The organism is Gordonia asplenii (assembly GCF_012933505.1).
In the GTDB taxonomy this organism is placed as follows: Bacteria; Actinomycetota; Actinomycetes; order Mycobacteriales; family Mycobacteriaceae; genus Gordonia; species Gordonia asplenii.
This window is the reverse complement of record NZ_JABBNB010000012.1, coordinates 1-173,398: the sequence shown is the minus strand read 5'-3', so window position 1 is coordinate 173,398 and position 173,398 is coordinate 1. Positions and strand designations below refer to the sequence as shown.

General features: G+C 66.6%; 135 protein-coding genes and 1 pseudogene. 33 read left to right on the top strand and 103 right to left on the bottom strand.

The window, feature by feature from the left end; genetic code table 11:
* From HH308_RS13645 to HH308_RS13630, 4 genes are all read right to left on the bottom strand, one after another.
* Positions 1-3,645, bottom strand: a 3,645-nt coding sequence (locus HH308_RS13645) for a non-ribosomal peptide synthetase (protein ID WP_170194757.1), incomplete at its 3' end; no start/stop codon positions are given.
* Between the two features lie 864 nt (positions 3,646-4,509).
* Positions 4,510-4,938 carry an aspartate 1-decarboxylase gene (gene panD, locus HH308_RS13640; protein WP_170194756.1) on the bottom strand — a complete coding sequence of 143 codons (429 nt, stop codon included), beginning with the start codon at positions 4,936-4,938 and terminating at the stop codon, positions 4,510-4,512.
* A 108-nt stretch (positions 4,939-5,046) separates the two neighbouring features.
* Complete coding sequence (locus HH308_RS13635) at positions 5,047-33,213, bottom strand: non-ribosomal peptide synthase/polyketide synthase (RefSeq protein WP_170194755.1); 28,167 nt, start codon at positions 33,211-33,213, stop codon at positions 5,047-5,049.
* A complete protein-coding gene (locus tag HH308_RS13630) occupies positions 33,210-41,291 on the bottom strand; it encodes a non-ribosomal peptide synthetase (RefSeq protein WP_246284586.1) in 8,082 nt (2,693 codons plus the stop codon). The genes HH308_RS13635 and HH308_RS13630 overlap by 4 nt, the downstream gene beginning before the upstream one ends.
* A 365-nt stretch (positions 41,292-41,656) precedes the next feature.
* On the opposite strand from HH308_RS13630, the gene HH308_RS13625 reads away from it, so the two are divergent.
* Genes HH308_RS13625 through HH308_RS13615 form a run of 3 tightly spaced genes read left to right on the top strand, consistent with a single transcriptional unit; the run spans position 41,657 to position 43,036 of the window.
* Positions 41,657-42,004: a GNAT family N-acetyltransferase gene (locus tag HH308_RS13625; RefSeq protein WP_170194753.1), complete on the top strand. Its 348-nt coding sequence runs from the start codon at positions 41,657-41,659 to the stop codon at positions 42,002-42,004.
* Entirely contained in the window at positions 41,908-42,612 is a 705-nt protein-coding gene (locus tag HH308_RS13620) for a pentapeptide repeat-containing protein (protein ID WP_312870582.1), read from the top strand. Before HH308_RS13625 ends, HH308_RS13620 begins: the two co-directional genes overlap by 97 nt.
* Positions 42,613-42,655: 43 nt before the next feature.
* The gene (locus tag HH308_RS13615; protein WP_170194752.1) at positions 42,656-43,036 is read left to right on the top strand and encodes a PPOX class F420-dependent oxidoreductase; all 381 of its coding nucleotides are present in this window, start codon (positions 42,656-42,658) and stop codon (positions 43,034-43,036) included.
* A 537-nt stretch (positions 43,037-43,573) separates the two neighbouring features.
* On the opposite strand, the gene HH308_RS13610 is transcribed toward HH308_RS13615, so the two are convergent.
* The 3 genes from HH308_RS13610 to HH308_RS13600 all read right to left on the bottom strand — a co-directional run bounded on the left by HH308_RS13610 (position 43,574) and on the right by HH308_RS13600 (position 45,700).
* Entirely contained in the window at positions 43,574-44,416 is an 843-nt protein-coding gene (locus HH308_RS13610) for a phytanoyl-CoA dioxygenase family protein (protein ID WP_170194751.1), read from the bottom strand.
* 192 nt (positions 44,417-44,608) lie between these two features.
* Positions 44,609-45,214: a TetR/AcrR family transcriptional regulator gene (locus HH308_RS13605; RefSeq protein WP_170194750.1), complete on the bottom strand. Its 606-nt coding sequence runs from the start codon at positions 45,212-45,214 to the stop codon at positions 44,609-44,611.
* A gap of 126 nt (positions 45,215-45,340) precedes the next feature.
* Positions 45,341-45,700 (bottom strand): cupin domain-containing protein, encoded by a 360-nt coding sequence (locus HH308_RS13600; protein ID WP_170194749.1) that lies wholly within the window; start codon positions 45,698-45,700, stop codon positions 45,341-45,343.
* A 183-nt stretch (positions 45,701-45,883) separates the two neighbouring features.
* Here HH308_RS13600 and HH308_RS13595 point away from each other — a divergent pair, with 183 nt between their 5' ends.
* Genes HH308_RS13595 through HH308_RS13585 form a run of 3 tightly spaced genes read left to right on the top strand, consistent with a single transcriptional unit; the run spans position 45,884 to position 50,952 of the window.
* Positions 45,884-47,272: a flavin monoamine oxidase family protein gene (locus HH308_RS13595; protein WP_170194748.1), complete on the top strand. Its 1,389-nt coding sequence runs from the start codon at positions 45,884-45,886 to the stop codon at positions 47,270-47,272.
* Between the two features lie 42 nt (positions 47,273-47,314).
* On the top strand, positions 47,315-48,715 hold the full coding sequence (locus HH308_RS13590) for a flavin monoamine oxidase family protein (protein ID WP_170194747.1): 1,401 nt from the start codon (positions 47,315-47,317) through the stop codon (positions 48,713-48,715).
* Positions 48,712-50,952, top strand: coding sequence for an ATP-dependent Clp protease ATP-binding subunit (locus tag HH308_RS13585; protein WP_170194746.1), 2,241 nt, complete (start codon positions 48,712-48,714; stop codon positions 50,950-50,952). Before HH308_RS13590 ends, HH308_RS13585 begins: the two co-directional genes overlap by 4 nt.
* 372 nt (positions 50,953-51,324) lie before the next feature.
* Here the strand turns inward: HH308_RS13585 and HH308_RS13580 are convergent, their stop codons facing one another.
* From HH308_RS13580 to HH308_RS13565, 4 genes are all read right to left on the bottom strand, one after another.
* Positions 51,325-51,927, bottom strand: a complete 603-nt coding sequence (locus HH308_RS13580) for a TetR/AcrR family transcriptional regulator (protein ID WP_170194745.1) — start codon at positions 51,925-51,927, stop codon at positions 51,325-51,327.
* 106 nt (positions 51,928-52,033) lie between these two features.
* On the bottom strand, positions 52,034-52,681 hold the full coding sequence (locus HH308_RS13575; RefSeq protein WP_246284585.1) for an MspA family porin: 648 nt from the start codon (positions 52,679-52,681) through the stop codon (positions 52,034-52,036).
* A 41-nt stretch (positions 52,682-52,722) separates the two neighbouring features.
* Positions 52,723-53,370, bottom strand: coding sequence for an MspA family porin (locus HH308_RS13570; RefSeq protein WP_246284584.1), 648 nt, complete (start codon positions 53,368-53,370; stop codon positions 52,723-52,725).
* Between the two features lie 68 nt (positions 53,371-53,438).
* Positions 53,439-54,644, bottom strand: a complete 1,206-nt coding sequence (locus HH308_RS13565; RefSeq protein WP_170194743.1) for a saccharopine dehydrogenase family protein — start codon at positions 54,642-54,644, stop codon at positions 53,439-53,441.
* A 141-nt stretch (positions 54,645-54,785) separates the two neighbouring features.
* Between HH308_RS13565 and HH308_RS13560 the strand changes: the two genes are divergently transcribed.
* Positions 54,786-55,451, top strand: coding sequence for a TetR/AcrR family transcriptional regulator (locus tag HH308_RS13560; RefSeq protein ID WP_170194742.1), 666 nt, complete (start codon positions 54,786-54,788; stop codon positions 55,449-55,451).
* Positions 55,452-55,462: 11 nt separating this feature from the next.
* Here the strand turns inward: HH308_RS13560 and HH308_RS13555 are convergent, their stop codons facing one another.
* The 13 genes from HH308_RS13555 to HH308_RS13495 all read right to left on the bottom strand — a co-directional run bounded on the left by HH308_RS13555 (position 55,463) and on the right by HH308_RS13495 (position 68,624).
* On the bottom strand, positions 55,463-55,777 hold the full coding sequence (locus tag HH308_RS13555) for a DMT family transporter (RefSeq protein WP_170194741.1): 315 nt from the start codon (positions 55,775-55,777) through the stop codon (positions 55,463-55,465).
* Complete coding sequence (locus HH308_RS13550; protein WP_170194740.1) at positions 55,774-56,157, bottom strand: DMT family transporter; 384 nt, start codon at positions 56,155-56,157, stop codon at positions 55,774-55,776. Before HH308_RS13550 ends, HH308_RS13555 begins: the two co-directional genes overlap by 4 nt.
* Positions 56,158-56,292: 135 nt before the next feature.
* Positions 56,293-57,741 carry an APC family permease gene (locus tag HH308_RS13545; RefSeq protein WP_170194739.1) on the bottom strand — a complete coding sequence of 483 codons (1,449 nt, stop codon included), beginning with the start codon at positions 57,739-57,741 and terminating at the stop codon, positions 56,293-56,295.
* An 86-nt stretch (positions 57,742-57,827) separates the two neighbouring features.
* The gene (locus HH308_RS13540; protein WP_170194738.1) at positions 57,828-58,112 is read right to left on the bottom strand and encodes a hypothetical protein; all 285 of its coding nucleotides are present in this window, start codon (positions 58,110-58,112) and stop codon (positions 57,828-57,830) included.
* Between the two features lie 97 nt (positions 58,113-58,209).
* Entirely contained in the window at positions 58,210-59,586 is a 1,377-nt protein-coding gene (locus HH308_RS13535; protein ID WP_170194737.1) for an NAD-dependent succinate-semialdehyde dehydrogenase, read from the bottom strand.
* Entirely contained in the window at positions 59,583-61,196 is a 1,614-nt protein-coding gene (locus HH308_RS13530) for a class I adenylate-forming enzyme family protein (protein ID WP_170194736.1), read from the bottom strand. Before HH308_RS13530 ends, HH308_RS13535 begins: the two co-directional genes overlap by 4 nt.
* Positions 61,193-62,080, bottom strand: coding sequence for a 5'/3'-nucleotidase SurE (gene surE, locus HH308_RS13525; RefSeq protein ID WP_170194735.1), 888 nt, complete (start codon positions 62,078-62,080; stop codon positions 61,193-61,195). The genes HH308_RS13530 and surE overlap by 4 nt, the downstream gene beginning before the upstream one ends.
* Positions 62,077-62,883: an SDR family NAD(P)-dependent oxidoreductase gene (locus tag HH308_RS13520; protein WP_170194734.1), complete on the bottom strand. Its 807-nt coding sequence runs from the start codon at positions 62,881-62,883 to the stop codon at positions 62,077-62,079. The genes surE and HH308_RS13520 overlap by 4 nt, the downstream gene beginning before the upstream one ends.
* 249 nt (positions 62,884-63,132) lie before the next feature.
* Positions 63,133-64,176 carry a phosphotransferase family protein gene (locus HH308_RS13515; RefSeq protein ID WP_170194733.1) on the bottom strand — a complete coding sequence of 348 codons (1,044 nt, stop codon included), beginning with the start codon at positions 64,174-64,176 and terminating at the stop codon, positions 63,133-63,135.
* 21 nt (positions 64,177-64,197) lie between these two features.
* A complete protein-coding gene (locus tag HH308_RS13510) occupies positions 64,198-65,346 on the bottom strand; it encodes a saccharopine dehydrogenase family protein (RefSeq protein WP_170194732.1) in 1,149 nt (382 codons plus the stop codon).
* Between the two features lie 131 nt (positions 65,347-65,477).
* Complete coding sequence (locus HH308_RS13505; RefSeq protein ID WP_170194731.1) at positions 65,478-66,644, bottom strand: NAD(P)/FAD-dependent oxidoreductase; 1,167 nt, start codon at positions 66,642-66,644, stop codon at positions 65,478-65,480.
* Between the two features lie 139 nt (positions 66,645-66,783).
* Positions 66,784-67,752 (bottom strand): alpha/beta hydrolase family protein, encoded by a 969-nt coding sequence (locus HH308_RS13500; RefSeq protein ID WP_170194730.1) that lies wholly within the window; start codon positions 67,750-67,752, stop codon positions 66,784-66,786.
* On the bottom strand, positions 67,749-68,624 hold the full coding sequence (locus HH308_RS13495) for a transporter substrate-binding domain-containing protein (protein WP_170194729.1): 876 nt from the start codon (positions 68,622-68,624) through the stop codon (positions 67,749-67,751). The genes HH308_RS13500 and HH308_RS13495 overlap by 4 nt, the downstream gene beginning before the upstream one ends.
* A 109-nt stretch (positions 68,625-68,733) precedes the next feature.
* Here HH308_RS13495 and HH308_RS13490 point away from each other — a divergent pair, with 109 nt between their 5' ends.
* A complete protein-coding gene (locus tag HH308_RS13490) occupies positions 68,734-70,260 on the top strand; it encodes a protein kinase domain-containing protein (protein WP_170194728.1) in 1,527 nt (508 codons plus the stop codon).
* A gap of 7 nt (positions 70,261-70,267) precedes the next feature.
* Here HH308_RS13490 and HH308_RS13485 read toward each other — a convergent pair whose 3' ends face one another.
* The 13 genes from HH308_RS13485 to HH308_RS13425 form a co-directional block, all read right to left on the bottom strand.
* On the bottom strand, positions 70,268-71,098 hold the full coding sequence (locus tag HH308_RS13485; RefSeq protein ID WP_170194727.1) for a DUF2382 domain-containing protein: 831 nt from the start codon (positions 71,096-71,098) through the stop codon (positions 70,268-70,270).
* A gap of 221 nt (positions 71,099-71,319) precedes the next feature.
* Complete coding sequence (gene rpsQ, locus HH308_RS13480) at positions 71,320-71,607, bottom strand: 30S ribosomal protein S17 (RefSeq protein WP_170194726.1); 288 nt, start codon at positions 71,605-71,607, stop codon at positions 71,320-71,322.
* Positions 71,604-71,834: a 50S ribosomal protein L29 gene (gene rpmC, locus HH308_RS13475; protein WP_170194725.1), complete on the bottom strand. Its 231-nt coding sequence runs from the start codon at positions 71,832-71,834 to the stop codon at positions 71,604-71,606. The genes rpsQ and rpmC overlap by 4 nt, the downstream gene beginning before the upstream one ends.
* Positions 71,834-72,250, bottom strand: a complete 417-nt coding sequence (gene rplP, locus HH308_RS13470; protein WP_170194724.1) for a 50S ribosomal protein L16 — start codon at positions 72,248-72,250, stop codon at positions 71,834-71,836. The genes rpmC and rplP overlap by 1 nt, the downstream gene beginning before the upstream one ends.
* Positions 72,251-72,252: 2 nt before the next feature.
* Positions 72,253-73,104 (bottom strand): 30S ribosomal protein S3, encoded by an 852-nt coding sequence (gene rpsC, locus HH308_RS13465; RefSeq protein WP_170194723.1) that lies wholly within the window; start codon positions 73,102-73,104, stop codon positions 72,253-72,255.
* A 2-nt stretch (positions 73,105-73,106) separates the two neighbouring features.
* The gene (gene rplV / locus HH308_RS13460; RefSeq protein WP_170194722.1) at positions 73,107-73,526 is read right to left on the bottom strand and encodes a 50S ribosomal protein L22; all 420 of its coding nucleotides are present in this window, start codon (positions 73,524-73,526) and stop codon (positions 73,107-73,109) included.
* Positions 73,526-73,807 (bottom strand): 30S ribosomal protein S19, encoded by a 282-nt coding sequence (gene rpsS / locus HH308_RS13455; RefSeq protein WP_005193585.1) that lies wholly within the window; start codon positions 73,805-73,807, stop codon positions 73,526-73,528. The genes rplV and rpsS overlap by 1 nt, the downstream gene beginning before the upstream one ends.
* An 18-nt stretch (positions 73,808-73,825) precedes the next feature.
* The gene (gene rplB / locus HH308_RS13450) at positions 73,826-74,662 is read right to left on the bottom strand and encodes a 50S ribosomal protein L2 (RefSeq protein ID WP_170194721.1); all 837 of its coding nucleotides are present in this window, start codon (positions 74,660-74,662) and stop codon (positions 73,826-73,828) included.
* Positions 74,663-74,696: 34 nt separating this feature from the next.
* On the bottom strand, positions 74,697-75,002 hold the full coding sequence (gene rplW, locus HH308_RS13445) for a 50S ribosomal protein L23 (RefSeq protein ID WP_170194720.1): 306 nt from the start codon (positions 75,000-75,002) through the stop codon (positions 74,697-74,699).
* A gap of 2 nt (positions 75,003-75,004) precedes the next feature.
* Positions 75,005-75,724 carry a 50S ribosomal protein L4 gene (gene rplD, locus HH308_RS13440; RefSeq protein ID WP_170194719.1) on the bottom strand — a complete coding sequence of 240 codons (720 nt, stop codon included), beginning with the start codon at positions 75,722-75,724 and terminating at the stop codon, positions 75,005-75,007.
* On the bottom strand, positions 75,721-76,377 hold the full coding sequence (rplC, locus tag HH308_RS13435) for a 50S ribosomal protein L3 (protein ID WP_170194718.1): 657 nt from the start codon (positions 76,375-76,377) through the stop codon (positions 75,721-75,723). The genes rplD and rplC overlap by 4 nt, the downstream gene beginning before the upstream one ends.
* Before the next feature lie 15 nt (positions 76,378-76,392).
* Entirely contained in the window at positions 76,393-76,698 is a 306-nt protein-coding gene (gene rpsJ, locus HH308_RS13430) for a 30S ribosomal protein S10 (protein ID WP_007318892.1), read from the bottom strand.
* A gap of 348 nt (positions 76,699-77,046) precedes the next feature.
* Complete coding sequence (locus tag HH308_RS13425) at positions 77,047-77,259, bottom strand: hypothetical protein (RefSeq protein ID WP_170194717.1); 213 nt, start codon at positions 77,257-77,259, stop codon at positions 77,047-77,049.
* 171 nt (positions 77,260-77,430) lie between these two features.
* Here HH308_RS13425 and HH308_RS13420 point away from each other — a divergent pair, with 171 nt between their 5' ends.
* Both HH308_RS13420 and HH308_RS13415 read left to right on the top strand, forming a co-directional pair.
* The gene (locus HH308_RS13420) at positions 77,431-79,068 is read left to right on the top strand and encodes a DUF4153 domain-containing protein (protein ID WP_170194716.1); all 1,638 of its coding nucleotides are present in this window, start codon (positions 77,431-77,433) and stop codon (positions 79,066-79,068) included.
* 45 nt (positions 79,069-79,113) lie between these two features.
* On the top strand, positions 79,114-79,596 hold the full coding sequence (locus HH308_RS13415; protein WP_170194715.1) for a hotdog fold domain-containing protein: 483 nt from the start codon (positions 79,114-79,116) through the stop codon (positions 79,594-79,596).
* 6 nt (positions 79,597-79,602) lie between these two features.
* Here the strand turns inward: HH308_RS13415 and HH308_RS13410 are convergent, their stop codons facing one another.
* The 7 genes from HH308_RS13410 to mftE all read right to left on the bottom strand — a co-directional run bounded on the left by HH308_RS13410 (position 79,603) and on the right by mftE (position 86,868).
* Positions 79,603-80,943, bottom strand: a complete 1,341-nt coding sequence (locus HH308_RS13410) for a hypothetical protein (protein ID WP_246284583.1) — start codon at positions 80,941-80,943, stop codon at positions 79,603-79,605.
* 148 nt (positions 80,944-81,091) lie between these two features.
* Positions 81,092-81,520, bottom strand: coding sequence for a PPOX class F420-dependent oxidoreductase (locus tag HH308_RS13405; protein ID WP_170194714.1), 429 nt, complete (start codon positions 81,518-81,520; stop codon positions 81,092-81,094).
* Positions 81,517-82,881 (bottom strand): FAD-binding oxidoreductase, encoded by a 1,365-nt coding sequence (locus HH308_RS13400; RefSeq protein ID WP_170194713.1) that lies wholly within the window; start codon positions 82,879-82,881, stop codon positions 81,517-81,519. Before HH308_RS13400 ends, HH308_RS13405 begins: the two co-directional genes overlap by 4 nt.
* A gap of 44 nt (positions 82,882-82,925) precedes the next feature.
* A complete protein-coding gene (locus HH308_RS13395) occupies positions 82,926-83,153 on the bottom strand; it encodes a hypothetical protein (RefSeq protein WP_170194712.1) in 228 nt (75 codons plus the stop codon).
* Between the two features lie 254 nt (positions 83,154-83,407).
* Positions 83,408-84,724 (bottom strand): mycofactocin system GMC family oxidoreductase MftG, encoded by a 1,317-nt coding sequence (gene mftG / locus HH308_RS13390; RefSeq protein WP_170194711.1) that lies wholly within the window; start codon positions 84,722-84,724, stop codon positions 83,408-83,410.
* 3 nt (positions 84,725-84,727) lie between these two features.
* Positions 84,728-86,161: a mycofactocin biosynthesis glycosyltransferase MftF gene (gene mftF / locus HH308_RS13385; RefSeq protein ID WP_170194710.1), complete on the bottom strand. Its 1,434-nt coding sequence runs from the start codon at positions 86,159-86,161 to the stop codon at positions 84,728-84,730.
* A complete protein-coding gene (gene mftE, locus HH308_RS13380) occupies positions 86,158-86,868 on the bottom strand; it encodes a mycofactocin biosynthesis peptidyl-dipeptidase MftE (protein ID WP_170194709.1) in 711 nt (236 codons plus the stop codon). Before mftE ends, mftF begins: the two co-directional genes overlap by 4 nt.
* Before the next feature lie 285 nt (positions 86,869-87,153).
* Between mftE and HH308_RS13375 the strand changes: the two genes are divergently transcribed.
* Positions 87,154-88,269, top strand: coding sequence for a CaiB/BaiF CoA transferase family protein (locus tag HH308_RS13375; protein WP_170194708.1), 1,116 nt, complete (start codon positions 87,154-87,156; stop codon positions 88,267-88,269).
* A gap of 299 nt (positions 88,270-88,568) precedes the next feature.
* Here the strand turns inward: HH308_RS13375 and HH308_RS13370 are convergent, their stop codons facing one another.
* The 5 genes and pseudogenes from HH308_RS13370 to mftA all read right to left on the bottom strand — a co-directional run bounded on the left by HH308_RS13370 (position 88,569) and on the right by mftA (position 92,637).
* A complete protein-coding gene (locus tag HH308_RS13370) occupies positions 88,569-89,369 on the bottom strand; it encodes a mycofactocin-coupled SDR family oxidoreductase (protein WP_170194707.1) in 801 nt (266 codons plus the stop codon).
* Between the two features lie 207 nt (positions 89,370-89,576).
* Complete coding sequence (gene mftD, locus HH308_RS13365) at positions 89,577-90,794, bottom strand: pre-mycofactocin synthase MftD (protein WP_170194706.1); 1,218 nt, start codon at positions 90,792-90,794, stop codon at positions 89,577-89,579.
* Between the two features lie 48 nt (positions 90,795-90,842).
* A complete protein-coding gene (mftC, locus tag HH308_RS13360) occupies positions 90,843-92,120 on the bottom strand; it encodes a mycofactocin radical SAM maturase (RefSeq protein WP_170194705.1) in 1,278 nt (425 codons plus the stop codon).
* 86 nt (positions 92,121-92,206) lie between these two features.
* Positions 92,207-92,539, bottom strand: a pseudogene (gene mftB / locus HH308_RS13355) (mycofactocin biosynthesis chaperone MftB); the annotation flags it as partial.
* Positions 92,539-92,637 carry a mycofactocin precursor MftA gene (gene mftA, locus HH308_RS13350; RefSeq protein ID WP_170194703.1) on the bottom strand — a complete coding sequence of 33 codons (99 nt, stop codon included), beginning with the start codon at positions 92,635-92,637 and terminating at the stop codon, positions 92,539-92,541. The pseudogene mftB and the gene mftA, both read right to left, overlap by 1 nt.
* A 128-nt stretch (positions 92,638-92,765) precedes the next feature.
* Between mftA and mftR the strand changes: the two genes are divergently transcribed.
* The 3 genes from mftR (at position 92,766) to HH308_RS13335 (ending at position 95,004) form a co-directional block, all read left to right on the top strand.
* The gene (gene mftR, locus HH308_RS13345) at positions 92,766-93,389 is read left to right on the top strand and encodes a mycofactocin system transcriptional regulator MftR (RefSeq protein ID WP_312870576.1); all 624 of its coding nucleotides are present in this window, start codon (positions 92,766-92,768) and stop codon (positions 93,387-93,389) included.
* A 130-nt stretch (positions 93,390-93,519) separates the two neighbouring features.
* Positions 93,520-94,578: a ferredoxin--NADP reductase gene (locus HH308_RS13340; protein WP_170194701.1), complete on the top strand. Its 1,059-nt coding sequence runs from the start codon at positions 93,520-93,522 to the stop codon at positions 94,576-94,578.
* Between the two features lie 45 nt (positions 94,579-94,623).
* Positions 94,624-95,004, top strand: coding sequence for a DoxX family protein (locus HH308_RS13335; RefSeq protein WP_312870575.1), 381 nt, complete (start codon positions 94,624-94,626; stop codon positions 95,002-95,004).
* An 87-nt stretch (positions 95,005-95,091) separates the two neighbouring features.
* On the opposite strand, the gene HH308_RS13330 is transcribed toward HH308_RS13335, so the two are convergent.
* From HH308_RS13330 to HH308_RS13280, 11 genes are all read right to left on the bottom strand, one after another.
* Complete coding sequence (locus HH308_RS13330) at positions 95,092-95,814, bottom strand: DNA alkylation repair protein (protein ID WP_170194700.1); 723 nt, start codon at positions 95,812-95,814, stop codon at positions 95,092-95,094.
* Entirely contained in the window at positions 95,811-97,010 is a 1,200-nt protein-coding gene (locus HH308_RS13325; RefSeq protein ID WP_170194699.1) for an NAD(P)/FAD-dependent oxidoreductase, read from the bottom strand. The genes HH308_RS13330 and HH308_RS13325 overlap by 4 nt, the downstream gene beginning before the upstream one ends.
* A gap of 58 nt (positions 97,011-97,068) precedes the next feature.
* Complete coding sequence (locus HH308_RS13320) at positions 97,069-97,593, bottom strand: hypothetical protein (protein WP_170194698.1); 525 nt, start codon at positions 97,591-97,593, stop codon at positions 97,069-97,071.
* Positions 97,590-98,207, bottom strand: coding sequence for a hypothetical protein (locus tag HH308_RS13315; protein ID WP_170194697.1), 618 nt, complete (start codon positions 98,205-98,207; stop codon positions 97,590-97,592). Before HH308_RS13315 ends, HH308_RS13320 begins: the two co-directional genes overlap by 4 nt.
* The gene (locus tag HH308_RS13310) at positions 98,204-98,728 is read right to left on the bottom strand and encodes a hypothetical protein (RefSeq protein ID WP_170194696.1); all 525 of its coding nucleotides are present in this window, start codon (positions 98,726-98,728) and stop codon (positions 98,204-98,206) included. The genes HH308_RS13315 and HH308_RS13310 overlap by 4 nt, the downstream gene beginning before the upstream one ends.
* Entirely contained in the window at positions 98,725-99,306 is a 582-nt protein-coding gene (locus HH308_RS13305) for an Rv1363c family protein (RefSeq protein WP_170194695.1), read from the bottom strand. Before HH308_RS13305 ends, HH308_RS13310 begins: the two co-directional genes overlap by 4 nt.
* Before the next feature lie 132 nt (positions 99,307-99,438).
* A complete protein-coding gene (locus HH308_RS13300; RefSeq protein ID WP_170194694.1) occupies positions 99,439-101,400 on the bottom strand; it encodes a TerD family protein in 1,962 nt (653 codons plus the stop codon).
* Positions 101,401-102,055: 655 nt separating this feature from the next.
* The gene (locus HH308_RS13295; RefSeq protein ID WP_170194693.1) at positions 102,056-102,937 is read right to left on the bottom strand and encodes an SDR family oxidoreductase; all 882 of its coding nucleotides are present in this window, start codon (positions 102,935-102,937) and stop codon (positions 102,056-102,058) included.
* Positions 102,938-102,960: 23 nt separating this feature from the next.
* Positions 102,961-103,560 (bottom strand): TetR/AcrR family transcriptional regulator, encoded by a 600-nt coding sequence (locus tag HH308_RS13290; protein WP_170194692.1) that lies wholly within the window; start codon positions 103,558-103,560, stop codon positions 102,961-102,963.
* Positions 103,560-104,897 (bottom strand): cytochrome P450, encoded by a 1,338-nt coding sequence (locus HH308_RS13285; protein WP_170194691.1) that lies wholly within the window; start codon positions 104,895-104,897, stop codon positions 103,560-103,562. Before HH308_RS13285 ends, HH308_RS13290 begins: the two co-directional genes overlap by 1 nt.
* A gap of 103 nt (positions 104,898-105,000) precedes the next feature.
* A complete protein-coding gene (locus HH308_RS13280) occupies positions 105,001-105,954 on the bottom strand; it encodes an o-succinylbenzoate synthase (RefSeq protein ID WP_170194690.1) in 954 nt (317 codons plus the stop codon).
* A gap of 79 nt (positions 105,955-106,033) precedes the next feature.
* Here HH308_RS13280 and HH308_RS13275 point away from each other — a divergent pair, with 79 nt between their 5' ends.
* Complete coding sequence (locus HH308_RS13275; protein ID WP_170194689.1) at positions 106,034-106,939, top strand: oxygenase MpaB family protein; 906 nt, start codon at positions 106,034-106,036, stop codon at positions 106,937-106,939.
* A 66-nt stretch (positions 106,940-107,005) separates the two neighbouring features.
* Here the strand turns inward: HH308_RS13275 and HH308_RS13270 are convergent, their stop codons facing one another.
* The 3 genes from HH308_RS13270 to HH308_RS13260 form a co-directional block, all read right to left on the bottom strand.
* Positions 107,006-107,749: an alpha/beta fold hydrolase gene (locus HH308_RS13270; RefSeq protein WP_170194765.1), complete on the bottom strand. Its 744-nt coding sequence runs from the start codon at positions 107,747-107,749 to the stop codon at positions 107,006-107,008.
* Positions 107,749-109,191, bottom strand: a complete 1,443-nt coding sequence (locus HH308_RS13265) for a serine/threonine-protein kinase (protein WP_170194688.1) — start codon at positions 109,189-109,191, stop codon at positions 107,749-107,751. The genes HH308_RS13270 and HH308_RS13265 overlap by 1 nt, the downstream gene beginning before the upstream one ends.
* 67 nt (positions 109,192-109,258) lie before the next feature.
* Positions 109,259-109,810, bottom strand: coding sequence for a CGNR zinc finger domain-containing protein (locus tag HH308_RS13260; RefSeq protein ID WP_170194687.1), 552 nt, complete (start codon positions 109,808-109,810; stop codon positions 109,259-109,261).
* Between the two features lie 38 nt (positions 109,811-109,848).
* On the opposite strand from HH308_RS13260, the gene HH308_RS13255 reads away from it, so the two are divergent.
* Positions 109,849-110,841 carry an EamA family transporter gene (locus HH308_RS13255; protein WP_170194686.1) on the top strand — a complete coding sequence of 331 codons (993 nt, stop codon included), beginning with the start codon at positions 109,849-109,851 and terminating at the stop codon, positions 110,839-110,841.
* Between the two features lie 187 nt (positions 110,842-111,028).
* Here the strand turns inward: HH308_RS13255 and HH308_RS13250 are convergent, their stop codons facing one another.
* From HH308_RS13250 to HH308_RS13240, 3 genes are all read right to left on the bottom strand, one after another.
* Positions 111,029-112,009: an alpha/beta hydrolase gene (locus HH308_RS13250; RefSeq protein WP_170194685.1), complete on the bottom strand. Its 981-nt coding sequence runs from the start codon at positions 112,007-112,009 to the stop codon at positions 111,029-111,031.
* A 200-nt stretch (positions 112,010-112,209) separates the two neighbouring features.
* A complete protein-coding gene (locus HH308_RS13245; protein ID WP_246284582.1) occupies positions 112,210-113,145 on the bottom strand; it encodes an SHOCT domain-containing protein in 936 nt (311 codons plus the stop codon).
* A 52-nt stretch (positions 113,146-113,197) separates the two neighbouring features.
* Positions 113,198-113,914, bottom strand: a complete 717-nt coding sequence (locus HH308_RS13240) for an O-methyltransferase (protein WP_170194684.1) — start codon at positions 113,912-113,914, stop codon at positions 113,198-113,200.
* Between the two features lie 177 nt (positions 113,915-114,091).
* Here HH308_RS13240 and HH308_RS13235 point away from each other — a divergent pair, with 177 nt between their 5' ends.
* Both HH308_RS13235 and HH308_RS13230 read left to right on the top strand, forming a co-directional pair.
* Positions 114,092-115,558: an ABC transporter permease subunit gene (locus HH308_RS13235; protein WP_170194683.1), complete on the top strand. Its 1,467-nt coding sequence runs from the start codon at positions 114,092-114,094 to the stop codon at positions 115,556-115,558.
* Positions 115,555-116,319, top strand: a complete 765-nt coding sequence (locus tag HH308_RS13230) for an amino acid ABC transporter ATP-binding protein (RefSeq protein WP_170194682.1) — start codon at positions 115,555-115,557, stop codon at positions 116,317-116,319. The genes HH308_RS13235 and HH308_RS13230 overlap by 4 nt, the downstream gene beginning before the upstream one ends.
* A 62-nt stretch (positions 116,320-116,381) precedes the next feature.
* Here the strand turns inward: HH308_RS13230 and tuf are convergent, their stop codons facing one another.
* The 7 genes from tuf to HH308_RS13195 all read right to left on the bottom strand — a co-directional run bounded on the left by tuf (position 116,382) and on the right by HH308_RS13195 (position 123,467).
* Positions 116,382-117,572 carry an elongation factor Tu gene (gene tuf / locus HH308_RS13225; RefSeq protein WP_170194681.1) on the bottom strand — a complete coding sequence of 397 codons (1,191 nt, stop codon included), beginning with the start codon at positions 117,570-117,572 and terminating at the stop codon, positions 116,382-116,384.
* Between the two features lie 146 nt (positions 117,573-117,718).
* Complete coding sequence (fusA, locus tag HH308_RS13220) at positions 117,719-119,824, bottom strand: elongation factor G (protein WP_170194680.1); 2,106 nt, start codon at positions 119,822-119,824, stop codon at positions 117,719-117,721.
* 103 nt (positions 119,825-119,927) lie between these two features.
* Entirely contained in the window at positions 119,928-120,398 is a 471-nt protein-coding gene (gene rpsG, locus HH308_RS13215; RefSeq protein WP_170194679.1) for a 30S ribosomal protein S7, read from the bottom strand.
* 3 nt (positions 120,399-120,401) lie between these two features.
* On the bottom strand, positions 120,402-120,773 hold the full coding sequence (gene rpsL, locus HH308_RS13210) for a 30S ribosomal protein S12 (RefSeq protein ID WP_170194678.1): 372 nt from the start codon (positions 120,771-120,773) through the stop codon (positions 120,402-120,404).
* Between the two features lie 381 nt (positions 120,774-121,154).
* Positions 121,155-121,736, bottom strand: coding sequence for a DUF8020 domain-containing protein (locus tag HH308_RS13205; protein WP_170194677.1), 582 nt, complete (start codon positions 121,734-121,736; stop codon positions 121,155-121,157).
* A 127-nt stretch (positions 121,737-121,863) separates the two neighbouring features.
* The gene (locus tag HH308_RS13200) at positions 121,864-122,757 is read right to left on the bottom strand and encodes an exodeoxyribonuclease III (protein WP_170194676.1); all 894 of its coding nucleotides are present in this window, start codon (positions 122,755-122,757) and stop codon (positions 121,864-121,866) included.
* A 29-nt stretch (positions 122,758-122,786) separates the two neighbouring features.
* Positions 122,787-123,467: a FadR/GntR family transcriptional regulator gene (locus HH308_RS13195; RefSeq protein WP_170194675.1), complete on the bottom strand. Its 681-nt coding sequence runs from the start codon at positions 123,465-123,467 to the stop codon at positions 122,787-122,789.
* A gap of 86 nt (positions 123,468-123,553) precedes the next feature.
* Here HH308_RS13195 and HH308_RS13190 point away from each other — a divergent pair, with 86 nt between their 5' ends.
* Complete coding sequence (locus tag HH308_RS13190; RefSeq protein ID WP_170194674.1) at positions 123,554-124,792, top strand: MFS transporter; 1,239 nt, start codon at positions 123,554-123,556, stop codon at positions 124,790-124,792.
* Between the two features lie 43 nt (positions 124,793-124,835).
* The gene (locus HH308_RS13185; RefSeq protein ID WP_170194763.1) at positions 124,836-126,452 is read left to right on the top strand and encodes a sigma-54-dependent Fis family transcriptional regulator; all 1,617 of its coding nucleotides are present in this window, start codon (positions 124,836-124,838) and stop codon (positions 126,450-126,452) included.
* 901 nt (positions 126,453-127,353) lie between these two features.
* On the opposite strand, the gene HH308_RS13180 is transcribed toward HH308_RS13185, so the two are convergent.
* The gene (locus tag HH308_RS13180; RefSeq protein ID WP_170194673.1) at positions 127,354-128,118 is read right to left on the bottom strand and encodes a MerR family transcriptional regulator; all 765 of its coding nucleotides are present in this window, start codon (positions 128,116-128,118) and stop codon (positions 127,354-127,356) included.
* Positions 128,119-128,120: 2 nt separating this feature from the next.
* On the opposite strand from HH308_RS13180, the gene HH308_RS13175 reads away from it, so the two are divergent.
* Positions 128,121-128,573 (top strand): DUF6194 family protein, encoded by a 453-nt coding sequence (locus HH308_RS13175; RefSeq protein WP_170194672.1) that lies wholly within the window; start codon positions 128,121-128,123, stop codon positions 128,571-128,573.
* A gap of 9 nt (positions 128,574-128,582) precedes the next feature.
* Here the strand turns inward: HH308_RS13175 and HH308_RS13170 are convergent, their stop codons facing one another.
* Positions 128,583-129,026, bottom strand: a complete 444-nt coding sequence (locus tag HH308_RS13170) for a VOC family protein (protein ID WP_170194671.1) — start codon at positions 129,024-129,026, stop codon at positions 128,583-128,585.
* Entirely contained in the window at positions 129,023-129,490 is a 468-nt protein-coding gene (locus HH308_RS13165; RefSeq protein ID WP_170194670.1) for a helix-turn-helix domain-containing protein, read from the bottom strand. The genes HH308_RS13170 and HH308_RS13165 overlap by 4 nt, the downstream gene beginning before the upstream one ends.
* Before the next feature lie 238 nt (positions 129,491-129,728).
* On the opposite strand from HH308_RS13165, the gene HH308_RS13160 reads away from it, so the two are divergent.
* The gene (locus HH308_RS13160) at positions 129,729-131,228 is read left to right on the top strand and encodes an aldehyde dehydrogenase family protein (RefSeq protein WP_170194669.1); all 1,500 of its coding nucleotides are present in this window, start codon (positions 129,729-129,731) and stop codon (positions 131,226-131,228) included.
* A gap of 201 nt (positions 131,229-131,429) precedes the next feature.
* Here the strand turns inward: HH308_RS13160 and HH308_RS13155 are convergent, their stop codons facing one another.
* Positions 131,430-131,972 carry a dihydrofolate reductase family protein gene (locus HH308_RS13155; RefSeq protein WP_170194668.1) on the bottom strand — a complete coding sequence of 181 codons (543 nt, stop codon included), beginning with the start codon at positions 131,970-131,972 and terminating at the stop codon, positions 131,430-131,432.
* Positions 131,973-132,612: 640 nt separating this feature from the next.
* A complete protein-coding gene (locus HH308_RS13150) occupies positions 132,613-133,938 on the bottom strand; it encodes an ammonium transporter (RefSeq protein WP_170194667.1) in 1,326 nt (441 codons plus the stop codon).
* 227 nt (positions 133,939-134,165) lie between these two features.
* Here HH308_RS13150 and HH308_RS13145 point away from each other — a divergent pair, with 227 nt between their 5' ends.
* Positions 134,166-134,852, top strand: a complete 687-nt coding sequence (locus HH308_RS13145; RefSeq protein WP_170194666.1) for an SAM-dependent methyltransferase — start codon at positions 134,166-134,168, stop codon at positions 134,850-134,852.
* Positions 134,853-134,873: 21 nt separating this feature from the next.
* Here HH308_RS13145 and HH308_RS13140 read toward each other — a convergent pair whose 3' ends face one another.
* The 8 genes from HH308_RS13140 to HH308_RS13105 form a co-directional block, all read right to left on the bottom strand.
* On the bottom strand, positions 134,874-135,473 hold the full coding sequence (locus HH308_RS13140) for a TetR/AcrR family transcriptional regulator (protein WP_170194665.1): 600 nt from the start codon (positions 135,471-135,473) through the stop codon (positions 134,874-134,876).
* Between the two features lie 238 nt (positions 135,474-135,711).
* Positions 135,712-136,503, bottom strand: a complete 792-nt coding sequence (locus HH308_RS13135) for an enoyl-CoA hydratase family protein (protein ID WP_170194664.1) — start codon at positions 136,501-136,503, stop codon at positions 135,712-135,714.
* Between the two features lie 9 nt (positions 136,504-136,512).
* Positions 136,513-137,673 (bottom strand): acyl-CoA dehydrogenase family protein, encoded by a 1,161-nt coding sequence (locus tag HH308_RS13130; RefSeq protein WP_170194663.1) that lies wholly within the window; start codon positions 137,671-137,673, stop codon positions 136,513-136,515.
* The gene (locus tag HH308_RS13125) at positions 137,670-139,700 is read right to left on the bottom strand and encodes an acetyl/propionyl/methylcrotonyl-CoA carboxylase subunit alpha (protein ID WP_170194762.1); all 2,031 of its coding nucleotides are present in this window, start codon (positions 139,698-139,700) and stop codon (positions 137,670-137,672) included. Before HH308_RS13125 ends, HH308_RS13130 begins: the two co-directional genes overlap by 4 nt.
* 28 nt (positions 139,701-139,728) lie before the next feature.
* The gene (locus HH308_RS13120) at positions 139,729-141,327 is read right to left on the bottom strand and encodes an acyl-CoA carboxylase subunit beta (RefSeq protein ID WP_170194662.1); all 1,599 of its coding nucleotides are present in this window, start codon (positions 141,325-141,327) and stop codon (positions 139,729-139,731) included.
* A complete protein-coding gene (locus HH308_RS13115; RefSeq protein ID WP_170194661.1) occupies positions 141,324-142,484 on the bottom strand; it encodes an acyl-CoA dehydrogenase family protein in 1,161 nt (386 codons plus the stop codon). Before HH308_RS13115 ends, HH308_RS13120 begins: the two co-directional genes overlap by 4 nt.
* Before the next feature lie 3 nt (positions 142,485-142,487).
* Entirely contained in the window at positions 142,488-144,203 is a 1,716-nt protein-coding gene (locus HH308_RS13110) for an acyclic terpene utilization AtuA family protein (RefSeq protein WP_170194660.1), read from the bottom strand.
* Between the two features lies 1 nt (position 144,204).
* Positions 144,205-144,993, bottom strand: coding sequence for a TIGR03084 family metal-binding protein (locus tag HH308_RS13105; RefSeq protein WP_170194659.1), 789 nt, complete (start codon positions 144,991-144,993; stop codon positions 144,205-144,207).
* A 116-nt stretch (positions 144,994-145,109) separates the two neighbouring features.
* On the opposite strand from HH308_RS13105, the gene HH308_RS13100 reads away from it, so the two are divergent.
* Both HH308_RS13100 and HH308_RS13095 read left to right on the top strand, forming a co-directional pair.
* Entirely contained in the window at positions 145,110-145,748 is a 639-nt protein-coding gene (locus tag HH308_RS13100) for a TetR/AcrR family transcriptional regulator (protein WP_170194658.1), read from the top strand.
* A complete protein-coding gene (locus tag HH308_RS13095) occupies positions 145,745-147,004 on the top strand; it encodes a glycosyltransferase (protein WP_170194657.1) in 1,260 nt (419 codons plus the stop codon). The genes HH308_RS13100 and HH308_RS13095 overlap by 4 nt, the downstream gene beginning before the upstream one ends.
* A gap of 88 nt (positions 147,005-147,092) precedes the next feature.
* Here HH308_RS13095 and fadD1 read toward each other — a convergent pair whose 3' ends face one another.
* From fadD1 to HH308_RS13030, 13 genes are all read right to left on the bottom strand, one after another.
* A complete protein-coding gene (fadD1, locus tag HH308_RS13090; RefSeq protein WP_170194656.1) occupies positions 147,093-148,685 on the bottom strand; it encodes a fatty-acid--CoA ligase FadD1 in 1,593 nt (530 codons plus the stop codon).
* Positions 148,686-148,798: 113 nt separating this feature from the next.
* Positions 148,799-149,905: a DUF6297 family protein gene (locus HH308_RS13085; protein ID WP_170194655.1), complete on the bottom strand. Its 1,107-nt coding sequence runs from the start codon at positions 149,903-149,905 to the stop codon at positions 148,799-148,801.
* Between the two features lie 38 nt (positions 149,906-149,943).
* Complete coding sequence (locus HH308_RS13080) at positions 149,944-150,552, bottom strand: ABC transporter ATP-binding protein (protein WP_170194654.1); 609 nt, start codon at positions 150,550-150,552, stop codon at positions 149,944-149,946.
* Between the two features lie 410 nt (positions 150,553-150,962).
* A complete protein-coding gene (locus tag HH308_RS13075; protein ID WP_170194653.1) occupies positions 150,963-151,607 on the bottom strand; it encodes a class I SAM-dependent methyltransferase in 645 nt (214 codons plus the stop codon).
* A gap of 9 nt (positions 151,608-151,616) precedes the next feature.
* Entirely contained in the window at positions 151,617-152,480 is an 864-nt protein-coding gene (locus HH308_RS13070) for a PaaI family thioesterase (protein WP_170194652.1), read from the bottom strand.
* A gap of 105 nt (positions 152,481-152,585) precedes the next feature.
* Complete coding sequence (locus tag HH308_RS13065; RefSeq protein ID WP_170194651.1) at positions 152,586-153,452, bottom strand: SDR family NAD(P)-dependent oxidoreductase; 867 nt, start codon at positions 153,450-153,452, stop codon at positions 152,586-152,588.
* A gap of 3 nt (positions 153,453-153,455) precedes the next feature.
* Entirely contained in the window at positions 153,456-154,739 is a 1,284-nt protein-coding gene (locus HH308_RS13060) for a hypothetical protein (RefSeq protein WP_312870573.1), read from the bottom strand.
* Positions 154,736-155,296, bottom strand: coding sequence for a nuclear transport factor 2 family protein (locus tag HH308_RS13055; RefSeq protein ID WP_211188462.1), 561 nt, complete (start codon positions 155,294-155,296; stop codon positions 154,736-154,738). The genes HH308_RS13060 and HH308_RS13055 overlap by 4 nt, the downstream gene beginning before the upstream one ends.
* 15 nt (positions 155,297-155,311) lie before the next feature.
* Positions 155,312-155,503: a ferredoxin gene (locus HH308_RS13050; protein WP_170194649.1), complete on the bottom strand. Its 192-nt coding sequence runs from the start codon at positions 155,501-155,503 to the stop codon at positions 155,312-155,314.
* Entirely contained in the window at positions 155,503-156,924 is a 1,422-nt protein-coding gene (locus tag HH308_RS13045; RefSeq protein WP_170194648.1) for a cytochrome P450, read from the bottom strand. The genes HH308_RS13050 and HH308_RS13045 overlap by 1 nt, the downstream gene beginning before the upstream one ends.
* Positions 156,921-157,715 (bottom strand): SDR family oxidoreductase, encoded by a 795-nt coding sequence (locus HH308_RS13040; RefSeq protein ID WP_170194647.1) that lies wholly within the window; start codon positions 157,713-157,715, stop codon positions 156,921-156,923. The genes HH308_RS13045 and HH308_RS13040 overlap by 4 nt, the downstream gene beginning before the upstream one ends.
* Positions 157,715-158,941 carry a cytochrome P450 gene (locus HH308_RS13035; protein WP_211188469.1) on the bottom strand — a complete coding sequence of 409 codons (1,227 nt, stop codon included), beginning with the start codon at positions 158,939-158,941 and terminating at the stop codon, positions 157,715-157,717. The genes HH308_RS13040 and HH308_RS13035 overlap by 1 nt, the downstream gene beginning before the upstream one ends.
* A 59-nt stretch (positions 158,942-159,000) precedes the next feature.
* Entirely contained in the window at positions 159,001-159,600 is a 600-nt protein-coding gene (locus HH308_RS13030; protein ID WP_170194645.1) for a TetR/AcrR family transcriptional regulator, read from the bottom strand.
* A 60-nt stretch (positions 159,601-159,660) separates the two neighbouring features.
* Between HH308_RS13030 and HH308_RS13025 the strand changes: the two genes are divergently transcribed.
* Genes HH308_RS13025 through HH308_RS13005 form a run of 5 tightly spaced genes read left to right on the top strand, consistent with a single transcriptional unit; the run spans position 159,661 to position 164,472 of the window.
* On the top strand, positions 159,661-161,124 hold the full coding sequence (locus HH308_RS13025) for an aldehyde dehydrogenase (protein ID WP_170194644.1): 1,464 nt from the start codon (positions 159,661-159,663) through the stop codon (positions 161,122-161,124).
* 28 nt (positions 161,125-161,152) lie between these two features.
* Positions 161,153-161,881 carry an SDR family oxidoreductase gene (locus tag HH308_RS13020; protein ID WP_170194643.1) on the top strand — a complete coding sequence of 243 codons (729 nt, stop codon included), beginning with the start codon at positions 161,153-161,155 and terminating at the stop codon, positions 161,879-161,881.
* Complete coding sequence (locus tag HH308_RS13015) at positions 161,878-162,750, top strand: NAD(P)-dependent oxidoreductase (RefSeq protein WP_170194642.1); 873 nt, start codon at positions 161,878-161,880, stop codon at positions 162,748-162,750. The genes HH308_RS13020 and HH308_RS13015 overlap by 4 nt, the downstream gene beginning before the upstream one ends.
* Positions 162,750-163,133 (top strand): carboxymuconolactone decarboxylase family protein, encoded by a 384-nt coding sequence (locus tag HH308_RS13010; RefSeq protein WP_170194641.1) that lies wholly within the window; start codon positions 162,750-162,752, stop codon positions 163,131-163,133. Before HH308_RS13015 ends, HH308_RS13010 begins: the two co-directional genes overlap by 1 nt.
* A gap of 4 nt (positions 163,134-163,137) precedes the next feature.
* Entirely contained in the window at positions 163,138-164,472 is a 1,335-nt protein-coding gene (locus tag HH308_RS13005; protein ID WP_170194640.1) for an alpha/beta hydrolase domain-containing protein, read from the top strand.
* A 3-nt stretch (positions 164,473-164,475) separates the two neighbouring features.
* Here the strand turns inward: HH308_RS13005 and HH308_RS13000 are convergent, their stop codons facing one another.
* From HH308_RS13000 to HH308_RS12985, 4 genes are read right to left on the bottom strand one after another with little or no spacing between them, the layout of a single operon-like run.
* Positions 164,476-165,597, bottom strand: coding sequence for an alpha/beta fold hydrolase (locus HH308_RS13000; RefSeq protein ID WP_170194639.1), 1,122 nt, complete (start codon positions 165,595-165,597; stop codon positions 164,476-164,478).
* Positions 165,594-166,988, bottom strand: a complete 1,395-nt coding sequence (locus tag HH308_RS12995; RefSeq protein ID WP_246284581.1) for a wax ester/triacylglycerol synthase domain-containing protein — start codon at positions 166,986-166,988, stop codon at positions 165,594-165,596. Before HH308_RS12995 ends, HH308_RS13000 begins: the two co-directional genes overlap by 4 nt.
* Before the next feature lies 1 nt (position 166,989).
* On the bottom strand, positions 166,990-168,651 hold the full coding sequence (locus HH308_RS12990; protein ID WP_170194638.1) for an AMP-binding protein: 1,662 nt from the start codon (positions 168,649-168,651) through the stop codon (positions 166,990-166,992).
* Between the two features lie 12 nt (positions 168,652-168,663).
* On the bottom strand, positions 168,664-169,461 hold the full coding sequence (locus HH308_RS12985; protein WP_170194637.1) for a lysophospholipid acyltransferase family protein: 798 nt from the start codon (positions 169,459-169,461) through the stop codon (positions 168,664-168,666).
* 160 nt (positions 169,462-169,621) lie between these two features.
* On the opposite strand from HH308_RS12985, the gene HH308_RS12980 reads away from it, so the two are divergent.
* From HH308_RS12980 to HH308_RS12970, 3 genes are all read left to right on the top strand, one after another.
* On the top strand, positions 169,622-170,524 hold the full coding sequence (locus tag HH308_RS12980) for an amidohydrolase family protein (protein ID WP_312870571.1): 903 nt from the start codon (positions 169,622-169,624) through the stop codon (positions 170,522-170,524).
* A gap of 10 nt (positions 170,525-170,534) precedes the next feature.
* Positions 170,535-171,554 carry a TIGR03617 family F420-dependent LLM class oxidoreductase gene (locus tag HH308_RS12975; protein WP_312870570.1) on the top strand — a complete coding sequence of 340 codons (1,020 nt, stop codon included), beginning with the start codon at positions 170,535-170,537 and terminating at the stop codon, positions 171,552-171,554.
* 1,077 nt (positions 171,555-172,631) lie between these two features.
* Positions 172,632-172,964 carry a hypothetical protein gene (locus tag HH308_RS12970; RefSeq protein ID WP_170194636.1) on the top strand — a complete coding sequence of 111 codons (333 nt, stop codon included), beginning with the start codon at positions 172,632-172,634 and terminating at the stop codon, positions 172,962-172,964.
* Positions 172,965-173,398 lie beyond the last annotated feature (434 nt).

Sequence of the window (173,398 nt, the reverse complement as noted above, 5' to 3'; positions counted from 1 at the left end):
ATCACCACGCCCCACCCCACCGATCAAATCAGCAAGCGTCACCGCAGGCACCGCGACCACCGGCCCGGTCGATCCGGCGTGTGCGAGTTCCGACGGAGTCAACCACTGCGCGGCACCCACCGCGGCGGTCGGTTGCGACGTCAGTGCGTCGATGAGTCGGACGAATCGATCCACGGTGGTTCGAGCGGTCTTCTCGTCGAACAGGTCGGTCGCGTAGATGAGCGAGCCCGACCACGCCGCGGCCTCGGAGGTGGTCAACACGAACGACAGGTCCCACTGCGACGCGGCAACGGGGGCCGGCTCATGGGCGAAGGTCACGCCTGCCACCGGTACGGCAACGTCCTCGACGGAGCCGGCCGGATCGAAGGACAACATCACCTGGGCCAACGGCGAAAATGCCTGCGACCGAACCGGATCCACCGACTCGACCACCGCCTCGAAGGGCACGTCCGCGTGCGCGAACGCATCCAGATCGACGCCGCGCACTACCGACAGCAACTCGGCGAACGACGCGGACGGGTCCACCGCGGTCCGCAAGACCAGCGTGTTGACGAACATCCCGACCAGCGGCTCCAGCACCGCCTGACCACGTCCGGCCACCGGCGAGGCCACCACGATGTCGCGTGTCGCGCTCAACCGCGACAGCAGCACCGCCAATGCGGCGTGCACCACCATGAACGGCGTCACCCCGTGGGCCGACGCCACCCGGGCGACGCGGTCACCGACTTCGGCCGCAACGTCGAACTCGACTGCGGCACCGCGATGCGACGCCAGAAGTGGCCGCGGCCGATCGGCGGGCAGGTCCAACACCTCCGGCAGCCCGGCGAGACGCTGGCGCCAGAACGAAAGCTGTTGGCCCGCAACGGAATCATCGTCGGCAGGCGAGCCGAGTACCCGATGTTGCCACATCGCGAAATCAGCGAACTGCACCGGCAGCGGCGCGAACTGCGGGGCCTTGCCTGCCGCCCGCGCCGCGTATGCGGCGACGACGTCGGCGACCAACGGTCGCAGCGACAGTCCGTCGGCACCGATGTGGTGCAGCACCACAGCCAACAGCCAGGCATCACCGTCGACTCCGGTGAGGCGCGCGCGCACCGGCCACTGCGCCCCCACGTCGAAGCCGCGGCGCACCTGTGCGAACAGCTCAGCCGCGGAGTCGACGATCGCCCAATCCAGTTGTGCCCCGGCATCTTCCGCGGCACCGACGACCTGATGCGGCACACCGTCGTCGGCCGGGAACGTCGTCCGCAGAATCTCGTGGCGCGCCACCACGTCGGCCACCGCTGACCGTAGCGCCGCGACGTCGACATCTCCGGTCAGCCGCACGACGACCGGCAGGTTGTACGCTGCGTCGTCCGGATCGAACTGGTTGATGAACCACATCCGCTGCTGGGCGAACGACAACGGAATACGATGCGGCCTCGGCACGACGACACTGATCGGCTCGATTCCCGCACCGACATGGCCTGCACGTTCAGCGAGCAGCCGCGCGGTCGGGGCCTCGAAGAGGTCGCGAAGATTCAGGTCGACTCCCAGTTCGTCGCAGGCGCGGGCCACGATGCGGGCTGCCAGCAGCGAGTTGCCGCCGACGTCGAACACGGACTCCACCACACTGATCTCGTCTAGGCCCAGGACGTCGGCGAAGATCGCCGCGAGAGTCTCCTCGACGTCGGATCGGGGCGCGACCGCTTGCGCGGTGGCAGTGGCGACCGCATCCGGCAGTGCCGAACGGTCGAGTTTGCCGTTGACGTTGAGCGGCAATCGATCGAGCACGACGACGAAGTCGGGAACCATGTAGTCGGGAACTCGCGTGGCCGCCCATCGGCGAACGTCGAGGGGATCGAGGGCGGCGTCACCGGGTACTCCGACGACGTAGCCGATCAGCCGGTCGGGGCTGTCGGCAGGGGATTTGATCGCCGCGGCGGCGGCGCTGACACCTGGTGCCGACGCTAGCGCGGCTTCGACGTCGCCGAGCTCGATCCGGTAGCCGCGCAGCTTCACCTGGTCGTCGGCACGGCCCAAGAACTCCAGGCAGCCGTTGCGCAGCAACGCGACGTCGCCGGTGCGATACATCCGGTCACCCGGCTCACCGAACGGGTCGGAGACGAACCGGGTCACCGTCTGCCCGACGCCTCGATACCCGCGCGCGAGTTGATCACCGGCTAGGTAGAGATCCCCGGGCACGCCGTCGGGGCGATGGCGCAACTGCGGATCGAGGACATACATGCGCGATCCCGGCAGGGCCAGTCCGGCGTCGCTGGCGAGGGTCTGCCCGACGAAGCCCTCGCTGAGCTCGCGGCGGGTCAGATACACGGTCGCCTCGGTCGGCCCGTACATGTTGTTCAGCTGCGGACTGGTCTCGCCCCGGCGCCGCCGATCGCCGAACCAGCGTCGCACTTGGTCGAAATCGAGTGCCTCGCCCACGAAGATCATCGTCCGCACCGACGGTGGCATCGGCGGTCCGTCGGGTGAGCGCACCGCACCGGCGAGTTGATAGAAGGCGGACGGCGTCAGATTGACGACGGTGACCGACTGATCGGCGAGGACGTCGACGAAGCGTTCCGGCGTTCTGGTGGTCAGATAGTCGAGCACCACCAGCCGTCCACCGAACGCGAGCGCGACCCAGATCTCGCCCACCGAGACGTCGAACGCATAGGACTGGAACATGGTCCAGACGTCGTCGGCGCTGAAGTCGTATTCGCGGGCCATCGCCGACAGCAGGCTCACGACGGCCGCATGGGTAACCGACACGCCTTTCGGCTTGCCCGTCGAGCCGGAGGTGTACATGACGTACGCGGGATGCGCGCCATGGACTTCGGCCGGGATCAGGGCACGCGCGGTCGGATCACCGGCGGCGACGACGCCCTCGACGGTGTCCATCTTTGCGGTGTCCAACTTTGCGGCGGGCTCGTCAGCCCACGCGGCGATCGTGGCATGGTCGGTCAGGATCAGCACCGGGTCGGCGTCGGCGATGATCGCGGCGAGTCGTTGTTTCGGATGTGACTGGTCGAGCGGTAGGTATGCCGCGCCGGTCTTGACGACGGCCAGCAGTGCGACGATCAGTTCGACGCCGCGCGGGAGTGCGACGCCGACGAGTCGTTCCGGGCCCGCGCCGAGCGCGATCAATCCCGCGGCGAGGTCGTCCGACCGCTCGTCGAGCTGCGCATAGGTGAGCTCGACGCCGCTGGTGTCGGTGAGTGCGATTCGGTTTCCGAACAGGCGCGCGCTCGCCCGGAAGATTCCCGGCAGTGAGCCGAAGTCGACGGTTCCGGCTATTTCGACGGCGCTCGCCCGAGCCCGGTCGGCGGCGGCGCGGGTGCCCGCGGCGACCTCTGCGGGTGGAGTGCCGGGACGGATGGTCGGCGCCAACGCGGCTCCGACCGCCGCATCGCGGTCCAGTCCTTGGCGCTCGAGGACTCCGGCGAGCAATGATGCCCGAGCGTGCAACGCGTCGAAGGCGACTCCGCCGTTGTAGCCCTCGACCGCGATCGCGGTGGGCTCGATGACCGCGGCCAGGTGCAGCAGGTCGATCGTCGAGGGAGTCGCTCCCCACGTCCGTGCAAAGGCATCCGCCACTTCGGCGAAGTCGCCGACGATCGAACGGCGTTTGGTGTTGTCAACCCCCCAGAGAGAGCTGTCAGTCACCAGGACCTCTCCGGCGCCGGCTCATCGCAGCATCGACATTCACCGCGAACGTACCGGTCTGCGGTCGGCGATCCCCGCAGCCACCGGCGTCGGAGAACTCGCCGGCGCCACGTCATCTGATGCCCGAACAAAATTCACTGAACTGCACTCACACTCTCGAAATTTTCTACGCAACGTCGCATGGCCCAAGCGGCCACCCGCCCAGCTGGATTCTACTTCAGGTCGCCGGACAGGCCGAGCCGCAGCCGACGATCGCAAGCGTACCAAGATCTGATCGAATGCTCAGTACCAAACGGACAAACCGCAAGTCGGGAGAACAATCGACAAAACCCCTGCCCCACAACGACATGCGACGGAACAGAGGCAGACGAGAGCACGAGAGCAGGCTCAACCATCCCGCCGGTTGAGCCGGGCCGAAGCGCCAGCGCAGGCCCCCAACCCGCCGGTTGAGTCGGGCCGAAGCGCCAGCGCAGGCCCGAGTCGAAACCCCGCACGCCGACCACACCAACGGGGTTTCGACTCGGCTACGCCTCGCTCAACCGGCAGGATGGCTGCGCCGAGCCTCAAACCCCCGCCGGTTGAGCCGGGCCGAAGCGCGAGCGCAGGCCCCCAACCCGCCGGTTGAGCCGGGCCGAAGCGCTAGCGCAGGCCCGAGTCGAAACCCCGCAAGCCGACCACACCAACGGGGTTTCGACTCGGCTACGCCTCGCTCAACCGGCAGGATGGGCGCGCCGAACTCAAACAGCAGGATGGCATGCGCCTCGCCAGTACCAGCAGGATGCCTTGCGCCGAGCTCAACCAGCAGGATGGCTACGCCTCACTCAACCAACAGGTAACTGAAACAACAGAAAGAAAGCTCGCCTTTCAGGCGCTGATCAGAGCCGCCGGATGCCGGGGATCGAGCAGACCCGACCCCTCGGGAACGTCGGCCGGGTCGGTGCCCTCGGTGAGCACGCGATTGTCGGCGTCGACGAATACGACGTGCGGCGCGTACTCGCGCAGTTCGGCTTCGTTCAGCATGCCGTAGGCGATGATGATCACGAGATCGCCGGGGTGCACCAGATGTGCGGCCGCGCCGTTGATGCCGATGACGCCGGTGCCCCGGTCGCCGGCGATGGCGTAGGTCTCCAACCGTGCGCCGTTGGTGATGTCGACGATGGTGACCTGTTCGCCTTCCAGCAGGTCAGCGGCGTCGAGTAGGTCCTGGTCGATGGTCACCGAACCCACGTAGTGCAGGTCCGCCTGGGTCACTGTGGCCCGGTGGATCTTCGACGTCATCATGGTTCGCAACATTGGCTGGGTCCTCTTCCTAAGGTCTCACTCGAGTATCCATATCGTTCGCGACCACTTCAATCGTTACCGGTAGTGATGTACATCGTTTGACCGAACCGGCGACCGGAGTCACCCCTGCAACGCCGCCTGAACCGCGTCGCCGATCACCGCGAGGGCCGCCGGATCGGCCAATCCATCGTGCGTCGAGTCGACGTCGACGTTGCGCACGACTCCCGCGAACGGTTCCCAGCCGCGAGCGATCGCGGTCGGGTCGTCTTTGCCGGCGACGGCGGTGAAGACCTGCAGGGCGCCGTCGAACACCAACGGACGATGTTCGCGCACGCCGCGCGGCACGGTCGTCAGATTCTCGACGATTCGTCTCGCCTGCGCGGCCCCGACGAGACCGAGTTCGACGATGTGCCGCTCGACCGCCGCGACGACGTCGCGCCGATCATCGAGCACGTCGCCGCTCAAGTTGAAGAGTTCCCGCAGCCCGCCGAGGAGTTGCCGCGAGTCGCGTTCGACGGGTGCGTCGATCGGCACTGCGGGTGCGTCCAGCACGCCGACGTATCCGACGTCCTCGCCGTCGGCCTGCAATTGCACGGCGATCTCCTGCGCGATCACGCCGCCGATCGACCATCCGAGGACGTTGTACGGGCCGTCGGGCTGGATGGCGCGCATCTCATCGATGTAGCGGGCGGCCACCGCGTGGATCGAACCGGGCCGATCCTCCCCGCGAACCACGTATGGATCCTGCAGGCCGTAGATCGGCCGGTCGGTGACGTGCGGCGCCAGCCCGCCGTAGAACCATGCGAGGCCCGCGGCGGGGTGAACGCACCACAGCGGACTGCGCGAACCGTCGGACCGCAGCGTGATCACCACCGCATCGGCGACGGCGGCGTCGGCCGAGATCCGCCTGCCGAGTCCGCGCGGTGTCGGGTCGGCGAACAGCCACGGCAACTGCACACTCACGTGGCGCGCGCGCAGTGCGGCGACGACCCGCGCCGCCGACAGCGAATTGCCGCCGAGCGCGAAGAACGACTCCTCGACCCCTGCGTCGACGCCGAGCACCTCGCCGAAGACCTCGACGAGCAGTCGCTCGACCGCGGTGATCGGCTGCGCCGACGACGTCGACTCGGCGCGCTGCGGTGCGGGAAGTGCCTTGCGATCCACCTTGCCCGACGATCCCGCGGGCAGTTCGTCGAGCACGACCCACGTCGTCGGCCGCATGAACTCCGGCAGCTTCGCCGCCAGAACCGCGTTCACCCGCTCGACGTCGACGTTGCCCGGGGACAGGTACCCGACCAGCCGTGCGTCGGCACCCGCACCGACGACGTCGACGGCCGCCGACACGACGCCGGGCACCGCGGCGATCGCCGCTTCGATTTCGCCCAATTCCAGCCGCTGACCACGCAGCTTCACCTGGAAGTCGGTCCGCCCCAGGTACTCGATCTGCCCGTCGGCCCGCCACCGCACCAGATCACCGGTCCGGTACAGGCGTTCACCGGTGACGGGATCGGGTACGAATCTCTCGGCAGTCAACCTCGGCTGCCCGGCGTAGCCGCGCGCGACTTGAACGCCACCGAGATACAGCTCGCCCGGGAGCCCGGCGGGCAGCCTGCGCAGCCGCTCGTCGAGTATCACCGCGCGAGTGTTGCGCACCGGTGCGCCGATCGGCACCGCGGTGTCTCCCCGATTCACGCGGTAGGCGGTGACGTCGACGGCCGCCTCGGTTGGCCCGTACAGATTATGCAGTTCGGGCGCATGGTCGTCGCCGAGGACGGTCGCCGCGACGGCGGGCACCAGTGCCTCGCCCGAGGTGAACATCAGCCGCAGCGAGTCCAGACTCGCCAGCCGTTGCCCGACGACGTCGGCGAAGGTCGCCAGCATCGACGGCACGAAGTGCACCACCGACACCCGTTCGGCGTCGATCAGATCGGCCAGGTAGTCCGGATCGCCGTGCCGGTCCGCCTCGGCGACGACCAGTCGGGCGCCGATCATCAACGGCCACAGCAGTTCCCACACGGAGACATCGAAGGTGTACGGCGTCTTCTGCATGATCACGTCGGCCGTCGAGATCGGATGGTCGGCCTGCATCCAGGCCAGCCGATTCGCGATCGCACCGTGCGAGACGGTCACTCCCTTCGGCCGTCCGGTGGATCCGGAGGTGAAGATGGTGTAAGCGGCGTGCTGTGGCCTGATCCGCGGGCGGGGACGCGGTGGCGCATCGTCGCCGACGACGCCGACGACGGTGCGTCCCCGGCCGGCGACGGTCGCCGCGACTGCCGAATCCGGTGAGGCGACAACGATTTTCGCGTCGACGGTGGCCAGCATGTAGTCCACTCGGTCGACCGGGGCGGCAGGGTCGATGGGCACGTACTGACCGCCGGCGGCGAGGACGGCGTGAACTGCGACGACCATGTCCGCCGAGCGGGGCAGGCACAGCGCCACCGCGACGTCGGGGCCGACCCCGAGACGAGCCAGCCGGTCGGCGAGCGCCTCGACGCGCGCACTGAACTGCCGGTAGGTGATGGTTTCCCCGTCGGCGATCAACGCCGGTGCCGTCGGATTCGACGCCGCGGCGCGGGCCATCGCATCGGCGACGAGGTCGAGTCGACCGTCGACGACGTCTCCGGTGGACCACGCCTCGACGTCGGTTCGCCGCGCCGGCGGCAGCGGGTCCAGGTCTTCGACGCGGCCCTCCGGGTTCGCGGCGACCTGTTCGAGCAGTGCCGTCAAGATCTCGGCGAATACCTCGATCTGTGTGTCGCCGAACGCATTCGGCAGGTACTTCAGGGTCAGTCCGAGCTCGTCGCCCATCGGCGCGGTACTCAGGTTGAGCGGGTAGTGGGTCGCGTCGGACGCGCGGACGCCGGTGACCCGCAAGCCGCCCGCGTCGGCGCCGACGACGGTCAGCGACTCGGTGTTGATCGGGTATGACTCGTGCACGGTCAGGGTGTCGAATATCGCAGGCATTCCGGCCAGCCGCGCCAACTCGGGCAGCGCGACGTGCTGGTGGGTCATCACGCGCGTGTGGTCGGCCTGGATCCGGCGCAGTACTTCGTCGACGCGTGCGGCCGCGTCGAGATCGACGACCACCGGCAGGGTGTTGATGAACAGGCCCACCAGGTGATCCGCCCCGGGCAGGTCGTGCGGACGCCCGGAGACGGTTTCGCCGAAGGCGACCACCCGGTTCCCGGTGATCTTGGAAAGCAATGCGGCCCAGGCGAATTGAACGATGACGGCGAGGGTGACGTCGGTGCGCCGCGCAACCGCGGTGAGCGTGGCGACGAGCTCGCCGGGCACCCGCGTGACGAAGTCGCGGGGTCGCGCGTCGGCGCGCGGTTGCACACCGGGTGCCACCAATGTCGGCCCGCTCAGCGGTGCGAGCACCGGCCGCCACGCGTCGAGCGCGCCGTTTCCGTCCGCCTGTGCGAGCGCCCGGACGTGATCGCCGAAATCGAGGGAACTCTCTTGCCGCGGATAGCCCGAACCGGTTGCGTACAGCGCCAGCAGATCCGCGAGCACCACCGGCCCCGACCACCCGTCGAACAGGATGTGGTGGTTGGTGACGATGAGCGTCGCCGAATCCTCGTGCCGCACAAGGATGAATCGCACGAGCGGTGGCCGGTCCAGGACGAATGGGCGCGCCGACTCCTCGGCGGCGATCCGGTCGATGGCGGCACGGCCGGCCGCGTCGCCCATCGAGTCGAGGTCGATCTCGGTCCACGGCAGGTCGACGTCGGCGGGGACGACACCGACGACTCCACCCGCGGCCACCCGGACATAAGCCGACCGCAGCACCCGGTGAGTCGCCAGCAATTGTGCTGCGGCCCAACGCAACCGCGTTGAATCGACCGACGCGAATTCGATGATCGCCTGGGTCACATAGGTGTCCAGCGCGTCGCCGTCGCGGGCCAGCTCGGCCAGGAACATCAGCCCCCGCTGCAGAGGTGTCACCGGCCACAGATCCGCGCCGGGGAAACGCACCGCGAGCCGGTCCAGGTCCGCTTGCGTGACGTCGGTTCCGGGCAGATCCGACGGCGACGCCCCGACTCCGCCCGCCTCTACGGCGGCGGCCACGGCGTCGAGCTCGACTTCCCAGCGTCGCGCGATACTCGCCACGGTGCGCGGGTCGACGACGCGGCCGGCGAAGGTGAAGTCAGCCGTGAGGGTCCGCCGATCGCCGTCGTGGATCGCGGCGACGTTGACGCTCACCGCATTCGGCAATGCCATCGAGCCGCGCACCGAACTCGACAGGCGGGGCGCGTCGGCCGCGACCATCAGCCCGTCGTCGTCAGCCATGCGCCGGCGTGGCGGCCCCGCTCCCACCCGGCCCAGATAGTTGAAGCCGACGGCGGGCAGCGGCCGCGCCGCGATCGTCTCGTCCAGTCCGGTACCGTCGACGCCGTAGCGCAGCGCCGCGAAGCCCGTTCCCTTGCGCGGCAGCGCGAGCCGCTCTTCCTTCGCCGCTTTGACCGCGTGCACGACGTCGGCGCCCGGGTCGATCGCCAGCGGCATGATCGCGGTGAACCAGCCGACCGTGCGCGACAGGTCGGCGCGCGCTCCGTCCGGCACCGCCTCGTCGTCGCGGCCGTGTGTCTCGACCATGATCGCCACCGGGCGGTCCGCGACATCGCCGCCCGCATCGCGGGACCCGTGCAGGGCCCGGGCCAGCGCGCCGAGCAGCACGTCGTTGATGTTGCCGCCGAACGCATCCGCGGCCCGCGACAGCACCACCTCGGCCGTCCGGGTGGTGATCCGGTGAACCACGGACTGCGACGTCGACAGCACGTCGCGGCGCGGATCGAAACCGGCGGCGAGGCGGTCGCGCCGCTGCGGCAGTCGGGCCAGCCAGAACTCGCGCTCCCCGGCATCGGCGCGCACCGCCGAGAACCATGCCCGCGCCGACGTCACCTCCGGGCGCAATGACAGTGATCGATTGTGCGCCAACGCATCCCATGCGGTGGCCAGGTCTTCGACGATGGTCGGCCAGGAGACCACGTCGACGGCCAGATGGTGCACGGCGAGTACGACGCGCTGCCCGTCGGCGCCGACGACCAGCCCGGCCCGTAGCAGGATCCCGGCCGCGGGATCGAGGCCGGCCAGCAGCTGAGCGTGCATGCGCACCACGGCGTCGTCGAATTCGGTTGTACCGACCGATGATTCGATGTCCAACTGCGGCGATAGGAGTGACCCGGCCGGTGTCTGTCCGGTGGTCCGCACCGCCACGTCGCCGTCGGCGTCGACCACCTGCGCCGTGAGCATCGGGTGGGCCAGCGTCAGCGCTTCGAGCAGGACCGCGAGAACATCGCCGGTCAGCGAGGCGGGCACGTCGAGCACCGTCGACTGGGAGAAGTCGGCGTAATCCGATGCGCCTGCGCTGTGCTCGCGCAACCACCGCAGGATCGGCGGCACCGGGATCCGGCCGATCGCGCCACCGGGCGGCTCGGCGAGTGCGGCGGTATCGGTGAGGTCGGCCGCGACTCGGGCGAGGGCGCGAATCGTCTTGTGCTCGAAGATGTCTCGCGGCCGGATCGGCAGTCCCGCGGCGCGTGCCGCCGACGACATGCCGATCGCCATGATCGAGTCACCGCCGAGGGCGAAGAACGACTCGACCACACTGACCGACGCCACCCCCAGCAGCGCCGAGACGATGTCGGCCAGGCGTTGTTCGACAACCGTCGCGGGCGCGACGACGACCATCGGCTCGTCGGGCGGGGCGGGCAGCGCCGCGCGGTCGAGTTTGCCGACGGATGTCAGCGGCAACTCCTCGATGACGATCAACCGCTGCGGAATCATGTGTGCCGGGAGGATCCGCTCCACCCGCGACGTGACGGCGTCGACGTCGAGTTCGCCGCCGACCAGGTATGCCACCAGTCGTGTCCGACCCGCGGTGTCGGTGTCGCCCACCACCACCGCCTGCTCGATCTCCGGCTGTGCGGTGAACGCGGCCGCGATCTCGTCGAGTTCGACGCGCTGCCCGCGGATCTTGACCTGGAAGTCCGAGCGTCCCGCGAAGATCAGCTCGCCGTCGGCCGACGACCGCACCAGATCACCGGTCCGATACATCCGAGCGCCGGAGCCGGCGAATGGATCCGCGACGAAACTCGTCGCTGACATTGCGGGGCGGTTCAGGTAGCCGAGCGCGACGCCGGCGCCGGCGAGGTACAGTTCGCCGACCACGCCCGGCGGCACCCGATGCAGGCGCGCGTCGAGAACGTGCGCGGTGACGCCGGCGATCGGGCGGCCGATGGTCACCGGCCGCCCGGCCATCAGCTCACCGCTGCTGGCCCACACGGTCGTCTCCGACGGTCCGTAGAGATTGCGCATCCGTCGGCCCGGCGCCGCCCATCGAGTCACCAGTTCCGGCGGGCACGCTTCGCCGGCGGTGGCGACCAGCCGCACCGACGGCACCGCGGCAGGATCGATGGTGGCCAGCACCGACGGCGTGAGGACGAGGTGGGTCACGCCGGTCGATGCGATGACCGCCTCGAGCGCGTCGCCCGCGTACGCGTCGGGCGGGGCGACGGCGAGGGTATGGCCACCGCCGATCGCCCACAGGGTCTCGAAGAACGCCGCGTCGAAGCTCGGCGACGCGACGTGCAGGATCGTGGCGGCCCCGGTCCCCGACGTCAGCACACGTTGAGCGGCAACGAGATCGGCGATTCCGCGATGGGTCACCGCGACCGGTTTGGGCCGTCCGGTGGAACCCGACGTATAGATCAGGTATGCGACGTCGTCCAGGCGCGGCGCCCGCGCGCGCTCACCGGTTCCGACGACGGCACTGCTGCCGGTATCGAGGTCGCGCAGGTCCACCCAGCTCACCGCCGGATGATCGGCCGCCGGCCCGCCGGTCGATGAGATCGCCACGCGCGCACCGGATTCGCTGAGCAGGTAGGCGATACGTTCGGCGGGGTGCGCCGGGTCGATCGCCAGATATCCCGCGCCCGATGTGACGACGCCCCACCAGGCCAGCACGGCGTCGACGGACCGCTCGATGCAGACGGCGACGATGTCGCCGGGGCCCAGCCCCCGGGCGGTGAGGGCGCGGGCGATCGTGGCGGTCCGATCCTCGAAGTCGCGGTAGCTGATCGCACCGGTCGGTCCGACCAACGCCGGTCGATCGGGCTCTGCCCGCCGCGCCCGCAGGATCTGCGGCAGCGTCGCCGGAGTCGCGGGAGCCGCGGACAACTCGTCATCGGCCGCCGCGGCGCCGAGCAGGTCGATATCTCCAACCGCGCGGGAGTCGTCGTCGACGATCGCCGCCAACACCCGGCGATAGACCGAAGCGAGCGCGACGATCGTCGACTCGTCGAAAAGTGCTGTCGCATAAGTGAAGTCGACGACAGCACCACCAGCCGCCCCGGCGTCCACGACGGACACGGTCAGATCGACCTTGGCCTGCGCGACGTCGGTGTCGAGGACTTCGATGGTTACCCCGCCGACCGACTGCACCGTCGCCGACGCCCCGGGGGCCGCCTCGTCGTAGGTCAAGGCGATCTGGAACAGCGGAGCATGTCCCGGATCACGTTGTGGCGCAAGCGCATCGACCAGCTCGCCGAATTCGACGCCGGCGTGCGCGAACGCGTCGAGGTCCGTTCGGCGCACGGCGTCGACCAATCCGGCGATCGACAACGCGCCCGGCACCGCGACCCGCAGGACGAGTGTGTTCACGAACATGCCGACCAACCCGTCGAGCTGGGCGTCGCTGCGTCCCGCGATCGGCGTTCCGATCACGACGTCGTCGGTGACCGCGAGCCGGGCGATCACGACGGCGAGGGCGGCGTGGTGGATCATGAACGGCGTCGCCGCTCGGGCCCGCGCGAATTGCGCTACCGCGCCGGCTGATTCGGCGTCGAGCGATATCCGGTACCTGGCCGACTCGGGGCTCGCGACGGCCGCGCGGGGCCGGTCGGCGGGCAATTCGGTGAGCTCAGGCAGTGCCCGCAGCTGCGTCGTCCAGTAGTCGAGGTCGGCGTCGACGCCCCCGGTCTCGGCCTGCCAGATGGCGTAATCGGCGTAACCCACCGGCAACTCCGGCGGAGTCGGTGCACGCCCCGCCGACCGCGCCGCATAAGCGTCGATCAGGTCGGCGAGGAACGGTCGCGCCGACTGACCGTCGAATGCGATGTGGTGCAGGATGATTGCGAGCTCGGTGGTGCCGTCGCCGGCGTACCAGTGGGCCCGAAGGGGCACGTCGACGGTGAGGTCGAAGCCGGTCGACGCACCGGCCGCGAGCGCTTGCGGACCGTTGGCGTCGTACCAAGGCACCGCGGTCGTGTCGAGGATCTCCTGCCGCGGGCCCTGCCCGTCGGCGGGATAGATGGTCCGCAGTACCTCGTGTCGCTCGACGACGTCGCTCAACGCCGCACGCAGCGCCGCAACGTCGACGGCGCCGCTCATTCGCAGCCGGAGCGCGATGTTGTATGCCGCCGCGGTCACGTCGAACTGGTTGATGAACCAGATCCGCCGCTGCGCTCCGGACAGCGGAATACGTTGCGGCCGTGGCATTCTCCGCCTCATCGGCAGCCACGGTGTCGCGCTCAGCCCGGCGGCGAGTTCCCGGATCGTCGGGCGGGTGAAGACGTCGCGGACCGTCACTCGCCGGCCGGTCGCCGACGACACCCGGGCGGCCACCCGCATCGCCGACAGCGAGGTGCCGCCGACGTCGAAGAAGTCGTCGGTCACGCCGACGTCGCCGGCACCGAGGATGTCCGCGACGATCGCTGCGATCGCCCGCTCGTCGTCGGTCGCGGGTGCGATGTGCTCGGTTGCCGTCGGTACCGGTTGCGGCAGCGCGTTCCGGTCCAGCTTGCCCGCCGAGTTGCGTGGTAGATCGTCCAGCGCCATCCACACCGTCGGGCGCATATACGGCGGCAATGCCGACGCGACGGCCGAGGCGAGGACATCGCGGTGCACCGATGCCGGCGCCACGTAGGCGGCCAGCCGCGTTGCGCCACCGGCATCCTCATGGGCGGTCACGGCCGCGTGCACGACGCCGGGTACACCGGCGAGCACCGCTTCGATCTCGCCGAGTTCGATCCGCTGCCCGCCGATCTTGATCTGGAAGTCGGTCCGGCCGAGGTAGTCGACCGCACCGTCGGACCGGCGCCGGACGAGGTCGCCGGTGCGGTAGAGCCGCCGACCGCCGCCGAACGGGTCGGCGACGAACCGCTCGGCGGTCAGACGAGCGGCATTGAGGTAACCGCGCGCCAATTGCGTTCCGGCCAAATAGAGTTCGCCGGGAACACCGTCGGGGACGGCATGCAGCCGGGCATCGAGGATGACCAGGCCGGTGTTGGCGGTGGGCGTTCCGATCGGCACCGTGCCGACGGTGTCGGTGACGTCGGCGTGTGCGACCTCCACCGCCGCTTCGGTCGGTCCGTACAGGTTGACGATCCGCGCGCTCGGCAACAACTCCCGCGCCTGTGCGACAACGGCTTCCGGCAGCGCTTCGCCCGAGGCGAACAGGTAACGCAGCGTGGCCAACCGCGCCCGGACCGCCTCGCCCGACTCGCCGACGACGTCGCCGAACGCCGACAGCATCGATGGAACGAAGTGGATGGATGTCGCACCAGTCGAACCGACGAGTTCGGCCAGGTACACCGGATCGCGGTGGCCGTCGGGTTCGGCGACGATCAGCCGGGCGCCGCTGCCGAGCACCCCGAACAACTCGGGCACGGACACGTCGAAGGTGTGCGGCGTCTTGAAGATCACCCGGTCGTTCGGGGTCCACGGATACGCGGTCTGCGCCCAGGCGAGGCGGTTGCGCACGGCGCGGTGGCTGACCGTCACGCCCTTCGGCAGACCCGTCGACCCGGAGGTGAACAGCGTGTACATCGCGTGATCGGGTCGCAACGGAGCGATCCGTTCGGCATCGGTGATCGGGGGTTCGTCGGGCTCGACCGGATCGCCGGCGGTGACGGTCAGGACTGTAATCCTCTGCCCCGCAACACTGTTCGCCCACACTGATGCGTCGGCGTCGGATGCGACGAGGATCAATGCGGGGCGAGCGGTGTCGAGGATGTGCGCGGCCCGCTGCGGGGGCGCCGTGACGTCGACGGGTACGTACTGGCCCCCCGCGGCGACCACCGCGTGCACCGCCAGCACCAGTTCGGCCGAGCGCGGCATGCACACCGCCACAACCACTTCCGGTCCGACGCCGGCGACGATGAGCGTGCGGGCCAGGCTCGCCACCCGCGCGGCGAACTCCCGGTACGTCCATGACAAATCGCCCACGATGACCGCGATCGCCGACGGCGTCGCCACCGCCTGCCGCGTGACGGCGTCGGCGACCGTACCTTCGATCGCCAGCGGCTCACCCCACGACACATCGGTGATCCGTTGGCGCTCAACTTCACTGAGGATCGTGACGTCACCGAGCGGACGCGCGCGGTCAACGGCGGCGAGCACGCGCACGAACTGCTCGGCGGTGCGCCGCGCCCGCGCCCGATCGAACAGGTCCGTCGCGTAGAGGAGCGACACACTCCAGGCTTCGCCCGCCGGACCGACGGTGACACCCACGGTCAGGTCCACCTTGGCGTAGTGCTCCGCCGGCTCCACCGGCGTGAAATCGGTTCCGTACGACGGCTGGTCGCGCACATCGTCGACGGTGAGCATCACCTGCGCGAGCGGCGCGAAGGCCTCCGACCGCACGGGTGCGAGCGCTTCGACGATCATTTCGAACGGGATGTCGGCGTGGGCGAACGCGTCGACGTCGATTCTCGCGACGGTGTCGAGCAGCTCGCGGAAGCTCGCCGCGGCGTCGACCGGCACGCGCAGCACCACAGTGTTGACGAACATGCCCACGAGTGCCTCGACCGCGACCGCGTCGCGGCCGCCGACCGGCGTCGCCACCGCGATGTCCGAGGTCCCGGACAACCGCGCGAGCAACGCCGCCAGCGCGGTGTGCAGCACCATGAACACCGTCACGCCCGCCTCGACGGCCAGCGACGACACCGCCTGCGCCACATCGGCCGGGATCTCGAAGCGGACGAGGTCCGCCGCACCGGACGCGATCGTCGGCCGACGGCGATCCGCGGGCAGCTCCAACACGGCCGGCAGACCGGCCAATTGCCTTGTCCAGTAACTCTTCTGCCTGCCCAGCTCGGAGGTCTCGTCGGTGACGGAGCCCAATTCGGCGGCCTGCCATAGGGCGAAGTCGGCGAACTGAATCTCTAGCGGTGACCACTGCGGGACCTGTCCGGCGCGGCGGGCGTCATACGCCGCGAGCAGCTCGCCGACCAAGATCGGCACCGACTGGCCATCCGCCGCCGCGTGATGCACGACGATCGCCAGCAGATGCTCGCTCGACTCCGACGACCACAACCGCACCCGGATCGGCAGGTCCGCGCTGAGATCGAAACCGGCGGCCACCGCGTCGTGCACACCGTCGGCGTCGGTGACCGGCAGCCAGTCCAGGCGATCGTCCACCGCATCGACGCCATGCACGACTTGCGCTGCGACACCGTCGATCTCGCTGATGGTGGTGCGCAGGATCTCGTGCCGCCCGACGACGTCGAGTAGCGCGGCCCGCAGTGCGCCGACGTCGATCCGGCGGCGTATCCGGAGCAGGACGGGGATGTTGTACGCGCCCGACGCCGGCTCGAAGCGGTTCAGGAACCAGATGCGTTGCTGCGCCAACGACAGCGGAATATGCCCCGGGCGAGGTGACATTCGCGTCAACCGGCCGCGCGCCGCGCCGCCGCCGACGAGCGCGAGGGCACGCACCGACGGCGCCGCGAAGACGTCGCGAATGCCGATATGTCTGCCGAGGCGCTCGCTCACGCGGGCCGCGACCCGGGTCGCGGACAACGAATTGCCGCCGAGATCGAAGAAGGATTCCGTCACCGACACGTCGTCGACGCCCAGCACCGCCGCGAAGACGTCCGCGATGTGTCGCTCGGTCTCGTTGCGCGCCAACGTAATTGGTGCGGGCCCCGCCGGCTCGGCGGTCGGCAGCGCCCGGCGGTCGATCTTGCCCGCCGAGTTCAGGGCGAGGGCGTCGAGCAGGATCCATTGGGTCGGCCGTTGATACTCCGACAGCGCCGCACGGGCCGCGGCGTCCAGTGCGCGCGGGTCGACGTCGCGAGGGCTGACGTAGGCCACCAGCCGCGCCGCGCCGCCGGAGCCCGCCAGCGCCGCAGCCACATGAACGACGCCGGGTACCGATGCGAGTACCGCTTCGATCTCCCCCAGTTCCAGTCGCTGTCCGCGGAGTTTGACTTGAAAGTCGGTGCGGCCCAGGTACTCCAGCTGACCGGAACGGGTGAACCGCACCAGGTCCCCGGTGCGGTAGAGGCGGGCGCCCCGTCCGTACGGGTCGGCGACGAACCGCTCCGACGTGAGCGCGGGCGCACCCGCGTAGCCGCGCGCGAGCTGCACGCCGGCGAGATACAGCTCGCCGGGTACCCCGACGGGTACCCGCTGCAGCCGCGCGTCGAGCACGGCTACGTCGGTGTTGGCGACCGGCATCCCGATCGGTATGTCCGTTTCGCTGCCGATCACGTCGTAGGCGGTGACGTCGACGGCCGCCTCGGTCGGTCCATACAGGTTGACCACGCGCAGGTCGGGCAGCGCGGCCCGCAACGCCCGGACCGGTCCCGCGACGAGTGCTTCCCCGGAGGCGAAAACGGTACGGAGGCTGACGAGTTCGGCGAGCCGCGCGACCGGCAGCACATCGACGAACGCCGCCAGCATCGATGGCACGAAGTGCATCACGCTCACCCGCTCGGCCTCGATGAGCCCGGCGAGGTACTGCGGATCACCGTGCCGCCCGTCCGCGGCGACGACGGTGCGGGCGCCGACGACGGCCGGCCAGAACAACTCCCACACGGATACGTCGAAGGTGACCGGCGTCTTCTGCAGCACGGCGTCGTCGGGCGTCAACGGATAGTCGTGCTGCATCCAGTCCAGCCGGTTGCCGATCGCGCGCCCGGTGACGGTGACGCCCTTGGGGATTCCGGTGGAACCGGAGGTGAACAACGTGTAGGCCGCGTCGTCGGTGCGCAGTGGTCGCAGCCGCTCACCATCGGCGATCGGGTGGCTCGCGAGATCGGCGTGCATCCCGTCGGCCACATTCACCACGAGACGGCCGGACGACGACGCGGTCTCGGCGGTGGCACTCGACGCCGTCGCATCGACGGTCAGCACCACCGCAAGATCGACCGCCGACATCATCGCCCCGGCGCGCGCGGGCGGCGTAGCCGGATCGAACGGCACGTACTGCCCGCCCGCGGCGACAATCGCGTGGATCGCGGTCACCAGGTCGATCGATCGCGGGATACACACGCCCACAGCGACATTCGGACCGACACCGAGGCCGATCAATCGTCGGCCGAGCCGGAACACCCGGGCGCCGAATTCGGCGAAGGTCAGTATCTCGTCGCCGATCATTGCGACGGCGTCCGGGAAGCGGGCATAACCGGATGCGACGGTGTCGGCGAAGCGGACTCCGGTGGCCGCGCGGCGCGGCCCGCGGGCGAATTCGTCGACCCGGGCCAGCTCTGCCGGGGACACCAACCGAAGAGCGCCCACCGGTTGAGCGTCGTCGATCACGCCCGCAGCGAGGATCTGCGTTAATCGCCGCCCGAATTCGGCGACGGTGATCTCGTCGAACAGGTCGGTGGCGTAGACGACCTCCGCGGTCCACGGCCGCCCGGGTGCCTCGACGGTGACGCCCAGGCTAAGATCGAATTGGGCGGGAACATCGGTGCGCATCACGGGCGCGACGGTCATGCCGGCCTGCTCGATCGTCGAGTCACGGTGCCACGGTGAGCCATCCGATTCCCGCTCGACGCTGAGCATGACCTGCGCCAGCGGTGCGAACGCGGACGACCTCGTCGGTGACACCGCGTCGACGACGACCTCGAACGGCACGTCGGCATGTGCGAAGGCGTCGGCGTCGACGCGTCGGCAGGCCTGCACCATCGCATCGAAGGTCGCCTCGGCCCGGTAGCCCGCCCGCAGGATGAGCGTGTTGACGAACATTCCGATGACGCCGCTCATGCCGGCGCGGTCCCGGCCGCTGATCGGCGTCGCGACGGCGATGTCGTCGGTCCCCGACAGCCGGGCGAGCACCACGGTGAGCGCTGCGTGCAACACCATGAACTCGGTGACGGCGTGTGCACGCGCGTAGGCGGCGACTGCCCCGGCCGTCGACGCGTCGATTTCGAATCGGGCGACGGCGCCGCGTCCCGATGCGACCACGGGCCGCGGCCGGTCGGCCGGCAGCCGCAGCAGGTCGGGCACACCGGCGAGTTGGGTTGCCCAGTAAGACAATTGCGCAGCGGCGATCGATGAGCTCTCCTCCGCGCCGCCGAGCACTCGGTGCTGCCACAGCGCGAAGTCGGCGTAGCCGGGCGTCTCGACCTCGATCATCCCCGCCTCTGACATCCCCGCCGCGGCCGGGAGGTCCGCGTCGACGAGAGACGCGTAGTCCGCGAGCAGTTCGGCGGCGAGAATCGGCAGCGACTGCCCGTCGACGATGATGTGGTGCATTGTCAGGACGAACAGGTGGCCGCCGTCCTCGCGCGTCGCGATGCGGGCCCGCAGCGGAGGTGCGACCGTCACGTCGAATCCGGTCCGCACCGAGTCGTACAGCGCGGCCTCGTCCGGTACGAGCGCCCAATCGAGTTGTGCCGCAGCCGTATCCGGCGCGATGATCTCCTGCCGCGGTACCCCGTCGGTGGCGGGGAAGACGGTTCGCAGCACCTCGTGGCGGACGACCACCGCGGCCAGCGCCGCGCGCAGTGCGCCGAGGTCGACGTGACCACCGAGTTCCAGCAGCAGCGGGATGTTGTAGGTCGCCGGTGCAGTGTCGTACTGGTTGATGAACCACATCCGCTGCTGCGCGAACCCGAGCGGCAGCTCCTGCGGACGGTCGCCCGCGGTCACCGGTGGCAGCGCCGGGCGCGCGGTGGCCAGTCGATCGGCGAGGCCGCGCACCGTCGGCGCAAGGAGTACATCGCGCACGGTGGTTTCGACGCCGAGCCTCGACGTCGCCTGCGCGGCGACCCGCGTCGCCGACAGCGAGTTGCCGCCGAGTGCGAAGAACGACTCGGTGACACCGACTCTTTGCTGACCGAGAACCTCGGCCACGATGTCGGCCAGCGCGGTCTCGGTGGCCGTCGCCGGTTCGACGAACTCGTCGGTGTCACCGAAAGTGGGTGCGGGCAGGGCCTTTCGGTCGATCTTTCCCGCCGAGCCCAACGGCAGCTCGTCGAGGAGCACCCACCGCGTCGGACGCATGAAGGCCGGGAGATGCTCGGACACAACCGAATTGAGCTCATCGAGCGATACCGACGCCGGGCTCGCATACCCGACGAGCACGTCACCGCCGGGCCCGGCCACCACCGCGGCGGCCGCGGTGACCACGCCGGGCGCGCCCGCCAGGACCGTTTCGATCTCGCCGAGTTCCAGCCGCTGCCCGGCGAGCTTCACCTGAAAGTCGCTGCGGCCCAGATAGTTCAGCGTCCCGGTCGCGTCGCGCACCACGACGTCGCCGGTGCGGTAGAGCCGCTCTCCACCGGTGAACGGGTCGGCGACGAAGCGTTCCGCGGTCAGTGCCGGCGCCGCCGCGTAGCCGCGAGCGAGCTGCACGCCGCCCAGGTACAGCTCACCGGGCACTCCGGCCGGAACCGGGCGCAGGGACCGATCGAGCACCACCGCGAAGACGTTCGCCACGGGGCGTCCGATCGGTACTCCGGCGTCTCCCGCGCGCACACGCGCCTGCGTCACGTCCACCGCCGCCTCGGTCGGGCCGTACAGATTGTGCAGCGCGAGGCCGGGCATCGCGGTGGCGACCGACTGTGCGGTCGCCGGTGTCAGCGCCTCACCGGAGGTGAACATGAGCCGTAAAGTCGACAGCCGCGACAGTCCGCCGACTCCGACGACGTCGGCGAATGCGGCGAGCATCGACGGCACGAAGTGGATCACCGATACTCGTCGCGCAGTGATGAGTTCGGCGAGATACGCCGGGTCGCCGTGGCGCCCCGGTTCGGCGATCGCCACGGTGGCGCCCCGGGTCAGCGGCCAGAACAGCTCCCACACCGAGACGTCGAAGGTGACCGGGGTCTTCTGCACGACGACGTCGCCGATGCCGATCGGATGATCGCGCTGCATCCAGTCGAGTCGGTTGACGATGGCCTGCGACGACACCGCGACGCCCTTGGGGCGGCCGGTCGAACCGGAGGTGAACAACGTGTAGGCGAGCGAGTCCGGGCGTCGGACCGCGATCCGTTGCGCCACTTCGGGTCCCGTGACGAATGAGTCGGCCGCGGCGTCGACGAGCAGACCGCCGGCCAGCACGACCGCCGCCGCGACGGTCGCCGGTCCCGCACCCGACACGATGACGATGCGGGCACCGCCGGCCGCCAGCATCTGTTCCGCGCGAGGCGTCGGCGTGTCGACGTCGATGGGCAGATGGCCCGCCCCGGCCGCGCCCACCGCGTGGATCGCGACCAGCATCTCGACCGATCGGGCGATGCTGACCGCGACGGTGTCGTCCGCGTTCACTCCGAGGTCGATCAGCCGGTAGGCGAGCCGGGCGACGCGCGCGGCGAAGTCCGCGTATGTCACCGCGACGTCCCCGAAGGTCACCGCGATCGCGTCGGGGTGCGCGGCCGCCGCCGCGAAGACTTGCGCGGGCACCGACGCGGCGTCGAGGTCGATGCGCGGGCCGCGCGCCAGGGCGAGGGCGCGCTCCGCCGAACGCGGCGAGGTCAGCGCGAGCGACGCGATGCGACGGTCGGTTCCGTCGGTCAGTCCGGTGAGGATGGTGAGGTAGCTGTCGAGGAGTTCGTCGACGAGGGCAGCGTCGAACGCGCTCGGCAGGAACTTGAGTGACAGGCGCAACCCGTCTCCGATGGGAGCCGCGATCAGACTCAGCGGATAGTGGGTGCTGTCGCGGGTGGTGGCGTCGATCAGGTTCGCGCCCTGTTTCCCTTGGGACGCAACGGCTTCGGTGTCGACCGGATACGACTCGTAGACGGTCAGGGTGTCGAAGAGCGCCGGAAATCGCGTCGTCGCGGTGATCTCGGGCAGACCGACGTGCGAATGCTCGAGCACCGACACCTTGCGCTGCTGCAGTTGCTGCAGCGCCGCCGCGACGGTCGCCGCCGGGTCGACGTCGACCACCACCGGCAGCGTGTTGATGAAGAGTCCGACCATCGTCTCGACGCCGTCCAGTTCGGCGGGGCGGCCCGAGACGGTCTCTCCGAAGGCGACCACTCGAGTGTCGGTGAGTGCGGAAAGTAGTACCGCCCAGGCGAATTGGAGGATCGTCGCGGTGGTTGCACCGGTCGCGCGGCCCGCTTCGGTAAGTGCGGCGACGCTCGGGCCGGCGAGCTCGGCGACGCGCTCGGCAGGCAGGGCGTCGACGGATGCCCGGCTGCCGGGAGCGACCAGGGTGGGACCCGGCAGATCGGCGACGACGTCGGCCCAGGCACGCAGCGCGGCGGCGTCGTCGAGTGCGGCGAGCCGGCGCAGATGTCCGGCGAACCCGGCGCCGGATGCCGGTGTGGCCGGAGTGCCCGCCGCGTAGAACGACAGCAGATCGGCGACGACGAGCGGGGCCGACCACCCGTCGAACAGCAGGTGGTGGTTGGTGACGATGAGCGCCACCCCGTCTGGTCCGCGCACGCATTGGAATCGGACCAGCGGTGGGCGTTCCAGGTCGAAGGGTTCGGTGCGCTGGGCGTCGGCGAGCGCGTCCACGCTCGCGCGCTCGTGGCGCGCGGTCACGTCGTCGGGCAGTCGCGTGCTTTGCCAGGGTACGTCGACGTGGTCGGGAATCACCGCGACCACTTCGCCGGTGGCGCTGCGGATGAAGCCGGATCGAAGAGTGGCGTGGTGATTGACCAGTTGTTCGGCCGCCCGACGGAGACGCTCGGTGTCGGTGTCGGCGGCGAAGGTCAGCCGGGCCTGAGTCACATAGACGTCGACGGCGCTCGGGTCCGCGGCGGCGAGTTCCGCCTGGAATTGCAGGCCGCGCTGCAACGGCGTCAACGACCAGACCTCGGCGTCGCGGTACCGCGACGTCACGTCGTCGAGGGTGTCCTGAGTGACCGGTCGGCCGGCGACGTCGGAGGGGCTCGGTCCCGGATCACCGATACGTCGCACGATGCGCACCAGCTCATCGAGCGCATCGACAAATCCCGTTGCGACACTGTGCAGTCGGCGATCGCTCAGACTGGCCGTCGGAGCGAGGAAGTCGACGACGAATCGGCGCTCACCACCGGACGCGACGGTATTGACGGTGACCGACAACGCCCCCGGCGCCGCCATGGTGGCGTCGATCGTCGACGGCAACCGCGGCGCGTCGGCCACCGGCGCAAAGGCCGCCGATTCGAGCGGATCGACACTGCCGCGCCCGCCCGCGCCGAGATAGTTGAAAGCGATGGGTGGTAGCGCGGTCGGGTCCGGCTCCAGGGTCCCCGACAGCCAGCGATGCAGCCCGAAGGTCAGCTCCGGCTCGGTCGCGCCCGCCCGAGTCTCCTTGACCGCCTTGATGATTCGGACGAGTCCCGCGTCGCCGCCGGCGGCCAGTACCGCCGCGGGCACCCGGCGCGGGGTGACGCTGGTGAACCACCCGACGGTGCGCGACAGATCCGCCCCGCCGACCGCCGATTCGTCGCGCCCGTGGCCTTCGACCAGCACCGCCACGCCGTCCGGTGCGTCGGGTTGCACGCGATGAACCGCGATCATCAACGCCGCCAACAGAATATCGTCGACACCGGCACGGAACGCCGTACTGACCGACGTCAGGATCTCCCCGGTAAGTTGCTCGCCGACGGTCCGCGTGACCGACCGCGCGGTGGCCATCCGATCGCGTCGCGGTGAGAAGTCCGCGGCCAGCGCGACACCACTACGCTGATCCTCCGGCGGCTGCCGTTGCGGCTCGACGCCGTCGGTCGCCCGACGGGCGAGTGCGGTGGTCCAGGCACGCATCGAGGTGCCGGTGGGCTCCAGCGCGATCGGCTCGTCGCGGCGCATCTGCGCCCACGCCGTGGCGAGGTCGCCGATGATCACGCCCCACGACACGGCGTCGACCGCCGCGTGATGAATGGCGAGAACAAGTCGGCCGTCGGTGTCGACGCCGCGCACCGCGACTGCGGCGACCATTCGTGCCCGGTGCGGTTCCAACGCCGCCAATGCCTGTCGATGCGCGTCGATGATCGATTGCGGCGCAGCGGGATCCGCGTGCGCGACGCGCAGCGCCGCGTCGGCGTCGAACGGTTCCCCCGCGATCATCGTCGCTGTCGGTTCGTCGTCGACGAGCAGCGCGGACAGCATCGGGTGGTGTTTCACGACGGCGGTGAGCAGAGTGCGCAGGTCGGCGTCGGAGACGTCCGACGGCAGGGTGAGCACCATCGCCTGGGAGAAGTCCCGGTAGTCGACCGCGGTCGTGGCCATCTCACGCATCCAGCCCACCGCGGGCGGTGCGGGCAACGCACCCCGCGGCCCGCCGGGCAGTTCTGGCACCGCTTCGACGGTCGACGCCGACGCCGCGGCGACCAGCGCACGTACCGTCTTGTGTTCGAAGATGTCCCGGGGGCTCAGCGGGAATCCGTTGCGGCGCAACATCGCCGACAGCTGAATCGACAGAATCGAGTCGCCGCCGAGTGCGAAGAACGACTCGGTGACCCCGACGCTCGGCACACCGAGGAGGCCCGCGACGATCTCGGCCACGCGTGTTTCGGCGGCGCCGTCCGCGTCGACCCGCGCGTCGACGGACACCCAGGCGGAGGGGGCTGCGGGCAGCGCACGCCGATCGAGTTTGCCCGCACTGTTGAGGGGCACCCGCGCCAGCTCGACCCAGCGAGTGGGCCACATGTATTCCGGCAGCGCGGCCGCCACTGCTCGCTGCACGGCGTCGAGGTCGACGGTTCCGCCGAGGTAGCCGACGAGATGTTCGGCTCCGTTGTCGTCGGCGGCCACCGACACCGCGGCGTGCACGATGCCCGGCGCGCCGAGCAGAACAGATTCGATCTCGCCGAGTTCGATGCGCCGTCCGCGCACCTTGACCTGGAAGTCGTTGCGCCCCAGATAGATCAGTTCGCCGTCACCGGTCCAGCAGACGAGGTCGCCGGTGCGGTAGAGACGACCGCCCGCCGTCCCGACCGGGTCGGCGACGAATCGTCCGGCGGTGAGCGCCGGCGCCGCCGCATAACCGCGCGCGATCTGGACGCCGCCGAGATACAGTTCACCGGGCACCCCGGCCGGGACGGGGTTGAGCCGGGCGTCGAGGACGTAGGTCGAGGTATTCCAGACCGGTGACCCGATGGGTAGCTGCGCACCGACCCGGTCCACGGTATGCGCGGTCACCTCGACGGCCGCCTCGGTCGGACCGAACAGGTCGTGGAGTGCGGCATCCGGCCAGACACCGCGGACCCGCGCGGCCAGTGCGGGTGACAGTGCCTCACCGGAGCAGAACACATTGCGCAGCGACGTCAACGCGCGCACCCGCGCCGGCTCGACCACGTCGAGATAGACCGCCAACATCGACGGCACGAAGTGAATCGAGGTGATGGACTGCGCCGCAACGATTTCCGTCAAGTAGTCGGGGTCGGTGTGGCCGTCGGCGCGGGCCACCACCAGGCGGGCACCGGCCAGCAGCGCGCCGCACAGCTCCGGCACTGATACATCGAAGGTCGCGGGCGTCTTGAGCAGCACCGAGTCCCGCGGGCCGAGGCCGAACGCGTCGATCCCCCACCGGAGACGGTTGAGGACCGACCGATGCGACACCGTCACGCCCTTGGGCAGCCCGGTCGAACCGGACGTGAAGATGGTGTAGGCAGCCGAATCCGGGTGCGTCGGTCCGCGACGCTCGGCGTCGGTCAACTGTGCGCCGTCCGCGGCGTCGGGTGCGGCGCCGACGTCGATCCGCACGCAGGAGTGCACGGCGACGCCAGCGGGGAGCGGGCCGTCGTCGATCAGAATTGTTGTGGCGCCGCTCAATCCGAGGATGTGGGCCATCCGCTCGCGCGGCGTGTCGACGCCGACCGGCACGTACTGCGCGCCCGCCGCGATCACGGCGTGGATGGCGACCACCAGCGCCGCCGACCGCGGCATGCATACCGCGACGGGAGTCTCCGGTCCCACGCCGCGGGCGATCAGCTGCCGCGCCAACCGGTTGACGTGTGCGGCGAACACGGCACCGGTCCACTCGACGTCGTCGGCGACGAGAACGACGTCGCCGGCCCGACGACGCAGCGCCTCATCGATCGCGGCGGACAGCGACTGGCCGGGTATCTCGACGTGACGCCCGACCGACCAGTCCATCACCCGGCTGCGCGCGTGCTCCGACAGCAGCGCGACGTCGCCCAGTCGCCCGGCGCGCTCGGACACGTCGGAGCGGGCCGCCGCCCGCAACAGCGTGACGAATGCGCTTCCGAGCCAGTCGATCGTTTCGTCGGCGAAAAGACCTGCCGGGTAGACGAATTGGATCCGCAGCCCGGCGTCGTCGGTGATCGAGACCCCGACCGTGAGATCGAACTTCGTCGCGGTGACGGGTGGCTCGATCGGCGTCAGCCGGGCTCCGGCCACGGTGATCGTCTGGTTACGGTCACGGTCGACGACGAGCATCACCTGGGCGAGCGGCTCGACGAGCTCGGAGCGGACCGGGTCGAGGATCTCGACCACACGCTCGAAGGGGAGGTCTGCATGGTCGAGGGCCGCGAGATCGACGTCGCGTACCGCGGCGACGACGTCGGCGAATCGCTCCCCCGGTTCGATGCGGGTCCGCAGGATCAGGGTGTTCACCGTCAGCCCGATCAGCGCGTCGAAGCGTTCGGTGCCGCGGTTGGCGACCGGTGTCGCGATGGTGACGTCGTCGGTCGCGCCGACGCGCGCGAGCAACGTCGCCAGCACCGCGTGGACGGTCATGAAGTCGGTTGCACCGTGACCGCTGCTCCACTCGCGCAACGCGTTCCATGTGGCGGCATCGAGGGCGAAGTCCTTCGATCGCGGTTGGCCCGGATCGATGCTGCGCGGACGGTCGAACGGCAGCCGCACGACTTCGGGTGATCCAGCGAGCTGTGCCCGCCAGTAATCCGCTTGCTGTTCGGAGTGATTCGCCAGGTATGCGGTCTGCCACAGTGCGTAGTCGGCGTATTGCGGTGCGGGGGCGGCGAATTCCGGTGGGCGGCCGGCGCAGCGTGCGGCGTAGGCCGCCATCAGATCGGCGGCGAGCACCGGCGCCGACTCGCCGTCGACGGCGATGTGATGAATCACGATGGCGCACAACGATCTTTTCGCGGTGAACAGCGCGGCGCGGATCGGCAGATCGGTGGTCACATCGAACGGTCTCGCGATGAGGGCCGTCGCCGCGGCGAGGGGGTCGGCGACCGTCTCGGCGGTCCACTCCAGGCGTGCGGTCGCCGTGGTCGGCTCGATGATCTCCTGGTGCGGGACCGAGTCGCCGTCGGCGGGGTAGACCGTGCGCAGAATCTCGTGGCGCGCAACGACATCGGCGACCGCCGCACGCAGCGCGTCGGGATTCACGTCGCCGTCGAGCGCGAACAGCATGGGGATGTGGTAGGCGTCGGAGTCGGCGTCGAATCGGTTCAGGAACCACATCCGACGCTGCGCGGCGGACAGTTCCAGCACGGCGGGCCGCACCGTGGTGGCGTCCCAGTCTGGTCCGATAGTCGCGCCGCCCCGCTCACCGAGTGCCGAAGCGAGCTCGCGAGCCTCGGTGTCACCACCCCGCTCACCGAATGCCGAAGCGAGCTCGCGAGCCTCGGTGTAACCACCCCGCTCACCGAGCGCCGAAGCGAGCTCGCGAGCCTCGGTGTAACCACCCCGCTCACCGAGCGCCGAAGCGAGCTCGCGAGCCTCGGTGTCACCACCCCGCTCACCGAGTGCCGAAGCGAGCTCGCGAGCTTCGGTGTCACCACCCCGCTCACCGAGTGCCGAAGCGAGCTCGCGAGCTTCGGTGTAACGAGGTGCGGCGACCGCATCGATAGCGGCCGCGAACTCTCGCACCGTCGGGGCGTCGAACAACATCCGCACCCCGATGTCGCGGTGCAGTGCGGCGCCGACGCGCGCCACTACTCGCGTGGCGGACAACGAGTTGCCGCCGAGTGCGAAGAACGAGGCGTCGGCGGCGATCGGCGACACGTCGAGGACGGCGGAGAAGACCTCCGCCACAACGCTTTCGGTACCACCGTCCGGAGCGATGAACGGTCCACCGCCGATCGGCCGGCCGACCAGTTCGGCGAGAGCTCTGGTGTCGAGCTTGCCGTTCGACGTCCGCGGCAGCACGTCGAGGACCGTGATCGACTGCGGCACCAGGTAGGCGGGGACCCGCCGGGCGACGGCGGCGGTCGCCGCGGCCACGTCGAAGTCAGTCACATCGAATCCGTCGGCCGCGCTCACCACGGCGACGAGGTGTGTCGGCGGCGTGCCGATCGCGAGTGCCGCAGCGGCGCTGACGCCGTCGAGTTCGGCCAGCACCGACTCCAGTTCGCCGAGCTCGATGCGTTGTCCGTTGATCTTGATCTGGTGGTCGGCTCGCCCCGCGAACGCCAGCGCGACACCGGAACTCGTCTGGATCACCCGCACCAGGTCGCCGGTGGCGTACATGCGGGCGCCGGGACTCCCATGGGGGTCCGCAACGAAGCGTGTGGCGGTCAGCGCCGACCGTCCGCCGTACCCGTGCGCCAGGCCCGGACCGGACAGATACAGCTCACCGACCACACCCAGCGGCACCGGATGCAGCCGGGTGTCCAACACTCGCGTGGCGTATCCGGCGACGCCGAGACCGATGGTCACCGGCTCGTCGCCGTCCACCGTGGCGGCGCTCGCCCACACCGTGGCCTCTGCCGGGCCGTACAGATTCGCGATGCGGCGGCTGCCGATCGCCCAGCGCGCCACCAGCTCTGCCGGCAGCGCCTCACCCGCGGCGGCCACCAGCCGCACCGACGGGGCAGCCGGGTCGAGGGTGGCAAGCACCGAGGGCGTGACGACCATCGCGGTGACCGCACCGTCGGCGATCACGGCGTCGAGCCGCTCACCGGCGTAGACGTCGGCGGGGGCGATCACCAGCGGTACACCGCTGCCGAAAGCCCAGAGCATCTCGAAGAATGCGGCGTCGAAGCTGGGCGCCGCGACGTGGAGTACCCGGGTACGGGCGTCGGCGTCGAGTAACTGCCGTTGCGCCGCAACGAGTTCGGCGATGCCGCGGTTGCTCACCGCCACCTGCTTGGGCCGCCCGGTGGAGCCCGAGGTGTAGACGAGGTAGGCGAGGTGGTCGAGTTCGGGGGTGACGCGGGCGATCTCGTCGGCAGCGGTGTCGGCCGGGTCGGGCGCATCGAGCAGGTCGCCGAGCAGCATCCATTCGCAGGACGAATCCCCGAGTGCGGCACGGTGTTCCGGCTCGGTGATGCCGCAACGTGCACCGGAGTCGGCGAGCAGATAGGCGATCCGCTCGCCGGGTAGCGCGGGGTCGACGGATAGGAACACGGCACCCGACGCCACGACACCCCACACCGCGACGACGGCACCGACCGACCGGGGCAGCCCGACCGCGACCACGTCGCCGGGGCCGACGCCGCGGGAAATGAGTTGGCTCGCAATCCTGTTCACCCGCTCGCGGAATTCGGCGTAGGTCAGCTGCCGGTCGCCGGAGATGAGCGCAGGACGGTCCGGCCGTCCCGGGAAGCCCCGCCACAGCTGCGCGAGGGGCGCCGGTCGCACGGCCGGCGTCGACGGCCGGGCCGCGGCGAGCGGGTCACCCGACTCCGTCAGATTCACGTCGCCGACCGGAATCTGCGGCGTAGTCAGCACCTGCCGCGCAACGGTTTCGAACACGTCGACGAATCTGCGGATCGTCGGCTCGTCGAACAGATCCGCGGCATATTCGACGACGCCGGACAGCGACGGCGAGCCGTCGGCGGCGCGGGCGAGCCCGCTGACGAAGGTGATCGCCAGATCGTTGTCGGTAAGATCGCGGAACTGTTCGACGATCTCGACGTGCAGGCCCGCCTGGTCGGGTATGACGGAGTTCGCCTCGTGGAACAGCAACGCGACCTGGAAGATCGGGGCGAACGCGGTGCTCCGGGGCGGAGCGACGAGATCGGTGACCATGTCGAAGGGGACGTCGGCGTTGGTCATCGCCTCGAGATCGGCGTCGCGGACCCGATTGCTCAGGGCGGCAAAGGATTCCGCACCGTCGACGGTGGTCCGCAAAGCGAGCGTGTTGACGAACATGCCGACGAGGTCGTCCAGTCCGCGCACACCGCGTCCGGCGTACGGGGTGCCGACGACGACGTCGGTCTCCCCGGCGAGCCGGGACAGCACGACGACCCAGATCGCGTGCAGGGTCATGAACATCGACGACCCGCTGTGGCGCACGTACTGCGCCAACGTCGCGTGCAGCTGCGGCGCGACGTCGAATCGCAGCACCGCCGCGGCACGCGACTGCACCGGTGGGCGCGGACGATCGGTGGGCAGGGACAATACGTCGGGGATGCCCTCTAGGGATCGTGCCCAGTAGGAGAGCTGTTGGGCGGCAAGCGAATCGACGTCGTCGGCCGCGCCGAGTCGGTCCCGGTGCCACAGTGTGTAGTCCCGGTACTGCACCTCGGGGCGCGCTGCGAGGCCCGGCCCGTCACCGCGTCGGGCGGTGTATGCGGTCAGCAGGTCACGCGTTAGCGGCAGTAGTGAGGCACCGTCGGCGATGACGTGATGCAGAACGAGCACCAGCAGGCATTCTCCCGCGCTGGTACGGATGATCCGCGCGCGCATCGGCGGTGCGGCCGAGAGATCGAACGGCTCGCTCACTGCCTCCGCGATCAATTGCGCGGGGTCGGTGCCTTCATCGGCGTCGACCGTCTCGACGTCGGGCCGATGCTCCGCCGACTCGACGACGTCCTGTTCAGCGACGCCGTCGGTCATGACGAAGCGGGTCCGTAGCGCCTCGTGGCGGTCCACGACGTCGGCGACGGCCCCGGCCAGTGCGTCGACGTCGACCGGCGACTGCGACGGTGTCCCCGCCTGCTGACGAAAACGCAGAACGAATGGAATGTGGTAGGCGGCGCTGTCCGGGTCGAGTTGCGCGATGAACCAGAGGCGTTGCTGGGCGTGCGACAGCGGAATGCGTTGCGGCCGTGGCCGCGGGACGAGGGTGAGATCTGCTGTCGGACCGGGCGCCGTCTGCGTCTCGGCGGGGCCGCGCGTACCGACGAGGTCGGCCAGGCCACGTGCGGTGGGTGCCGCGAAGACGTCGCGCACGCTGAGCACGACACCGAGTTCGGCCGCTATCCGGGAGGCGATCTCCACGGCCACAAGCGAATTGCCGCCGGTGTCGAAGATGGACGCGGTCACCCCGAGATCGCCTACCGCGACGACGGACTCGATGATCTCGAGGATGGCCGCTTCGAGATCGGTTGCCGGCGCCACGTGGCCGGCATCGACGACGAAGCTCGGGTCGGGCAGCGCGGCGCGGTCGAGTTTGCCGTTGACGGTGAGCGGGAGCCTCGCCACGTCGACGACGGCGTCGGGCACCATATGCGCGGGCAGTGTGACCGCAAGGGCCGCGCGGATGGCTGAGTTGTCCAGTGCCGCAGCTTCTTCGGCCACCACGTAGCCGACGAGGAGGTCGCGGCCCGTCGTCGACTTGATAGCCGCACCGGCTGCGCCGACGCCGGGCTGGGAGGCCAATGCGGCCTCGACCTCGCCGAGTTCGATGCGGAATCCGCGCAACTGGACCTGCGCGTCGCCGCGCCCGAGATAGTTCAGCGCGCCGCGGCGGCGCACCGCGAGATCACCGCTGCGGTACATGACCGAGCCGTCGGCCGCAAACGGGTCGGCGACGAAGCGTGCCGCCGTCAGTCCGGGCCGTGCAAGGTAGCCTCGGCTGACCTGACCGCCCGCGACGTAGATCTCGCCGGGGACGCCTTCTGAGACGGCGTTGAGCCGCTCGTCGAGCAGGTGCACCGTCAGCCCGGGCAGTGCCGCCCCGACGTCGGATGCCGGTCCGCCGGCGGTGGCTTCGGCGCTCAGTTCCACGTAAGTGACGTGTACGGTCGTCTCGGTGATGCCGTACATGTTGACGAGTGCCGGGTCGGCCCGACGATCCTGCGCACGGTCGGAGTACCAACGCGCCACCGCGGCGTAGTCGAGGGCTTCGCCACCGAAGACGATGTGCCGCAACGCCAACGGCGGCCCGTCGGGCTTCGCCCGCAGTGCTGCTGCCAACTGATAGAACGCCGACGGCGTCTGCGACAGCACGCTCACTCGCTCGGCGTCGAGCAGCGCGGCGAACTCGTCGGGTGAGCGCGAGGTGAGATGGTCGACGATCACCAGTCGGCCGCCGAACAGCAGCGGTCCCCAGATCTCGAAGACCGAGAAGTCGAATGCGTAGGAATGGAACATCGTCCATACGTCGCGCTCGTCGAAGGCCATGCTGCGCCGCACCGCGGACATCATCGCGAGGGCATTGGCGTGTGTGACCACCACGCCTTTCGGCCGCCCCGTCGAACCCGAGGTGTAGATGACGTACGCGGCCGAATCCGGTTGAGACGCAATGGGTTCTGCCGGGACGTCGGCTGGTACCGGACCGTCGAGAAGCGATCGCAACCGGACGGCGTCGACGGCCAAGCCCTCGATCGGCTCGACGCCGTCGCCGCTGATCAGCAGAGCGGGCGCGGCATCGGCGACGATGCCCCGCAGCCGCGCGGGCGGGTGTGCGGTGTCCAGCGGCAGATACGCCGATCCCGCCCGCAGCACGCCGAGGATCGCGATGATGAGCTCGATCGTGCGCGGCATAGCCAGCGCGACAAGGGATTCCGGACCGATGCCACCTCCGGCGAGCCGATCGGCAACCACCGCCGACGCCGCGGCGAGCTCCCGATACGTCAGCCGCTGGCCGGTAGGGTCGACGACCGCCACCGCATCGGCGTGCAGCCGTGCCGTCTCGACGAAGACTGTGGCGAGGGTGTGTGCGCCGGCCGACCGCAATGTCTGGGCGGTGCGAAGTACCTCCTTCGCTGCCGCTTTGGCACGTGCGGCCAACGCCGCCGGATCAGGCGTCGCTCCAGCCGGTGCGTCCGCGCGCAGTAACCCGGTCAGCACCGTGGTGATCACTCCGTCGGCGCCGATGCCCCGCGCCGCGAACACCTTTACCAGCGGGGCCATCCGCCGGTCGAGCTCGGCGAAGGTGACCTGCGGCGCGGTCATGGCGGGCGTGTCGGGGTGCGCGGCAGCGGTGGCCGCGATCAACTCGACCGGATCCGGACTGGCGGCCCACCACACCGCGTCCCCGGGTCCCGGTGACTGCGATGCCGTCACGTCGGGTTGACTCCCTTTTCCGTCGTGTGGCGCCCCGCCTTGTGGCTGTCCGTCTGGTGGCTGTCCGTCTGGTGGCTGTCCGTCGGGTGACTCGTGGCTGCGTCGACGACCGTCCGCGCATTGGTGCGCAACGCCACCAGCACCGCGTCGAGTTCGGCGGCACCGGCTAGGGCGAGGTCGGGCAGCAGACCCATGAGCGCCATGGTGAGGCTGGAGTCGAGGTCGGTTCCCGCTCCGATCGCCATCGCGGTCGTCGTCTCCGCGAGGTCGCCGAACGTCACGTCGACGCCGTCGAGGGCCACCGCGACCCCGGTCGGATCGATGACGGCGGCGGCGGAGAGCAGGGTCGGCAGTGGATCGGTCGACGCCTCGGCGCCCGCCGGAGCGAGGTGCAGCGGCGCCGAGCTGTAGCTCAGGTCGCCGACCGGCAGGTGCGGATCTGCCACGATCGCTTCGAGCAGCGCGAGGTAGCCGTGCGCGACGACCTCGATCGTCGATTGATCGAAAAGATCTGTCGCATAGTCGAATTCGGCCCTCAGCTCGCCGGTGCGCGGGTCTGGGAACAGCGTCAGGGTGAGATCGACCTTCGCCGACACCAGTCCCTCGGACACCGGCTCGACCGTCAGCGCATCGAGGTGCAACGTCGGGAGGGTGATGTTCTGGAAGACGAACAGTACCTGATAGATCGGGTTGTAATTGACCGGCGGCGAGTCCAGCACGGCGGCGACGATGTCGTCGAACGCGACGTCCGCGTGGGCCATGTCGGTGAGATCGCCCCCGCGAACGCGGCCGAGCAGATCGACGAACGGCTCATCGTCGGCGACGACGGTCCGCAGCGCAAGGGTGTTGACGAACATCCCGACCACGCCGTCGAGTTCGCCGCGCCCCCGGCCCGCATAGGGCGTGCCGACGACGATGTCGCGTTGCCCTGACAGCCGGCGCAGCAGCACCGCGAAAGCGGCGTGGGCGACGAGGAACAGGGTGGTGCCGCCGACGCGGGCCAGCGCTTCCAGTGCGGCGACCGTATGCGGTGCCACGGTGGCGGTGACCCGCCCACCGGCGTACGTCGGCGTCGCGGGCCGGGGACGGTCGGCGATGATTTCGAGGAGCCCGGGCGCGCCGTCCAACCGCTCGCGCCAGTAGTCGAGTTGGCGATCGCGCTCGGTGCCGCCGTCGGCGACCGGTTCGGCGAGGCGGTCGTGGTGCCATTCGGTGAAGTCCGCGTACTGCACCGCCAGCGGTCGCCACGAGGGCGCCGAGCCGGCCAGCCGCTGTTGGTAGGCATGACCCAGGTCCGCGGCGAGCGGCACCATCGACGCCCCGTCCGCGCTGATGTGATGCACGACGACGACGATCACGTGTACTCCGGGCGCGACCTCGAGCAGCGCAGCACGCACCGGCGGTTCGGCGGCCAGGTCGAAGCCGCGGTTGGTCAGTTCGGCGATCGCCGTGGCTTCGTCGCCGTCGACCTCGATGACTCGCAGCGCGCCGTGACGGGCCGCCGAGACCGGCGCGATGACCTGCACCGGCGCACCGTCGATGTACGGGTATCGGGTGCGCAGTGCCTCGTGCCGGTCGATGACGTCGTCGACGGCCGCGGCGAGCGCCGCGATGTCGATCACTCCGGTCAGCCGCAGCGCCAGTGCGACGTTGTAGGCGGCGGAGTCCGGGTCGACCTGATTGGCCAGCCACATGCCGCGCTGCAGGGCCGACAACGGCACGATCTCGGTGTGCCTGCGTGCGGTCATCGGCGTCGACGGCCGACCCGCCAGGACCCCCTCGACGAGTCCGGCCAACGCGGAAACCGTTGGGTTGTCGAAGATTTCACGGACGCTGACCGGTTGGGCGGTGATGTCGGAGAGCTTCGCCGCGACGCGCGTCGCCGACAGCGAATTGCCGCCGAGCTCGAAGAAGCTGTCGGTCACGCTCACCCGCGCGAGACCGAGGATCTGCCCGACGACGTCGCCGATGACCGACTCCAGCTCGGTGCGCGGGGCGACGAAGTCCGCGGTGACCGCGAAATCGATCGCCGGCAGTCGGCCCCGGTCGATCTTGCCGACCGACGTCACCGGAAACTCGTCGATGATCGAGATGTGGTCGGGAATCATGTAGGCGGGCAACGCATGTGCCGCGTGGGCCTGCAACTGAGCCGCGGTGACGTCGGCACCGCCGACGAGCACCACATACGACACCAGTACCGTCGCGCCAGCCGGTCCGGGGACACCTAGGGTGACCGAGTTGGCGACCTCCCGGTGCCGCGACAGCACGGCGTCGATCTCGCCGGGCTCGATCCGCAGACCACGGATCTTGAGTTGGAAATCGTTGCGGCCGTGATAGATCAGCCGTCCGTCGGCGCCCCGGGTGACGCGGTCGCCGGTGCGGTACATCCGGGTGCCGGGGGTGAACGGGTTCGCGACGAATCGGGTCGACGACAGATCGGGCCGCCCCAGGTAGCCGCGGGCCAGCTGGTCGCCGGCGAGGTACAGCTCGCCCGCGACGCCGTCGGGCGTCGGGCGCAGTGCGGCGTCGAGGATCACCGCGCCGATGCCGTCGATCGGATCGCCGACGGTGACGGCGTCGTCGGCGCCGAGGGGGCCGTCGGTGGTGGACCACACGGTCACCTCGGTTGGCCCGTAGAGGTTGTAGAACCCGCAGCCGCGCCGCCCGCCCCAGCGCCGGACGAGCTCACCCGGGCAGGCCTCCCCGGCGCTGATGACCACGCGCAATGAGCCCGTCGTGGCGGGGTCTATGGTGGCCAGCGCCGACGGCGTGAGCAGCAGGTGGGTGACCTTGTGGGCGGCGATCAGTTGTTCGAGCTCACGGCCGGCGAACACCTCCGGCGGCGCCACGACCAGGCGCCCGCCGACCGCGAAGGCCGTCATCAGCTCGAGGATCGACGCGTCGAACGTCGGCGAGGCGACATGCAGAACCCGCGAACTCGCGGTGGCGCCGAACTTGCGCTGCAGATTGTCGGTGAAGTTCGCCAACCCCCGGTTGGTCACCGCGACTGCCTTGGGAGTGCCGGTCGATCCGGAGGTGTAGATCAGGTACGCCAGGTCGTCGACCGAAGTGCGGCGGCACAATTCGTCGTCGGTGACCGTGGTGGCCCGGTGTCCGGCGAGCTGCCATTCGGTGGCGGGATCGTCGAGTATCAGCAGCGCGACGCTCGATCCGTTCTCGACCGGCTCATCGTCGGCGAACTCGCCGATGGTGAGCGCGAGCACCGCCCCGCTGTCGGCGAGCAGTGCGGCGCGGCGGTCGGCGGGATGGGTGGGGTCGATCGTCACGAAGGCCGCGCCCGCGGCGTTGATCGCCAAGGCGGCACAGACCGACGTCGCGGACCGCCGGGCCAGGACCGCCACCACGTCGCCCGGGCCGATGCCCCGCGAAATCAATTCGCGCGCAGTCTGATTGACCCGGGATGCGAGCACCGAGTAGGTCACCTCGGACTCACCGGATATCGCGACGGCATGCGGTTGGGCCGATGCGATGCCCTCGGCGATCAACGCGCGCATGGTCGTCGGCCGGACTCGGGTCCGCGGCTGCGCCGAATCGAGGGCCCGACGGACGTCGAAGAGGTCGAGGTGCGCGAGCCGCCCCGTCGGTGAATGTGCCATCTCGGTGAGTACCGCGAACATCCAGTCGGCGACGCGCAGCACCGTCGATTGAGCGAAAATGTCGGTGGCATAAGAGAATTCGATGGCGAGGCGGTCACCCTCGACACCGCGGCGGCGCGCGAAGCTGATCGTCAGATCGTATTTCGCCACCGGCGGCCGGACGTCGACCTGCTGCAGTCCGGCGTCGATCAGCGCGTCCTCGACGACGTCGGTGAGCATCGTGATCATCACTGCGAACAGCGGTGACGGCGACGGCGGGTGTCCGGGGGCCGCGGCATCGACGATCTGCTGGAACGGGATGTCGGCATGCGACAGCGCACGTCCGCGGACCCGCTGCGCCTCGGCGAGGAAATCGATCACACGCATGCCGGGTTCGACCCGGGTCCGCAGCACGACAGTGTTGACGAACATCCCGATCAACGCTTCGGCGCCGGGATGTCGACGGCCCGCCACCGCGGTTCCGATCGATACGTCGTCGGTGCCGCCGACCCGGCTCAGCACCAGCGCCACCGCCGCGTGCAAGACGGTGAACAACGTGACGCCCGCGGCGGCCGCCAGTTCGGTGAGCGGCGCCAGCGACGCGGCATCGAGTTCCACATCGACATATCCGCCCCGCCCGGTCGCCAGGGCGGGTCGCGGATGATCCGTCGGCAGCGCCAACTCGGATGTGGCACCGGACAATTCGCGGGCCCAGAACTGCGCCTGCCGGTACATCTCGGAGGTGGGATCGTCGATGTCGCCGAGTGCGGCCTGCGTCGTGAGCGCGACGTCGGCGTAGTGGGTGGCCAACGGGGCCCACCGTGGCGCGGCGCCTGCCCGGCGCGCCGAGTAGGCGGCGAGTAGTTCGGAGAGGAGGATCGGCAGCGACGCACCGTCGGCCGCGATGTGATGCAGGACGACGACCAGCAGGGCGTCGGCGGCCGCACGATCGGCGTCGGTGACGGCGAGTACCCGCAGCGGCGGTGCCGCGGTGATGTCGAATCCCGTTGCCGCATAACGGCGTGCCGCGGCGACGATGCCCGGGCCGGTCTCGGCGAGCACGGTGAACAGCCCGTCGGCAGGTGGCGCGGCCGGCAGGATCTCCTGGCGCGGCTCGCCCCCGACGGCGGGATAGCGCGTGCGCAGTACTTCGTGCCGCTCGACGACATCGGCGACCGCCGCCGCCATGGCCCCGGCGTGGAAGTCGCTGATCCACACCGCTCCGGGCATGTTGTAGGTCGCAGAGCTCGGCTCGATGTGGTGAACGAACCACAGTCGACTCTGCATCGGCGACAACTCGAGCACCTCGGGCCGCGCGGGCACCGGCCCCGCCGCGATCGATGCCGCGGGTGTCGCCGCCGCTGCGAGTTCGCCCACGTCGGCGGCGTCGAAGACGGCGGTGAGCGTCAGGTCCATCCCGTGGTCGGTATGCAGCCGCGCAACCAGCCGCGCGGCCAGCAGCGAATCGCCACCCAGTCTGAAGATGCTGTCGCGCATGCTGATTCGCTCGACGGCCAGCAGTTCGCGGAGCAGATCGGCGACCGCGAGTTCGGTCGCCGACGTCGGCGGCACGAACACCCGCGGGGTCCGGCGCTCGTAGTCGGGCACGGGCAGTGCCGACCGGTCGAGCTTGCCGGACGAGTTCAACACGAACGACTCGACGAGGACGATCACCGACGGCACCATGTGCGACGCCAGGCGACGGCGGCAGAATCGCTCATAGGGGGCGACGTCGTCGTGCGACGGTGACGCGGTGACCGGCTTGATGTAGGCGACCAGTTCCGGGCGGCCGCGGTCCTCGCGCACAACGACCGCGACGGCGTCGACCGTCGGCTCGGCCGCGATCTGCGCCTCGATATCACCGAGCTCGACTCGCTGGCCGCGAATCTTGCGCTGAAAGTCACTGCGCCCCAAGTACTCCAGCTGACCGAGATGATTCCAGCGGACGAGATCGCCGGTCCGGTACATGCGTTGCCCGATCGCGAACGGGTCGGCGACGAACCGCTCCGCACTCAGCGCCATCCGGCCGACGTAGCCGTCGGCGAGTTGCACACCGGCCAGGTACAGCTCGCCGGAGACACCTGCCGGCGTCGGAGTGAGATGCGAATCCAGCACGTGCACAGTCGTATTCGGGACCGGAGTGCCGATCGGCACCGGCTGGTCGGTGATGGCGACGCGGTGCTCGGTGACGTCGACCGCCGCCTCGGTGGGGCCGTACAGGTTGATCACGTCGAGGTCGGGCAACCGGGACATCACGCGTGCCGCGAGGCTGTGCGGCAATGCTTCGCCGGAAGTGAACAGTTGCCGGACGGATGTGGTCTGCGCCAGCCGACCGGCGTCCTCGTCGGCTCCGATGACGTCGACGAAGACGTCGAGCATCGACGGCACGAAGTGCAGCGTCGAGACCGACTCGTCGTCGATCAGCGTGACCAGATACCGCGGATCGCGGTGTCCGCCGGGTGCGGCGATGACCATGCGGGCGCCGATTGCCAACGGCCACAACAGTTCCCAGACGGAAACGTCGAAGGTGATGGGGGTCTTGTAGAGCACCGCGTCGGAGTTGTCGAGCGGGTAGTGCTCCTGCATCCAGGCGAGCCGGTTCGCGACTGCGGCGTGCCCCACCTCGACGCCCTTGGGCAACCCCGTCGATCCCGAGGTGAAGATGATGTACGCGCTCGCCGGTGGTTGAGCGGGCCGCGCGACGCGTGGTGTGCCGGATCGATCGACCGGGTCGTCGGGTATGCCGGAGAGGTAGGAGTCGTCGACGATCACCGCGGGCGCTGCGGCGTCGAGGACGAGTCGGCGGCGATCCTGCGGGTCGGTGTCCCCGATCGGGACGTACGTCGCGCCCAGCCGGAGGGTCGCGTACACCGCTGCGACCTGCCGCGGTCCGCGCGGGACGGCGATCGCCACCCGGGCACCCGAGACGATCCCGTCACCGCGGAGTCGGGCCGCGATGAGGTCCACCAGGGCGTCGAACTGCGCGTAGCTGTGCGTCACTCCCGCGTAGCGCACCGCGGGGGCATCGGGGCTCGTCGCGACCGTCCGATCGAATGCGTCGAGCAAGTGGGTGCGCGAGGTGATCTGGTAGTCGACCCGCCGCCCGCGTTCCCATCGGGATATCTCGGTGCGATCGGTCTCGGTGAGCACCGAGACGTGGCCCACCTGCCGGTTCGGGTCAGTGGCCAACTGCGCGATCACGCTCATCAACCGCGCATGATGGCGCTCGATCTCGCGCTGCGAATACAGGTTTCGGTTTCCATGCAGGTCGACGACGACGGGCTCACCCGGACCGGCCCGGTACAGATTGACGCGCAGATCTTCGAGCACCCCCGAACTGAGGATGTGATACGACGCCGAGGTGCCGTCGATCGCGATCGGCCGGTCGAAGAACATCACGTTGACGATCGGGCCGAAACTGGTTGCGTCGCTGGATAATCCAGCCTCACGCCGGATGTCCTCGGACCGATAACGCTGATGACGCAGTGCGCCGGTCAGCTCGGTGCGCACGTGCGCGACGACGTCGGCGAGGCGCTCGGTCGACTCCACCCCGACTCGGATCGGCACGATGTTCGCGAGCATCCCACCCGCATTCTTGATACGTGCGCTCGCGCGGCCGGTCACCGGCAGCGACAACACGATGTCGGAGCTGTCGGTCATCCGGGCGAAGAGCACCGCCGTCGCGGCGGCGAGGACGACCGCCGGCGACGTCGAAAGAGTCCGCGCGATCTCCTCCAGCCGGGCGGTCACGTCGGCGTCGAGCGTCGCATGGGCGACTGCGTTCTGCGCCGACAGCGATGCCGGCGCGGTGACTTTGGACAGCGTCACGCGCTGCGGCAGGTCGACGGCACGATCACGCCAATACGCGCGATCGGCCTCGCGGCGGGTGCTTGCGCCGTAGCGATGCTCGTCGTCGACGATCTCGGCGACCGTGGCTCGTGGCGGTTCGATGATGTCCGTGCCGCGCAGTGCGGCGTTGTAACGCTCAGCGGTCATCCGCAGCATGGTCAGGGCCGAGTAGCCGTCGATGACGATGTGATGACCGCGCATGTACCACAGCGTGCGGTCGTCGGCGATCCGAAGCAGCGCCGACACCACCAGCTGGTCGGTCAGCAGATCGAGCGTCCGCTGGTAGTCGCCCCGCATCCACGCGTGGGCCGCCGCCTCGGGGTCCGCTTCGGCGCGCAGGTCGATGACGTCGACCGTCTGATAGTCGAGGTCGACGCGCTGGCGTGGGTCGCCGTCATCGAGGGAAATCCGCAAGAATGGTGATTCGAGTGCACGACAAGCGGATTCGTGGCACTGTGCCAGTAGTCGATGATCGAGTGTTCCCGGGGCGTAGCCGAGGTCGACGTACTGCGCGATGTTCACCGAGTACCCCGGAGACAGGTTCTCGGCGAACCACATGCCCCGTTGGGCAGCAGTCAGCGGCAGCCGAGGCGCGTCCGCGCGATCGGTCGTCGGGACATGACCTCTGGCCAACACCACTCCTCTGCAATCCGCCATTCCGAGCCGGCGGATCTACTCCTGTCCTCAAACACCGTCATGTCGTGGATCGACGTGGTCGGTGACATTCAACGCGGAAACCCCGTAGTGGAACATCGGCCGTTCGAGCTAATTTCCTCCCTAGCGCTCCTCGGCGCCGGCGTCGCCGCCGGTGGGCGGCGAAGTTGGATCTGACGCATCCCCGGGTCACGGGGTTACTAGTTAGTATTCGCAATCCCGTACCGATGCGTTACTGGGAAGTGGCTGTGACCTGGGTGGATACTAAGCATTGCTCACTAAATGCGGACATTCCGACGCGTCTGGGCAGCACCGAACCCCCGATCACCGTTAGACTTCCCGACGTGACCACTGACAAGACCGGCGCGGAAGTTACCGTCTCGGAGAACCTCGCACACCATCGCTACGACGTCTTCGCCGACGGCGAATTGGCCGGTTACACCGTCTATCGTGACCGCAGGCACGACGATTCGGCCGAGCGGATCTTCTACCACACCGAGGTCGGCGAGGCGTTCGGCGGACGCGGCCTGGCGACCATCCTCGTCAAGGAGGCGCTCGACGCCACGCGTGCCGAGAACAAATTCATCGTCGGTGTGTGCCCGCTCGTCGCATCGTTTCTGAAGAACCATCCCGAGTACGCCGACGCGTCGCACCCCGTCACCGACGAAGTGCTCACCTGGTTGCAGTCATAGTCGACGACGTCGCCGGGCCGGAGTTCGACGGTGAGAGTTTCGCCGAAGCGTATTTCGCCGGCGAGACGTGGTCGGAGCGGACCTACACCGACTGCACCTTCGTCGACGCCGACCTGACCGATCTGTCCACCCGGTCGGTGGTGTTCGACGGATGCGATTTCACAGGCGCCAACCTCGCGGATTCGACGCACCGGTCGAGCGCGTTCCGCAATTGCACGTTTCGTCGTGCCCAGCTGCCCGGGTTGACGATGACCGACTGCTCGCTGGTCGGGTCGGTGATCACCGAATCACGGACGCAACGGTGGAAGCTCGTCGACTGCGACCTCACGCTGGTGTCGCTGGCCGGGCTCGCACTGGTCAACGCCGATCTCACCGGCTGCCGGTTGCGGGAGGCGAATCTCGGCGAGTCGGATCTGACCGGTTGCGATCTGTCGGGTGCCGACCTGACGTCGGTGCGCGCGATCGGCGCGATACTGCGCAATGCGACGCTGCTCGGGGCCCGCATCGATCCAGTGTTCTGGCGCCAGGCGAAGGTCGAGGGTGCCCGGGTGGATGCGCATCACGCGATGGAGTTCGCAATCGCTCACGGGCTGCGGGTGGGCGACTGAGCGTCGGGTGCGGGGACGGTGCCGCCCGACTACGGTAGAGGCCATGTCGATCACCTTCGCCGACGTCGCGAAAGCCCGATACATCTCCCTGACCACCTTCACCAAGGACGGCCGCGCCAAGCCGACCGCTGTCTGGGCGGCGCCCAGCGGCGACAAGCTGCTGGTCATCTCCGAGGAGTCCGCGTGGAAGGTCAAGCGCATCCGCAACACCGCGCGCGTGACCATCGCCGTGTGCGATATGCGTGGCAACGTCAAGAGCGACGCGGTAGAGGCCACCGCAAAACTCCTCGACAAGTCTCGTAACGCCGAGGTCTACGACGCCATCGGCAAGCGTTACGGCATCGTCGGAAAGGTCTTCAACCTGGTGAGCAAGGCCCGTGGCGGAATGAAAAACAATGTCGGACTGGAGATTTCGGCCGCATAGGGTCGGCGGCTGATTGCAATCTGTCTGATGAGGGGCGGCGAGGGGCCCGCTCCCTCGGCGTCGACCACGGGACAGACTGCAACCTGCCCGGTCACCCGCCGAGGGACCCGCTCCCCCCAACGCCGACCACGGGACAGACTGCAATCTGTCTGGTGAGGCGCGGCGAGGTGCCCGCTCCCCCGACGTCGACCACGGGACAGACTGCAATCAGCCATCTCACCCCCGCCGAGGGGCCGGCTCCCCCAGCGTCGAGGACGGGACCGAATGCAATCTGCCCGGTCACGCCCGGCGAGGGGCCGGCTCCCCCGACGTCGACCACGGGACCGAATGCAATCAGCCATCTCACGCCCGGCGAGGGGCCCGCTCCCTCGACGCCGACCACGGGACAGACTGCAATCAGCCATCTCACCCCCGCCGAGGGACCCGCTCCCCCGACGCCGACCACGGGACAGACTGCAATCAGCCATCTCACCCCCGCCGAGGGGCCCGCTCCCCCAACGTCGACCACGGGACAGATTGAAATCAGCCCCGACGACCTCAGCGCATCTGGTGGAATGCGCTGCTGCGGTACGGATCTCCCGGCTTCAACGACGGCTCGTTGGGGCCGATGAACTCCATTTGATAGTCACCGTCGATCTGCGGCAACGGCCGGTAGTACTGCTTGTCGCCACAGAAGCGCAGGGTCAACGTGTGACGTGTCGGGCAGTCGGGGGTCACCGGCGCCCCGCCATGCAGCGCGTGCGGATGGAACAGGAGCACATCGCCGGGCTCGATATCCCACGAAACGATGTCCCACGACGCCGGGTCCTGCTTGCGTTCGGCTTCGATGTCAGGGAGTCGCGGGAAGTACTCTGCTCCCCAAGCGGGCGCGGTGGGATCGAGCGGATCGACGTAGGCGGGTCCGTCGAACTGCGGTCCCAGGTGCGACGCGCGCACGACCTCCAGTGAATTCTTCTTCGGCAGGGTCTCGAAGCTGATCCAGACATTGATCAGGTCCGGCCCGTTGGTCGACATGATGCAGGTGTCCTGGTGCCACGGCGACCGTCCGGCCCGGCCCCCGGATTTGATGAACAGTTCCTCGGAGATGAACCACACATGCTCCGAATCCCACAGGGACGCAACGACATCGTGCAGACCGACTTCCCGAATGAACTCCAGATACTTCTCGACATTGGCGACGTTCCCGTAATCGTTGTAGTGCTCGTCGCTGGTGCCCTCGAACACCTTTCGCGGATTCGCGGGATGGGCGACGCCGTAGTCGAAGCACTCGCGTGCTCGTCGCAATTGATCCGGCGAGAAGAAGCCACGGAGAACGGTCGCGCCGTTGTCGGCGAGCTCGCGGCGGGTCTGGTCGGTCACGATCTGTGTTGGGGATGACATGGGTCTGGACTCCTGTCAGAGGTGGTGGGCGCCGCGGGATCCGACTTCGCGCAAGTCGCCCGAATTGAGTTGACCACTCGACTTGGCCATTTGCCTTAGTCGCTTGGCTCACCCAGTGTGACTTCTCGATCCAGACGTGTCAAGAGTCACACTCTCTCCTAAAACCTTTGCCGGACAACATGTTTCAACGACCTACCCGATCGACTCTCGCTCCGAACTCGCCAACCAACAGCACAGGTTCTCGATGGCCCGATCGACCATCGTCGGCAGATCCGACCGCTGACCCGCGATCGCCTGCAAGGTCAGGCCGTCGAGGGCAGCCAGCATCTGACTCGCCAGCGTCGAAAGGTCGACAGCATGCCGCTGCTCCCCCGCGGCAGCGCTCAGCAACTCCACGGTGTGATCGAGGTAGCTCCGATACACCTGCCCCGGCAGGTGACGAGCGCTCGGAGTGCGCGTGGCCCAGAGCATGAGCTCGAACTGCGCTTGCTGCCAACCGATGTCGTCGACGATCCAGGCGAGGTAACCCCGCATGAGCGCCTCGACGCCGGCCGATAGTCCGATCCCCGGTGGCACGAACCTGGCGCCGGCCAAGCGACCATCGATGGGCCCCTGCTCCAGCACGGCCCGCAGCAGGGCGTCCTTGCCCTCGAATACATAGTGCAGACTCGCCGTCGGAGCGCCGGCGACTTCGGTGATCCGACGGGTGGTCGCCCGGGCGACACCTTCCTCGGCGACGACTTTCGCCGCCGCGTCGATGAACAGCCGCCGCCGATCGTCCGCTCTCATGTGCGCCATTCACACCCGCCTCCCCTGGGTCGCGACGCGGCAGAAAGTTGACCGAGCGCCTAATTGGTAGATAACGGACAGAGCCGACACGACGAACCGGCGCACCACGCCCGCGCGATGCGCCGGTCGGCTGGATCAGGCTTCGAAGGGTCCGCAGACGGTGTAGATCTCACGCACCTCGGTCTTGGCGGTGAAGGTCACGTTCTGGCCCGGGCTGAAGAACGCGAGATCACCCGCGCCCAGTTCGGTCACACCGTTCTCATCGGTCAGGATCAGTTGCCCCGACAAGACCTGGATCGAGGAGTAGTTCGCCACCGTTTCCCGCACTGAACAGGGCTGATAGACAATCAGCCCGGACCACATGCCCTCGTTCTTGACGTAGTCGTGGGCGATCGCGGCAGGGTCTCCCTCCACCGGCTCCCACCCGCCCTCTTCTGGTGACATCGGCACAAGTGCGGTCTCGTCGGCGGAGCCGGTGATGATCGGATCAGGCATTTCGAATCTTCCTCTCGGATCGGCGAAGCTACGCGGATGCGGCAGCTCTCGACAGGTGGTCGATGTGGCGCTTGACACACACCGACGCGCGTTTCAGAATACTTAACCGTACGACTTAAGCAACCGTTCAAGTTGAGCGACTTACTCGACTGAACCTATCGCCTCACGAATGGGAGTCTCCACATGTCCACCAACCTCGACTACGACACGATCGTCATCGGCGGCGGCTTCGCCGGCGTCAGCGCTGTGCGCGACCTGTGCGATCAGGGCTACCGGGTGCTCTTGCTCGAGGCCCGCGATCGCCTCGGCGGGCGGACCTGGTCGGAGACCAAGAAGATCGGCGACTTCGAAGGCGTCGTCGAACACGGTGGCCAGTGGCTGTGGCCCGACCGTCAGGTCAACATGATGGCCGAAGTGCAGCGCTACGGGATGACGCTGCAGCAGTCGCCGTTCCCCGACCATTACCCGACGCTGTCACACGGTGAGCACAACCCGGGTCCGCTGCCGGTGCCGCTCGAGGAGATCTACGACTTCGAGCGCGCCTACTTCCAGATCATGACCGACGCCGCGCGGATGACCCGCGGCGTACCGCTGGACAAGCAGAACGTCGCCGACCTCGACATTCCGTTCAGCGAGTACCTCGACAAGCTCGACGTCGGCCCCAAGACGCGCGCCTACCTGTCGTTCCTCTGCTACAACGACACCTGCCGTTATCCCGACGAGGTATCGGCCCTGCCGCCAGTCTCGTTCATCGCGAACATGGACCACAGCCTGATCAAGACGTGGGGCATCTTCGAGGACTACCTGACCGAGGGCACCGGCGCCCTGATCAACGCGATGGCCGACGACACCGACGCCGACATCCGCTACGAGACTCCCGTCGCGAGCGTCAGCCAGGACGCCGACGGCGTCACGGTCACCACCCGCGGCGGCGACAGCTTCACGGCGAAGACCGCCGTCGTCGCAACGCCACTGGCCTGCTGGAACGACATCGAGTTCACTCCCCCGCTGTCCGCCGACAAGGCCGAGACCACCCGCGAGCGCCACGTCGCGTACCCGATCAAGATCTGGGCGCAGGTCAAGAACGCACCGAAGCCCGTCGCCAGCATGGCCGATGCGTTGACCTCCAATGGTGCGATCACCGCGTTCACCCAGCACGATCTCGGCGACGACGGTCAGGTGCTGATCGGCTTCTTCATCGATCATCCCGATCGCCCCAGTTTCGGCACCGACTTCGCCGGCGTCGAGCAGTTCATCCACACGCTGTACCCGGGCGCCGAACTCGTCGCCTACGACGCGCACCGCTGGGCGACCGACGAGTTCGCGGGATCCGGCTGGGTCGCCTACAAGCCGGGCCGGATCAGCAAGTCGCATTCCCGGCTGAGCACTCCGGAGGGCAAGTTGTTCTTCGCGACGTCGGATATCGCGATCGCCTTCCTGGGCTGGATCGAGGGTGCGGTCGACATGGGCAAGAAGGCCGCCGTCGACGCCGCGCGGCAGATGACGCGGGAAGCGATCGAGGTGTCCGTGCGGGCACACGCCTCCTCGGCTGCCACCGCCGTGCCGCGCTGACCCTCAACAACCCCAAATATCCTGGAACAAAGGAGAATTCAGATGTCCACGCACAACTTCGACTACGACACCATCGTCATCGGCGGCGGCTTCGCCGGCGTCAGCGCGGTCCGCGACCTCGCCGACCAGGGATACCACGTCCTGCTACTGGAGGCACGCAATCGCCTCGGTGGCCGCACCTGGTCGGAGACCAAGAAGGTCGGCGATTTCGAGGGCGTCGTCGAACACGGCGGCCAGTGGATCTGGTCGGACCGCCAGATCAACATGGTCGCCGAGGTGGCGCGGTACGGCATCACCGTCGAGCACTCGCCTTTCCCGGATTACTTTCCGACCCTTGCCCACGGTGAACACAATCCCGGTCCGTTGCCGGTTCCACTCGAAGAGATCTACGACTTCGAGAAGGCCTACTTCCGCATCATGACCGACGTACACCGCATCACTCGCGGCGTGCCGCTGGACAAACAGAACCTCTCCGACCTGGACATCCCGTGGGGCGAGTACCTCGACAATCTCGGCGTCGGCCCGAAGACTCGCGCGTTCTTCTCGTTCATCGGCGCCAACAACGCGGCACGCTATCCCGACGAGACGTCGGCACTGCCGCTGCTGGCCTTCGTCGCCGGCCTCGACCACAGCCTGCTGCGCACCTGGGGCGTGGTCGACGAGTACCTCAAGGAGGGTACCGGCGCCCTGGTCAACGCGATGGCCGACGACTCCGGAGCCGACATCCGCTACGAGACTCCAGTGGCCCGGGTCGAACAGAACGACGACGGGGTCACCGTCACCACTCGTGCCGGCGACAGTTTCACCGCGAAGACCGCCGTCATCGCGACACCCCTGGTGTGCTGGTCGGACATCGTTTTCAGCCCGGTGCTGAGCCCGGTGAAGACCGCGATGTCAGCCGAGCGGCACGTCTCCTATCCGATCAAGTTCTGGGCCCAGGTGAAAGGCGCGCCCAAGCCGGTCGCCACCATCGCCGACGCGGACTCGTCCAACGGCGCGTTCATCGCATTCACCCAGCACGACCTCGGCGACGACGGCCAAGTGATCGTCGGCTTCTTCATCGACCATCCCGATCGGCCCAGTTTCGGCACCGACTTCGCCGGCGTCGAGCAGTTCATCCAGACGCTGTATCCCGGCGCCGAACTGGTCGCCTTCGACCTGCATCGCTGGGTGACCGACGAGTGGTCGGGCAACGGCGGATACGTCGCCTTCCAGCCGGGGCGGATCAGCCAGACCCATTCCGAACTCGGCCGTCCCGAGGGCAAGCTCTTCTTCGCCACCTCTGATATCGCGACGTCGTTCAACGGCTGGATCGAAGGCGCCGTCGACAGCGGCAAGAAGGCCGCGGTCGATGCTGCGCGGCAGATGACACGTGACGCAATCGAGGTTGCGGTCCGGGCTCACGCCTCGAGCGCCGGCGCACCGGTGAGCGCGGCGCGATGAATCAACCTGTCGGCGTGGCGGATTCGACGCGGTCGGGGATCAACGGCCGGTATACCCGGCGCGCTCTAGACGCGCTGGACGAAGCGGACCGGCTGGCGCGTGCGTCCGCCACGCCGACGGGGCCCGAGCATCTGGCCGCCGCCGTGCTGGCGCAGCGGGAAACTCTTGTCGGGCTGGTGCTCGCGGAACTCGGCGTCGAACAAGAGACGCTGCGGGCTGCGATCGCCGGTGCTGCCGGCACCGGGGACGATCGACCCGCCGTCGGCGCTCGCGTCGCTCCCACGGCGTCGACCCTGCGGGCCGCGGAGCACGAGGCGCGGCAGCTCGACGACGACTACGTGTCCGTCGAGCATCTGCTGATCGCGCTTGCCGGTCGACTCGATGTCGTCGGAGAGACCCTCAGATCGGTTGGCGCATCACGTGATTGCGTCGTCGACACCGTCGCTCTGGTTCGCGGTGCCGCCCGCGTCACCGACGACGAACCCGAGCGGCTTTATCTCCGCGTCGACTGGCATCCGCCCGCGCTATCCAGCCAGATCCTGCGGTACAGCAAGGACGTCACCCAGCTCGCTCTGCACGGTCGCCTCGACCCCGTGCTCGGACGCGACACCGAGATCGATCGCGTCATCCAAGTGCTCTCGCGACGGCGCAAGAACAACCCGGTGTTGATCGGCGACCCCGGCGTCGGCAAAACCGCCATCGCCGAGGGGATTGCGCAACGGATCGTCGCCGGGAAAGTGCCTGCGGCACTGGCTGATCGACGGCTCATCGCACTCGATGTGGGCAGCCTGGTCGCGGGAGCCAGCTATCGCGGCGAATTCGAGGACCGGCTCAAGGGCATCCTGAAAGACATCTCGGCGAGCGAGGGCGGCATCATCCTGTTCATCGACGAGCTGCACACGATCGTCGGCGCGGGGGCCGCCGAAGGTGCCGTCGACGCCGGGAACCTGCTCAAGCCGATGCTGGCGCGCGGCGAGTTGCGCACTATCGGCGCGACGACGCTCGACGAGTACCGACTGCACATCGAGTCCGACGGAGCCCTCGAACGCCGGTTCCAGCCGGTGTTCGTCGAGGAACCGTCGGCCGAACGCGCCCTGGACATGCTTGTCGGTCTGCGCGGCAGCTACGAGGGATACCACGGTGTGACCATCACCGATGGGGCACTGAAATCCGCTGTGGCACTGAGTAAACGATACATCGCGGATCGATTTCTCCCGGACAAGGCAATCGACCTGATCGACGAGGCGTGTGCCCAGCGGCGGATCCGGCTCGACACGTCGGGTATCGCGGCCGCCGGCACGGTCGACGAGAGCGACGTCGCCGCGGTCGTGGCACAGTGGACCGGCATACCGGCCGCCCGGCTGCGTGAGGAGGAACTCGCCAAGCTCGCCCGGTTGGAGGACAGCATCGGTGAGCGAGTCGTGGGACAAGAGCGCGCCATCGCTCACGTTGCGGCGGCATTGCGCAACGCGCGCACCGGACTTGCGGATCCGCATCGACCGATCGCGTCGTTGCTCTTCTGCGGTCCCAGCGGCGTCGGCAAGACGCATCTCGCGCAGACGGTTGCCGAGGTGATGCTCGACAGCCCCGACGCCATAGTGCATCTCGATATGTCGGAGTATGCCGAGAAGCAGTCGGCGACAAGACTTCTGGGCGCACCGCCCGGGTATGTCGGATACGAGGAGGGCGGCCAGCTCACCGAGGCGGTACGACGTCGGCCGTACGCCGTGGTGCTGCTCGACGACATCGATCAGGCGCATCCCGAGATCGTCGGGCTGTTGCGGCAGGCCATCGATCAGGGCGCGATGACCGACGGTCGGGGTCGACTGGTCAGCTTCCGCAACGCGGTGGTGATCATGACGACGGGGCTGACCGATGTGGCCGCGGTACGCGCACAGTTCCGCGCCGACTTCATCGGCCGCCTCGACGATGTGGTCGAATTCGCGCCGCTGTCCGGCGCGGACGTCGAGCGGCTGGTCGATATACAGATCTGCGTCGCCGCTGAGCGTCTGGCCGAGCGACGCATCGGACTCTCGGTGGCCGATGGTGCACGAAGGTGGCTGTCGGACAATGCTTTCGACGACTCCGGCAGCGCCCGGCAGTTGGCTCGCACGATTCGGCGACAGGTGATCGCGGAGATCTCGCGGCTGATCGCCGACGGCGGCGTCGGGGCGGGTCACACGGTGCAGGTCGACGAGAGCGACGGCAGACTGGTGTTCGAGGTACAGGTCGACTGAGCCGCAGCGCAAGCGCAGGTTCACCGGTCGGTTGAGCCGGGCCGAAGCGCTAGCGAAGGCCCCACTTCCGGTCGAGCCGGGCCGAAGCGCTACAGCTAGCGCAGGCCTCACTGCCGGTTGAGCCGGGCCGAAGCGCTAGCGCAGGCCCGTGTCGAAACCACGCGACCCGTCGCTGTCAACGCACCAAACGCATAGTGACAGTTGGCGATTCGTCTCACCATGGTTTCGACACGCTCGACCAACGGAAGAGGCGCGCCAGGGTTTCGACACGCTCGTCGCTAACACTCCTCACGGCTCAACCAGCGGAAGAGGCCTGTCGCCGGCGAATCCAAGCTCAACGAGCGGATAGGGCCCTGCCGGACAACCCCCGGATCAACCAGCGGGGTGGGCCGCGCGCTCCACCCACGCGACGAGATTCGCGCTCGCAATTTCGGTCTGCGCCAACAGATCCCGTACCTGCCCGGCGATCGCTTGAAGTGTCAGGCCGTCCAGTACGGCGAGCATATGCGTCGCCAGCAGTTGATAGTCGATCACCGGATCGTCGGGTCGGGTGGCCTCGCGCAGCAGCTGCGCGGTGTGGTCCAGATAGCTGCGGTAGACGCGTCCCGGCAGGTGTTTCGCACTGGGTGTGCGCGCGGCCCACAGGACCAGTTCGTACTGGGCCTGCTGCCAGGACACATCGTCGACCACCCACCCGGCGTAGCCGCGCATCAATGCCGCCACTCCTGCGGCCAGTCCCATCCCCGGCGTCACGAAACGCGCACCGGCCGCTTGGCCGTCGATCGGCCCCTGCTCGAGGACGGCCTGCAGCAGTGCGTCTTTGCCGTCGAACACGTAGTGCAGACTCGCGGTCGGTGCGCCGGCTTCTTCGGTGATACGTCGAGTCGTCGCCTTGGCCACACCGTCGGCGGCGATCACGCGGGCCGCGGTGTCGATGAACTCGCGCCGTCGGTCGTCGGCCTTCTTGTGCGCCACCGCTCCTCCTCTGCTCCGATGCCCCTACCGTAGCCGACTTGATCGAGCGCTTAAGTTGCCCGGTCACCTTTTGCGGTGGCCGGGCAACTTTCCATGCGAGGCGGGGTCAGTTCAGCGAGAACGCCTTACCGATGAGCACGACCCACGTCTTCGCGGCCGCGGTCTCCACCTCGACGATCACGCGGGCCCGGGCGGAGGCGTAGCCGGCACATCCGTTGAGCCGGAACGGCTGTTGGCTGTAGGTGACCGCTCCCTGGCTACCGGTGAAGGTGTAGGAGTTCACCGCGTAGTACTTGTATGCGGTCGAGTCGCCCGACGTCGTCGTGATGACCGGCACCCAGCTCGCCCGGCCCGGTCCTAGGGTCAGCGCGCCACCGACGCTCGTCGTGGTCGACGGCGTGGTGTCCTGTGCGACGCCGGCATCTACTCCGCCGCCGCTGAAGTTGACTTGGCAGCCGACGTCGTAGCCGGGTGAGACCGCGGTGTACTGCACCGACTTGCCGCGAACAGTCACCGCAACCTTGCCGGACACCCAGCCTTCCCGCGTGGTCGGCACACCCGCGACACTGCTGCCGCGCAGTGAAACCGACTCACCGAACAGTCGCACCGATACCACCGTGCCGTCGTCGAGCGTGCGCGAGACCGATCCACCCGCGAGCGGCTGGGCAAGCGCGGCACCGGTGCCCGCCCCGACGGTCATCAGCAACGCCGCACCCAGCAGTCCCGCACGGGCGAGCAGCGATTTTCTAGTCATCGAATTCCTTAAGACGAAGTGTGGGGACATGCCTGGCAGCCCTAGTTGAGACTGAACGGAGCACCGAACAGCGTGGCCTGGACGAAGTCGCCGGATCCGGTGACCGTGCCGCCCTTCACCCCGCCGACGCCGTCGGAGTTGTAGTCGCTGGTGGCGGTCACGCGGACGTAGCTCTTCGCCTGCGCATATCCGCCGCAGCCCTGAACGTCGATCTGTTGAGCCTGTGTCTCCAACGACACGGTCGGTCCGCTCAGGTCCTTGTTGAAGATGTTCGCGACGTCGACCACTTGGCCCGGAGCCAACGGCAGGGAGATCGTGGCCGTCGCCGACGGGGCGGGCGTCAGCGTCATCGACGCGCCCGCGGTGAGATCGCCCAGCTGAACCTGGCAGCCCACCAGGTAACCGAGTTGTACGTTCCCGCCGCCACGACTCACACGTACCTTGTACTTGCCCGAGATCAATGCCGACCGTCCCGCACCGTTGGCCGCGACCGAGCTGATCGGCGTCGCCTTCTCACCGATCCGCCACATCTGCACGACCGTCCCGTCGACTCCGACGACACGTTTGTAGCCGTTCGGCAGCGTCAACGCATCTGCCGAACCGGCATCCATGCAGACCTGCCCGGCGGCGAATGCCCCCACAACCGCGGCGACTACCAGCCCGCGCCGCATATTCTGAATTCTCCTCATATGACTTCCTTCTTGTCGGTGATGACCACGCCTGGCGGCTGACTCGTCGTCGATGGCGCACTGCCGGCTCATGCTCGCGCGTCCACCACGTCACGGCGGTCCGCCCGCGTCGCGGCGAAGAGATCACGGATGCGCATCCGCTCGGTCGGTTTGCCGTCGACGAGCCGATGCACCTGTAGGCCACCGCCGCCACGGCTGACGCGCTGAAGACTCGCGAAGAAGTCGGCCGGGCGCAGCAACTCGGGCGGCAGCACCCCGGGACCGGGCACCTGCCCGGCCAGCATCAGCATCAAACCGGCGGCCGCCGGCACACCCGTCGCCTCGGCCATCTCGGTCTCCGCTCCCGAGGAGAATCGCAGTCCGGTGCCGGCGGTGTGGACGTCGATGACCATGCCGCTACCGACCCGAGGGCTCCCCGGACGCGAATCGCGGTATGCGGCAAAGACATCGACGGCCTTGTCAGTGATGTCGGCGACGTCGTGACCGGATCGGTCGCGCAGTGGGTCGGTCGCGTACGCCATTGCCCAGCACACCTGCAGGGCGTCGACGGGGGTGACCGCGCCGAAATTGTTGCTCTTGTCGACCGGCAGGTATCGCGGCACCGTGACCGGCTCCGGATGCGCCAACCGCACCAGCTCGCGGGGACCGACGGGCTCCGGGAAGTCCACGGTAACCCGCTCGATCTCATCCCAGGTCGGCACCGGGTGTGCGGCGCCGTCGGCGTCGACGAGGTTGAAACAATGCCAGAAGTGTCGAGCCGCGGCCGGGGTGGAGTCGCTGACGTCGACGGTCCAGTAGATGTCGACGTTCTCCGCCGATCCGAGTTCGTCGACGGCCGCGCGGATGAGCACGTTGGTCGTCCCCGGCGACGACCCCATGCCGATGAGAGCGGTGACACCGGCCGCCTGCGCGGCATCGTCGTAGGTGAGCAGCTTCAGGACCGCGTCGGCGTCGTCGCAGATGTCGAGGTAGTTCGCCCCCGCGCGGATCGCGGCATCCAGTACAACCTCCCCGGTGCGGTAGTACGGACCGGCGAGATTCGCCACCACTCGCGTCTCGGCGAACAACGCCGCGAGACGTTCCGGCTCGTCGAACAGGTCGAGCGTGTGCCGCGCCATCCCGAGCGAATCCACGACCGCGGCGGTCTTGTCAGTCCACGCACGATCGACGGCGATCCACCGGTCCAGCGACTGGGCGCGGGCAGCTCCCGCCAACATCGCTTGCGCCTGTGACCCGCCGGCGCCGATGACCGCGACGTCCCATTGACGATTCATGATTGTCGTCCCTTCGAGTTGATTAATTAACGACTGTTCGTTAAGTTTGATTGTGCGCAAGCTCGATGTCAATGCCGGACTTGCACGGCTTACCGATATGCTGGATCTACAAGTGATCGTTCGTTAATGGAGGAGCTCGCCATGCTCGACACCGACCAACCCGACGAGCTGCTGGCGCGTGCTCTCACCGAGGCGAGGGAACGCGCTGCGCAGGCTCGTCCCGCGATCGACCGATCGGGAACCCGCGACCGCATCCTGGACACCGCGATCGAGATGTTCGCCCGCCGCGGATTCGAAGCGTGCAGTGTCCGAGATCTAGCCGTCGCGGTCGGCATCAAGGCGCCCGGGCTCTACAGTCACTTCTCCTCCAAAGAGGCGATCCTCGCCGAAGCGATGCTGCGGACGCTGGGCGAGTTCCTGGAGTACGTGACCGCCGAGTCGACCGCGACGTCGCCGCTGGAACGGCTGGAGGAGATGGTCAAACGCCATGTGCGCATCCAGACCGAACGTCGCGACCTCGCCCGGGCGAACGACATGCTGATGAACAGCGAGTCGATCGGAGACTTCCTGCCCGCCGCCGAGTACGACCTGTTGGTCCGCAGCCAGCGCGCCTACTACGAGTTGGTCCGGTCCGGCATCTCCGCGGCCCTCGGGCCCGACTCGACGGTCGACATCGCGATCGCCGCATTCGCGGTGATCGGAATGTGCGACGAGGTCACGGTCTGGTACCGCCCCGGCGGCCGGCTCGACCCGGAGCAGGTGGCAGACACCTACTGGCAGTTCGTCAAACAGATGCTGGGTCTGTAACACGTTGTCCATCAACCCATTTCGACGAGGATGACACCGGCTGCGACAACCGCGACGCCGCCGAGCATTCGTGGGGTCAACGGATCCCGCCAGATCAGGTGCGCCGCGATGGCGACCAGTGCGACGCCGGCCGCCACCCAGATGCCGTAGGCCACACCGATCGGCAGTCCCGCGCGCAGCGCGCGGGCCACCAACACGAACGCCAGCGGGTACCCCACGATCGTTCCGATCAGCCATCGTCGACGCCGGTATCCGTCGGATGCCCGTAGACACAGTGTCGCAACGAGTTCGGCGACGATCGCGGCGATCAGCCAGACCCACGTCATGCGGGGACGCCATCGGCGGCGGCGTCGTCGTGCGGCTCCGGCGACATCTCGATCAGCACGACGCCGACGATGATCAGCGCCAACCCGAACTTGCCCGTGCCGCTGAGCGTCTCATTGAAGATGAGCGCACCGAAGACCGCGGTCAAGGCCACGCCGGCGCCGCCCCAGATGCCATAGGCGACCCCGACCGGCATACCCAACCGCAGGGTCATCCCCAGCCCGACGAATGCCGCGACGTATCCGACGACCGCCACCGGAATCCATTCGGCATTGCCGATGGACGCACGCAGCGCCATGGTGGCGATCAGCTCGATGAGGATGACGACGACGAGCACAATCCACTTCGCGGAGATCGTGGCTCGAACCGCTTGGCTGACCATGGGGTTCCTTTCTGGGTGAGGGTGTGGTCTGGCGACGGTGGTGTTACGGGGGTCGACACGGAACTCCGCTGGCGCCGCGTTCCTGCTGAGCAGTGGAGTGGCTCAACCACCAGCGGCAGCAACCGGTTGCGGCGTTCAGGCGCCGGGATCTGCCACGAGCTCCTGCGGCCCGACGGGCGATGCGTCCGGTGATCCATCCGAGCGCGAGCCGAGCCGACGACGTCGACCGCCGATCAGCGCGGTCATCACGGCGATCAGTCCGACGGCGAACCACACCATCTTGTCGGCCGGTGCGGCGGGCGGATTGATCCAGGCGTTCACGTAGATCCAGCCGATGCCGACAGTGCCGAAGACGGCCGCGACGACCAGGCCGACGCTGAGCTCCCCGACTCGCCGCGACAGTACGACCGACCCCACCGCCACCAACACGTACGGGGCGATCCAGCAGTAGACGATCAGCTGAGCGATCATCGTGTAGGTCGACGTGATGTTGCCGGTGTACAGCACAGCGATCATGATCGAGAGGAATCCCAGGACTTGTTCGGCGATGATCGCCAGGTACGGGCTGTGGAATCGCGGGTGTATCCGGCCGGCCCAGGCGGGCAACAGCCCATCGTCGCTCATGGCGACCGCGATTCGGGCACCGTAGTTGGTGAATCCGATCAGCGCCGCGAAGCAAGCGACGGCGAGCAACAGGTCGGTCGCGGCGGCGACCGACGAGCCGAGTCCGCCTTGCAGCGCGAGCACAGCGGGCGCCGACATTCCGGCGGCGAGCTGATCCTGCGCCGCGATCAGCCCGGGCACCTGCAGAATCGTCGCGACGATGTAGCCGGCGCCCAAGACGACCGGGACACTCATGATCGCAATCGGAACGCTGCGTTTGGGGTCCTTGGTCTCGGCCGCCATCGCAGCGCAGCTTTCGAAGCCGATCAGCCACGCCGAACCTGCGGCGACGCCCTTGAGCGCACCACTGGCGGAGAACTGCTGCACATCGAACTGAGTGCTCAGGTCAAGCCCGGTATGGACGGCGCTGGCGATCGAGATCACGACCATGACGGGTACGGATACCGCGGCCAGTGTGACCGCGATCTTGACCGACATGTCGACGCCGCGGTAAGCGACGAAGCCCGCGATCAAGATCGCGCCGCCGATGATGACGCTCTGGATTCCCGGCGCCAGCGCCGAGTGCACCCCGCGCCCCTCCAGAAAGCTGCCGGAGAAGATGCCGACCGTCGCGGCGACGGCACCGACCTGGATGACATAGCCGACGATCATCGCGGCGGCGGTGAGGTATCGGGCCCATGGACCGAAGACTTCACTGATGTAGGAGTACATGGACCCGCTGCCGACATATCGGCGCGCGAAGGTGATGACACATCGACCGACCGCCACTACCAGCGCTGCGGCGACGACTGCCGACAGCCAGGCGGTCGGTCCGGCGAGTGACAGCATCAACACGGGCAACAGGCCCATGCCGACTGCGGGGATGAACGAAGAGAGGGACAGGGCGACCAGTGAACGCCGGGATAGGTGCCCGGTTTCGAGGTGATCGTCGGCGGCATGCGCAGAAGACGGACTGGACATGGCTGATTCTTTCGGGAGAGGGGATGAAATGAGTCGACGCACCGTTGGCTGGGGTGCGCCGCTGGAAATGCGATCGCCGAGGTGGCTCAGCGTGCAGCTGCGGCCCGGTTGCTCTGAAACTGCGCGAGGATCGAGCACGGTCTGTGCCCGGCAGCATCGGCGATCTCCAGGTTGTGCAGGTTGGCGGTCCTCAGGTTGGCACGCTGACCTGCGGTGATCATCTCGTCGCGCCAGATTTTGCCGACGCGGAGAAAAACGCTCAAGGTTGCTTGGTCGGTGGTGAAGTCGCCGGCTTCGATGGCAGGCGCCAGTTCGCAACTGTTACAAGGTGTTTCGAGTGTTCGAGTGGTCGGCTTACGCGGTTTCGACACGGGCCTGCGCTAGCGCTTCGGCCCGGCTCAACCAGCGGGTCAGGGCGCTTGCCCTAGCGCTTCGGCCCGGCTCAACCAGCGGGTCAGGGGCGGAGGATCAGTCGGCGGGCGGAAGGTGGATCAGCTTCTTGTTGACGAACTCGTCGATACCCGCGGGACCGAGTTCGCGACCGAAACCGGACTTCTTGGTGCCACCGAAGGGAAGATCGGCGCCACCGCCTTCGCGCGTGTTGATGAAGACCATTCCCGCGTCGAGGCGGTCCGCTATCTCCAGGGCGAGCGCCTCGTCGCGGTGGAACACCGCGGCGCCAAGCCCGAACGGAGTGTCGTTGGCGAGGTCGACGGCCGCATCGATGCTGTCGACCACGTGGACGACGGCGACGGGCCCGAACAGCTCCTCGTAGTAGGCGCGCGCCGACGTCGGCACGTCGATCAGCACGGTCGGCTCATATCCGCCCGGCGACTGGGAACGACGTGCTCCCACAGTCGCTTTCGCCCCCGCCTGCAGTGCGTCGACGACTTGCTCGTCGAGCTCGTCGAGCGCGCCCGCACTCGACAGCGGCCCGTAGGTGCAGGCGGGATCGAACGGGTCACCGGCCCGATGGCCGGCGAACGACTCGGTGAGTTGTTCGACGAACTGATCGTAGAGATGGTCCAGAACGATGAAACGCTTTCCGCCGTTGCAGGATTGGCCCGCGTTGCCCAGCCGCGCCTTGGTGGCCTGCACGACGGTGTCGGCCATGTCGGCGACGTCGAGGATGAGGTACGGGTCCGAACCACCGAGCTCCAGCACGACCTTCTTGAGATGCCGGCCGGCGAGTGCGGCGATCCGCGCCCCGGCCCGCTCGCTGCCGGTCAGGGACACGCCCACGATTCGGTCGTCGGCGACGATCCGCTCGATCTGCTCGTGGGTGGCGAACAGGTTGACGTACGCGCCGTCGGGAAGCCCCGCGTCGGCGAACAATTCGGCCATCGCGGCGGCCGACGCCGGGCACTGGCTCGCATGTTTGATCACGACGGTGTTGCCGGCCATCAGATTCGGCGCGACGAACCGGAACACCTGATAGTACGGATAATTCCACGGCATGACCCCGAGCAACGGACCGACCGGCGTCTTTCGGACGAAGGCACGGCCGCCCGAGCTGGTATCCAGTGTCGAGTCGGCGAGCAACTGTTCGGCGTTGTCGGCGTAGTAGCCGGCGATCGCGATGCAGATGTCGAGTTCGGCCACGGCATCGCCGATCCGTTTGCCCATCTCCCGACTGACGGTCTCGGCGAGTGACTGTTTGCGCTCCTCGAGGAGATCCATCACCCGGTTCAGTGCGGCCGCACGATCTGTCAAAGTCGTTGTGCGCCAGCGTCGGTAGGCCGCAGCAGTAGCCGCCAGGGCGTGATCGACGTCAGCGTCGGACGCGGCCGGATACCGCGCCTCCACGATTCCGGTCGCGGGGTTGGTTATCGCGTATTGACTCATGATTCGACTCGCAATCTCGTTGTCTGATGTTCTGATTCGGCGTCGGAGTCCCAGACCGTTGCGCCAAGGCCGGACAGTTCGGTCTTGAGGACCTTCCCGACGTCGTTGCGCGGGAGGTCGGTGACGATCTCGATGTAGCGCGGCCGCATGAACGCGGCCATGTGCTCGGTGCACCACCGCGACAGCTCCGCGGGATCGAGGTCGATGCCGTACGTCGGTGCCACGACCAGCTTGATGTCATGGCCGCCCAGTGCGGCGGGAACTCCGACCGCACAACATTCCTCGACGCCGGGGTGCCCGCCGACGATCTGTTCGAGCTCCCAGGACGACACGTTCTCGCCACGACGTCGGATGGCATGTTTCACGCGGTCGACGAAGAAGAAGTAGCCGTCGGAGTCCTGTCGGGCGAAGTCACCGGTACGGAACCATCCGTCGGTGGTCGCCGCGCGCCACGCGGCGTCGTCGCCGTCGTACCCGGGGGTCATCACGCCGGGGATGTTCGCTCGCACCGAGATCTCACCGACAGTTCCTGTGGGACAACGGTTTCCATCCGCGTCGAGCAGGGCGACCGTCAAATCGGGATTCGGCCGGCCGCAGGAACCAGGCGGCACTCGCTCCCCGCTCGGGGGCAGCAGGATCGGCTCGGCCTCGGTCATCCCGTAGACGTCGTACAGCCGGACACCGAGTCGTTCTTCGAGCGGACGATGCAGAGCCGGTGGGATGCCGCCGGCGACGCCGACACGCAACGTCGCGCCGTCGGGCGGCGCATCGCTGGAACTGAGTATCTCCAGCACGTTGGTGAAGCCACCGAAAACGGTTGCGCCGCTCTCTGCGACCTGATCCCAGAACTTCGACGCCGAGAAGGTCGGATACTGCGCGACCGAGCCACCCGCCACCACGATCGCGAGCAGCGCGTCGAGTTGGCCCGCGATGTGGTAGAGCGGCATCCACATGTGCAGGACGTCCGCTCCGGTGAGACCCAGGGTGTCGCACACCCAGCCGGCTCCCCGTGTCAGATGACTGTGTTGCAGCGGAACGGCTTTCGATCGCCCGGTGGTGCCGGAAGTGTAGATGATGCCGGCGATTGCGGCGCCGTCGCGGACGGGTTCGCTCGTATGCCCAGGGGTCGCGTCCGCTGCGGCTCGGTCCCAACCGACGACCACGGACTGCAGGCGGTGTTCTCCCGACCAGTCGCCGGCCACGACGACAGTGTGCACGGCGGTCCCGGCGAGGTCGGGAAGGTCGGCCAGGCCCTCGGCGTCGGTGACGAGCACTTCGGCCTTCGACCGGGTGATCATGTCGTGCAGTACCGCGCCGCGGTGCGCGCGATGCAGCGATACATAGGCGGCTCCGGCGTACAGGGTGCCCAGCCACGCCCAGACGGCTTCAGGTCGATTGGGCAGAAATCCGGCGACCCGGGCGGGCGAGTCCCCGACGCTCGGCAGCCAGCCGGCGACGGACTGTATCTCGGCGAGGGCGTCCGTATACGACCAGGTGCGTCCCTCGTGGCGCAGGAACAACGCGTCTGGCGTCTGTCGCACACGCGCGCTGAACAGCTCGGGAACGCTCGGGTGGGTCACTCCGGTCAGCGTTTCGACGGGATTGGTCATGGCGTCGCCGATCCCGGTTCACCGCGGCGCGGGTTTGCGAGCTGTTGGTTGACGGCGTCGGCGATCTTCGTCGCCCACGGGATCAACGACAATCCGGGTGCCTGATCTTCCCAGGCGAAGCTGAGCGGCGACGCCGAGACGCGCCCCGCGGCGACCGCCGCCATGTCGCTACCCGGTTCGAACTTGAGAGTCTGCCAGGGCGCGTCGGGCTGCTCGCGGCTACCGAAAGTCAGGTAGCCGGTGACGCCGTCGCGTTCGACGGGTGCGATGGCGTTGCGCGCCCAGTGCCGTCGGCCGCCGACGGTCACCTCGGCACGTGGATCCGACAGCACCGCAGGAAGATTCACGTTCAGCACCGCACGGTCCGGCGCGCCGTAGTCGAGCAGCGCGTGGACGAACATCGCCGCTGCCCGGGCCGCGTCACCGAAATCGAGGGTGCTGTGGTCGACGACGTCGAAGATGGAGAACTGCCCCCGGTAGCTCTGTTGCGAGAACGCGATCGCGGGCAGCCCGAGCAGCGCGCCCTGCGCGGCGCCGCCGAAAGTTCCCGACCCCAGGGTGTCGTCGCCGAAATTGCAGCCGTGGTTGATGCCGGACACCACCACCTCGACGTCGGGGGCGATGTCGCCGATCACCGCGGATCTGACGCAGTCGACCGGCGTGCCGTCGCAGACGTAGAGCTGCGCGCCGTCGCGGTCGGGCATCTTCGCGACCTGCACCGGCGCGTTGAACTTCGCGAAATGTGATGTGCCGCTTTGATTCTCTCGCGGCGATACGACGACGACGGAAAGCCCGGACGCGACGAGCGCGGCGGTCAACGACCGAATGCCTGCTGCCTGATTGCCGTCGTCGTTGGTGACCAGGACCTGCGCGGACGTGGTCATGACGCGGAGTCCGGGAGATCGAGGGTGGGAGCGATGTAACCGTCCGCCAGAGTTCCGGCGTCGACCAGCATGTCGGCACCGGTGATCGCCGACGCTTCGTTGCTCGCGAGAAACGCCGCGACAGAAGCGATTTCGGAGGGTTCGATCAATCGTTTCATCGGCACCCGGTCGAAATTGGTCTTCATCGCGTCGTAGATCGGTCCGAGCGACTTCACCATGGGGGTGTCGCAGTAGCCGGGACTTATTGAATTGCAACGGATTCCGTGCTGCGCCATCTCGACGGCGACGTACTTGGTGAGTGTCAGCAGACCGCCCTTGGCGCTGCCGTACGCGGGATACGCCCCACCCTCGGCGACGTAGGCGTCGGCCGAGGAGATGTTGATGATGGCGCCGCGCGTGCCGTCGGCGATCATGGCGTTGCAGACGGCCTGCGACATCAGGAACGGTCCGGTGAGCAGCACACCGATGACGGAGTTCCACTCCTGCACGCTCTGCTCGAGGAACGGCGTGGCGTCGTAGAAGCCGGCACTGTTGACCAGAATGTCGATCGAACCGCCGAGTTCACGCGCCGCTTGCACTGCGCGACTTGCTGTTTCGGGTTGTGCGACGTCGCCGGCGAGGCCGACCACCGTGGCTCCGCCGAGCGCGGTGATCTCCGCCGCGGCCGCCTCGACGCGTCCGGCGTCGCGCCCGATGATGACTACCTGGGCGCCGTCGGCCGAGTAGCGCTCGGCGATGGCCCGGCCGAGGCCGAGGCTGCCGCCGGTGACGATCGCGGTCTGGCCCTCGAATCGCTTATCCATCGTTGACTCCTGTGTGGTTTCTGGGTTCGGTTGGTTTTTGGGTTGCGGGGTTTCGACACGGGACTCCGCTGGCGCTCCGTCCCGGCTCAACCAGCGGGGTGGCGCGAGGCGCGAGGCAGGACGCGTAGGCTGCGGGCTCAACCAGCGGGATGCGTGGGCTGCGGGCTCAACCAGCGGGAGGCTGTAGGCGAGAGGCGCGAAGCAGGACGCGTGGTCTGCGGGCTCAACCAGCGGGAGGCGCGTCCGCCGCTACCATGCCCGTTCCTCCGGCGTGGCCGCCGCGGTGAGCAGCGCGTCGACGTCGTCGCGCGCGGCGAATGCCAGCGCCGCATTCAGCACGGAGTCCCGGTAGCTCTCGTAGGTCAACCCATGTGCCATCGTCGTCTCGCCCTTGAGCATCGCTGTCCCCTGCAACACCCAAGCCAGTTCGCGCATCACGCCGATGAACGACAACAGGTCGAGTGTGGCCAGTTGTGCAGCCGAGACAGGCGCACCGTCGTTGTACGCGCGCAAGAATCCGTCGCGCAGTTCGGGGCTCAATTCGGCTGTGGCACAGAAGGAGGCGAGCTCGAAGGCCACGGTTCCCAGCGCGGCATAATCCCAATCGACCATCCGCACCCTGCCGTCGGGCCCGACGATGAAATTGGGCGGCACGACGTCGTTGTGGGTGAGCACCTGCGGCAACGACAGTTCGGTCAGTACCGCGCGGATCCGCTTGGCCAGCACGATGAGTTCCGGCATTTGGGCGGGCAGTTCGGTGCCCTCCCGCTCGGCCAGCCGCAGCCAGTCGGCGACCGACTCGAAGGGGTCGAATCGTTTGGTGCAGGTGGTCGGCGCGGAGTGCAACTCCCGCAGCGATACCGCGATCTTAGCTAGGACGTCGGGTTCCTTGATCGTGTCGAACCACAGCGTCGGCCCATCGAGGAAGGTCGCCGCCGCATTGCCGCCGGGCAGCTGGGCCAGCCGCTTGGGCGCGAGATCGACTGCGGCAGCATCATTTTGAGCATCCGCCGCGCTGGGCCGATCGACCTGGAAGCGCTGTGCGTCCTGCGCGGATACCCGGATGGCGACCTTGCCGGTGACCCCGTAGGCGACGTAGTTGCGGTTGTTCGCGCCGCCGGTGAGTACGTCGACGTGGACGGTCAGGCCGGTGAAGGTCGACGCCGCGCATGCTGCCAGGACGTCGGCGATGATGCCCTGATCCTTGCTGGGTACGTCGGCGCCGAAGGTGACGTCGGCGCCGTCGGCACCCCACGGCCGCGCCACGGTGCGGTCTTGAAGATTGCTGTTCATGATTGATCCTTACTTCAGTTCTCAGGCCGCAACGGGCGTGTCGAGCAGAATTCCGTCGGGGACGGCACCGATCTCTGCGGAGATCTCTTCGAACAGGGCGAGTGTCGGCTGTGCGGGCAACACCTCGGTCCCCCATGCGCCCGACGGCGGGTTGCCGTCGAGCATGGCGATGATCTGCGACGCGGCCGACAATCCGGTGGTCCGCGCCATGTTGGCGCGGTCCCAGTAGGTCATCGTCGCGACGATGTCGTCGCCGGCGAGCGCCTGCACCTGCTGCAACGACAGGCCGCTGCGGACGTTCGGCCGGATGTCGTGGCGCGCCCAGAGCACCTTCCACAGCACTTCGACCGGGTCGACGGTGTGCTCGCCCACCTGCACGCTGAGGTCGGAGAAACCGAAGCCGATGCGTCCCAGCGTGCTGAACGCTTCACTGGCCCAGGCCGGATGCAAGGCGCCCTGCACCGAGATGTGGCGCAGATGCGGGAAGGCGCGAGCGAGAGTGATCGTCTCCGAGTGCGCGGTGTTGTAGGCCTCGACGTCGCCCAGGACCGGCAGCCGATGAGTGCGCGCCGTGCAGGGGACGAACCCCGGGGCGTCGACGAACCTGCCGTCCTGCCAGATCGGGCAGGACGCGACCGTCATGTGGAGCATATGGCGCAGCGGGGCGAGGCCGCCCGGGTCGACGTCGTCGGCGACCCACACGATCCGGATGCCGTCGGCGTCGGGGTTCAGCTCCAGCAGGCGCTTGGCCATCAGATTCGACGTACCGGGCGAGTTTCCACCGCCGGTGACGAGGGTGACGTCGGCCGCCTTCGCGTCGAGGTCGAGGTCGAGGATGGGATGGATTCCTTCGGTGTCGTCGCAGATGTCGAAGTAGTCGCAACCAGCCGCGATGGCGATCCGGGCGAGTGCGTTCGACCCGAGATAGAACGGGCCGGCGAAATTCGCAACGAGTGCCACGCCGCGGAGGTCCGGGGTCGTCTCGCGGTAGTTGATCTGCTCGGCGGTGATCCTGCGCGGATCGAGCGCCACCGCCTTCGCGAGGTTGTTCGCGTTGAGGTCGATGACCCGGAACCGCGCGTCGGGCAGTCTGCGGGCGAGGTGAGCGAGGGCCGAGCGCCCCATTTCACCTGCGCCGACGACGGCGATCGTGATGTCTGTGCTTGCCATGTCTCTAAATTAACGAACGTTCGTCAATGTGTCAAGGCCCACATTTCATAACCGCCGAGGACGAGAACGGCCCGCCGTCGCAGCGCGGAACGCTCTGCGAACGACGGGCCGGAGATCGCGCCCTGCGACAGTCAGCCGAGGCTGGGGCGATCGGGCAGAAAGCGCTCAGGGTCGACGGTGACCGACTCGGGCTTGCCCAGCACCGCCCATTCCGCGGCGAGCGGCCCGAGCGCCATACCGGTTCCGAGGCCGAAGCCGCCCATGCCTCCCGCGGCGATGATCGACGCGTCGTGCTCGTATGGGCCGAAGACCGAGACGCCGTCGGCGCTGATGGGATAAATGCCGGTCCACCCGGGCTCGAACCCCAGGTCGTCGATGCGCAGCCGCTCGACGACTCGACCAGCGACCCCTTCCCAGATGTCGGCCGGAATCGTCTTGCGGTAGTTGTCGGGGTCGACGGTCTCGAACTTCTCCTCCACCGCGTAGGTGTGCTCACCGCAGATCAGGCGGTGCGGACTGTCGTGTCGGAAATAGATCGCGACCTCGTCGCCCGGAATGTATTCCTGGACCATCGGAATCGGATAGGTGATCCGCTCGGGCACGGCAACCATGACCACGTCGTGCACCTGATTGACCAGGGGCAGCGGCGCACCGAGCAGTTCGCCGACCCGCTGCGCCCAGGGGCCGGCGGCGTTGACGACGACGTCGGCGCGGAACTCGCCCTTCGGCGTGGTGACGACGTGCTGTCCGTTCTCCTTGCGGTAGTCGAGCACGGGATGTTTCGGCAAGACCTTCACGCCGAGGGACTTGGCTCGCTCGGCGATCACGCCGACCAGTTCCGGGCCGTCGAGGTGCCCGCTGATCGGACTCCACAACCCGACGATCACGTCGTCGACCTTCAAGTCGGGGACCAGCCGAAGAATCTCAGCGGGCGTGAGCAGCGTCGACGGGACGTCGGCGCCGAATTCCCGCTGCCAGCCGATGGCGTCTTCGAGGGCTTTCGCCGAAGACTCGTTGCGGCCGAGCCGCAGGTGACCGTTGCGGGTGACAGTCAATCCGTTCTCGCGCTCGAACCGATCGATCTGCCGGGTGGTCAGGACCCGCAGCTCGACCGAGCCACGGTCGACGCCGTTGATGTTGAACACTCCGGCCGAGAGCCCCGACGAGCCCGACGCCGGGTAGTCGCGCTCGAGGACGGTGACGTCGGTGGCGCCCAACTCCGCGGCGCGCAACGCTGTGTTGATACCGGCCGACCCCGCCCCGATGATCAGGACGTTCGGCTTGCCGTTGGTGGTCATATGGTGATTCTCCTTGTCAGGCGGGATGCGCGAGGTTTCATCGAGTTCGTCGAAGAGGCTCGATCGTTCCAACTTGATTAACGAACGATCGTAAATCTATCACCCATTGCGGAAAGGCACCAGATCACCGGCACGACGCTCACTGCCGATACGCGTTGTGAGCCGCCCGACTGATCGTTTCGACGACCAGCGGGAACGACTCCGCCGACGGCTCCACGATCGAGCTGTGATCGGTCGCCGGCAGCAGCACCATTCGGCCCCATCCGCCCTGCTTGACGACCGCTTTGACGTAGTTCTCCGACAGAATCGGCGGCACCACGTGATCGTTCGTCCCGACCATCGCGAGAATCGGCACGGATGCGTCGACATTCTGTATCGGGTCGACCGAGGCGTACCGATCCGGCACCTGCCCAGGCATGCCGCCGAGCACCGCGACGATGCGATTGTCGCCGAGTTTCACCGCCAGGCGCATGTCCAGCGGACCGGCCAGCGACACGACGCTCTGCGGCCGGAACTTCGGATTCGACCCGATCTCGTCGGCGTGCAGATTGTGTCGGGTGCCCGCCCACATGGCGAGTTGTCCTCCGGCCGAATGCCCGACGACGACGGCGTTGTGATCGGAGATCTGCGGCAACCGCTTACGAATGACCGGCACGTAATCCAGAGCTGCCGCAACATCTTTGAACGTCGTCGGCCACCCTCCGCCGGATCCGACCCGGCGATATTCGACGTTGTACACGGCCAGCCCGCGCTCGGCGAGACGCCGGGAGAACGCGACGAAACTGTCGGCTCCGGTCGACGACCGCCATGATCCGCCGTGGATCAAGACGACCAGCGGCACCGACGATGCGGCATGCGTGCCGGGCGGAAGGTAGACGTCGGCCCAGTTCTGCCGATCGTCGCGCGTGCCGGTCGTCGTGGGATAGAGGAAGCGTTGCACTTTGACGCGCGACGCCGCGTTGACGTTGTCGAGCACCCGTTGGCCCTCACCCGCGAGCACGGGCTGTGCCGCCGGTTGCGCATCGTCGCGCACCGACGGCGAACATGCAGCCAACGTGATCAGCGTCGAGCACGCCACGGCGAGCCATGCGCGTAGCGGGCGCGTCAATTGGTCGCCCCGTTGAGCTTCGACTCGTCGATCATGCCTGCGCCGAGCCCCCAGGCGGCTGCGATCTTCGCCAACCGCCCGGTTCTGATCAGTTCGGTGATCACCTGTGCCAGAACGGGTCCCAACGCAGACCCTTTCTTGACGGCGAGTCCGTACGGCTCGGCGTCGAAGATGTCACCCGCCACGATGAGGCGCTGCGCCGAATTCTTGATCTCGTTCGCGGTGACCGGCGAGTCCGCCGACATCGCGTCCACATCGCCGCGCTCGAGTGCCGCGGTCGCCTCGGCCTGCGTCGCGAAGGGCACCGCGGTGATCGCCTTGTCCCCCACCGTCGTACAGGCCCTACTCTTCGTCGGCAGCTCGACCTTGTGCTGGGTGGTGGCGTCGTCGACGGCCACCCGCAATCCGCAGGCGTTGTTGGGATCGACATTGCTCCCGGCCCGCTGCGCCCACTGGGTGCCCGCATTGAAGTAGGTGACCATGTCGACGCGACGCTCGCGCGCGAATGTATCGAAGATTCCCCGCGCCCCGACGTCGACGCTGCCCGCGGCGACGTCGGGCAGAATCGTCTGGAAGGGCATCTGCCGATACTCCGGCCGCAGTCCGAGCGTGTGCGCCACCTCGGTGATCACGTCGACGTCGAATCCGGCGAGGCGACCGGCGGCATCGGTGAACACGATCGGCCCGAAGGGCGCGCTGGTCGCCACCCGCAGCGTTCCCGAATTGCGGAGCTCGGCGGGCACCTGCGCGGCGAGCGACGACGGGCTCGTCGAATCCGGCTGTCCCGCAGCGCATCCGCTGAGACCGACGACGGCGAGCAGGCACGCTCCCAGCCGACGTCGGAGGTAGTGAGAATTCCCCCAAGCGATCATCGATCGTCTACCGTCCGCACTCGGCGAATGTATCAACATCGAATGACCGCTCGGCCGCTTTCGTCGTCTTCATTCGTCGCCGGTCGTCCCGGGCGACTAAGCTCACTTCGTGGCATTGACGGTTGGACAGGAATTCGCGGGTTACCGCATCGTGCGCAAACTCGGCCAGGGCGGTATGGGCGAGGTGTATCTGACGGCGCATCCTCGTCTGCCGCGTCAGGACGCGATGAAGGTGATGCCGGCGAGTATGTCCGCCGACGATGGTTTTCGACGCCGCTTCATCCGCGAAGCCGACTTGGCTGCGGGCCTCGATCATCCGAACATCGTCAGCGTCTACGACCGCGGCGAGTTCGAGGATCAACTGTGGATCACTATGCGCTATATCGAAGGCGACGACGCCGCGGCAGCGCTCAAGTCGTATCCGCACGGCCTGTCTGCCGCGCAGGTCGAACAGATCATCACCTCCGTCGCCGAGGCGCTCGATTACGCCCACGCCCAGAATCTGTTGCACCGCGACGTCAAGCCCGCCAACATCCTGCTCGCCGACGTCCCCGGTCAGCCCGGCAAACGCCGGGTGTTGCTCGCCGACTTCGGCATCGCGCGCCCGATGCTCGACGACGCGCGGATGACCGCGACGAACCTCACGGTCGGGTCGTTCGCGTATTCGTCGCCCGAACAGATCGCCGGTCAGTCCGTCGACGGTCGTGCCGATCAGTACTCGTTGGCCTGCACCGCCTACCAACTGCTCAGCGGCACAACACCTTTCGAGAACACCAATGCGGCGATCCTGATCCATCGCCAACTGTCCGACATTCCCGAGCCGGTGACGCATCGTCGCCAGGGGCTCCCGCCGCAGGTCGATCGTGTCCTGGGGCGAGCGCTGGAGAAGGACCCGAACCGTCGCTATCCGACGTGTGCCGACTTCGCCGAGGACCTCAAGTCCGCATTGAATGCCGGCCCCGCTCGACCCGACCTGGTCAAGCCGACGCCGCCCGCCACCTATCCGTCGAATCCGAGCTACCCGACGTCGGGGCCGGGTTACCCGTCGAGCCCCGGTTATCCGTCGAATCCCAGTCATCCGTCGAATTCCGGTTATCCGTCGAATCCCAATTACCCGTCGAATCCCAGTCATCCACAACCCGGCGTCGGATCACAGCCGGGTTACCCATCACAGCCCGGCTATCCGTCGAATCCCGGCTATCCGTCCGGCCCCGGCTACAAGGCCAACCCCGGAGTTCCGTCTAACCCGGGTTACCCGTCGAATCCTTCCAACCCGAGTTACGCCGCAACCGCCGCCGGATTCAGCGCTCTGCCGGTCGGCGGCGGCGGTTCGGCTCCCAGTTATCCCAGTGCGACGCCGTCAACGGCAGCTGATCCGGGCAAATCCGCACGGACACAAGGAACTTGGTCGTTCGTCATAGCGCTGCTCTCGATTCCCGGCTCGTGCCTGTTCGGGATCGGTGGAATCCTGCTGGCGATCGCAGCGCTCGTGCTGGGGACGATGTCACTCAAGAAGGCCGGTCAATCGCCGGCCGGAGTTTCGAATGGCCGCGGACTGGCGATCGCGGGCGTGATCATCGGAGTCATCGGACTGCTCTGGTCGATTCTGATGATGATCGGGTTCATCGCGTCGTAAGTAGTCGCTACTTCTTCGACGTCTTCGCGGGATCCGCCTCCAGACCATCGGTTTCGATGCGCTCCTTGCGCACGGTGTCGGAGACCTTCTCGTTGTCGGTCACTTCGTTGACCTGCAGACCGACTCGTTCCACAGGCACCGTCTCCTTCGAAGCGACGACACGATCGGCGTGCAGTGTCACCTCGGCGACCTCTTCTCCGATCGCACTGCCATCGACGGCCTTACCGTCCTTGATCGGTTGACGAACGACCTTGACTTCCTCGTGTGTCACCGGGACGGTCACGGTCTGCTCTTCGGTCACCACGTACTTCCGCAACCGCGCGCGACCGCTCACCTCACGCTGCGTTCCGACGTTCAGGCGCTCTTCAGAGCGCACCAGATCGTCTTGTCGGTCGGCGCCGGCACCGGTGGCCGCCACGTGCTCACGATCCGCCCCGCCGGCGGGCCGCTGCGCTGCCCCGGCATCTGCCTGCGGCGTTCCCGCGTGTCCTGCATGTTTGCCGTACTGCTGCCAACCCGCCTTGTGTTCGGTGAACCCGTAGTGACGAAGCAGTGCGCGCTCTTCCTCCTCGGAGGTACCACCGTCAGAATCCAGGTGCGGCGCATCTTTGATCGAGTCCTTGGTCACGGCCACGTCGAGACGGTCACCGGAGTGCGATGCCCCGGCGAGCGGGACCAGCGACTTGGACGTACCCAGAAATCCGGTCCTCACCGACACCCAGCGGGGCTCGTCGGTCTGCTCCGAGATGTAGATCTGCTCGACCTTGCCGACCTTGTCCCCGCCCTTGTCGTACACCGTCGACGCGAGCACCGAATCGAAATTCTTGTTGCCAGTCATAAACCCTCCTCATTGGATCGCCCTTTCGGGCCGGTAGCAAGAGACGACCATCTCCTGCTTCCTTACCAACCCTAACGAGAACTAAATGATATTCAACAGCAAATTTATGTTTATAAATTCAATGTTGGGGTAGGGGATCCCGCATACAGAAAAGTGGCCCCGTCCCTGGCAGGGACGGGGCCACTTTCAGCGTTCCAGTGCAGAGGAATGCAGATTCAGACCTACTTGGCCTTCTCCAGCACCTCGACCAGACGCCAGCGCTTGGTGGCGCTGGTCGGCCGGGTCTCCATCAGACGAACACGGTCGCCGATACCGGCGTCACCGTTCTCGTCGTGCGCCTTGACCTTGGTCGTGGTGCGGATGATCTTGCCGTAGAGCGGGTGGCTCTTACGATCTTCCAGTTCGACCACGATGGTCTTCTGCATCTTGTCGCTGACGACGTAGCCGATCCGCTCTTTGCGGCTCGCACGCGCAGTCGTGTTTTCAGTCACCTTCTGGTCCTCACTCATGCGTCAGCCTCCGGTCCGGCAGCCAACCCGAGCTCGCGCTCGCGCATGACGGTGTAGATCCGGGCGATCTCACGACGCACGGTCCGCAGACGACGGTTGTTGTCAAGCTGGCCGGTGGCCATCTGGAAACGAAGGTTGAACAGCTCTTCCTTCGACTCCTTGAGACGAGCGACGAGATCGGTATCGCCGAGCTCGCGGAGCTCAGCGGCAGCAGTTCCCAATGCCATCAGAACTTCTCCTCTCGCGTCACGATACGGGTCTTGATGGGCAGTTTGTGCTGTGCGCGGCGCAGGGCCTCGCGAGCGATTGCCTCATCCGGGTAGCTCATCTCGAACAGCACGCGTCCCGGCTTGACCGGCGACACCCACCACTCGGGTGAGCCCTTACCGGAACCCATGCGGGTTTCGGCGGGCTTCTTGGTCAGCGGGCGGTCCGGGAAGATGTTGATCCACACCTTGCCACCACGCTTGATGTGGCGGTTGATGGCGATACGGGCCGACTCGATCTGACGGTTGGTGATGTAGGCGCTCTCCAGAGCCTGGATGCCGTAGTCACCGAACGTCACCTTGGTGCCGCCCGACGACTGGCCCTTGAGGCTCGGGTGGTGCTGCTTGCGGTGTTTAACCCGACGTGGGATCAACATGGCTAGCTCTCCTGATTCGCTTCGGTCGGTGACGAGCCGCCCGCTCGCTCCGCTCCGGGCGCGGTGGCACCGGCGTCGGTCGCGACCGCGGCAGGTGCTTCAGCAGCACGGCCTGCCTCGGTGCTGGTCGCGGTGGTACCCGAGGCACCACTGCGACGCGGCCGGCTGGGGCGACGCGAGCGACGGTCGTCGGAAGGTGCAGCGGCCGCAGCCAGTTCACGCTTTCCGCCGACGATGTCGCCCTTGTAGATCCAGACCTTCACGCCGATGCGGCCGAAGGTGGTCTTGGCTTCGTAGAGGCCGTAGTCGATGTCGGCGCGCAGCGTGTGCAGCGGCACGCGGCCATCACGGTAGGTCTCACTGCGGCTCATTTCTGCGCCACCCAGGCGACCCGAGCACTGGACTCGGATGCCCTTGACGTTCGGCTGACGCATCGCCGACTGCAGCGCCTTGCGCATCGCGCGACGGAACGCCACGCGGTTGCTCAGCTGCTCGGCCACACCCTGTGCGACGAGCTGGGCGTCGGATTCCGCGTTCTTCACCTCGAGGATGTTCAGCTGGACCTGCTTGCCGGTCAGCTTCTCCAGGTCGCCACGGATGCGATCGGCTTCGGCGCCACGGCGGCCGATGACGATGCCCGGACGGGCGGTGTGGATGTCGACGCGGACGCGGTCACGCGTGCGCTCGATCTCCACATTCGCGATACCCGCGCGCTCGAGGCCGGTGGCCAGGAGCTTGCGGATGGCGACATCCTCTTTCACGTAGTCCGCGTACTGCTTGTCTGCGTACCACCGCGACTTCCAGTCGGATGAGATGCCCAGACGGAAGCCGTGCGGGTTGATTTTCTGGCCCACTACTAGGCTCCCTTCTTGGGCTGACGCGAGCGAGCGCGTCCTCCCTCGGCCTTGGCGACACTTTCCACGATCACGGTGATGTGGCTGGTGCGCTTACGGATACGGAACGCACGACCCTGCGCACGCGGCTGGAACCGCTTGAGCGTGGGGCCTTCGTCTGCGAACGCCTCGCCGACGACCAGGGTGCGGCGATCCAGACCCAGGTTGTTCTCGGCGTTGGCGACGGCACTGGCGAGCACCTTGTAGACGGGCTCGCTGGCCGACTGCGGTGCGAACCGCAGGATGTCCAGGGCCTCGTCGACGTTCTTGCCGCGCACGAGTGCGAGCACGCGACGCGCCTTCATCGGGGTCACGCGAACATGCTTCGCGGTCGCCCTTGCTTGCGGATTAGAAACCGGCGGATTCACGGTTGTGTTGCTCATTACCGACGCTTCGCTTTCCGGTCATCCTTGATGTGACCTTTGAAGGTACGGGTCGGGGCGAACTCGCCCAGCTTGTGGCCGACCATGTTGTCCGAGATGAACACCGGGACGTGCTTGCGCCCGTCGTGCACCGCGAAGGTGTGTCCGATGAAGTCGGGGATGATGGTCGAACGGCGTGACCAGGTCTTGATGACCTGCTTGGTGCCCTTTTCGTTCTGGGCGTCCACCTTCGCAAGGAGGTGGTCGTCGACGAACGGGCCTTTCTTGAGGCTGCGTGGCATTCTCTAACTCCCTCCTTGTTATCGCTTGTTCTTGCCGGTGCGACGGCGCCGGACGATGAGCTTGTCACTCGGCTTGTTCTTGCGGGTGCGGCCTTCTGGCTGACCCCACGGGCTGACCGGGTGGCGACCACCGGAGGTCTTGCCCTCACCACCACCGTGCGGGTGGTCGACCGGGTTCATCACGACACCGCGGACGGTAGGACGCTTACCCTTCCAGCGCATACGGCCGGCCTTGCCCCAGTTGATGTTGCTCTGCTCGGCGTTGCCCACCTCGCCGACGGTTGCGCGGCAGCGCACGTCGACGCGACGGATTTCGCCCGACGGCATACGCAGGGTGGCGTAGGTGCCTTCCTTGCCCAGCAGCTGGATGCCTGCACCCGCACTGCGGGCCATCTTGGCGCCGCCGCCCGGACGCAGCTCCACCGCGTGCACGGTGGTACCGGTCGGGATGTTGCGCAGTGGCAGGTTGTTGCCCGGCTTGATGTCGGCGGTCGGTCCGCTCTCGACGATGTCGCCCTGGTTGAGGTTCTTCGGCGCGATGATGTAGCGCTTCTCGCCGTCGAGGTAGTGCAGCAGTGCGATGCGTGCGGTGCGGTTGGGGTCGTACTCGATGTGGGCGACCTTGGCGTTGATGCCGTCCTTGTCGTTACGACGGAAGTCGATCAGACGGTAGGCACGCTTGTGACCGCCACCCTTGTGACGAGTGGTGATGCGGCCGTGCGCATTGCGTCCACCGCGACCGTGCAGCGGACGGACCAGCGACTTCTCCGGATGGTTACGGGTGACCTCGGAGAAGTCCGAGCCGCTGCTGCCACGACGACCCGGGGTCGTCGGCTTGTACTTACGAATAGCCATGAGTCTTGTTCCTTATCTGAAGGCTCGCTCGGCGTCAGCCGACCGATCCTCCGAAGATCTCGATGGACTTGGAATCAGGGGCCAGCGTCACGATGGCACGCTTGGTCGACTTGCGTCGGCCGTAACCGGTGCGGGTGCGCTTGCGCTTGCCCTGGCGGTTGGCGGTGTTCACGCTGGTGACCTTGACGTCGAAGATCTTCTCGATCGCGATCTTGATCTCGGTCTTGTTCGAGTCGGGCGCCACCACGAAGGTGTAGACGTTGTCTTCGATCAGTCCGTAGGACTTCTCGGAGATCACCGGCGCCAGGATGATGTCACGCGGGTCGGCGTGGGTAGCCATCTCTAGGCCTCCTTCGATTCGTCTGCGACGGGAGCCTGCGGCTCAGTCGACGGCTTGGTGTTCGCGCCGATGAAGGCGTTCAGCGTCTCGACGCTGAACACGACCTCATCCGAGTCGAGGACGTCGTAGGTGTTCAGCTGATCGGGAGCGATCGGCGCAACGAACGGCAGGTTCGCAACGCTCTTCCACGCGGTCAGGTCTTCGCGGCCGAGGACCACGAGGAACTTGCGACGCTCGGAGAGCAGTTCGAGGAACTTGCGTGCGACCTTGGTCGAGGGCACCTGACCGGCGACCAGCTCGTCGATGACGTGGATGCGATCGTTGCGGGCACGGTCGCTCAGCGCGCTGCGCAGCGCAGCGGCCTTCATCTTCTTGGGGGTGCGCTGGCTGTAGTCGCGCGGCTGCGGACCGTGCACGACGCCACCGCCGGTGAACTGAGGTGCGCGGGTCGAACCCTGACGTGCACGACCGGTTCCCTTCTGGCGGTACGGCTTTGCGCCACCACCGGAAACCTGGCCGCGAGTCTTGGTCGCGTGGGTACCCTGCCGGGCCGCCGCCTGCTGGGCGATGACGACCTGGTGCATCAGCGGAATGTTCGCCGGCACGTCGAAGATCTCGGCGGGCAGCTCAACGGAACCGTTGGTCTTGCCGTCGGCGGTCTTGACGTCCAGCTTCAGGTTTGTTTTGGCCTTGGTGAGATCGGTGCTCACTGCATCACTCATTTCTGGGCACCACCCTTCACTGCATCACGCACGACCACGATGCCGCCCTTGCGGCCGGGGATCGCGCCCTTGATCAACAGCAGACCTGCTTCGGCATCCACCTTGTGGACGGTGAGGTTCTGCGTGGTCACTTTGTCGTTACCCATGCGACCCGCCATGCGCATGCCCTTGAACACGCGGCCCGGGGTGGCACAGCCACCGATCGAACCGGGTGCGCGGTGAACGCGGTGCGCGCCGTGGCTGGCGCCCAGGCCGGCGAAGCCGTGGCGCTTCATGACGCCGGCGTAGCCCTTGCCCTTGGAGGTGCCGGTCACGTCGACGAGCGCGCCGTCGGCGAAGATCTCGGCGGTCAGCTCCTGGCCGACCTCGAACTCCGCGGTGTCGTTGACGCGGATCTCCGCGACGTGACGACGCGGGGTGACGCCCGCCTTGGCGAACTGTCCGGCGACGGGCTTGATCACCTTGCGGGGATCGATGGCGCCGTAAGCCAGCTGGACGGCGGTGTAGCCGTCGCGCTCTGCGGTGCGGATCTGGGTGATCACGTTGGGGCCCGCCTTGATGACGGTGACCGGGACAACGCGGTTGTTCTCGTCGAACACCTGGGTCATACCGAGTTTGGTACCCAAGATGCCCTTCGTAGCATTCTGTGTCATAGCTGCAACCCTCGCCTACTGGATGTTGACGTCGACGCTTGCCGGCAGATCGATGCGCATGAGCGCGTCGACCGTCTTCGGCGTGGGGTCGAGAATGTCGATGAGTCGCTTGTGAGTGCGCATCTCGAAGTGCTCGCGGCTGTCTTTGTACTTGTGCGGCGAGCGGATGACGCAGTACACGTTCTTTTCAGTGGGCAACGGCACCGGGCCGACGATCCGTGCACCCGTACGGGTCACGGTTTCCACGATCTTGCGCGCCGAGGCGTCGATCGCTTCGTGGTCGTAGGCCTTGAGCCTGATGCGGATCTTCTGTCCCGCCACGCTGTGTCCTCTTCCGTCAGAATTGTTCTCGACAGACAAACACCGCGTGACCTGACCCGAACACACTCGGGTGGTGCACATGAGCCTCGCTGCAACCGGCGAAGATCTACGCTGTTCATCTGTCGTTGTACGTTGCCGGGTTTGCCCGGCTGGCTCCGGTCCACGCGGTCGGGCGTGTCGGGCCGCTGAACCTGGTTCAGCGCGTTTCACGCTCGCTCCGAACGTCTCGGGGCTGGCAGTCACCTACCTGATCGAGGCCGCGAAATACCGACGCCTTGATCAAGGCAACCCGACAAGTATGCACCATGAGGACCGACGGGACAAGTTCGGTCGGCGGCCGCGTCGGGCTCAGCCGGATTCCGATTCCGCCGCCGCCTTGATCTGAGACAAGGTATGGCGCATACCGGCGCGCAACGTCGCTCTGCGGTCGCGATCGCGCAGGACCGTGCCGAGGAGAAACCAGCCGATCGCGGTGACCGGCTTCAGAACGACGTAAGACTCGGTCACCCGGGTCGCCGAGCCCTCGAGCGCAAGGCGATACCGCCACTCCAAGGTGCCCATCAACGCGGTGTCGATCGAGCTGCTGGCGCATCGTCGACTCCCTCCCGAGTGAGCGCGCGGTCGACAAAGTCAGATTACGAGCTCTGAGCGCGAGCCGGCCCCGGGAACCTTTGTGACCTACCACTCGTTGTCGGACTTCACCGTTTTCGGCACCAGAAAGGTCCGCCCGTTATGCCCGAGAACTCTGAACCCGACTCATCGACGCCGGGTAACTCGTCAACGGATGCATCCGACCCGACCTCGACGCCACGTCCCGACGAACCGTCCGACGCCGCGCCGACGTCCCCGACGTTGACGACCGATCCACCACCGTCGGATTCGCCGACCCGCGCGGCACCGCCCCCGCGACGCACACCCCACGTCGCATGGTGGGTCTCGCGTCACACCGACGTGGTCTTTCCCCGTTCGACGCTGCTGTCGGCCCTCGCGGTCGGCGTCCTCGGCGCACTCTGCTGGCGGCCGGCCGATCTCGGCATCGGCCTGACCATCACCGGAATCGCAGCGGTTGCGACGGTGATGTGGTCGGCCCCCGACGACTTTCGCCGGCGGCTGTCGCCCTATTGGATCGCCGTCATGGTCGGCGTCGTCGCCCTTCTCCTCGTCCCGACGTTTCGCGCCGCCGGATGGGTCACCGTCTTCTGTCTCTTCGCCGCGGTCGTGGCGTCGGCGGCGCTGTTCGTCGAAGCACGTGGCATCCGGGGCCTGTGGCTCGCCTCGTTGAGCCCGTTCCTCGCACCGTTCCTGGCCGCCGTGACCGCGGTGCGCCGACCACCGCGGGTCGCGCGCACCGGCACCCGGCCGTCGATCACATTGATAGCGGTGGTCGCCACGACGACGATCGTCCTGCTCGTCGTCTTCGGCGCACTGTTCGCCAGCGCCGACGCCACCTTCGGTTCACTGTTCAAGATCCAGATCTCCACCGACGCCGGACCGACGATAGCCGCCGCATTGTTCAGCGGAATATTCGTCGCGGTCGTCACTCTCGGCGGCATCGCGCTCGTCTCCCAGGGCACCGACTATCCCGACCGCCCACGCCCGACGACGCCGATCTGGGCGTGGGCCACCCCGGTCGGCGCGTTGTTCGCGATGTTCCTGTTGTTTCTCGGCGTGCAGGCGACCGCCTGGTTCGGCGGCGACGACTTCGTCAGACGCACAGCTGATCTCACCTATTCGCAGTACGCCGTCCAAGGCTTCTGGCAGTTGCTGATCGTCGGGGTACTGGTCATCGGAGTCACCGTGAGCGCGTGGCATTTCGTCGACGCCGACGACGCACGCTCCCGTCGGGCGGCCCGGATTCTGCTCGGTGGGTTGTGCATCGCGACGCTGGCGGTCGGGGCGTCGGCGATTCATCGGATGACCGGCTACATCCATTCCTACGGCATGACCGAGGAGCGCATCTTCGGGATCTTCGTCGAACTGCTGGTGGGCATCGTGATCGTGGGCTTCTTGATCGCCGGTGCACGGATGAGCACGGTGTGGCTGACCAAATCGATCGTCGTCGCCGGGCTGTTCGCGACGGTGGGTTTCGCCGCGATCAACCCCGACCAACGCATCGCGTCGTACAACATCGACCGCTTCGAGACGGCGGGCAAGCTCGATACCTTTTATCTGGGTGGGCTCTCGGCGGATGCGTCGGGCGAATTCGACCGTCTCCCAGCCGATTTGCGCGCCTGCGTCGACTGGCGGTTCGCGCGCGACCACGACGCCGCCCGGAGTTGGCGGGCCTTCACGTTCTCCCGTTACACCCCGCCGGCGCAGGCCGACCGGTGGTACGACGAGCACTGCGTCCGGCACGTGACCCATCGCTGAGCCCGACGTCGGCGCCCCTATCTTACTTAGCGGTAAGGTAGGGGCATGTCTGACACCCACGGCAGCAGCGCGACCTACGCCCTGCGCAAGAGGCTCCCCAACAACGCCTTCGGCAACACCTTGTTCTCACTCGGCATGGTGGCGAAGGTCCCCTACTTCGGCACCGTCCTACCGCTGGTCACCGAGATGGAGCCCGGCTACTGCAAGGTCACCGCACCCAACTGGTTCGGCGTGCACAATCACATCGGCACCTTCCACGCCATCGCGGCCTGCAACCTCGCCGAGGCGTCGATGGGCATGCTGATGGAGGCCACCACACCCTCGACGCACCGCTGGATCCCCAAGGCGATGAACACCGCCTACCTCGCGAAGGCCACCACCCGGCTCACCGCCGAGGCCCGACTGTCGACCATCGACTTCGACGCCATCACCACCGGCGCCGACGTCGTGGTCAACGTCGAGATCCGCGACACCAAAGGTGTCGAGGTGGTGCACTGCGACATCACCACGTGGGTGACGCCGAAGTAACTCCGACTATCCGAAGCACCCCTGCCAGCCACGACTGCGTAGCACCGTGACGTCGCAGTAGGTCGCCCGCGGGTAGTACGCGCCCATCGTCGACGCCGGGTCGGTGTGCTGGGCCTGCTCGGCCTGCACCGTCATCGGATAGAACGCCGACGACGGCAGCATGTACCGCAGGAACACCACCTTCTTGGGCACCGACGTCGAGCCCCACGGGATCACGGTCAGCGCCGGATCCGACGACGACGCCATATCCTGCGGCGCAGCGACGACATACGCGTAGTAGCCGGCGGAATCGATGCGCGTCTGAAAGTCCGACTTGCACGCCACCACGGGATACGGACTCACCTTGTCGTTCTGACACATCGACCAGTAGCGAAGGTCGACGCCGGGTTGCGCGGGCGAGGCACCGCTGCGCGTGTTCGGGAAGCTCGGGGCCTTCGCCCGCACCACCGCCACCCGGCCCGGCCGGTAGGTCAGCGCGGCACCGATGTACTTGTTGTCCCCGTTGGGAAACAGTCCGGCGGTGCTGGCGGGGTTCACGAACACGGCCTCCGGCGAATTCGCGGGGAACGAGTTGGCGGCCGCCTTGCCGATGGCTTGATCGAACACCGTGGTCATCGCGGCCGCGATCGGACCGCTGTAGTTGCGCGGATTGAACGGAATCGCGCACGGCGGCAACGACACCGACGTGCCACCGAGATGCATCGTGACGTCAGGCAGCGTCACCCCGCCGTTCGCCGATGCCGGATTGTTCGGGACGTACACCCGGATGATCAGGAATCCCAACGGGATTCGCTGTTTGCCCGGTGCGGGCAGTCCGCGAATCTCGTTGCGGGCGTGGTCCGCGGGTCGGTTGACCACCGTGGCCTGCCACTTGCCGCGGCCCAACTGCGACGCCGCCGCCGTCGACGCATAGGGATTGCCTCCGGCGAGTGGACGAATCTGGTTGTCGCGCAGCGTGTCGACGGTGTTGAAGTCGGTCCCATAGGTGTTGAGGGAGAAGTACCGCGCCGTCGGGTAGGTGCCCGACAGGCTGATCGAGTCACCGCTGCCGAGCATGTACGGGAGCACCCAGTAGGTGGCGTTGGCGTCGGGGAACGCGACGTTCAGGTCGGTGCTGTTGGACATCAATTGCCAGGCACATGCCGGACCGGGCGCGTAACCCTGAGGTGCGGCCGATGCCGGCGCCGACCCGATCACGACCGAGGCCACCACCGCGGTGACCACCACCGACCACGCGGTCAGCAGCGGCCGCCGACCCGTCTCACCGCGTCGGCGCGATGAGACGCCGAACTCCGGTGTTCGTAACGTCACCACATACCGTTTCACGGAACTCCACACTGCTGCCATGCGCCGACCCTAGATGGTTCCCCCATCCGCCGGAAGGTTGGTTAGCAAGGCAAATATCGCCCATACCGCCGCGGCGATCACGCGACTCGACGCATCGACAGATCAACCCCGCCGCCGCCGGCTCGGCCGACGAACGGCCGCGCTCACCTCATGCCGTCGCGTCCAGCTGCGCCAGCACCTTCACCGGAGTGATCCAGATGACCAGCTCGCCCGGCACGCCGTTGCGCTCGCCGAACTCGTCGGCGCGTTCAGCTCCCATGTACCGGCCGCCGCAGGCCGTGGCGATTCGTTTCACCTCGGGGAGGTCGTCGGACAGTTCGACGGTCCCCTGCACGGTGACGAACGCGTACGGCGGGTGTTGAACGTCCACACAGAGTGAGACGCGCGAATCCCGGTGCATGGCACGGGCTTTCGCGGTGCTCGCGCCCGTGTTGAAGGCCAGCCGATCGCCGTCGACGACGAACCAGATCGGCACCGTCAGCGGCCGCCCGTCGGACGCGGTGTAAGCGAGGTGTCCGGTCCTGGTGCCCTCGGTCAGGAACTGTTGAATGGCGGGATCGTCGAAGGAATAGCTCACAGCACCACTCCCGGGTTGAGCAGGCCCTGCGGGTCGAGCGCTTTCTTGATCATCGCGGTCATCTCCATTACGTCGGGGCCGACCTGATCGGGCAGCCAGCCTTTCTTCAACCTCCCGACCCCGTGCTCGCCGGTGATGGTGCCGCCGAGTTCGATGGCGAGGTCCATTATCTGACCGAAAGCCTTGTTGGCTCTTCGGGTTTCGTCGGCGTCGTCGGGGTCGTGCACGATCAGCGGGTGCGTGTTTCCGTCGCCCGCGTGGGCGATGACGGAGATCGTCACGTCGTTGGTCGTGGCGATTTCCGCGACACCGGCGACCAGATCCGGCAACTGCGGCAACGGCACGCCCACGTCCTCGAGGAGCAGCGGGCCCAAGCGTTCCACGGCGGGGATCGCAGCGCGCCGCGCCGCGGTGAACATCTCCCCTTCCTCCGGGTCCGTCGTCGAAAAGCACTCTGTCGCACCGTGTTCGGCGAATGCCGCCTCGATGATCGCCACCTCGTGGGCGACGGCCGGTCCGGCGGCGTCGGACTGCGCCACCAGCATCGCGCCCGCCGACCGGTCGAGGTCCATCTTCAGCATGTCCTCGACGGCGTTGATCGCGACGCTGTCCATGAACTCGAGCATCGCGGGGCGGATCTGCGCGGTGATGTCGAGTACAGCGCGAGTGGCTTCGACGACGGACGGAAAGCTCGCGACGACGGTGGCCGGGGTCGACTGAGCCGGCAGTAGCCGCAGGGTCACCTCGGTGACGATGCCGAGAACGCCCTCGCTTCCGACGAACAGTTTCGTCAACGGCAACCCGGCCGAGTCTTTGAGCTGACGGCCACCGAGTCGTACCGCCCGACCGTCGGCCAGCACCACCTGCAGACCGAGCACATACTCGACGGTGACGCCGTATTTCACGCAGCACAGCCCGCCCGCGTTGGTCGCGATGTTGCCGCCGATCGAGCAGATCTCGAACGACGACGGATCCGGCGGATACCACAGACCATGTTGCGCGGCAGCGGCTTTCACATCGGCGTTGAGTGCTCCCGGTTGAGCGACGACGGTCCGTGTCGCCACGTCGACGGTGATGTCGGTCATCTGCTCGGTGCAGATCGTCACCGCGCCGTCGACCGCTGTCGATCCCCCGGACAGGCTGGTTCCCGCGCCGCGCACCACCATCGGCACCGCGCGCTGCGAGCACCAGCGGACCGCCGCCTGGACCTGCTCGGTCGACGTCGGGCGCACCACCGCGAGCGGAGTGCCGGCATCCGGGTCGTTGGCGCGGTCGAATCGGTATGCGCCCAGCACATCCGGATCGGTGACGACGCGACCCGCGGGCAGCGCGGCGACAAGGGTGGAGATATCGACAGCCATCCCCCGATCTTGCCCTATGTTCGACGACCCGCGCCCGGGCCCGCTCAGAAAGCGGGCTTGAGCCGAATGTCCCCGCAGAAGGGTTTGCAGTCGCCCTTCGAGGGATTCGGGGTGCTCAGTCCGACGATGTTCTGGTGAGTCGGGTAGTCCGGGCGGAAGTAATAGTAGTGGTAGCTGTAACCGTGAGCCGACGCCTCGGCCGGCCCGCCAACGGCGACCGCGGCCATGGCCAGCAGTCCGCCGGCCAGCGCGCGTTTGAATGCTGTGTTCATGGTGCGAGTCCTGTTCCTGAAATACGGCCCGGGTCCGTCCGTGGACGGCCACAACACAATTCAAAACCCGCACCCGACCTGCGACAATGGGGAGAACTCCCCTCGCGGCGAGACGGCACTCCGGTTCAGCCTGGATCCGCCGACGGCAGGCCCCAGCCGCTGGTTGAGCCTGGATTCACCGATGGCAGGCTTCTCCGCTGGTTGAGCCGTGAGGAGCGTTAGCGACGAGCGTGTCGAAACCACGGTGACCCGGTTCAGCCGATCAGGTCGTCACCGATCAAACACGCCAGCAGCATGATGGTCGCGTGCGGACCGCTGCGCCCGGCGCACGGAAGAATCGAGCCGTCCACGACGTGCAGTCCGTCGACACCGTCGACCGCGCCGGTCCAGTCGGTTGCGGCGCCGAGCGGCAGCGTCGCGCACGCGTGTTGCGATGTCGACGGGTCCTGTTGCACGGCAACCGAATCCGGCTCGACGATGTCGGCGAACTCCGCCGACGTCAGCATCTGCACCACCGACCCCACCGCGTCGTCGACCGCACCCGCGCTCCACTGTGCCGACGGCCCGCCCAGGTCGACGGTCACCTCGCCGCCGGCCGAGCCCAGCCGGCCGGGCACGCCCGGCGACATCGCTGCCACGCCGACCGCCGGCCCCGACCCGGGCACGCCATCGATGAATCGAGCGAAATCATCGGTATAACAACGAATTTCGCAACCGTCCGCGGTGTGGACGACGCTCTGTAGAACAGTCGGCGGGAGGGTGCCGACGTGCCGCCGCCGGTAACGTACCAGCACCTCGCGATGTTCGATGAGCTTCAGCGGACCGGCGACGAGCCCCGACCGCAGCAGCAGCTCCCCCGTCCCGATGGTGCCCGCGCACGCAATCACCTGCCCGGCGTCGAAGCGGACCGGCCCGCCGTCGACGACGACGTCCACGCCGCTGACCGCGGTATCGCCGCCCCGGACGCGCTCGACGTCGGCGCCCGACACGACCGTCAGATTCGGCCGCGAGATCGCTGCGCCGAGGTAGCCGTCGAATGCCGAGAACCGCAGGCGCCCACGCCGATTGCTGCGGACCCGGTTGAGCCCGACGATCGGCCAGGGATCGTCGGGGTCGCGGACATCACCACGCGCGGACCAGTAGTTCTCGAACGCCACGGATGCATCGCTGAGTTCGTCGTCGTGCCACGGACTCACCGACATCGCGTCGTCGAGTTCGCGGTAGGCCGCCTCGATCCGCTGCGCCGACCACGGACCCCGTTCGACGAGATCGGCCAGATCGGACCGATGCCAGCGCAGGAAATAGCCCCCGTTGACCGCGGACGACCCGCCGAGCCCGCGGCCGCGCACGATCGACAGGCCCCGGTCCACCGTCGTGTACCCACGCACATAGCTCGACGACGGGCCGATCGGCAGGGTGTCGAGCGGCCCCGACAGCGGGGCGGCGGGCCCGGCCTCCAGCAACACGACCCGGCGTCGCGGATCACGCGAAAGACGTTCCGCCAGCACGCTTCCGGCGCTGCCCGCGCCGACGATCACCACGTCGGCACGGTGCCTCGACGACGCTGTCATGCGTTACGGAATCAACTCCGGCCGCAGTGCCGACAAGTCGCGCGCGGCCAGTGCACCCTGCCACAGCCCGGCCCCGTAGGCGAGATCGTCGAGACGGTGCAGCACGAAATAGGTGAGCGGCCCGACCGTCGGAGCATGGTCTTCGACCATCGCCGCGCGGAACCACATCGTCAGCGCCTCGACGACGGCGATCTGCAGGACCAGGAGTCTGAATCGGCCCGACACGAGCGCACCGAGCACGGTCACCGGCCAGTAGTGTCGGCAGACCGCTCCGGCCGCCTGCAACAGACCGAAGCCGACCGCCTTGCTCATCATCTCCGCGGTCACCGCGGTGCCGGAGGGCAGTTCGCCGAGTCGGCGACGCAGCCGCCAACTCATCTGGGCGATGCAGAACACGGCGATCAGCAGGCCGACTCTGGTCCGCGACAACAGGGCCACCACGGCGATAGCCAACGGTATCCGCATCACCACCGGGGCGGCGAGCCCCTGGTGCCGGTCGGCGAGCGATGCTGCCCCGGTGCCGTAGAAGCGTCGTCGCCCCAAGACTGAGCGCAGCGTCGTGCGGTGGTCGTGGGCCACCGTCGCGACCGGGTCGTAACGGATCAGTCGACCCGCCTGATGGGTCCGCCAACACAGGTCGACGTCCTCGGCTACCCGAAGCGACTCGTCGAATCCTGCAAAAGCGCTGCGCCGCACGATCATTGCCGCGCTCGGTACGTATGGGATGCGGGTTCCCGGCGTCACCGCGCCCTCATGCGGGCCCATGTCGAGCGAGGAGAAGCCGTTTTCGTAACGCTCCACCGGGGATTTGGTCGTCCGGTTCAGCCCGACGATCCGCGGCGCGACGACGGCGACCAGCGGGTCGGAGAAATGCCCCATCAACATGGTCAGCCAGTCCCCCGACGGCACCACGTCGGAGTCGAGGAAGGCGACGAAGTCGGTCGTCGACGCGGCCGCCCCCGCATTGCGCGCGGCGGCCGGCCCACGGTTCTCCGGCAGCCGCAGCACGGTGACGCCGTCTCCGGAAACGGTGATGGGGATATGGGAACCGTCGTCGACGACGATCGCCGCGATCCCCGCCGGGAGTGCCTTGAGGAGCCGGTCGATGCCGGATTGATTGCCGCGCACCGGGATCACCACGGTGACCTCGGCGCTCGACGGCCCGAACATCGGCCGCGGATTGGCGATGCCCGACGCCAGGAGCGTTCGGGCGAGCGACCGCGTGGCGGCGTCGCACACCTCGATCCGTCCGTCGCCGGACGTCATCCCCAGTGCCCGGTCGCTCATGCGCATCAGCCGCGTCGGCGAGCCGCCGACCAGGTAGCGCAGGTCGCCGCCGCGGACGCAGGCCATGTCGATCTGGACCTGGAAACCGTCGGGCAGGTCCGTCGTCTCGCCCGCGTCGACGTCGTCGGCGGGCCCGGTGACGGCCGTCATCCGAGCATGCCCCGATCGTCGACCCGCCACGCGATCACCCGCCGGTTCAGCGCGGCGGACATCGCAGCCACCAGACTCCGCCCCTCGGCCTCATTCGCACCCGCCGGATCACCGAGCACACCGTTGGGACTCACCCCCGAGACTCCCTGCTCCACAATGTCTTTCATCAACTCTGCGATGGGCGTCGAGTTGCCGGGCCGGGCGCGTTCGGTAACCACCAGGGTCGGCGAGATGGCCATCAGCAACGACGTCTCGGTACGTCCGGCATGCGCGTCGCAGCGCGCGGGCGCGCAGGGAAACCAGGCTACGTCGCGGCCTTCGTAGCGCAGCCGTCCGACGGCCTCGATCAACGTCGGGACATTTCCGCCGTGGCCGTTGACGAACACCACTCGCGTGGCCCATCGGCACACACTGCGGCCGTATTCGATGAGCATCAGCTTCAGCGCTTCGGCACCGATCGACACCGTGCCGGGAAAGCCCTCATGTTCGCCGCTGGCGCCGTAGTTGATCGACGGGGCGACGAACAGCGAGTCCAGCGGGGCATCGGCCGCCACGGCGTCGGCGACGGCCTGCGCGACCTGCGTGTCGGTGCTCAGCGGCAGATGTTCGCCGTGCTGCTCGGTGGCGCCGATGGGCACCAGAACGATCGCCCCTGCACCGTCGAGCTCAGGCCAGGTCCGATGACCCAGCTGTGCCGAACGTGTCATTTGCCCCACTGTAGTCAGTTCACAGCATGCTGTTAACCCCAATCCCGGCAAATGATCTGCGTCTGCGGGAATGCCGCAGTGCCGCTTGGGGAAATGTCGCGATCAGCCCGTCTTCTCCCCATCTCCTCGCGTTCGTCGGGCCGGTTGTACGAGCGCTCGATCGGTTGTGTAATGCTGGGAGTCGATTGTGACAGCGACCACGCTCTCACCCTGTTCCCCACACCGTTCGCGGGGAATCCGGCCACGTTCTGCGCGGGGCCGCCCCGGACCAAGGAGGCTAGAAGAATGACCACTTCGAGTGAGCGCGCCGATTCCGGCCGCAATGGACCGCTGCGCAATGTCCGCGTCATCGAGTTCGCCGGCATCGGACCGGGACCGCACGCGGCGATGCTGCTGGCCGACCTCGGCGCCGACGTCATCCGCGTCCAACGCCCCGGGACACTGCCCGCCGAAGGGCACAACGCCGATGCGCTGTTGCGCGGACGCCGCGTCGTCGAAGCCAATCTGAAGAACCCCGCCGACCGCGAGACCATTCTGAACCTCATCTCGAAGGCCGACGCCATCATCGAGGGTTTCCGCCCGGGCGTCATGGAGCGCCTGGGCTTCGGGCCGGAGGACCTGGAGAAGGTCAACCCGGGCCTGGTGTACGGCCGGATGACCGGCTGGGGCCAGGAGGGGCCGCGCTCGACTCTCGCCGGGCACGACATGAACTACATCTCGCTCACCGGCATGCTGCACGCGATCGGTCGTAGCGACGAAAAGCCTACTCCCCCACTGAATTTCGTCGGCGACTTCGGCGGCGGCTCGATGTTCCTGGTCTTCGGCATCCTCGCCGCGATCATCGAACGCCAGGCGTCGGGCAAGGGGCAGGTCGTCGACGCCGCGATGGTCGACGGCGCGTCGGTGCTCGGCCAGATGATGTGGGCCTTCCGCGGCACCGGACTGTGGCAGGACCGTCGCGGCGTGAACCTCCTCGATACCGGCGCACCGTACTACGAGGTGTACGAGACCTCCGACGGCAAGTACATGGCCGTCGGCGCCATCGAGCCACAGTTCTACGCCGAACTGCTCAAGGGACTCGAACTCACCGACGCCGACATCCCCGGGCAGAACGACGTCGCGCGGTGGGGCGAGCTCAAGCAGATCTTCATCGACACGTTCAAGACGAAGACCCGCGACGAATGGTCGGCGATCTTCGACGGCACCGACGCATGTACGTCGGGCATCCTCGACTTCACCGAGGCCCCCAACGATCCGCACCTCGCCGCCCGCGGCACCCTGGTGGAGATCGACGGCGTGACACAGGCACAGGTCGCCCCGCGCTTCTCCCGGTCGACCACCGACACCCCCACCGGCCCGGCGCGCACCGCGACCGACCCCGCGACGGTGTGGCAGGACTGAAGTCTCAGCGCACACCCGAGTGCCGAAACCCGGGGCGACCACCCCGCTCCCCGAGTACCGAAATCGCGGCGCCCACCCCGCTCCCCGAGTACCGAAACCCGGGGCGACCCCCCGCTCCCCGAGTGCCGAAACGAGCTCGCGAGTTTCGGTGTAACGAGGGGCCGGCGACCCGACCTCACGAACGTACCCACCCCGCTCCCCGAGTGCCGAAACGAGCTCGCGAGTTTCGGTGTAACGAGGGGTCGGCAACCACGAAACGACCCGTGACACCACGTCGCGGGTCGTTTCTCGCCGCTCGACTACACCTTCGAACTTCCCATGTCGATCTGGAACTCCGCGCCGGTGACCGCTTTTGCCGTCGCCAGGTAGATCACGGCGTCGGTCAGGTCGTCGACGCTGGCCACCGGGTAGTGGTCCATCATCGACGGGAAGTGTCGGTTGTGCGTCTCGAAGACCTTGAAGGCCGTCGTGTCCTGCACGCCCATCGCCGTGTTCACCGCATAGGGATGGACGGTGTTGACGCGAATCCTCGCGTCGCCCAGCTCTTTGGCGACCGTCTGCGCCAGCCCGCGCAACCCGAACTTCGACGCCGCATATCCGGCCTGAACGGGCATCGCCTTGAGCCCGGCGACCGACGAGATCACGGTGATCGAGCCGCCGTTGCCTGCTTCGAGCATCGCCGGAATGGCCGCTTTCAGCGTCTTCCAGGTGCCGATCAAGTTCACATCGATGACGTCGGTGAACTGCTCCTCCGACAATTCCCAGGTGAGTCCCCACGACAGGATGCCGGCGTTGGCGACCACGTGGTCGAGCCGGCCGAACTGGTGCACACCGTCGGCGATCAGTTCCTGCTGGAACGCAAGGTCGCGCGTATCACCCTGGCGCGCAAGGATTTTGCCGCCGACTTCTTCGACGAGGCGGATGGTCTCGGCGAAGTCGTCGGGCGTCGCGGGCGGGTAGGTGGTGTGGTCGACGACGGGTCCGGCGATGTCCATGCCGATGATCGCCGCGCCCTGCTCGGCGAATCGGATCGCATGATTGCGGCCCTGCCCGCGCGCGATTCCGGTGATGTAGACGACCTGGCCGTCGAACGTTCCCATGCACTTCTCCCAACACGATGCGTTTGGGCAAACTGTAACACGTTCTAGTCGATGTCCAGGTCATGTTCCCACTGGCTGGACGCCTGCGGATCAGGCGCCCACGCGACGCCCCCAGACCCAACCCGAATCGCCGAACCCGAACGAAGAAATCGTTCGGGTTCGGCGATTGATGTGGGGTTCACGAGCAAGCCGTTCCGCCCTGGTGCGCTACGCCCCGAAGGTCCGCTCGAAGCCTTCCGGAATGATCAGATCCTTACGCGAGAGTTCCTGCACACTGGCCCGGCCAAGGCCCATCATCGTCGAATCGATACCCATGCGCATCAGATCCAGGACGTTTTCGACGCCGGTCTGGCCGTTGGCCGCCAGACCCCACAGGTAGGCGCGGCCGATCATTACGGCCTTGGCGCCCAACGCAAGTGCCTTCACCACGTCGCTGCCACGGCGGATGCCGCCGTCGAGCAGCACATCGAGGTCGCCGCCGACGGCGTCGGCGATCGGGCCGAGCACGCGGATGGTGGCCGGGGTGCCGTCGAGGTTGTTGCCCCCGTGGTTCGACACCGAGATGGCGGTGGCGCCGATGTCGACGGCCCGCTTGGCGTCGTCGAGCCGGGTGATGCCCTTGACCATGAAGGGGCCGCCCCACTCCTTGCGCAGCCACTCCAGATCCTCCCAGGTGGGCGGCGGGGTGTTCATCCACTGGCCGTAGACGTCGAAGAACGTCGGGCCGGGCTCACCGCGGTGGGCGATGTTCGGGGCGCTCAGGTCCGGGATGATCAGCTTGCCGTCCCGGAACCAGCTCAACGCGTACGACGGCTTGGTGATCATCTCCGGCGCAAGCTTGGCGACCGCGCGCAGGTCCACCTGCTCGGGAATCTCCGGGCTGCCCCAGTCTCGTCCGACGTTGAACACCCAGTCAGTGGTGACGATCAGGCCCTTGCAACCTGCCTCGCGGGCGCGGTTGGCGCGCGCCAGGATGTCCTCTTTGTTGCCGAGCCAGTAGATCTGGAAGAACACCTTGTCGTTGACCGCGGTGACTTCTTCGACCGCCTTGGACGCGAAGCTCGACAGGCCCATCGCGGTGCCGCGGTTGGCGGCGGCGCGGGCGACGGCGACCTCACCGTCGGGATTGACCGCCTGCACGCCGGTCGGGCTGATCATCACCGGGAACGGCAGCTCCTGCCCCATCACGGTGGTGGTCAGGTCGCGTTCCGGCGTCACCCCGACGACGTGCGGCGCGAAGCCGAGCTCGGTGAACGCCTCCATGTTGTCGTTGACGGTGATACCCGCCTGCGTGCCGGCGACCAGCGACGAGTAGACGGTCTTGGGCAGCCGTTTGCGGGCGCGTCGCTGCGCCTCACCGACAGTTTCGAACCAGGGGTTCCGACGCCAGGGATTCTTCTCGGCGAGCTCGGAGAACTTAGACATGCATCATCTTTCGTATCGGGCCGCCCCGTTTGCCGGCGGCGGCAGTTGTCAGCTGCAGCTAGTGGACGAGCACCCCGTCGCGGCGGTCGGCATGAACCCCGCCAGCGGGTTCTCATCGCAGTCGCGCGACGGCGGCCGCGTCATCAGCGTCAACGGCACGCCACGCGAATGATCTTTGTTCGCAGTGGGTTTCGACCGTTCCCCGGCCAGCAACTGCTCGCCGAAGCCCTGCACGCATTCCGGGTCGGGGCCGTCGAGCGGCAGTCCGGTGAAGAACTTGGCCGCCATACAGCCGCCGCGGCAGGCGTCGAAGTGGTTGCATTTGGTGCACGCACCGGCGCTCTGCGGTTCGCGCAGCTCGGTGAACAGATCGCTGCGCTGCCAGATCTCCTGGAACCCGCCGTCGGAGACGATGTTTCCGGCCAGGAAGTTCTCGTGGATGGCAAACGGGCAGGCATAGACGTCGCCGACCGGGTCGATGAGGCACACGACGCGCCCGGCACCGCAGAGGTTCAGGCCCGGCAGCGCACCGCCACCGCTGTCGCCGGAGAACGCCGACAGGTGGAAGAACGAGTCACCGGTCAGCACTCGATCGCCGTGTGCGACAAGCCATTCGTACAGGGCGCGCTGCTGCTCCGGACGCGGGTGCAGGTCGTCCCAGACGTCGGCGCCCCGACCCGACGGCCGCAGTCGGGTGATCCGCAGGGTCGCGTTGTACCGATCGGCGAGGGCCTTGAACTCGTCGAGCTGATCGACGTTGTGCCGCGTCATCACGACGCTGATCTTGGCGTCTTTGAAGCCGGCGTCACGCAGGTTCTCCAGTGCGCGCACCGCCATGTCGAACGATCCGGCGCCGCGCACGGCGTCGTTCACTTCAGCGGTCGCACCGTCGAGCGAGATCTGCACGTCCACGTAGTCCGACGCCGCGAGGCGTTGCGCGACCTCGGCGTTGATCCGTAAACCGTTGGTGGAGAACTTGACTCCCACCTGATGGCTGGTGGCGTAGTCGACGAGTTCCCAGAAGTCGGGGCGCACCGTCGGTTCGCCGCCGCCGATGTTCACGTAGAACACCTGCATGCGCTGCAGCTCGTCGATGATCGCCTTGCACTGCTCGGTCGACAGTTCCCGGGGGTCACGTTTGCCCGACGACGACAGGCAGTGCACGCACGACAGGTTGCACGCATAGGTCAATTCCCAGGTCAGACAGATCGGGGCGTCAAGGCCCTTCTCGAACTGATCGACGAGACGCCCGACTGAATGGGCACGCTCCCGGCGCCCGACGGCCGGGGTGGTCGACTGTGCTCGCGGACGTTCGATAGTCGTCACTGTTCGTCCTCCTGGTGATTTCGAGGTTTCGACACGGACTCGGCTGACGCCTCATCCGGCTCAACCAGCGGGTGGTTGTGGTGATTGCGCACGATCATTCCCGAATCAGCAAGCGCGCCAAGGGCTTGCAGATAGAGGGGCCGCGCCGCCGAGTCGATCCCGGCTGCCGACAGGGCTGCGTCGGCGCTGGGGTGATCGGCGAGTGATTTGACGATGCCGACCACCGTCAAGTTCTTGAGAAACGAAAGTTTGCGGGTACCGAAGTGGTACAGCAGCGCGCCGAACGGTTCGGGCCGCAGCGCCACCTTCGAGTTGAGCTGCCACGCGAGCGTCGGGTCGAAAGGCTCCGGTCGGGCGGGTGCGCCCCCGACGGGCGCCGAAGCGCGCCCGCCGGGAACGGTCGATGTCGCGGTCGACATCAGTAGACCCCGCACATCCCGTCGATCGACACCTCTTCAACGAGGGACTCTCCGACGAGTTCGGTTTCAACGACCTCTGCCGCTGCGTGATCTGCCATGATCCAACCTCCTGGTTTCTATAGTGATGTGGATCACCAAGGACTATAATGGCACCGAGTGCATAAAAGCTAGCCCCAATTGCGATCCGAGTCATAATTGCTCGACGACAAGCGGAAGGACACATCCCGTGCCGGGCACTGACCAGCATGTTTCCGCCGAACCGCACACCCGTACGGTTGGCCGGAAGCGCATCACGACGATGACGCACATCAGCGAGGTGGCCATCGACCTGTTCTCGAAGCAGGGCTTCGACGACACCAGCGTCGACGACATCGCCACCGCCGCGGGCATCGCGCGTCGGACCGTCTTTCGCTACTACCCGTCCAAGAACGCGATCGCCTGGGGCGATTTCGACATCTACCTCGACGAACTGCGCTTACTGCTCGACGCCATCCCCGACGACCTGTCCATCGCGGACGCCCTACAGCGGGCACTCATCGAGTTCAACAGCGTCCCGGGAACCGAGCTGCCACGGCATCGGCGCCGAATGTCGCTGCTGCTGGAAATCCCTGCGCTGCAAGCCCATTCGATGTTGATGTACGCGGAGTGGCGGCAGGTCATCGCCGAGTTCTGCGCGCGGCGACTCGGCGTCGACGCAGGCGCTCCGGTCCCCCAGACCATCGCATGGATGACGCTGGGCACGGCGCTGGCCGCCTACGAGCAATGGTTGGCGGAGCCGGACCGCGATCTCGAAGCGCTGTTGATCGAGGGCAGCCGGACCCTGACCGAAGGGGTCGCGGCGTTGGGCTAGATCCCCGAGCCGCGCTGCGGTGCACCAGTTGAACCGTCCGCCTTCCTGAACCCCGGGCAGGTTTGATACACCTGATGAGTACACTAGGGGAAAACTAGAACACGTTCTCATTTGCCAGAAAGCCGGTGTGATGACAGACCTGACCCCACATAGCGCGCGCGGCGTCATCTTGACGGTGAACGACGTCGTGGACGAGACCGCCGACGCCCGCTCGATCATCTTCGACGTACCGAGCAGTCAGGCCGCGAAGTTCACCGATTACCACCCGGGTCAGTTCCTCACCCTACGCATCCCCAGCGATCAGACGGGGTCGGTCGCCCGCTGCTACTCGCTGTCGTCGTCGCCCGGCTCCGACGCCCTGCCGAAGGTGACCGTCAAGCGCACGCTCGCTGGGTACGGTTCAAACTGGGTGTGCGACAACCTGATTGTCGGATCGCAGATCGAGGTGCTGCCACCGTCGGGCACCTTCACCCCCCACAACATCCACGCGCCGCTGCTGCTGATCGCGGCCGGGTCGGGCGTCACCCCGGTGATGTCGATACTCAAGACCGCGCTGCGCACCGGCGTCGGCCCGATCACCTTCTTCTACGCCAACCGCAGCGAGAACGACGTCATCTTCGGCGCCGAACTGCGTGAGCTGCACAACGCCCATCCGAACCGCCTCACCATCGTGCACTGGTTGGAGTCGGTGCAGGGCCTGCCGTCGGAGAAAGCTCTCGCAACGTTCTTCGCGCCGATGAACAAGACCCACACCGCGTACATCTGTGGACCCGGCCCATTCATGGACGCCGTGCACAATGCACTTGCCAAGGCGAAGTTCGACCACCACAACGTCCACTCGGAGGTGTACAACTCGCTGTCCGGCGATCCGTTCGCGGAGGTCGAACTCGAAGAGGTCTCCGCCGAGGAACAGGCCGACGCCGCCAGTGTCGAAGTGGAACTCGACGGTGAGACGCATTCCCTGTCGTGGCCGCGCACCCGCACGCTCATCGACATCATGCTCGCCGCGGGCCTCGACGCCCCGTACTCCTGTCAGGAGGGCGAATGTGGTTCGTGCGCTTGCACTTTGACCGAGGGCACGGTCGAGATGGCGAACTCGGGCGCACTCGACCCCGACGACATCGCCGACGGCTACATCCTCGGCTGCCAGGCCCGCCCGACGTCGGACACCCTCAAGATCGAGTTCTGACGAGGCAGACGCGCTCACGCGGCGATCTCGCGTAGGCTTCGACGGGTGAGCATCGAACGACTCTCCCGCATCCTGGCCTACCCGCTGATCGTGATGGGCGTGCTGCATTTCGTCGCGCCCAAACCGTTCGACGCGATCATTCCCGACGAGATCCCCGCCGACAAGCGAACGCTCACCTACGCGTCGGGCGCGGCTGAGCTCACGATCGGCGCCGGACTTCTCGTACCGCGTACCCGACGTTGGTCCGCGGCGGCTGCGGCCGCCCTGTTCGTCGCGGTCTTCCCGGCGAATGTCAACACCATTCGCCTGTGGCAGAACAAACCGGCATGGCTCAAGAGCCTCGCGTGGGCTCGGCTTCCGCTGCAGATCCCCATGGTCGTCGCGGCGATCAAGGTGTACCGGGGATCCGCTCCGCAGGAACAGTGACGTCCGGCCGATTGCAATCTGCCCCGTCGTCGACGCCGAGGGAACATCCACCCCGCCGCGCACCACAAGGCCGAATGCAATCTGCCGCTACTTCATCGCCCGGTACGCCTTGCGTTCCTCGACGCTCAAATGCTCTGTCGCATAACTCAATGCGGTCCGCCCCAGCTGCGCTGCGTGTACGTCGAGGTAACCGGTGAGCAGTTCCCTATCCACTCGTTTACCCATCTCTCGTAGCATCCAACCCAGCGCTTTCTGAATCAGGTCTCGACGGTCGTCGACGACCAGTGGCGCAACCGCCAAGGTCGCCGACCCGTCACCGGCGGTGAGATACGAGTACGTCCCGACTACCCCGACCCGACGTCGCCACAGATCCTCTTGTTCGGCGTAGTCGAGCAGCAGTTTCGAATTCTCCTGTGCCACAGCCCAATCGCCGACGATCCCGGCCGATGAGTCGACCAGATCCCAGTTGTTGACCCGTCCTCGGTCGACGGCGGCGCAATACCGCCGGACCCAGAACTCCCGGTCCGACGTCGCCGCCTTCTCGAACTCGGTCCGCATGATGATCAGCGCGGTCAGTCGATGCTCGTGGACCGGGCTGTCGAGCAGCACGTCGATCTCGTCCGCGTCGATCCCCCGAAATCGCTTGGCCGCCTTACGCTGCGCGGGCACCGAGATGCCGATGAACTCGTCGCCTTCGCCGTACTCGCCCGGTCCGGTCTTGAAGAATCCCGCCGACGACACCGCCCGCTTGGGATCGGCCAACTCGGCCAACGCTTCTCGGACCGCCGCGGCGGTAAGCGCCTGTGTCACAACAGTTCCGCGATCGGCGTCGACGCCTGCAGCTTAGCCCGCATCTTCATCACGGCACCGGCCTTCCCGCCGCCGGCGACCGCCGTCAACACACCGTCGCGGCTGAAGTAGGCGACGAACTTCTTGCCGTCGTCGTCGATGACGTGCACATCGTCAGTTCCCTTGGGCCAGCCCAGAACCTGAACCTTGACGTCGTATTGATCGCTCCAGAAGTACGGCACCGCGGCCACCACGTCGTCATCGCTGCCCAGGATGTGGTGAGCGACGATCGCGGCCTGCTCGACGGTGTGATTCCAATGTTCGACGCGCGTCGGGACTCCGTCGACGGTGAGCCAGTTCGCGACATCGCCGACGGCGTACACATCGTCGGCGCTGGTACGCCCGACGGCGTCGCACGCGACGCCACCACCGCTCTCGCGCGGCGCCAATTCAATGCCGGAGCCGTCAAGAAACTCGACGACCGGGGTCGAGCCGATGCCGACGACCACGATGTCGGCCGGAATCTCGGTGCCGTCGGTCAGACGCACCGCCGTCACCTGATCATCCTGTGAGACAAGCATTTCCACGCCGACTCCGCTACGAACCTCGACTCCGTTCGCGACGTGCAGGCGAGTCACCAGACCGCCGATCTTCTCACCGAGCGCCACCGCCAACGGCGTAGGCGCCGGTTCGACCAACGTCACCGTCAACCCACGGGTCCGCAAGCTCGCCGCGGCCTCGCAGCCGATGAACCCGGCACCGATGACAACCGCGTTCGACGCCGATGCCGACTCCGCGCGCAACGCGAGCGCGTCGTCGACGCTGCGAATCACGTGGACGCCCTTGGCCGGTGATCCCGGGAACGGCCGTGGACGCAGCCCGGTCGCCAGTACCAGGGTGTCGTAGGCGAGAACTTCGGCGTCGCCGCCGCTGCCGACGGTCACCGTGTGCTCGCCGGGTGTCACCGCGGTGACCGGCGTTCCGGTGCGCAGTGTGATGGCCGAATCCCCGTAGAACTCTTCGGGTTTCAGGTCGACCCGGTCCTGCTTGCCGAGCAACACCGACTTCGACAGCGGCGGCCGGTCGTAGGGCGGATGGTTCTCGTCGCCGACGAGGGTGATCGGCCCGGAATACCCTCCGCTGCGCAGGCTCTCGGCCACGCGGATGCCGCCCAGGCCGGCTCCGACGATGACTACGCCGTGCTCGGTGTCGCTCACTGTGTTCCCCTCGATCGTGGTGCGCTGTGTGGTGTGGTTGGAAAGTCGTTGGGATGGTTCATGTTCGGCCTGCGGAGTCGACGAGGTCGAGGTCAGCCATCAGCCATCGGCCGTTCACGCGACGCATCTGCGCCCATCGCGCGATGGTCACCCGTTGGCCGTCGGCTCCCGCGGTCAGGCCGGGCACGCTGACCGTTTGATCGATGAAGACCAGTATCCGCGCGTCCTGCGACGAATAGGAGTCGGTAGCCGCACCGATCACGGTGGCCGACATCGTCGTTCGCGAGTCGACGGCGTTCGGCAGGATGAGATCCGGTCCCTGCGTTCGGTATTCGACGCTCATTCGACCGGTCAGTCTGGCGAGTACCGCGGGCCGCGCGGGCGGGTCGTTCGGTGCGAAGGTCATCACCGCGGTGACGGCGTCGGCCGCTGCCTGCTGTACCGCGACGCGTTCGGACTCGGTCGGATGGTTCACGTCATTACGGTGTGCCTCAACGAATCCCACGGCACCGATCACCGCCAGCGCGATCGCCAGCACAGCGAGGACGACCACGAGTCGCCGTCGATGGACCGGGGGTGTCATTGCAGTCCCGCCTTCTCGACCTTCCACGAACCGTCGACGAGGCGCATCGTCACGATGATCGGCATCCGTTTTTGCGCGGGATCACCGCCGATCAGTGCGGGGTTGGTCGCTTCGGCGACGATGAGGACATCCGCGGTGGCGTCGGAGGCGTCACTCGGATCGGTGATCAGGCCGGCTGACAGCACGACGCCGGTACTGGCCGCCTGCTGTCCCGCGATCTCGGCGACCAGTTCGTACCGGCCCGCGGCGAGTCGATCGCGCTGGCCTCCGGTGCTCAGCGCGATCACTGAATCCGCATATCGCCGAGCATATTTCGGGTCAGCCGTCAGCATCGTGGTGACCGCCGACGACGCCGCGTTCAGCGCTTGCGCGTCACGCCGAACGGTGTCACGGGCCGCGGATGTCTGGAACGGCAGTACCGCTAACGTGATCGCCAGTGCGACGGCCACGACGATCATGGTGATCGTCGTCCAACGCAAAATCCGACGCCGCCGGTGAGCTCGACGAGCCAGCGCGCCGCGAGCCGCGATCACCGCCAATCGCGTTGCGCGCGTGGACTTGTCGAGTTCGGAACGGGCTGCGGTCAGCCGCTGCGACGCCGGTTGCGAGGTCATCGGACCACGTCGATCCGGTCGACCAGCCAGCGGCCGTCCGATGACACGAATGCGGCGGTGACGGTCTGCGGCGTCGGCGTCCGCTTGCCCAGCGCGGTTCGGGTGAGGGTGCCGTCGATCAGCACCGTCCCCGACGTGGCGTTCGCATACCCCACCCCAACTGTCCTGGGCGTGAACGTGAGCGACTGATCGGTGACTTCGGCCGGAACCGGGTCGTCGAGTCCGCTGCGCCGCGCATATGCGTCGGTGACCAGCGACCGCGCGCGGTTGCGATCAGCCGTCATCGTGTGGCCGTTCCAGGAAAGGACCTGCGCCACAATGCTTCCCGCCTGTGACCTCAACTGCGGGCCGGCGTCGGCGTCGGCGCGCGCGGCGTCGGCCCGGATCGCTTGCCAGCCGACGAGCCCAGCCAGTACCACTACGACGCTCAGTAGCGCGAGGGCGACGATGAGGCGTCGACGGTCCGACGTCGCCTGCGCAGCGTCGGCGCGAGCTGATCTCAGAATGGTTGATTCGGTCACGGCAGGTACTGAACCATCGACAGTTTGAGCATCCCGCTTTCCGGTGTGAGCACGGTTCGCAGACGGAACTCGCGCGACGATGCCGGAACGTCGGCTTGGGCTGTGAGGTCGACGGTGGCGGCGACGAGCACTTCGGCGTCGTCGCCCAGACGTCGCGAGACGCCCGCCCCCAGCACCCGCCCGGTCGAGACCGTGCCGGCCTTGCTGACGAAGGTCGAGTAGGCGTCGGCTGACTGCGCGAACTCGTCGTAGAAGGCTCCGGTGGCCGACGCGAGGATCCGCTTGACCTGCGCGGGTTGACGGTAGTCGGGGCTCAGCAGCTGCTCGACGCGGGCGGTTGCGGCGGCGATGTAGTCGGCGTCGGTGTAGCCGTCGTCGGAGCGCACCCAACTGACCGTGCCGACGTTCGCGAATACCAGCGCGACGACGGCGACCGGCACGACTGCCCAGAGCGGCCAGCGTCGAGGCGCCGGCCGGTGCCCGGCCCGTACTTGCGCATCGACCAGCGCACGCTCTGCCCGCGTTTGATCGGCGCGCGCCGATCGGTAAGCGCTCAGTAGTGCACGGTCGTCGGTCATGGCTCTCTTCCCGCTGCTGACCTACAGCAAACTAGAACACGTTCTACATTGCAAGTCAGCCTTACATAGAGTGTGCCCGACGCGGCGTACGACACTGCAGCCGCATGCGCGGGAGCAAGGTCCGCCGAGGATCTATCTGTCGTTACCGCTGCGCACCGTCTGAACCACTTCCTCGTAGAAGACGTTCAACAGCTTGACTGCCGCCGCAACAAACCCACCAGAACTACCAGAACGCTTCGTTCCCATCGAGGTTTCCATCGCGACGGTGAACTCGCGTACATCCTTATCGTCGGGCGGTACAAGGCTTCCTCGTTCACCGCGAAGCGCACCCAGCATCACCGCAGTCGACTCGGTTCGACTGCCACTGTGATGCGCGGTCAGGCGAACCGCGTCGGGCGCGCTCCCCAGTTGACGGACGAGCCAGTTGACCTTGGTGGCGGGCCGCCCGGACCGCGGCGCCCCCACTGGCATCGAGCAGGTGATCCGTTCGGTACGAAGGTCGGCATTCACGACGATGGCACCGGTTGCTCCAGACACACGCAAGGTGCCGAACAATTCTCCGGAATCCGCCAATTGCCGCGCGCGACTGACCGCGTCCGGTCTGTTAGCCGGAACCACCGCGACAACTCGCTGCCCAGTCAGCGAACTGAGCTGCAGGGCGAGATGCCGCAGGAGCCGATCGTAGCCGTTACAAACTTCGACGGCCCCGCCGTCCGCGCGCAGGGTCCGGTCTTTCACGGCCTCTCGCACCTTCACCCAGGTCGCGCCCATGTCGTCGAACACTGCCATCCCCGACGCCGGCTCCAAAGCATAGGTCAAGAAGTCGGCTAATACACGCGCACGCGTGGCTTCGGAGACTCCGATATGGGAATTGAGCATCGACGCTTCGGCAATCAATTCTTCCCATGAAATATGAAGCAGCGCGATGTTCTTGGTATGTCGAGCGTCGATCTCGACGGCGACGTCGTCGGCCGCGGGGAGCAGATCGGACGAGATGGTGACCACCGCGTCGAAGTCCTTCGACTTGGCGAGCTTGAGGTACTTCTCGACCTGATCTGCCTTGAGGTTGTTCTTTCCGGTCTTCACCTCGACCAGGGCGGTCCACACTCGTGCGCCGCGTGATATCCGCACCATTCCATCCGGGCGCAAATCGTCACCTCCATGCGAGAACCGCACCTCGGTGAATGTCTCGATCTTGCCTCCCGGCGCACCCCATTTCGAGGTGACCGCCCGGCCGAATTCCTTCACGACCTCCATCACGGAGAGGAGAACTGAGGTTGCCCTCATTTCCTGTTCCGCTGCTGATTTGATTCCGACGACAGGGAAGAGCCGCGCTCGTCGGAACGGAGCATCCGAACCGGCGCGCAAGAACGGCGTCGTGAAGTCCGACCAATCATTCGGCAGTTTCGCGGGCCGCTTCTTTCGGCCGACGACCATCTTCGTTCCGGCGGACTCCTCCGATGCCTGCCTGGCGTCGACTACGGGAGTCGGCACCGGTTCCTCACCGGCACCGTCAGTGGGACTCGCTGGAGCGTCCGTGTCCTCGTCGCCCGACTCATCGACCTCGACGCCGAAATCAGTTGCAAGAGCCCCTAATCCGTCGTTGTACCCCTGACCGACCGCGCGGATCTTCCATCGGTCGTTGCGTCGATACAACTCGCACAGCACCACAGCGCTCTCGGTAGTCAGACCTGACATCTGAAACGATGCCAACGGCCCTTGGCCATCGCTCCGACCAAGTGTCAGGGTGATATCCGGCAGGTCGCCGAACGTCGCCCCTTCGCCGTATACGCTCGCGGCCACCACGATCAGGTTCGCATGACTCGGAACCTTGGGTATGTCGAGGTCGATTCCCGATCCTCCCTGTTCCTGTGAACAGAGTTGAATCGCGCCGTCAAGCGCGGTCGGCTGGTTATAGAAGACGAAGTCATCATTGGACCGCACCTTGCGGTCGTCATCCAGGATCAGAACGCTCACGTCGAAGGGACACTCACCGTCGGCCTGCGCGACTCGCACCGCTACAGCTCCCTCATCGACGCCTTCCCCCAATTGCTGAAGCTCGACGTTCGATCCTGGCATCAGGATGTGAACCATCGAGCAACCATAGCCAACCGGATGGGACCGTAATGCCCAGTTCGCGAAGTCGAGTGAAGTCGCCCCCGGCCGACAGTGCGGTATCGCGTGGTGGATCTGTCGGGCGCCCCAAACGATTCGTTGTCACGGGTGGGGCTGGTGGGACTGGGTCCGACGAGTTGATACACCGCAGCGCAACACTCGACTCTGAATACTCGGCTCGGATCCACCGATGGCACCCCGTCCGCTGGTTGAGCCGGACGAGCGCCGTGCTGAGCGAGGCGCTAGCCGAGTCGAAGTAGCGCTAGCCGAGGTCCGTGTCGAAACCTCTCAGCCACAACGACTTTCGGATGATGCGCGCCAACATCGGCGACGTCACCCGGCAAGTGACGCATGTGCACCCTACGGGTGCACACGCCTCGATGTTCGATACCATCACAGCTCGACAAGTACGCCACCATCAAATGCATTGTGGTACAGGGGTTTCGACACGCTCGTCACTTCGACTCGGCTAGCGCCTCGCTCAGTACGGCGCGCTTACGCTCCTCGCGGCTCAACCAGCGGATGCAGTGCCCCGACCGGTGAAACCAGGCTCAACCAGCGGACGGAGCCTACTGTGGGTGGATCCAGGCTCGGGAAGCGGAAAGTTACGCCCGATGAGCAGAGGACCTCACCCCTACTGGCCGATGCGCTTCGAATACTCGCCGCGTGCCGACTCGTCGTAGTTCAGGAAGATGGTGTCCAGCTTGGTCATTCGTCGTACCGCGCGTTTGATCGGTTGCGGCGTCAGTGTATTCGCGTGCACCCAGGACATCGACCGTGGAGCGGCCGCACGCACCTTCGGTTTGGCGATCGTCCACAAGATCTGCGCCGCAACGTCTTCCGGTTCGACGGTCGCGATGAACCGATTGGTTGCGAGGCCGGTGATCAGACCGGTATTGGTGAACGTCGGCATCACGGTGCTGACCCGAACTCCCGCGGGCGACAGCTCGGCGTCGAGCGCGTCGGTCAGTTCGATCACGGCGGCCTTGGCGGCGTTGTAGATCGACAGTCCGGGCATCGGCAGTCGCCCGGCCACCGAGGACACGTTGAGGATCTGTCCGGTGCCGCGCTTGGTCATTCGACGCCCGGCGGCTTGCGCACCGAAGATCACACCGAGCGTGTCGATGTCGAAGGTGCGCCGCACGAGCGCTTCGCTGTAGTCGAGGAATGGTCCCACCGGCATGATGCCGGCGTTGTTGATCAGCACGTCGATGGGCCCGAGCGTCGCTTCCACCTGGTCGAGGAACTCGTCGAACGACGCCGGGTCGGTGACGTCGAGACGCATTCCCTCGACGCCGAGGTCGGCTGCGGCTTTGCCGACCGCATCGACGTCGACGTCGCCGATGGCCACCCGCGCCCCGACGTCGAGCAGTTGCGCCGCAGTCTGCAAGCCGATGCCCCGGGCACCACCGGTGACCGCGATCACCTTGCCGCTCAGCGCTTCTCGCACCTGCTGCAGTCGGGTGTCCGCACGCGCCGACGGCGCCAGGGATCGCGGGAAGTCACGTAATGCCATGAATACTCCTGAAAGAGGCGGTGTTACCAGATCATCGGCGCGAGGAACTTCGACGCCAGTTCGCGCGCGCCCTCGGGTGTGCGCAGGGACTCGTCGTCGCTGGGCACTTCCAGATACGACGTGACGAGTCGCACGTGCACTTCGACGGCGCGGTGTAGGTCGGCGTCGGGCATTTCGGCACCCGCGCGTCGTAGGGTCTGCACGACTCGCTCGGTCACGATGTTGATGAACATTCCGCTCATCGACGCCGTGATCCCTCGAATTTCGTAGTCCTCCAAGACCATTCGGTTCAGGAGCGGATCCTCGGTGACCATCTGCGCCCCGGTGGCGAATGCCTCGACGACGGCCTCGCGCGGCGGCAGTCCAGTCACCGCCGCTTCCAGCCGCCGCATGCCACGCTCGTAGGCCAGGTTCGCGACGGCCACCAACAGGTTGTCCTTGTTGGGGAACCGGCGATACAGCGTCGAGCGACTCACCCCGGCATTCACGGCGACCTCATCCATGTTGGCGCGCCGCACCCCCACCGACACGAATTCGGCAGCCGCGGCGTCGAGGATCGACGCCTCCTGATCCTCCGGCGAAGCAGTGCTGCGGGACTTGCGCGACGTCGAACTGGCCGCCATCAACGCCGCCTCACCATCACCGGCAACTTGTCCTTCGGGACCGGAAGCGCGCTGTAGTCCATCGGAATCTCGTAGTCGGCGGGCACGGACCATTCGTACCCGCGTAGCAGGTGATGCATGATCGTCTTGATTTCCATCTGTCCAAAGTACAAGCCGATGCACTTGTGCACTCCACCGCCGAATGGCGTCCAGGCGAACCGGTGCGCCTTGTCTTCGGCACGGTCGGGACCGAAGCGTTCCGGGTCGAAGAAATCCGGGTTGGTGAAGAACTCGGGGTCGCGGTGATTGGTCAGCTGCGGAATATTGACGAAAGTACCCTTGGGAATGAAATAACCTTGAATCTCGGTGTCTTTCACCGCCATTCGAGGCTGGGCCGGCACCGGCGGACACATCCGCAAAGACTCTTTCAACACCGAGTCGAGGATGTCGAGTTTCGCAAGATCGTCGTAGGCGAGGTGCGCGTCGAACTCCAGCGCCTGTGCACGCGCTTTGTCCTGCCACTGCGGCGACTTCGCCATCCGGTAGGCCATCTGCGTCATGGTGATCGTCGAGGTGTCGTGCGCCGCCATCAACACGAAGATCATATGGTTGACCACGTCTTCGTCGGTAAAGGTATGTCCCTCTTCACTTTCCGCGTGGCAGAGCACCGAGAACAGGTCGGGCGTCTGCGTGGCCCGCTTGGCCGCGATGTTGGCGTAGAAGAACTCCTCGAGGATCTTGCGCGAGCGCAGGCCCTTCCACCATCGCCCACCCGGCAGCGGTTTGCGCACATACGCGACGCCCGCGCGGACCGTCTCGATGAAGGCCTTGTTGATCTTGTCCGCTTCGGCCTTCGGAAGCTCCAGGCCCAGAAAGACTTCCAATGCGACGTCGAGGGTGAGTTCCTTGAACTCACTGAACAGCTTCACGTCACCGGTCGGGAAACGCTGCATTCGTTTCTCGACCATCGGTTGCAATTCGTCCATGTAGCCCTTGAGAGCCCTGGGCGTGAACGCTTGCTGCAGAATGTGTCGATGATGGCGGTGCTCGTCGAAATCCAACAGCATGACTCCGCGATTGAAGAACGGCCCGATGAAATAGCTCCACGCCGGACCGTTCTCGAACGCCTTGTCCTTATTCATCAGCACCTGCTCGGCGGCGCGCGCACCGCTGGCGGTGACCATATTGATCCCGAACACGGTCAGCGCCGACGTCGGCCCGTACTGCACTTGACGCTGTTCGGAATAGCCGAACGGATCGCGCCGCATGCGCATGACCTCCAGCACCCCGTTGCGATTGGACTGCGGCACGGACCGAAGGTCGCTGTCTGCGGGCGCTTGAGCAAGGACTGCGGTCATGAGAATGAGCTCCAGTTCACGAGAAGTCAGCCACGCCACCGTCACCAGTGGCACAGCTCACTATACCGCCCTTTGGAACAAAAGTCGACGTCTGTTCCAAACGCTATCGGGTGGCGAGAATTCCGTGACACCGACGCAGCCTGTCTCGCCACCACTCCGCGCGTTCCGACGACGCCAACGGCAGCGCTTCGAACGGCGTCACCGCGCGCGGCAGGACCACACCCCCGTCCGGAATGAACGACGGCGCGACGTCGTCGACGAAGAGCGCACCCGTTCCCAGACCGCATGCCAGATCGAGAGTCGGGAGCGCTGCGGCTGTGGCCACGCCTGCCGAAATGCCGACGGCCGAGTCGAGCGCACTGGACACGACGATCGGCATCTTCATCTGCTCGGCGAGGCGCAGCACGGCTCGCATCCCGCCAAGCGGTGCGACCTTCAGAACCGCGACGTCGGCGGCATCATGTGCGACGACACGCATCGGATCACTCGCCCGCCGGATCGATTCGTCGGCCGCAATCGGCGACGACACCGCGCGCCGCACGAGCGCCAGTTCCTCGACAGTCGCACACGGCTGCTCGACGTACTGCACGTCGCCGATCGCAGCGATCGCCTCAATGGCTTGCGGCACAGTCCACTTCGCGTTCGCGTCGATGCGCACGTGCGGAATCAGCTCGCGCGCCGCAGCAACCCGGTCGACGTCGTCGGACAGCGACTGGCCCGGTTCGGCGACCTTCACCTTCGCCGTCGTCGCGCCCGGGTAGCAAGCCAAGACCGCACGCACCTGATCGGCGGGCACAGCGGGCACCGTCGCGTTGATCTCGACGACGTCGCGCACCGGCGTCGGCGCTCCGAGATAGGCCGCCTCGATACCCGCGGCCAGCCACGACGACGCTTCGACGTCGTCGTACTCGACGAAGGGCGAGAACTCGCCCCACCCGGCCGGCCCCTCGAAGACGACGACTTCCCGGGTGGTGATGCCGCGGAACTTCGTCCGCATCGGCAGCGCACACACGCGGGTGGAGCGCAGCAGGTCGTCGACGTCGGGAAGATCTCGCATCGTTCAACCCTAGGCCGCCACCACCGAATAGTTTGAAACAAATCTTCAAATTCGTTCCAATGTGCGCTACGCTCGACTCATGACCATCAGCGAAGGTATGGCAGAGGCCATCCCCATGATCGTCGACGACGACGTCGCCGACCTCACCCCGCGATTGGGCGCAGACTCGCTCGTCTGGAAGTTCTACGGCGACGTCCGCGGTGTACTGGGATTTCAACGGCTCGCCGGTACCGAGAACTGCATCGAACAGCTCGGTAAGGCGGTGGAAGATCACTCGGTGATCTTCAGCGACTTCATCGGCCGAGCCCAGCGCAGCGGACCGCCGATCATGCGGACCGTCTACAGCACAGACCCGCATCACTGGGGCCGCAAGGTGCGCGACTTCCATCGCGACATCAAAGGCACCATCAGCGACGGTTCGCGATACCACGCGTTGAATCCCGAGTTGTTCTATTGGGCGCACGCGACTTTCGTCGATCAGGTCCTCTATATCACCGACACCTTCATTCGCCGGTTGTCGGATGAGGAGAAGGAACAGATCTTCGAAGAGTCGAAGATCTGGTATCAGCTCTACGGCGTGAGTGCACGCAATCAGCCGCAAACCTATGCCGAATTCCTCGAGTACTGGGATGCCATGCTCGACCAGTTCGTTCCGACGCGGACCATCGTGTACGCGACCGGCTACCTGCGCAAGGGCATCCCCGGTCCGCGCCGGATCCCAAAACCGTTGTGGCGCATCCTCAGTGCTCCGCTCAACGCGTTCACACGGACGATCTTCGTCGGGACACTTCCACCGCAGATGCGCGACGTATGCGAGCTGGAATGGAATGACAAGCTACAGAAGCGGTTCGACCGGTTCGCCGCGTTCATGCGCTTCGCCAATCCGGTGTTCAACCGGCTACCGATGAAACTGCTCTACACCCCGTGGGCCTACGACGGCTTCACCGCGATGGGCGTCGACCCGCGCCGGCTGCACAACGGCTGAGCACCTGTCGGGCTTTCGGGTCGCGGGGTCTCGACGCGGTGACGTCCCACTCGACCAGCCAGGCGATCAAACGAACCGCAGCACCGCCGACGAAAACTCCTGCCCGCGGTCGCGGTGCACGCTATGTCCGGCGTCGATCAGCTGAAAAGAGCTGTCGGGCAGGGCCGCGGCCAACGCGCGCAGATGTCGGGGTGGCAGAAAACTGGCGTCGCCGCCGGAGATGACCAGCGTCTGAGTCGTCACGGTCGACAGTCGCCGCCACCAGTCGACGTCGGTTACCTCGAACTGCGGTGCGACCTTCTTCGGCAGCGAATGGTCGAAACGCAACAGCGGCAACGGATTCGACGCCGCGGCCAGAATGCCCCGGACCGTCTCCCCCAAGTTCGACGCCGGTGCGATCTGTTCGTCGAGGTCGGCCTGATCGCGGGGCATCGGCGGACACTCCTCCAGCACAAGGCGATTCACCCGGCCCGGCATCGTCATGGCGAGTCGCAACGCGGTGTGCGCGCCGAGCGAATGCCCGACGAGATCGAACTCCTCGACGCCGAGCTCGTCGACGACGAAGGCGACGTCGTCGCGAAAATCGTTGAGTCCGTAGCTCTTCGCATGCGCACTGCGGCCGTGGCCACGCAGATCGACCGAGACGACGGACCGGCCGGCGGTCTGCAACTCCCGGTGCAACGACCGCCACGTGGAGTGATCACCGCCCATTCCGTGGACGAGTACCACTGGATGGTCGGTGACGTCGCCGGACGAGGCAACGGCGAGCCGCAGAGCGCCCGCACCGTCGGGACGCCGCAGAAGGCGAATCACCGGGCGCTCCAATTCGATTGCGGCACAGGCGTGCTCACCGACGTGCCCAGGAGCCGATCGATCCCGACCCCGACCCAAGCGGCAACGGCGAGCACGGCGATCTCGATGGCCACCTGACCTACCGTCATTTCCAGACGCGTCCCGATGTGCGGGAACAGATAGATCGCGCCGCCGACGACGATGCCTGCGATAGGCGCCACAACCAGCACCACCGGTGATCGTCGGGCGACCACCCAGGTGGCGAGGGCGAGCATCGCCAGCAGCCCATATTGGAGGTAATGCGGAAAGCCCGCGTTAAGCGCGTACCCCACTGCCACGAGGGTCGTCACGAGCGCCGACAACGCCGCGGGAATTCTTCGGCGAGGCTTCGCCACGCCGACGACGACGCCGAGCGCCAGCGCGATCGCCACTGCGATGACCGAGTTGTGGTCGTACGACAGCAAGTACCCTCCGATCACCACGATCGCCCAGATCGACAGCGCGACGATTCCGCCGATCAGGCCCTTCAAGATCTCGGTTGTGGCCGCTAGTGGACCAGCCGGCGCAGGCGAAGGGATAGCCACCGGCGCCGCGGGTAGGGGCCCTGAGGTCGCCGGTCTGGTAGCGAATGAGTCCCCGCGCAGTTCGGTGCCGAGCGCACGTGCGAACTCCGTCGACGTCGCAAACCGCTGGCCCGGATTCTTCGCCAGGGCCCGACGCAGCACGGCGTCGACGCCGGGCGACAGGTCGGGCCGCATCGTCCGCACCGACGGCACCGGCTGATTCATGTGCGCGGTGATGACTTTCACGATATTGGCGTCGACGAACGGGGGGCGACCGGTCAGCAGGTGAAAAGCCGTGGCCGCCAGCGAATATTGATCGGATCGTCCGTCGACCCGGTCGCCGTTGAGTTGCTCGGGCGAGGCGTAGCTGACTGTCCCGATCGTCATTCCGGTGCCGGTGAGGTCTGACACCTCGGCCATCGTTCGGGCAATCCCGAAGTCGGAGAGCATGACTCGCCCGCCCGCGTCGACCAGGACGTTCGCCGGTTTGACATCGCGATGCACCAGGCCGCGAGCCGCGGCGTAGTCCAGCGCGTCGGCAACGGAGGAGACAATGCGCCCCACCTCGGGTGCCGCCATTCCGTGCGGCCACCGTTGGGCCAGCTGCCCCAGGTCGTGGCCGTCGACGAGTTCGAGCGCCAGCCACAGCCGCCCGTCGGTTTCGCCGCGGTCGAGCACCTTCACGATGCCCGGATGAAAGAATTCGGCGACCACGTCGCCCTCGCGCTCGAACCGGCGTCGAAATTGATCGTCGGCACCGAACTGCGCCGAAAGCACCTTCAATGCGTCCGACCGCGGTAGTCGTGGATGACGGGCCACGTAGACCTCACCCATCCCGCCGACCCCGAGTCGGCGTTCGATCGTGTATCCGGCGAAATGCGCGCCCGGTTGCAGCATGTTTCCCCTCGAAGACCTCGGATTGCGCACTCCAGGTTAGTGCCCGCCGGTCGGCGTCGCGCGGCCCCTACTCGTCTGACGCGGCCTGCCGCGCCCGGTATGCCGCCACCGCTACCCGATTGGTACACCGCGTCGAGCAGAATCTCTTCGATCGGTTGCGGGACAGGTCGAGGACCAGACCGTCGCAGTCGTCGGCGGCGCAGACCCGCAGACGGGACACCTCGTCGGCGCGGATGAAGTCCATCATCGCCAGCGCGGTCTCACCGAGGATCCGGTCGGCCAGCGGCGCGTCGGTCGACAACGCATGCAGGTGCCAGTCGACGGTCCCGTGCCGTGCCAACTGCGGCACCGCGTTCACTTCGGCGAGGATGGCGTTGACGATCAGCGCGGCGTCGTCGCGGCTGCTGGTGAGCAGTTCACGCAGGCGTGGACGCAACGCACGGACGGCGTCGAGTTCGGCGAGTGTGCCGTCTCGCCGGCCGGTGTAGCCGAAGCGCTCGTAGTGCTCGGCGAGTGCGTCGACCGATTCCAGCGGGTCGTCCTCGGCGTCGACGTCGGCACCGTTGACGAAGGCGACCGCAGACTCCAGCGACTGCACGGTGTCATCGGCGTTGAACATGTTGACACCTTACACACCCACACCCTAGCGTAATGACCATGACGAGTTTGACCAATGACACCATCGGGCGCATGCGGGCCGGATTGATCTTCGCAATGATCTCGGCGTCGTCGTTCGGACTGTCGGGCCCGATCGCCCGGTCGCTGCTCGACGCCGGGTGGTCGGCAGGCGCCGCGGTGACGGTCCGGATCGCCATCAGCGCGCTGATCCTGGCACCGATGTGCCTCGTCGGGATGCGGGGCCGCATGCATGAACTCCTGCGCCCGACGACGCTCGGCGTGATCGCCGCGTACGGCGCGCTCGCCGTCGCGCTGCCGCAGCTGTGCTACTTCTACGCCGTCGGCTCATTGCAGGTCGGGGTCGCATTGCTGATCGAATATCTCGCACCGGTGGTGGTCGTGGGGTGGATGTGGCTGCGCCATGGACAGCGACCCACGTGGCGTACGTGCGTCGGAACGATCGTCGCGGCGGCGGGCCTGGCGTTGGTGCTGCAGATCTTCGGTGGAGTGCGCCTCGACGCCGTGGGCGTCGCGTGGGCGCTGGGCGCGACGGTGGGCGCGGCGAGTTACTTCATCATGTCGGGGAGCATGAAGATCTCGATACCCGCGGTGACCCTGGCGGGCGGAGGACTCGCCGCCGGCGCAATCGGACTGGCCCTGCTGGGGGCAGTCGGCGTGCTGCCGATGACAGCCAGCACCGAAGCGGTGACGCTTGCCGGCGGGCAGGTGCCGTGGTGGGCGGCGGTTCTGAGCCTGGGAGTGATCACCGCGGCCGTGTCGTACGTGACGGGCATCGCGGCAGCGCGCCGGCTCGGTTCCCGGCTGGCCTCGTTTGTGGCGTTGTCGGAAGTGATCGCCGCGATCGTGTTCGCCTGGCTGCTCCTCGGCGAGATCCCGACTGTCGTCCAATTGCTCGGCGGCGCACTGATTCTCGCCGGTGTGATCGTCGTGAAGCTCGGCGAGCCCGCGGTGGCCGACGAAGTCGTCGCCGACCCGTTGCCGATGGCCCCGGAAGCGACTGTGCGGCAATAGATTCCACTCGGCAACCTGATCCGTCACCACGACGACGAAATGCACCGCCGCTCGCAGCGACAGTGCATTTCCACTCTCCGGCCACGCTCAGATACCGGGCTCGTCGTCGAATGAGCCACGGGTGGTTGACTTTTCGCGTCAGAACCCGGTATCTGTGCGTCTTCCCCGGCCGGCGGCCGGTTCCGATCTAACGGTCGCGGAACCAGCCGCTGTTCTTGGCGCGCCAGACCATGTCGTTCCAGTAACCCCAGTCATGAGTTCCCTGTGCGGGATAGTCACTGGAGACTGCGACACCGGAGCGCAGTGCGGACACCTCGAAGGCGCGTGTTTGAGCGAGGGCGAGCAATTCCAGCGGAGTCCCCTTGACCGCGGCGACCGGCTGACGGTCGTGCGCGCCCCAGATGCCGGTGGAAGCGCCGATCCGCAGTTTCATGCCCTTCATTCGCGGTGCCTGGATGAACGGATCATTGTCGAGCCAGCGCGTGCTCCACGGCGGCCCCCACATCGCATCGGCGTCGAACGGACCCACTCCCGCTTCGACGCCGACGTCGACGAGTGCGGCCCGGATGCCTTCCCGCATCGTCGGCGCGGACAGGTTCAGGTATCCCGACATCGAGAACGCGTGCGAGAATCGCTTGCGGTGGTTCACCGCGTAGATGAGTGCGGAGTTGCCGCCCATGGAGATTCCCATGATCGCGTACTTTCCCCATTTGCCGACGGCGAGGCCGCGGGCGTCGAGTTCGCGGACGATCGTGTCGAGTCGACAGGTCCACATGTAGCGATACTTGATCTTGTTGAGCTTGCTGCGCGAGTCCCAGTTCGTATAGAAACTGCCCATACCGCCGACCGGCTCGATGACATTCACGCCGTGGTTGGCCAGGTTCTGAATACGGGTGTTGTGGCGCCATCCGCTCATGTCGTCGGTTGCGCGCATGCCGTCGAGTGCGATCACCGTCTTGTAGTTGCCGCCGCGGGTCCACATGTCGACGGGGCTGGTGGGCATGCCGCAGCCATTGACCCAGAAGCGTTGCCGAACGGCGGCGTCGCCGGTTCCGGTTCCTGCGACGCTGATGGTCACCGCGGACAGAATGATAACGAGACCTGCGATGATGATGCCGAGCAAGCGGCGGCGCCGCGCGCGCAGCGGCGAGGGGTAATGACTGAGCACGAACGAAACCTATTCGGCCGCTGCGCGGCGTACAAGGCTTGTGTCGCAACGAGAATCGCTTCGATACCACCCGGTTACCAAAGTGGCTATTGTGACTGAAGTGATGTATGAGATCAATGGGACGACGTCGATTCACTACTAACCAAGGACGCCCGGCCGGTGATTTCCGGCCGGGCCAGTCACGCGTCGTCGACGGTGCGTCAGAATTCGCCGAGCACTCGTTGACGTGCCTGCTGATACTCGGCGGCGTCGATCCGGCCCGAGGAGAACAGCGCGTCGAGCTCGTTGAGGCGGTCGGTCAGCGACTTGGGCGTGCCCGGCTTGATCAACGACGCTGCGCCGGAAGGACTTCCAGCCGGAGCCGGAGTCCCGTACTGCTGGGTCCCGAATTGGGCGCCGTAGGGCGACACCGGTCCCGGCGCTCCGCCACTGTAGCGCCGCACAATGCCCATCACTTCCGCACGCGCGTGCGGATTGGCGCGCAGGTCGATGGTTCCACTGTTGGCGACGCCGTACTTGCGGAGGACTTCGAGAATGCGGATGAGCGGCTCGGGCTGCCCGGTCAGATCGTAGGTCCGGCCGTCCTCGGTCGACGTGAACTGGGCCGGCACCGACCCGGTCACCATTCCCGTCGCCTGCCAATCGATCTCGAACTCTTTGGTGGCCGGGTCGACCAGCACCGCCAGGACCCGCCGATGCAGCATCGCCTGTGCGACGATCGGCACGGTCTTGCGGATCTCGACGTCGAAGGTCCCGACGTCGTCGCCGTGGATACGCAAGCCCAGCTTCATGACCGGCTGATCGTTGATTTCCACGTTGGTCTGAGCGAGCGAGGTGATGTCGGCGAGCGCCATGTGACCCGACACCTGCATCCGCGCCATCTTCGCCTTGAACCGCGCCGAAGCGCGGGCGATGAAGAACGCGATCACCACGTTGAGGATCGTGACCCCCAATCCGGTCCAGAACATCCACTCGATGAACGGCTCGTCGATGACGAAATACATCACCAGGAAGATCGGCCCGACGATTCCGCAGACCATCACGAACGCGAGGCTCTTGACGAACGAGCCGATGAACCCACTGCCACCACTTTTGCCGGTTGCCTTGGCGCCGGTCTCGCCGAACATTGTTGTCATGCGTTGAAGGCTATGACCGCGTGGGCCCTACCGATCACGTGTCGACGCCGCTCTAACGTCGCATCGAGATTTCGAGGCCGCCCTGGCCGGGTACGGTCACCGACTGAAACAGACCGTGCGGATCTCGCACATACCGAAGGTAGTCGCGGTATTCCCGTCGTCCGCTGACGACGTTGTCGCACACGACGAGAGCGCCCGGTCGTAGCCGGTCGGCAACCACCTCCAGGGCGGGCAGCGCCATCGGTATCCAGATGTCGATGAGCATGAAGTCCACCGGCTCGTCTAGGGCGAGCAGAGTTTCGCGCAGGTCTCCCTCGCGGATGTCGACGAACTCACCGAGTCCGGCTGAGTCGAGGTTCTGCCGAGCCGCGGCCACTTTCGCCGGTTCGTGCTCGGTTCCGATGACTTCGCCGCTGCCGCCGGACGCCGCGAGGTTGTCTCGAATCGCGGACGCCAGATAGATCGTGGAGACGCCGAACGAAGTTCCCGCCTCGACGACACGCCGCGCGCCGAGGGAACGGCACAGCAGATAGCACAGCGCGGCTTTCGAAGGATCCAGCGCGACGAGCTTGTCGGCAAGCCACCGCTTGCCGTCGTCGGTCTCCGTCGGGTCCCAGCTCCCGTCGCGGACTCTCGTTCGAATCATCTTGCCGAGCATCGGTAGGGCGCCGCGCGCTATCTGTCGACGGCTACGGGCATGCAGCTCGTCGGCGACGGCGCGTGCGCGTGGATCGAGCGGCGAGTCGGCGAACTTGGCCGTGTCGGTCATGGTGAGGTACTCCTCGGCGAGTGTGCAGGCTCGGTCTACCGGTTGATGTGGACACCGCGGGACGGGCGTGCGGTCGACCCGACGTCCATCCGGTATTAGGTTACCCTTAATCACGAGATGCAATCAGCGGTCGAGATAACTCTTCACCCCCGCACTCCGCGTTGCTAAGTTCGGGCGATGACCCATCGCTTCCGGCGGATACCGCTCATCCTTTTCGCGGTCCTCGCCCTCGCATCGCTGGTCGCCTGTTCTGGCGGCTCCGACTCCGGCGGCTCGGACTCCAAGGTCCTGCGAGTGGGCACCGAGGGGGTCTACGCACCGTTCAGCTACCACGATCCGGCGACCAACCAACTCCAGGGTTACGACGTCGACGTCGCGCGAGCCGTCGGCGAGAAGCTGGGCCGCAAGGTCGAATTCGTTGAGACACCATGGGATTCGATGTTCGCGGCCCTGCAGGCCGACCGCTTCGACGTCGTCGCCAATCAGGTGACGATCACCCCGGAGCGACAGGCGAAGTACGACCTCTCGCAACCGTATTCGGTCAGCGAGGGCGTCATCGTCACTCGCGCCGACGACAACTCGGTCCATTCCCTCGACGACATCCGCGGGCGAACCGCCGGGCAGAACGTGACGAGCGAATGGGGTGAGGTCGCCAAGGCGCACGGCGCCACGGTGGTCGGCGTCAACGACTTCACTCAGGCGATCAAGCTGCTCAACCAGGGCCGCATCGACGTCGTAGTGAACGACAGTATCGCCGTCTACGCCTACCTCGCCGAGACCGGCGACACCTCGGTCAAGATCGCCGCCCGCACCGGTCAGAAGACCGAGCAGGGATTCGCGGCCCGCAAAGACAGCGGACTGATGCCCGACATCAACCACGCCCTCGACCAACTGAGCGCCGACGGCACCCTGACCCGCATCTCCAACAAATACTTGAAGGCCGATGCCTCCGGCTCGCCGCAGACCACCAAAGCCGAGCCGCCGTCGACCTGGCAGCTCATCTCCGACAATCTGTGGCCGCTGGCCAAAGCCACGCTCACGATGACGATCCCGCTGACGATCATCAGCTTCATCATCGGACTCGTCATCTCACTCGTCGTGGCACTGGGCCGCATGTCGCGCAACCGCATCCCCCAGGCGGTCACCCGGTTCTACATCTCGATCATCCGCGGCACCCCGCTGCTGGTGCAGTTGTTCATCGTGTTCTTCGCGCTGCCCGAAATCGGGATCAAGATCAGCCCCTTCCCGGCCGCGGTGATCGCGTTCAGCCTCAACGTCGGTGGATACGGTGCCGAGATCATTCGATCGGCGATCACCTCGATCCCCAAGGGACAATGGGAAGCCGCCGAGACGATCGGCATGTCCTACGCGACCACCCTGCGTCGAATCATCTTGCCGCAGGCCGCACGGGTCGCGGTGCCGCCGCTGTCCAACACGTTGATCTCGCTGGTGAAAGACACCTCGTTGGCGTCGACGATCCTGGTCACCGAACTGCTGCGGACAGCCCAGATCGCGGCCGCACCGACCTACGAGTTCTTCGCCCTCTACGCGACGGCCGCGGCGTACTACTGGGTGGTGTGCCTGGTGCTGTCCTTCGCGCAGGGCAGACTCGAGACCCGACTGGAAAGGCATGTGGCGCTATGACGTCAGCACCGGACAACCGCATCGACGCGCGAGACATCCGAAAGTCATTCGGCGACAACACCGTTCTCAAAGGCATCTCATTCACCGTGCCACGGGGCACGGCGACGACGATCATCGGACCGTCGGGGTCGGGCAAGACGACGCTGCTGCGATCGCTCAACGCCCTCGACATCCCCGACGCCGGCGTCGTGCGGATCGGCGACGTCGAGGCGGACTTCAGCGGCAAGGTGCCCCGCGACCAGTTGCGCGACTACCGTGCGCAGAGCGGGATGGTGTTCCAGTCGCACAACCTGTTTCCGCACAAGACCGTGCTGGAGAACGTCACCGAGGGGCCGCTGATCGTGCAACGACGCCCCGCCGATCAGGTGCGGGCCGAAGCCGTCGAACTGCTCGGCCGCGTCGGGCTGGCCGACAAGCACGATCAGTATCCGAGTCAGCTCTCCGGCGGACAGCAGCAGCGCGTCGGCATCGCCCGCGCACTCGCGTTGCAGCCCAAGGTCGTGCTGTTCGACGAGCCGACGTCGGCGTTGGATCCCGAACTCGTCGGCGAAGTGCTGTCGGTCATCCGCGATCTCGCGGTCGAGGGCTGGACACTGATCATCGTGACACACGAGATCCAGTTCGCCAGGCAGGTGTCGGATCAGGTGCTGTTCACCGATCGGGGCGTCATTCTGGAACGCGGCACACCCGCCGAGGTGATCGACGACCCCAAGGAAGAACGCACACGACAATTCCTGGAGCGCATACTGAATCCCCTCTAGGCCGCAAAACAAAAGGCGCCCAACCGCTTTCGCGGCTGGGCGCCTTCAGCGCTCAACGAAGATCAGGCGATGATCTTGGTGACGCGGCCGGCACCGACGGTGCGGCCACCCTCGCGGATAGCGAAGCGCAGGCCCTCGTCCATGGCGACCGGCTGGATCAGCTTGACGCTCATCTCGGTGTTGTCGCCCGGCATGACCATTTCGGTGCCCTCGGGAAGGGTCACGACGCCGGTCACGTCGGTGGTACGGAAGTAGAACTGCGGACGGTAGTTGTTGAAGAACGGGGTGTGGCGGCCGCCCTCGTCCTTCGACAGGATGTACGCCTGGCCCTCGAACTCGGTGTGCGGGGTGGTGGTACCCGGCTTCACGATGACCTGGCCGCGCTCGACGTCCTCACGCTTCAGACCACGAAGCAGCAGACCGGCGTTGTCGCCCGCCTGAGCCGAGTCGAGGAGCTTGTGGAACATCTCGATGCCGGTGACGGTGGTCTTCTGCGACTTCTCGCGGATACCGACGATCTCGACCTCGGCGTTGACGTTGATCTCGCCGCGCTCCACACGACCGGTGACGACGGTGCCACGACCGGTGATGGTGAAGACGTCCTCGACGGGCATCAGGAACGGCTTGTCGGTCTCGCGGACCGGGTCCGGAATCGACTCGTCGACAGCTGCCATCAGTTCCTCGACGGACTTGACCCACTCGGCGTCACCCTCGAGCGCCTTGAGCGCCGAGACCTTGACGACCGGTGCGTCCTCGTCGAACTCCTGGCCGGCCAACAGTTCGCGGACCTCCATCTCGACGAGCTCGAGGATTTCCTCGTCGTCGACCATGTCGGCCTTGTTCAGCGCGACGAGGATGTAAGGCACACCCACCTGGCGGGCCAGCAGCACGTGCTCGCGGGTCTGCGGCATCGGGCCGTCGGTGGCGGCGACCACGAGGATCGCGCCGTCCATCTGGGCAGCACCGGTGATCATGTTCTTGATGTAGTCAGCGTGACCCGGAGCGTCGACGTGCGCGTAGTGGCGCTTCTCGGTCTGGTACTCGACGTGGGAGATGTTGATCGTGATACCACGAGCCTTCTCCTCAGGAGCCTTGTCGATCTGGTCGAACGCGAAGCTCTCGTTGAGATTCGGGTACTTGTCGGCGAGCACCTTGGTGATTGCCGCGGTGAGGGTGGTCTTGCCGTGGTCGACGTGACCGATGGTGCCGATGTTCACGTGCGGCTTGGTCCGCTCGAACTTCGCCTTGCCCACTTGATGTCCTCCTGGACTGTTATCCCTGCCGAGTGGTTCCCGGCAGTTGGGTGATTATCTGACTTGCTTGTGCGCCGAGGCGCTGACCCGCAGGCGGTGTCATGCGGTACCGCTCGCGCAGCGCACGGTACCGCATCCGGACGAAACTATTCGCCCGTCGCCTTTGCGATGATTTCCTTCGACACGTTCGCCGGAACCTCGGCGTACGAATCGAAGACCATGGAGTAGTTTGCCCGGCCCTGGGTCTTCGACCGAAGGTCGCCGATATAGCCGAACATCTCCGACAGCGGCACCTGTGCCTTGACGACACGTGCACCACTGCGCTCCTCCATGGCCTGGATCTGGCCACGGCGGGAGTTCAGGTCGCCGATCACGTCACCCATGTAATCCTCGGGAGTCGTGACCTCAACGGCCATGATCGGTTCGAGGATAACCGGGCTGGCCATCTTCGCGGCCTCCTTGAGGGCCTGCGAACCGGCGATCTTGAAGGCCATTTCCGACGAGTCGACGTCGTGGTACTGACCGTCGAGCAGGGTGACCTTCAAGTTGACCAGCGGGTAGCCGGCGAGCACGCCGTACTGCATCGCATCCTGGGCGCCGGCATCCACCGAAGGGATGTACTCACGCGGGACGCGACCGCCGGTGACGGCATTGTCGAATTCGTAGGTCGCTCCATCTTCGGCGTCCACGAGGGGCTCCAGCTTGATGATGACCTTGGCGAACTGACCCGAACCACCGGTCTGCTTCTTGTGGGTGTACTCGTGCTTGTCCACCGTCTTGCGGATGGTCTCACGGTAGGCCACCTGCGGCTTGCCGACGTTGGCCTCGACCTTGAACTCACGCTTCATGCGGTCGACGAGGATGTCGAGGTGGAGCTCGCCCATACCGCCGATGACGGTCTGGCCGGTCTCGTCGTCGAGCTTGACCGAGAAGGTCGGATCCTCTTCGGCGAGCTTCTGGATCGCGGTGCCCAGCTTCTCCTGGTCCGACTTGGTCTTCGGCTCGATGGAGACGTTGATGACCGGATCCGGGAAGCTCATCGACTCCAGGACGATCGGCGCCGACGAGTCGCACAGGGTGTCACCGGTGGTGGTGTCCTTCAGGCCGATCATCGCGTAGATGTGGCCGGCGGTGGCATCCTCGACCGGCATTTCCTTGTTGGCATGCATCTGGAAGAGCTTGCCGATGCGCTCTTTCTTGCCCTTGGTCGCGTTGAGCACCTGGGTGCCCGCAGTGATGTGGCCCGAGTAGACGCGCACGAAGGTCAGCTTGCCGAAGAACGGGTGAGCCGCGATCTTGAAGGCGAGCGCCGAGAACGGCTCGTCGGCCGCAGGCTTGCGGGAGAGGATCTCCTCCTCGTTGCCGACGGCGTGGCCCTCGACCGAGGGGACGTCGAGCGGCGAGGGCAGGTAGTCGATCACGGCGTCGAGCATGGGCTGCACGCCCTTGTTCTTGAACGCCGAACCGCACAGCACCGGGTACAGCTCGCGGGTCACGGTGAGCTTGCGGATCGCGGCCTTGATCTCTTCGATGGTGAGTTCTTCGCCACCGAAGTACTTCTCCATGAGTGCTTCGTCGCTCTCGGCGACGGTCTCCAGGAGCTGCTCGCGGTATTCCGCGGCGCGATCGGCGAGATCGGCCGGGATCTCCTCGGTCTCGTAGGCGGCACCCATCTTGGTGTCGCCCCGCCAGACCTTGGCGTTCATCTCGACCAGGTCGACGATGCCGTCGAAGTTGTCCTCGGCACCGATCGGCAGCTGCAGAACCAACGGCTTGGCGCCGAGGCGGTCCTTGATGGTCTGGACGGTGAAGTAGAAGTCCGCGCCGAGCTTGTCCATCTTGTTGACGAAGCAGATACGGGGAACTTCGTACTTCTCGGCCTGCCGCCACACCTGCTCGGACTGCGGCTCGACGCCCTCTTTGCCGTCGAACACGGCAACAGCGCCGTCGAGGACGCGGAGGCTGCGCTCCACCTCGACGGTGAAGTCGACGTGACCGGGGGTGTCGATGATGTTGATCTGGTTCTTGTTCCAGAAACAGGTCACCGCGGCGGAGGTGATGGTGATGCCGCGCTCTTTCTCCTGCTCCATCCAGTCGGTGGTGGATGCACCGTCGTGGGTTTCACCGATCTTGTAGTTCACACCGGTGTAGAACAGAATTCGCTCGGTCGTGGTGGTCTTGCCGGCATCGATGTGCGCCATGATGCCGATGTTGCGAACCTTGTTGAGGTCGCTGAGCACTTCCTGTGCCATCAAATTCCCTTCGGGAAGATTCCGGATCTGACGATCCGAGGAAGACTAAAGGCTGTCTTTTCTAACATCGCGGCTCCGCCGCAACGCGAAAACAAGTCTCGCGTCACCAGCGGTAGTGGGCGAACGCACGGTTGGCTTCGGCCATCTTGTGCGTGTCTTCACGACGCTTGACCGATGCACCGAGGCCGTTGCTGGCGTCGAGCAGCTCGTTGGCCAGGCGCTCGGTCATGGTCTTCTCACGACGCTGACGGCTGAACGTGACCAACCAACGCAGTGCGAGGGTGTTCGCACGGCCCGGCTTGACCTCAATCGGCACCTGGTAGGTGGCGCCACCGACGCGGCGGCTCTTGACCTCGAGGGTGGGCTTGACGTTGTCCAGCGCCTTCTTGAGGGTCAGCACAGGATCGGTGCCGGTCTTCTCGCGCGCCTGCTCGAGAGCCTGGTACACGATGCGCTCTGCGGTCGACTTCTTGCCGTCGAGCAGGATCTTGTTGACGAGCTGGGTGACCAGCGGCGAACCGTAGACCGGGTCGTTGATCAGCGGGCGCTTGGGAGCGGGTCCTTTACGTGGCATGACTTAGTTCCCCTTCTTGGCGCCGTAGCGGCTGCGAGCCTGCTTGCGGTCCTTGACACCCTGGGTGTCGAGCGAGCCGCGGATGATGCGGTAACGAACACCGGGGAGGTCCTTCACACGACCACCGCGCACGAGCACCATCGAGTGCTCCTGCAGGTTGTGACCCTCACCCGGGATGTAGGCGGTGACCTCGACGCCACTGGTCAGGCGCACACGGGCGACCTTGCGCAGAGCGGAGTTCGGCTTCTTCGGGGTGGTGGTGTACACGCGGGTGCACACTCCACGACGCTGGGGGCTGCCTTTCAGGGCGGCGGTCTTCTTGATCGACGCCTTGTCCTGACGGCCCTTACGGACTAGCTGGTTAATTGTTGGCACTGAGTTCTTTCTTCCTCGGTTCGAACTTCTCAGGTGTTGCAGTTGTTGCTCCGGGCAAATAGTCGACGCGCACCAAAACGGTGTTTTCGGCTACCTCTACAACTCGCCCCACCACGGCTTTCGCCCTGGTCAGTACATCTATTGCTCCCCCGGGGTCGGGCGTGTCGCACGCCCAACGCCGGTAGCGCAGGTCAGTCTGTTGCATGCCGGTCTCATCTAGATTGGGAATCGCACTGATTCCAAACCTTGCGAAAAGCATGCAGACTGGCCCGGCAAAAGCCAGGCACCGCCGAACCACTCTACCGACCCTCAATGCACAGGTCAAAATCCGTGCCTGGCAGGGCGAACACGACGTGAACGCCCGGCCAACCACGCGTCACCCTAGGGCGTATTCCACCAGTTGACGGCCGCATTCCACGCCGCCCCGTGATTGCAGGTGGTGTAACCGATGTACGCCCCGATCAGTCCGCCGATGATCCAGCCGACGATGAAGAAGAAGCCGATGATCAGCCCGCCGATGATGTACGGCGCCGCGCACGGCCAGTCCTTGTTGAGCTGGTACATCATCTTCATGTACGCCTGATCCTTGGTCATCCGCTTGGCGACCGGCGTCTTGGCGGCCACCTGCCGGGCGGACGAACTGAACGTCGCGGTCTTGTGATCGGCCGACAACACCGAACCGATCCGCACGACCTTGCCCTGCGACACCGGCGCAAGCGGCACCGTCTCGACCAGCTTGCCCCGCGAGTCGACGACCTTCACCTCATTCGACGCCGGGCTCGGCACAAACCTCCCGTCTCGCAGGGTGACGGTGAAACTCCCCCCGTCCGCGGCCACCGCCACCGTCGCACCCGGTGTGGCGACCGACCGAAGCGGTGCCGCTCCGGCTGTTCCCATGGGCACGACGAGCAACGCGACAGCAACTGCCGCGACGACCCCCAGCGTCGACGTCACAAACCTCATGATTCCTCCCTCCGACACCGCAGCGGTTCTGCGTTGTCAGTTCGATTCGAACACAATGAGGATCGAGAAATTACGCAAACGAGACAGCGGGCCGCAATCGACTCCGATTGGCGCACCGCCACCGGACTCAGTCCGCGGCCTGTGGCAGCTTCACCTTGCCTGCGCCACGTCGGGCCGGGTTCGACGGCGGAGGCACCATCGGCCCGACGTCGCCGTCGGGTGCGACGTCGAGGTCGACGACCACGGCGGCATGATCACTGGGCTTGGTTCCCTTGCGCGACTGCCGGTCGACCCACGCCGCCCGAACGCGCGGTGTCACCGACTCCCCCGCGAGAATCAGGTCGATCCGCATCCCGAGGTCTTTGTGGAACATGCCCGCGCGGTAATCCCAGTAGCTGAAGACGCGCTGGTCAGGCCAGCGCCTGCGCACGACGTCGGCCATGCCCTGCGCCTCGATGGCGCCGAGCGCCTCGCGCTCGGGCGCGGTCACGTGCGTGTGCCCCACATACGACGCCGGGTCGAAGACGTCGGCGTCGGTCGGCGCGATGTTGACGTCGCCGCAGATCAGCGACGTCGCCACGTGCGGTTCGACGTCGGCGCGCAACTTCGCCAGCCACGCGAGCTTGTAGTGATAGTGGTCGGACTCCACTTCCCGACCGTTCGGCACATATATCGAATAGACGCGCACCTGCTCGTCGCCGCTGCCGCACAGCGCGGAGATCGCTCGCGCCTCCTGCGGGCCGTCGGCCTGCGGGTAGCCGGGGCCGTCGAGCAGTCCGTGCCGCACATCGTCGAGCCCGACCTTGCTCAGCAGCGCGACGCCGTTCCACTGACCCTGCCCGTTGTGCGCGAATTCGTAACCGCGCGAAGCCAATTCGTCACCGAGTAGTTCACCGAAGGCTTCGGCGGACAGTTTGGTCTCCTGCAGACACACGACGTCGGGCTGTCGTTGGTCGAGCCAGGGGAGCAGCCGGGGCACCCGCGGCGTCACCGAATTCACGTTCCAGGTGGCGATGCGCATGGCGACAACCGTAGTCGCCGACGACGCCGCTACCCGGCGGCCGGGTGCGCTGCGAGACACCGGAGCAACCGGCGCGCGGCCTCGCCCGCCGCGGCGTCGTCGCCCGCGATCACCGCTGATACGAGATCGGTGTGGCCCGCCTCGTACGAACCGTCGGGCCCGACGCCGCTCTCGTCGACGAAGGCGCGCAGCGCGGGTAACAGCGAGTCGTAGAACGCGAGGTACACCTGGTTGTGACTGGCGACGACGATCGCACGATGCACCGCGAGGTCGGCGGAGATCAGTTCGGAGCGCTCGGCGGGATCGTCGACGCCCTCGCGCCGCCACAGCCGATTGCGACGGTCCAGCAGTTCACGCAGAGAGGCGACGTCGGCGTCGTCGCGGCGTCGGGCGGCCAGCACCGCCGCGGTGACGTCGAGCGCCTCGCGCAGCTCCATCAGGTCGCGGCGCCGGGCCGCGCTGAAGTACTCACCGAGCAGCACTTCCTGTTCGTCGGTCGCGATGACGTAGGTCCCCGACCCCTGGCGTCGTTCCAGCAGTCCGGCGTGCACCAGCGACTGAACCGCCTCGCGGACGGTGTTGCGGGCGGTTCCGGTCATCTCACAGAGTTCGGGTTCGGTCGGAATCCGGTCGCCGACGCTCCAGCGGCCCGCCGCGATCTCGGCGCGCAACTGGTCGGTGACCTGCGCAATGAGGCTCTGTTTCTTCACCGTCTGCACCTATGCAGTTAATCACGTTGCGCCCATACAGCCATTCATCCTACGATTTATCAATGGTTACGGCGACTAAAGAAACGATGTCCACCGCCACTGCGCCGACGTCGGACGTCACGACGACGCGTTCGCTGTTCGCGGGCCGGGCGGTCGTACTCATCGCCATTCTGATTTTCTCGCTCAGCCTGCGTACCGCGGTCACCTCGATGACGCCGTTGATGACGCGTATCTCGGGCGAGATCGGCTTCGGCGACGCGATGATCGGCGTGTTCGGCATGATGCCCACCGCGATGTTCGGCCTGGCCGGTATCGTCTCCCCCGCGTTGGGCCGCCGCTTCGGTCTGGAACGGTTGACGCTGGTTGCCGTAGTCGCGACCATCCTGGGCATCGGCGCCCGCTCGGCGGTGTCGAGCACCTGGGCGCTGCTGGCGCTGTCCGGGCTCGCGCTGGCCGGCATGGGTATCGGAAACATCATCATCCCGCCGCTGGTCAAACGCTATTTCGGTGACCGTGTGGCAATGCTGAGCACCGCCTACATCACGTGTGTGCAGCTCGGTACGGCCATTCCCGCGGCCGTCACGGTCCCGCTCGCCGACGCCCACGGATGGCGGACGTCGCTGGCGGTGTGGGCGATCGTGCCGCTGCTGGCGCTGATGCCATGGGTGTGGGTGGTTCGCGCTCGACGCGGCCACGACGTCGCCGATCACACGGCGGAGGCCACCGAGCCCGCGCTGCCGGTCTGGCGATCGCCGCTGGCGTGGGGCATGTCGCTGATGTTCGGCATGACCTCGCTGGCCACGTATTCGATGTTCGCGTGGATCCCGCGGATCCTGACCGACGCCGGAGCGTCGGAGGCCACCGGCGGCACCATGGTCGCGCTGTTCTCGGCGACCGGCTTCATCGCGACGCTGTTCGCGCCGACGCTGACGGCGCGCTGGGCCAATCCATTCGGTTGGGTGCTGGCCTTCGTGACCTGTCTGCTCATCGGGTTCGCCGGACTGCTGTGGGCACCGATGCACGGGACCGTACTGTGGGTCGGACTGCTCGGCTTGGGCCCGACGACGTTTCCGATGGCGTTGACCCTGATCAACCTGCGTACCCGAACCTCCGCCGGATCGGCGTCCCTGTCGGGTTTCACGCAGGGCGTCGGTTACCTTTTCGCGTGCGCCGGACCGGTGTTCTTCGGACTTCTGCACACCTGGACCGGCGGCTGGACCGCACCGTTCGCATTCCTGCTGGCCACTACCTGTGTGCTCGTCGGCGGCGCGTACGTCGCATGCAAGCCGCGGTATCTGGAGGACGGCCTCGCTGCTGCGCGGTGACCTATGCCACAGTGTAGGTGGAGGTGGTTGGGTGTCCGAAGCAATGCCCCGACGGACGGTAATCGCCGCGTCATGGCGACGATCGGAGATGTGGGGTCTGTCGCCCGACGCCCGGCCGACGCCGGTGATCGCCGACATCGCCTCGGCCGATCCGTTGCTCGACGCCGCCCGGCCCATCCTGCGCAAGGCGGGCGACGAACTCGCCGACACCGCGACCGCACTTCTGCTCGTCGACCACGATTGCCAGCTGGTGTCGCGGGTCGTGTCCGGCATCGCCGTCGAGCGTGCCCTCGACGGGTTGGGCGCGACGACCGGCGCCATGTTCGCCGAGGAGGTGATGGGCACCACCGCGCTCGGCACGCCGACCGAGACCCGTGACGGCATCACCATCAACGGTGCTGAGCATTATCTGGAGCAGTTCAAGAACCTCAGTTGTTTCGGTCAGCCGATCGTGCACCCGGCGACCCGACGACTCGTCGGCACCATCTGCATGACGGAAGTCAGCCCGCGGTCCAACCCGTTGTCGGCGCCGTTCATCAACGGCCTGGTCACCGATATCCAGGACCGGCTGCTCGACCGTTCCCGCGCGGAGCAACGCGCCCTGATCGACGCGTTCGGCCGGGCGGCACCGCGCCGCGACATCGCCGTCGCGGCGATCGGCGACGACCTGCAGCTCACCAATTCCCTTGCCGCGCAACTACTCAGCCCCGCCGACTTCGGGACGCTGCGGATGCTCGCGGCGGAGGCGCCCACGACGTCGGATCGCATCGTGCTGACCCTGAGCACCGGCAGCACCGCCGAAGTGGTCATCGAGCGCGTTCCCGGCGTGCGCGACGCCGCGCTCTTCCGGCTACGGCCGGTGGAATCGCCCGCGCCACTGACATTCTCGTCGACGACGATCGGCCCCACGACGCCCGCCTCGGTCGATTCGACAGCGATCACCGGTGAATCCGGTACCGGCCGGTCGGCAACGGCGTTGGCGCACACCGGAACCGACCACCTCTACGTCGATGTCGCCGGGAGTCTCATCACCGGCAGACGGATCGACATCCCGGCGGTGGTCTCCGCGGCCCGTGAACTCGGCCAGCCCCTCGTCGTCGACGACGCCGACATGCTCGACGACCGCTCGATTCAGTTGCTGCACAAGGTGATCACCCAGCCCGCGCGCAGCGGTCCGCCGATCGTCGTCGTGACCGGACCGCCCACCACCGCGCGGCCGACCGTGACGGCACTGATGTCGGTGTGCCGCACCCGGATCGACCATCCGCCGCTTCGACAGCGGTCCGGCGAAATCGTGTCGTTGGCCCAGCAGATGTTGACCGGCATCGACGATCGCCTCGACCTGTCCACCGAGGCCGCCGACGCCCTGGTGTCGGCGGAGTGGCCGGGCAACCTCAGCGAGCTGCGGGTCGTCGTCGACCACGCCGCGACGTCGACCCTGGGTCGCGCGGCCCGCCACGTCGACGTCGACGACCTGCCCGCGCAGTACCGCACCGTCACCCGCGCGTCGCGACTCACCGGGCGCGAGCAGGCCGAGCGGCAGGCGATCATAGACGCGCTCGACGCCGCGAACCACAACAAGGTGCACGCCGCGAAGGCCCTCGGAGTCAGTCGCACCACGCTATACGCCCGGATCAGGGCCCTGGGTATCCGCAGCTAGCAAATGCTGCCCGAGCTTCCCCCGCTCCCCGAGTACCGAAGCGAGAAACGAAAAGCGCTCCCCCGCTCCCCGAGTACCGAAGCGAGAAACGACGAACGCTCCCCCCGCTCCCCGAGTACCGAAGCGAGGAACGAAAAGCGCCTCCCCCGCTCCCCGAGCGCCGAAACGAGGAACGAAAAGCGCCTCCCCCGCTCCCCGAGCGCCGAAACGACGCACGACGAACGCTTCCCCCGCTCCCCGAGTGCCGAAGCGAGGAACGAGCTTCGGTGTAACGAGGGGCACGGCGACCCGAACGAACCAACCCAACCCCCGCTCCCGAGTGCCGAAACGGCGCACGACGAACGCTTCCCCCCGCTCCCCGAGTACCGAAGCGAGGAACGAGCTTCGGTGTAACGAGCCTCGACACCGCTTCGCTGGTGGACGCGATAATGCAAGATGCCATGTCCAGTCAAACCTCTGAACTGCGGAGACATGGCATCTTCCTTACAGACATGGCATCTTCCTTACAGGGGCACGGCGACCCAAACGAACCAACCCACCCCCCCGCTCCCCGAGCGCCGAACGACGCACGACGAACGCTCCCCCCGCTCCCCGAGTACCGAAGCGAGGAACGAAAAGCGCTTCCCCCGCTCCCCGAGCGCCGAAGCGACGCACGAAAAGCGCTTCCCCCGCTCCCGAGCGCCGAAACGACGCACGACGAACGCCTCCCCCGCTCCCCGAGTGCCGAAGCGAGGAACGAGCTTCGGTGTAACGAGGGGCACGGCGACCCGAACGAACCAACCCACCCCCCCGCTCCCCGAGCGCCGAAACGACGCACGACGAACGCTTCCCCCCGCTCCCCGAGTGCCTTCGGTGTAACGAGGGGCACCGCGACCCGAAAAGACCAACCCACCCGCTCCTATCACTCGACGCCGGCGATCAACGCGTGTAGAGACGCCGCGCCGGCGACCAGCGCCTGCGACCGCGCATCCACGCACCGACGCCGCCGATCGAGGATCTCACCGAGTTCATTCGAGGATCCAGAAGTCAACTGCGGCAACAGTTCTCGTAGCAGTCCTATGCCGTATCCCGCAGCCCGCAGCTGTGCGACGATGCGGACGTCACGAATCTGCGCGGGACCGAACACCCGCGCGCCATCGGACCGGTCGGCGTCGATCAGTCGCTGACTCTCCCAGAAGCGCAGCGTCGACGTCGGCAGTCCCAATGCCCGCGAGAGCTCCCCGATGGTCATCGAATCATCCGGTGACGGCTCGATAATCGGTTCTGCCGCAATCGAATCCGCCGCGCTCTGCGCACGCAGAATCCTGTCCCGCTCCGCGTGGACGTCGGCATGAGCGGCGTCGAGCATAGCGAGCGCCGCCGCGACGTCCCCGCCGTGAATCGACTGCAGGATCGCTCGCGCGGTGCCGAAGCCCGCGCCCGCAGCGAAGCCACGGTACGCGCGGACGCTGAGCACATGCGTGCGGTCGTAGCGACGATAGTTGTTGGCGGCCCGTCTCACCGGCGGCAGAACACCACGTGCTTCGAGGTCACGGACGTGCTGCACCGAACAGCCCGCGTGGGCGGCCACCTCACTCGTACTGAGGACCGATTGTCGGGATTGCGCATCGTCACCTGCGGTAATCGTCGCTAAACCCTCCACGAGGACTTCAATGTCATAGTTCACCCATGACAGTAGATGAGATCATCGCGTTCACCGAGTCACTCGGCTGCGTCCTCACGCAGCGCCCCACCTCCGACGACCCCGACGTCCCGGAGATCGCGTGGGGCGACACCTTCTTTCACTACTGCCCCGATGGCGAGATCCGTTCCCGCAGTCAGCCTTTCGCGACGATTGTGACGAAAGCCTATCCGGGTGAACCCACGTCGGACCTCGACGCCGACGGAGCGTTCCGAGTGAACATCGGCGTGGGGCGGGCGGAATTCGCTCGCCGCACCGGGGTCGAGCCGAGTCGGGCCGCCCAAAGCGCGCAGCCATTCGCCGCGGCTGACGAGGTGGTTCCCCACCCGACGTACGCGCGCGCCGGGTGGGTGTCGGTGATCAATCCCGCGCACAGCACCGACGTCGTTCGCGAATTGTTGGCGACGGCGCACGCACGGGCGCGGGGCACAACTGGCTGACCCGGGCTGTCAGCCCAAGTCGGCCCCATCGAAGTCTTCGGGTGTGTATTCGCGGGCTTCGACGAGCACCATCCAGTTGCCGGAGTTGTCGCGCATCAGGGCTTCGACGCCGTAGGGCCGCTGCTCGGGCTTCTGCAGGAACTCGACCCCCTTGGCGGACAGTTCTTCATAGGTAGCTTGGCAATCGTCGACGGCGAGCCCCAGCCCGGGGAGGCCGCCCTCGTTCTGGGCCCGTTGCATGGCGGCGATGAGGTCGTCGGAGAGCGGCCTGCTGGGAGTGGTGAGGTGAATCTGAAGTTCCGGCTGTGAAGGGTGGACGACGGTGCACCAGCGGAAGTCTTCGCCGAGCATGAGGTCGTCCTTGACCTTGAAGCCGAGGATTTCGGTGTAGAACTTCTTGGAGTCGTCGATATCTTTGACGAACACGGACATGAGCGAAATGTTTGTGATCATGGCTCAAGCGTAGGAGGGGCGTCGGGCGGTGCGCTTCTCCCAGATTGCGGAGGTCGCGGCGGGTAGCGTTCGGCGAGTCCGGCCATGAACAGGTAGCAGCCTGGGATGCGCGGCGCACCGTCGGCGTAGCGTTGCCGGAACTGCGTCGGCGACTCGCCGACGAGGTCGCGGAACCGCGAACTGAACGAACCTAGACTCGAAAATCCCACTGCCACACAGATTTCCGTGACGGTGAGGTTCGTCGCGCGGAGCAGATCCTGAGCCCGTTCGACGCGCCGCTGCGACAGATACTCTGCCGGTGAGAGTCCATACGTCGCGGTGAACAACCGCTGGAAGTGATACTTGCTGATCCCGGCGACAGCCGCGAGCTGCTCGAGGGTGAGCCGTTCCTCGAAGTGTCGGTCGGCATGGTCGCGGGCGCGTCGCAGATGCACGACGACGTCATCGGGCGCGCGTGTGGACATGAGTCGATTATGCCGGGTGGGCGACGTCGGAATCAGCAACGTGCGTCGACTGCCATCACCGATCCGTCGTCACCAGTGGGGCTGATGGTGCGACGCCGTCTTGCCGCGCAGGCGAGGCGATCAACACTGTTCAGATTCTGTACAGCGCGCGCCCACCCACGCATGGAAGAAATGAGGTGAGCCACATTGTGGCCCACCTCACATTCGTCAGTAACCATCGACCTGCTTGGAGGGCATCATGACTGTTACCGCCGACGCGGTTCTGCTTCCCGCTGTACGTGACTTCATTTCTCGCGATCGCAAGATGTTGATCGGCGGTGCCTGGGTCGATGCCGAGTCGGGCCGTACCTTCGATACGTATGACCCGTCGAACGGGCAGCGCATCACCGGCGTCGCGCACGGCGAGGCGGCGGACATCGACAAGGCGGTGCGGGCTGCTCGGATCGCGTTCGAGGACGGCCCGTGGGCACGGATGAAGCCGAATGAGCGGGAGCGGCTGATCTGGAAGATCGGCGATCTGCTCAGTGAGCGAGCTGAGGTGTTCGGCCAGCTGGAAGCGCTGGACAACGGTAAGGCTGCCACGATCGCGACTGCAGTCGACGTCGGCTGGTCGGCGGATGTGTTCCGGTACAACGCCGGACTGGCGACCAAGATCAACGGCGACAGCGTCAACGTATCGATGCCGTTTGCGCCGGGTGGACAGTTCCACGCGTACACCCTGCGGGAACCGGTCGGTGTCTGCGGACAGATCGTGCCGTGGAACTTCCCGATCCTGATGGCGACCTGGAAGATCGCTCCCGCGTTGGCCGCCGGTAATACCGTCGTGCTGAAACCTGCTGAGCAGACACCACTTTCGGCTCTGATGCTCGGTGAGTTGTTCGAGGAGGCCGGCTTCCCGCCGGGTGTGGTGAACATCGTTCCCGGCTTCGGCGACGCGGGCGCGGCGTTGGCGTCGCACCTGGATGTCGACAAAGTTGCGTTCACCGGGTCGACCGAGGTCGGCAAGCTCATCGTGGACGCCGCGAAGGGCAACTTGAAGAAGGTGTCGCTGGAATTGGGCGGCAAGAGCCCCAATATCGTCTACGCCGACGCCGATATCGAATCGGCCGTCGCCGGTTCGGTCGCCGCGTGGATGTTCAACCACGGCCAGTGCTGCGTCGCCGGCACCCGACTGTTCGTCGAGCGCCCGATTTTCGAGGAGTTCACCGCTGCCGTCGCCGACGCGGCGTCGAAGGCGAAGATGGGACCGGGCCTCGACCCGGCGACGGAACTGGGTCCGCTGGTCTCGCAGGAGCAGTTCGATCGCGTGAACAGCTACATCCAGCAGGGCCTGGCCGACGGTGCTCGCGCACTTACCGGCGGAACTCGTTGGGGCAGTGAGGGATTCTTCGTCGAGCCGACGGTGTTCGTCGACGTGAGGCCGGAGTTCTCCATCGTCGAAGAGGAGATCTTCGGTCCCGTGGTCGCGGCGCTTCCCTTCGACGGTGAAGAGGACGTCACCAAGGCGGCCAACAACTCGATTTACGGTCTGGCAGCAGGCATTTGGACCAAGGACATCTCGAAGGCTCATCGCACGGCGCGCGCCGTGAAGGCGGGGTCGGTGTGGGTCAATCAGTACAACGGCTTCGATACGGCGCTGCCATTCGGCGGATTCAAGCAGTCCGGTTGGGGCCGCGAACTCGGCAACTCGGCCGTCGATCTGTACACACAGGTCAAGTCGGTCAACATCGCACTGTAATCGCTCACTCGCACAACCGATTTCACTGGCACAGAACGACGACGAAGGCAGCCGTCCTTCTCGCGCCGGGTGAGCCGTCGAGGTAATGATGGCACTGCGCCTCGACGGCCCCATTCTCCCGCGGATCCAGGAGACCCCCGCTCCCTGGATCCGCGGGGCTCTACCCGCACGCTATGCGGAGGCATCTCGTCGTCGCGGTGCTCAGTCGCGTAACGAGTACGTGAGCACCGCATTTCCCGACGACGTCACCGTCGAATCGATGAGGTTCAGGCGTGTGATGGGTACCGTTTCGTCGAACAGCCGGCGTCCGACGCCGACCACCGGGTGCGTCGTCAGCGTAAGCGCGTCGACGACCCCGCCGAGGAACAGACTCCGCACCGTGTCGATGCCGCCGGTGACGGCAATGTCGCCGTCGGATCCGTTGTCGCGCAAGGCTTTCACGTAGTCCACCGGGTCGCCGTCGATGCCGACGCTGTTCCAGTCCAGCTCTCCGCGCAGCGTCGACGACACGACATGCTTGCGAACCGGGTTGATGAACGCGGCGAACGGATCGTCGTTGCCGGGCCAGTACTGCGACCACTCGTCCCACAGTTTGCGGCCGATGACGACGTCCGTCACCCCGGCGATGGACGCGCCCATCAGCGCACCCTCCTCGGCGCCGAACCGGTCGAACTGCCATTGGTCGGGCGATTCGACGACGCCGTTGATCGAGTTGAAGAGGTGGGCGGTGACTTTGCGGGACATGATGTTTCCTTCCGACGGCTGCTGATCACCGGTACTGACCGGCGTCGTCGCCGAAACTCATCGCGACCCGACGGGCCGTCGGCGAAACGCATTCCGTCGGATGCGCTGAGATCGTCGGGCCGGTAGGTCGATTGCAATCTGCTGTGTGGTTGCCGCCCGAGGTGACATTTCCCTCGGCACGCGTGAGGTGGCCGAATGCAATCTGACGCCGACCGAGGTGACATTCCCCTCGCGACGCCTGACGTGGCCGAATGCAATCTGCACCATCGTCGACGCCGGAGCCGCTCCCCTCGCCGCACTGACGTGGCCGATTGCAATCTGCCATCTAGCGCCACCCGAGGTGACATTTCCCCCGCCGCGCCTGACATGGCTGAATGCAATCTGCACCGTCGTCGACGCCCGAGCCGGTCCCCCGCCGCGCCTCACGTGGCCGACTGCAATCTGCCATCTGACGCCACCCGAGGTGACATTCCCCTCGGCGCACCTGACGTACCCGACTGCAATCTGCCCCGCGCACTGGCCGATTGCAATCTGCCATCTGACGCCGACCGAGGTGACATTCCCCCCGCCGCGCCCGACGTACCCGACTGCAATCTGCCCCGCGCCCTACGTCCCCCGAGTACGACGCGATGCTGACTTATCAGCGAACGTCGACGCGACCGCCGCGCGGGGTGTGGAAGTCGTAGGCGGTCTCGGCGTGCTGCCCGTCGTCGATGCCGTCCATCTCGTGTTGACGGTCGGCTCGCAGTCCGATCGTGTACTTGAGCGCCAGCCCGATGATTGCGGTGACGCCGGCCGCGTAGGCCATCACGACGATCACGGCGATGGCCTGGCGCCATAGCTGATCGAAACCACCGCCGTAGAACAGGCCGTCGACGCCTGCCGGTGCCGACGAGCTCGCGACCAGTCCGATCATCAGCGTCCCGACGACGCCGCTGACGAAGTGCACACCCACGACGTCGAGCGAATCGTCGTAGCGCCAGCGGTATTTCAGTTCGATGGCGTACGAGCTCAGCGCGCCAGCTGCCGCGCCGACCGCGAGCGCGCCGATCGGAGTCACCGACGAACACGACGGCGTGATGGCCACCAGACCCGCGACCACACCGGACGCCGCACCGAACGACGTCGGTCGTCCGTGCCGAACCTTCTCGACGACGAGCCACGCCACCATCGACATCGCCCCTGCGCCAAGGGTATTCACCGTGATCAGCGCGGCTGCCCCGTTGGCCGCCAGCGTCGAGCCGGCGTTGAATCCGAACCAACCGAACCACAGCAGGCCGGCGCCGAGCATGACGAAGGGCAGATTGTGCGGTCGCATCGGATCCTTCGGCCAGCCCGCACGCCGCCCGATCAGCAGCGCCACCACCAATGCCGAAGCACCCGAGTTGATTTCGACGACGGTACCGCCCGCGAAGTCGATGGCCTTGAGATGCGACACGATCCAGCCGCCGTTCTGGCTGGTGACCCCGGGCGCACTGAACACCCAGTGCGCCACCGGGATGTAGACCAGCGTGGCCCACAGGCCGGCGAAGAGCAGCCACGAGATGAATCGCATGCGGTCGGCGACGGCGCCCGCGATCAGCGCGACGGTGACCATCGCGAATGCACCCTGGAACGCGACGAAGAGCAGTGCGGGGATCGTGCCGACCAACGGCATGTGGAAGGTGTCGGCCCCGGCCGCACCATAGTCACCGAACAGGCCGTGCAGGCCGGCAAACGTGAGCGGATTGCCGATCAGGCCGCCCTCGTCGGCGCCGAAGGCCAGCGAGTAGCCGAATACCAACCACACGATCCACACGATCGGAATGGCGGACAAGCACATCATCATCATGTTCAGCACGCTCTTCGAGCGCACCATGCCGCCGTAGAAGAGAGCCAGCGCAGGAGTCATCAGCAGCACCAGCGCGAACGCGGCCAACATCCATGCGGTGTCGGCGCCGTTCGGCGAACCAATAGTCGGAAACATTGTCTGAGCACCCCTATCGACAGTCGAGCGTCGAAAATTCTAACGGCTGCGGCACGGACCTCTTGAGTGCGCACCTTCTAACGCCGGAATCGCGAACTTGGTCGACGCCGCCGACGCGGCAACGTCACATGAACGATTCTTGCCAATTACGCAAACATAATTGCGCATCACGCTCGACATCGGTTCAATAGAAGGTGTCCAGTCATGTCGCTAACAGGAGTGAAGCCGTGTCATCCGAGCACCGCCACCATCAGCACCAACACGCAGCGCCCAATCCGCACGACCCGGGTGACGCGACTCCGTCGGAATTCTGGGAGGACTTCTACTCCACCGACACCCATCCGTGGACGGGCAACCCGAACGAGGTGTTGGTCAACGCATTGTCGTCGCTGAGCGACTTCACCGGTACCACCGCCGCCGACCTCGGGTGCGGGTCAGGCGCCGACGCCGTCTACCTCGCGCAGCAAGGCCTGACGGTGACAGCCGTCGACATCTCCGCGGCGGCTCTCGCACACGGCCGCGACGCGGCCCAGGCCGCAGGCGTCGACGGGCAGATCACCTGGACGCAGATCAACCTCGACGACGACTTCCCCAGTGGCAGTTGGGATCTCATCGCCAGTAGCTACTTGCACTCACCGGTCGAACTCGGTCGTGCGAGCATTCTGAGCAAGGCGGCCGCGGCCGTCAACCCGGGCGGCGCGCTGATCGTCATAGGCCACGACGGTGTGCCGCACTGGAATTCCGAAGCACCCGACGACTTCACGTTCCCGTCGGTCGACGAGGTGCTCGCCGAGTTGAACCTCGGTGACGACTGGAGCCTGGAGCGCAAAGACCTGATCGACATCACGATCGGCCGGCCCGAAGGCCAGGTCGTGGACCGGACGGACAGCTTGATCGTGTTGCGGCGCAGATAGTTCGGGCCACATTCCGACCACCTACTCCCCCAGCCCCAACTTCACCTGCTCACACCACGTCGCCACCACCTGCGCTCGACGCCGCGAATCGTCCGACAGTGTGTCGGCCAGCCCGAGCCCGCGTGCGAGGTCAAGTGTCGCCTGGGCCAGGTTGTAGGCCTTCTGATTCGTGCCGGTCGGGTCCAACCCGGCCACGGTCAGTCGGTGCGCCGCCCTCGCGAACTTGAACTCGCGCGGCAGAATCAGTTCGCGCAGAACGGGATCCGACGCCGCCGCGGCCCACACCTGCAGCGCTGCCTTGAACTGCACACCGGTGTAGATGTCCACCGCGCGATTCACGACCGCATCGATGCGGTCGGGTCCGGGGGGCAACTCCTCCATCGACGCCCCGATACTGACAGTCAATTGCTCGAAGAGCGCGTCGAGCGCTGCGGTGATCAACGATTCCCGGGTCGGGAAATGATGCTGGGCTGCACCGCGAGATACGCCCGCCGCCTCGGCCACCGCAGCGACCGTCGTTGCGGCCCAACCCTTTCCGGCGAGCATCTCGATCGTCGACGCCAGCAGGCGCTCACGCGTCACACGCGAGCGGTCCTGCTGAGGTTCACGAGTGGCGGTCATTTGCGGCGTCCGGCAGCCGATGGCGAGTCTGCGCTCGTCGGGTTGTGGGGTTTCGACACGGACTTCGCTAGCGCTCCGCCCGGCTCAACCAGCGGGACCGAATCCTCCCGCCGACATCCCAACGGAGCCTCAACCGGCTGGACCGAACCCTCGCGCTGACATCCCAACGGAACCTCAACCGGCTGGACCGAACCCTCCCGCCGACATCCCAACCGAGCCTCAACCAGTTGGACCGCACTCATGCGCTGACATCCCAACGGGGCCTGCGCTTTTCGAAGAATGCGGTCATGCCTTCGCGTGCCTCGTCGGTGCCGAACAGGCCCGCCGACTCGGCCGCACGCTCGGCGGCCTGCCGGTCGAAGTCGGCGAGAATCGCCGCCGTCGTCAGCGACTTCGACACCGCCAGCCCCTGTGGCGACGCCTTGCGGATCCCGTCGAGAATCTCCGCGGTGATGGGTCCCACCTCGTCGGCGGTCCCCGCCGCCACCGTGATAAGACCCATGCGTTCCGCTTCCGTCGCGCCGAACTTCTCGCCGGTGAGGAAGTAGCGTCCTACCGAACGCGCGGTCATCTTGGGTAGCAAGACGATTGAGATCATCGAAGGCGCCAGCCCGAGCCTCGCCTCGGTCAACGCGAAGGTCGACGCCGGGCCCGCGACCACCATGTCGGCCGCACCGAGCAGCCCGAAGCCACCCGCGCGCACATGCCCGTTGACGACGACGATCACCGGCTTGGGCGACTCGAGAATCGTGCGCATCATCGCGTTCATCGCCGACGCGCCCTCGGCCGTCGCCTCTTCCGGACTGAGGCCGCGCGTGAGTGCCTCACTCAAATCCGCACCGGCACAGAAGGTTCCACCGGTATGGGTGAGCTTCACCGCGCGCACATCCGCGTCGTCGCGAGCGGCGGTCAGCGCCGCGATCAGCTGGCTCACCAGCGCCCCGCTCAGCGCGTTGCGATTCGACGGCGAATCCAGGGTCAGCGTCGCGATACCAGCGTCGATCTCGGTGTGCACCAATTCGTCAGACATCGATCACCCTCAGTACGACTTCGGCAGGCCGAGGCTGGTCTGCGACACGAAGTTGAGGATCATCTCCTTGCTGACCGGCGCCACCCGCGCGATCCGCGCCAGGCTCAGCAGCGGAGCCAGCCCGTATTCGGTGGTCAATCCGTTGCCGCCCAACGAATGTACAGCGTGATCGACGATCGCCACGGCAGCTTCGGCCGCCGCGTACTTCGCCATGTTCGCCGGTTCCGCGGCGCCCCAGTCGTCGCCGGCGTCGTAGAGCGACGCCGCCTTCTGCATCATCAGTTTCGCCATCTCCAGCTGAATCTTGCCCTGCGCGAAAGGATGTGCGATTGCTTGGTGGGCACCGATCGGCACCTTCCACACGGTGCGATCCGACACATACTCGACGCCCTTGCCCAGCGCGTACCGCGCCATGCCCACCGCCGACGCGGCGGCCATGATTCGTTCCGGGTTGAGTCCGGCGAACAGTTGCGAGAGCGCCGCGTCCTCGGACCCGACGAGCGCTTCGGCAGGCAGCCGCACATCGTCGAGGAACAGCTGAAACTGCTTCTCCGGATTGAGCAGTTCCATCTCGATCTGCTTGTACTCGAAGTTCTCGGCGTCGGTCGGCACGATGAACAGCGCGGGCTTGAGCTTGCCGGTCTTGGCGTCCTCGGTACGCCCGACGATCAGCACGGCGTCGGCCTGGTCGACGCCGGAGATGAAGACCTTGCGCCCGTTGAGAATCCAGTCCGATCCATCACGGCGAGCAGTGGTGGTGATCTGGTGTGAGTTCGATCCGGCGTCGGGCTCGGTGATGCCGAAGGCCATCGTCTTGGTGCCGTCGGCCAATCCCGGCAGCCAAGCCTGCTTCTGTTCGTCGGTACCGAAGCGAGCAATCACGTTGCCGCAGATGGCCGGTGAGACCACGAGCATCAGCAGTCCGGTGCCGGCCGCCGCGATCTCTTCCATCACGATCGCGAGCTCGTACATGCCCGCGCCGCCGCCACCGTATTCCTCGGGCAGGTTGACGCCGATGAAGCCGAGTTTGCCTGCCTCCAGCCACATTTCCTCGGTCTTGCGACCTGTTCGCGCACACTCGGCGAAATAGTCGCGGCCGTATTTCGCGGCGAATGCGGCGACCGACTCGCGCAGCGCCACACGCTCTTCGGATTCCGGGAGATAGGTCATGCTTCGAGTCCTTCTTCGCTTGTGGTGTCAGATATTTCAGAGTCGTCGACGATGACGGCGAGTACTTCGCCGACGGCCAGCTGCTGTCCCGCCGCGACGGCCAGGGTGGCCACGACGCCGTCGGCAGGCGCGGTGATGGTGTGTTCCATCTTCATCGCTTCGAGCCAGAGCAGCGGCTGCCCCGCGGTCACTCGATCACCTTCGGCGACGGCCACTCGGATGACCGAACCGGGCATCGGTGCGAGCAGCGAACCGGGCCGCTGTACCGCGGACGGATCGATGAACCGCGGAACATCCGTCAGCACAACGGATCTGCCCGGCCAATCGACGTAGACCCGATCACCGTACCGACTGACCGCCAGCGATCGACGCACTCCGTCTTGCTCGACGTCGACACCGTCCGGCCTGGCCTCGCGAACGAAAGTCGTTGCATCATCCGGCAATTCGACGCCGCGTCGCCCGTTGCGATAGCGGACCTCGATACTGTCGGCAGCGCCCGACGCCGCACCCGGCCAGTAGCTGCGCGTCGCGAATCCCGACGCCAAGTTGCGCCATCCGGACGGTAGGTCCGCGAGTGTCGTCGCCTCGGCGCGCTGTCGACTGGCGTCGGCGAGGGTCGCCGCGACTGCGGCCAGGCGGACATCAGCCTCGTCGGCCAGGGGCGCGGCCAGCACGTCGAGGCCCACCTCGTCGATGAATCCGGTGTCGGTGTCGCCGGAGAGGAATTCCTTGCTGCGCAACGTGTTCACCAACATGTCGCGGTTGGTCACAGGTCCGTGCAGCACGGTGTCGGCCAGCGCCGCCGCAAGTCGACGCGCAGCGCGCTCACGAGTGTCGGCGGTACCGATGACCTTGGCCAGCATCGGGTCGTAGAACGTCGAGATCTCCGAACCGTCGGCGATGCCCGAATCGACGCGGATCTCCAGGCGCTGCGGCACCGAGAAGCGGTGCACGGTCCCCGACTGCGGCTGCCACCCGGCGGCCGGATCCTCGGCGTACAGCCGCACCTCGATCGAATGGCCGAGGGTGGGCGGGGCACCGCCGTCGAGGTGCTGGCCCATGGCGACGCGCAACTGCCATTCCACCAGATCGAGGCCCGTCGTCTGCTCGGTCACCGGATGTTCCACCTGCAGGCGGGTATTGGTCTCCAGGAAATAGAAGCGGCCGCTGCCGTCGGCGAGGAACTCGACGGTACCCGCGCCGGTGTAGTCGATGGCCTGCACGGCTTTTCGCGCGGCGTCGAACAGTCGCGCCCGCAGGTCGCCGCCGAGCGACTCGACCAGTGGCGACGGCGCCTCCTCGATGACCTTCTGGTGGCGGCGCTGGATGGAGCACTCCCGTTCTCCGACAGCCCAGATCGCGCCGTATTGATCGGCCATCACCTGGACTTCGATGTGGTGTCCGCGCTCGACGTACGGTTCGCAGAAGATCGTCGGATCACCGAACGCCGACTCGGCTTCGCGGGCGGCACCGGCGACCTGGTCGGCAAGGTCTGCGACGTCCCGAACGATACGCATGCCGCGGCCGCCGCCACCGGCGGACGCCTTGATGAGCAACGGCAGATCGGCCGCGGTCACCGACGCCGGGTCGATGTCACCGAGCACCGGAACACCGGCCGCGGCCATCAGTTCCTTGGCGTTGACCTTCGAGCCCATCGCGGTGATCGCCGACGGCGGCGGACCGATCCAGGTGAGCCCCGCGTCGATGACCGCCTGTGCGAATTCGGCGTTCTCCGAAAGGAACCCGTAGCCGGGGTGAATCGCATCGGCACCCGCTGCCTTGGCCGCGGCGATGACGAGGTCACCACGCAGGTAGGTGTCGGCCGACGTCGCGCCGGGCAGCCGGACGGCTGCATCGGCCTCACGGACGTGCGGCGCGTCCGCGTCGGGGTCGGAGAAGACCGCGACGGTGGCGATGCCCATGTCTTTGCAGGTACGGAACACTCGCCTGGCGATCTCGCCGCGGTTGGCGACGAGTACGGAGGTGATCACCGGCGTCGGGAGCGGAGCGAGCGGGCCGAAGGTCATTGTGGTTGCGCTCTCTGTAGTCATATCGTCACATCCGGAAGACGCCGAAGTTGTCGGTACCTTCGACGGTGTTGTTGTCGATGGCCGAAAGGCACAGTCCCAGAATGGTTCTGGTGTCACGCGGGTCGATCACGCCGTCGTCGTAGAGCATGCCGCTCATAAACGCGGGCAGTGATTCCTTCTCGATCTGAGCCTCGATCATGGCTCGGATGCCGGCGTCGGCCTCTTCGTCGACGGTGCCGCCACGCGCCTCGGTGGCCGCGCGGCTGACGATCGAGATGACTCCGGCGAGTTGCGCGCCGCCCATGACGGCGGACTTCGCGCTCGGCCAGGCGAATAGGAACCGCGGATCGTATGCGCGCCCGCACATTCCGTAGTGGCCCGCGCCGTAGCTCGCTCCGATCAGCACGGAGATGTGCGGAACCGTCGAGTTCGACACCGCGTTGATCATCATCGCTCCGTGCTTGATGATGCCGTTCTGTTCATACTCCTTGCCGACCATGTAGCCGGTTGTGTTGTGCAAGAACAGCAATGGGGTGTTGGATCGGTTGGCGAGCTGAATGAACTGGGTGGCCTTCTGCGATTCGGCGCTGAACAGCACGCCTTGCGCGTTGGCCAGGATTCCGATCGGGTAGCCGTTGATCCGGGCCCAGCCGGTGCACAGCGAGTTGCCGTACTCGGGTTTGAACTCGTCGAAATCACTGTCGTCGACGATCCGGGCGATCACCTCTCGCGGGTTGAACGGGATCTTCAGATCCGGCGGCACGATCCCGAGCAGCTCTTCGGAATCGAATTGCGGCGCGATGGATTTCGCGACGGGGCCGGGTCCGCGCTTGCGCCAGTTGAGACGCGCGACGATGCGGCGGCCGATCCGCACCGCGTCTTGCTCGTCCTGCGCGTAGTAGTCGGCGAGGCCGGATCGGCGGGCATGCATCGACGCCCCGCCGAGCGATTCGTCGTCGCTCTCCTCACCGGTGGCCATCTTCACCAGGGGCGGGCCACCGAGGAACACTTTCGACTGGTTCTCGATCATCACGGTGTGATCGCTCATGCCGGGGATGTACGCGCCTCCGGCCGTCGAGTTGCCGAAAACCAGTGCGATGGTGGGGATTCCGGCCGCCGACAGGCGGGTGAGATCGCGGAACATCTGACCGCCCGGAACGAAGACATCCTTCTGCGTCGGCAGGTCGGCACCGCCGGACTCGACGAGGGCGATGCACGGAAGCCGGTTCTCGCGGGCAATAGCGTTGGCCCGCAATACTTTCTTAAGGGTCCACGGGTTGGACGTACCGCCTTTGACGGTCGGGTCGTTGGCGACGATCATGCACTCGACGCCTTCGACGACGCCGATGCCGATGATGACCGACGCTCCGACCTGGAAGGCCGAGCCGTAGGCGGCCAGGGCACACAGTTCGAGGAACGGACTGTCGCGGTCGACGAGCAGCTCGATCCGTTCGCGGGCAGTCATCTTGCCGCGCTTGCGATGTCGGGCGACCTTGTCCGGGCCGCCGCCGGCCAGCGCCTTGTCGAACTCGACTTGCAGCTCGTCGAGTTTGGTGTTCATCGCACCGCTGTTCGCGATGAAGTCCTCACTCGTCGGGTCGACGGTGGAGCGCAGGACGGTCATGACTGATACCCCAATCGTTTTGCGGCCAGGCCCAGCAGAATCTCGTTGGTTCCGCCGCCGATGCCGATGATCCGCATGTCGCGGTACTGCCGTTCCACCTCGGTTCCGCGCATGTATCCCATCCCGCCGAACAGCTGAACGGCCTTGTTGGCCACCCATTCTCCCGCTTCGACGGCGGTGTTCTTAGCGAAGCAGACTTCGGCGATCAGATCGTCGCCGCTGCCGACCTTCCGCTCGACGACGGCCCGGGTGTAGGTCCGTGCGACGTCGATGCGGCGAGCCATCTCAGTCACGGTGTCCTGCACCGTTTGTCGCGCGATGAGGGGTTTTCCGAAGGTCTCGCGGTCGCGTACCCAGTCCAGCGTGAGATCCAGACAACGCTGGGCGCTCGCATAGGCTTGAATGGCCAGCGACGACCGCTCGGTGACGAAAGCCTGTGCGATCTGGGCGAATCCGGAGTTCTCGACGCCGACGAGGTTCCCAACCGGCACTCGCACGTCGACGAAGGACAGTTCCGCGGTATCCGAGCAGAGCCACCCCATCTTGTCGAGTTTGCGGGTGATGGTGAATCCCGGTGTGTCCTTTTCGATCACCAGCAGCGAGACGCCGCCCGCGCCGGGCCCACCGGTACGCACCGCGGTCACCACGAAGTCAGCGCGGTAGGCCGAGGTGATGAAGGTCTTGGCACCGTTGACGACGTACTCGTCACCGTCGCGCATCGCCGTGGTGCGCAGGTGCCCGACGTCGCTGCCGCCGCCCGGTTCGGTGATGGCGAGCGAGCCGATCTTCTCTCCGGCGAGCGTGGGACGGACCCATTTGTCGATCTGTGCCGGGTCGCCGGCCGCGATCATGTGCGGCAACGCGATTCCGTGGGTGAACAACGACGCGAAGATGCCGCCGGCCGCGCCGCTGTAGTGGAGTTCTTCACCGAGGATCGACGCGTCGATGAGGTCACCGCCGCTGCCGCCGACGGCTTCGTCGACGCCGAGGCCGAACAGCCCCAGCTGCGCCGCCTCTTTGTGCAGTTCGCGCGGAATGAGGCCGTCGGCCTCCCACTGATCCTGATACGGCAGGATGTGCCGTTTGACGAATCCTTGAATGGTGGAACGCAATTCGGTGCGTTCGGGCGAATCCCAGATCGGACTGGCGATCGGCACGGACTAAACCTTCCTGTTGAAGCGGGTCGGGATGTCGACATGGCGTGAACGCAGCCATTCGCCCATGCCCTTGGCTTGCGGGTCGAAGCGCACGTTGTCGGCGACGCCGCGCCCGAGGACTTCCTCGATGACGAAGTTGATCGCGCGCAGGTTGGGCAGCCGGTAGCGGTGCACCACCAGGTCGGCGACCTCGGGGAGCAGTTCCTTCACCTTCTCGACGGTGAGAGTCTCGTCGAGCCAGGTGAATTCGTCGTCGGAGCGGACCCAGAGGCCGATGTTGGCGGTGCCGCCCTTGTCTCCGCTGCGCGCACCGGCGATCTCGCCGAGCGGTGCGCGTCGTGTTGTGCCCCAATCGGTATGGGTTGACGCAGTCGGCTCGCTCGTGTCTGCGACGACCTCGCCCCGCAGCGGTGACGGGTCGATCCGTACGGACACGCCGTCGGGCTGGGTGACCCGGTGCTCGACGAGCGCGGCGTCGACGTAGCCGGGCGTGAAGACGCCGAACGGCGTGCCGTTCCCGGGCGGGGCGGTGAGGGTGAAGCCGGGATAGGTCGCGAGGCCGAGCTCGACGGCGGTCGCCGAGAACGGACGCCCGACCTTCTTGGGGTCGGAATCGCGTGCGACACAACGCAACAGGGCGCTGGCACCCTCTTCGGTGTCGGAGTCGGGACGGTCCAGGCGCGCGAGCTCCCACTCCAGCTGCTCGGGCTCGACCGGGAGTGCGGCCATGAATTGTTCTTGGAACAGAGCGGCTTTCGCCTCGATGTCGAGGCCGGTGAGCACGACGTCGACCTCGTTGCGGATGCCGGCGAGGTGGTTGAGCGACACCTTCAGAGTCGACGGCGGGTTCTCGCCGCGGACGCCGGTGATCGATACGCGATCGTCGCCGACCTGTGACAGCCTGATGGTGTCGAGTCGGGTGGTGACGTCGGGGCCGAGATAGCGCGGGCCGCCGATCTCGTACAGCAGCTGCGCGGTGACGGTGCCGACGGTGACCGCGCCTCCGGTCCCCGCATGCTTGGTGATCACCGACGACCCGTCGGCACTCAACTCCGCGATGGGAAATCCCAAGTGCCCCATGCTCTTCAGCTCGGTGAAGAAGGCATAGTTGCCGCCGGTGGCCTGCGCGCCGCATTCGATGACGTGCCCGGCGACCACGGCGCCGGCGAGTGCGTCGAGGTCGCGGTGGCACCAGCCGAACGCCGCCGCTGCGGGCCCGACGGTCAGCGATGCGTCGGTGACGCGCCCGGTGACTACCACGTCGGCGCCCCGGTCGAGTGCCGCCTTGATGCCGAATCCGCCGAGATAGGCGTTGGCGGTCAGCGGAGCGCCGAAGCCGAGTTCGTCTGCGCGAGAGATCAAATCGTCGCCGTCGACGAAGGCCACCTGGGTGTCGAGGCCGAGTTTGTCGGCGAGCTCGCGCAGCGCGACGGCGAGACCGTGGGGATTCAAACCGCCCGCGTTGACGACGATCTGCACCCCGTTGTCCATCGCCAGCCCTAGGCTGCCTTCCATCTGCCGCAGAAATGTCTTGGCGTACCCCGTCTTCGGGTCTTTCAGACGGTCGCGGCCCAGGATGAGCATGGTCAGTTCGGCAAGGTAGTCACCGGTCAGGTAGTCGAGATCGCCGCCGGTGAGCATCTCGGAGACCGCGTTGAAGCGGTCGCCGTAGAAGCCCGAGGCGTTGCCGATCCGGACGACCGATTTGTCGATGGGCATGTCAGCGTCCCTTCGGTTCACGTCCGACGCCCGGGGCGCCCGCGAAAGCCTGTGCGATGGTTGACCATTCGGCGGCGTCGTCGCCGATCAATTCGAGGTCGAGGTCGGCGACGTTGCGGCGTTGTGTGACGAGTTCGGCGAAGTCGACGGCCGGGCCGCGCACGATGTCCGACGCGTCGTCGGGGCCCCACGTCCACAGCTCCCCCGACGGAGCGATGATCTCATAGCGAAATGGTTGTGCCGGAGCAGTTTTCCCGTTGACCAGATAGGAGAAATCACGCGTACGCACGCCGATGTTGACGACCGCCTTGATGCGGTCGCCTTCGGTCCGCGTCATCCCGAGAGCATCGAACACGTCGAGGCTGTGCGCCCAGGTTTCCATCATGCGGGCGCTGGCCATCGACGCCGCCGACATCGGGGGGCCGAACCACGGAAGCTTTCTGCCTTGCGGCACCGCGATCAGTGCGCCGCCCAGTTTGCTTCGGGTGGCACGCCAGTCGGCGAGCATCTCCGCCGGTGGGCGCCTGGCTTGTTCCTCCGCGGCGTCGTCGACGAAGCCGCCCGGATTCTGCATCGCGGTTTCGAGCAACTTTGCGAAGCCGTCGGCGTCGGTGATCGCCAGCAGCGACACGGTGTCGGTCCACAGCAGGTGACCGATCTGATGGGCGATGGTCCAGCCGGGCGCCGGTGTGGGCGTCGCCCAGGCGGCGGCGTCCAGGTTGGCCACGACGTCGTCAAGTGCATCGGATTCAGCTGCGAGGTCTAGTACGAGGGAGTCCACTACCGCCATGCGATCAGCGTCACATAGGGATCCAGAAAAAGCAAGCGTGCATGATTGTTTTCACTCAGGCTGGCGGTTGACTTGCGCCATTTGCAGGTCTCGACCGATCGGTCTAGAGTTAGTCCATGCGGTCTACCCCTTCACGCACTTTCACCGAGGATGCTCGACGCCGGCAGATCGTCGACTGCGCGATCGAACTGATCGCCGACGTCGGCTATCCGCAGGCTTCGCAGGCAAAGATCGCTGAGCGAGCGGGTATCGCCAAGAGCGTGGTGCTGTACCACTTCGCCAACAAGGACGACTTGGTCACCGAGATCGTCAATACGGTCTTCACGAAGGCAGCCGCGATCATGGTGCCCGCGATCGCCGCGGCGCCGAATGCGACCGAGAAGCTCACCGCGTACATCGACGCGAACGGACAGTTCCTCGCCACGCATCGACGAGAGGCCGTCGCGTTGTTCGAGATCTCCAACAGCTATCGCTCGTCCGACGGGCTGAGACTGGATCAACAAGCTCAGAAAACCGTTGAAGCACAAGGAATTCCACCGGAGTTCGCCCTCCTCGATCCGCAAGCCATCGTGGAATTGGGCATCAGCACCGGAGAATTCCGCGCCGATCTCGACCCGGCAATGGTGCGCAACGCGATCCGCGGATCGCTCGACGGTGCCGTCAGCGACATGTTCCGCAACCCCGACTACGACATCCACGCCTTCACCGAGACTTTGAAAGTGCTGTACCTCAACGCGATTGGAGCACCGAGATGACCGCCATCACCATTGCCGCCTTCGGAACACGCGGCGACGTCGCACCACTCGTGGGACTGGGCACCGGACTGCGCGACCGCCTCGGCGCCCAGGTCGCCATCGCTGCCCAACAGCCCTACGAGCAGATGATCGTCGACGCCGGACTCGCCTATCGCGGTCTCCCCCACGACACCGAAATCGAAACGCGCTCCTCTGAATTCGGACAGGGGCTGGTGGACGGTGCAAAGATGCGGCCGTCGAAGGAAGCGCTCGCCGAGATGCGCGAGCAGCTGTCCGGCGTCGGCGAGGCGATGGCATCGGCGAGCGAAGACGCCGATCTGGTGTTGTTCGAAGGCCCCGTCGGGTCGCTGCTCGGACCACATGTGGCGCAGGCGCTTGGCGTGCGCGCGGGATTGGTACACCTTCAACCTGCGTCTGCGACCGGCGATTTCGCGCCGCCGGCGTTGGGCACGCGATCCTTCGGCCGGATCGGCAATCGGATGGTGTGGCGGCTCGGAGCTTCGGGCGAGAAGGTATTCGCGCCGCTCACCGACGCGCTGCGGACATCGCTCGGGCTGTCACCACGGTCACGGAAAGATGTGCAGCGCAATCGAAATGAGTGGCCGACGCTGTACGGATTCAGCGGGATCGTCGTGCCTCGGCCTGCCGACTGGCCATCGAATGCGCACGTCTGCGGCTACTGGCGACCGGCACCGGCGCATTTCACCCCGCCACGCGAGTTGGTCGACTTCCTCGACGCCGGCGACGCCCCCGTATTCGTCGGGCTGGGCAGCACTGCGACCGCGCATGGTGCCGAGTTGAGCACGACAATCATTGAGGCACTGCGCAAGTCGGGTCGGCGCGGCGTCGTGCAGCGCGGGTGGGCCCGCCTCGACGTCGGCTCCGACGCCGACGTGATCACCGTCGACGATGTTCCGCACGATTGGCTGTTCGGAAAAGTCGGCGCGGCTGTCCATCATTGCGGCGCGGGAACTACCGCCGCCGCTCTCCACGCCGGCATCCCCAGCGTGCCGGTTCCCGGCATCATGGATCAACCGTTCTGGGCCGCTCGGGTGCACGCGCTGGGTGCGGCGGCCAGTCCTGTTCCGCGGCATTCGATCTCGGCCGATGCACTGGCCGCGGCGATCGACAGCCTCTCCGATCGACACACGGCGCGCTGCACCGAGATCGCCGGTCGGCTCGCCGCCGAGGACGGCGTCGGCGAGGCGGTCACGTCGATCGCGCGGATGATCGATGGAGCGGGCGTGACCCGATGAGCGCCGACCCCGACCTCGTCAATGCCATCATCTCGGCAGGGGCACTACGACCAGCCCTTGCTCACAGCGGCCAGCCAGCAGAATTCCGCTACCGTGGGACCGGACTGTTGCCGCCAACCACCTGATAGTCCGACGACCGTGGTTCCCTGCGCCACAGCCTGGTACCCGCAACGCCCTGCGCCTTCAGTTCCCGTTTGACGATCTTGTTGGTGGCGGTCGACGGTAGGTCGGCGTCGATGCGGATATAGGTCGGCCACGCCTTCGGAGAGAGGTCGGATTGCGTGGCGAGAAATTCGACGAGCTCCTCGGGCGTCAGGGTCACGTTGTCGCGCAAGACGATTGCGGCCATCACGGCGTCGCCGACGTGCTCGTCGGGCACGCCGTACACGGCGACGCGGCTGATCTTGGTTTCGCGCATGAGGATTCGTTCCACGGGACCGGCGGCGATGTTCTCACCGTCGACGCGCATCCAATCGCCGGTGCGCCCGGCGAGATAGATCCACTCGTCGGCGTCGCGGTACCCGAGGTCGCCGGACCAGTATTTGCCGTCGCGAATGCGTTCGGCGGTGGAGTCGGCGTCGTTGTAGTAGCCGACGAAGAGTCCGGCGCCGTGGGTGTTGACGATCTCGCCGATCGCCTCGTCCGGGTTGGCCAGAGCGCCGTTCTCGTCGAATTGCGCTGGCGCACACTCTTTTCCGGTCTCGGAGTCGTAGATCGCGACACCCGGGTAGCCCTTGCCGATGGATCCGGCGGGCGTACCGGGCTCGCGGGTGATGATGATGGCCAGTTCCGTCGACCCGAAGGCGTCCCAGACGGTGCAGCCGAAACGACGGCTGAACTCGTCTATGTCGCGGTCGGTGGCCTCGTTTCCGAATGCCACCCGCAGCGGGTTGTCGGCGTCGTCGGGGAGTTCGGGTGTCGCAAGGATGTACGACAGTGGGCGTCCGACGTAATTCATGTACGTGATCCCGTAGCTGCGGACGTCGTCGAGGAACCGGGTGGCGGAGAATGTCGCAGGCACCATCGCCGCGCCGCTGCAGAGGGCGACACAGTAGCCGCCCATGATGGCCGCCGAGTGGAACAGCGGCATCGAGAGGTAGCAGACGTCGTCGGTGGTGACCTGGTACTTGTCGACGAGCACCGGTCCGGCGAAGGGCACCATCATGTGCGCCAACTGGACTGGTTTGGGATTGCCGCTGGTACCGGAGGTGAAGATGAGCATGAACGTGTCCATCGCCGTCGGAACACTGTGCGGGACAAGCTCTCCCGCATTCGCGACGAGATGTGCCCACTCGTCGGACTCGACGTCGACGATGCGGACGCCGGGCAGGTCGAGTCCGTCGAGCAACGGTTTCGCGGTGGCGTCGGTCAGCAGGATCTGGCAGTCGGCGCGCAGGATGTCGGCGGCGAGCGCGTCGCCGCGGCGAGTGTTGTTGATGCCGACCGTGATGTATCCGCCGAGCGCGCTTGCCGCCAGAGACGTCAGCAGCGCAGGCGAATTGGGCAGCAAGACTCCGACGTGCATCGGGCGCGCGGTGTCGGCGAGGGCGATGACCGCCGATGCCTGACGGGTTGCGGACGCGATGTGTTCACGCCAGGTCCAGGTCTTGTCGCCGAACGCGACGGCGGTGGTGTCGTCGTCGGAACGGGCCTGCAGAAGCTGGGTGACGGTATCGGCCATGCACCTATGGTAGAACGTGTTCTAAGTCGCCGGTGCGCAATGCGCGCAGACTGGGGAGACACGCTCTGGTGGAGCGTCGCGTCACACCCTGGTGGCCGAGGTAGAACGACGCGCTAGATGATCGATGCGAACACGCCCGTCACCACGGCCAACGCGAGGCCGCGTAACAGCTGCAGCATCAAGGTCGGCGCGACAGCCCCGCCGGTCAACGGATCGAAGATCACCAGACCGTCGTGGTAGATGGGCGGCCGCGTGGCGCGGCGCAGCACCGCGCAGGCGGCACCGGCAACCACCACGATCGCGGCCGGCAGGTCAGTCGTCCAGCACGGCATCACGGCAAGACCCGCGAGCACGACGGCGACAACCGGAATCACTGACAGCGCCGAAAAGAGAACCCTGTCGCTACGGCCGAGCGCGGCTCGTAACGCGGGCTGCTGCGCGAGTTGACGCAACCCCGGTGTCATGCAGTTGCCCGCGGAATACAGGAGAACCGTCACCACGAGCATCGATCCGACATGGAAGGTAAACGTAAGGCCCAGCACAATCCCGACGACGGTGCAACATACCCACCGCACGGTCGCCGCCGGATGTCTCCCGGTCCGGGCTACGTCCATCCGCACCATCGCGAGCCATCCGGGCGAAGGCGGCTTGACTGAACGAATCACGTTGTGCTGTAACGCCCATAGCCGTTGTCGAGCACCGTCGAGCCAGGTGGTGTCCATCATGATCGCGCCGACGGCAGCCGCTTCGGTGAGCCCGTCTGCGGGCGCGAGTTCCCGCCGATGCAGACTCCCGACTCTGAGCGTCGGCCGACTGGCGGTGCGAGCGGCCGATCGAATCTGTTGCGCGACATACGAACTGAGTACGGCAAGCGGCAGAACCACAACCGTGACCGCGATGACCACGGCAACCGCGGGTGGGTACAGCCCGATCAGGGGCACATCGATCAGGACCGCCACGACGACGACACATGTGGCGACAGCAATCACCGGACGCCGGACGATGCGCGTTCGCGACATCGGGCTTTGGGCATGGAACCGACCGGTTGCGCCGCTGACTCGAACTGGCCCCCAGAGTCTCAACGCATAGCCGATCAGCACGCCGGCCACCACGATGACACCGGCGACGACGATGTCCGCGAGCCGTCCCGTTACGGATAGCTCGACCGCGCGGTGAATGACCGCACTCCGCGAAAAGCCGATGAAATAGACAAGTCCCATGACTGCGGAGAGCACGACAAGGTACCGGGAATCGTGCCTCATCGTTCACCGATCCGCACTACGATATCGGCCGATTTCTGGATCTCGGCACTGTGCGTCGCAACCAGGATCGCGGCGCGCGATTCTGCCATCTTTCCGATGAGCCATCCGCGCCCGTCGACGTCGAGTCCCTGTTCAGGCTCATCGAGAACGATGAGCCGGGCGGAGCGCATGAACACTACCGCGAGTGAAAAGCGTTGACGTTGCCCAGTAGACAGGGTGTGTGGGTATCTGTCGGCAACTTCCGCCAGACCCGCGTCCGCAAGGATCCAATCCACGGTCGCGGAACGCTCCGCGCATCGGTGAAGTCGGAGAACGAGACGGAGATGCTCGGCGACCGTCAGGTCGAAGAACGTCGCGTCATCGCCCAGATCGAATGCCACCGCGGAGCGGAAATGTGGGCTGGTGTCGTCGGGCACCCGCTCGTCGACCCGCACTGTTCCGGCGTCGAGGATCTCGTCGCCGATGACACATCGCAAGAGGGTCGACTTGCCGGCGCCATTGGGGCCGACGACGGCAGCACATTCGCCGGGTCTGACCGAGAGAAATAGTGAATCGAACAACACTTTGTCGCCCAGCGCGCGGCGGGCGTCGAGAATTTGCAGCACTTTTGATCAGCTCCAAGGATTTCGGTGGCAGGACGCAGCGCCACCTGACAGGCTCAGGCGGCGAACAGCGCTGACGTCGGAGCTCGCGGGCCTACGCCCGCGTCGATATGTGCGTCGATGAGGTCGATCGGTGGACTACGGCGGGCTCCGCGGAGGTCCGAGAGCACGGGGAGATGTCCATGAACAGGCCTGCACGTGAGGACCCCGATGATCCATGCAAACCGCCGCCTGTCGACGCCGACGGCACAAGCACCGACTAGCGCGACTACGACGAGTACGAATACCTCTGCCGGCTGTTGCGGGCCGAGGACGAGCAGCATGGGAGCAGCGATACACAGCCAATAGACGACGACGGATATCGCCGGATTGCTACGACAGTGCGCCATTCCTCGCCTCCCCGGGTATCGGGCTCATCGGCTACCGACTATAGACGGCTCTTTCCTCGCGATCACGAACGCTTGCGGAGTGCGCTCGCCGATCGGGGCGCGCACCGTCGTCGAATACTCGACGAATCCGGTGTCTGCCAACAACCGGACGATGTCATCGGGCTGGCGTCGCCGAAATACCAGATGCATTCGGCTGCCGAATGCCTCGTCGACGACGAACGGCTCGTCGCCGACTTGAAAACCAAGCAGCACAACACCGTTCGGTTTGAGGACCCGATGGAATTCGCTGCAAACGGCGGGCAGGTCGGCGTCTGGCATGTGGATCGTCGAATACCAGGCCAGTACCCCGCCCAGTGATTCGTCGGGCAGATCGAGAGCCAGCATTGATCCGATACGGAAGTCGATGTCGGCGCGCCGGCGCCGGGCGAGAGCGATCAGTTCCGGCGAGAGGTCGACACCGAATGCATCGTTCTCGGCGTCGCACAGCATTCCGGTGACCACACCGGTGCCGCACCCGACGTCGGCGATGGGTCCGTCGACCATCTCACCGAATGCGCCGATGATCGCGCGGTCGAGTGGACGCGTGTCGAAGACGGTCTCGAACAGTTCGGCGAAACCGGCTGCCCCGGCGTCGTATCCGCTGCGGGTCAATTCTTCATTCGACGGCACGGGCCGAGACTACCGAGGCAGGAACCGAACGTCGGCGGTGGCGCGCGCGAGCAGGGTGCGATCCTCGGTACGCATGCTCGCCTCAAACGACCCGATGCGCCGGCCGACCTTGATCGGCGTCACGTCGACGTGGACCGGTGTGCCGTCGACGGCGGGTGAACGGTAGAAGCCGATGTCGAAGTCCAGGATTTGGTAGTCGGTCTCCGGCTGCGTATGTGCTTGTGCGCCAAACGAACACGCGAGTGCGCCGATAGTACCGATCATGCCGCCGTGCATCGTGCCCATCATGTTCGCCATCCACGTTGCGGTGATCGCGGTGAACCGGGTGGCGCCGTCGTGGATGGCGACCGAACCGTTCACGAGATCGGCGATGGGTCCGAGCGGATGGTCGCCATGGGCGATGGCCTCGATGATCTTGTGCCCCGGGAGGTGGGGATCGGTGGTGGGCAGCGGACCCGTGGGGGTGGGAGCCGGAAGTCCACCGATCTCGTCGCGAGTCTTCGCGGCGCGGCCGACTCGAACATTGCGGGTGAGACCCGTCGTGACCAGCGTGCCGCCGGTAGTGGTGATGTCGGTGGTGGACGTGCCGTAGCCGTCGTCGTGCATCCGGACCTGCCCGGTGCAGATGACACGGTCGGTGACCGTCGGGCGGTGCAGCGCGGACATGATCACGCGAGCCTGCAACGACGCCGCCGAGGTGTCGAGTTCGTAGAAGGGGCGTCCGCCGATGGTGTCGAACAGGACTGCCAGGGCCGACAATTCAATGAGTCCGCGGTGGTCGGCGACCTTGTCGCTGAGCTGCTGGCCCAACGTGGTGCCGTCGTCGACGAGGCCGATCCCGAATGCGTCGAACGGGTTGCGCGGAGTGTCCATACATCCGTCGTATCAGGGAAGACGCGTGCGAATCCAGCCTGGCCGGGCGGGTGAGACCGATACCACAGAGGGCTTTCGCACCGCGCGGCGTAGTTGTCCAAAACCTCAAGAAACGTCGAGGACCTCGGCCAGCTCGTCCTGGGTATACGGCGGCGAGCTCCGATGATCCCGGTACGCTACCAACTTCGGCGTCGCCGCATCGTAGCGGCCGATGAAACCTCCACTCGCGGTGTAGATCTGGCCGGTGGTCGACGCCGCTCGATCACTGGCCAGGTAGACATACAGTGCTGCAACGTATTCCGCCGGGGCCGGGTCGAGGGCGGCGTCGCGGATCGCCGCGTCGAGGAGTCCCCGACGATGCAATTCCTCGATGTGGCTGATGTATTCGGCACCGGTGGACAACCGCGAACGGGCGCCCGGCATCACGACATTCACCCGCACGCCGAACTCCCGCAGATCGGCGCCGGCGGCGAGTGCGAGCGCGTTGACCCCGCCCTTACCCGCCGGATATCCGCTGCCGCCGAAGATTCCGGTCGACGCCGCCGACCCGGTCAGCACGATCGCCCCCGACCGCTGGTCCGCGAAATGCTTTCCGGCACTGTGTAGCAACTGATACGACGACACCAGATGCGCTTCGATCTGCTCACGAAACTGGGTGGGCGTGATGGTCAGTACCGTCGACGAGTCCGGCTCGGCGATCCCCGCGCAGTTGACGGCGATGTCGAGTGCGCCGAAGTGGTCCAGCGCAGCCGTTACCATCGTCTCCGCGACGCCGTCGTCGGCCGCCGAGCCGACGACACCGACCGCGAATCCGCCCCCGCCGGTGATCTCGGTGACCGTCTCCGCCACGGCGTCTGGGTCGCGACCGTTCACCACGACGGACACACCGCGTCCCGCCAGCGCATACGTCACCGCCAAGCCGATGCCCCGGCTCGCTCCGGCAACCACGGCGACCTTGCCCGCGAGTGTCATCGGCTACCCGTTCACCGGCGTGATCGACAACGGAATACCGCGATCGGCGAACTCGAAAGTCGCGCCCGAACTGAATCGGACGATCGCTACCTCGCCCGATTCCGCCTGCGAATCCCCTTGGGCGATAACAACTTCCAATGCACCATCGTGAACCTCCGCGGCTCCGATCGACCAGTGCCGCTCGACCGCGGTAGCCGCAGCCTGCAACGGTTCCAGATGTTCGGCCGTGAGCAGGGTGACCCAACCACCGTCGCGCATCGCCGCCGAATTCTGCGGAATACGGACCCGCACTCGATCATCCACGACGTCGGCGACGACACCCGTGTACTGCACCGGACCGAACACCGGATTGAGGTTGAGTACAGCAGCCAAACCGTCGGCGTCGCCCGACGACCCGAGGGCCGCGCGCAGCCGCTCCGACGTCATTCCCGCGATGCCGGTGAACTGCTTTCGAAAGATGTCGTCCCGCTGCGCAGCATCGACGGCCCGCCGCGACAATGCCCGCTCAAATCCCAACGCCAGCAACTGATGTTGCAGCGCGACCTCCTGAGCGATCCGGATGAGGGCACTGCGTGACCACTGCCGGAACTGGAGATCGGCGACCAGCGGCCCGCGATAGTCGACGACGCCGTCGGTGGACTCGGCATCTATCGGCGTCAATTCCATTGCCGCGACACCCATTCCGAACATCCACTCGGCGTCGGCCGGCAGGGGCAGCTCGTCGCGGTCGGGTTCGATGGTCACTGTCCACTCGCAGTGCGGTGATCGGTCGGCCGGCGTGCGCGGTGGCCGATGCACCGGCCTGATCCGCGCCCGACGATTCGTCGCGATCGCAGTCGCGTCGAACGTGGGATCCTCGATGTCGTGGCACATCGCGGTGACATAGTCGTCGCCCATCGGCTCGACGTCCATCAGCGCTCCGCAGTGCGCGAGCACGAACGATCCGTGGTACTCGTCGGTGATCTGATAGCGAAAGTCCATGAACTGCGGTGGCGCACCGATGTCGAGTTGCAGACATTTGAACATGTCTGCGACGCCGTCGCCGTCGATGCCCAGCGCGGACCGCATCCGGTGGGTGTACACCGGACTCGCGGCCATCCATTCTTCAATCGCGATCTGCGCCATGACCTCTCGCCCGAACGCACCGATCAAGTGGGCCATTCCGCTGCGATCGATCAACTGCCCGGACAGCAGTAGTTCGGGGATGATCGTCGCCAGCTGGTCCTTCGACAGGTCGGCATATGACTCGCGGGCCGACACGTTCCGCGCCGACGTCGGGATGCTCACCAGATCTTCACCGGCGCCTGACCGTAGGGATACCACCCCGGCAGATTTCCCGGCGCCGAGCGCTCGATGCGCTTGAGCATGCCGTCGCTGCACACCTTGTCGGTGAGCATCTCCAGGAACAGCGCCGACACGTTGCCGAAATCGAAAAAGTCACGCTGCCAAGAGAATTCGAAGTTGCCGCCGTATTTGAACCAACTCCCCTGAATCCCGTCGAGGGCGTAATGGGAACCGTCCGGGCGAGTTCGCTCGTAAACCTGCTTCCACAGCCCCAACATGTCGCCGGACTTCTCGTCGATCACCCACTGCTGGTACGGGTAGGTCCATCCGTCGAGGCCCTCCATCTCCTGCCCCAGCGCCAGGTCGCGGATCTCGTCGCGGCCCACGGCCATGAAGTCCTTCGTCGGGCCGTAGTTCCAGCCGTAGGTGGCGTCGCGCGCATAGAAGACCGCCAGCGGCCTCCAATCGCCCGCCTTCTCACACTCGATGTTGGCGGCGAGCCAACGGTCCTTCATCTCTTCCAGTTCCGCACGATCAAACGACATCTGAGCTCCTCGCATAAGTGGTTCCGACCGTCAGTCATCGACGATCTTGAGTGCTTGGGTTGGGCAATACCGCACGGCGGCAAGAACTTCCGCGCGGACAGAATCGTCGGGCTTCTCCTGCAACACGTCGACGTGATCGCGGCCGGAAGAGAACACATCCGGTGCTTCCAGCTCACACATGCCGTGCCCCTGGCACAGATCGAGGTCGACGACGACTCGCATCAGCGGGCCCGCCGACGGTACCGGACCCGACACGGCTGGGCCAGCTGCACGACCATCTTCGAGTGGTCGTTGTGATAGGAATCAGCCGGCTGAGCCATCTCGAACTCGTAGTTCTGCAGCAACACCGAGAAGATCGCCTTGAGCTGCATGATCGCGAATTGCGCTCCGACACAACGGTGCCGGCCCGCGCCGAACGGGATCCACGTCCACCGGTTGACCAGATCTTCTTGGCGCGGCTCGAAATATCGGTCCGGGTCGAAGACGTCCGGATTCGGGAAATCCTCCGCCAGCCGGTTGGAGACGGCGGGCGACACCGCGATCGACTGGCCCGCCCGCACCAGGTATTCGACAGCGCCACCGTCGGTTCCGATGCCATGAATGTGGAAGTCCTCCTGGACGACTCGCATCAGGATGATCAGCGGCGGATGCAGGCGCAGCGCCTCCTTCAACGACGATTCCAGCCGCGGAATCTGGCGCATCGCCGCAAAGCTGTACGCGGGCTTGCCATCTCCCTTGTCGGCGTAGATGTCGTCGAGCTCCGCCACCACCTGAGCCAGGTAGTCGGGGTTGCGCAGCAATTCCAGCAGCGTCCACGCCGCGGTGCCCTGCGTCGTGTGATGTCCGGCGAACATCATCGAGATGAAGATGCCGGTGACGGTGTCGGCGCTGAACATGGCCGAGCCGTCGTCGTTCTTCAGCGACACCAGGACGTCGAGCAGATCCCGATCCTCCTTCTTCTCCGGCGGATTCGCGACTCGCCGCTGCAGGACACCGGCGATGAACTCGACCAGTTCGGCGCGAGCGGCGTCGCGACGCCGGAAGCTCTCGATGTCGGCGTGGTAGTCGACGTAGGCCAGCGGGTCGGTGCCCTTCTCCAGATCGTGGTAGAGCTCGGAGACGTGTTTGGACAGCTCGTCGCGGAACTTGCGTCCGATCAAGCACGACGACGACGTGTACAGCGTCAGCTCCCCGAAGAACTCCAGCAGATCGATCTCGCCGGCATCGCCCCACTCGGCGATCATTCGCTCCACCTCGTCAGGGATGGTGATCGCGTGCTGCTTCATATGGGCACCCTTGAGTGCCTGATTGTGCAGCATCTCCGAGCGACGCTCGGGGCTGGTGTCGAAGACGACGCCCTCCCCGAACACCGGTGTCATGAACGGGTATGCGGCAGCCTGGTCGAGCACCTCGTCGGGCGCCCGGAAGAACTCCTCGTTGGCCGCGGCACCGGAGACCAGCACCACTTCGCGATCCGCGAGCTGAAACCGACCGACGTCACCGCATTCGTCGCGGACCCGCTCGAACAGACCGATCGGATCGCTCGCCAGCTCGTCGAGGTGACCGTGTTGACCGCCGCCACCGGACACCCGCCGCGGCGTCGACTCCCCCGTCGCTGCGCTCGCCCCTGCATATGAGGTCATTTGGTCTCCTCCTCGAGTTTCGTCAGTTTGCCTTCGGCCTCCACTTCGAGAACCCGGATGTGCGCGCCGGGCGGCATCGCGATGACCGAGCTGATCGCCTGCGCGACGTTGTCGGGAGTCATGAAGTTTCCGTGGCGGGCGAGGCCGAACTTGATCCAGTCGTTGAGCATGCCCTCGGTGTCGGCCTGGTCGAGGTTCATTCCCATTCCGGTCAGCGTCTGTCCGGGCCGAATCACGCTGGCGCGCACGCCCGTTCCCTCCAACTCCATCTGTGCGGTGGCGACCAGGCCTTCGATGCCGGTCTTCGCGGCGACATACGCCGACGACCACGGGCGCGGGCGAATGGCGACGTCGGAGCCGATGAAGACGAAGTCGCCCCGACGTCGGGTGATCATGTCCGGCACGACCGCCCGGTACAACCGGTGGGCCCCGACGAGGTGGATGTCGATCTGCGACGCCCATGCCGACGAGCTCATCTCGTGAGCTCGGCCCACCGCGAGATCACCCGCACCGGAGATCACGACTTCCAAGGGGCCTAGCGCCGCTTGGGCTTTCGCGACCGCGTCGGTGACCGACGCGGTGTCGGTGACATCGAGCGGCACGGCGATCGCTTCGCCACCGGCGGCGATGATCTTCTCCGCGGCTTCCTGGCATTTCTCGACGCGACGAGCGCCGAGCGCGACGGGATAGCCTGCGGCACCGAGCAATTCGGCCGTCGACGCGCCGATGCCGGACGACGCGCCGGCGATCAGCACCGGGCGACGAGCCGGATGCGGTTGAAACCTCGGCATCAGCGCACCGTCACTTTCACCGGGAGGGAAGCGAATCCACGTACATTCACCGAGTGCACGCGTTCCGCCCGGTCGATGTCGATGTCGATGGCCCGGATGGAGCGGGCCACCTCGGTCAGCCCCACGTTGGTTTCCAGGCGGGCCAGGTGCGCGCCGAGGCAGAAGTGAGTACCGAGCCCGAAGCTCATCAGGGCCTGCCCGACGGAGCTCTCCGCGTGCCGACCGACCACGTATTGGTCTGCGGTGGGCCCGAACACGGCCTCGTCACGGTTGGCCGATCCGACGAGCAGCAAGACCCGTTCGCCCGCCCCGATGGTGAATCCGCCGTACTCGACGTCGTCGAGTACGCGTCGAACCAGGATCTGCGTCGACGTGTCGTAGCGGAGTGTCTCCTCGGTCCAGTCCGGAACCACCTCATCCGGTGCGGCGAGCACTTTCGCCAGTTGATCGGGAAATCGCCAACCCCAATAGACCGAATTGGACAACAGTTTGGTGGTGGTCTCGTTGCCCGCGACCACCATGAGCATCATGAAGCCGATGATCTCGTCGTCTCTGAGGCGGGTCAGCTCACCGTCGTCGCCGGCGACCTCCGCGCCCAGCAACGCGGAGACCAGGTCTTCCCCGGGCTGCCTGCGGCGGCCGCCGACCAGATCCGAATAGTATTGGTAGAGGCCTAGATACGCATGGATCGCGGCCTCCGGGATGTCGAGCACGCCGTCTTCGCGGTGGATCAGCAAGTCGGACTGCTCGCGCAGGAACGCGCGGTCGTCGCCGGGCACGCCCAGCAATTCGCTGACGACGTCCATCGGCAGCAGCCCGGCGAAGTCTGCGATGAAATCGAATTCGCCCGCGTCGAGGCATTTGCCCCAATGTTGTTGTGTCAGTGCGGAAATACGGCCGGCGAGTTCATTGACCCGACGCGGGGTGAAGCCTTTCGACACGAGTTTGCGGATGCGCAGGTGTTTGGGATCGTCCATGGCCAGAAACGACATCGACTTGTGCGCATCGGGGCCGAACGCCGACGGGTCCATCGAAACACCCCAGCCGTTGGAAAGCCGTGGCGCGTCGCGGAATGCGGTGCGGACGTCCTCATGACGCGAGAGCGCCCAGAAGTTCATCGCCGCATTGTGATAGACCGGCGCCTCCTCACGTAGTCGCCGGTAGGTGGGATACGGATCCTCGTGCAGGTCGTAGGCGTACGGATCGAACGGAACGAGATGCTCCATGCCGTGGGTGATGGCGGTGTCGGACACGCCGGGCTCCTTCGTGGTCGGCTGGGTCGAGATCAGTGGTCGAGCACGCGCAACGCGGCAGCAACCAGTCGTTCAGCGGTGGCCTCATAGCTGAGGTGGCCCATGCCGGCGTGCACCAGAGCACCGGCGTACAGCAATTCGAGAGTGTCGACGACGGGCCCGGGATCATCCGGGTCGACGTCGAGCGCCTGAGCGAGGCGCACCCGAATGAAGCCGCCGATACGCAGTCGCAGATGTTCGACGTCTGGGTCTGAGCCGAGCAGCGCGACGGTAACCGCGCCGCTGAGCTGACCCTGTCCCGCCGCGACGAGTGCCACGGCACGCAGCACCTCGGTCACCCGATCGGTACGACTGCGCGTCGAATCCGGTTCTGGCACACCGTCGGCGAGGCGTCGCCAGAACACCTCGGCGACGAGATGACTCTTCGACGAGAAGTAGGTGTAAGCCGTCGCGGGCGCAACCCCCGCACGTTTGGCGACGGTCCGCACGGTCAGTCCGTCGAAGCCGACCTCGTTGAGAACGACGACGGCCGCGTCGGTCAACTTAGCCACCGTTTCGGCCTGCTGAACAGACAGTCGACGGCGGGTGGACTCCTGCGCGACGCTCGTCGGCGCCTGTTCCGTGCTGGACATATCAGCGACGCTACACTACGTTTGAACCTGAGTCCAGACACCTGTCCAGATGGAGGTCCAGTGAGCGTTCTACGTCCGACCGACAGTTCGGAGCTACTGATCGACGGCAAACTCGTGCCGGGATCCGGTGGGACATTCGACGTCGTCAATCCGGCAACCGAGGAGGTCATCGGGCGAGCCGCCGACGCGACCGCGGCCGACATGGACGCGGCGATCGCGGCCGCGCGCAACGCATTCGACACGACCGACTGGTCGCACGATCACGCATTCCGCGCAAAGTGCCTGCGGCAGTTGCGCGATGCCCTCGCGGCGCACACCGATGAACTGCGTGAGCTGACAGTCGCCGAAGTGGGCTGCCCGATATTCCTCACGCACGGACCACAGCTCGAGGGACCGATCAACGATCTCGGCTACTTCGCCGAGATCGCCGAATCCTATTCCTGGACAACCGATCTCGGTCAGGCCGCACCAATGGGTATCAAGACCCGCCGCGAGTTGCGCGCCGAGGCGATCGGTGTGGTCGGCGCGATCACCCCGTGGAACTTTCCGCATCAGATCAACTTCGCCAAGATCGGCCCCGCGCTCGCCGCCGGATGCACGGTGGTGCTCAAGCCGGCCCCCGACACACCGTGGTGCGCGGCGCTGGTCGGCAAGGTGATCGCCGAGGAGACCGACGTCCCGCCGGGCGTCATCAACATCGTCACCTCGACCGATCACGCGCTGGGCACGCAGTTGACCACCGATCCGCGCGTGGATCTGGTGTCCTTCACCGGATCCACCGCAACCGGCCGAAAGGTGATGGCCGCCGCGTCGGAGACCTTGAAGAAGGTCTTCCTGGAACTCGGCGGAAAGTCGGCGTTCGTGGTCCTCGACGACGCCGACCTCGCCGGGGCATGCAACATGGCGGCGTTCAGCGTTCTCACTCATGCCGGGCAGGGGTGTGCGATCACCACTCGCCTGCTCGTGTCGCGTGATCAGCTCGACGAGGCGATCACCTTGACGCGAAACGCGATGGCCGGACTGCGCGCCGACGATCCGACGAAGCCGGGAACCATCTGCGGCCCCGTCGCATCCGCGCGCCAGCGGGACCGAGTGCTCGGCTACATCGACGCGGCCCGCGCCGACGGCGCGACGATAGAGATCGGCGGCGAGGCCGTCGACCGGCCGGGCTTCTTCGTCGAGCCGACGCTGATCTCAGGTGTCGACAATTCAGCCGCAATCGCCCAGGAGGAGGTGTTCGGTCCGGTTCTGGTCATCCTCCCCTATGACGGCGACGACGATGCGATCGCGATCGCCAACGATTCGCCGTATGGCCTGTCGGGCGCCGTCTACGGAACCGACGAAGCACGAATCGACAAGGTGGTCAACGGAATCCGCACCGGCACCCTCGGCGTCAACGGCGGCATCTGGTACTCCGCCGATGTCCCGTTCGGCGGATACAAGGCCTCCGGCATCGGCCGAGAGATGGGCGTCGCGGGTTTCGAGGAATACCTCGAAACCAAAGCCATTGCATACCCCGCCTAACAACTCCCACGAAAAAGGAACCCGCACAATGCGATTCGAGAACAAGACAGCCATCGTCACCGGCGCCGCGGGCGGCATCGGTGAAGCCTACGCCCGTGCACTCGCCGCCGAAGGAGCGCGGGTCGTCGTCGCCGACGTCAACGACGAACTCGGCGAGAAGGTCGCCGCCGACATCGGCGGAAAGTACGTCCACACCGACGTCGCCGACGAGGAATCGGCGAAAAGCCTTGTCGCACAGACCGTCGAATCATTCGGCAAGATCGACTACCTGATCAACAACGCCGCGATCTACGGCGGCATGAAGCTCGACTTCCTGATCACCGTGCCGTGGGACTACTACAAGAAGTTCATGAGCGTCAACCTCGACGGCGCGCTCAACGTTACCCGCGCGGCATACGGACAGATGAACTCCGGCGGCGCGATCGTCAACCAATCCTCTACTGCCGCATGGCTGTACAGCGGGTTCTACGGTCTCGCCAAGGTCGGTATCAACGGTCTCACGCAGCAGCTCGCCGTCGAGCTGGGCGGAGCGAACATCCGCGTCAACGCCATCGCTCCGGGCCCGATCGACACCGAGGCCACCCGTACCACCACCCCGTCGAACATGGTCGCCGACATCGTCAAGGGCCTGCCGCTCAAGCGGATGGGCACCCCGGAGGACCTCGTCGGCATGTGCCTGTTCCTGCTGTCCGACGACGCGCAGTGGATCACCGGTCAGATCTTCAACGTCGACGGCGGACAGGTGATCCGCTCGTGACCCCCACCGCACCCCTGCGCCTCGGCTATGTTGGCCTCGGCAATATCGGCGGGCCGATGGCCGAGAAGCTGGCGCGTGGTGACAGTCCGCTGACGGTCTACGACCTCGATGAGACGGCCGTGGCGAAACTGGTCGACGCGGGGGCGTCGGCGGCAACCTCGTTGGCGCAGTTGGGAACCGACGCCGACATCATTTCCATCTGTGTGGTCGACGACGCACAGGTGCGGACGGTGGTGAACGGTCTGCTGACGGCCGCACCGTCGGGGACGATCATCGCAATTCACTCGACCATCAATCCGGCGACCGCCGTCGAACTGGCGCAAGCCGCGTCGGCGAGCGGGGTCGTCGTGGTTGACGCGCCGATTTCCGGTGGGGCGCAGGGGGCGGCGCAGGGACGACTGGCCGTCATGGTCGGCGGACCGCGCGAGGCGTACGAGCGGATCAAGCCCGCGTTCGCGCCGGTGTCCGACCTGCTCGTGCATGCCGGCGACGTCGGCGCGGGCACGCGAATGAAGCTGGCGCGCAACCTCTTGCATTTCATTTCGTTCGCGGCGAGCGCCGAGGCATCGCGACTGGCCGAAGCGGCCGGCATCGACCTGTCCAAGCTGGGACGAGTCGTACGGCACACCGACGCCATCACCGGCGGGGCGGGCGCAATCATGTTGCGCGACACCACCGCACCGATCGCCCCGGACGATTTCTGGTACGGAATCTTCAGCCACGTCCGCGATCTCGGCGAGAAGGACCTGTCGCTGGCATCGGAACTGGCGTCGCAGGTCGGCGTCGAACTGCGGCTCGGCGATATCGCCCTCGCGAATCTCGGCGCGTGGCTCGGTGTTCCGAGAACTGATCAGGAGGCAGACAACTGATGACCGAAGAGATGACCCCGCAGCGCCGCAAGGGCCTCGACATGATGTCGAAGGTGTACGGCTGGGAGATGGCCGACGGACCCGGCGACTTCTTCGCGCACACCGCCGATCAAGTCTTCGGCGAAGTGTGGTCGCGGGAGGGACTGTCGATCCGCGACCGGCGCCTGCTGCTCCTGGGAGCGCTCGCCGCCACCAACCAGATCGACGTCGCCGAGATCCAGGCGGGCGCGGCTCTCGGCAACGGCGAACTGACGCCGGAGGAACTCGATGAAATCGGCTTGTTCCTCTGTTATTACATCGGCTGGCCGCTGGGCAGTAAGTTGACGATGATGTTCGGCGGTGTAAGCAAGAAGTACAAGAAGCAGCAACAGAAAGAGTCCTAGAGCGATGACGTCACGTGTGGTGTTCACTCCGCTGAACGGCGGCAACGGGTGTTCGGTGCTATCGGCCGCACCAGCCCCCGACCTGGCCGCTGCCGGATACTCCGACGCCGAGTTCGCGGTCAGCGGTTCGGTTGCGGGCGTTACCGATTCGGGCCCGGTCGACGCGGCGGAGTTCACCACGCGGGTCATCGTTCGGCGCCCCGCGTCCACCGACGGCTTCAACGGCATCCTCGTAGTCGAATGGCTCAATGTCAGCAGTGGAACCGACGCCGCACCCGAATACAGTTATCTCGCCGAGGAACTGGTGCGCGGCGGATACGCGTGGGCGGGAGTGTCGGCGCAATACATCGGCGTCGAAGGCGGTGCGGGGTCGGTCGGCCTGGCCGACGACAGGCCACAATCACTGGCCGGCAAAGACCCCGAACGCTATGGGGCACTGCATCATCCGGGAGATGCCTACTGCTACGACATCTTCCGGTCGGTCGGCTCGGCGCTGCGGTCGGTCCACGACGCGTCGCATCCGCTCGCCGGGCTGGACATCTCGCACGTCCTGGCCATCGGCGAGTCGCAGTCGGCGATGGCTTTGACGACCTATGTGACGGCGTTCGACGCCGACGAGGTATTCGACGGATACTTCATCCACAGTCGGGCCGCCGCGCGTTTGCCGCTGGGGACCGTCGGCGCCGGAATCGACGTCGGCGAGACGTTCGGCGGCGCGACGGTCACGATTCCGGACGATTTCGCCAAGCCGGTGTTCACCATTGAGACGGAGACCGATGTGCTGACGAATTTCCAGTTTCACCGTGCACGACAAGATGATTCGTCGCGGCGGAGGACCTGGGAACTAGCCGGCACCGCGCACGCGGATCTCTTTCAGATCGGGCCCTTTGAGGACTATCTGGGTAGCCCCGAGCCGGTGAACCGCGGGCAACAGCGTTTCGCGTTGCGCGCGGCGCTGGCCCATGCGCGGGCCTGGGTGGCCGACGGCGTCGAGCCGCCTACCGCTCCGGCGCTGGAACTGTCCGGAGACGGCGACGACGCTGCCTTCGTGACCGACGAGATCGGGAATGTGCGAGGTGGTGTGCGGGCGCCGTGCGTCGACGCACCCACGCAGGTACTGACCGGCGTCGTGGAAAATCCGGTGTCGCGGATACATCTGTTGTTCGGCGCGACTGCGCAGATCGAGCCGGCGGTGCTGATGAAGCGCTACGGCTCGGTCGAGTCGTATCTCGATCACTACCGTGCCGCAGTCGACGAGGCGATCGCGGAAGGTTTTGCGCTGGAGGCGGATCGGGACGAGCTGATGGCGGATGCGCACCCGGAGTTGGTGTCCGGGTAGGCACTACGCCAGGAACCCGTCCACGACTGTGCGTACGTTCGGGGAAAACGCATGTCCCACATGGCTTCCGCGGAACCAGTGCACCCGGCCATCCCAATGGTCGTGTAGCCGCTGAGCCGAGCGAACCGAGGTCACTCGATCGTTCAACGCCGCCACCACCATTCGGCGGCCGTTGACCGGGATCGGTTCGACGGCAAGGGGATCCACCACCGACGACACGGCGCCCACCGCGGGATCGCGCATCAGCCCCGCGAGTTCTCGGCCCCGCCTTCCGCCGCGATCCATGTGGTGCGCCAACGTCGCATGCATGTCGAGCATCGGTACTACCGCGAGCACCGAACCGACCTCGGGCGCCAGCGACGCGACCATCGCGGCGAGCGGGCCGCCCAATGATGTACCGGCGACGACGATTTCACTCGGATCCTGAGTGGCGATCCACCGGATCAGCGAACGGATCTCGGCGATCGCCCGCAGACTCACCGCGACATTGGTCAGCGGATCTATGCCGGGATAGCTCACACCGGTGATCCGGCGTCGACCGTGCGCCGGCAACACCGGCAGCACCACCTCGTAACCGAGGATCTGATGCAGCGCAGCGGCGCGGAACGCGTACAGATCATCCGGTCGGCCCTGCGCCGCGCCGTGCACCCAGACGATCCAGCGTTTGCCCGCTCCCCCGGCACGCATCATCCGCATCGACGCCGGCTGTCCGGAATACTGATCCGCACCGGCGACCGGATCGGGTAGCGCAATGTCAGCGCGATAGTCGACCAACTGGAACTTGTTGGTACCGAACACCTTGGACGTCATCCGGGTGATCGTCGCAGTCGGTGGTCGCGGGTTGGCGCCGGCGACACCCAGCGCAGACAGCTCATGGGCGACGGCCGCGCAGCTGTCGATGCGCGCCGCGATCGTGGCGACGTCGGGGATCTTTCGTGTCACCGAATTGATCGCGATGAAGAGCTCGTCGATCGCCGACTCGCCGACCACCCTCGCTCCTGCGGCCGACGGCGGCACGCCTCGCGGTGGATCGCCTCGGCGAGCCGCACGCGCGCCGCCGACGGCGCGGGGCAGCACCGATGTGAACAGCTCCAGGCGTGCACGATTCGTCTCCCAGTCGGTCACCGGCGGACTCCGGCTTCGACGTCGAGCCCCAGCGCCTCGCTCACCTCGATCAGTGAATCACGGACCCGCGCAAGGAATCTCGCCGGGTTGGGCATCGACTCGGGGGTACTGATCAGGCCCATCGTCAATCGGCCCGCGTAGCTGTAGGCGGTGAGGTTGACGTCGGCGGGGGCGATCGCAAGCGCGAAGGAGATCCAGTCGACGACCTCGACGTCGCCGATCCATCGCGTTTGACGCGGCCCCGGCATGTTGGCCGTGGTGATGTTGTTCATGACCCTCGGCATCCGATGCGCCGCGAGTGATCGGAAGATCGGGCCGAGACGCCCGGTGTAGGTGGCCACCTTGGCCGTCAGATCGAATCCGGCGTCGCGTCGGTACTTCACCGCCGCGGCGCAACTGACTGCGGTTTCCTGAACGCGCGCAATGGGATCGGCTAGGTCGGAGCGCAGGTAGGCGAGCGCCGTCGCGATGTCGTTTCCCTCGGTGCGTGTCGATGACAGATCGCGGCACACACCGAACACCGTCACCGATGCGCCCGGGGCTTCGCCGCGAGCGAGTAGTTCCGCACGCATCGCACCCGCGATGACGCCGTGCAGCGCACCGTTGACGGTGGTACCGGTCGCGACTGCGATGCGCTGGACCGCGGCGAGCGGGATGTCACCGCTGGCGCAGTGCCGGGCCGCGCCGCTGCGCGTGTTGAAACTGGTGCGGCGCACCGTCAGTGGCCGTGGCACGGCATGTCGATCGGCTCGCCGTTTGATGCCCGCGGCCCGGGCGAAATCGCCGACGAGCGCGGGCACGCCGCGGAGCAGACGACCGGAGTCGTCGTGCGCCGCCAGGGTGAGACCACGCATATCGACCTGCGCCGCATCGGTATTCACCGGCGACGCTGCGAGGACGTCGCCGTGCAGGCCGGTCGATGCCATGAAAGTGTTGAGCGCGGCGAGGCCGTCGGCTACGGCGTGGTGAATCCGCACGATGACCGCCTGGCGCCCCTCGGCGAGACCGTTGACCAAGGTCAGCGCCCAGAGGGGTCGGCTCCGATCGAGCTGTCGCACAGCGAGATCCGAGGCTATTGCGTCGAGTTGCGCACGGCCGCCGGGCGCTTTCACCCATACCTCGTCGAGATGGTGTGCGATGTCGAAGGATTCGTCGGTCACCCAGTACGGCCGAGCGGCATGACCCGGAACCTGCGCCACGCGCTGCGTCGCGCGGGGAAACATGCCGAGATAGTGCGGCAGGGTGTCGAGCAGCTCGGCGAGTGTGATCGACATGCCTCGCCGCGAAGGGTCGAGGACGGCGATCTTGAGCGTGTGCATCGGCGTCGACGGCGTCTCCATGTTCAGCATGAGAGCGTCTGGACCCGACATCCGTTCTGGTGCGCGAGTCATGTCAGCCGACCTTCCGGTCGTCACCGACGGCGACGAGTGAGCGCTTGAGGACTTTACCCGTTGCGTTGCGCGGCAATTCGTCGATGAAATGGACGTCACGGGGAACCTTGAAGCCGGCGAGGTGGTCTTTGACGTGTCGCCGCAACCGGTCTGCCTCGGCGTCGAGGGACGCGACACTCGCGGTGTGTCGGCGGACGACGAATGCGGCGAGGCGCTGTCCGAATCGGTCGTCGTCGACGCCGATCACGGCGACCTCGCCGACGGCGGGATGGGTGCCGAGCACCTGCTCGACTTCGAGCGGGTAGACGTTCTCACCACCGGAGACGATCATCTCGTCGTCGCGGCCGACGACGAACAACAGTCCGCGCTCGTCGATGCGCCCGACGTCACCCGAGATCATGTGTCCGTCGGCGAAATCCTTTGTGCTGCCGGACGTGTAGCCGTCGAAGCCAGATGAGCTGGCGACGACGATCCGTCCGATGTCTCCGATCGCGACGGGCCGGTCGGCGTCGTCGAGGATGCGGACACTGGTCCCGACGAGGGGCCGGCCGGCGGTTTCCGGCGCGGCACGCAGGTCGGCTGGAGTGGCGGTGCTGATCAAGCCGGCCTCGGTGGCGTTGTAGCTGTTGTAAACGACGTCGCCGAAGCGATCCATGAAGGCCGACACGGCTTCGGGACGCATGCGCGAGCCGCTCGCGGTGACGAAACGCAGTGCGGGCAAGCGGTATTGGTCGAGGACCTCGGTAGGGAGGTCCATGATGCGTTCGAGCATCACCGGCACCACGGCGATGCCCGCGGCCCGGTGCGTGCGCGCCAGGTCGAGGGTGGTCCGCGGGTCGAATCGGCGGGTCATGACCATGGTGCAGGTCATGGTGGCCGCGACGGCGACCTGACCGAATCCCCACGCATGGAAGATCGGTGCGGCGATGACGGTGGATTCCCCTGCGCGCCAAGGGATTCGGTCCAACATGGCGGCGAGGGACGCGATATCGGTAGACCCGCCGCGGCGAGCGCCTTTCGGGGTTCCGGTGGTACCCGACGTCAGCAGGACGATGCGGCCGGCCCGGCGCGGGCGCACGGGTCGGTGTCCGAGATGGGATTCGATGAGGCCGTCGACGGAATCGGAGCCCGCGGCGTCGTCGATCCAGGCGCGGACGACGCGGAGGCCGGGGCTCGCGGCGAGCGCACCGGCCGTCAGAGCGTCGAACTCGTCGTCGACGATGAGCAGGTCCACCCGTTCGCCGACGACCACGTCGGTGAACTGAGGTCCGGCGAAACCGGTGTTGAGCAGCACGGCGTCGAGACCGAGACGTGAAGTGGCGGCGAGAGATTCGATGAGGCCGCGATGATTGCGGCACATGATCGCCACGGTCTTGACCGGCGGGCCCGGCATCGCGGCGATGGCTGCGGCCAATGCGTCGCAGCGGGCGTCGAGCTGCGACCAGGTGAGCCGTCCGGCGTCGTCGATGATGGCGGTGGCGCGTGGGGCGCGAGCCGCGGCGAGGCCGATGCCGCTCACCGGTGATGGCCCGCCGTGCCTCCGGAGGTTGACTCCCATGCGTGCGTAGCGGTCGAGGCGGACGGTTCCGAGGAAGCCGCTGCGCACGAGTGTGCGAGTGAGCCAGGTCAATTGTGTTGCGCGAGTGCGGATGGTGTTCGGCATGAGATCCTCCGGTCAGCCCAGGACGGGAAAGCGGCGGTTGCGGGCGAGGTCGTCGAGTGCGTGCTGCATGCGTTTGCGAATCACGTCGTCGATCTCGTCGATGGACGGGTCGGTGCCGAATTCGGCGGTGAGGTCGATCGGGTCGAGGACCTCGGTGACCAGCTTCGACGGCAGTGGGATATTCGGCGGGAAGCCCGGGGTGAGTCCGAACGGGAAGCCGAAACCGAAGGGGGCGCTTTGGATTCGGAACAGCTTGTCGACGCGGAGGAGCCTGGCGAGGCCGTCGCCGCGATTGAGGAACAGCTGCGTCTCCTGGCCGCCGATGGTGACGATCGGAACGATGGGGACGCCCGCTTCGAGCGCCGTGCGGATATAGCCCGTGCGCCCGCGGAAGTCGATGGTCGCGCTCTGCGACGTCGGGCGCATGGCTTCCCAGTCGCCGCCGGGGAACACGATGGTGGCGGCGCCGTCGCGCAGTGCGCGGACCGCAGTGCGCGGGCGTGCCGGGAGGAAGCCGGTCTTGCCGAAGATCTCTTTGCCGAAACCGGTGAAGAGGAGGTCGTGGGCGAGGGTGTAGAGCGGACGGGACGCGCCGAACTGCTCGGCGAAGGCGACGGCGATGACGGGGACGTCGAAGGCCATCAGTCCGCCGGAGTGGTTGGAGACCAACAGGACCCCACCGTCGGGGACCTTGTCCATGCCCCGAACCTCCGAGCGGAAGTAGGTTTTGGCGACCGCCCGCAGCACCGGCAGTACACGTTTGACCCAGGTTTCGTCGCGCACCGCGTGGTCGATCGTGTCGGTCGTCATGGCGTCGCCTCCCAGCGTGTCCGCAGGTCCAGAGCTAATTGGAACGTGTTCTACCTAGCTATTAGAACATGTTCTACTTTGGACTGCCATTGCGAGTGACGGGCGTCACTGTTCACCGGGCGCATCGGTTCCGATCACCGCCGGGCGTAGGGTGACCAGAGTGACGACTCCAGAACCGTTCAGCGCCGACGAGGCCCGCTCGGTCACCGAGGTCTGGCGAGGCCTCAGCCTGCCGGGACTGATCGACGTGCACACGCACTTCATGCCGCGCAACGTGATGGACAAGGTGTGGGCCTACTTCGATTCGGCCGGGCCGATGCTGGGCCGCGATTGGCCGATCAACTATCGCGCCGACGAAGAAGTTCGGGTCGACGGGCTGAAGGCTTTCGGGGTGCGTCGCTTCACGTCGATGATCTATCCACACAAACCCGACATGGCCGAGTGGCTCAACGGCTGGGGCGCCGACTTCGCCGCGCGCCAACCCGACTGCCTGCACACCGCGACGTTCTACCCGGAGGAGTCAGCACCGGCATACGTGGGCGGCGCGATCGAGGCCGGCGCACGAATCTTCAAGTCGCACATTCAGGTCGGCGAGTACTCGCCAACCGATCCACTGCTCGACGGGGTGTGGGCACAGCTGGCCGACGCGCAGATTCCGGTGGTCATTCATTGCGGATCAGGCCCTGCGCCAGGGCGATTCACCGGACCGGGCCCGATCGCCGAAGTGCTGCACCGGTTTCCGTCTCTGCGGCTGATCATCGCGCATATGGGTACCCCGGAGTACGTCGAGTTCCTCGATCTGGCCGATCGATATCCGTCGGTCATGCTGGACACGACTATGTCGTTCACGGACTTCAGCGAAGAGTCGGCGCCCTATCCGCGCGACGCCTATCCGCGCCTGATCGACCTCGGTGATCGGATCCTGCTCGGCAGTGACTACCCCAACATCCCGTACGGCTACCGACATGCTCTAGATGCATTGACACGCTTGAGCTTCGGCGACGACTGGCTGCGCGGCGTGTTGTACGACAACGCCGCCGGCGTGTTCGGCGTCGAAGAGTGAAGGTCGAAGAGTGAAGGTCGACGTCACTCTGACGTGCGATCTGCGGGACATGGCCGCGGCGGCGACCGACGCCGAAGCCGCCGGGTACCAAGGGATTTGGACCTTCGAGGGAGCGCATGATCCGTTCTTGCCACTGTTGCTCGCGGCGGAGCACACCCGTGGCGTGACGGTCGGGACGTCGATCGCGGTGGCGTTCGCGCGAAATCCGATGCTGTTGGCGACGCTCGGCTGGGATCTGCAGGCGTATTCGGGTGGGCGGTTCATCCTCGGGCTCGGTACGCAGATCAAGCCGCACATCACGCGGCGCTACTCGATGCCGTGGAGTCGTCCGGCGGCGCGGATGGCCGACCTGATCGACGCCGTGCGGGCCATCTGGGAAAGTTGGCTGACCGGTGGGCGGCTGGATCACCGCGGCGAGTTCTATCAGCACACGTTGATGACACCGTTGTTCATGCCCGACCCCAATGTCGTCGCCGAAAGCGGGCCTCCCCCAATCTGGTTGGCTGGTATCGGAGAGCAGATGACACATACTGCCGGGGCCGTCGCCGACGGATTTCTGTCGCACCCGCTGGCGACGGACGACTACCTGCGCGAGGTGACCGTGCCGACGTTGGGCCTGGGCGCGGCGAGTCGCGGGCGCGACGCCGAGACTCTCGCGGTGCACCACTCGGCGATGGTGATCGTCGGGGCGGGCCCGAACGATCGTGTTGCGGCGCGAGAGGCGATCCGCAAGCAGATCGCGTTCTACGCCTCGACACCGGCATACTGGCCGATTCTCGAACTGCACGACCGTGCCGCCATCGGACCGCGGCTGAGGGAAATGTCGAAGCAGGGCAAGTGGATCGAGATGGCCGACGTCGTCGACGACGAGTTGGTCGACGCGGTCGCGGTGACCGTTGAAGACGTGGAATCGGGTGCGACGGAATTGCGGCGGCGATTCGACGGGGTGGTCGATCGGATCGGATTCAATACGCCCTATCAAGCAGATCCGGCGATCTTGGCAGCGCTGGGTGCGGCGTTGAGGGGTTAGGCGATGCTGCAAGGTGAGCAGTTCCGCAATGCGGTCGTGCGCTCCCGGAGTGCCGTTGACGTTGCTCACGCTGCAACCCCGTCCGCTTCCCGAGTGCCGAAGCGAGGAACGAGCTTCGGTGTAACCGCCGTGCTGAGTGACCGCGAGGAACGAGCGGTTGTATCGAAGTAGAGGGGTTGGTGAGCCGCAAAGCAGACCGGGAAACGGGCTTTCGGGGACGGAGAGCGTTTCTGCGCGCCGCATTGCCGTCGACGACCCGCGTCGCATGCCTTCCCTGCTCCCCGAGTGCCGAAGCGAGGCACGAGCTTCGGTGTAACCGCCGTGCTGAGTGACCGCGAGGAACGAGCGGTTGTATCGAAGTAGAGGGGTTGGTGAGACGAAAAGCAGACCGGGGGACGGGACTTCGGGGACGGCGAGCGTTTCTGCGCGCCGTGTTGCCGTCGACGACCCGCGTCGCATGCCTTCCCTGCTCCCCGAGTGCCGAAGCGAGGAACGAGCTTCGGTGTAACGAGGGGCTGGTGACCCGAAAAGGCTGACCGGGGAACGGGGATTCGGGGACGTGCATCGTTCCCCGAATGCTGTCGACGTGGCTCGCGCCGCAACCCTCCGCGCCCCAAGTGGCGTCCACGTTGTCGTTCACGCCGCACCCCTCTGCTCCCCGAGTGCCGAAGCGAGGCACGAGCTTCGGTGTAACCGCCGTGCTGAGTGACCGCGAGGAACGAGCGGTTGTAACGAAGTAGAGGGGGCAGGTGACCCGCAAAGCTATACGAGGGACGGGCTTTCGGGGACGGAGAGCGTTTCTGCGCGCCGTGTCGCCGTCGACGACCCGCGTCGCATCCCTCTGCTGCCCGAGTGCCGAAGCGAGGAACGAGCTTCGGTGTAACGAGGGGCTGGTGAGACGCAAAACCCACAGGGGAACGGGGATTCGGCGACGTGCATCGTTCCCCAAAGTGCCGTCCACGTTGTCGGTCGCGCCGCAACCCTCCGCTCCCCGAGTGCTGTTGTTGTCGGTCGCATCGCAACCCCGCTCCCCGAGCGCCGAAGCGCGGGACGAGCTTCGGTGCAACGAGGGGACTGGTGAGACGAAAAGCTGACCGGGGAACGAGTTTCGGGACATTGAGGGCTTCGGCGTCGGGCTCACCCATCACCACCAGCAGCAGCACAAACAAGCGGCGGCGGCGGTCGGCGTCGACGGTCGACAAACAACGCCGCCGTCAACGCGAACGCGACGCCAATCGAGCCGAACGCGAAACCGCCGAGGCCGTGCACGCGGCCGCCGTCGAACACGACCGCATCACCGGTGAACCCTGCAAGTACTGGCGCATCCGCTCCCGCCATCCGAGTCCCACCAGTCACACCCGTGACAACGAACCGTTACCGCAATACGACGACACCCCACCACCCTTCTAAACCAGACACATGCGGCGCTCAAACCGACCGCGACAGCCCACTCGGCCCACCCATAGCCTGGCCATGACCCCAGCACCGCGAGCCTCCCGAAGACGGCCAAAAGTGCTGCGGCACAGTTCACCCCACAGGGGTGAGCGGCCTCGAGACGCGCCCGGCTCGGCTAGCGCCTCGCCAGGCACTCGACCACCCGCGGGACGGCAGTCGCTCGCCTTCACCGCGAACATCAACCTCACCATGAGTCACAACGAATCGTTGCGCGCTACCGAGACTCGCGGTCCCGACTCAGTCGGCAACCTCACCAGACCCCTCGTTACACCGAAGCTCGTACCTCGCTTCGGCACTCGGGGAGCAGACGGTTGCGGCACCAGCCGACGACGACGGTACTCAGGGAGCAAGCTGCTCCTCCAAATTCCGTTCCCCTGTTGAGCTTTCGT

Bases quoted from the DNA above. Each gene is read 5' to 3' on its own strand.
- panD (WP_170194756.1), bottom strand. From the start codon at position 4,938: ATGTTGCGAACCATGATGACGTCGAAGATCCACCGGGCCACAGTGACC.
- HH308_RS13615 (WP_170194752.1), top strand. From the start codon at position 42,656: ATGTCGATCACCTTCGCCGACGTCGCGAAAGCCCGATACATCTCCCTG.
- HH308_RS13610 (WP_170194751.1), bottom strand. From the start codon at position 44,416: ATGTCATCCCCAACACAGATCGTGACCGACCAGACCCGCCGCGAGCTC.
- HH308_RS13605 (WP_170194750.1), bottom strand. From the start codon at position 45,214: ATGGCGCACATGAGAGCGGACGATCGGCGGCGGCTGTTCATCGACGCG.
- HH308_RS13600 (WP_170194749.1), bottom strand. From the start codon at position 45,700: ATGCCTGATCCGATCATCACCGGCTCCGCCGACGAGACCGCACTTGTG.
- HH308_RS13595 (WP_170194748.1), top strand. From the start codon at position 45,884: ATGTCCACCAACCTCGACTACGACACGATCGTCATCGGCGGCGGCTTC.
- HH308_RS13590 (WP_170194747.1), top strand. From the start codon at position 47,315: ATGTCCACGCACAACTTCGACTACGACACCATCGTCATCGGCGGCGGC.
- HH308_RS13585 (WP_170194746.1), top strand. From the start codon at position 48,712: ATGAATCAACCTGTCGGCGTGGCGGATTCGACGCGGTCGGGGATCAAC.
- HH308_RS13575 (WP_246284585.1), bottom strand. From the start codon at position 52,681: ATGACTAGAAAATCGCTGCTCGCCCGTGCGGGACTGCTGGGTGCGGCG.
- HH308_RS13570 (WP_246284584.1), bottom strand. From the start codon at position 53,370: ATGAGGAGAATTCAGAATATGCGGCGCGGGCTGGTAGTCGCCGCGGTT.
- HH308_RS13565 (WP_170194743.1), bottom strand. From the start codon at position 54,644: ATGAATCGTCAATGGGACGTCGCGGTCATCGGCGCCGGCGGGTCACAG.
- HH308_RS13560 (WP_170194742.1), top strand. From the start codon at position 54,786: ATGCTCGACACCGACCAACCCGACGAGCTGCTGGCGCGTGCTCTCACC.
- HH308_RS13555 (WP_170194741.1), bottom strand. From the start codon at position 55,777: ATGACGTGGGTCTGGCTGATCGCCGCGATCGTCGCCGAACTCGTTGCG.
- HH308_RS13550 (WP_170194740.1), bottom strand. From the start codon at position 56,157: ATGGTCAGCCAAGCGGTTCGAGCCACGATCTCCGCGAAGTGGATTGTG.
- HH308_RS13545 (WP_170194739.1), bottom strand. From the start codon at position 57,741: ATGTCCAGTCCGTCTTCTGCGCATGCCGCCGACGATCACCTCGAAACC.
- HH308_RS13535 (WP_170194737.1), bottom strand. From the start codon at position 59,586: ATGAGTCAATACGCGATAACCAACCCCGCGACCGGAATCGTGGAGGCG.
- HH308_RS13530 (WP_170194736.1), bottom strand. From the start codon at position 61,196: ATGACCAATCCCGTCGAAACGCTGACCGGAGTGACCCACCCGAGCGTT.
- surE (WP_170194735.1), bottom strand. From the start codon at position 62,080: ATGACCACGTCCGCGCAGGTCCTGGTCACCAACGACGACGGCAATCAG.
- HH308_RS13520 (WP_170194734.1), bottom strand. From the start codon at position 62,883: ATGGATAAGCGATTCGAGGGCCAGACCGCGATCGTCACCGGCGGCAGC.
- HH308_RS13515 (WP_170194733.1), bottom strand. From the start codon at position 64,176: ATGAACAGCAATCTTCAAGACCGCACCGTGGCGCGGCCGTGGGGTGCC.
- HH308_RS13510 (WP_170194732.1), bottom strand. From the start codon at position 65,346: ATGGCAAGCACAGACATCACGATCGCCGTCGTCGGCGCAGGTGAAATG.
- HH308_RS13505 (WP_170194731.1), bottom strand. From the start codon at position 66,644: ATGACCACCAACGGCAAGCCGAACGTCCTGATCATCGGGGCGGGGTCG.
- HH308_RS13495 (WP_170194729.1), bottom strand. From the start codon at position 68,624: ATGATCGCTTGGGGGAATTCTCACTACCTCCGACGTCGGCTGGGAGCG.
- HH308_RS13485 (WP_170194727.1), bottom strand. From the start codon at position 71,098: ATGACTGGCAACAAGAATTTCGATTCGGTGCTCGCGTCGACGGTGTAC.
- rpsQ (WP_170194726.1), bottom strand. From the start codon at position 71,607: ATGAGTGAGGACCAGAAGGTGACTGAAAACACGACTGCGCGTGCGAGC.
- rpmC (WP_170194725.1), bottom strand. From the start codon at position 71,834: ATGGCATTGGGAACTGCTGCCGCTGAGCTCCGCGAGCTCGGCGATACC.
- rplP (WP_170194724.1), bottom strand. From the start codon at position 72,250: ATGTTGATCCCACGTCGGGTTAAACACCGCAAGCAGCACCACCCGAGC.
- rplV (WP_170194722.1), bottom strand. From the start codon at position 73,526: ATGAGCAACACAACCGTGAATCCGCCGGTTTCTAATCCGCAAGCAAGG.
- rpsS (WP_005193585.1), bottom strand. From the start codon at position 73,807: ATGCCACGCAGCCTCAAGAAAGGCCCGTTCGTCGACGACCACCTCCTT.
- rplB (WP_170194721.1), bottom strand. From the start codon at position 74,662: ATGGCTATTCGTAAGTACAAGCCGACGACCCCGGGTCGTCGTGGCAGC.
- rplW (WP_170194720.1), bottom strand. From the start codon at position 75,002: ATGGCTACCCACGCCGACCCGCGTGACATCATCCTGGCGCCGGTGATC.
- rplD (WP_170194719.1), bottom strand. From the start codon at position 75,724: ATGAGTGATGCAGTGAGCACCGATCTCACCAAGGCCAAAACAAACCTG.
- rplC (WP_170194718.1), bottom strand. From the start codon at position 76,377: ATGACACAGAATGCTACGAAGGGCATCTTGGGTACCAAACTCGGTATG.
- HH308_RS13425 (WP_170194717.1), bottom strand. From the start codon at position 77,259: ATGGGCACCTTGGAGTGGCGGTATCGCCTTGCGCTCGAGGGCTCGGCG.
- HH308_RS13420 (WP_170194716.1), top strand. From the start codon at position 77,431: ATGCCCGAGAACTCTGAACCCGACTCATCGACGCCGGGTAACTCGTCA.
- HH308_RS13415 (WP_170194715.1), top strand. From the start codon at position 79,114: ATGTCTGACACCCACGGCAGCAGCGCGACCTACGCCCTGCGCAAGAGG.
- HH308_RS13410 (WP_246284583.1), bottom strand. From the start codon at position 80,943: ATGGCAGCAGTGTGGAGTTCCGTGAAACGGTATGTGGTGACGTTACGA.
- HH308_RS13400 (WP_170194713.1), bottom strand. From the start codon at position 82,881: ATGGCTGTCGATATCTCCACCCTTGTCGCCGCGCTGCCCGCGGGTCGC.
- HH308_RS13395 (WP_170194712.1), bottom strand. From the start codon at position 83,153: ATGAACACAGCATTCAAACGCGCGCTGGCCGGCGGACTGCTGGCCATG.
- mftG (WP_170194711.1), bottom strand. From the start codon at position 84,724: ATGACAGCGTCGTCGAGGCACCGTGCCGACGTGGTGATCGTCGGCGCG.
- mftF (WP_170194710.1), bottom strand. From the start codon at position 86,161: ATGACGGCCGTCACCGGGCCCGCCGACGACGTCGACGCGGGCGAGACG.
- mftE (WP_170194709.1), bottom strand. From the start codon at position 86,868: ATGACACGTTCGGCACAGCTGGGTCATCGGACCTGGCCTGAGCTCGAC.
- HH308_RS13375 (WP_170194708.1), top strand. From the start codon at position 87,154: ATGACCACTTCGAGTGAGCGCGCCGATTCCGGCCGCAATGGACCGCTG.
- HH308_RS13370 (WP_170194707.1), bottom strand. From the start codon at position 89,369: ATGGGAACGTTCGACGGCCAGGTCGTCTACATCACCGGAATCGCGCGC.
- mftD (WP_170194706.1), bottom strand. From the start codon at position 90,794: ATGTCTAAGTTCTCCGAGCTCGCCGAGAAGAATCCCTGGCGTCGGAAC.
- mftA (WP_170194703.1), bottom strand. From the start codon at position 92,637: ATGGCAGATCACGCAGCGGCAGAGGTCGTTGAAACCGAACTCGTCGGA.
- HH308_RS13340 (WP_170194701.1), top strand. From the start codon at position 93,520: ATGACAGACCTGACCCCACATAGCGCGCGCGGCGTCATCTTGACGGTG.
- HH308_RS13320 (WP_170194698.1), bottom strand. From the start codon at position 97,593: ATGACACCCCCGGTCCATCGACGGCGACTCGTGGTCGTCCTCGCTGTG.
- HH308_RS13315 (WP_170194697.1), bottom strand. From the start codon at position 98,207: ATGACCTCGCAACCGGCGTCGCAGCGGCTGACCGCAGCCCGTTCCGAA.
- HH308_RS13305 (WP_170194695.1), bottom strand. From the start codon at position 99,306: ATGACCGACGACCGTGCACTACTGAGCGCTTACCGATCGGCGCGCGCC.
- HH308_RS13300 (WP_170194694.1), bottom strand. From the start codon at position 101,400: ATGGTTCACATCCTGATGCCAGGATCGAACGTCGAGCTTCAGCAATTG.
- HH308_RS13295 (WP_170194693.1), bottom strand. From the start codon at position 102,937: ATGGCATTACGTGACTTCCCGCGATCCCTGGCGCCGTCGGCGCGTGCG.
- HH308_RS13290 (WP_170194692.1), bottom strand. From the start codon at position 103,560: ATGGCGGCCAGTTCGACGTCGCGCAAGTCCCGCAGCACTGCTTCGCCG.
- HH308_RS13285 (WP_170194691.1), bottom strand. From the start codon at position 104,897: ATGACCGCAGTCCTTGCTCAAGCGCCCGCAGACAGCGACCTTCGGTCC.
- HH308_RS13280 (WP_170194690.1), bottom strand. From the start codon at position 105,954: ATGCGAGATCTTCCCGACGTCGACGACCTGCTGCGCTCCACCCGCGTG.
- HH308_RS13275 (WP_170194689.1), top strand. From the start codon at position 106,034: ATGACCATCAGCGAAGGTATGGCAGAGGCCATCCCCATGATCGTCGAC.
- HH308_RS13265 (WP_170194688.1), bottom strand. From the start codon at position 109,191: ATGCTGCAACCGGGCGCGCATTTCGCCGGATACACGATCGAACGCCGA.
- HH308_RS13260 (WP_170194687.1), bottom strand. From the start codon at position 109,810: ATGTTCAACGCCGATGACACCGTGCAGTCGCTGGAGTCTGCGGTCGCC.
- HH308_RS13255 (WP_170194686.1), top strand. From the start codon at position 109,849: ATGACGAGTTTGACCAATGACACCATCGGGCGCATGCGGGCCGGATTG.
- HH308_RS13245 (WP_246284582.1), bottom strand. From the start codon at position 113,145: ATGACAACAATGTTCGGCGAGACCGGCGCCAAGGCAACCGGCAAAAGT.
- HH308_RS13240 (WP_170194684.1), bottom strand. From the start codon at position 113,914: ATGACCGACACGGCCAAGTTCGCCGACTCGCCGCTCGATCCACGCGCA.
- HH308_RS13235 (WP_170194683.1), top strand. From the start codon at position 114,092: ATGACCCATCGCTTCCGGCGGATACCGCTCATCCTTTTCGCGGTCCTC.
- HH308_RS13230 (WP_170194682.1), top strand. From the start codon at position 115,555: ATGACGTCAGCACCGGACAACCGCATCGACGCGCGAGACATCCGAAAG.
- fusA (WP_170194680.1), bottom strand. From the start codon at position 119,824: ATGGCACAGGAAGTGCTCAGCGACCTCAACAAGGTTCGCAACATCGGC.
- rpsG (WP_170194679.1), bottom strand. From the start codon at position 120,398: ATGCCACGTAAAGGACCCGCTCCCAAGCGCCCGCTGATCAACGACCCG.
- HH308_RS13205 (WP_170194677.1), bottom strand. From the start codon at position 121,736: ATGAGGTTTGTGACGTCGACGCTGGGGGTCGTCGCGGCAGTTGCTGTC.
- HH308_RS13200 (WP_170194676.1), bottom strand. From the start codon at position 122,757: ATGCGCATCGCCACCTGGAACGTGAATTCGGTGACGCCGCGGGTGCCC.
- HH308_RS13190 (WP_170194674.1), top strand. From the start codon at position 123,554: ATGTCCACCGCCACTGCGCCGACGTCGGACGTCACGACGACGCGTTCG.
- HH308_RS13185 (WP_170194763.1), top strand. From the start codon at position 124,836: ATGCCCCGACGGACGGTAATCGCCGCGTCATGGCGACGATCGGAGATG.
- HH308_RS13175 (WP_170194672.1), top strand. From the start codon at position 128,121: ATGACAGTAGATGAGATCATCGCGTTCACCGAGTCACTCGGCTGCGTC.
- HH308_RS13170 (WP_170194671.1), bottom strand. From the start codon at position 129,026: ATGATCACAAACATTTCGCTCATGTCCGTGTTCGTCAAAGATATCGAC.
- HH308_RS13165 (WP_170194670.1), bottom strand. From the start codon at position 129,490: ATGTCCACACGCGCGCCCGATGACGTCGTCGTGCATCTGCGACGCGCC.
- HH308_RS13160 (WP_170194669.1), top strand. From the start codon at position 129,729: ATGACTGTTACCGCCGACGCGGTTCTGCTTCCCGCTGTACGTGACTTC.
- HH308_RS13155 (WP_170194668.1), bottom strand. From the start codon at position 131,972: ATGTCCCGCAAAGTCACCGCCCACCTCTTCAACTCGATCAACGGCGTC.
- HH308_RS13150 (WP_170194667.1), bottom strand. From the start codon at position 133,938: ATGTTTCCGACTATTGGTTCGCCGAACGGCGCCGACACCGCATGGATG.
- HH308_RS13140 (WP_170194665.1), bottom strand. From the start codon at position 135,473: ATGACCGCCACTCGTGAACCTCAGCAGGACCGCTCGCGTGTGACGCGT.
- HH308_RS13135 (WP_170194664.1), bottom strand. From the start codon at position 136,503: ATGTCTGACGAATTGGTGCACACCGAGATCGACGCTGGTATCGCGACG.
- HH308_RS13130 (WP_170194663.1), bottom strand. From the start codon at position 137,673: ATGACCTATCTCCCGGAATCCGAAGAGCGTGTGGCGCTGCGCGAGTCG.
- HH308_RS13125 (WP_170194762.1), bottom strand. From the start codon at position 139,700: ATGACCTTCGGCCCGCTCGCTCCGCTCCCGACGCCGGTGATCACCTCC.
- HH308_RS13120 (WP_170194662.1), bottom strand. From the start codon at position 141,327: ATGACCGTCCTGCGCTCCACCGTCGACCCGACGAGTGAGGACTTCATC.
- HH308_RS13110 (WP_170194660.1), bottom strand. From the start codon at position 144,203: ATGCCCATCGACAAATCGGTCGTCCGGATCGGCAACGCCTCGGGCTTC.
- HH308_RS13105 (WP_170194659.1), bottom strand. From the start codon at position 144,993: ATGGCGGTAGTGGACTCCCTCGTACTAGACCTCGCAGCTGAATCCGAT.
- HH308_RS13100 (WP_170194658.1), top strand. From the start codon at position 145,110: ATGCGGTCTACCCCTTCACGCACTTTCACCGAGGATGCTCGACGCCGG.
- HH308_RS13095 (WP_170194657.1), top strand. From the start codon at position 145,745: ATGACCGCCATCACCATTGCCGCCTTCGGAACACGCGGCGACGTCGCA.
- fadD1 (WP_170194656.1), bottom strand. From the start codon at position 148,685: ATGGCCGATACCGTCACCCAGCTTCTGCAGGCCCGTTCCGACGACGAC.
- HH308_RS13085 (WP_170194655.1), bottom strand. From the start codon at position 149,905: ATGGGACTTGTCTATTTCATCGGCTTTTCGCGGAGTGCGGTCATTCAC.
- HH308_RS13070 (WP_170194652.1), bottom strand. From the start codon at position 152,480: ATGGACACTCCGCGCAACCCGTTCGACGCATTCGGGATCGGCCTCGTC.
- HH308_RS13065 (WP_170194651.1), bottom strand. From the start codon at position 153,452: ATGACACTCGCGGGCAAGGTCGCCGTGGTTGCCGGAGCGAGCCGGGGC.
- HH308_RS13055 (WP_211188462.1), bottom strand. From the start codon at position 155,296: ATGCGAGGAGCTCAGATGTCGTTTGATCGTGCGGAACTGGAAGAGATG.
- HH308_RS13050 (WP_170194649.1), bottom strand. From the start codon at position 155,503: ATGCGAGTCGTCGTCGACCTCGATCTGTGCCAGGGGCACGGCATGTGT.
- HH308_RS13045 (WP_170194648.1), bottom strand. From the start codon at position 156,924: ATGACCTCATATGCAGGGGCGAGCGCAGCGACGGGGGAGTCGACGCCG.
- HH308_RS13040 (WP_170194647.1), bottom strand. From the start codon at position 157,715: ATGCCGAGGTTTCAACCGCATCCGGCTCGTCGCCCGGTGCTGATCGCC.
- HH308_RS13035 (WP_211188469.1), bottom strand. From the start codon at position 158,941: ATGGAGCATCTCGTTCCGTTCGATCCGTACGCCTACGACCTGCACGAG.
- HH308_RS13030 (WP_170194645.1), bottom strand. From the start codon at position 159,600: ATGTCCAGCACGGAACAGGCGCCGACGAGCGTCGCGCAGGAGTCCACC.
- HH308_RS13020 (WP_170194643.1), top strand. From the start codon at position 161,153: ATGCGATTCGAGAACAAGACAGCCATCGTCACCGGCGCCGCGGGCGGC.
- HH308_RS13010 (WP_170194641.1), top strand. From the start codon at position 162,750: ATGACCGAAGAGATGACCCCGCAGCGCCGCAAGGGCCTCGACATGATG.
- HH308_RS13005 (WP_170194640.1), top strand. From the start codon at position 163,138: ATGACGTCACGTGTGGTGTTCACTCCGCTGAACGGCGGCAACGGGTGT.
- HH308_RS12995 (WP_246284581.1), bottom strand. From the start codon at position 166,988: ATGACTCGCGCACCAGAACGGATGTCGGGTCCAGACGCTCTCATGCTG.
- HH308_RS12990 (WP_170194638.1), bottom strand. From the start codon at position 168,651: ATGCCGAACACCATCCGCACTCGCGCAACACAATTGACCTGGCTCACT.
- HH308_RS12985 (WP_170194637.1), bottom strand. From the start codon at position 169,461: ATGACGACCGACACGATCGACCACGCGGTGCGCGACGAAACCTGGGTC.